General features: G+C 72.7%; 162 protein-coding genes, 1 tRNA gene and 1 riboswitch. Of the genes, 75 read left to right on the top strand and 88 right to left on the bottom strand.

What is annotated here, in order from left to right:
• Window positions 1-446: 446 nt before the first annotated feature.
• Both ACFYXK_RS24840 and ACFYXK_RS24835 read right to left on the bottom strand, forming a co-directional pair.
• The gene (locus ACFYXK_RS24840; RefSeq protein ID WP_389413068.1) at window positions 447-746 is read right to left on the bottom strand and encodes a CPCC family cysteine-rich protein; all 300 of its coding nucleotides are present in this window, start codon (window positions 744-746) and stop codon (window positions 447-449) included.
• A gap of 54 nt (window positions 747-800) precedes the next feature.
• Window positions 801-1,280, bottom strand: a complete 480-nt coding sequence (locus tag ACFYXK_RS24835; protein ID WP_389413067.1) for a hypothetical protein — start codon at window positions 1,278-1,280, stop codon at window positions 801-803.
• Between the two features lie 186 nt (window positions 1,281-1,466).
• Between ACFYXK_RS24835 and ACFYXK_RS24830 the strand changes: the two genes are divergently transcribed.
• The 5 genes from ACFYXK_RS24830 to ACFYXK_RS24810 all read left to right on the top strand — a co-directional run bounded on the left by ACFYXK_RS24830 (window position 1,467) and on the right by ACFYXK_RS24810 (window position 5,526).
• Window positions 1,467-2,162, top strand: coding sequence for a pyridoxal 5'-phosphate synthase (locus ACFYXK_RS24830; RefSeq protein WP_389413066.1), 696 nt, complete (start codon window positions 1,467-1,469; stop codon window positions 2,160-2,162).
• A gap of 372 nt (window positions 2,163-2,534) precedes the next feature.
• The gene (locus tag ACFYXK_RS24825; RefSeq protein WP_389413065.1) at window positions 2,535-2,939 is read left to right on the top strand and encodes a hypothetical protein; all 405 of its coding nucleotides are present in this window, start codon (window positions 2,535-2,537) and stop codon (window positions 2,937-2,939) included.
• 33 nt (window positions 2,940-2,972) lie between these two features.
• Window positions 2,973-3,677 (top strand): ABC transporter ATP-binding protein, encoded by a 705-nt coding sequence (locus ACFYXK_RS24820; RefSeq protein ID WP_389413064.1) that lies wholly within the window; start codon window positions 2,973-2,975, stop codon window positions 3,675-3,677.
• Window positions 3,674-4,627, top strand: coding sequence for a hypothetical protein (locus tag ACFYXK_RS24815; protein WP_389413063.1), 954 nt, complete (start codon window positions 3,674-3,676; stop codon window positions 4,625-4,627). Before ACFYXK_RS24820 ends, ACFYXK_RS24815 begins: the two co-directional genes overlap by 4 nt.
• Window positions 4,627-5,526: a hypothetical protein gene (locus tag ACFYXK_RS24810; RefSeq protein WP_389413062.1), complete on the top strand. Its 900-nt coding sequence runs from the start codon at window positions 4,627-4,629 to the stop codon at window positions 5,524-5,526. Before ACFYXK_RS24815 ends, ACFYXK_RS24810 begins: the two co-directional genes overlap by 1 nt.
• Window positions 5,527-5,549: 23 nt before the next feature.
• Here ACFYXK_RS24810 and ACFYXK_RS24805 read toward each other — a convergent pair whose 3' ends face one another.
• Both ACFYXK_RS24805 and ACFYXK_RS24800 read right to left on the bottom strand, forming a co-directional pair.
• Window positions 5,550-5,966, bottom strand: coding sequence for a Zn-ribbon domain-containing OB-fold protein (locus ACFYXK_RS24805; protein WP_389413061.1), 417 nt, complete (start codon window positions 5,964-5,966; stop codon window positions 5,550-5,552).
• Window positions 5,963-6,415, bottom strand: coding sequence for a DoxX family membrane protein (locus tag ACFYXK_RS24800; protein ID WP_389413060.1), 453 nt, complete (start codon window positions 6,413-6,415; stop codon window positions 5,963-5,965). Before ACFYXK_RS24800 ends, ACFYXK_RS24805 begins: the two co-directional genes overlap by 4 nt.
• 161 nt (window positions 6,416-6,576) lie before the next feature.
• Between ACFYXK_RS24800 and ACFYXK_RS24795 the strand changes: the two genes are divergently transcribed.
• The 3 genes from ACFYXK_RS24795 (at window position 6,577) to ACFYXK_RS24785 (ending at window position 11,140) form a co-directional block, all read left to right on the top strand.
• Complete coding sequence (locus ACFYXK_RS24795) at window positions 6,577-7,815, top strand: flavin-containing monooxygenase (RefSeq protein WP_389413059.1); 1,239 nt, start codon at window positions 6,577-6,579, stop codon at window positions 7,813-7,815.
• 212 nt (window positions 7,816-8,027) lie between these two features.
• On the top strand, window positions 8,028-10,262 hold the full coding sequence (locus tag ACFYXK_RS24790; protein WP_389413058.1) for an acetate--CoA ligase family protein: 2,235 nt from the start codon (window positions 8,028-8,030) through the stop codon (window positions 10,260-10,262).
• Between the two features lie 74 nt (window positions 10,263-10,336).
• Window positions 10,337-11,140 (top strand): enoyl-CoA hydratase/isomerase family protein, encoded by an 804-nt coding sequence (locus tag ACFYXK_RS24785; RefSeq protein WP_389413057.1) that lies wholly within the window; start codon window positions 10,337-10,339, stop codon window positions 11,138-11,140.
• Window positions 11,141-11,152: 12 nt separating this feature from the next.
• On the opposite strand, the gene ACFYXK_RS24780 is transcribed toward ACFYXK_RS24785, so the two are convergent.
• Together ACFYXK_RS24780 and ACFYXK_RS24775 are read right to left on the bottom strand one after the other, a co-directional pair.
• Window positions 11,153-11,944 carry a VOC family protein gene (locus ACFYXK_RS24780; RefSeq protein ID WP_389413056.1) on the bottom strand — a complete coding sequence of 264 codons (792 nt, stop codon included), beginning with the start codon at window positions 11,942-11,944 and terminating at the stop codon, window positions 11,153-11,155.
• Window positions 11,945-12,098: 154 nt separating this feature from the next.
• On the bottom strand, window positions 12,099-12,995 hold the full coding sequence (locus tag ACFYXK_RS24775; protein WP_389413055.1) for a hypothetical protein: 897 nt from the start codon (window positions 12,993-12,995) through the stop codon (window positions 12,099-12,101).
• A 138-nt stretch (window positions 12,996-13,133) separates the two neighbouring features.
• Here ACFYXK_RS24775 and ACFYXK_RS24770 point away from each other — a divergent pair, with 138 nt between their 5' ends.
• A complete protein-coding gene (locus ACFYXK_RS24770; RefSeq protein WP_389413079.1) occupies window positions 13,134-13,766 on the top strand; it encodes a flavin reductase family protein in 633 nt (210 codons plus the stop codon).
• An 86-nt stretch (window positions 13,767-13,852) separates the two neighbouring features.
• Here the strand turns inward: ACFYXK_RS24770 and ACFYXK_RS24765 are convergent, their stop codons facing one another.
• The 3 genes from ACFYXK_RS24765 to ACFYXK_RS24755 are packed head-to-tail and all read right to left on the bottom strand — an operon-like array spanning window position 13,853 to window position 17,088.
• A complete protein-coding gene (locus ACFYXK_RS24765) occupies window positions 13,853-14,920 on the bottom strand; it encodes a Zn-dependent alcohol dehydrogenase (RefSeq protein ID WP_389413054.1) in 1,068 nt (355 codons plus the stop codon).
• The gene (locus tag ACFYXK_RS24760; RefSeq protein WP_389413053.1) at window positions 14,917-16,152 is read right to left on the bottom strand and encodes an acyl-CoA dehydrogenase family protein; all 1,236 of its coding nucleotides are present in this window, start codon (window positions 16,150-16,152) and stop codon (window positions 14,917-14,919) included. The genes ACFYXK_RS24765 and ACFYXK_RS24760 overlap by 4 nt, the downstream gene beginning before the upstream one ends.
• Window positions 16,153-16,167: 15 nt before the next feature.
• On the bottom strand, window positions 16,168-17,088 hold the full coding sequence (locus ACFYXK_RS24755) for an SDR family NAD(P)-dependent oxidoreductase (protein ID WP_389413052.1): 921 nt from the start codon (window positions 17,086-17,088) through the stop codon (window positions 16,168-16,170).
• Window positions 17,089-17,197: 109 nt separating this feature from the next.
• Here ACFYXK_RS24755 and ACFYXK_RS24750 point away from each other — a divergent pair, with 109 nt between their 5' ends.
• Window positions 17,198-18,124, top strand: a complete 927-nt coding sequence (locus ACFYXK_RS24750; RefSeq protein WP_389413051.1) for a cyclase family protein — start codon at window positions 17,198-17,200, stop codon at window positions 18,122-18,124.
• A 169-nt stretch (window positions 18,125-18,293) separates the two neighbouring features.
• Here ACFYXK_RS24750 and ACFYXK_RS24745 read toward each other — a convergent pair whose 3' ends face one another.
• A complete protein-coding gene (locus ACFYXK_RS24745) occupies window positions 18,294-18,878 on the bottom strand; it encodes a hypothetical protein (RefSeq protein ID WP_389413050.1) in 585 nt (194 codons plus the stop codon).
• A 149-nt stretch (window positions 18,879-19,027) separates the two neighbouring features.
• Here ACFYXK_RS24745 and ACFYXK_RS24740 point away from each other — a divergent pair, with 149 nt between their 5' ends.
• Window positions 19,028-20,224 (top strand): sensor histidine kinase, encoded by a 1,197-nt coding sequence (locus ACFYXK_RS24740; RefSeq protein WP_389413049.1) that lies wholly within the window; start codon window positions 19,028-19,030, stop codon window positions 20,222-20,224.
• Complete coding sequence (locus ACFYXK_RS24735; protein WP_389413048.1) at window positions 20,221-20,892, top strand: response regulator; 672 nt, start codon at window positions 20,221-20,223, stop codon at window positions 20,890-20,892. Before ACFYXK_RS24740 ends, ACFYXK_RS24735 begins: the two co-directional genes overlap by 4 nt.
• Before the next feature lie 168 nt (window positions 20,893-21,060).
• Here ACFYXK_RS24735 and ACFYXK_RS24730 read toward each other — a convergent pair whose 3' ends face one another.
• The 4 genes from ACFYXK_RS24730 to ACFYXK_RS24715 all read right to left on the bottom strand — a co-directional run bounded on the left by ACFYXK_RS24730 (window position 21,061) and on the right by ACFYXK_RS24715 (window position 25,152).
• Entirely contained in the window at window positions 21,061-21,531 is a 471-nt protein-coding gene (locus ACFYXK_RS24730; RefSeq protein WP_389413047.1) for an ATP-binding protein, read from the bottom strand.
• 323 nt (window positions 21,532-21,854) lie between these two features.
• Window positions 21,855-22,796, bottom strand: a complete 942-nt coding sequence (locus ACFYXK_RS24725) for an acyl-CoA dehydrogenase family protein (protein ID WP_389413046.1) — start codon at window positions 22,794-22,796, stop codon at window positions 21,855-21,857.
• 5 nt (window positions 22,797-22,801) lie between these two features.
• Window positions 22,802-23,965 (bottom strand): acyl-CoA dehydrogenase family protein, encoded by a 1,164-nt coding sequence (locus ACFYXK_RS24720; protein ID WP_389413045.1) that lies wholly within the window; start codon window positions 23,963-23,965, stop codon window positions 22,802-22,804.
• Window positions 23,965-25,152 carry an amidohydrolase family protein gene (locus tag ACFYXK_RS24715; RefSeq protein WP_389413044.1) on the bottom strand — a complete coding sequence of 396 codons (1,188 nt, stop codon included), beginning with the start codon at window positions 25,150-25,152 and terminating at the stop codon, window positions 23,965-23,967. The genes ACFYXK_RS24720 and ACFYXK_RS24715 overlap by 1 nt, the downstream gene beginning before the upstream one ends.
• Before the next feature lie 184 nt (window positions 25,153-25,336).
• On the opposite strand from ACFYXK_RS24715, the gene ACFYXK_RS24710 reads away from it, so the two are divergent.
• Window positions 25,337-26,893: a class I adenylate-forming enzyme family protein gene (locus ACFYXK_RS24710; RefSeq protein WP_389413043.1), complete on the top strand. Its 1,557-nt coding sequence runs from the start codon at window positions 25,337-25,339 to the stop codon at window positions 26,891-26,893.
• Window positions 26,894-27,007: 114 nt separating this feature from the next.
• Here ACFYXK_RS24710 and ACFYXK_RS24705 read toward each other — a convergent pair whose 3' ends face one another.
• Window positions 27,008-27,526: an EF-hand domain-containing protein gene (locus ACFYXK_RS24705; RefSeq protein ID WP_383520649.1), complete on the bottom strand. Its 519-nt coding sequence runs from the start codon at window positions 27,524-27,526 to the stop codon at window positions 27,008-27,010.
• 302 nt (window positions 27,527-27,828) lie between these two features.
• Between ACFYXK_RS24705 and ACFYXK_RS24700 the strand changes: the two genes are divergently transcribed.
• Together ACFYXK_RS24700 and ACFYXK_RS24695 are read left to right on the top strand one after the other, a co-directional pair.
• Window positions 27,829-28,407, top strand: coding sequence for a sigma-70 family RNA polymerase sigma factor (locus ACFYXK_RS24700; protein WP_053786492.1), 579 nt, complete (start codon window positions 27,829-27,831; stop codon window positions 28,405-28,407).
• Complete coding sequence (locus tag ACFYXK_RS24695) at window positions 28,404-29,660, top strand: maleylpyruvate isomerase N-terminal domain-containing protein (protein ID WP_389413042.1); 1,257 nt, start codon at window positions 28,404-28,406, stop codon at window positions 29,658-29,660. Before ACFYXK_RS24700 ends, ACFYXK_RS24695 begins: the two co-directional genes overlap by 4 nt.
• 109 nt (window positions 29,661-29,769) lie before the next feature.
• On the opposite strand, the gene purU is transcribed toward ACFYXK_RS24695, so the two are convergent.
• Both purU and ACFYXK_RS24685 read right to left on the bottom strand, forming a co-directional pair.
• Entirely contained in the window at window positions 29,770-30,645 is an 876-nt protein-coding gene (purU, locus tag ACFYXK_RS24690) for a formyltetrahydrofolate deformylase (RefSeq protein WP_389413041.1), read from the bottom strand.
• Window positions 30,646-30,659: 14 nt separating this feature from the next.
• Window positions 30,660-31,106 carry a hypothetical protein gene (locus tag ACFYXK_RS24685; protein ID WP_389413078.1) on the bottom strand — a complete coding sequence of 149 codons (447 nt, stop codon included), beginning with the start codon at window positions 31,104-31,106 and terminating at the stop codon, window positions 30,660-30,662.
• A gap of 196 nt (window positions 31,107-31,302) precedes the next feature.
• On the opposite strand from ACFYXK_RS24685, the gene ACFYXK_RS24680 reads away from it, so the two are divergent.
• The gene (locus ACFYXK_RS24680; protein WP_389413040.1) at window positions 31,303-32,577 is read left to right on the top strand and encodes an ABC transporter substrate-binding protein; all 1,275 of its coding nucleotides are present in this window, start codon (window positions 31,303-31,305) and stop codon (window positions 32,575-32,577) included.
• 22 nt (window positions 32,578-32,599) lie between these two features.
• Here the strand turns inward: ACFYXK_RS24680 and ACFYXK_RS24675 are convergent, their stop codons facing one another.
• Window positions 32,600-34,024, bottom strand: coding sequence for a hypothetical protein (locus tag ACFYXK_RS24675; RefSeq protein ID WP_389413039.1), 1,425 nt, complete (start codon window positions 34,022-34,024; stop codon window positions 32,600-32,602).
• Window positions 34,025-34,111: 87 nt separating this feature from the next.
• Entirely contained in the window at window positions 34,112-35,491 is a 1,380-nt protein-coding gene (locus ACFYXK_RS24670) for a transcriptional regulator (RefSeq protein ID WP_389413038.1), read from the bottom strand.
• Between the two features lie 220 nt (window positions 35,492-35,711).
• On the opposite strand from ACFYXK_RS24670, the gene ACFYXK_RS24665 reads away from it, so the two are divergent.
• The 3 genes from ACFYXK_RS24665 (at window position 35,712) to ACFYXK_RS24655 (ending at window position 39,032) form a co-directional block, all read left to right on the top strand.
• The gene (locus tag ACFYXK_RS24665) at window positions 35,712-36,392 is read left to right on the top strand and encodes a bifunctional DNA primase/polymerase (protein ID WP_389413037.1); all 681 of its coding nucleotides are present in this window, start codon (window positions 35,712-35,714) and stop codon (window positions 36,390-36,392) included.
• A 142-nt stretch (window positions 36,393-36,534) separates the two neighbouring features.
• Entirely contained in the window at window positions 36,535-37,377 is an 843-nt protein-coding gene (locus tag ACFYXK_RS24660) for an ABC transporter ATP-binding protein (RefSeq protein ID WP_389413036.1), read from the top strand.
• Window positions 37,374-39,032, top strand: coding sequence for a transporter (locus ACFYXK_RS24655; RefSeq protein WP_389413035.1), 1,659 nt, complete (start codon window positions 37,374-37,376; stop codon window positions 39,030-39,032). The genes ACFYXK_RS24660 and ACFYXK_RS24655 overlap by 4 nt, the downstream gene beginning before the upstream one ends.
• A gap of 123 nt (window positions 39,033-39,155) precedes the next feature.
• Here ACFYXK_RS24655 and ACFYXK_RS24650 read toward each other — a convergent pair whose 3' ends face one another.
• Entirely contained in the window at window positions 39,156-40,040 is an 885-nt protein-coding gene (locus ACFYXK_RS24650) for an alpha/beta fold hydrolase (RefSeq protein WP_389413034.1), read from the bottom strand.
• A gap of 283 nt (window positions 40,041-40,323) precedes the next feature.
• Window positions 40,324-41,016, bottom strand: coding sequence for a metal-dependent transcriptional regulator (locus ACFYXK_RS24645; RefSeq protein ID WP_383516883.1), 693 nt, complete (start codon window positions 41,014-41,016; stop codon window positions 40,324-40,326).
• Between the two features lie 189 nt (window positions 41,017-41,205).
• On the opposite strand from ACFYXK_RS24645, the gene ACFYXK_RS24640 reads away from it, so the two are divergent.
• Entirely contained in the window at window positions 41,206-41,961 is a 756-nt protein-coding gene (locus ACFYXK_RS24640; protein WP_389413033.1) for an SIS domain-containing protein, read from the top strand.
• A gap of 17 nt (window positions 41,962-41,978) precedes the next feature.
• Here ACFYXK_RS24640 and ACFYXK_RS24635 read toward each other — a convergent pair whose 3' ends face one another.
• Complete coding sequence (locus ACFYXK_RS24635; protein WP_389413032.1) at window positions 41,979-43,319, bottom strand: PAS domain-containing protein; 1,341 nt, start codon at window positions 43,317-43,319, stop codon at window positions 41,979-41,981.
• A gap of 552 nt (window positions 43,320-43,871) precedes the next feature.
• Here ACFYXK_RS24635 and iscB point away from each other — a divergent pair.
• Complete coding sequence (gene iscB, locus ACFYXK_RS24630) at window positions 43,872-45,188, top strand: RNA-guided endonuclease IscB (RefSeq protein WP_389413077.1); 1,317 nt, start codon at window positions 43,872-43,874, stop codon at window positions 45,186-45,188.
• 239 nt (window positions 45,189-45,427) lie between these two features.
• Here iscB and pdxH read toward each other — a convergent pair whose 3' ends face one another.
• Window positions 45,428-46,090, bottom strand: a complete 663-nt coding sequence (gene pdxH / locus ACFYXK_RS24625; protein WP_389413031.1) for a pyridoxamine 5'-phosphate oxidase — start codon at window positions 46,088-46,090, stop codon at window positions 45,428-45,430.
• 200 nt (window positions 46,091-46,290) lie between these two features.
• Here pdxH and ACFYXK_RS24620 point away from each other — a divergent pair, with 200 nt between their 5' ends.
• Complete coding sequence (locus ACFYXK_RS24620; RefSeq protein WP_383516890.1) at window positions 46,291-47,397, top strand: citrate synthase 2; 1,107 nt, start codon at window positions 46,291-46,293, stop codon at window positions 47,395-47,397.
• 75 nt (window positions 47,398-47,472) lie between these two features.
• Here the strand turns inward: ACFYXK_RS24620 and ACFYXK_RS24615 are convergent, their stop codons facing one another.
• The 7 genes from ACFYXK_RS24615 to ACFYXK_RS24585 form a co-directional block, all read right to left on the bottom strand.
• Window positions 47,473-48,090 carry a TetR/AcrR family transcriptional regulator gene (locus ACFYXK_RS24615; protein WP_383516891.1) on the bottom strand — a complete coding sequence of 206 codons (618 nt, stop codon included), beginning with the start codon at window positions 48,088-48,090 and terminating at the stop codon, window positions 47,473-47,475.
• Window positions 48,078-48,815, bottom strand: coding sequence for an enoyl-CoA hydratase family protein (locus ACFYXK_RS24610; protein ID WP_389413030.1), 738 nt, complete (start codon window positions 48,813-48,815; stop codon window positions 48,078-48,080). Before ACFYXK_RS24610 ends, ACFYXK_RS24615 begins: the two co-directional genes overlap by 13 nt.
• An 87-nt stretch (window positions 48,816-48,902) precedes the next feature.
• A complete protein-coding gene (locus tag ACFYXK_RS24605) occupies window positions 48,903-50,075 on the bottom strand; it encodes an acyl-CoA dehydrogenase family protein (RefSeq protein ID WP_389413029.1) in 1,173 nt (390 codons plus the stop codon).
• Window positions 50,072-52,075 carry a biotin carboxylase N-terminal domain-containing protein gene (locus ACFYXK_RS24600; protein ID WP_389413028.1) on the bottom strand — a complete coding sequence of 668 codons (2,004 nt, stop codon included), beginning with the start codon at window positions 52,073-52,075 and terminating at the stop codon, window positions 50,072-50,074. Before ACFYXK_RS24600 ends, ACFYXK_RS24605 begins: the two co-directional genes overlap by 4 nt.
• An 8-nt stretch (window positions 52,076-52,083) precedes the next feature.
• Entirely contained in the window at window positions 52,084-53,682 is a 1,599-nt protein-coding gene (locus ACFYXK_RS24595; protein WP_389413027.1) for an acyl-CoA carboxylase subunit beta, read from the bottom strand.
• Window positions 53,679-55,487 (bottom strand): acyclic terpene utilization AtuA family protein, encoded by a 1,809-nt coding sequence (locus ACFYXK_RS24590; protein WP_389413026.1) that lies wholly within the window; start codon window positions 55,485-55,487, stop codon window positions 53,679-53,681. The genes ACFYXK_RS24595 and ACFYXK_RS24590 overlap by 4 nt, the downstream gene beginning before the upstream one ends.
• The gene (locus tag ACFYXK_RS24585) at window positions 55,484-56,284 is read right to left on the bottom strand and encodes a TIGR03084 family metal-binding protein (protein WP_389413025.1); all 801 of its coding nucleotides are present in this window, start codon (window positions 56,282-56,284) and stop codon (window positions 55,484-55,486) included. Before ACFYXK_RS24585 ends, ACFYXK_RS24590 begins: the two co-directional genes overlap by 4 nt.
• Window positions 56,285-56,590: 306 nt before the next feature.
• On the opposite strand from ACFYXK_RS24585, the gene ACFYXK_RS24580 reads away from it, so the two are divergent.
• The gene (locus ACFYXK_RS24580; RefSeq protein ID WP_389413024.1) at window positions 56,591-58,204 is read left to right on the top strand and encodes an alpha/beta fold hydrolase; all 1,614 of its coding nucleotides are present in this window, start codon (window positions 56,591-56,593) and stop codon (window positions 58,202-58,204) included.
• A gap of 123 nt (window positions 58,205-58,327) precedes the next feature.
• On the opposite strand, the gene ACFYXK_RS24575 is transcribed toward ACFYXK_RS24580, so the two are convergent.
• On the bottom strand, window positions 58,328-58,792 hold the full coding sequence (locus ACFYXK_RS24575) for a hypothetical protein (RefSeq protein WP_389413023.1): 465 nt from the start codon (window positions 58,790-58,792) through the stop codon (window positions 58,328-58,330).
• A gap of 40 nt (window positions 58,793-58,832) precedes the next feature.
• Between ACFYXK_RS24575 and ACFYXK_RS24570 the strand changes: the two genes are divergently transcribed.
• Window positions 58,833-59,915 (top strand): helix-turn-helix transcriptional regulator, encoded by a 1,083-nt coding sequence (locus tag ACFYXK_RS24570; protein ID WP_389413022.1) that lies wholly within the window; start codon window positions 58,833-58,835, stop codon window positions 59,913-59,915.
• A gap of 37 nt (window positions 59,916-59,952) precedes the next feature.
• Here the strand turns inward: ACFYXK_RS24570 and ACFYXK_RS24565 are convergent, their stop codons facing one another.
• The 3 genes from ACFYXK_RS24565 to ACFYXK_RS24555 are packed head-to-tail and all read right to left on the bottom strand — an operon-like array spanning window position 59,953 to window position 63,880.
• Entirely contained in the window at window positions 59,953-60,081 is a 129-nt protein-coding gene (locus ACFYXK_RS24565) for a hypothetical protein (protein ID WP_389413021.1), read from the bottom strand.
• Window positions 60,081-61,040, bottom strand: a complete 960-nt coding sequence (locus ACFYXK_RS24560; RefSeq protein WP_389413020.1) for a DMT family transporter — start codon at window positions 61,038-61,040, stop codon at window positions 60,081-60,083. Before ACFYXK_RS24560 ends, ACFYXK_RS24565 begins: the two co-directional genes overlap by 1 nt.
• A gap of 47 nt (window positions 61,041-61,087) precedes the next feature.
• Window positions 61,088-63,880, bottom strand: a complete 2,793-nt coding sequence (locus ACFYXK_RS24555) for an FAD-binding and (Fe-S)-binding domain-containing protein (protein ID WP_389413019.1) — start codon at window positions 63,878-63,880, stop codon at window positions 61,088-61,090.
• A gap of 84 nt (window positions 63,881-63,964) precedes the next feature.
• Here ACFYXK_RS24555 and serC point away from each other — a divergent pair, with 84 nt between their 5' ends.
• Together serC and ACFYXK_RS24545 are read left to right on the top strand one after the other, a co-directional pair.
• The gene (gene serC, locus ACFYXK_RS24550) at window positions 63,965-65,083 is read left to right on the top strand and encodes a phosphoserine transaminase (RefSeq protein ID WP_389413018.1); all 1,119 of its coding nucleotides are present in this window, start codon (window positions 63,965-63,967) and stop codon (window positions 65,081-65,083) included.
• A 277-nt stretch (window positions 65,084-65,360) separates the two neighbouring features.
• Complete coding sequence (locus ACFYXK_RS24545; protein WP_389413076.1) at window positions 65,361-68,462, top strand: sacsin N-terminal ATP-binding-like domain-containing protein; 3,102 nt, start codon at window positions 65,361-65,363, stop codon at window positions 68,460-68,462.
• Window positions 68,463-68,811: 349 nt separating this feature from the next.
• Here ACFYXK_RS24545 and ACFYXK_RS24540 read toward each other — a convergent pair whose 3' ends face one another.
• The 3 genes from ACFYXK_RS24540 to ACFYXK_RS24530 all read right to left on the bottom strand — a co-directional run bounded on the left by ACFYXK_RS24540 (window position 68,812) and on the right by ACFYXK_RS24530 (window position 73,170).
• The gene (locus ACFYXK_RS24540) at window positions 68,812-70,245 is read right to left on the bottom strand and encodes an MFS transporter (RefSeq protein ID WP_389413017.1); all 1,434 of its coding nucleotides are present in this window, start codon (window positions 70,243-70,245) and stop codon (window positions 68,812-68,814) included.
• 12 nt (window positions 70,246-70,257) lie between these two features.
• Window positions 70,258-72,726 (bottom strand): HAD-IC family P-type ATPase, encoded by a 2,469-nt coding sequence (locus ACFYXK_RS24535; protein WP_389413016.1) that lies wholly within the window; start codon window positions 72,724-72,726, stop codon window positions 70,258-70,260.
• A gap of 126 nt (window positions 72,727-72,852) precedes the next feature.
• Window positions 72,853-73,170 (bottom strand): DUF2530 domain-containing protein, encoded by a 318-nt coding sequence (locus tag ACFYXK_RS24530; RefSeq protein WP_389413015.1) that lies wholly within the window; start codon window positions 73,168-73,170, stop codon window positions 72,853-72,855.
• Between the two features lie 311 nt (window positions 73,171-73,481).
• Between ACFYXK_RS24530 and ACFYXK_RS24525 the strand changes: the two genes are divergently transcribed.
• A complete protein-coding gene (locus ACFYXK_RS24525; RefSeq protein WP_389413014.1) occupies window positions 73,482-74,939 on the top strand; it encodes an NCS2 family permease in 1,458 nt (485 codons plus the stop codon).
• Here the strand turns inward: ACFYXK_RS24525 and ACFYXK_RS24520 are convergent.
• The gene (locus ACFYXK_RS24520; protein WP_030156886.1) at window positions 74,932-75,114 is read right to left on the bottom strand and encodes a hypothetical protein; all 183 of its coding nucleotides are present in this window, start codon (window positions 75,112-75,114) and stop codon (window positions 74,932-74,934) included. The genes ACFYXK_RS24525 and ACFYXK_RS24520 overlap by 8 nt on opposite strands.
• Before the next feature lie 118 nt (window positions 75,115-75,232).
• On the opposite strand from ACFYXK_RS24520, the gene ACFYXK_RS24515 reads away from it, so the two are divergent.
• On the top strand, window positions 75,233-75,670 hold the full coding sequence (locus ACFYXK_RS24515) for a MarR family winged helix-turn-helix transcriptional regulator (RefSeq protein ID WP_030156888.1): 438 nt from the start codon (window positions 75,233-75,235) through the stop codon (window positions 75,668-75,670).
• A gap of 26 nt (window positions 75,671-75,696) precedes the next feature.
• Window positions 75,697-77,052, top strand: coding sequence for an MFS transporter (locus ACFYXK_RS24510; RefSeq protein ID WP_389413013.1), 1,356 nt, complete (start codon window positions 75,697-75,699; stop codon window positions 77,050-77,052).
• Between the two features lie 4 nt (window positions 77,053-77,056).
• Here the strand turns inward: ACFYXK_RS24510 and ACFYXK_RS24505 are convergent, their stop codons facing one another.
• A complete protein-coding gene (locus tag ACFYXK_RS24505) occupies window positions 77,057-78,064 on the bottom strand; it encodes a WD40 repeat domain-containing protein (protein ID WP_389413012.1) in 1,008 nt (335 codons plus the stop codon).
• Window positions 78,065-78,141: 77 nt separating this feature from the next.
• On the opposite strand from ACFYXK_RS24505, the gene ACFYXK_RS24500 reads away from it, so the two are divergent.
• Together ACFYXK_RS24500 and ACFYXK_RS24495 are read left to right on the top strand one after the other, a co-directional pair.
• The gene (locus tag ACFYXK_RS24500; protein WP_389413011.1) at window positions 78,142-78,825 is read left to right on the top strand and encodes a GDSL-type esterase/lipase family protein; all 684 of its coding nucleotides are present in this window, start codon (window positions 78,142-78,144) and stop codon (window positions 78,823-78,825) included.
• A 109-nt stretch (window positions 78,826-78,934) separates the two neighbouring features.
• Window positions 78,935-79,522, top strand: a complete 588-nt coding sequence (locus ACFYXK_RS24495; protein ID WP_389413010.1) for a Uma2 family endonuclease — start codon at window positions 78,935-78,937, stop codon at window positions 79,520-79,522.
• A 69-nt stretch (window positions 79,523-79,591) separates the two neighbouring features.
• On the opposite strand, the gene ACFYXK_RS24490 is transcribed toward ACFYXK_RS24495, so the two are convergent.
• From ACFYXK_RS24490 to ACFYXK_RS24470, 5 genes are all read right to left on the bottom strand, one after another.
• On the bottom strand, window positions 79,592-80,581 hold the full coding sequence (locus tag ACFYXK_RS24490) for an aldo/keto reductase (protein WP_389413009.1): 990 nt from the start codon (window positions 80,579-80,581) through the stop codon (window positions 79,592-79,594).
• Window positions 80,582-80,769: 188 nt separating this feature from the next.
• Window positions 80,770-81,360 (bottom strand): RNA 2',3'-cyclic phosphodiesterase, encoded by a 591-nt coding sequence (gene thpR / locus ACFYXK_RS24485; RefSeq protein ID WP_389413008.1) that lies wholly within the window; start codon window positions 81,358-81,360, stop codon window positions 80,770-80,772.
• A gap of 44 nt (window positions 81,361-81,404) precedes the next feature.
• The gene (locus ACFYXK_RS24480) at window positions 81,405-82,886 is read right to left on the bottom strand and encodes a flotillin family protein (protein ID WP_383516949.1); all 1,482 of its coding nucleotides are present in this window, start codon (window positions 82,884-82,886) and stop codon (window positions 81,405-81,407) included.
• 138 nt (window positions 82,887-83,024) lie between these two features.
• Window positions 83,025-83,243 (bottom strand): hypothetical protein, encoded by a 219-nt coding sequence (locus ACFYXK_RS24475; protein ID WP_030156898.1) that lies wholly within the window; start codon window positions 83,241-83,243, stop codon window positions 83,025-83,027.
• A 70-nt stretch (window positions 83,244-83,313) separates the two neighbouring features.
• Complete coding sequence (locus ACFYXK_RS24470) at window positions 83,314-84,222, bottom strand: DUF3027 domain-containing protein (protein WP_383516952.1); 909 nt, start codon at window positions 84,220-84,222, stop codon at window positions 83,314-83,316.
• Between the two features lie 402 nt (window positions 84,223-84,624).
• On the opposite strand from ACFYXK_RS24470, the gene ACFYXK_RS24465 reads away from it, so the two are divergent.
• From ACFYXK_RS24465 to ACFYXK_RS24450, 4 genes are all read left to right on the top strand, one after another.
• Window positions 84,625-85,998: an MFS transporter gene (locus ACFYXK_RS24465; RefSeq protein WP_383516954.1), complete on the top strand. Its 1,374-nt coding sequence runs from the start codon at window positions 84,625-84,627 to the stop codon at window positions 85,996-85,998.
• Window positions 85,999-86,095: 97 nt separating this feature from the next.
• A complete protein-coding gene (locus tag ACFYXK_RS24460; protein WP_030298656.1) occupies window positions 86,096-86,581 on the top strand; it encodes a hypothetical protein in 486 nt (161 codons plus the stop codon).
• 13 nt (window positions 86,582-86,594) lie between these two features.
• Window positions 86,595-87,329 carry a futalosine hydrolase gene (locus ACFYXK_RS24455; RefSeq protein ID WP_389413007.1) on the top strand — a complete coding sequence of 245 codons (735 nt, stop codon included), beginning with the start codon at window positions 86,595-86,597 and terminating at the stop codon, window positions 87,327-87,329.
• Complete coding sequence (locus ACFYXK_RS24450) at window positions 87,319-88,176, top strand: 1,4-dihydroxy-6-naphthoate synthase (protein ID WP_389413006.1); 858 nt, start codon at window positions 87,319-87,321, stop codon at window positions 88,174-88,176. The genes ACFYXK_RS24455 and ACFYXK_RS24450 overlap by 11 nt, the downstream gene beginning before the upstream one ends.
• Window positions 88,177-88,247: 71 nt before the next feature.
• Here ACFYXK_RS24450 and ACFYXK_RS24445 read toward each other — a convergent pair whose 3' ends face one another.
• The gene (locus ACFYXK_RS24445; protein WP_030012939.1) at window positions 88,248-88,631 is read right to left on the bottom strand and encodes a cold-shock protein; all 384 of its coding nucleotides are present in this window, start codon (window positions 88,629-88,631) and stop codon (window positions 88,248-88,250) included.
• A gap of 200 nt (window positions 88,632-88,831) precedes the next feature.
• On the opposite strand from ACFYXK_RS24445, the gene ACFYXK_RS24440 reads away from it, so the two are divergent.
• A complete protein-coding gene (locus tag ACFYXK_RS24440; RefSeq protein WP_383516964.1) occupies window positions 88,832-89,083 on the top strand; it encodes a hypothetical protein in 252 nt (83 codons plus the stop codon).
• 10 nt (window positions 89,084-89,093) lie between these two features.
• Here ACFYXK_RS24440 and ACFYXK_RS24435 read toward each other — a convergent pair whose 3' ends face one another.
• Window positions 89,094-89,747, bottom strand: coding sequence for an HAD family hydrolase (locus ACFYXK_RS24435; protein WP_389413005.1), 654 nt, complete (start codon window positions 89,745-89,747; stop codon window positions 89,094-89,096).
• A 116-nt stretch (window positions 89,748-89,863) separates the two neighbouring features.
• A complete protein-coding gene (locus tag ACFYXK_RS24430) occupies window positions 89,864-90,865 on the bottom strand; it encodes a hypothetical protein (protein ID WP_389413004.1) in 1,002 nt (333 codons plus the stop codon).
• A gap of 108 nt (window positions 90,866-90,973) precedes the next feature.
• Here ACFYXK_RS24430 and ACFYXK_RS24425 point away from each other — a divergent pair, with 108 nt between their 5' ends.
• The 3 genes from ACFYXK_RS24425 (at window position 90,974) to ACFYXK_RS24415 (ending at window position 95,698) form a co-directional block, all read left to right on the top strand.
• On the top strand, window positions 90,974-93,427 hold the full coding sequence (locus ACFYXK_RS24425; RefSeq protein ID WP_389413003.1) for a helicase-associated domain-containing protein: 2,454 nt from the start codon (window positions 90,974-90,976) through the stop codon (window positions 93,425-93,427).
• A 42-nt stretch (window positions 93,428-93,469) separates the two neighbouring features.
• A complete protein-coding gene (locus ACFYXK_RS24420; protein ID WP_389413002.1) occupies window positions 93,470-94,078 on the top strand; it encodes a DUF4291 domain-containing protein in 609 nt (202 codons plus the stop codon).
• Window positions 94,079-94,417: 339 nt separating this feature from the next.
• Window positions 94,418-95,698, top strand: a complete 1,281-nt coding sequence (locus tag ACFYXK_RS24415; protein WP_389413001.1) for an LPXTG cell wall anchor domain-containing protein — start codon at window positions 94,418-94,420, stop codon at window positions 95,696-95,698.
• Between the two features lie 56 nt (window positions 95,699-95,754).
• On the opposite strand, the gene ACFYXK_RS24410 is transcribed toward ACFYXK_RS24415, so the two are convergent.
• Window positions 95,755-96,216, bottom strand: coding sequence for an N-acetyltransferase (locus ACFYXK_RS24410; protein ID WP_389413000.1), 462 nt, complete (start codon window positions 96,214-96,216; stop codon window positions 95,755-95,757).
• A gap of 152 nt (window positions 96,217-96,368) precedes the next feature.
• Between ACFYXK_RS24410 and ACFYXK_RS24405 the strand changes: the two genes are divergently transcribed.
• Window positions 96,369-98,012: a DNA repair helicase XPB gene (locus ACFYXK_RS24405; RefSeq protein WP_389412999.1), complete on the top strand. Its 1,644-nt coding sequence runs from the start codon at window positions 96,369-96,371 to the stop codon at window positions 98,010-98,012.
• Here the strand turns inward: ACFYXK_RS24405 and ACFYXK_RS24400 are convergent.
• The gene (locus tag ACFYXK_RS24400; protein WP_389412998.1) at window positions 97,978-98,829 is read right to left on the bottom strand and encodes a glycosyltransferase family 87 protein; all 852 of its coding nucleotides are present in this window, start codon (window positions 98,827-98,829) and stop codon (window positions 97,978-97,980) included. The genes ACFYXK_RS24405 and ACFYXK_RS24400 overlap by 35 nt on opposite strands.
• 76 nt (window positions 98,830-98,905) lie before the next feature.
• Entirely contained in the window at window positions 98,906-99,091 is a 186-nt protein-coding gene (locus ACFYXK_RS24395; protein ID WP_054225709.1) for a hypothetical protein, read from the bottom strand.
• 424 nt (window positions 99,092-99,515) lie between these two features.
• On the opposite strand from ACFYXK_RS24395, the gene ACFYXK_RS24390 reads away from it, so the two are divergent.
• Window positions 99,516-101,489: a HelD family protein gene (locus ACFYXK_RS24390; RefSeq protein WP_389413075.1), complete on the top strand. Its 1,974-nt coding sequence runs from the start codon at window positions 99,516-99,518 to the stop codon at window positions 101,487-101,489.
• A gap of 90 nt (window positions 101,490-101,579) precedes the next feature.
• Here ACFYXK_RS24390 and ACFYXK_RS24385 read toward each other — a convergent pair whose 3' ends face one another.
• A complete protein-coding gene (locus tag ACFYXK_RS24385) occupies window positions 101,580-102,284 on the bottom strand; it encodes a copper homeostasis protein CutC (protein ID WP_389412997.1) in 705 nt (234 codons plus the stop codon).
• A gap of 117 nt (window positions 102,285-102,401) precedes the next feature.
• Between ACFYXK_RS24385 and ACFYXK_RS24380 the strand changes: the two genes are divergently transcribed.
• Window positions 102,402-103,091, top strand: coding sequence for a hypothetical protein (locus tag ACFYXK_RS24380; RefSeq protein ID WP_389412996.1), 690 nt, complete (start codon window positions 102,402-102,404; stop codon window positions 103,089-103,091).
• A 65-nt stretch (window positions 103,092-103,156) separates the two neighbouring features.
• Window positions 103,157-104,413, top strand: coding sequence for a Cmx/CmrA family chloramphenicol efflux MFS transporter (locus tag ACFYXK_RS24375; RefSeq protein ID WP_389413074.1), 1,257 nt, complete (start codon window positions 103,157-103,159; stop codon window positions 104,411-104,413).
• Window positions 104,414-104,444: 31 nt separating this feature from the next.
• On the opposite strand, the gene ACFYXK_RS24370 is transcribed toward ACFYXK_RS24375, so the two are convergent.
• Window positions 104,445-104,711, bottom strand: a complete 267-nt coding sequence (locus ACFYXK_RS24370; protein WP_389412995.1) for a DUF4031 domain-containing protein — start codon at window positions 104,709-104,711, stop codon at window positions 104,445-104,447.
• Window positions 104,712-104,718: 7 nt separating this feature from the next.
• Window positions 104,719-105,096 (bottom strand): hypothetical protein, encoded by a 378-nt coding sequence (locus ACFYXK_RS24365; protein WP_383516989.1) that lies wholly within the window; start codon window positions 105,094-105,096, stop codon window positions 104,719-104,721.
• Between the two features lie 102 nt (window positions 105,097-105,198).
• On the opposite strand from ACFYXK_RS24365, the gene ACFYXK_RS24360 reads away from it, so the two are divergent.
• The 5 genes from ACFYXK_RS24360 (at window position 105,199) to ACFYXK_RS24340 (ending at window position 109,606) form a co-directional block, all read left to right on the top strand.
• On the top strand, window positions 105,199-106,125 hold the full coding sequence (locus ACFYXK_RS24360) for a MurR/RpiR family transcriptional regulator (protein ID WP_389412994.1): 927 nt from the start codon (window positions 105,199-105,201) through the stop codon (window positions 106,123-106,125).
• A complete protein-coding gene (murQ, locus tag ACFYXK_RS24355) occupies window positions 106,122-107,060 on the top strand; it encodes an N-acetylmuramic acid 6-phosphate etherase (RefSeq protein WP_389412993.1) in 939 nt (312 codons plus the stop codon). The genes ACFYXK_RS24360 and murQ overlap by 4 nt, the downstream gene beginning before the upstream one ends.
• An 83-nt stretch (window positions 107,061-107,143) precedes the next feature.
• Entirely contained in the window at window positions 107,144-108,637 is a 1,494-nt protein-coding gene (locus tag ACFYXK_RS24350) for a PTS transporter subunit EIIC (RefSeq protein ID WP_389412992.1), read from the top strand.
• Window positions 108,638-108,659: 22 nt separating this feature from the next.
• Window positions 108,660-109,034, top strand: coding sequence for a hypothetical protein (locus ACFYXK_RS24345; RefSeq protein WP_389412991.1), 375 nt, complete (start codon window positions 108,660-108,662; stop codon window positions 109,032-109,034).
• Window positions 109,035-109,063: 29 nt separating this feature from the next.
• Window positions 109,064-109,606, top strand: coding sequence for a GNAT family N-acetyltransferase (locus ACFYXK_RS24340; RefSeq protein ID WP_389413073.1), 543 nt, complete (start codon window positions 109,064-109,066; stop codon window positions 109,604-109,606).
• Window positions 109,607-109,638: 32 nt separating this feature from the next.
• On the opposite strand, the gene ACFYXK_RS24335 is transcribed toward ACFYXK_RS24340, so the two are convergent.
• The 4 genes from ACFYXK_RS24335 to ACFYXK_RS24320 are packed head-to-tail and all read right to left on the bottom strand — an operon-like array spanning window position 109,639 to window position 111,068.
• Window positions 109,639-110,058, bottom strand: a complete 420-nt coding sequence (locus tag ACFYXK_RS24335; protein WP_389412990.1) for a PIN domain nuclease — start codon at window positions 110,056-110,058, stop codon at window positions 109,639-109,641.
• The gene (locus ACFYXK_RS24330) at window positions 110,049-110,255 is read right to left on the bottom strand and encodes a type II toxin-antitoxin system VapB family antitoxin (RefSeq protein ID WP_266666042.1); all 207 of its coding nucleotides are present in this window, start codon (window positions 110,253-110,255) and stop codon (window positions 110,049-110,051) included. The genes ACFYXK_RS24335 and ACFYXK_RS24330 overlap by 10 nt, the downstream gene beginning before the upstream one ends.
• A gap of 43 nt (window positions 110,256-110,298) precedes the next feature.
• Complete coding sequence (locus ACFYXK_RS24325; protein ID WP_389412989.1) at window positions 110,299-110,853, bottom strand: hypothetical protein; 555 nt, start codon at window positions 110,851-110,853, stop codon at window positions 110,299-110,301.
• Window positions 110,850-111,068 (bottom strand): hypothetical protein, encoded by a 219-nt coding sequence (locus ACFYXK_RS24320; protein WP_383517003.1) that lies wholly within the window; start codon window positions 111,066-111,068, stop codon window positions 110,850-110,852. The genes ACFYXK_RS24325 and ACFYXK_RS24320 overlap by 4 nt, the downstream gene beginning before the upstream one ends.
• 115 nt (window positions 111,069-111,183) lie before the next feature.
• Here ACFYXK_RS24320 and ACFYXK_RS24315 point away from each other — a divergent pair, with 115 nt between their 5' ends.
• The 3 genes from ACFYXK_RS24315 (at window position 111,184) to ACFYXK_RS24305 (ending at window position 112,999) form a co-directional block, all read left to right on the top strand.
• Window positions 111,184-112,020, top strand: coding sequence for a Scr1 family TA system antitoxin-like transcriptional regulator (locus ACFYXK_RS24315; RefSeq protein WP_389412988.1), 837 nt, complete (start codon window positions 111,184-111,186; stop codon window positions 112,018-112,020).
• A complete protein-coding gene (locus tag ACFYXK_RS24310) occupies window positions 112,004-112,258 on the top strand; it encodes a DUF397 domain-containing protein (protein ID WP_389412987.1) in 255 nt (84 codons plus the stop codon). The genes ACFYXK_RS24315 and ACFYXK_RS24310 overlap by 17 nt, the downstream gene beginning before the upstream one ends.
• A gap of 162 nt (window positions 112,259-112,420) precedes the next feature.
• Complete coding sequence (locus ACFYXK_RS24305) at window positions 112,421-112,999, top strand: Uma2 family endonuclease (protein ID WP_389412986.1); 579 nt, start codon at window positions 112,421-112,423, stop codon at window positions 112,997-112,999.
• Window position 113,000: 1 nt separating this feature from the next.
• Here the strand turns inward: ACFYXK_RS24305 and ACFYXK_RS24300 are convergent, their stop codons facing one another.
• Together ACFYXK_RS24300 and ACFYXK_RS24295 are read right to left on the bottom strand one after the other, a co-directional pair.
• Window positions 113,001-114,398 carry a PQQ-binding-like beta-propeller repeat protein gene (locus ACFYXK_RS24300; protein ID WP_389412985.1) on the bottom strand — a complete coding sequence of 466 codons (1,398 nt, stop codon included), beginning with the start codon at window positions 114,396-114,398 and terminating at the stop codon, window positions 113,001-113,003.
• Between the two features lie 68 nt (window positions 114,399-114,466).
• Entirely contained in the window at window positions 114,467-115,648 is a 1,182-nt protein-coding gene (locus tag ACFYXK_RS24295; protein ID WP_389412984.1) for a S8 family serine peptidase, read from the bottom strand.
• Between the two features lie 379 nt (window positions 115,649-116,027).
• Between ACFYXK_RS24295 and ACFYXK_RS24290 the strand changes: the two genes are divergently transcribed.
• Window positions 116,028-116,360, top strand: coding sequence for a protease inhibitor I9 family protein (locus ACFYXK_RS24290; protein ID WP_389412983.1), 333 nt, complete (start codon window positions 116,028-116,030; stop codon window positions 116,358-116,360).
• Window positions 116,361-116,380: 20 nt separating this feature from the next.
• Here the strand turns inward: ACFYXK_RS24290 and ACFYXK_RS24285 are convergent, their stop codons facing one another.
• Window positions 116,381-116,980: a phosphoribosylanthranilate isomerase gene (locus ACFYXK_RS24285; protein WP_389412982.1), complete on the bottom strand. Its 600-nt coding sequence runs from the start codon at window positions 116,978-116,980 to the stop codon at window positions 116,381-116,383.
• 138 nt (window positions 116,981-117,118) lie between these two features.
• Between ACFYXK_RS24285 and ACFYXK_RS24280 the strand changes: the two genes are divergently transcribed.
• Window positions 117,119-117,691 (top strand): Uma2 family endonuclease, encoded by a 573-nt coding sequence (locus tag ACFYXK_RS24280; RefSeq protein WP_389413072.1) that lies wholly within the window; start codon window positions 117,119-117,121, stop codon window positions 117,689-117,691.
• Window positions 117,692-117,776: 85 nt separating this feature from the next.
• Here the strand turns inward: ACFYXK_RS24280 and groL are convergent, their stop codons facing one another.
• From groL to thrC, 4 genes are all read right to left on the bottom strand, one after another.
• A complete protein-coding gene (groL, locus tag ACFYXK_RS24275; RefSeq protein WP_030298711.1) occupies window positions 117,777-119,399 on the bottom strand; it encodes a chaperonin GroEL in 1,623 nt (540 codons plus the stop codon).
• A 343-nt stretch (window positions 119,400-119,742) separates the two neighbouring features.
• Window positions 119,743-119,946 carry a cold-shock protein gene (locus ACFYXK_RS24270; RefSeq protein WP_005315736.1) on the bottom strand — a complete coding sequence of 68 codons (204 nt, stop codon included), beginning with the start codon at window positions 119,944-119,946 and terminating at the stop codon, window positions 119,743-119,745.
• Window positions 119,947-120,328: 382 nt separating this feature from the next.
• The gene (locus ACFYXK_RS24265) at window positions 120,329-120,607 is read right to left on the bottom strand and encodes a MoaD/ThiS family protein (protein ID WP_389412981.1); all 279 of its coding nucleotides are present in this window, start codon (window positions 120,605-120,607) and stop codon (window positions 120,329-120,331) included.
• Between the two features lie 34 nt (window positions 120,608-120,641).
• Window positions 120,642-121,916: a threonine synthase gene (gene thrC, locus ACFYXK_RS24260; protein ID WP_389412980.1), complete on the bottom strand. Its 1,275-nt coding sequence runs from the start codon at window positions 121,914-121,916 to the stop codon at window positions 120,642-120,644.
• 17 nt (window positions 121,917-121,933) lie between these two features.
• Window positions 121,934-122,083: riboswitch (SAM riboswitch) on the bottom strand.
• A gap of 197 nt (window positions 122,084-122,280) precedes the next feature.
• Here thrC and ACFYXK_RS24255 point away from each other — a divergent pair.
• Both ACFYXK_RS24255 and ACFYXK_RS24250 read left to right on the top strand, forming a co-directional pair.
• Window positions 122,281-123,258: a glucosyl-3-phosphoglycerate synthase gene (locus ACFYXK_RS24255; RefSeq protein ID WP_389412979.1), complete on the top strand. Its 978-nt coding sequence runs from the start codon at window positions 122,281-122,283 to the stop codon at window positions 123,256-123,258.
• A 45-nt stretch (window positions 123,259-123,303) separates the two neighbouring features.
• Window positions 123,304-124,764 carry a trehalose-6-phosphate synthase gene (locus ACFYXK_RS24250; RefSeq protein ID WP_389412978.1) on the top strand — a complete coding sequence of 487 codons (1,461 nt, stop codon included), beginning with the start codon at window positions 123,304-123,306 and terminating at the stop codon, window positions 124,762-124,764.
• A gap of 33 nt (window positions 124,765-124,797) precedes the next feature.
• Here ACFYXK_RS24250 and ACFYXK_RS24245 read toward each other — a convergent pair whose 3' ends face one another.
• The 4 genes from ACFYXK_RS24245 to ACFYXK_RS24230 all read right to left on the bottom strand — a co-directional run bounded on the left by ACFYXK_RS24245 (window position 124,798) and on the right by ACFYXK_RS24230 (window position 128,102).
• Complete coding sequence (locus ACFYXK_RS24245) at window positions 124,798-125,409, bottom strand: hypothetical protein (protein WP_389412977.1); 612 nt, start codon at window positions 125,407-125,409, stop codon at window positions 124,798-124,800.
• A 93-nt stretch (window positions 125,410-125,502) separates the two neighbouring features.
• Window positions 125,503-126,351, bottom strand: a complete 849-nt coding sequence (gene otsB / locus ACFYXK_RS24240) for a trehalose-phosphatase (RefSeq protein ID WP_389412976.1) — start codon at window positions 126,349-126,351, stop codon at window positions 125,503-125,505.
• A gap of 68 nt (window positions 126,352-126,419) precedes the next feature.
• A complete protein-coding gene (locus ACFYXK_RS24235; RefSeq protein ID WP_389412975.1) occupies window positions 126,420-126,680 on the bottom strand; it encodes a DUF3263 domain-containing protein in 261 nt (86 codons plus the stop codon).
• A gap of 120 nt (window positions 126,681-126,800) precedes the next feature.
• Window positions 126,801-128,102 (bottom strand): extracellular solute-binding protein, encoded by a 1,302-nt coding sequence (locus ACFYXK_RS24230; protein ID WP_389412974.1) that lies wholly within the window; start codon window positions 128,100-128,102, stop codon window positions 126,801-126,803.
• A 211-nt stretch (window positions 128,103-128,313) separates the two neighbouring features.
• On the opposite strand from ACFYXK_RS24230, the gene ACFYXK_RS24225 reads away from it, so the two are divergent.
• From ACFYXK_RS24225 to ACFYXK_RS24215, 3 genes are all read left to right on the top strand, one after another.
• Complete coding sequence (locus tag ACFYXK_RS24225; protein ID WP_389413071.1) at window positions 128,314-129,246, top strand: ROK family protein; 933 nt, start codon at window positions 128,314-128,316, stop codon at window positions 129,244-129,246.
• Window positions 129,246-130,397 carry an N-acetylglucosamine-6-phosphate deacetylase gene (gene nagA, locus ACFYXK_RS24220; protein ID WP_389412973.1) on the top strand — a complete coding sequence of 384 codons (1,152 nt, stop codon included), beginning with the start codon at window positions 129,246-129,248 and terminating at the stop codon, window positions 130,395-130,397. The genes ACFYXK_RS24225 and nagA overlap by 1 nt, the downstream gene beginning before the upstream one ends.
• A 93-nt stretch (window positions 130,398-130,490) precedes the next feature.
• Window positions 130,491-131,408 (top strand): 1-phosphofructokinase family hexose kinase, encoded by a 918-nt coding sequence (locus ACFYXK_RS24215; protein ID WP_389412972.1) that lies wholly within the window; start codon window positions 130,491-130,493, stop codon window positions 131,406-131,408.
• A 33-nt stretch (window positions 131,409-131,441) separates the two neighbouring features.
• Here ACFYXK_RS24215 and ACFYXK_RS24210 read toward each other — a convergent pair whose 3' ends face one another.
• Window positions 131,442-132,452 (bottom strand): CBM35 domain-containing protein, encoded by a 1,011-nt coding sequence (locus ACFYXK_RS24210; RefSeq protein ID WP_389412971.1) that lies wholly within the window; start codon window positions 132,450-132,452, stop codon window positions 131,442-131,444.
• Window positions 132,453-132,520: 68 nt separating this feature from the next.
• Window positions 132,521-134,242, bottom strand: coding sequence for a diguanylate cyclase CdgB (cdgB, locus tag ACFYXK_RS24205; RefSeq protein ID WP_389412970.1), 1,722 nt, complete (start codon window positions 134,240-134,242; stop codon window positions 132,521-132,523).
• A 337-nt stretch (window positions 134,243-134,579) separates the two neighbouring features.
• Between cdgB and ACFYXK_RS24200 the strand changes: the two genes are divergently transcribed.
• Window positions 134,580-135,125, top strand: a complete 546-nt coding sequence (locus ACFYXK_RS24200) for a flavin reductase family protein (protein WP_389413070.1) — start codon at window positions 134,580-134,582, stop codon at window positions 135,123-135,125.
• Between the two features lie 12 nt (window positions 135,126-135,137).
• On the opposite strand, the gene arfB is transcribed toward ACFYXK_RS24200, so the two are convergent.
• Window positions 135,138-135,563 carry an alternative ribosome rescue aminoacyl-tRNA hydrolase ArfB gene (gene arfB / locus ACFYXK_RS24195; RefSeq protein ID WP_383517050.1) on the bottom strand — a complete coding sequence of 142 codons (426 nt, stop codon included), beginning with the start codon at window positions 135,561-135,563 and terminating at the stop codon, window positions 135,138-135,140.
• Between the two features lie 180 nt (window positions 135,564-135,743).
• Between arfB and ACFYXK_RS24190 the strand changes: the two genes are divergently transcribed.
• On the top strand, window positions 135,744-136,319 hold the full coding sequence (locus ACFYXK_RS24190) for a TerD family protein (RefSeq protein WP_053786562.1): 576 nt from the start codon (window positions 135,744-135,746) through the stop codon (window positions 136,317-136,319).
• Between the two features lie 131 nt (window positions 136,320-136,450).
• On the opposite strand, the gene ACFYXK_RS24185 is transcribed toward ACFYXK_RS24190, so the two are convergent.
• Together ACFYXK_RS24185 and ACFYXK_RS24180 are read right to left on the bottom strand one after the other, a co-directional pair.
• On the bottom strand, window positions 136,451-137,866 hold the full coding sequence (locus ACFYXK_RS24185) for a M1 family metallopeptidase (protein ID WP_389412969.1): 1,416 nt from the start codon (window positions 137,864-137,866) through the stop codon (window positions 136,451-136,453).
• Between the two features lie 126 nt (window positions 137,867-137,992).
• Window positions 137,993-138,550, bottom strand: coding sequence for a heme-binding protein (locus tag ACFYXK_RS24180; protein ID WP_389412968.1), 558 nt, complete (start codon window positions 138,548-138,550; stop codon window positions 137,993-137,995).
• Window positions 138,551-138,788: 238 nt separating this feature from the next.
• On the opposite strand from ACFYXK_RS24180, the gene ACFYXK_RS24175 reads away from it, so the two are divergent.
• From ACFYXK_RS24175 to ACFYXK_RS24160, 4 genes are all read left to right on the top strand, one after another.
• The gene (locus tag ACFYXK_RS24175; protein WP_389412967.1) at window positions 138,789-140,021 is read left to right on the top strand and encodes a sensor histidine kinase; all 1,233 of its coding nucleotides are present in this window, start codon (window positions 138,789-138,791) and stop codon (window positions 140,019-140,021) included.
• The gene (locus ACFYXK_RS24170; RefSeq protein WP_383517056.1) at window positions 140,018-140,659 is read left to right on the top strand and encodes a response regulator; all 642 of its coding nucleotides are present in this window, start codon (window positions 140,018-140,020) and stop codon (window positions 140,657-140,659) included. Before ACFYXK_RS24175 ends, ACFYXK_RS24170 begins: the two co-directional genes overlap by 4 nt.
• 179 nt (window positions 140,660-140,838) lie before the next feature.
• Window positions 140,839-141,930: a M4 family metallopeptidase gene (locus tag ACFYXK_RS24165; RefSeq protein WP_389412966.1), complete on the top strand. Its 1,092-nt coding sequence runs from the start codon at window positions 140,839-140,841 to the stop codon at window positions 141,928-141,930.
• A gap of 196 nt (window positions 141,931-142,126) precedes the next feature.
• Complete coding sequence (locus tag ACFYXK_RS24160; protein WP_383517060.1) at window positions 142,127-142,630, top strand: hypothetical protein; 504 nt, start codon at window positions 142,127-142,129, stop codon at window positions 142,628-142,630.
• Between the two features lie 71 nt (window positions 142,631-142,701).
• On the opposite strand, the gene ACFYXK_RS24155 is transcribed toward ACFYXK_RS24160, so the two are convergent.
• Window positions 142,702-143,376 (bottom strand): pentapeptide repeat-containing protein, encoded by a 675-nt coding sequence (locus tag ACFYXK_RS24155; RefSeq protein WP_389412965.1) that lies wholly within the window; start codon window positions 143,374-143,376, stop codon window positions 142,702-142,704.
• Window positions 143,377-143,484: 108 nt separating this feature from the next.
• Here ACFYXK_RS24155 and ACFYXK_RS24150 point away from each other — a divergent pair, with 108 nt between their 5' ends.
• Together ACFYXK_RS24150 and ACFYXK_RS24145 are read left to right on the top strand one after the other, a co-directional pair.
• A complete protein-coding gene (locus ACFYXK_RS24150; RefSeq protein WP_389413069.1) occupies window positions 143,485-144,477 on the top strand; it encodes a zinc-binding dehydrogenase in 993 nt (330 codons plus the stop codon).
• A gap of 68 nt (window positions 144,478-144,545) precedes the next feature.
• Window positions 144,546-145,049 carry an FBP domain-containing protein gene (locus ACFYXK_RS24145; protein WP_389412964.1) on the top strand — a complete coding sequence of 168 codons (504 nt, stop codon included), beginning with the start codon at window positions 144,546-144,548 and terminating at the stop codon, window positions 145,047-145,049.
• Between the two features lie 29 nt (window positions 145,050-145,078).
• On the opposite strand, the gene ACFYXK_RS24140 is transcribed toward ACFYXK_RS24145, so the two are convergent.
• A complete protein-coding gene (locus ACFYXK_RS24140; protein ID WP_389412963.1) occupies window positions 145,079-145,558 on the bottom strand; it encodes a GNAT family N-acetyltransferase in 480 nt (159 codons plus the stop codon).
• Window positions 145,559-145,861: 303 nt separating this feature from the next.
• Between ACFYXK_RS24140 and ACFYXK_RS24135 the strand changes: the two genes are divergently transcribed.
• Window positions 145,862-147,241, top strand: coding sequence for an NAD(P)/FAD-dependent oxidoreductase (locus tag ACFYXK_RS24135; protein ID WP_389412962.1), 1,380 nt, complete (start codon window positions 145,862-145,864; stop codon window positions 147,239-147,241).
• Between the two features lie 88 nt (window positions 147,242-147,329).
• Here ACFYXK_RS24135 and ACFYXK_RS24130 read toward each other — a convergent pair.
• Together ACFYXK_RS24130 and ACFYXK_RS24125 are read right to left on the bottom strand one after the other, a co-directional pair.
• Window positions 147,330-147,403 (bottom strand) — tRNA-Thr (locus tag ACFYXK_RS24130).
• A 242-nt stretch (window positions 147,404-147,645) separates the two neighbouring features.
• Window positions 147,646-148,149 carry a hypothetical protein gene (locus tag ACFYXK_RS24125; protein ID WP_389412961.1) on the bottom strand — a complete coding sequence of 168 codons (504 nt, stop codon included), beginning with the start codon at window positions 148,147-148,149 and terminating at the stop codon, window positions 147,646-147,648.
• A 175-nt stretch (window positions 148,150-148,324) separates the two neighbouring features.
• Here ACFYXK_RS24125 and ACFYXK_RS24120 point away from each other — a divergent pair, with 175 nt between their 5' ends.
• The 3 genes from ACFYXK_RS24120 (at window position 148,325) to ACFYXK_RS24110 (ending at window position 150,836) form a co-directional block, all read left to right on the top strand.
• Complete coding sequence (locus ACFYXK_RS24120) at window positions 148,325-149,413, top strand: ABC transporter ATP-binding protein (protein ID WP_383517076.1); 1,089 nt, start codon at window positions 148,325-148,327, stop codon at window positions 149,411-149,413.
• Window positions 149,414-149,595: 182 nt separating this feature from the next.
• Window positions 149,596-150,009 carry a hypothetical protein gene (locus tag ACFYXK_RS24115; protein ID WP_053787873.1) on the top strand — a complete coding sequence of 138 codons (414 nt, stop codon included), beginning with the start codon at window positions 149,596-149,598 and terminating at the stop codon, window positions 150,007-150,009.
• A gap of 47 nt (window positions 150,010-150,056) precedes the next feature.
• Window positions 150,057-150,836, top strand: coding sequence for an NDP-sugar synthase (locus ACFYXK_RS24110; protein ID WP_389412960.1), 780 nt, complete (start codon window positions 150,057-150,059; stop codon window positions 150,834-150,836).
• Between the two features lie 81 nt (window positions 150,837-150,917).
• Here ACFYXK_RS24110 and ACFYXK_RS24105 read toward each other — a convergent pair whose 3' ends face one another.
• The 6 genes from ACFYXK_RS24105 to ACFYXK_RS24080 form a co-directional block, all read right to left on the bottom strand.
• Window positions 150,918-152,495: a DoxX family protein gene (locus tag ACFYXK_RS24105; RefSeq protein WP_389412959.1), complete on the bottom strand. Its 1,578-nt coding sequence runs from the start codon at window positions 152,493-152,495 to the stop codon at window positions 150,918-150,920.
• 158 nt (window positions 152,496-152,653) lie between these two features.
• Window positions 152,654-153,625 (bottom strand): 23S rRNA (guanosine(2251)-2'-O)-methyltransferase RlmB, encoded by a 972-nt coding sequence (rlmB, locus tag ACFYXK_RS24100; RefSeq protein ID WP_123513824.1) that lies wholly within the window; start codon window positions 153,623-153,625, stop codon window positions 152,654-152,656.
• Window positions 153,626-153,726: 101 nt separating this feature from the next.
• Window positions 153,727-155,127 (bottom strand): cysteine--tRNA ligase, encoded by a 1,401-nt coding sequence (gene cysS, locus ACFYXK_RS24095; RefSeq protein WP_389412958.1) that lies wholly within the window; start codon window positions 155,125-155,127, stop codon window positions 153,727-153,729.
• Between the two features lie 114 nt (window positions 155,128-155,241).
• Entirely contained in the window at window positions 155,242-155,754 is a 513-nt protein-coding gene (gene ispF / locus ACFYXK_RS24090; RefSeq protein WP_383517085.1) for a 2-C-methyl-D-erythritol 2,4-cyclodiphosphate synthase, read from the bottom strand.
• A complete protein-coding gene (ispD, locus tag ACFYXK_RS24085; RefSeq protein WP_389412957.1) occupies window positions 155,744-156,490 on the bottom strand; it encodes a 2-C-methyl-D-erythritol 4-phosphate cytidylyltransferase in 747 nt (248 codons plus the stop codon). The genes ispF and ispD overlap by 11 nt, the downstream gene beginning before the upstream one ends.
• Window positions 156,491-156,754: 264 nt before the next feature.
• Complete coding sequence (locus ACFYXK_RS24080) at window positions 156,755-157,237, bottom strand: CarD family transcriptional regulator (protein ID WP_003953493.1); 483 nt, start codon at window positions 157,235-157,237, stop codon at window positions 156,755-156,757.
• Between the two features lie 637 nt (window positions 157,238-157,874).
• Between ACFYXK_RS24080 and ACFYXK_RS24075 the strand changes: the two genes are divergently transcribed.
• The gene (locus ACFYXK_RS24075; protein ID WP_389412956.1) at window positions 157,875-158,558 is read left to right on the top strand and encodes a DUF461 domain-containing protein; all 684 of its coding nucleotides are present in this window, start codon (window positions 157,875-157,877) and stop codon (window positions 158,556-158,558) included.
• Window positions 158,559-158,651: 93 nt separating this feature from the next.
• On the opposite strand, the gene ACFYXK_RS24070 is transcribed toward ACFYXK_RS24075, so the two are convergent.
• On the bottom strand, window positions 158,652-159,332 hold the full coding sequence (locus ACFYXK_RS24070) for a response regulator transcription factor (protein WP_007265514.1): 681 nt from the start codon (window positions 159,330-159,332) through the stop codon (window positions 158,652-158,654).
• Window positions 159,333-159,368: 36 nt separating this feature from the next.
• On the bottom strand, window positions 159,369-160,595 hold the full coding sequence (locus ACFYXK_RS24065; RefSeq protein ID WP_099891154.1) for a cell wall metabolism sensor histidine kinase WalK: 1,227 nt from the start codon (window positions 160,593-160,595) through the stop codon (window positions 159,369-159,371).
• A 214-nt stretch (window positions 160,596-160,809) separates the two neighbouring features.
• Between ACFYXK_RS24065 and phoU the strand changes: the two genes are divergently transcribed.
• Both phoU and ACFYXK_RS24055 read left to right on the top strand, forming a co-directional pair.
• A complete protein-coding gene (phoU, locus tag ACFYXK_RS24060) occupies window positions 160,810-161,487 on the top strand; it encodes a phosphate signaling complex protein PhoU (RefSeq protein WP_053787880.1) in 678 nt (225 codons plus the stop codon).
• A 118-nt stretch (window positions 161,488-161,605) separates the two neighbouring features.
• Entirely contained in the window at window positions 161,606-161,755 is a 150-nt protein-coding gene (locus tag ACFYXK_RS24055; protein ID WP_266665998.1) for a hypothetical protein, read from the top strand.
• A 179-nt stretch (window positions 161,756-161,934) separates the two neighbouring features.
• Here the strand turns inward: ACFYXK_RS24055 and ACFYXK_RS24050 are convergent, their stop codons facing one another.
• Window positions 161,935-162,291 (bottom strand): carboxymuconolactone decarboxylase, encoded by a 357-nt coding sequence (locus ACFYXK_RS24050; protein ID WP_389412955.1) that lies wholly within the window; start codon window positions 162,289-162,291, stop codon window positions 161,935-161,937.
• Between the two features lie 184 nt (window positions 162,292-162,475).
• Entirely contained in the window at window positions 162,476-162,985 is a 510-nt protein-coding gene (locus tag ACFYXK_RS24045) for a hypothetical protein (protein ID WP_389412954.1), read from the bottom strand.
• 256 nt (window positions 162,986-163,241) lie between these two features.
• On the opposite strand from ACFYXK_RS24045, the gene ACFYXK_RS24040 reads away from it, so the two are divergent.
• Window positions 163,242-163,535, top strand: a complete 294-nt coding sequence (locus tag ACFYXK_RS24040) for a hypothetical protein (RefSeq protein ID WP_389412953.1) — start codon at window positions 163,242-163,244, stop codon at window positions 163,533-163,535.
• 94 nt (window positions 163,536-163,629) lie between these two features.
• On the opposite strand, the gene ACFYXK_RS24035 is transcribed toward ACFYXK_RS24040, so the two are convergent.
• Complete coding sequence (locus ACFYXK_RS24035) at window positions 163,630-164,391, bottom strand: phosphoglyceromutase (RefSeq protein ID WP_362395876.1); 762 nt, start codon at window positions 164,389-164,391, stop codon at window positions 163,630-163,632.
• A 152-nt stretch (window positions 164,392-164,543) separates the two neighbouring features.
• On the opposite strand from ACFYXK_RS24035, the gene ACFYXK_RS24030 reads away from it, so the two are divergent.
• On the top strand, window positions 164,544-165,860 hold the full coding sequence (locus ACFYXK_RS24030; RefSeq protein ID WP_389412952.1) for an MDR family MFS transporter: 1,317 nt from the start codon (window positions 164,544-164,546) through the stop codon (window positions 165,858-165,860).
• Window positions 165,861-165,950 lie beyond the last annotated feature (90 nt).

Raw genomic sequence — 165,950 nt, 5'->3', positions numbered from 1 at the left:
GCGCCCTTGACGGCCCGGACCGCACCGGAAGGACAGTGGACTGACGGGAAGCCCCCGGACACTCCACCGACCCCGAGTCGACAGACCCCGACCCCGGCATCCCGCCCGACCCTTCCGACCCCGAGTCGACAGACCCCGACCCCGGCATCCCGCCCGACCCTTCCGACCCCGAGTCGACAGACCCGCCCCCAGCATCCCGCCCGACCCTCCCGGCGCGGAGTGCAGGGACTCCGGCCCGGGTGTTCCGGCCGGCCTCTCCGGCGCCGAGTACACGGACCCCGCCACGGGCGCCGCTGCTGGCCTCTCCGGCCCCGCACCCGGCCCCCGCCCCCGGGTGTTCCGCCCGACCTTCCGGCGCCGCGTAAACGGACCCCGCCCCCGGCATCCCGCCCGACCCTCCCGACCCCGAGTCGACAGACCCCGCCACCCCGCCCCGCCCCCTGCGCCTAGTCCACCGTGTCACGGAGTCGGTTTTGGGCTTCCGAGCGCCACAGGCCTTCGCCGCCGCGGGTGAGGGACTCGTCGCGTTCTTCTGCCGCTTCCTCCAGGTAGTCCAGCCGGGCCTGCGCCAGGCTCAGCCGGCCGTTGGGACCACCCCGTACGAAGTGTGCGTCCGCATCGTCCTGCCCGTCGTCTTCCCAACCGCACTCCGGGCAGATCTCGAAGTCGGCCCGCTTCTGCAGCGTCCGCTGGAAGCAGCAAGGGCATGCAACGCGACCGCTCGTGGGGAGTTCTTCGGAAGCCATGGCCGCCATCGTTCCGTCCTGCCGAACCGATCCGCAAGGAACGCGGCGCGTCGCTCAGTACTGCCAGCGGGGTTGGCTGCCGTCCAGGCGGCAGTAGATCAGGCGGCCGTTCTCGGCGTGGGTGGACCTGCCCAGGTCGGCCTTGCGGCAGAACTGCCCCGCCCTGTAGCAGTTCCCGGCGTTGGAGACGATCTCGCACGCACCGCCGGCCGGCTGGGTCGCCTCCTTCGTCGGCGCCTTGGTGGCGGGCGGCTTCGGCGCGCTGCCGCTCCCCCCGGTGGAGCCGGACGAGCCGGACGCGAGCGTACGGGTGGGGGCCGGCTTCGCGTCGGGCGTCTGCGTGGGCGGCTCGGCGGTCGTGGCGGCGGGAGTGGGAGTGGCGGACGGCGAGGGGGTGGGCGTCGGGGAGGGGGACGGTGTCGCGGAGGCCGACACGCTCGGCGAGGGGCTCGGCGGCAGCGAAACGGCGGGGCCGCCTCCCTCCGCCGGGCCGCAGGCCACCGCCGTGCAGGCGACCAGGAGCGCCACCGCCACGCGCCGGAGCACACCGCCGTGCCGTCTGCCGCGTATCCCGCTCGTGCCTCTCGTACCGCTCGCTCTGCCGCCGCTGTTGTGCATGAGGGCCCCCACCTGAGTCGTTGAAGGCTGCACATCATAGGAACGAAAGGGGCTCCGAATCCGGCGAATGCGGAAGCCGGGGCGCGTGGTTCGATGGGCGGCATGACCCGCGAGATCAGCAGCTCCGAGACGGACGAGATCGAGGCGTTCCACGCCACCCTGCACTCCCTGCGCGTGTGGGACGGCCCGCTGCCCGGCTTCGATCCCGGGGCCGCGCCCGCCGAGCCGTTGGCGCTGTTCCGGGCGTGGTTCCTGCATGCCGTCGAGGCGGGGCAGGCGGAGCCGCACACGATGTCCCTCGCGACGGTGGACGCCGACGGGCGGCCCGACGTACGCGTCCTGATGCTGCACGACGCCGACGGGCACGGCTGGCACTTCGCCTCGCACGCCACCAGCGCCAAGGGCCGGCAGCTGGCCGGGCACCCGGAGGCCGCGCTCGGGTTCTACTGGCCGGCCGTGGCCCGGCAGGTCCGGATCCGCGGCCGGGTCACCGCCTGTGGGCCGGAGGAGAGCCGGGCGGACCTGGCGGTCCGCTCGCGGGGCGCGCTCGCGGCGGCGCTGACGGGGCGCCAGAGCGAGGTGCTGGGTTCGGTGCAGGAGCTGGCGAAGGCCTCGGCGGCCGCGTGGGAGCGGGCGGGCGCCGAGCCGGATGCCCCGGCCCCGACCTGGACCCGGTACGTGCTGGACGCCGACGAGGTCGAGTTCTTCCAGGGCGACGCCGCGCGCCGCCACGTACGGCTGCGCTACCGCCGCAACGGGGACGGCAACGGCTGGATCCGCGAGCTGCTCTGGCCGTAGGACCCGCCCCGGGCAGGTGAGGAGCCCGAAGCCGATCCCGGCCCCGTTGCGGTCGGCCCGTTTCAGACGATTTCAAGCCAGGGGTCGGGCACTTGAGCCTGCCGGGAGACGTGACCGTCCCAGCGGGCATACGACCCGTCCGGCCCGCTTCAGGCAAGGGCCGATGCGCCGTGCCGGTCTCGCGCGGGCGCTCTCAACGGGGGGCGAAATCAGGCCACATGAAGATTAAACGCGACCATCGGGGACTTGGCGCAAACTTTTCGCAACTTGACCGAAACTAAAGAAAATATGAAGATCATTTACAGCTGGGTGTCGCCGACGACACCCAGTGCACGCACTCCACCGTGAGGTGGAGCAATCGGAGGGAACCCCATGCGTACTCGCATGAAGTCGACCGTGGCCACGGCCGTACTCGCAGTTGGACTCGTCGGAGCGCTGGCGCCGAACGCCTCCGCCGCGTACCAGAAGGTCAAGAACTTCTCCTACACCGACGAGGGCGTCGGGGCGGAGACCGGTCGCTGGTCGGCCGCCGGCGGTTCCCAGGCCGCGTCGCAGGACGCGTGCGCCACGAGCAACGGCGCCCAGGGGCGTGTCGGTTACGACTTCAAGATCGACATCTCGTGGTCCCCCGACAAGTGGGTGGCCTGGCGTGACTGGTCTTGCGACAACGGCGTGTACTGGAAGGAGTTCGCCGCCCCGACCGGCGGTAGCTACTACATGCAGATCGCCAACGCACCGGCCTTCGTCCACTCGTCGGGCCGCGTCGTCTACAACTGATCCCAGACGATGAGCACCCTTTCCTGTCACGAAGTGACCAAGCGATTCCGGAAGCACTCCGTGCTGGAAGGGGTCAGTCTCAGCCTGGAGGCCGGCGAGATCGTCGGCCTCCTCGGGCTCAACGGCGCGGGCAAGACCACCCTCATGCGGGTGATCACCGGGCTGTCCACCCCCGATTCCGGTGAGGTGCAGCTGTTCGGGGAGGCCTTGCCGATGCGGCCGCGGCAGCTCGACCGGCTCGGGGCCGCGCTCGACGCGCCCGCCTTCCACCGGTGGTCCACCGGACGCGCCATGCTGCGCACCCTGCTCGACACCGCCGGGCTTCCCGACGGCGGGCGCATCGCCCGTACGCTCGAGCGCGTCGGGCTGACCGGCGCCGCAGACCGGCGGCTCGGAACGTACTCGCAGGGCATGCGGCAGCGGCTCGCCATCGCCGCGGCGCTGCTCAAGCAGCCCGATCTGCTGATCCTCGACGAGCCCACCAACGGGCTCGACCCCGAGGGGCTGCGCATGGTGCGGCGGATCGTGGCCGAGGAAGCCGCCCGCGGGGCCACCGTCCTCGTCTCCAGCCACCAGCTCGACGAGATCCAGCGCATCTGCCACCGCGTGATCATGCTCGCCCAGGGACGCATCGTCGCCGCCGGCACCCTCGACGCACTCGGCTACGACCCCGAGAGCGGTCCCGCCGCCTTCGAGGACTGGTTCTTCGGGCTCGTCGGAGACGGCGGCCGCCGGTGAACCGTCTCGTCCGGGCCGAGACCCGGCGGCTGCTGCGGCACCCGCTGGCCCTCACCCTCGCCGCGCTGTTCGTCTTCGGCTCCCTCTACTGCGCCTGGGTGAGCCAGAACATGGCCTCGTACAACATCCAACAGGTGCAGTCCAACCTCGACTTCCTCCCCGCTTCGTGCGAGTCCAAGCAGAACACCCCGGAGCAGAGGGCCAGGTGCCTCGCCGACGTGCCCCTGCAGGCCGCCGGGCTGGAGCGGATCCAGGACCGGTTCGTCGCGGAAGGGGTGCGGGCCGCGCAGGCCCAGCATCCCGCGGGCGCCCTGCTGTGGACCGTGCGGCTGCTGACGTCGGTCCCGGGGCTCGCGCTCCTCGTCATGCTGGCGGCCTTCTCCGTCGCGGGCGAGTGGAGCCGGGGCAGCATCGTGCCGCTGCTCCTCTACGAGTCCCGCCTCAGCCGGCTCCTCGCCGCCAAGGCCCTGGCCGTCTGGGTGTGGAGCCTCGCGCTGCTGTGCGCGTCCGGCGCCGTGACGGCCGCCTTCGGCCTGCTGTACGGCCGTGGCGCCTATCCGTTGCCTTCGCCCGGAGCCCTCGGTTCCGTACTCGCCGACACCGCTCTCGGCGTACTGGCCGGGGCTGCCGTGCTGGCCGGGGCCGCAGCCGTCGCGGTCGCCCTGGCGGCACTGCTCCGACACCCCATGCGCACCTTCCTCGCCGGGATGCTGCTGCTCGTCCTCGTGGTCCGCACCTCCGCCGTCCCGGCGCTGGGTGCCTGGCTTCCCGGCGGCGCGCTGGCCGACCTCGTCGGGTTCGGCGCGGTCGACGGGGTCTGGGACCACTTCTGGATCTCGACCGACCCCTCCACCGTCCCCGCCCTGCTCCGCGTCCTGCCGACCCTGGCCTTCATCGGCCTGCTCTGGCTCGGGCTGGACCGCTTCAACCGGACCCGGGACCGCGCCTGATGGCCGGTACCCGGCGGCGGCCGAAGCGCGGGGAAGGGGCCGCCTGGGCCGGCGAGCTGCGGGCCCTGTGGACCGTTCCCGTGTGGGGCGCGACCGCGGCCGTGGTGCTGCTGACCGTGGCGCTCGCCGGCCGGCTCTGGATTTCGGGCGCCTCGTACGGGGTGCTCGACCCCTCGGTGTCGGCACTCACCTCGCTCCCGTCCGCACTGCGGGCGGCGGCCTGGCAGTTCGCGACGCTGCTGGGGCTCGTCCTCACGGCAGTGGTCGTCGCGACGGGACTCGGCCAGACCCTGGAGGGCGGCACCTGGAGCGCCCTGCGCCTGTTCGAGAACCGCGTCGGGGTGCTGTGGGCGCGCAAGGCGGGCGCCGCACTCGCCTTGTCGCTCGCCGGTCAGATCGTCACCGGAGTCCTGCTGTGGCTGGCCACTTCGGCGCTCGCCCGGTTGTGGCCGGTACGACCCCGCGCGGTGCCCCCGGGGTTCGGCGGCGGGGCAGTCCACACTCCGCCTCCGCTGCCCGCCGAGTCCGCGACCTGGGGCCAGGCGGTGGGCGCCATCGCCGCCGCCCTCCTGGTCCAGGTCCTCTTCATCTCCCTGGCCGGGCTTGCGGCGGCCCTGCTGCGCAGCGTCATCGGGACCCTCGCACTCGGAGTCGGTCCCCTGCTGGTGACCGCGCCACTCGTGCTGCTTCCGGCGGCGCCGTTCCTGCCGCACCGCTGGATCGCCGATCTGCTGAACCTGCCCTCCGAGGCCCAGTACCAGCTGTACTTCTGGAATCAGGCCCCGCCCGATCCGTCACCCCTGACCGGGGGCCTCGCCCTCGCCTCGGTCGCGGCCCTGGCCGCCGTGGCAGCCTGGGCGGCGCTGCGGTCCGAGCGGGCGCTGCGGCCCGTCGACTGACCCCGGCGGACCGACCCCCGGGGTCAGTCCGCCGGGCGGAACACCGCCACCCACACCCCTTCCGCCGCCTCGCGGAACGTCACCCGCAGCGGCATCCCGATGCGCAGGTCCGCCGGGGCGCAGTCCACCACCTCCGTCATCATCCGCGGGCCCTCGGCCAGGTCGACCACGGCCGCCGCGTACGGGACGCGCGCGGCGAACGGCGGGAGGTCGTTGCGGTGGATCACCGACCAGGTGTAGAGGGTGGCGCGGCCGCTCGCCGGCTCCCAGGCCACCCGGTCCTCGCCGGCCCAGCAGAACGGGCAGAACTCGCGCGGGTAGTGGTGGGCCCGCCCGCAGTCGGCGCAGCGGCGCAGCAGGAGCCGGCCCTCGGCGGCCGCGTCCCAGTAGGGGCGGGTGAAGTCGTCGATCTCGGGGAGGTCGTACCGTACGGCGCTCACAGGAAGAGTCCCGTCGCCGCGTCGAGGGACCAGGTCTGCCAGGCCATCGTGAAGAGGGCGACGAGCGAGATGAGGGCCATCATCGCGTTCTGGCCCTGTTCGGCCCAGTCGTGGATCATCAGGATCAGGTAGAGCAGGTTCAGGAGCAGCCCGCCGGCCAGGGCGATCGGTGTGAGGAAGCCGAGGACCAGGCCCAGGCCCAGGGCGAGTTCCGCGTAGACGACGATGTACGCCATCAGGCGCGGGCGCGGCTGGACGACCTTCTCGAAGCCGCCCTTCACGAACGGCCAGCGGTGCTTGCCGGCGACGTCGGCGGCCCAGGCGATGCCGGTGCCGCGTTCGAACCAGCCCTTCTTGTCCTTGTGCCGCCAGCTCTCCAGCCACCACAGGCCGAGGCCTATCCGGAGCACGGCGAGCCATTCGGCCCCACTGAGCCAGACGGTCTGCATCGGGCCCTCCTCCCTTGATCTGACGGTACGTCAGTTCAGCGGATCGGGGGCGATCCCGCAAGGGTTCCTCCCCGGGCCGGAAGGCGTCCGTGATCGATCCGCAATCGATTCCCTCCCTGTCCGCGACCCATCAACGCTGTGTGTCGATACGCTCACTCCTCATGCCCGGAGTCCCCACACCCCCCGACTTGACCACCCAGCCCCGCCCGGTGTACGTGATCGGCGCCGGACCCGGCGGCCTCGCCGCAGCCGCCGCGCTGCGCGCCCGCGGGGTCCGCGCGGTGGTCGTCGAGAAGTCCGACGAGGTCGGCACCTCCTGGCGGAACCACTACGACCGCCTCCACCTGCACACCACGCGCCGGCTCTCCGCCCTCCCCGGGCTGGCCATGCCGCGCCGCTTCGGCCGGTGGGTCTCGCGCGACGACGTGGTGCGGTACCTGGAGAAGTACGCCGAGTTCCACGAGCTGGAACTCGTCACCGGCGTCGAGGTGACCCGGATCGACCCGGCCCCCGGAGGGGACGGCTGGCTCCTGCACGCCACCGGCGGGCGGGTGCTCGACGCCAGGGCCGTCGTCGTCGCCACCGGGTTCAACCACACGCCCGCGCTGCCCGGCTGGCCGGGCCGCGACGCATACGCCGGCCGGCTGCTGCACGCCGCCGACTACCGCAATGCCGCGCCGTTCGAGGGCCGGGACGTGCTCGTCGTCGGCGCCGGCAACACCGGCGCCGAGATAGCCGTCGACCTGGCCGAGGGCGGGGCGGCGCGGGTGCGGCTCGCCGTGCGCACCGCGCCGCACATCGTGCGCCGCTCCACCGCGGGCTGGCCCGCGCAGCGCACCGGGATCCTGGTGCGGCGGCTGCCGGTACGGCTCGTGGACCGACTCGGTGCGCTCGTCGCCAAGGCCTCCGTCCCCGATCTGGGCGCGCACGGGCTGCCCCGCCCCGGAACCGGCCTGTACAGCAGGGTCAAGGAGGGTGCGATCCCGGTCCAGGACGTCGGCCTGATCGACGCCGTGCGCACGGGCAGGGTCGAACCGGTCGCCGCCGTCGCCTCCTTCGAGGGTGCCGAGGTGGTGCTCGCGGACGGTTCGCGGATCGCCCCGGACGCGGTGGTCGCGGCCACCGGATACCGGCGCGGCCTGGAGGGCCTGGTCGGGCATCTGGACGTGCTCGACGGGCGGGGGCGGCCCCGTACGCACGGCACGCGCGCGCCCGCGCAGGCTCCCGGCCTGTACTTCACCGGCTTCACCAACCCCATCAGCGGAATGTTCCGCGAGATGGCCCTGGACGCCGAGAAGATCGCCAAGGCCCTGTCCCGCCGGCTCGGCCCCCGAACCGGTCTCCCGCCGGCCGAGCCCCTCCCGGACACGGGCCTGCGTCCGGTCGACCCCCTGGCGTAGGGGGCGGGCGGCGGGCCGCCGGAGCCGCCCTTTCCGGTCTCCTCCAGAACAGGCCGAATCCGGTCCTGGACCCCTCCCGCAGGGATCTGGGACCGTTCCACACATCACCTCCACCAGCTTTCCTACGCAGCACTGTTCCTGACGGCACGTCAGTTCAGTAATCTGACTACGCGTCAGTTATTGAGGTTCATCGAGCAGGAGCGGGCGGAACGATGCTTGGATCTACTCACGGCACCCTCACCACCGACTTCCGCGCACGTGTCGAGGCCTGCGGGGAGTCCCCCAGGACGGCCGTCCACTCCACGGCGGCGCCGTCCGCCGCGGACACGGCCGCGGTGGACGTCAGCGGACGGCCCCTGCACGCCGATGTCCCGGACCTGGACAGGTTCTTCCGGCCCGAGTCCGTGGCCGTCATCGGCGCCTCCGACGCCGAGGGCAGACCCAACACCGGCATCACCCGCCAGCTCATCGCCTGGGCGGAGCGCGTCGGCGCCCGGATCCACCCCGTGCACCCCACCCGCCCCACCGTCTTCGGGCTGGCCTGCCACGCGTCCGTGGCCGACCTGCCCGAGCAGGTGGACCTCGCCGTCCTCCTCGTCGCCGATCCGCTGCCGGTGATCGAGGAACTGGCCGAGGCCAAGGTGAAGTTCGCCGTCGCCTTCGCCTCCGGCTTCGCCGAGACCGGAGACGCCGGCGCCGCTGCCCAGGCCCGGCTGTCCGCCGCGGTCCGCCGGTCGGGCCTGCGCCTCCTCGGCCCCAACACCAACCTCAACGCCTTCGAGAGGTTCCGCGACGACCTCGACGGCCCGGCGATCGCCCTGATCACCCAGTCCGGCCACCAGGGCCGGCCCGTCTACACCCTCCAGGAGCTGGGCATCCGGCTCTCCCACTGGGCTCCCACGGGCAACGAGGCCGACCTCGAGACCTCCGACTTCATCTCCTACTTCGCCGAGCGGCCCGAGGTCGGCGCCATCGCCTGCTACGTGGAGGGCCTCAAGGACGGCCGGTCCTTCCTGCTGGCCGCCGACCGGGCCGCCCGGGCGGGCGTCCCCGTCGTCGCCGTCAAGGTCGGCCGCACCGAGACCGGCGCCCGGACGGCCGCCTCCCACACCGGGAAGCTGACCGGCGCCGACACCGTCGTGGACGCCGCGATGCGGCAGTTCGGCGTCATCCGCGTCGACGGACTGGACGAGCTCCAGGACACCGCGGCCCTGCTCGCCCGGGCCCGCAAACCGCTGGCCGACGGGGTCGTCGTGTACTCCATCTCGGGCGGTACCGGAGCCCACTTCTCCGACCTGGCGTCCGAGGCCGGGCTCAGCCTGCCGACCCTCTCCCGGGCCAAGCAGGACGAACTCCACCAGTGGATCCCGCAGTACCTGAACGTCGCCAACCCCGTCGACAACGGCGGCCACCCCGTCGGCGACTGGCGCGGCCGGAAGATCATCGACGCGATCCTCGCCGATCCGGCGGTGGGCGTGCTGATCTGCCCGATCACCGGGCCCTTCCCGCCCATGAGCGACAAGCTCGCACAGGACCTGGTGGACGCGGCCGAGCAGAGCGACAAGCTGATCTGCGTGATCTGGGGCTCCCCGGTCGGCACCGAGGAGGCCTACCGCACCACCCTGCTGGGCTCCTCCCGCGTGGCCACCTTCCGTACGTTCGGCAACTGCATCACCGCCGTCCGCGCCTACCTCGGCCACCACCGGTTCACCTCCGCCTACCGCTCCCCCTTCGAGGACGCGCCGCGGACCCCGTCCCCCTCGTACCGCAAGGCACAGGCGCTCATGCGCCCGGGCCAGCAGCTCAGCGAGCACGCGGCGAAACAGCTGCTGCGGGCCTACGGGATACGGGTCCCCCGCGAGCAGCTCGTGACCAGCGCGGCGGCTGCGGTGCGGGCGGCCGGCCTGGTCGGCTACCCGGTGGTGATGAAGGCCTCGGGGCCGCAGCTCGCCCACAAGACGGAGCTGGGCCTGGTGAAGATCGGCCTGACCTCGGCCAGCCAGATCCGCGACGCGTACCGGGAGCTCACGGACATCGCCCGCTACGAGGACGTCCCGCTGGACGGCATCCTGGTCTGCCAGATGGTGGAGCGGGGGGTCGAGATGGTCGTCGGCGTCACCCAGGACGACCTCTTCGGCCCGACGGTGACCGTGGGGCTGGGCGGGGTCCTGGTGGAGGTCCTGCACGACGCGGCGGTACGGGTCCCCCCGTTCGGTGAGGACCAGGCGCGGGCGATGCTGACGGAGCTGCGCGGGCATGCGCTTCTGGAGGGGGTCCGGGGGGCGCCGCCGGCGGACGTGGACGCGCTGGTGGAGGTCGTCCTGCGGGTACAGCGGATGGCCCTGGAACTGGGCGGGGTGCTGTCCGAGCTGGACATCAACCCGCTGATGGTGCTTCCGCGCGGGCAGGGGGCGGTGGCGCTGGACGCGCTGGCCATCTGCCGCTGACGCCCGGCCGGCCCCCGGCCCCCGGGCGGCGCCGCACACACCGCATCCGACTGCCCCGAACGGGAGTTCACCGAATGACCGGCAGCCCCGAGGACGAAGTCCTCCACCGCATCGAGAGCGGCGTCTCGTGGATCACCCTCAACCGTCCCGAGGCCATGAACGCCGTCACCTGGGACCAGCGCGAACGCGTGATCGCCCTCCTCGCCGAGGCATCGGCCGACCCCGCCGTGCGGGCCGTCGTCGTCACCGCCACCGGCAAGGGCTTCTGCGCGGGCGCCGACCTGCGCGGCGCCCCCGCCGCCACGGGCGAAAGGGTCGCGGGCGACGTCGCCCGCATGATCCGGCTCGGCGCGCAGCGCCTGATCACCGCCGTGCTCGACTGCGAGAAGCCGGTCCTCGCCGCCGTCAACGGCACGGCCGCCGGCATCGGCGCCCACCTCGCCCTCGCCTGCGACCTGGTCATCGCCGCCGAATCGGCCCGCTTCATCGAGGTGTTCGTCCGCCGCGGCCTGGTCCCCGACGGCGGCGGCGCGTACCTGCTCCCGCGCCTGGTCGGCCCGCAGAAGGCCAAGGAGCTGATGTTCTTCGGCGACGCCGTCCCGGCGGCCGAGGCCGAGCGGCTCGGCCTGGTCAACCGGGTCGTCGCGGCCGGGGAGTTGGAGGCCACCGCCCGGGAGTGGGCGGAGCGCCTCGCGCAGGGCCCGACCCGCGCGCTCGCGCTGACGAAGCAGCTGGTCAACGCCTCCCTGGACGGTGGCCGGGCGGCCGCACTGGCCGCCGAGGCCACCGCTCAGGAGATCAACATGACCACCGCCGACGCGAACGAGGGCGTGGCGAGCTTCGTGGAGCGCCGCTCCCCCAAGTACCTGGGGCGGTAGCCGGCGCGCCGGTCACATCGCGGGGTCGGGCTTCAGCAGGGCGAAGACGGCGCCGTACGGGTCGGCCACCCACGCGATCCGGCCGACGTCGGGCACGTCCGCCGCGGGCATGAGCACCGACCCGCCGTTCCCGCTCGCCGCGGAGACGGTGGCGTCGACGTCCGCGACGTTGAAGTACGGCACCCAGCGCGGCTTCTCGACGCCGCCGCCCGCGCCCTCGCCCATGGGCGCGATCCCGCCGAACGAGGTCTGCTGCTGGTCGCCGTCCTTGAGGCTCAGCACGCGGTAGGTCATCCCGGGAGCCTCCATGTCCTGGCTGCGCCAGCCGAAGACGCCGTTGTAGAAGGAGACGGCCGCGGCCGGGTCGGGTACGTGCAGCTCCGCCCAGACCAGGGTGTTCTCGGCGGAGGCCAGCCCCAGCCCGGCGGTCTTCCCGGGCTGCCAGACGGCGAACTCGGCGCCCTGCGGGTCGGTGGCCTGCGCGAGCCACCCCTCGCCCATGACGTCCATGGGCTCCATGCGGATCTTCCCGCCACCGGACTGGACGGCCTTGACGGTGGCCTGGACGTCCGGGCTCATGAAGTGCATCATCCAGGCGGACTTCGCGCCTTCCTCGGTGAGCGGCCCGAGCGCGGCGACGGTCTTCCCGTCCACCTGGAAGAACCCGTAGCCGCCGGCCTCGGGGCCCAGGGAGGTGAAGGACCAGCCGAAGACCGAGCGGTAGAAGGCGGCGGCGCCGTCGGTGTCGGGGCTGCCGAGGTCGAGCCAGACGGGCGATCCGATACGGAAATCGGTGCCGAGCATGCGGGTCCTCCTGGAATACGGGTGGATCGGGCCGGGGGCCACGATGCCGACCTCCCGCGGGGCTGTCCGGCGTACGGGTCCCCGGAGGACGATGGTTCACCCGTACGGGCGAACGGCTCGGCCCCACCCCGCCTCGGCCCGGCCCGGCCCGCGGCTAGAGCCGGTGCAGGGTTTCGGCGTACCGGGGGTGGAGGTCCTGCGGATCGCCGACCACGCAGAACAGCTCGGGCCGTTCGGCGGTGCCGGCCACCTCCCAGTCGCGCATCGGGCCGCAGCCCTCGATCCTGAGCGTGACGCGGTCCCGCTTCCGGTCGAAGAGGCCGCCGGACTCCCGCCTCGGCTCGAACGTCCACGTCCCGGTCCCCGAGCACGTGTCCCACAGCCCGGTCGGCGCGACCAGCGGCAGGTTCCCCGCGACCGCCTCGCCGTTCTCGCCCAGCCGCAGCCGGTAGGCGCCTCCGCCGCCGGTCCACTCCGCGGCGTACCGGCCCCGCTCCAGCCGGGGCGGCTCGTACGCGGCGAATCCGGTCCGCTCCTGGAGGAAGGCGCCGAACGCGCAGAGGAGCAGGGCGATCCCGGTGACGGCGCCGATCCGGGCCGCCATCCCGGTCCACCCCAGCGACCGGTGGTGCGCGTACGAGGCCGCCACCACCGGGAGCACCCCGGGCCCCGCGATCCACAGCAGCGTCCATCCGTACGGCAGGTCCCAGCCCGCCGCGGCCCACCCCGCGTAGGCCGCGGCGAGCCCGGCTGCCCACGGCAGCGCCCACCACGGGCTCCCCAGGGGTCGTGTCAGCGCCATCACCGGCAGGGTGAACAGCGCCCGGTGCAGGTACGCGGCCAGGACCACCACGAGGAGCATGAGGGGAATCGAGGCGAAGACGGCGGAATCGATGCCGAGCCCGTGGTCGTCGCGCATGCCGGAGGTTGCGAGGAAGACCGCTCCCGCCACGACGGCCTGCGCCGTGAAGGCCAGCTCCGACCCGGTCGACAGACGCGTCCGCGTCCCGCCCCGCGCGTCCGGCACCTCGTGCACCTCTGGCATCCCCATGCCCCCACCCCCACAACAATTGAACATGTTCAATCGACGGTGACGATACACCCTCCCCATTTCCGAGTCACCCGCCCGCACCCCTTCCCATCTGACGGACCGTCAGCTTCAATCGTGAACGTGATGGGACACGCAGGGATGGCGGCCACCGTCGTCCGATACCTCAGGTCAGTCGGCTCCCCCACCTCCGCCCCGTCGGAGCAGGACCCGGACACCGGCCACGTCGACGCGCTGCCGCGCCCCGAGCTGCGGGCCGTCGGCGACGACGAGCGCGCGCCCGTCAGCCCCGCCGAGTTCCGGGCCGTACTGGGGAACTTCGCCAGCGGGGTCACCGTCATCACCGCGCCGCCCGCGCAGGGCGAGGACGGGCCGGCCGGCTTCGCCTGCCAGTCCTTCGCGTCGCTGTCCCTCGACCCGCCCCTGGTCACGTTCATGGTGGCCCGTACGTCGACCACCTGGCCGCGGATCGCCCGCGCCGGGGTGTTCTGCGTCAACATCCTGGGCGCCGAGCAGGGCGGGCTGTGCCGGGCCTTCGCCGTCAGCGGCGCCGACAAGTTCGCCGGCATCACCCACAGCCCCGCCCCCGTGACCGGGTCACCGCAGCTCGAGGCCGTGCCCGCCTGGATCGACTGCCGGATCCACGCCGTGCACACCGGCGGGGACCACCTGATCGTCGTCGGCCGGGTCGAGGCCATGGGCGCGGCGGGCGAGGGCGAGCCGCTGCTCTTCCACAAGGGCCGCTTCGGCCGCTTCGACGACCTCGGCGACTGACCCGGCGCCCCGCGCCCGGCAGCCGGGACGGCCCGGCCTTCGGCCGGGGGCCCCGCCGTGGGCGCGGTCCCCGGCTCCGGCCGGCGTCAGAAGGTCAGCACCCCGCGGGCCACGCGTCCGTGCCGGGCGTCGTCCACGGCCTTCGCGAAGTCCTCGACCGGGTAGGTCTCCGTGACGAGTTCGTCGAGCAGCAGCTTCCCCTGCCGGTAGAGCTCGGCGTACAGGGCGATGTCCCGCTGCGGGCGGGAGGATCCGTACCGGCAGCCCATGATGGTCTTGTCCAGGTACATGGACGAGACCTGGAACGAGGCCTCCTCCCGGAAGCCCGGCACGCCCAGCAGGACCGCCTGTCCGTGCCGGTCCAGGAGGTCGACGGCCTGGCGGATCAGTTTGACGTTGCCCACGCACTCGAAGGCGTGGTCGGCGCCCGTCGGGAGGATCTCGCGGACCGCCGCCGAGGAATCGGGGACGGCGGAGGCGTCGATGAAGTGCGTGGCGCCGAACTGCCGGGCCACCGCCTCCTTCGCCGGGTTCGCGTCCACCGCCACGATGGTGGCCGCCCCCGCGATACGGGCCCCTTGCAGCACGTTGAGCCCGATGCCGCCCGTGCCGATGACGACCACCGATTCGCCGTGGTCCACCCGGGCCCGGTTCAGCACGGCCCCCACGCCGGTCAGGACACCGCAGCCGATGAGCGCCGCCGAGGTCAGCGGTATGTCGGCCGGGATCTTCACCGCCTGGACGGCCTTGACGATCGTCCGCTCGGCGAAGGCCGAGTTGGACGCGAACTGGAACAGCGGCTTCCCGCCCCGCGAGAACGGCTGCCCCGGCATCCCGATCGCCTTGCGGCACATGGTGGGCCGTCCCCGGTCGCAGTCCGCGCAGGCCCCGCAGTTCGCCAGGGTCGACAGGGAGACGTGATCGCCGGGCGCCACGTGCGTCACTCCGGACCCGACCGCCTCCACCACCCCCGCGCCCTCGTGCCCCAGCACCACCGGCGGCGGGAACGGGATCGTCCCGTCGATCACCGACAGGTCGCTGTGGCACAGCCCGGCCGCCGCGATCGCGACCAGCACCTCCCCCGGCCCGGGGTCGCGGATGTCGAGGTCCTCGACCACCTGGGCCTGCTTGCCGTCGAACACGACGCCTCTCACCTGGGCTCCTTAGGCAGGCCGAGCACGCGCTCGGCGATGATGTTGCGCTGGATCTCGTCCGAGCCGCCGTAGATCGTGTCGGCGCGGGTGAACAGGAACAGGCGCTGCTCCTCGTCGAGTCCGAGTTCGTACGGCAGGCCCGGCGCCCACGCCGCCGGCCCGGCGGAGGCAGCGGCACCGCGGACCGCCACCGCCAGCTCCCCGAGCCGCCGGTGCCAGCCGCCCCACAGCAGTTTGGCCACGCTCGGCGCGCCCGGATCGCCGGAGGTGCCCAGCGTCCGCAAGGCGTTCCAGCGCATCGTGCGCAGCTCGGCCCACTGCCGTACGAGGCGCTCGCGCAGTACGGGGTCCCCCGCGCCCGGGGCCGGGGCCGCGTCCGGGCCCGAGTCCGCGCCGGCCGCCAGGTAGGCCGCGAGCACCCGCTCCAGCTCCGCCGCGAACCCGATCTGCTGGACCAGCGTGGAGACCCCGCGTTCCAGGGCGAGCAGGCCCATGGCCACGGTCCAGCCGTTGCCCTCCCCGCCGACGACCTCCGCCGCCACCGCCCCGTCGAAGAACACCTCGTTGAACTCCGAGGTCCCCGACATCTGGCGGATCGGCCGGACGTCGACCCGACCCGGCTGGTCCATCCGTACGAGCAGGAAGGACAGCCCGTGGTGGCGCCGGGAGGCGGGCTCGGTGCGGGCCAGCACGAAGCACCAGTCCGCGTCCCGGGCCAGCGAGGTCCAGATCTTCTGCCCGGTGACGCGGAAGAGGCCGTCGGCCGCGTCCCGTACCGCCGTCGTGCGGATCCCCGCGAGGTCGGATCCGGCGCCCGGCTCGCTGTACCCCTGGCACCACAGCTCCTCGCCGCGCGCGATGCCCGGCAGGAAGCGGTCCCGCTGCTGCGGGGACCCGTAGGCGATCAGGGTCGGCGCGAGGAGGTTCTCGCCGATGTGGCCGACCCGGCCGGGGGCGCGCAGCGCCGCGTACTCCTCGGCCCAGACGACCTGGCCGGTCAGCGAGAGCCGCTGCTGCCCGTACGTCCCGGACGGCAGCTCCCAGCCCTGGCCGATCCAGCCGCCGCGGCCGAGCTCGCGCTCCCACGCGCGGCGGGCGTCGACCCCCTCGTGCTCGCTGCCGGGCCCGCCGAGGCCGAGGGCGTCCGCGTACGGGCCGACGAGGTGCCCGGTGAGCCAGGCCCGGGCGCGGGCGCGCAGTTCCTCGTCCTCGGCCCCGAAGCTGAAGTCCATGTCGTCGGGGCTCCCCTACGCGTTGGGGCGGTCCTTGGCGGCCGCCGCCTTGGCCATGGCCTCCAGCTGCGCGAGCATCGGCATCGGGTCGGTGCCCACCGTCCCGGGCAGGAAGTCGGCGATCTTCTCGGGGGTCCAGGAGCCCTCGGCGTAGCCGGCGCGCAGCTCGCGCGGCTGCGCCCAGACGGCGATCTTCGGGCCGGCGATCGTGTAGACCTGCCCGGTGATCCTCTCGCCGCCGACGGCGACGGCCTTGTCGGAGAGCAGGTAGGTGACGAGCGCCGCGACGTCCTCGGGCTCGCCGATCTCCTTCAGCTCCATGGGGACGTTCGCCGACATGCGGGTGCGGGCCACGGGTGCGACGGCGTTGGCGGTGACCCCGTACTTGGCCAGCCCGAGCGCGGCGGAGCGGACGAGGGAGATGATCCCGCCCTTGGCGGCGCTGTAGTTGGCCTGGGCGACGGAGCCCTGGTGGTTGCCGCTGGTGAAGCCGATGAGGGTGCCGGAGCCCTGGCGGCGCATGACGGCGGACGCGGCCCGGAAGACGGTGAACGTGCCCTTGAGGTGGGTGGCGACGACCGGGTCCCACTCCTCCTCGGACATGTTGAACAGCATCCGCTCGCGCAGGATGCCGGCGACGCACACGACGCCGTCGATGCGCCCGTACCGGGCGAGGGCGGTGTCGACGATGCGCTGGCCGCCCGCCATGGTGGAGATGTCGTCGGCGACGGCGACGGCCTCGCCGCCGGCGGCCTGGATCTCCTTCACCACGCCGTCGGCGATCTCGCTGGTCGGTTCGCCGCCCCCGATGCCGACGCCGTAGTCGTTGACGACGACCTTGGCGCCCTCGGCGGCCGCGGCGAGCGCCACGGCCCGCCCGATGCCCCGGCCCGCGCCGGTGACGGCCACGACCTTGCCTGCCAAGAAGTTCCCCACGCCCGACCCCTTCCCGCGTTTTCTGACGGACCGTTAGATTCTATGGGCAGTCAGACACGAGAGCACAAGCCCCAGTTCGTCTCGCATCCACAGGGAGCTGATGAGATCCATGGGCATGCCCCCCGAGTTCCACGACATCGCCAAACGCGTCAACAACTGGGGCCGCTGGGGCGCCGACGACGAGATCGGCACCCTGAACCTGATCACCGACGAGGTCGTGAGGGCGGCCGTGGCCGAGGTGCGAACGGGCCGCCGCATCCCGCTCGCGCTGCCGCTCAAGGAGGACGGGGTCCAGGCCGGGCTGATCCCCGGCCGGATCAACCCGCTGCACACGATGGTGCAGATCAACCAGGAGCTGTTCGGGCCGGGCACGGTGGCGTGCAGCGACGACGCCGTGACCATGGGGCTCCAGGCGGGCACCCACTGGGACGCGCTGACGCACGTCTCGCACTCCGGGAAGATCTACAACGGCCGCCCGGCCGGCACCGTGACGGCGCACGGGCGGGCCGAGTTCAGCGGCATCGACAAGGCCGGGCACATCGTCTCGCGGGGCGTCCTGCTGGACGTGGCCCGCGCGAAGGGACTGGAGCGGCTGCCCGGGGGCCACGCGGTGACCCCCGAGGACCTGGCGGAGGCCGAGGAGTTCGGCGGGGTCACGGTCCGGGCGGGCGATGTCGTACTGGTCCGCACCGGCCAGATCCAGGTCTACCTGGCGGGCGACAAGCACGGCTACGGCTTCCCGTCGCCCGGGCTGTCCGTCCGTACGCCGCAGTGGTTCCACGCGCGCGACGTGGCGGCCGTCGCCAATGACACCCTGACCTTCGAGATCTTCCCGCCGGAGATCGAGAACCTGTGGCTGCCGGTGCACGCGCTGGACCTGGTCGAGATGGGCATGCACCAGGGTCAGAACTGGAACCTCGAAAAGTTGTCCACAGCCTGTGCAGAAGAGAACCGGTACGGGTTCCTCCTGTCGGCCATGCCGGAGCCCTTCGTCGGAGGCGTCGGCACCCCGGTCGCCCCGGTGGCCGTCCTCTGAGCCCTCCGAGTCCCGTGAGGGCGGCCGCGCCCGGGCGGGTGCGGCAACCGCACGCCGACCCGGGGCCAGGGTGCGCGACCGTGCCCCACCCCGCCGCGCCGCCGTTCCGGACCGGCACCCTGGCCATGGTGGCCGGCCCGGGCCGGGCGGGACCGGGCCGGGCGCGCCGTCAGCGGTAGCGGGCTGCGGCCGCCGCGAAGGCGGGGGCCTCGGCGGGGGTCAGGGCGGCGACGGCCACCCAGGAGAGGTCGGCGAACTCGATGTGCATGCGGCCCTTTTGGAGCAGGCCCGTCCCGTTCGCCCGGACGACGGTGATCGCCGATCGCGGGACCTCCCAGTACTGCCTCATCTCGGGCGTCGACTGCCACAGCGGCGAGACGTCCGTCAGGGCGAACCAGCGCCGGTCCGTCACCACGAGGACGTCCGTCGCCGAGCCGTGCGCGTTGGCGCGGCCGATCAGGAACCGGCCGGCCGCGCTCTGCCAGCCGCCCTCCATGCCCTTGCCGTCCGACGGGTCGGGGATCCGGTCGGCCGCCTCCCGGCGCGGATCGTGCGCGCGGGCCTTGAAGAGCTGCTGGAGGGAGCGCGGGAGCTTCTCCTCGATCCTCCGGCCGAGCGCCGCCGGCTCCGGCGGCGCGAGCAGGTCCTCCGGAGGGCTCGGCACGCCCGGACCCGGTTCGCAGGCACATACGGCGATCAACTGCTCGTCGGGCTGCAGGAATTCCTCGGCCTGGCGACGCCTGTCCTGGTTCAAAGCACTTGCTCCTACTGCTGAGTAACATCGGTGCGTCCCCAATTGTCCTCGAAAGCGGAATGCTTCGTTACCACCGGGCCCCACACCCTCCTGCGGGATGCATCCCGCAGGCCGATGTCCGTGCCGCACACGGTCGTTAGGGTCGCGGCATGAACACCTCATCAGGGCAGACCGGCAGGGGGCGGCCCGCCTTCCGGTGGCAGACCGCGACCCTCTGGGCGGGAGCCGGACTGGTCACCCTCGTACTGTCGAACCTCGCGTTCCACACCCCCCTCGGCCTCGGAAACCGGATCTTCGAAGTGGGGCCGCTCCTGGCGGTCACCGGCGTACTGACCGGCGCCCTCCTGGTGCGGCGGGCGCCGCTCACCACCCTCGCCCTGATGCTCCTCGGCACGTACCTGGTGCTCTTCCTCGGCCACACACCCGTGCTCACCCTCGCCACGGTGCTGCCCGCCGCGGTGGCGCTCGGCGTGGTCGCGGCCACCCGCTCGCGCCGGGCGACCGTGTCGGCCGTCTGCATCACCGTCCTGCTGCTGCTCACCGCCCAGTTCGCCCTGCCCGTGAGCGGCCCCGCCCGCATCCTCACCCAGAGCCAGCTGCCGATCGTCGTCCTCGCCTGGCTGATGGGGGACTCCGTACGGCGCGGCCGCGAGTCCGCCGCGCAGGCGCAGGCCCTGGCCACCGAGCAGGCCCTCACCGACGAGCGGCTGCGCATCGCCCGCGAGTTGCACGACATGGTCGCCCACAGCATCGGCGTCATCGCCATCCAGGCCGGGGTCGGCAGCCGGGTCATCGAGACGCAGCCCGCGCAGGCCCGCGAGGCCCTCCGGGCCATCGAGGCCACCAGCCGCGAGAGCCTCGCCGCCCTGCGCCGCACGCTGGTCGCCCTGCGCCGCAGCGATCCGGTGTCGGCGGCGCCCGCGCCGGGCCTGGACGGCATCGAGCGGCTGGCCGCGACCACCGCGGGCGACACGGGCGTGGCCGTGGACGTGGTGTGGGCCGGGGAGCGGCGGCCGCTGCCGGCCGACATCGAGCTGGCCGCGTTCCGCATCGTGCAGGAGGCGCTGACCAACGTGGTCCGGCACGCACACGCAGGCGGCTGCCGCGTGGACATCGCCTACGGACTCCGGGAACTGGCCCTGGAGATCACCGACGACGGGCGGGGCGTCCCGGAAGCCGGCCCGCCCGGCGCCGGATTCGGCATCACGGGCATGCGGGAGCGCACCGCCCTGCTGGGCGGCCGCTTCGAGGCCGGGCCGCGGGCCGGCGGCGGCTTCCGGGTGGCGGCGGCCCTGCCCGTGGAGCAGCCGGAGCCCGCGGTACGGGAACGGGAGGAGAAGCGATGAGCGGCGAGCGCAGCGGCAGCGGCGTGCGCGTCCTGCTCGCCGACGACCAGCCCCTGGTGCGGTCGGGGCTGCGCGTCCTGATGGCCGACACCCCGGACCTCGAGGTCGTCGGCGAGGCCGCGAACGGCGCCGAGGCGGTCCGGCTGGCCGCCGAGCTCGCCCCCGACGTCGTGGTGATGGACATCCGGATGCCGGAGATGGACGGCATCGAGGCCACCCGCCGGCTCACGGCCGGCCCCGGCGCCGCCCGCGTGCTGATCCTGACCACCTTCGACGAGGACGACCACGTGTACGGGGCGCTGCGCGCCGGTGCGAGCGGTTTCGCCGTGAAGGACATGGCGCTGGACGACATCCTGGCGGCGGTGCGCGTGGTGGCGGCCGGTGATGCCCTCATCGCTCCGGGCGTGACGCGCCGCCTGATAGCGGACTTCGTCGCGGGCCCGGTGCCCGCCCCCGAGCGCGCCCCGGCGATCACGGCCCGGGAGCAGGAGGTGCTGACCCTCGTGGGGCGGGGCCGGTCGAACAGCGAGATCGCGCAGGACCTGTTCATCACGGTGGCGACGACGAAGTCGCACGTGGCGCGACTGCTGACGAAGCTCGACGCCCGGGACCGGGTGCAACTGGTGATCAAGGCGTACGAGATGGGGCTGGTCACGCCGCCCCGGTGAAGGCGGCGCGGTCCAGCGGGTGGCGGCGCGCGGTCGTGCACGCCCCGAGCGCGGCACGGCAGCCGCCACCCCGCGACCCGCACTCGTCAAGGTCTGCCCTTGGCGTCCCCTCGCGACGAATCGCTCAGTACAAGGGTGATCAACAGTTGACGAACCGTCAACACCTCGTTAGAGGTACACGCGCGGTTCCCGCGTCGACCCGCACACTCTGTTCGAGCCTTCACCCCGCTCGGGTGCGCGGTCCGCGGGCTTGTCGGCGCGGTCGATCTCGCACCAGATCCGCTTGCCCGCGCCCTCGCGCTGCCAGCCCCAGCGGTCGGCCAGCCCGTCCACCAGCTCGAGCCCGCGCCCGCCCGTGTCGTCCCCGGCGGCCTGGCGCCGGGCCGGGCCGCGGGAGCTGGTGTCGGCGACCTCGACGCGCACCCCGGGCTCCCCGAACAGCATCCGCAGGACGGCCGGGCAGCCGGTGTGCACGACTGCGTTGGTGACCAGCTCGGAGATCAGCAGGATCAGCGTCTCGGCGAGCGGCTCGTCGTCCCCTATGCCCGACCCGGCCAGCCGGGACCGCGCCCAGCGGCGGGCCCGGCCGACCTCGGCGGGATCCGGTCCTACCTCCAGCTGAACCTGAAGCACCTGCACCGCTCACACCATCCGAACCGGCGGACACTTCGCCTCGCGACAGGATGGGATCACCGAGTGTGATCCCCTTGCGGAGCAGCATGGTTGACATACAGTCACCACAACAAGCGCTTCGGGCATATTCCAGCGCGAAGGAGTAGGCGTGGTGCATACTGTGCGACGCTCGCGCCGCTCAACCGCTCGCATTCCCGGGAGCGTACCGGAGCAGGCCCCCGACTCCGGGCCGCAATGAGCCGGGCCAAGGACACAAACCGATATCAACTCTCTGTAATCGGACATGCGTCCCGGTCCGTTCCGACCGTGCCCCGTTCCGTGACAGCGAGCTACGTCGCGGCCGTCAGCAGCTCCTCCTCGAGGAGCCGTGCGGCGAGCAGTTCCTCCGCCTCCCCCGCCGTCCGCCACTGCTCGGCCCGCACCCAGGCCCGCTTGAGGTGCAGATGGACATCGGCCTCCCACGTGAAGCCCATCCCGCCGTACACCTGCAGGCAGTCCCGGGCATTGCGCACGGCGGCCTCGTCGGCCAGCAGCTTGGCCCCGGCGACCTCCGCCGGGTCCGCCGTCACCGCCGCCGCGTAGAGCGCCGTACGGGCCACCTCGGCCCGTACCAGCATCTGCGCGCACAGGTGCTTGACCGCCTGGAACGCCCCGATCGGCTGCCCGAACTGCTCGCGCTCCTGCGCGTACCGCACCGCCAGCTCCACCGTGCGCAGCGCGCTGCCCGTCTGGAGGGCGGCCGTCAGCAGCGCGCCCTCGTCGCGGTACGCCGCAGCCGCGTTCCCCGGCGCCGCCACCCGGTACAGAGGAGTGAGGGGGTCCGCCGAGCGCACCGGCTCACCCGAAGGGAGCGACGGCGTACCGAGCACCGCGTCCGCGTCCGCGAGGTGGGCCACCAGCGGCCCGCCCTGGCCGCCCGGGCCGCCCGGGTCGCCCAGGTCGAACGCGGTGACCACCGCGGTCCCCTCCGCGGCCCCCGGCACCGTCCCGGCCGCCAGGTGCGTGGCGACCAGCGGCCCCGGCAGCAGCGCCCGTCCCGCCTCCTCGAAGACGAGGACCGCCTCGGGCAGCCCGAGGCCGACCCCGCCGTCCACCTCCGGGAGCCGCAGCGCGAAGAACCCGGCCCCGCCGAGCTCCCGCCACAGCCCCCGGTCCAGGGCTCCGCCCGAGTCCACCGAGGCCCGCAGCGCCTCCCGTCCGTACCGGCCCGCCAGCAGGTCGCGTACGCCGGCCCGCAGGTCCTGCTGTTCCTCGGTCAAGCGGAAGTCCACGGCGCTCACCGGCCCTTCGGGAGGCCGAGGATCCGCTCGGCGACGATGTTCTGCTGGATCTGCGAGGTGCCCGCCGCGATGGTGTACGAGAGGGACGAGAGCCGGTCGAGCACCCACGGCCCGTCCAGCGCGAGGCAGTCCGCCCCCAGGACCTGCGCCGCCGTGTCGTACAGCTCCTGTCGCGCGTGCGAGTAGGCGAGCTTGAAGACGGAGCCGCCGACGCCGGGCACCCCGCCCGTCCTCTCGGACTCGCTCACGTTCCACTGGGTGAGCCGCCACAGGGCGCCGAACTCCCCGTACAGCCGCCCGAGCCGGCGCCGCAGCACCGGATCGTCCCACCGGCCGTTCGCCTTCGCGGTGCGCGCGAGCTCGCCCAGGGTGCGGCGGCAGGCGACGACCTCGCCGACGAAGGCCGTGCCCCGCTCGAAGGAGAGGGTGACCATGGTGACGCGCCAGCCGTCGTTCTCCGCCCCGACCCGGTTCGCGACCGGCACCCGGACCTCGTCGAGGAACATCTCCGCGAATTCCGTGGACCCCGCGAGGGTGCGCAGCGGCCGGACCGTCACCCCGGGGGCGTCCATGGGCATGGCCAGCCAGGAGATCCCGCGGTGCTTGGGGACGGCCGCGCTGACGGGGTCCGTCCGTACGAGCAGTTCGCACCAGTCGGCGACCTCGGCGTGCGAGGTCCAGATCTTCGAGCCGGTGACCACGTAGTCGTCGCCGTCGCGCACGGCGCGCGTGCGCAGCGAGGCCAGGTCGGAGCCCGCGTCGGGCTCGCTGAACCCCTGGCACCACACCTCGTCCCCGCGCAGGACGGGCGGCAGCCAGCGCGCCCGCTGCGCCGCGGTGCCCTCGGCGGCGATGGTCGGGCCGGCGTGCAGCAGTCCGACGAAGTTGGCGCCGACGTACGGGGCCCCGGCGCGCTCGGTCTCCTCCAGGAAGATCAGGTGCTGGGTCGGGGTGGCACCGCGCCCGCCCGCGTCGACCGGCCAGTGCAGTCCGGCGTACCCGGCGTCGTACAGCCGGCGCTGCCAGCCGGCGTCGTAGGCGCGGCGGCCGGGCCAGTCGTCGGGGGACGGCCTGGCGGGCAGTTCGGGCAGCACCTTGGCGAGCCATGCGCGCAGCCGGGCGCGGAACTCCTGCTCCTCGTCGGTGTAGGCCAGATCCATCAGACGAGGTCCAGGCCGAGCATGCGGATGGCGTTGCCGCGCATCAGTTTGTAGACCGTCTCGTCGTCCAGCCCCTTCACGTGGTCGAGGGCGACCTCCTTGGTGTGCGGGAAGGTCGAGTCCACGTGCGGGTAGTCGGTCTCGAAGGTGGCGTTGTCGCGGCCGACGACGTCGATGGAGGCGATGCCGTGCTTGTCGCGGAAGAAGCAGCAGAACATCTGCCGGTAGTAGTACGTGGACGGCGGCTCGGGGATCAGGTCGCGGACCCCGCCCCAGGCGCGGTGCTCCTGCCACACGTCGTCGGCGCGCTCCAGGGCGTACGGGATCCAGCCCATCTGGCCCTCGCTGTAGGCCAGCTTCAGCGTCGGGAACTTCACCAGGACCCCGCTGAACAGGAAGTCCATCATCGAGGCCATGGCGTTGTTGAAGCTGAGCGAGGCCTGGACGGCGGGCGGCGCGTCCGGGGAGGCGGCCGGCATCTGGGAGCTGGATCCGATGTGCATGTTGACGACGGTCCCGGTCTCCTGGCAGACGGCGAAGAAGGGGTCCCAGTAGCCGGAGTGGATGGAGGGGAGTCCGAGGTAGGTGGGGATCTCGGAGAAGGTCACGGCGCGCACCCCGCGGGCGGCGTTGCGGCGGATCTCGGCGACGGCCAGGTCGATGTCCCAGAGCGGGATGATGCAGAGCGGGATGAGCCGGCCGCCGCTGTCGCCGCACCACTCCTCGACCATCCAGTCGTTGTACGCGCGCACGCAGGCGAGGGCCACTTCCTTGTCGTGGGCCTCGGCGAAGGTCTGCCCGCAAAAGCGCGGGAAGGTGGGGAAGCACAGCGACGCCTCGACGTGGTTGAGGTCCATGTCGGCGAGGCGTGCCTTGGGGTCCCAGCAGCCGCGCCGCATCTCCTGCCTCGTGATCCCCTCCAGGGTCATGTCGTCGCGGTCGAAGCCGACGGCGGCGATGTTGCGCTTGTACGGGAACTTCAGGTCCTCGTAGATCCACCAGTCGGTCGGCGGGCCGTCGGGGTCCATGGAGATCACGTACTTGCCGCCCGTGTACTCGAGCTCGCCGATGCCCGCGGTGAGCGCCTTGGGCCCGCGGTCGCGGTACTTGGCCGGCAGCCAGACGTCGAAGAGGTGCGCGGGTTCGATGACGTGGTCGTCGACGCTGATGATCCGAGGCAGTTCCATGGTTTCCCCTCGCCGCTGGCCGAGGGATCCGGACCGGGATCCGAGCCTGGATCCCGGTCCGCATCCCGAGCCGTATCTGATGGATCGTCAGAAACAAGCTAGCTCCGCCACCCCTGGACCGACAAGCGCCGGAGCCCTACGCTCTCCGCTGGATCTGACTCACCGTCAGCTACGGGAGGCTGGGATGGCGGACAGCAGGGACATCGCGGTACGGCTCGGCCAGTCCCCCACCCTCTGGGAGCTGGTCGTACGGCGGGCCGAGCTCAGCCCCGGCGCCACGGTGCTGATCGAGGCGGCCGACGACCCCGCGGACGACCGGACCCTCACGTTCGCCGAGCTCCGCGACCGCTCCGAGCAGGTCGCGGCGGGCCTGTACGGGAGGGGCGTACGGCCCGGCACGGTCGTCGCCTGGCAGCTGCCCACCCGGATCGAGACGGTCCTGCTCTCCCTCGCCCTCGCCCGGATCGGCGCCGTCCAGACCCCGGTGATCCCCTTCTACCGGGACCGCGAGGTGGGCTTCGCGCTGCGCGAGTCCAAGGCCGAGTTCTTCGCCGTACCGGGCGTCTGGCGGGGCTTCGACCACACGGCGATGGCCGAGCGGCTCGGCGCGCGCGGCGTCTTCGAGGCGTACGAAGCCCTGCCGACGGGCGATCCGGCCGTGCTGCCCCCGCCGCCCGGCAACGGGACGGACGTCCGGTGGATCTACTGGACCTCCGGCACCACCTCGGATCCCAAGGGCGTCCTGCACACCGACCGGTCACTGATCGCGGGCGGCTCCTGCCTGGCCCACGCCCTGCACCTGAGCCCGGCCGACGTCGGCTCGATGGCCTTCCCCTTCGCGCACATCGCGGGCCCGGACTACACGGTGATGCTGCTGCTCTACGGATTCCCCGCCGTCCTCTTCGAGAAGTTCGCGATGCCGGACGCGCTGGCCGGCTACCGGCGCCACGGGGTCACGGTGGCCGGCGGCTCCACGGCCTTCTACTCGATGTTCCTGACGGAGCAGCGCAAGGACCCGGACGTACCGCTCATCCCCACCCTGCGCCTGCTCGCGGGCGGCGGCGCCCCCAAGCCGCCGGAGATCTACCACGCGGTGGTCCGCGAACTGGGCTGCCAGCTGACGCACGGCTACGGCATGACCGAGGTCCCGATGATCACCATGGGCGCCCCCGACGACACCCCGGAGCACCTCGCCACGACGGAGGGCCGCCCCCCGGCGGGCATGTCGATCCGCATCACGACCGCGGACGGGGAGCCACTGCCCCCGGAGACGGACGGCGAGGTCCGGCTGCGCGGCGAGGCGGTCTGCCAGGGCTACCTCGACCGGGACACCCCGGCCGACGCCTTCGACGCCGACGGCTACCTCATCACCGGCGACCTCGGCCATCTGACGCGGGACGGCTACCTCGTCCTCACCGGGCGCAGCAAGGACGTGATCATCCGCAAGGGCGAGAACGTCTCCGCGAAGGAGATCGAGGACCTCCTGCACCTGCTCCCGGGCGTCGGCGACGCGGCCGTGATCGGTCTCCCGGACCCGGAGCGCGGCGAACGCGTCTGCGCGGTCGTGGAACAGCCGGCGGGCGCGGCCCCCCTGACCCTGCCGCAACTGACGGCCCACCTCCGCGCCCAGGGCCTGTCCCCCCACAAGCTCCCCGAGCAACTGGAGCTGGTCGACGCCCTCCCCCGCAACGACGCCCTGCGCAAGGTCCTGAAGTACAAGCTCCGCGAACGCTTCGCGTAGGGGCGTCTTCGGGCGTGACCTCGGGGCCCGGCCCAGGGGCCCGGCCTCGGGGCATGCCGGGGACCGCCGTGCGGCGCACCGGCCGCACGGTGATCCGGGTTACGGACGTGCGGGCTACGCGTCCGGCGCCTCGACCCCGCAGTAGCCCGCGAAGGCCGACAGGATCTCCTCCTCCGAGATGCGGCCGTCGCCGTCGCCGTCCAGGGCCGCCGAGACCTGAACGGCCAGTTCGGCCGGGGTGCCCAGGACGCGCAGGACACGGGCCGCCGCGTCCGGGGTCGGGCCGCGGCCGTCCTCGTCCGCCACCGCGATCACCGCGTGCAGGAACGGCCGCGCGATCTCCGCGAACCGCTGCGGGTTGTCCCGCAGCCGCTTCGCCGCCCCGGTGATGAACTCCTCCCGGGTCACCCGCTGGTCCCCGTCGACGTCCGCGATCCCGGCCATCCCCTGCCAGAACGCCTCCGCACCTGCGAAGAGGGACTGGCCCTTGTCCGACCGTGCGGTGGTGCCGAATTCGGCCAGCACCGCCTTTGCGGCCGCACTGAAATCCTCCCGGTCGATATATCCGTTCCCGTCCTGGTCGAAGGTGGCGAATCGGGCGGCGATCTTGCGCTCGTATTCTGCGCTGTCCATATTCGGCGTTCCGCCTTCACATGTGCGGTGGGGTGCAGTTCAAGACAAGGCAGGAGCGTAAGGCCTACGTGGCCTGCCCGTTAAGCGAAGTCGTCAAGCAGGTGGCCGCATCGAACCCGCGCACGGGGAGCGCGGTGGGGCGCGTACACCTGTGCCCATGTGCCATGGCCCGCCCCACCGTTCACACCCCGCGACCCGCCTATCACGCAGAGCGCACTTCCAGGGTCCGGTTCCCCCAAAACGGGCGCGAACCCGCCTGTGCCCATTACATTCGATGCGTCGACACACGGCTGGGGGCAGTTATGCCGAAGGACGTACCACCGCGCTGGGACCGCCGCATGCAGCAGCGCCTCGCCCGCGGCGAGGCCGCCGCGCTCGGAGAGCTGTACGACCGCTTCGCCTCGCTCGTGCACAGCCTGGCGCACCGGGTCCTCGGCGACGAGAAGGCCGCGGACCGGATCACCCGCGAGGTGTTCGGCTACATCTGGGAGAACCCGGACGCGTACGACCCCAAGCAGGGCTCCATGCGGTCCTGGGTCGCCCGGATCACCCAGGGCCAGGCCGTGGCCCGGCTGCGCCAGGCCGAACTGGGCCGCGGCTCGCGCGAGGAGCTCGAGCAGAAGGTGCGCAGCGCCAGCGCCGCCGCCCGCGCCGACTACATCGTCACGTCCATGCCCGCACCGCTGCGGGCCGCGCTGGAACTCGCGTACTTCAAACGCCGCGACTACCGGCAGGCCGCCGCCGACCTGCAGATCAGCGAGGACGAGGCCCGGCGCCGGCTGCGCCTCGGGCTGCAGCTGCTGTCGACCGCCAACGCCCTCCCCCAGGAGGACGCCGCACCGCCCGGATACGGCCCGCCCGGATATGGAACGCCTCGATGAACGGCCCCGCCGACCCGCCCGCCGACGGATACGACGAGCAGCGCCCCGCCGGTCCGCCGCGCATACCGGGTCCGCGCGGGGCCGCCGACGACCTCGACCCGCGGCACGCACCGGAGCCGCTGCCGCAGCCCCAGCCGGCGGCAGCGCCGCAGCCGCCGCGGTCGCATGCCGTACTGAAGTCCCTGCTCGGCGCGTGGGCGCTCGCGGCGTGCTCCGCCGAGGAGACGCAGGCGGTGGAGGACCACCTCACCGAGTGCGCGCCCTGCGCGGAGGAGGCGCTGCGGCTGCGTGACGCGGTGGGGCTGCTGCACCCGGAGGAGAGCCTGGACCTCAAGCCGCTGCTGCGGTCGCGGGTGCTGGAGGACTGCCTCGGCAAGCGGCCGGCCCGCATCCCGGTGCCGGCGTGGGCCAGCCCGTACGACACGGAGACGGCGCGGCTCGACGCGCTGCTGCGGGACTTCGGCGACTCGGAGTGGCAGACCCCGGTACGGCTGAAGTGGTTCGAGGAGGAGCGGCGCCAGTACCGCCGGACGACGGTGGCCGGGGTGATCGGGCACCTGCTCACGGTGGACGGGATGGTCGCGACGGCGCTGGGCCTGGACGATCCGCTGGGCCCGGAGGCGCCGTCGGACGCGACGGGCCGTACGGAGCACTACTGGAACTCCACCGCGCAGCCCCTGACCCGGCAGATCCGCGAGCCGTGGCGGGAGCAGGGCCACACGCTGGTGCGGACGGTGTCGTTCGCGGGGCGGGGCGTGGGGCAGCTGTCGGTGGACTACGGGGCCTTCGCGCTGCCGCTCGGGGACGCCTTCCTGGAGCGGGCCTTCGAGTGCTGGGTGCACGCGTGGGACATCGCGGAGGCGGTGGACTACCCGTACGACCCGCCGTCCGGGCCGCACCTGAACCGGATGATCGACCTGGCGGCGCGGCTGCTGCCGAGTGCGCTGGCCCACCGGCGCCGGGCGGGGCTGGCGGCCCCGGCCCGCGGCCTGGTCGCGGCCGGCGCCCCCGGACGGACCCTGCACCTGGAGATCGAGGGCGCGGGCGGCGGCAGCTGGGACATCGCGCTGGACTCCCCGGCGGCGAAGCCCTCGCCGGAGCACACGGTGGCGCGGATCGCACTGGACGGCGCCGAGTTCTGCCAGCTGGCTGCGGGCCACATCTCGCCGGAGGAAGCCGCGGTGGGCCAGCACGGCGACCGCGAAGCCATCCGCGACGTCCTCTTCGCAGCAGCCTCCCTGAGCCGCCTCTAGCCGCCGGCTCCGGCTCCGGTCACGGCCCGCGGTGCTGCTCCGCGGGCCGTGTGCCGGGTCCCGGGTCCCGGGTCCCGGGTCCCGGGTCCCGGGTCCCGGGTCATGCGGATTATGCGAAGACGACCGTGCGGGTGCCGTTCAGGAGGACGCGGTGTTCGCTGTGCCACTTCACGGCCCGCGCCAGCGCCTGGCATTCCACGTCGCGCCCGATCGCCACCAGCTGGTCCGGCGTCACCTCGTGGCCGACGCGCTCGACCTCCTGCTCGATGATCGGGCCCTCGTCCAGGTCGGCCGTCACGTAGTGCGCGGTGGCGCCGATCAGCTTCACGCCGCGCGCGTGCGCCTGGTGGTAGGGCTTCGCGCCCTTGAAGCTCGGCAGGAAGGAGTGGTGGATGTTGATGATCCGCCCGCTCAGTTCCTTGCACAGGGTGTCCGACAGCACCTGCATGTACCGCGCCAGCACCACGAGCTCCACGTTCTCGGCCCGCACCAGCTCCAGCAGCTGCGTCTCCGCTGCCGCCTTCGTGTCCTTCGTCACCGGGATGTGGTGGAAGGGGACGCCGTACGAGCGGACCAGATCGGCGAAGTCGGTGTGGTTCGAGACCACCGCCGCGATCTCGACCGGCAGCGCGCCGATGCTCGTACGGAACAGCAGGTCGTTCAGGCAGTGCCCGAACTTCGACACCATCAGCACGATCCGCATGCGGTCGTCGGAGCGGTGGAGCTGCCATTCCATCCGGAACGAGTCCCCGATGGCGGCGAAGCTGGCCCGCAGCTTGTCCAGCGTCACCGGAGCGTCGGCCGAGAAGTGGACCCGCATGAAGAAGAGGCCGGTGTCGTGGTCGCCGAACTGACGGCTGTCCTCGATGTTGCATCCGGTCATGAACAGATAACTGGACACGGCATGCACGATGCCCTGCTTGTCCGGGCAGGACAGGGTCAATACGTACTGCTGGGGGGCCTGGGGCTGCGGGTCGTCGCTCATGACCCCACAGCCTTTCACACCGCGCGGGTCAGGATCCTCAGCAGTTCCAGCGACTGCGGTGCGGCGTCCGGTTCGTCCCCGTCCGCGGTCGCGAGCCGTACGTGCGCCTCGCGTGCGGCGCGCACCGCCTCGGGCCAGGCGTGGTGCTCGAGGTAGGCGGAGACGGGGGCGTCGGGCCCGACCTGGTGCAGGATCCGCAGCACCCGCAGCACCGCGAGGTCCACGAGCGCGGCCTCCTGGGAGTCGCGGAAGATCGTGCCGACGTACTTCTCGGCGGACCAGCTGTCGAGCCAGGTGTCCTCGACGAGCCGGTACACGGCGTCGGTGACGTCCCCGTACCCCTCGACACCGGCGAGCCAGGTCTCCTCGTGGAAGACCGGGTCGGAGAGCATGTGAAGCGCCGAGCGCACGTTGCTGCGCCAGCGCCACCACGGCATGTCGTTCAAGGGCATGCCGCCCATGGTGGAGGAGCGGCCGCCGCGGCGGGAAGAGTTCTTCGAACCTTGGGCGAATGTCACGCTTTCGATCGTACGTTCACGGCCGGCGCGATCTTCAGGCGCCTGTGTGCGATCGCGCCCCTGCAATTCACCTTCGCGTCACTCCTTGTTGTGTCCATCTCACTTTCCAGTTACCCGTGAGGCGGAAGGGTGCATGGACATGACCGATTGGCGACGCACGGCATCCTTCTCCCGCACTCTGCTGGCAACGGCGATGGGCACGTGTCTCGTCGCCGGATGCGGGGTACTCACCACGGGCCCGGGGGGCTCCGGGGACACGATCACGGTCATGACCTTCGCGCCGCAGGGCACCCAGGCGACCAACATGCCCGGAATGCCCGGCATGGCCAAGGCCTATGAGGCCTGGGTCAACTCCAAGGGCGGAATCAACGGTCACAAACTGCGCGTACTGACCTGCAACGAGAAGAACACCGCGAACGGCGCCGCCGACTGCGCCCGCAAGGCCATCAGCGAGAAGGCCGTCGCGGTCGTCGGCTCGTACAGCCAGCACGGACGCGCCTTCATGGCCCCGCTGGAGGCCGAGGGCATCCCCTTCATCGGCGGGTACGGGGTCTCCTCCGAGGAGTTCCAGAGCCCCTTCTCCTACCCCGTCAACGGCGGTCAGCCCGTCCTCCTCGCCGGCGCCGGGCACCAGCTGGGCCGCGCCTGCAGCCAGGTGGCCGTCGTCCGCCCGGACACCCTCGCGGGCGACTCCATGCCGCTCCTGCTCAACGCCGGGCTCAAGGCCAACAAGATGCCCGACGCCAACGACATCCGGGCCGCCGAGGACTCCGCGGACTACACGCCGCAGGCCCGCGAGGCGCTCGCCGGCTCCTCCGGCGGCAAGGACAAGGGCTGCGTCACGGCCGTCCTCGGCGAGCGCACGGAGACGTTCTTCGACGCCTTCCGCCGCGTCGACGACAAGCACAAGAACCCGCAGATCTCCTCCGTGCTGGGCAGCGTCAGCCAGGCCGTGGTCGACCGCACCGGCGGCAAGGAGAGCCCCTTCGAGGGGGCGTACCTCACCAGCTGGTACCCGGTGTCGACCGATCCGCTGTGGGAGCAGATGCGGAACGTGATCTCCGATCACGCGTTCGGCAACGACGCCGTGGACGCGGACGACAGCGGGACGCAGACCACCTGGATCGCGTACACCGTGCTCAGCGAGACCGTGAAGCGGTTCAAGTCCGGCGAGGACATCACGTCTCGCAAGGTGGCGCGCGCGCTGAACCAGTCGGACCCCGTGAAGACCGGCGGGCTGACCCCGGACCTGAGCTGGCGCTACAAGGACATGCGCGCCGTCGCCGGCTTCCCGCGCATGGTGAACGGGCGGGTCAACTTCCAGATCGTCCAGGCGGGCCGGCTCGTCGCCCAGCAGGGCGAGCAGTCGATGGACATGACCCAGACCCTGGAGCAGGCGCCCCGCGCGGCGTAGGCGCTCCACTCCGGGCCCGCATCTAGAGCTGGGACTTGTCCCGCTTGGTGAGGCTGTACTTGGCCGCGATCGTGTTCCACAGGGTCGCGGCCGACTCCTTCGCCCTCGTCGCCTCGCCGCTCGCCTTGTTGCCCTCGGCGGCGTTGCCGGTGTTCTTGGCCTGCCCGTCCTTGCAGCCCTTCTTGTCGCCGGCGGTGTCGTCGGCCCAGGCCGCGTAGCTGTTGTCGGCGGCGCCGGAGGACTGCCAGGCCTTGGTCAGCGAGGCCGCCAGCTTCGCGTTGTCGGGGAGCTGGTCCAGCTTCAGGTCCTGGAGACGGGTGACGAGCTCCTCGCGCTGGCGGGCGGCGTCGCGCAGATCGGTCGCCGCCTGGCCGAGGTTGCGGCAGCCCTTGATGTCGTCGACGGCCCGGATCACCGAGGCACGGCTGTCGTTGCTGTCCGCGAGGAGCTTGTCCAGCTGGACGGCCTGCGCCCGGGCCGGGTCCACGGGCGCCTCGCCGGCGGCCGCGGCCGAGCTGCCGGCGCTGGGGGTCGCCGCTGCCGCGGCCGGGTCGTTGTTCTGCGCCTTGCCGTCGCTGAGCAGCGCGCCGACGCCGAGCCCGACGACGGCCAGGCCGATGACGACGGCGGCGATCACGCCGGCCGGCACGCGCCGGGGCGCCTCCGGCGGGGCCGGGGGCGGCGCGTACTGCGGGTGCTGCTGGAACTGCTGGGGCTGGGACTGCGCCGGGGGCGGTACGGGCCGCTGCCCGCGCGGAGGGTAGCCCCGCGGCGGCGGCTGCCGCAGCACCGGCTCCTGTACGGGCGGCAGGTGCTGGGTGTGCCCGGCTTCGGCGTCGCCCCCGCGGAACAGCGCGTCGAACCCGTCGGTGGCGGGCGCGGCCGGGACCGGCGGGATGTACTGCGTGGCCGCCTCGCCGTGCGCGGGACCGGCCGGAACGGGCGGGATGTACTGCGTGGCGGCCTCACCGTGTGCGGGCGCGGCCGGGACCGGCGGGATGTACTGGGTGGCCCCTTCGTCGGCCGTGGGCGCCGCCGGGACCGGTGGGATGTACTGCGTCGCCGCCTCGCCGTGCGCGGGACCGGCCGGAACGGGCGGGATGTACTGGGTGGCCCCTTCGTCGGCCGTGGGCGCCGCCGGGACCGGCGGGATGTACTGCGTGACCGCCTCGGGCAGCGGCGGGTAGCCGTACCCGTGCGGCTCCCCCGGCCCCTCGTAACCGGGCCCCACCACATGCCCGGGCGCCTGCTGCCCCGGCTCCGGCGCCGGCTGCCCGGGTGCCGGGGGATGGCCGTACGCCGGCTGGCCCGGCTGCGGCGCCGGCGGATAGCCGTACGCGGGCTGCCCCGGCCCCTGCGGCTGCTGCGGGTACGCCGGGTCTGGGCCCCACGGCGCACCGGCCTGCGGGGCCGCCTGCGGGCCGCCGCCCTGTCCGCTCTCCGTCACCGGGACTCCTTCGCCGCCTACTCCGAACTACGGAACCGGCGGCTCACGCTACCCGGTCACCCCCGTCCCCGGCAGGCCCACCACCCCCTAGGCCACCACCTCCAGGCGGGCCGTGAACTCGCGGGCCGCCGGCTCGTCGCGGTACGGGGCGAGGCGGGTGCGGAAGTCGTCCAGGTACTCCGCGCCCCGGTTCGAGCGGAGCCCCGACAGCAGGTCCGCCGCCCTCGCGGCCGTCTGGCAGGCCTGCTCCACCTCACGCTGCTGCACCTGCGCCGACGCCAGCAGCAGCAGTCCGATCGCCCGGCGCCGCGCCTTGCCCGCCGGGAGGCCCCGCAGCGCGTCCTGCGCCTGCCGGGCCGCCGCCTCCGCCTGGCCCAGGTCCCGGTGGCAGTGCGCCAGCTCGTCCGCGAGGTACGCCGCGTCGAAGTGCCGGATCCAGACCGGGTCGTCGCCCGACTCCGGCTCCGCCCGCTCCAGCGCGCTCACGGCCCGCGAGGACAGCACCGCCGTCGCCCGGGTGTCGCCCAGCAGCGCGTGCCCGCGCGCCTCGGCGGCGTAGAACATCGCCTCCACCCGCGGCGTGACCTGCCCGCGGGTCCCCTCCTGCGCGGCCCGCGCGAGCTGCGCGATCTCCCGCGGATTGCCCAGTTCCGCCGCGAGGTGGCTCATCGACGCCGCGAGCACGTAGCCCCCGTACGCCCGGTCCCCCGCCGCCTGGGCCAGGCGCAGCGCCTGGATGTAGTACCGCTGGGCCAGGCCCGGCTGGCCCGTGTCCACCGCCATGTAGCCGGCGAGCTCCGTCAGCCGGGCCACCGCCGCGAACAGCGCCCGCCCGACGGGTTCCCGGTAGGAGCCGCCGATCAGCCCGGAGACCACCGAGTTGAGGTAGTGCACGACCACCGGCCGGACGTGGCCGCTGCCGAAGCGGTGGTCGAGGTCCTTGAGGGCCTCGGTGGTCGCCCGTACCGCCTCCACGTCCGGCATCCCGACGCGCGAGCCGCCGCTGCGCGCCACCTGCGCGTCGGCGCCGGTGATCAGCCAGTCGCGGCTCGGTTCGACGAGCGCCGACGCGGCCACGCTCGACCCGGACAGGAAGTCGCGGCGGCCGACGTCGCTCCGCCACAGCTCGCTGACCTGCTCGATGGCGCCGATGACGGTCGGGGAGAACTGCAGGCCGATGCCGGAGGCGAGGTTCTTGCCGTTGGCCATGCCGATCTCGTCGATGGTGACGGTCCGGCCGAGTTTGCGCCCCAGCGCCTCGGCGATGATGCCGGGCGCCCGGCCGCGCGGCTGCTGGCCGCGCAGCCACCGGGCCACGGAGGTCTTGTCGTAGCGGAGATCGAGGCCGTGTTCGGCCCCGCACATGTTGACGCGCCGGGCGAGCCCGGCGTTCGAGCACCCGGCTTCCTGGATGAGCGCCTGTAGCCGTTCATTCGGCTGGCGCGCGACGAGAGGCCTGGCTGCCATGAAAACCCCCAGTAGCCGCGGGTGATCGTTGGAATGATCACTTCCCGCCTGATGTGCGGAGAATCATCCGCTCTGCGTCGTGTCGCTACCCAACTCCGGCGCCCCGACCTCCTACGCGCCCCCACCCGTGCTCCAGTGCGCCCCGTATGCAGGATCGATGCTCCGCCCACCGGCCGGTTTACGCCCGTAACCCCGGGTGACCCCGGGAGTTGTGATGGGCGTGGAAGAGACCATCGGAGTCACGCAGACCGCACCCATCCCCAAGCAGCGCGGCGAGCAGCTGCTGGACCATGCCGTGCGGTACGCGGAAGAGCGGCACTGGGATGTCTTCGCCGGCACCTGGCTGGAGTCCGCGGACGGGCGGGAGCTGTGCTCCTGCGGGGCGCAGGACTGCCCGGCGCCGGGCGCGCACGCCACGGTGAAGGACTGGGCGGCGCTGGCCACGGGCAGCGCGGTCCGGGTGCGGCAGATCTGGGCGAAGCGCCCCGAGGCCTCGATCCTGCTGCCCACCGGCCGGACGTTCGACGCGCTGGACGTACCGGACTCGGCCGGGTTCCTGGCGCTCGCCCGGCTGGAGCGGATGGAGCGCACCCTGGGGCCGGTCGCCCTCACGCCCGACCACCGGATGCTGTTCTTCGTCCTGCCGGGCGCCGGGGCGAAGGTGCCGGACCTGGTGCGCAAGCTCGGCTGGTCGCCGGCCTCGATCGACCTCGTCGCGCGGGGCGAGGGCGAGTACGTGGCCGCCCCGCCCACCCGCTTCGGCGGCCGGGGCGCGGTCCAGTGGGCGCGCCGGCCCACCCCGGCGAACCGGTGGCTGCCGGACACGGAGGAGCTGATCGCCGCGCTGGCCTACGCGTGCGGGCGCGAGGCGGCAGCGGACCGGGACCGCCGCACGCCCTGACCCGCGATCCTCCGGAACGTCGCAGGTCAGAACAGGGACATTCCTGTACGGAAACTCATGACATAAGTAACTGCCCCGCCTCACCCCGCCCTCCTATCGTGAAGAACGCAGGACCACGGGGAACACAGCGAGAGGCAGGCGCATGCCGGACCAGGCAGATGCGACGGGTGGGACGTACGGACCGGACGGCGCGCGAACCGCGCCGTCCGCCGGACGGGCGGCGGTACGGGTAGAGGGCCTGTGGAAGCGCTTCGGCGACCAGGTCGCGGTCGCGGGGATCGACCTCGAGCTGCCCGCGGGGCAGTTCATCGGCCTGGTCGGCCCGAACGGCGCGGGCAAGACGACGACGCTGTCGATGGTGACCGGGCTGCTGCGCCCCGACATGGGGCGGGTCCTCGTCGCCGGGCACGACGTGTGGAGCGACCCGGTCGAGGTCAAGTCGCGGATCGGCGTGCTGCCGGAGGGGCTGCGCCTCTTCGAGCGGCTGTCGGGGCGCGAACTGCTCGGCTACATGGGCCGGCTGCGCGGGCTGCCGGGCGCGGAGACCGACAAGCGGGCCACCCAGCTGCTGGACGTCCTGGACCTCGCGGGCTCGCAGCACAAGCTGATCGTCGACTACTCGACGGGCATGCGGAAGAAGATCGGCCTGGCCGCCGCCCTGCTGCACAACCCCGAAGTGCTGTTCCTGGACGAGCCGTTCGAGGGCGTGGACCCGGTGTCGGCGCAGACCATCCGCGGGGTGCTGGAACGGTACACCTCGTCCGGCGCCACGGTCGTCTTCTCCTCCCACGTGATGGAGCTGGTCGAGTCGCTGTGCGACTGGGTCGCCGTCATGGCCGCCGGCCGGATCCGCGCCGCGGGCCCGCTGGCCGACGTGCGGGGCGACGCTCCCTCGCTGCAGGCCGCGTTCCTGGAGCTCGTCGGCGCGGGCGGCCGCGCCGCGGGCGACTCGCTGGACTGGCTCGGCGGGCAGGCCGCCCGATGAGCGCCGCATCCGCATCCGCTCCGGCGGCCGCCACGGCCGCGGCGCCGGCCGTGGCCGGCGCGGGCGACCTGACCGCGGTCTTCGTCCGCCTCAAGCTGTCGCTGATCCGCAACGGGCTCAAGGGCTCGTCGAAGCGCAAGGCCGCCTACTTCAGCTCGCTGGCGTTCGCGCTGGTCGTGGCCTGCTTCGCGATGCTCGGCCTGGCCGTGCTGCACGGGAACGCGCACGCGGGCACGATCGTCGTCCTGCTCGCCGCGATCCTGGCGCTGGGCTGGACGTTCATGCCGCTGTTCTTCCCCAGCGGGGACGAGACGCTCGACCCGAGCCGGCTGGTCATGCTGCCGCTGCGCCCGCGTCCGCTCGTACGGGCCCTGCTGGCCTCCTCGCTGGTCGGGATAGGCCCACTGTTCACGGTCTGCCTGGCGGTGGGCTCCGTGGTGGCCGTCGCGCGGGGCGCGGCGGGCATCGTGGCCGCCGTACCGGCCGTACCGCTCCTGGTGCTGGGCTGCGTCACGCTGGCCCGCGCGGTGGCCACGGCCAACGTCCGGCTGCTGACCAGCCGCAAGGGGCGTGACCTGGCGCTGCTCAGCGGCCTGCTGATCGCGGTGGGCGCACAGCTGGCGAACTTCGCGAGCCAGCGCCTGTTCCAGACGGGCGGCCTGTCCCAGCTGGAGCCGGTCGAGGCCGTGGTGCGGTGGCTGCCGCCCGCGACGGCCGTCGGCATGGTGGACTCGGCGAGCAAGGGCTCGTACGGCGTGGCGGCGGCGCAGCTGGCCGTGACCGTCCTGGCGCTGGTCCTGCTCCTGCGGTTCTGGGAGCGGAGCCTGACGACCCTGATGGTCACCCCGGACGGCTCGACGATCGCGGCGGCGAAGCCTTCCCAGAAGCGGGAGTCCGCGGGCGGCGCCGGGGTCTGGTCGTTCCTGCCGGGCGGGCGGACGGGCGCGGTCATGCAGCGCACGCTGCGGTACGTGGTCCGCGACCCGAAGACGAAGTCGGCGTGGGTGACGGCGCTGGCGGTCGGCCTGATCGTCCCGGTCTTCAACGCCCTCCAGGGCACGGGCTCGCTGTACCTGGCCTGCTTCGGCACGGGCATGCTCGGCGTCCAGATGTACAACCAGTTCGGGCAGGACACCTCGGCTTTCTGGATGGTCGCGCAGACCATTTCGACCCCGCGGGACGCGTTCGCCGAGCTGCGCGACCGCGCGTACGCCCTGGCCCTGATCACCGTCCCCTACACGGTCGTGGTCACGGCGGTCACCGCGGCGCTGGTCCACAACTGGGGCGGGTTCCCGGCGGCGCTCGGGGTGGGCCTGGCCCTGCTGGGCTCGATGCTGTGCACGGGGGCGCTGGCTTCGGCCCACTTCCCGTACTCGATCCCGACGGACGGCGCCTTCAAGAACGTCGCCCCGGGGCAGGCCGGGCTCGCCTGGGCGGGCATCTTCGGCGGCATGCTCACGTCGGCGGTGATCTGCTCGCCGGTGATCGTCCTGGCGGTCTACCTCAACGTGGCGGACCACCCGTCGATCACCTGGATCCTGCTGCCGCTGGGGGCGGCCTGGGGAACGCTGGCCACGTGGGCGGGCCTGCGCCTGGCGGCGCCGACGGTAGCCCGCAAGCTGCCGGAGATCCTGCTGGCGGTCAGCAAGGGCTGAGCCGCGGGCCCGCGTCCGTACGGGGGTCGGACGCGGGCGAGGGGGTGACGGGCGACTGCCCGCCGCCCCCTCCGTGCGTGGCGTACGAGGCGTACGCGGCACGGTCAGGCGTACGGGGCGCCGTCAGGGCGCGGCGGCCCTGACCTGGTCCAGGAAGGGTTCCAGGGCGGCGCGCCAGGCCGTCGGCTGGTCGTAGTGGAGGTAGTGGCCCGCGTCGGGGATCTCGGCGTACTGGCCTGCGGGGAGGACGCGGACCATCTCCTGGGCCTCCGCGCGGCCGAGTTCGCCGTCCAGGCCCCGGACGACGAGGGTCGGGCAGCGGACCTGGGCCAGTTCCTCCCAGTGCGCGTCGTGGACCCAGGTCTCGCGGGCCCTCAGCATCTGGCGGCGGGAGAACAGGGGGCGCCAGCCGTCCGGGGCCTGGTGCATCACCTCGGCGAAGAAGGCGCCGCGGCCGGGGTCGGGGCGTTCCACCCGGGGGTCGTCCTCGCCGAACCAGCGGCGGGCGGCGTCCTGGGTGGGGAAGGGGAGGGGCCAGCGGTGGAACCATTCCTCCCATTCCTGCTGGGAGGCCTCGCCGAGGGCGGAGGCGCGCATGTCGCAGATGACCAGGGCCTCGACCAGGTCGGGGCGGCGGGCGGCCAGCTGCCAGCCGGTGAGGGCGCCCATGGAGTGGCCGATCAGGGTCACCGGACCCAGGCCGAGCTGCTCGATGACGGCTTCGGCGTCGGCCACGAACGCCTCGCGTCCGAGACGGTTCGAGGTGCCCGGGCCGGCGGCGGGGCGGTCGCTCTGGCCGTGGCCGCGCTGGTCGAGCGCCACGACGCGGCGGTTGTGGGCGAGCCAGCGGGCGGTGCCCGCCCAGTGGAAGGCGCGGCCCATCAGACCGTGGAGTAACAGCACCCGGGGCACGTCGGGATCCGGGGGCGCAGTGGCGGCGGATTCCCGGAACTCCCAGGCGGCCAGGCGCACACCGTCGGCCCCTGTCACATCGATGCGCTGTACCACGGCAGATGCACCCCCTTCGCTCGCGGCCAGACTATCGAACCCGCATTCGAAAACGGGGTTCTCGCCTCCAACACCGCTCTTTCGAGTGACCTTGCTCAAGGATTGGCCGCCACTGCCGATGGAGATCCTTTCAACAGGGAGGCGGGCCGCTCGGGGAAGACGGTCCGAGGGGATGACCTTGAGAGCTCGGGGCTCCAGGTCAACAAAGGGGAGGACCGGTCCCGGCGCCGCAAGGCGCCGGGACCGCCCACTTCCACCACCCCCGAACGCAGCGTGCGTCCGGTCAGCGCTTGGCCACGAACACGTGCGAGGCGATCTCCGCGTCCAGTTCCGCGGCCTCGCCGCCGCTGCCGACCAGCACACCGCCCGGCGACTCGGTCACGCTGACCACCGAACCGGGCTGCACGCCCGCCCGCCGCAGCGTGTACATCAGCTGGGCGTCCGTCTGGATCGGCTCCCCGATCCGGCGCACGACCACGGTCTTGCCGTCCGTACCCGGGTCCAGCTCCGACAGGCTGACCATGCCGTCCTCCAGGAACGGGTCCGCCTCGGCCTTCTCGCCCAGCTCCTCCAGCCCCGGGATCGGGTTCCCGTACGGCGACTCGGTCGGGTGGCGCAGCAGCTCCAGCACCCGCCGCTCCACCGCTTCGCTCATCACGTGCTCCCAGCGGCAGGCCTCGGCGTGCACCTGCTCCCACTCCAGGCCGATGACGTCGACGAGCAGGCATTCCGCGAGCCGGTGCTTGCGCATCACGCGCGTCGCCAGCCGCCGGCCCTCCTCCGTCAGCTCCAGGTGACGGTCGCTCGCCACGGCCACCAGGCCGTCCCGCTCCATGCGCGCCACCGTCTGGCTCACCGTCGGTCCGCTCTGGTCGAGCCGCTCGGCGATACGGGCGCGCATGGGGACCACGCCTTCCTCTTCCAGCTCGAGGATGGTGCGGAGATACATCTCCGTGGTATCGATCAGTCCGGACATTCGTGCCCCTCGGATATCGTGCGCTGGCCCTGCCCCCAATTCTGACGCATCAGGCGGACAACCGTCCCGTGCGAACGTCAAGCCCTGCCCGGGACATCCCTTGACGTTCGTATTGACACGCCCTTGGTCCAGACCGCACGGTGAGCGGCGGACACGGACGAACCCCACCTCTGGAAGGGCCATCGGCGTATGAGCGAGAGCAAGCTGGCCGGTCAGTTCCTCGACGCCGCGATCGGGCTCCTGCAGCGGGTGCGCGACGAGGAGGCCGCGCACATCGCCGAGGCCGGCGCCGCCATCGCCGACGCCGTCGCCGCCGGGAACCGGCTCTTCGCCTTCGGCGCCGGCCACTCCTCCCTCCCCGCCCAGGACGTGGTCTACCGGGCCGGCGGACTCGCGCTGGTGAACTTCCTCGCCGTCCCCGGCACCGTCGGCGTCGACGTCATGCCGGCCACGCTCGGCAGCGCGCTGGAGCGGGTCGACGGCCTCGCCGGGGCCGTCCTCGACAGCAGCCCGGCCACCGACGGCGACATCCTCGTGATCATCTCCCTCTCCGGGCGCAACGCCCTGCCCGTCGAGATGGCCATGAACGCCCGAGCCCTCGGCCTGAAGGTCATCGGCGTGACGTCCGTGGCCTATGCGACGGAGACCAAGTCGCGGCACGTCTCGGGCACCTTCCTCAAGGACCACTGCGACATCGTCCTCGACAGCAAGATCGCGGTCGGCGACGCCGAGCTGAGCCTCGACGGCATCGACGCGCCCTTCGCGCCCGCCTCCACCGTCGTGACCAGCGCGATCATGCAGGCCGTGATGGCGGCGGCCGCCGGCGAGCTGGCCGCCCGCGGCATGGAGCCCCCGCTGCTGCGCTCGGGCAACGTCGACGGCGGCCACGAATGGAACGGCCGCGTCCTGAAGGAGTACGGCGACCGGATCTTCTTCCGCCACTGACCCGCGGCGGACACCTCCTAGGCCCGCGGTAATCCGCCGTCGCCGGGGGTGCCGGGGCAGGCGGCCAGGTCGAGATCGGCCGCGACCCGGGCCGCGACCTCCTCCGCGTACGCCGCGTCCGCCTGCTCGAACGCGGCCCGCGAAGCGCCCCGTACGAAGGTCAGCGCCCCCAGGGTCCGCCCGCGGCTGCGCAGCACCGTGCACAGCACGTGCGCCGCGTCCTGCGGCCACTGCCGGTCCCGCGCCCAGCCCGCGGCCGCCTCCCCGCGCGGGGCGCTGGTACGCACCGAGCCGATCCGGTCCAGCGCCTGCAGCGCCGGATGCCCGGGCTCGTACCGCGCCTGGCTCGCCCCCGCCCCGGGCAGCAGCGGAGGCGAGGCGGCCACCCGTACGAGGCGCTGCCGGTCCGGGTCGGCCGACTGCTCCAGTACGTCGAGCAGCGCGTGCTCCGCGAAGCCGGCGAGGGCGAAGTCCAGTCGTACGGCGGCCGCCTCGGCCGGGTCCTCGCACTCGGCGGCCGCCCGGCCCGAACGGTGCAGCTGGCCGGCGCGGAACCGCAGCTGCGCCGTGTCCAGCGAGGCCTGCCGGGCCTCGGTGATGTCCTGGAACAGCCAGCCGACCCCGAGGGGCACCGGCTCCTCCGCCAGCGGGGAGCCCAGCCGCAGGAACCCGGACCGCCAGCACCGCCGCCGCACCCCCTCCGGCGTACGGACGGACACCCACAGCTCCACGGGCGCCGGCGGGGACCCGTCGGCGGCGAGCACGTGCTGGAGCGCACCCTCCAGTTCCTCGACGCCCTGGACCAGCAGCTCCCCCAGCGGCCGGCCGAGCAGAGCGGTCCGCCCCGACCCGAAGGCGCGGGCCGCGTGCGCGTTGACCACGGCGGGCCGCAGATCCACATCGACGAGGACGACGCCCCACGAGGCGTCGGACATCAGCGCCTCGCTGAGCGCGATGGACCGCTCGAGGTCGATCTGCGCGTGCACCTCGCTGAAGGCGCAGTACACCCCGGCGGGCTTCCCGTCCGCCCCGGGCACCCCGGCGGACTGGGTCCGCACGAGCACCCGCCCGCCCTCCTTGGTCAGCAGCGCGAACTCGTGCACCTGCCGCCCGGGCACGTCCTGGGCGGACATGAGCCGCTCCTCGACGTCCTGTGCATCGGCGGCACGCACGGCCCACCCGGCGAACCCCTTGCGCCCGACCGCCTCGGCGGCGGTCCAGCCGAGGATCCGCTCGGCTTCGCGGTTCCAGTGCGTGATCACGCCGTCGGCGTCGAACGCGCACAAGGCCGCGTCCATCCCGTCCAGCAGCGCTGCGAGCAGATCGTCGGTGGTCTCACTCCGTCCGGAAGCACTCACCTGGCACCCCCTGCAGGTGTTCGCATGTGCGGCACGTCAGATCATTCAACTGGAACGTGACGCAGCCCACACCGCATTCCCGAAAACAGCCGTCCCTAGCTTTTATCGTGCACCCGCGACACCCGTTCGGGGGAAGCCGGTTCCGACGCCACAACTCCCGGGTCCACCACCGCATAGCGTCACAACCGCACGAGAAGGGAGGCCGCTCGCTCCGTCCGGCACTGAGCGGCCAGCTCCAGTCATCACGATCACCAATCAGATGGGTGCGCATCGATGGCTACGTTTCCTGCAGGCGAGAAGACCCACCGGGCTGTGCTTCCTCAGCAGCCCGCTCTGGAATTCGTGAGAGCAGACACCCCTGGGAGCAGGGACGAAACGGCTCACGGACTCCCCGCCGCACGGCGGGGCGCCGACGGGGAACATGAGCGAGGGGAGACCGGCGGGCGCCGCACCGAGCCCCGCAGGCGACACGCCGTCCCCGATTCCAACGGAACGGGAGCGGCAGAGAACGGGAACGGTGACGTTCCCCTCGGTGCGAGCCGGGTATTCGTACTGGCCAAGGGCGGGGAACCGCTGATGCCCTGCCATCCGGCCCGAGCCCGGGAGCTGCTCGGCAGCGGGCGGGCCGTGGTCGCCCGCCGCGCGCCTTTCGTCATCCGGCTCACGCGTCGGACCTTCGACGAATCCGACGTGGACGGCGTGGAGGTCCGCATCGACCCCGGGTCCAGGAGGACCGGCGTCGCCCTGACCGAGGACCGGATCCAGGCAGGCGCCCAGGGCGGCGCGAGCGTCGGCGTCCGCCGGGGGCTGCTGGCAGTCGAGCTCCGCCATCGCGGCGGGCAGATCCGTGCCGGGATGCTGCGACGCGCGGGATACCGCCGTCGCCGCCGCTCGGCCAACCTCCGCTACCGCGCCCCGCGGAATCGGAACCGCACCAGGCCTGAGGGCTGGCTCCCGCCCTCCCTGCGGCACCGCGTGGACTCCACGCTGTCCCTCGTGCGCCGCCTGTGCCGGTACGCACCCGTCAGCGCACTTCACGTGGAGCGGGTGGCCTTCGACACCTGCGCCATCGCAGGTGTCGACTACCGGCGGGGTACTCGCGCGGGAGCCGAGATCCGCGCGTACCTGCTCGACAAGTGGAATCGGGCGTGCGCGTACTGCGGCGCCTCCGGCGTGCCACTGAACGTCGAGCACATCCGCCCGCGGAGCCGCGGCGGCTCCGGACGGACCTCGAACCTGACCCTCGCCTGCGTCCCCTGCAACCGCGCCAAGGGGACCCTGCCGGTCGAGGAGTTTCTCGCCGGCCGGCCCGTCCGGCTCCGCCGACTCATGTCGCATGCACAGGCAGACCTTCACGACGCGGCCGCGATGAACGCCACCCGCCATCGGCTGGCCGAGGCGCTGGAGACCTTGGGACGGCCCGTGTACGCCTGGTCCGGAGCCCGCACACGATGGAATCGCGAGGCAATGGGGTTGCCCAAGAGCCACACGCTCGATGCGCTTCTGACCGGAGATCTGGATCATGAGAACGGAGCCGCCGTCGTTCGCATCCCGGAGCAGGTGCTGGCGATGACGTCCACCGGCCGCGGCTCCTACGCTCGGACCACCCCCGACCGCCACGGCTTTCCGCGGCTGCTCCGCAGCCGGGTGAAGCGGCACCACGGCTTCGCCACCGGCGATCTTGTCCAGGCCGACGTCCCGAGGGGCAAATGGCGGGGCCGCTGGGTCGGGAAGATCGCTGTGCGCGCCAGTGGCCGGCATCGGCTGACCACTGCGGCCTGCAGGTTCGATGTCGGCCACGGGAACCTGCGGCTGTTGCAGCGCGCTGACGGCTACGCCTACGAAATCTCGGCGGAAATATTCGCTTGAGGCCCGGCCCACGCCGTCCTAGGCTGACGCCACGCTCAGAAAGGAGGTGTTCCGAAGTGATTTCTGCTCGGACTAGCGAGGTGACTGCGGGCTGACGCCCGTCGTCCACGCACCCAGTGCGGTGCCGACGTAAGCGTCGGCCAATCCCAAGCAGTCACCCGACCCGCGGGCTCGCCGGTACGTCCGGCCGGCTTCTCTCACTGCAGGAGAGAAACCCGAGCCCGCGGGTCGTCTGCGTGCTACGGGCAGAGGCGCTCCAGGCGCCATTTCCCGTCCTCGAGGACGTAGCGCAGCCGGTCGTGGAGCCGGTTCTCGTGGCCCTGCCAGAACTCCATCGCGTCGGGGACGACCCTGATGCCTCCCCATTCGGGCGGGACGGGGACCTGCTCGCCCTCGGGGTAGCGCTCCGCGAGTTCCGCGTAGCGGCGGTCGAGCTCGGAGCGGGATCCGATCACCCGGGACTGCTCGCTGGCCCAGGCGCCCAGCTGGGAGCCGTGCGGGCGGGAGCGGAAGTACGCCGCCGTCTCGTCGCGGCCGATCCGGGAGGCCCTGCCGGTGACGATGACCTGGCGGGCGATGGGGTGCCAGGGGAAGAGCAGTGCGACGTGCGGGTTCGCGTCGATCTCGCGGCCCTTGCGCGAGCCGTAGTTGGTGTAGAAGGCGAAGCCGCGCTCGTCGAACTGCTTCAGCAGCACCGTGCGGGAGCTGGGGCGGCCGTCGGGGGTCGCCGTCGAGACGACCATCGCGTTCGGTTCGAAGAGGTGCGAGTCGGCGGCCTGCTGGAACCACTCGGCGAACTGCCGCATGGGGTCCTCGGCGAGGCTCTCCTCGTGGACGATCTCCGAGCGGTACTGCTTGCGCATCGTGGCGGGGTCAATGTCCTGGTCGGTCACGCCAGCCATCCTGCCGCAGGAGTGCTTGCAGCAGTGTGCCGTATGTCACGCTTCCGCCTGGCATCCGCAGCCGCCAAAATCTTGGGGCCGGTCCGGAGGTCCCCACACGGGTGACCGACGGCCGTGCCGGGCATCAACGGGGATGACCGCGCCGGACCGCGAGTCACGCCGGGAGCCGCGCGTGTTCGCACTATCTGAGGAGCCGCCTGATGTCCGACTTCGTACCCGGGCTCGAAGGGGTCGTCGCGTTCGAGACCGAGATCGCCGAACCGGATAAGGAGGGTGGGTCGCTCCGCTACCGCGGTGTCGACATCGAGGATCTCGTCGGGCACGTCTCGTTCGGCAACGTCTGGGGCCTGCTGGTCGACGGGGCGTTCAACCCCGGCCTGCCCGCCGCCGAGCCCTTCCCGATCCCGGTGCACTCCGGTGACATCCGTGTCGACGTGCAGTCCGCCCTCGCCATGCTCGCCCCCGTGTGGGGTCTGAAACCGCTGCTCGACATCGACGAGCAGACCGCCCGCGACGACCTCGCGCGCGCCGCCGTGATGGCGCTGTCGTACGTCGCCCAGTCCGCGCGCGGGCAGGGCCGGCCGATGGTGCCGCAGAGCGAGATCGACAAGGCCGAGTCCGTGGTCGAGCGGTTCATGATCCGCTGGCGCGGCGAGCCGGACCCCAAGCACGTCAAGGCCGTCGACGCGTACTGGACCTCGGCCGCCGAGCACGGGATGAACGCCTCGACGTTCACCGCGCGGGTGATCGCTTCGACGGGTGCGGACGTCGCCGCCGCGCTCTCGGGTGCCGTCGGCGCCATGTCCGGTCCGCTGCACGGCGGTGCGCCGTCCCGCGTCCTCGGCATGATCGAGGAGATCGAGCGCAGCGGTGACGCCGTGGCGTACGTGAAGAAGGCCCTGGACAAGGGCGAGCGGCTGATGGGCTTCGGGCACCGCGTGTACCGGGCCGAGGACCCGCGCGCCCGTGTGCTGCGGCGCACCGCCAAGGAGCTGGACGCGCCGCGCTACGAGGTGGCCGCGGCGCTGGAGAAGGCCGCGCTGGAGGAGCTGCACGCGCGCCGCCCCGACCGGGTGCTCGCGACGAACGTGGAGTTCTGGGCCGCGATCATGCTGGACTTCGCGGAGGTCCCGGCGCACATGTTCACCTCGATGTTCACCTGTGCCCGGACCGCCGGCTGGTCGGCGCACATCCTGGAGCAGAAGCGCACGGGCCGCCTGGTGCGCCCGTCGGCCCGCTACATCGGCCCGGGTCAGCGCAACCCGCGCGAGATCGAGGGGTACGCCGACATCGCCGAGACGGCCTGAGGGGCTGCTTCCCGCACCGGTCGCCGGTCAGGGCGCCGCCTCCCGTGCGTACGGGGGCGGCGCCCTCGGCGTTCCTCAGCCGAGGGTGTCGTCCAGGATCCGGGACCACTGGGCGACCACGCGGGCGCGGCGGGCCGTGTCGTCGGTGAGGAGGTTGGCCAGGCCGAGGCCGCGGGCCATGTCGAGGAGCCCCTGTACGGTCTCGCGCACGCCGGGGACGGACTCGTCCGCGCCGAGGAGCTCCACGGCGATGCGGTGGGTCTCGCGGCCCACGCGGGCCTCCAGTTCGGTGACCTGCGGGCGCAGCTGCTCCTCGTTGGAGGCGGCCACCCACAGCTGGAGGGCGGCCCGGAAGAGGGCTCCGGTGTAGAGGTCGACGAGGGCTTCGACCACGGCGGGGCGGGCGGCGGGTCCGGCGTGGAAGAGGTCGCGCAGGGCGGCGGAGCGTTCTTCGGCGACGTAGGCGACGGCGGCGGTGAACAGGTCCTCGCGCGTCGGGAAGTGGTACTGGGCGGCGCCTCTGGAGACGCCGGCGCGTTCGGCGACGACGGCGACGGTGGAGCCGGCCCAGCCCTGTTCGGCGAGGCAGGAGACGGCCGCTTCCAGGAGGTGGCGCCGGGTGACGCGGCTGCGGGCCTGCTTGGGGCCGGGCTGGGTGTCCTGCGCGGGGCCGGCGTCGGTCACAGGGCCCATGACGGGTCCCGGCGTTCGAAGCGGGCGCCGATGCCCTCGCGGGCCTCGGCGGAGCCGAAGTGGTGTGCGGACAGCTCGGTGAGCGCGGCGCCCTCGCGGGCGAGGACGTCCCGCACCGGGGCGGTGAGCAGTTCCTTGGTGGCGGCGAGGGCCTGGGGGCCGGCCTTGCGCAGGCCGGTGAGGACGGGGTCGAGGACCTGGTCCACGTCCTCGCCGTGGAGGGTGAGCAGGCCGATCCGGACGGCTTCGGCGGCGTCGAAGGCCTCGGCGGTCAGGAAGTACCGGGCGGCGGCGCGCGGGTCCAGGCGCGGGAGCAGCGGTGCGGAGATCACGGCCGGGACCACGCCCAGGTGGGTCTCGGTGAAGGCGTACGTGGAGGCGGGGCCGGCGGCGGCGATGTCGCAGATGCCGAGGAGGCCGAGGCCGCCCGCGCGGACGTGTCCGGTGACGCGGGCGACGACCGGCTTGGGGAGTTCGGCGATCTCGCGGAGCAGGGCGAGGAAGTCGGCCGGGTCGCAGGGGGACTTCAGGTCGGCGCCGGCGCAGAACGTGGTGCCGGTGTGGGTGAGGACGACGGCCCGTGCCTCCGGGTCCGCCGCCGCGTCGGCGAGGGCCGTGCGCAGCTCGCCGACGAGGTCCGCGGAGAGTGCGTTGCGGTTGGCCGGGGAGTCGAGCGTGAGGGTGGTGACGCCGCGCTCTCGCGCGGCGCCGACTGGGCGGGTCATGCCATGTCCTCCGGAGGTTGTGCGGATCGTGGGGCCGGGCGGCGGCGGCCCGCCGGCGCCCGGCCGGCCGGGACGGCCGGGGCCCGCCTAGTACGACTTGGGCAGGCCCAGGGTCTGGTGCGAGACGAAGTTGAGGATCATCTCGCGGCTGACGGGGGCGATGCGGGACACCCGGGAGGCGGTGATGAGGGAGGCCAGTCCGTACTCGCGGGTGAGGCCGTTGCCGCCCAGGGTGTGGACGGACTGGTCCACCGCCTTCACGCAGGCCTCGGCGGCAGCGTACTTGGCCATGTTCGCGGCCTCGCCGGCGGCCATGTCGTCGCCCGCGTCGTAGAGGTGGGCGGCTTTCTGCATCATCAGGCGGGCGAGTTCGAGGTCGATGTGGGCTGCGGCGAGGGGGTGGGCGATGGCCTGGTGGGCGCCGATCGCCTCCTTCCAGACCTGGCGTGTCTTGGCGTAGTCGACGGCCTTGGCGAGGGCGTGGCGGCCCATGCCGATGGCGAAGGCTGCGGTCATGATGCGCTCGGGGTTGAGTCCGGCGAAGAGCTGGAGCAGGCCCGCGTCCTCGTCGCCGACGAGGGCGTCGGCGGGCAGCCGTACCTCGTCCAGGGCCAGTTCGAACTGCTTCTCGGCCGCCTGGAGTTCCATGTCGATGACGGAGCGGGAGAAGCCGGGGGTCTCGCGCGGCATGATGAACAGGCAGGGCTTGAGGCTCCCCGTGCGTGCGTCCTCGGTGCGCCCCACGATGAGGGTGGCGTCGGCGATGTCCACGCCGGAGATGAAGACCTTGCGCCCGGTCAGCACCCACTCCTCGCCCTCGCGGCGCGCGGTGGTGGTGATGCGGTGGGAGTTGGATCCGGCGTCGGGTTCGGTGATGCCGAAGGCCATGGTGCGGCTGCCGTCCGCGAGGCCGGGGAGCCAGGCCCGCTTCTGGGCGTCGGTGCCGAAGCGGGCGATGACCGTGCCGCAGATGGCGGGCGAGACGACCATCATCAGCAGGGGGCAGCCGGCGGCGCCCAGCTCCTCGAGGACGATGGAGAGTTCGGCGATGCCGCCGCCCCCGCCGCCGTACTCCTCGGGGAGGTTGACCCCGAGGTAGCCGAGCTTGGCCGCATCGGCCCACAGCTCGTCGGGGTGGCCGCCCTCGCGGGCGACTCTGGCGAGGTAGTCGCGTCCGTAGCGCTGCCCGAGGGCGGCGACGGCGGCGCGCAGGGCCTTGTGTTCTTCGGTCTCGACGACGGCGCTGGTGGCGGGGCTCATGCGGGCTGTTCCTCCTGGACTACGGCGAGCAGGGCGCCGAACTCGACCGTGTGGCCGAGGGTGGCGTGGAGCGCGGTGAGCGTGCCGGAGGCGGGCGAGACGATGCGGTGCTCCATCTTCATGGCCTCCAGCCAGAGCAGGGACTGCCCGGCGGTGACGGCGGAGCCGGGGGCGAGGCCCTCGGCGACGCGGACGACGGTGCCGGGCATGGGGGCGAGCAGGGAGCCGGGTTCGGTGCGGTCCTGGGGATCGGCGAACCGGGGGACGGGGGTGAGGGTGTGCGCCCCGAGCGCGGGGGTCCCCCGGCCGGAGGCGGGAGGAGAGTCGACGTAGGTCTCGGCGGCTCCGGCACCCTCGGTGTTCGATTTGTGTTTCACGTGGAACATCCGCCGGACGCCCTCGACTTCGAGGGTGACGCGGTCGGGCTCGGCGGCCAGGACGCGAACGCCGGGATGGTCCACGAGCTCCGGGGGTCCGCTGCGGGCGGGCCGGTAGCGGACCTCGTACTCGGTGCCGGCCGCGGTGTAGCGGCGGATCTGCGGCTGGGAGCGGAGGTTGCGCCAGCCGCCGAGCCGGGTGGCGAGCGGGGCGTCCGGGGCCGCCGCGGCAGCCGACAGAGCGGCTGCGACCGCGGCCAGGGTGGCGTCCGGGCTGCCTTCGGTGAGGGTTGCGAGGTGGCGTTCGTAGAACCCGGTGTCGAGCCGTGCCTCGGCGAACTCCGGGTGCCGCAGGGAGCGTACGAGGAGTTCGCGGTTGGTGGTGAGCCCGTGGATGCGGGCTCCGGCCAGGGCGTGGGCGAGGGCGCGGACGGCCTCGGCCCGGGTCGGGGCGTGGGCGATGACCTTGGCGAGCATCGGGTCGTAGTGGACGCCGACGGTGTCCCCGTCGGCGAAGCCGGTGTCCACGCGGACCTTCCCCCTGGCTTCGCCGGGGGGACACCCACCGGGGACGGCGAGGGTGTGCAGGACCCCGGTCTGGGGGCGCCAGTCCTGGGCGGGGTCCTCGGCGTACAGCCGGGCCTCGACGGCGTGGCCGGCGGGCTCGGGGGGTGTCAGCGGCAGGGCCGCGCCCTCGGCGATGCGCAGTTGCAGGGCGACGAGGTCGAGGCCGAAGACGGCCTCGGTGACGGGGTGTTCCACCTGGAGGCGGGTGTTCATCTCCAGGAAGTAGGGGCGCCCGTCGGCGGCGACGAGGAACTCGACCGTGCCCGCGCCCTGGTAGGAGACCGCGCGGGCGGCGGCCACGGCGGCCTCGTGGAGGGTGGTGCGCAGCGCCTCGGGCAGTGCGGGGGCCGGGGCCTCCTCGATGACCTTCTGGTGGCGCCGCTGGAGGGAGCAGTCGCGGGTGCCGAGGGCCCAGACGGTGCCGTGGGAGTCGGCGAGGATCTGGACCTCGACGTGGCGGCCGCGCTCGACGTAGGGCTCGGCGAAGACCTCGCCGTCGCCGAAGGCGGAGCGGGCCTCGGCGGAGGCGGCCTCCAGCTCCTCCTTGAGGGTGTCGAGGGCGCGTACGACGCGCATGCCGCGGCCGCCGCCGCCCGCGGCGGCCTTGAGGAGCAGGGGCAGGTCGGCGGCGGTGGCGGCCGCCGGGTCGACGGGGTCCAGGAGCGGGACCCCGGCGGCGCGCATCAGCTCCTTGGCCCGGGTCTTGGAGGCCATGGCCTCGATCGCCCCGGGCGGCGGGCCGATCCAGGTGAGTCCGGCGGCGACGACCTCGCGGGCGAAGCCGGCGTTCTCGGAGAGGAATCCGTAGCCGGGGTGGACCGCGTCCGCGCCGGCGGCGAGGGCGGCCTTGATGACCAGGTCGCCGCGCAGGTAGGTGTCGGCGGGGGCGGCGCCGAGGAGGCGCACGGCCGCGTCGGCCTCCCGTACGTGCAGGGCGTCGGCGTCGGGGTCCGAGTGGACGGCGACGGTGGCCAGGCCCAGGGCTCGGGCGGTGCGGAAGACGCGCACGGCGATCTCGCCGCGGTTGGCGACCAGGAGGGACGTCAGGTTCGTCATGTGCGGGCTCACATCCGGAAGACGCCGAAGCCGCCGCGGGCGCCCTCGACGGGGGCGTTGTGGACGGCCGACAGGCACAGGCCGAGGACGGTACGGGTGTCGCGCGGGTCGATGACCCCGTCGTCGTACAGCCGCCCGGACAGGAACATCGGCAGGGACTCGGACTCGATCTGCGCCTCCACGAAGGCGCGCATCCCTGCGTCGCCCTCCTCGTCGTAGGGCTGCCCCTTCGCGGCGGCGGACTGGCGGGCCACGATGGAGAGCACGCCGGCGAGCTGCTGGGGGCCCATGACGGCGGACTTGGCGCTGGGCCAGGCGAACAGGAACCGCGGCTCGAAGGCGCGGCCGCACATGCCGTAGTGGCCGGCTCCGTAGCTGGCGCCGATCAGGACGGAGAGGTGGGGGACGCGGGAGTTGGAGACCGCGTTGATCATCATCGAGCCGTGCTTGACGATGCCGCCCTGCTCGTACTCCTTGCCGACCATGTAGCCGGTGGTGTTGTGGAGGAAGAGGAGCGGGATGTCGCGCTGGTTGGCGAGCTGGATGAACTGGGCCGCCTTCTGCGACTCGGCGCTGAACAGCACGCCCTGGGCGTTGGCGAGGATGCCGACCGGGTAGCCGTGGAGGGTGGCCCAGCCGGTGACCAGGCTGGTGCCGTAGAGCGGCTTGAACTCGTCGAACTCGGACGCGTCGACGATGCGGGCGATGACCTCGCGGGGGTCGAAGGGGGTCTTGAGGTCGGCGGGGACGATGCCCAGGAGTTCCTCGGGGTCGTACGCGGGCTCCTTCGCGGGCTGTGGATCGGGGTGGGGCTTGCGGTGGTTGAGGCGGGCCACGACCCGGCGGGCCTGGCGGATCGCGTCGTGCTCGTCGAGGGCGTAGTGGTCGGCGAGGCCGGAGGTGCGGGCGTGCATGTCGGCTCCGCCGAGGGACTCGTCGTCGCTCTCCTCGCCGGTGGCCATCTTGACCAGCGGCGGACCGCCGAGGAACACCTTGGAGCGGTCCTTGATCATGATGGTGTGGTCGGACATCCCCGGGATGTACGCGCCTCCGGCGGTGGAGTTGCCGAAGACGACGGCGATGGTGGGGATGCCGGCGGCCGAGAGCCGGGTCAGGTCGCGGAAGACCGCGCCGCCCGGGATGAAGATCTCCTTCTGGGAGGGGAGATCGGCGCCGCCGGACTCGACGAGGCTGATGCAGGGGAGTCTGTTCTGACGGGCGATCTCGTTGGCCCGCAGGGCCTTCTTGAGCGTCCAGGGGTTGGAGGCGCCGCCGCGGACGGTGGGGTCGTTGGCGGTGACCAGGCACTCGACGCCCTCGACGGTGCCGATGCCGGTGACGATGGAGGCGCCGACGGGGTAGTCGCTGCCCCAGCCGGCCAGCGGGGACAGCTCCAGGAACGGCGTGTCCGGGTCGAGGAGCAGCTCGATGCGCTCCCGGGCGAGGAGCTTGCCGCGGTCCTTGTGGCGGGCCGTGTACTTCTCCCCGCCGCCGAGGAGGGCCTTGGCGTGCTCGGCGTCGACCTCGGCGAGTCGGGCGGTGGCCGCGGCGCGGTGGGCGAGGTGCTCGGGGGCGTTGGGGTCGACGGTGGTGGTGAGGCGGGTCATGAGCGGGTCCCCTCCGGGGTGAGCGGGAGGTGGGTCGGCAGGAGGTGGGTGGGGATGTCGAGGTGCCGGGCGCGCAGCCATTCGCCGAGTGCCTTGGCCTGGGGGTCGAAGCGGTGGGCGGAGGCGACGCCGGCGCCGAGGATTGCGGCGACGGTGAAGTTGAGGGCGCGGAGGTTGGGGAGGGTGTGGCGGGTGACCGACAGCCCTGCGGTCTCGGGGAGCAGGGCCTGAAGGGTCTCGACGGTGAGGGTGCGGTGGAGCCACTCCCAGGCCTCGTCGGATTCCACCCACACCCCGATGTTGGCGTCGCCGCCCTTGTCGCCGCTGCGGGCGCCGACGAGCCTGCCGAGGGGTGCGCGGGTGGTGCCTGCCGGTGCCTGCGGCGGTGCGGTGCCGGTGGGCAGCCCTGCGGGGCCCTCCCCCACCCCGCCCCTTCCCGAAACCGTGGGGTCCGCCCCCGGACCTGCGCCCTCAAATGCCGGACGGGCTGAAGTCGGCGCCGGGCGGGCCGGAGCGTCCTGGATCGGCGGCACCGCGAGGCGGGTGCCGTCGGGGAGGACCGCCACGTGGGGGACCGACGCTGCGGGGATCGTCGACGCCGTGAAGACGCCGTACGGCTGGGCCGGGCCCGGCGGGGTCGTGACGTGGAAGCCCGGGTAGCTGGCGAGGGCCAGCTCGATGGCCTGCGAGGTCAGCACGCGGCCCACCCGGTCCGCCGAGGGGTCGCGGACCACCAGGCGCAGGAGCGCGCTGGCCGTCTCTTCCGTCGGGGCGTCCTCGTGGTCCGTGCGGGCCAGGGTCCAGTCCGCGGTGGCCACCTGGGACAGCGCATCCGCCAACTGCGCCCGGACGAGCGCCGCCTTCGCCTCGATGTCCAGCCCGGTCAGGACGAAGACCACCTCGTTGCGCCAGCCGCCGATGCGGGTCACCCCCACCTTGAGGGTGGGGGGCGGGGGTTCGCCCACGGCGCCCGTGATCGCCACCCGGTCGGGGCCCGCCTGTGCCAGTCGGACGGTGTCCAGGCGGGCCGTGACGTCGGGGCCCAGGTAGCGGGGGCCCTGGGTCTCGTACAGGAGTTGGGCCGTGACGGTGCCCGTCGAGACGACCCCGCCCGTACCGGGGTGCTTCGTGATCACAGACGAGCCGTCCTCGGAGATCTCCGCCAGCGGGAAACCGGGGCGCCGGACGTCGTGCGCCGTGAAGAAGGCGTAGTTGCCGCCGGTGGCCTGGGTTCCGCACTCCAGCACGTGGCCCGCCGCCACCGCCCCCGCCAGCCGGTCGTAGTCGTCCGGCGCCCAGTCGAACCACCAGGCCGCCGGTCCGCTGACCAGGGCCGCGTCGGTGACCCGTCCCGTGACGACCACGTCCGCTCCCGCCCGCAGGCAGGCGGTGATGCCCGCGCCGCCGAGGTAGGCGTTCGCGGTCAGCGCGCCCTCGGCGAACGGCATCAGGTCGTCGCCCTCGACATGGGCGACCGACACCGGGACCCCGACCTCGGCGGCGAGGGCGCGGATCGCGTCGGCCAGTCCCGCCGGGTTGAGGCCGCCCGCGTTGGCGACGATGCGCACGCCCCGCTCGTGCGCGAGGCCGAGGCCCTCCTCCAGCTGGCGCAGGAAGGTCTTGGCGTAGCCGAGGTCCGGGCTCTTCAGCCGGTCGCGGCCGAGGATCAGCATGGTCAGCTCGGCGAGGTAGTCGCCGGTCAGCACGTCCAGCGGGCCGCCGGTCAGCATCTCCTCGAACGCGCCGAAGCGGTCCCCGTAGAACCCGGAGGCGTTGGCGATGCGCAGCGGCCGGCGGCCGGTCATCGCGTGGCCCCCGGGGCGCGGCCGGGGCCCGCCGGGCCTGCGAACGCCTGGGCGATGTCCAGCCAGCGGTCGGCGTCCGGGCCGGTCGCGGTCAGGGCCAGGTCCGCGCGGTGGGCCCGCTGGGTCACCAGGAGGCAGAAGTCGAGCGCCGGGCCGGTGATCCGGTCCGCCGCGTCCTGCGGGCCGTAAGCCCAGGGCTCACCGCCGTCCGGGGGCACGAGTTCCACCCTGAACTCCCCGGCGGGGGCGGGCAGTCCCCGTACGGCGAACGCGTAGTCGCGGGCCCGTACGCCGATCCGGGCCACGTGCCGCAGCCGCGCGGTCGGGGTGCGGCGTACTCCGAGGGCGTCCGCGACGTCCTGGCCGTGCGCCCAGGTCTCCATCAGGCGGGCGCTCGCCATGGAGGCGGCCTTCATCGGCGGCCCGTACCAGGGGAACTTGGCGTCGGGCGAGGCCGCGGCGAGCGCCTCGTCGAGGGCGGCGCGCCCGGCCCGCCAGCGGTCCAGCAGCTCGGCGGGCGGCAGCGCGGCGCCCCGGGCGGCGCCCTCGTCCACGAAGGAATCGGGGGACTTCACCGCCTCCTCGACCATGGCGGCGAAGCCTTCCGCGTCGGTGAGGGAGACCAGCGCGGCCCGGTCGGTCCAGTGCAGGTGGGCGATCTGGTGGGCGACGCTCCAGCCGGGCGCGGGGGTTTGCCCGGCCCATCCGGCGTCGGGCAGGTCCCGTACCAGGGTTTCGAGTGCGAGGCCTTCCTCGCGCAGATCGGCGAAGACGGCGACAGCTGACGGATCGAGCACGGCGGGCTCCCCTTTCGGCGTGAGGGGAACTCTGACAGCCGCCGACAAAACAATCAAGCATGCTTGCATGATTTGGTCATCGGGCGCCGCCTTCGCGCCATCGCCGCCAACTGGCGGCGGTGAAGGGGTATTTGCAGCCCGCCGCCGACGCCTGGCAGGTCCGGGGCCACGGGCGCCGCGGGCCCGGAGGGGGCGATTCAGGCCGTACGTCGGAAAGCGCCGAAAGATCACCGGATGTCGCATCGATACTGAACGCTTCGTCCCCTGCTCCGCGAAGAATTCACTCGACGAAGAGGATGAACCGACGTGATCCCAGCCTCTTTCTCCCTCTATCCCGAACTCGACGCGACCACCCTCACCGCCTTCGTCACCGCCCTCGAGACCGGCGACGTCACCGGCCTCGCCCCCGCCCGCGCCGCCGAGGTCGCCGACACCCGGTCCGTCGCCGTCTTCAGCCGCGCCAAGGTCGCCGGCGCCGACGGGGACCTGCTCGACGCCGCGCTGTGGCGGCACAACGGGGGCCAGCCGCGGCCGGTGATCGTGATGCCCTCGCCGTGGACGAACCACGGCTGGCTCCCGTACGCCGTCCAGGCCAGCGTCTTCGCGGCGCGCGGCTACAACGTCCTCGCCTACAGCGCCCGCGGCTTCGCCGGCTCCGAAGGCCGGGTCGACGTGGCCGGCCCGCTCGACGTCGCCGACGGCAGCCGGGCCCTGGACCACCTGATCGAGCGAACCGCCGGCCCGGTCACGAGGATCGGCTTCCTCGGGGACTCGTACGGCTCGGGCATCAGCCAGCTCGTCGCCGCGCACGACACCCGCGTCGACGCGGTGGTCGCGCTCAGCACCTGGGGCGACCTCGGCGAGGCCTTCTACGAGAACCGGACCCGGCACGTGGCGTCGGTGGAGGCGCTGCTCAAGGCCGCCTCCAAGGCCCGGCTCAGCCCGCAGACGCAGAGCGTGTTCGAGAACGTCCTCGCGGGCCGCGACATCCGGGGCACCCTGCGCTGGGCCGAGCCGCGCTCGCCGTTCAGCCACATCAAGGAGCTCAACCGCCGCCAGGTCCCGGTGTACTTCTCGCACGCCTGGCACGAGACGCTCTTCCCCGGCAACCAGACCCTGAAGATGTTCAACGAGCTCACCGGACCCAAGCGCCTCGACTTCTCCATCGGCGACCACTCCGGACCCGAGATGACGGGCATGACCGGCCTGCCCAACCGGATCTGGACGAACGCCCACCGCTGGTTCGACCAGCACCTCAAGGGCATCGACAACGGCATCGCCGACGAGGGCCAGATACTGAGCGAAGTCATGTGGGGCCAGGCCCTGGAACCCCGCCCCACCTGGCATTCCGTCACCGAAGAGGTGCGCCGGCTGTACCTGGTGAGCGGCGGGGAGCTCACCGAGCGGCCCGAGGCCGGCTGGAGCGCGGGCGTCCTGTGCGGGGTGGACACCCCGGCGACCGTCGCCGACGAGATCGTGCGGTCGGGGTACGACGAGATCGCGGGCCGTCCGAAGGCCTACCGGACCGGCGACATCGACCGCACCGTCGCCGCGGTCTGGGCGTCGGACCCGGAAGCGGAGACGGCCCGGCTGCGCGGCACGCCCCGCCTGCGCGTCACCTACCGGGCCGCGAACTCCAAGTCCTCGTTCGTCGCGTACCTGCTCGCGGTGGCGCCCGACGGGACGGCGCACATCGTCACGCACGCCCCGTACTCCGACCTCGACTCGCCGCCCGACAGCCTGGTCAGCGCCGACATCGAGCTCCAGGCGACGGCGTACGACGTCCCGCGCGGGCACCGGCTGATGCTCGTGATCGACGCCCGCGACCCGTTCTACGGGGACGCCAACCTGCCGCGCGCGACGCTGGCCTTCACCTCCCCGGAGGCCACGCCGTCGTACCTGGACCTGCCGCTGGGATGACGGCGGGGTGAGGACTGCGCCCGCCCCGCCAGGCACCCCCGTGGCCGGCGGGGCGGGCGCAGTCCCGAGGACCCGAAGACCCGAAGACCCGAGGACCCGAAGACCCGACGGGCTCGGGCGGGATCAGGCGGGCTGCGCGGTGCGCCGCGTCAGGTCCATCGTCCAGTTCAGGAGCCAGGTCGCGCCCTCGTCGAGGGAGAAGTACTGCTCCCAGCGGGCGGAGTCGGCCCGGATGTCCTTCCACACGAACCGCGCCCTGACGGCCTTGCCGGCGTGGGTGTCCTCGCCCTCGAAGATGCCGGTGCCGTCCGTGAACCGGCCGGTGACCGGCGGGAAGAGGGTCCCGGTGCGCCCGCTCGCCCAGTACAGCGACCACTGCCCGCGCTCCGGGTCGTACAGGCGCAGGGTCAGGCCGGCGAAGCCCTTCGTCGGGAACTCGATCTCGTCGAAGCTCGCCGCGCCGTCGAAGTGGCGGGAGGCCTTGGACAGGGCCGGGAACTCCTCCCAGCCGCTGTCGGGGTCGAGGAAGTCGGTGCGCCGGCGGTTGGCCACGTCCCAGGTGCCGAGGAGGAAGTCGAAGTCGTTCATGCAGCGCACCGTAGGAGCGCTCCACTGACATCCTGTGTCAGTGAAGTCCAGCCGATTGCTGTCGATCCTGCTGCTGCTCCAGACCCGGGGGCGGATGACCGCCGCCGAGCTCGCGCAGGAGCTGGAGGTGTCCGTGCGTACGGTCTACCGCGACGCGGAGGCGCTCGCCGCGGCGGGCGTCCCGCTGTACGGGGACGCCGGGCACAGCGGCGGCTACCAGCTGCTCGCCGGCTACCGGACCCGGCTGACCGGGCTGAGCACGGGCGAGGCGGAGGCACTGTTCCTGACCGCGATGCCGGGCCCCGCGGCGGAACTCGGGCTCGGGCAGGCCCTGTCGGCGGCCCAGCTGAAGCTGCGGGCGGCGCTGCCGGCGGAGCTGCGGGAACAGGCGGACCGGATGCGGCTGCGGTTCCACCTGGATGCACCGGGGTGGTACGCGGAGCACGAGGAGACCCCGTACCTGGCGCAGGTCGCGGACGCGGTGTGGCGGGGGCGGGTGATCGAGGTCCGCTACCGGCGGTGGAAGGAGCCGCAGGAGGTGGACCGGCGGCTCGAGCCGTACGGGCTGGTGCTGAAGGCGGGCCGCTGGTACCTGGTGGCCGCCCCGGCGGGCGCGACGGGCGCGACGGGAGGGGCAGCGGCGCCCGGACCGGCCGATGCGGCGGGGCCGCGGACGTACCGGGTGGACCAGATCCTCGCGGTCCGCGAGACCGCTCAGGAGTGCCGGCTGCCGGAGGGCTTCGAGCTGGCGGCGCACTGGCGCAGGACGCAGGAGGAGTTCCATGCGCGGCTCCATCCGCAGGAGGCGGTGGTACGGCTCTCCGCGCGGGGCGCCGCGCAGCTGACGGGTGTCGAGGCGCGGGCCCTGGCCGCCGGTGGCACCCCGGACCCGGAGCGGGCGGGGTGGACCCGGGCGGTCCTGCCCGTCGAGTCGCACGAGCAGGCGCAGGCCCGGTTCCTGGCCCTGGGCCCCGACGCGGAGGTCCTGTCCCCGCCGCGCCTGCGGGCCCGGGTCCGGAACGCCTTGGCGGCGACGGCGGCCCTGTACGCGGACGGCGGACGGGACGAGGGCCCCGACGGGCCCGGCCCCGACGCCGAAGCCGACACCGGCCCCGACGCCTGAGCGGGCGGGGCGGGCGGGTGGCCGACCGGCCCGCCGGTCAGGTGCAGACCGGGCCCGGGGCCGCCGACGCCGTGGCGCGCAGGAGGCCGCGCAGCCGCGTCAGCGCCTCGCGGCGGGCCTCCGGGACCCCGGCCAGGTACGCGTCGACCCCGTCCGTGGCCGGCATCAGGCGGCCGCCGTACGGCTCTGGGAACGGACCGCGCCCATGCTCGCCGCGATGACCAGCGCGATGGCCAGCGCGTCCGACACCGACATCGCCTGGTTCAGGACCAGGAACCCGGCCGTGGCCGCGATCGCCGGTTCCAGGCTCATCAGGACCGCGAACGTCGGGGCGGGAAGGCGGCGCAGCGCCAGGAGTTCCAGGGTGTACGGCAGGACGGAGGACAGGACCGCGACACCCACCCCGAGGGCCAGGGTGCTCGGGACGAGGAGGTCGCCGCCCGCTTCGACCACGCCCAGCGGGAGCGACAGCACCGCCGCCACCGCCATGGCGATGGCCAGCCCGTCCGCCTGCGGGAAGCGGCGGCCCGTCCGCGCGCTGAACACGATGTACGCCGCCCACATCACGCCCGCTCCGAGGGCGAAGGCCGCGCCCAGGAGGTCGAGGCCGCCGAAGCCGCTGCCGCCCCCGTGGCCGGCCAGCAGGGCGACACCGGCCAGGGCCAGGCCGGCCCACAGCAGGTTCACCAGGCGGCGCGAGACGACGACCGAGAGGACGAGGGGGCCGAGCACCTCGAGGGTGACGGCCGGGCCGAGCGGGATCCGGTCGATGGACTGGTAGAAGAGCCCGTTCATGCCGGCCATCGCCACGCCGAAGGCGACGACCGTGCCCCAGTCCGCGCGCGAGTACCCGCGCACCTTCGGCCGGCACAGGACCAGCAGCACCAGCGCGGCGGCCGCCAGCCGCAGCGTGACCACGCCCGCGGCGCCCGCCCGCGGCATGATCATGACCGCGAGCGCGGCTCCGAACTGCACCGAGATGCCCGCCGCGACCACCAGGGCGACCGGGCCGAAACGCGAGGGGCCGGCGGCCTGCGGCCGGGCCGTGGCCGAGGGGGCCGACCTCGCGAGGTCGGCGGCCGCCGGGGTGGGGGTGGGGGCGGATTTGGGGGAGGGTGCGGGCATTCATCCAGACTAAGGGGTGCGTAAGGGCCAGAGGGCCGTGCGTTGCCTTACAGGCCCTCCGCCAGCAGTTCCGCCAGGTGGCGGGCCCGGCTCCCGTCGCCGGAGAGCTGGGCGATCTGGGTACGGCACGAGAACCCGTCCGCCAGGATCGCGGCGCCGGGCGGGGCCGCCCGCAGGGCCGGGAGCAGCTGTTCCTCCGCGCAGGCGACGGAGACCTCGTGGTGGCCCGGCTCGAAGCCGAAGTTCCCGGCGAGGCCGCAGCAGCCGCCGCTGAGCCCGCCGCTCAGACCGGCCCGCTCGCGCAGGCGGCGGTCGGCGCCGTCGCCGAGGACGGCGTGCTGGTGGCAGTGGGTCTGGCCGACGGCCGGACGGTCGAGGCGGGGCGGCTGCCAGTGGGGGGCGTACTCCTCGAGGGTCTCCGCGAAGGTCCGGACGGCGCGGGCGAGGCGCTCCGCGCGCGGGTCGTCGGGGAGGAGCTCGGGGAGGTCGGTGCGCAGGGCTGCGGCGCAGCTGGGTTCGAGGACGACGACGGGCCCGTGGGCGTCTGCGTCGCCCACGGCGTCGAGGGTGCGGCGCAGGACGGTGCGGGCGCGGCCGAGGCGGCCGGTGGAGAGGTAGGTGAGGCCGCAGCAGACCCCCTTCGGGGGGACGGACACGCCGAGGCCGGCGGCCTCCAGGACCGTGACGGCAGCTCGTCCCACCTCCGGGGCGAGGTACTCGGTGAACGTGTCGGGCCAGAGCGTGACGCGGGACCGGGCGGGGCCGGGCGGGCGGCCTTCTTCCCCGCCCCGCCCCGACGGGGGCGCCGCATCCGGGCTGCGCACACTGCGCCACCAGCGGGTGAACGGCTCGCGGGCCAGTGGGGGCAACGGGCGCTCGCTCGTCAGGCCCGGGATGCGGAGGTGGCGGGCCGCCGCGTTCGCGGGGGCCGCCGCGCGGAGCGCGGCGATCAGGCGGAGCCAGCCCGGCAGGCCGCCCAGGGTGTAGTGGGACAGCGGGCGGATGCGGCCCGCCCAGTGCCGGTGCAGGAACTCCGCCTTGTACGCGGCCATGTCCACGCCCACCGGGCAGTCGCTGCGGCAGCCCTTGCAGGCCAGACACAGGTCCAGCGCCCCGGCGACCTCCGGCGAGCGCCAGCCGTCCGTCACGATCTCCCCCGCCAGCATCTCGTGCAGCAGGCGCGCCCTGCCGCGCGTGGAGTGCTGCTCCTGCCCCGTCACCCGGTAGGAGGGGCACATCACCCCTTGCCCGGGCGCATCCGTCGAGCGGCACTTCGCCACGCCCACGCAGCGTGCCACCCCCTCCGACAGGCCCCCCTCCGACAGGCCCCCCTCCGACAGGCTCCCGCCCGGCAGCACCGCGAAGCGGAGGTTCTCGTCCAGGCGGGCCGGGCGGACCAGCATCCCCGGGTTCATCCCGCCCGCCGGGTCCCACACGTCCTTGTACGCGCCGAAGAGCCGCACGACCTCCTCCCCGTACATCCTCGGCAGGAGCTCGGCCCGCGCCTGGCCGTCCCCGTGCTCCCCGGAGAGGGAGCCGCCGTGGGAGACCACCAGGTCCGCCAGCTGCGACGAGAACTCCCGGAAGCGGGCGATCCCCGCCTGCGACACCAGGTCGAAGTCGATCCGTACGTGGACGCAGCCCTCGCCGAAGTGCCCGTACGGGGTCCCGCGCAGCCCGTGCGCCGCCAGCAGGGCGCGGAACTCCCGCAGGTACGCGCCGAGCCGGGCCGGCGGCACCGCGCAGTCCTCCCACCCCGGCCAGGCCATCCCCCCGTCCGGCATCCGCGTCGCCGTGCCCGCCGCGTCCTCGCGGATCCGCCACAGCGCCCGCTGTCCCGCCGGGTCCGTGATCACGGCCGAGTCCACCGCGTCGGCGGCCCGTACGAGGGACCGGGCCGCGGCCTCGTCGCGCATCTCCGCGAACAGCCACGCCCCGCCCCCGGGGAGCCCGGACGCCGAGCCCACCAGGTCCTGCGCCATGCCCTCCACCGTCAGCGGCCCGAACCCCAGCAGCCCCGCCGCCGCATCCGCGGCCGCGCTCTCGTCCGCGTACCCGAGGACCGCGAGCGCCGGCGCGCGCGGCGCCTCCACCAGGCGTACGACCGCCTCGGTCACCACCCCGAGCGTGCCCTCGCTCCCGCAGAAGGCCCGGGCCGTCTGCACGCCCCGCTCGGGCAGCAGCGCGTCCAGCCCGCCGTATCCGGAGATCCGCCGCGAGAAACCACCCGCCATCCCCGTACGGAGCACCGCCAGGTTCCCCGCCACCAGCTCCCGCAGGCCCTCCGGCGCCCCCGCCCAGCCCGTCCCGAGCCGGTACGACGCGCCTCCGTACGCCGTGACCGCCAGCTCCGCCACGTTGTCCGCGGTGGTCCCCCAGGCCACGGAGTGGGCCCCGCACGCGTTGTTGCCGATCATGCCGCCGAGCGTGCAGCGGGAGTGGGTGGAGGGGTCCGGGCCGAAGGTCAGCCCGTACGGGCGCGCCGCGTCGCGCAGCCGGTCGAGCACCAGTCCCGGCTGGACCACGGCGGTGCGGGCGGCCGGATCCAGCGACACGAGGGCGTTCATGTGCCGGGTCAGGTCCAGCACCACGCCGATGCCCGTGGCCTGCCCGGCGATCGACGTGCCCCCGCCGCGCGGCACGACCGGCACGCCGGCGTCCGCGCAGATCCGCAGCGCGGCCGTCACGTCCTGCGCGTCGCGCGGGGCGACCACGCCGACCGGGACGCGCCGGTAGTTCGAGGCGTCCATCGTCGCGAGGGCACGGGCCGCGGCCCCGAAGTCCACCTCCCCGCGCAGGTTCTCCCGCAATGTCCGTTCGAGTTCCCCGGGTGACGTCACGGACCCACCCTCCCACCGGCCTGACTCGTCTCACCGGGTGGACGCGCCTCCAAGGCGTGGACCGGGACCCGATACGCTCCGCTCGTGGCCGAGATCCAGATTCCCGCTGACATCAAGCCCGCCGACGGACGCTTCGGCGCGGGCCCCTCCAAGGTGCGGACCGAGGCGCTGGACGCCCTCGCCGCCACCGGTACCTCCCTGCTCGGAACCTCGCACCGCCAGGCCCCGGTCAAGAACCTGGTCGGCTCGGTGCGTCAGGGCCTCCGGGACCTCTTCTCCCTCCCCGAGGGCTACGAGGTGATCCTGGGCAACGGCGGCTCCACCGCCTTCTGGGACATCGCGACGCACGGGCTGATCGAGCAGAAGTCCCAGCACCTGACCTTCGGCGAGTTCTCCTCCAAGTTCGCCAAGGCCGCGAAGCTCGCGCCGTGGCTGGACGAGCCGACCGTGATCTCCTCCGAGCCGGGCACGCACCCCGAGCCGGTGGCCGAAGCGGGCGTCGACGCGTACGCGTACACGCACAACGAGACCTCGACGGGTGTGGCGGCGCCGGTCAAGCGCGTCGCGGGCGCCGACGCCGGGTCCCTCGTCCTGGTGGACGCGACCTCGGGTGCCGGCGGCCTGCCGGTGGACATCACCGAGTCCGACGTCTACTACTTCGCCCCCCAGAAGTCCTTCGCCTCCGAGGGCGGCCTGTGGCTGGCGGCGTTCTCCCCGGCGGCCCTGGAGCGCGCGGCGCGCGTCCACGCGTCCGGCCGGCACATCCCGGAGTTCTTCTCGCTGCCGACGGCGATCGACAACTCGCTGAAGAACCAGACGTACAACACCCCGGCGCTGTCCACCCTCTTCCTGCTGAACCAGCAGCTGGAGTGGATGAACGGCCAGGGCGGCCTGGAGTTCACGACCGGCCGTACGGCGGCCAGCGCGCGCAACCTGTACGGCTGGGCGGAGGCGTCGAAGTACGCGACCCCGTTCGTCGTGGACGCCGACAAGCGCTCCGCCGTCATCGGCACGATCGACTTCTCGGACGACATCGACGCGGCCGCCGTCGCCAAGGTGCTGCGCGCCAACGGCATCGTGGACACCGAGCCGTACCGCAAGCTCGGCCGCAACCAGCTGCGCATCGCGATGTTCCCGGCGATCGACCCGGCGGACGTGCAGGCGCTGACCGCGTGCATCGACTACGTGATCGAGAAGCTCTGACCGCACTCCGCACCCCGTACCCGTACGCAGCCCCCGGCGACCTCGTGTCACCGGGGGCTGCGTCGTCCCGGACTCCGACGTCGTCGTGTTCGCGCATCTCACCGGCCCGGCCCGGGGAGGTGGCGGTGGCCCGGCACGGGCCCGGCCGCCCCGACTGCCGGGGGCCGCACGCGATACCTTCATGGCCTCGGCATTCGGTGTTCGGTGAATGCAGTGCGGTGCAGGACAGCTTGGAGGCAGCGGCGTGAGCGTGCGAGTGACGGCGGCCCAGGGCGGCATGGACCCCTTCGGCACGGCCCGGCTGCGGCGCGGGGTGCTCGACGCCTGGGGCGCGGGCCCGGCCCGCTTCCGGGAGGACGCCAACGCCGAGGAGGACCTGGCCCTCGGCGGCTACCGCGACCGGCTCGTCGTCGAGCTGGCGCAGAACGCGGCCGACGCCGCGGCCCGGGCCGGGGTGCCCGGCCGGCTCCGGCTCACCCTGCATCCCGGCGACGGGGGGCACGCGGTGCTGGCCGTCGCCAACACCGGTGCCCCGCTTGACGCGACGGGCGTGGAGTCGCTGAGCACCCTGCGGGCCTCCGCGAAGCGGGAGTCCGCTGGTTCGGGAGACACCGTGGGCCGCTTCGGCGTCGGCTTCGCGGCCGTCCTCGCGGTGTCCGACGAGCCCGCCGTGCTCGGCCGCCACGGCGGTGTCCGCTGGTCGCTGGCCGAGGCCCGCGAACTGGCCCGCGACGCCGCGGGCGGCAGCCCCGGCCTCGGCGACGAACTGCGCCGCCGCGACGGGCACGTCCCGCTGCTGCGGCTGCCGCTGCCCGCCGAGGGCACCGCCCCCGACGGGTACGACACCGTGGTCGTCCTCCCGCTGCGCGACGCCGCCGCCGAGGACCTGGTGCAGCGCCTGCTGGCCGGCATCGACGACGCGCTGCTGCTCACCCTGCCCGGGCTGGCCGAGGTCCTCGTGGAGACCCCGGAGGAGGGCACCCGCACGGTGCGCCGCCGCGACGAGGGCGCGTACACCGTCATCGAGGACTCGGCTGGAGGCGCCGGGGGCGAGACCCGGCGCTGGCGCACCGTCCGCCACAGCGGCCCCATCGAGCGGGCGCTGCTCGCCGACCGGCCGGTCGAGGAGCGGCTGCGGCCGGCCTGGACGGTGTCCTGGGCCGTGCCCGTCGACACCGACGGCGCCCCCGTACGCCCGGCCACCGCAAGCGTGGTGCACGCGCCGACCCCGACCGACGAGCCGCTGGGCATCCCGGCCCTGCTCATCGCGACGCTGCCGCTGGACACCGCCCGCCGGCACCCCGCGCCGGGGCCGCTGACCGACTTCCTGGTGGAGCGCGCGGCCGACGCGTACGCCGAACTGCTGGGCGCCTGGGACCCGGTGAGCACCGCGCTCGTGGACCTCGTCCCCGGGCCGCTCGGCAAGGGCGTGCTGGACGGGGCGCTGCGCGCGGCCGTGCTGCAGCGGCTGCCCCGTACGGCCTTCCTCGCCCCGGCGGCCCCCGCCGAGCACGCCGAGGAGCGGTCCGCCCTGCGCCCGTTCGAGGCCGAGGTGGTGGAGGGCGCGGGCGCCGACACCGTGCGGGTCCTCGCCGAGGTCCTGCCGACCCTGCTCCCCGCCGGGCTGGAGCGGCGGGCCGAGCTGCGCACCCTGGGGGTGGGCCGGCTTCCGCTGGGGGACGCCATCGAGCGGATCGCGGGCATCGAGCGCACCCCCGACTGGTGGCACCGGCTGTACGACACCCTGGCCGGGGTGGATCCGGACCGGCTCTCGGGCCTGCCGGTGCCGCTGGCCGACGGCCGGACGACGATCGGCCCGCGGCACGTGCTGCTGCCCGACGCGGACACCCCGAAGGACCTGGCCCGGATGGGGCTGAAGGTGGCCCACCCGGAGGCCGCGCACCCGCTGCTGGAGCGCCTCGGCGCGCTCCCCGCCACGCCCCGCGCGGTCCTGACGACCCCGCAGGTGCGGGCCGCGGTGGCCGCCTCCCTCGACGCCGGGGAGATCTGGGACGAGGACGCCCTCGATGCCGACGAACTGGCCGAGGTGGTCCTGGGCCTGGTCCGGGAGGCCGACTTGGCGCCGGGCGACGAGCCGTGGCTCGGCGCACTGGCCCTCCCGGACGAGGACGGCGAGCTCACGCCGGCGGGCGAGCTGCTGCTGCCGGGCTCCCCGCTGGCCTCGGTGATCCGCGAGGACGAAGTCCCGTACGTGGACGCCGAACTGGCCGACCGGTGGGGTGCGCAGCCGCTGACCGCCTGCGGGGTGCTGGCCGAGTTCCAGCTGGTCCGCGCCACCGATGTGGTCCTCGACCCGGACGAGCTGGAGCCCCGCGAGGGGGACTTCGCCGAGCCCGACGACGCGGGCCTGCTGGACGCGGTGGACGTGTGGTGCGAGGACGTCCTGGACCAGCTCCCCGACACGCCGCTGCCGCCCGTGGCCACCGAACTCGTCGCGGTCCGCGACCTCGACCTGGTCGACGACGACTGCTGGCCCCAGGCCCTGGCCATGCTCGCGCAGCCCCCGCTGCGCGACGCGCTGACCCAGCCCGTACGGGTCCTGCTGCCGGACGGCACCACGCAGTCGGTGCGCCCGTACACCGCCTGGTGGCTGCGCGACCACCCGGTGCTCGACGGCCGCCGCCCGGCGGGGCTGCGCTCGGCCGGCGGCGACCCGCTGCTGGCGGGCCTCTACACCCCGGCGGATGCGACGGGCTTCGAGGACGAGCAGGTCCTGCGGGCGCTCGGCGTACGCACGACCGTGCCGGCCCTGCTCGACGAACCCGGCGGCGCCGCCGAGCTCCTGGGCCGGCTCGCCGACCCGGACCGCGAGGTGTCGGACCGTCAACTGCACGCCCTGTACGGCGCCCTGGCCGATCTGGACCCCGAGCAGGTCACGCTCCCGGACGAGCTGCGGGCGGTGGTGGACGGCGAGGTCGTCGTGGTCGACGCGGCGGACGCGCTGATCACCGACGCCCCGGACCTGCTGCCCCTCACCGCAGGGCTGCCCCTCCTGCCGGTGGCCCCGTCCCGCGCGGCCGACCTGGCGGAGCTCCTCCAGGTCCGCCGCCTGTCGGAGACGGTCCCGGCGGAGGTGACCACCCCGGGCGAGGAGCACGAGGTGCCGCAGTCGGTCCGGATCCTCCTCGGCCCCTCGACCCCCGAGACCTACCTCGAGCACGAGGAGCTGATCGCGGGCGGTGTGGAACTCGACTGGCGCCGCACCCCTGACGGCACCCTGCACGCCTCCACCCTCGAGGGCGTGGCGGCGGGCCTGGCCTGGTCGGCGGGCCAGTGGCCCCGCCGCTTCGAGGTGGCGGCCCTCCTGGAGGACCCCTCCCGCACGGCAGAACTGGCCCGCGACCGCTGGTTCGACTAGGTCGCCCCTTTCGGATCTTGCCGGTCAAGCCCGCGTCGTCTGGTGCCGTGCATCGCAAGGCGGAGGGGCGCCCGAGTACTGGACGTACTCGGGCGCCCCGACAACGCGGCGAGGTGCGGTGCCAGGCGGCGCGGGTCAGGCAAGATCCGGAAGGGACGGCCCAGGTCCGGATCACCGGAGCATCGGGGCCGTCAGCCACCGGTTCCGGGCGTCGCCGAGCTCGCCGGATGCCTTGTCCTCTGGAGGGCCGGACGGGCCGTCGCGCAGGGACCTTCCGGTCCGCCCGGCGGAACGTGAACCGGATCAGGGCGTGTACGGGCGGGCGTTGATCGCCGTACGGGCACGGCCGTCAGCAGCGGCGGGTCTGGTAGGGGACGGGGGTCGGGGACGGTGCCGGTTCGGGTGGGGTCGGGCAGCGGGTCAGGGCCGTGAGGAAGGTCAGGGCGATGCCGCCCGCCACCACGAAGAGGGCGGTGCTGATCCCGTCGGCGGTGGCGGTGCGGAGCCGTTCGCCGGAGAGGCCGCCGAGGCCGGCGGTCGCGATCAGGACGAGGACGGCGAGGCCGACCGCCGCGCCCACGCCCGAGCCGGTGGAGGCGATGCCCGAGGCGGTGCCCTGGTCCCGGTCGGGGACGCCGGTGGCGGCGGTGATGAACATGGTGGTGAAGACGATGCCGTCGCCGGTACTGAGCGCCACCAGGCCGGGGATCAGGTCGGCGTACGAGCCGTGCGGTGCGACCGCGAAGCCGAGGGCGACGGCACCCAGTGCGCCGACGGCGAGGGCGCACGTCAACGTGGCCCGAAGGCCGAACCGCGTCACCAGCCGGCCGGCCGTCGTCGAGCCGGCGACCACCACCGCCGTGGGGACGAGGAAACCGGCACCGGTCTGCAGGGCGTCGTAGCCGAGGACTTCCTGGAAGTAGAGGGACAGGAAGTAGAGCACCGAGCCGAACGTCGCCATGAACATGAACGCGATGACGACGCCGGTGACGAGGTGGGGGTTGGCGAGCAGCCGGGGCGGCACGAGCGGGTCGTGGCTGCGCCGCTCGATGACGGCGAAGGCGGCGATCAGCAGCAGGCCCACCGCCGCGCTGCCTAGGAAGGCGGGCGAGAGCCAGCCCAGGGCGGGGCCCTGGACCAGGGCGAACACGATCAGGGTGACGCCCACGGTGACGCTGAGCGCACCGGGCAGGTCGAACGAGCGGCCCCTCTCGCGCGCGCCGTCCGGCGGGATCACCACGAAGCTGAGCAGCAGCGCCGGTCCCGCCAGGGCGACGTTGACCAGGAACACCGCCTCCCAGCCGAAGGCCTGCGTCAGGAAGCCGCCGAGCAGCACGCCGATCACGAGTCCCGCCGCGCCGGCACCGCCCCAGATGCCCAGGGCGCGATTGCGCATCCGGCCCTCGGCGAAGGTGGTGTTGACGAGGGCCAGGGTGGTGGGGAAGACGAGGGCTCCGCCGAGACCCTGGACCGCGCGGGCGGCGAGCAGCGTCCCGGGCCCGGTCGCGAGTCCGCCCCCGAGGGCCGCGGCCGTGTACAGCCCGAGGCCGGTGGCCAGCACGCGCCGCCGCCCGAGCAGGTCGGCGGCGCGGCCGCCGAACAGGAGGAAGCCGGCCGAGGTCACCGCGTAGGCGCTGATGACGGACTGCAGCGTCTGCGCGGAGTAGCCCAGGTCCCGGGCGATGTCGGGGAGCGCGACCACCACGATGTACTGGTCGAGGGACACGACCAGCATGGCGAAGGACAGCAGTGCCAGGGTCGCCGTCCCACGGTCCCGGCCCATGTCGGCCCCTGCCTAGGCCGGGAACTTCCGGTCCACCCAGCGGAACGTGAACTCGATCAGGGCGGACGCCGCCGCGGCGATGGCGACCGCCGTCCACGGGAGCTGGGTGCCCACCAGCTTCAGCTGGAAGAACTCCTGGAGCCACGGGACGATCAGGACGATCAGGAACGCCGCGCCCATCGCGCCGACGAGGGCCACCCGCCACCACGTGTACGGGCGGGCGATGATCACCAGGACCCACATCGAGGTCAGGAACAGCGTCAGCGTCGCCGCGCTCGTCTCGGCGTTCAGGGCGTTCGGGCCCGTGTAGTGGTGGCGGGCGACCAGGTACGTCACGAAGGTGGCCAGCGCCGCGATCACGCCGCCCGGGATCGCGTACCGCATCACCCGTTTCACGAAGTGCGGCTTCGCGCGCTCCTTGTTCGGGGCCAGGGCCAGGAAGAAGGCCGGGATGCCGATGGTCAGGGTGGACAGCAGCGTCAGGTGGCGCGGCAGGAAGGGGTATTCGACCTGGAAGCAGACCACCAGGATCGCCAGCAGCACCGAGTAGACGGTCTTCGTGAGGAAGAGGGTGGCGACGCGGGTGATGTTGCCGATGACCCGGCGGCCCTCGGCGACCACCGAGGGGAGGGTGGAGAAGCTGTTGTTCAGGAGGACGATCTGCGCGACCGCGCGGGTGGCCTCGGAGCCCGAGCCCATGCTCACGCCGATGTCCGCGTCCTTGAGGGCCAGGACGTCGTTGACGCCGTCGCCGGTCATCGCGACCGTGTGGCCGTTCGACTGCAGTGCGCCGACCATGTCGCGCTTCTGCTGCGGGGTGACCCGCCCGAAGACGGCGTTCTCGTCGAGGACCCGGGCCATGTCCGCCCGGTCGCTCGGCAGCCTGCGCGCGTCGACCGTGTTCTCGGCGCCCGGCAGGCCGAGCTTGCCGGCCACGGCGCCGACGGAGACCGCGTTGTCACCGGAGATGACCTTCGCGTGGACCTTCTGGTCCTCGAAGTAGCGCAGGGTGTCGGCGGCGTCGGGGCGCAGCCGCTGTTCCAGGACGATCAGGGCGGTCGGCCGGGCCCCGGCCCCGACGGCCGGGTCGTCGAGCTCGCGCGCGGCCTTGGCGAGCAGCAGGACGCGCAGTCCCTGCTCGTTGAGCTCGTTGATCTCGTCGAGGGCCGGGTCGCCGGCCGGGAGGAGCACGTCGGGGGCGCCGAGCAGCCAGGTGTTGTTCTCGCCGTCGCCCTCGCTGAAGCTGGCGCCGCTGTACTTGCGGGCGGAGGAGAAGGGCAGGGACTCGGTGCAGCGCCACTCGGCGCTGACCGGGTAGGCGTCGATGATCGCCTGGAGGCTGGCGTTGGGCCGCGGGTCGGACTCGCCGAGCGCGCCGAGCACCTTCCTGACGTACGTGTCCTGCGCGCCGCCGAGCGGGCGGAGCTCGGTGACGTCCATACCGCCCTCGGTGAGGGTGCCGGTCTTGTCGAGGCAGACCACGTCGACGCGGGCGAGGCCCTCGATGGCCGGCAGTTCCTGCACGAGGCACTGCTTGCGGCCGAGCCGGATGACGCCGATCGCGAAGGCGACGGAGGTCAGCAGGACGAGGCCCTCGGGGATCATCGGGACGATGCCGCCGACGGTGCGGGCGATGGCGTCCTTGAGGTTGTCCTCCTTGACGACGAGCTGGCTGATGATCAGGCCGATCGAGGTCGGGATCATCATCCAGGTGACGTACTTGAGGATGGTGGAGATACCGGAGCGCAGCTCGGAGTGGACGAGCGTGAAGCGGGTGGCCTCTTCGGCCAACTGGGCGGCGTAGGCCGCGCGGCCGACCTTGGTGGCGGTGAACGCGCCGCCGCCGGCGACGACGAAGGACCCGGACATGACCGGGTCGCCGGGCTTCTTCAGGACGGGGTCGGCCTCGCCGGTGAGCAGGGACTCGTCGATCTCCAGGCCGTCGGCCTCGCCGACGACCCCGTCGACGACGACCTTGTCGCCCGGCCCGAGCTCGATGACGTCGTCGAGGACGATCTCGGAGGTGGAGATCTCGGCGGTCCGGCCGTCGCGGCGGACGCTGGGTTTGGCCTCGCCGATGACGGCGAGGCTGTCCAGGGTCTTCTTGGCCCGCATCTCCTGGATGATGCCGATGCCGGTGTTCGCGATGATCACGTAGCCGAAGAGGCTGTCCTGGAGCGGCGCGACGATGAGCATGACCACCCACAGGACGCCGATGATGGCGTTGAACCGGGTGAAGACGTTGGCGCGGACGATGTCGGCGGTGGAGCGGCTGCTGCGCACGGGCACGTCGTTGACGGCCCCGCGGGCGACGCGCTCGGCGACTTCGGCGGTGGTCAGCCCGGCGGGCTTGAACCGCGGTGCGGGGGGCCGGACCGGGTGTACCGGGTCGAGCTCGGCTCCCGCGTCGATGGCCGCGCCGCCGGGCCTGCCGCCCACCGGCTCGGAACCGCCTGGTTCGATCTCTGCCCGCTGCGTCATGCTTTCGACGGTAAAGGGGGTTCTACCGCTTCACCCGCCGAGAGGTCCCGAGATCCGACTTCGGGATGAGGGGAATCGTCCTGCGGTCGCCCCCGGGCGCCGTGCCGCGTCCCGGCGCGGCCGGGGCTAGACGGCGGTCGGCCCCGCGGCCGGGCCGGCGGGGTCCGCCGGGCCGGATTCCGTCCCGCCCGCGGCCAGCGCGTCGGCATGGCGCTTGAGTGCGGCGTCCCGGCCCCGGACGTACCAGAGGCCGATCAGGCCGAGCACGCCGCCGGCCGCGCAGCACCAGACCCACCACAGCAGGTCCCGGTCGGCGAACCAGCCGTAGAAGGGGAGCTGGACCAGGAACAGGGCGAACCAGATGATCGTGCCGCCGGTGACGGTCGCGACGATCGGGCCCTCAAGGGGCTCGGGCGCCTCGTGCTTCGCAGTCCATTTCGCCATGCCCTCAAGTCTAGGGGGTGCCTTGTGGGCCAAGCCGGATCAGGGAGCGGCGTCCGGTGCCGTGCATCGCAAGGCCGAGGAGGGAGTCGACGCGGAGCGTCGGCGACCGACGAGAACGCGGCGAGGCGCGGCACTGGACGCCGCGAGCCCGGCTTGGCCCACAAGGCACCCCCTAGGTGCGCGGAAACGGGGTCTACGCGCGGAGATGGACGGGCTTTCGTTCATGTGTTCATACTGAAACGGTGTGGGCATGGCCCATTTTCTTCGTATGAATCCCCCAATGCCCCCGCAATGAGGACCCAGAGGACCGCATGAGCACGTCGGCCCCCGCCCCCGCGCCCGCCCTCCCGGAACCCGCCCCCCAGGGCACGTCCGGACTGGACCGCCACTTCAGGATCTCCGAGCGCGGCTCGACGATCGCCCGCGAGGTCCGCGGCGGTTTCGCCACCTTCTTCGCGATGGCCTACATCATCGTGCTGAACCCGATCATCCTGGGCAGCGCGAAGGACATGTACGGGCACCAGCTCGACAGCGGCCAGCTCGTCACCGCCACCGTCCTGACGGCGGCGTTCACCACGCTCCTCATGGGCGTCATCGGCAACGTCCCGATCGCGCTGGCCGCCGGCCTCGGCGTGAACACCGTCGTTGCCCTCCAGCTCGCCCCGCGCATGAGCTGGCCCGACGCCATGGGCATGGTGGTCCTGGCCGGCTTCGTCGTGATGCTGCTGGTCGCGACCGGCCTACGCGAGCGGGTCATGAACGCCGTCCCGCTCGGCCTGCGCAAGGGCATCGCGATCGGCATCGGCCTGTTCATCATGCTGATCGGCCTGGTCGACTCGGGCTTCGTCACCCGCATCCCGGACGCCGCGCACACCACCGTGCCGCTCCAGCTCGGCACGGCCGGCCATCTGCACGGCTGGCCGGTGCTGATCTTCATCGTCGGCGTCCTGCTGACCCTCGCCCTGCTGATCCGCAAGACGCCCGGCGCGATCCTGATCTCCATCGTGGTCATGACCGTGATCGCCGTCGCCGTCCAGCTGATCGCCGGGCTGCCCGACTCGGGCTGGGGCCTCACCGTCCCCGAGTGGCCGGGCAACCCGGTGGCCGCGCCCGACTTCGGGCTCGTCGGCCAGGTCAGCCTGTTCGGCGGCTTCGGCAAGGTCGGCCTGCTGACCGGCGTCCTCTTCGTCTTCACCGTGCTGCTGTCCTGCTTCTTCGACGCGATGGGGACGATCCTCGGCGTCGGCGACGAGGCCAAGCTGATCGACAAGAAGACCGGTGAGTTCCCCGGCATCAACCGGGTCCTGCTGATCGACGGCCTGGCCGTCGCGTCCGGCGGCGCCACCTCGTCGTCGGCCACCACCTGCTTCGTGGAGTCCACGGCCGGCGTCGGCGAGGGCGCCCGTACCGGTCTGGCGAACGTCGTGACCGGCGGCCTCTTCGCCGTGGCGCTGTTCCTCACCCCGCTCGCCACCATGGTCCCCTCCCAGGCGGCCACCCCCGCCCTCGTGGCGGTCGGCTTCCTGATCCTGGCGGGCTCGGTCAAGGACATCGACTGGAGCGACTTCACCATCGCCGTCCCGGCCTTCCTGGCCATGGTGATGATGCCGTTCACGTACTCGATCACCAACGGCATCGGCTTCGGCTTCATCAGCTTCTGCGTGCTGCGGCTGGCGACCGGCCGGGGCCGTGAGGTCCCGGCGGCCATGTACGTCGTGTCGGCGGTGTTCGTCTTCTACTACGCGATGCCGGCCCTCGGCCTCACGTGAGCCCGTAGAACTTCTCCGTCTCGTCGACAGCCGCCTTGAAGCGCTCGTCGAAGTCATCGCGAATGAGCGTCCGGACGACATAGTCCTGGACGCTCATTCCGCGTTTGGCGGCATGAGTCCGGAGGCGGTCGAGCAGCTCCCCGTCTATGCGCATGCTCAGCACGTGTGTCCCCATGCCGAAAGAGTCGGGGCACGGGCCGTGGACGCGTGTCACTTTCCGCCGCCGACTCACCCGTACGAGTGATTCGACCGAGTGGCATTCCTTAGAGAGAGTAATGAGGTAGTCTAAAGAGATGCTCGACCTTACCCATGGCGACGACGCTGCCGCCGTGAACGACCTCCGCTCCGCCGTCATGCGGCTGGGCCGGCGCCTCAAGCACCAGCGCGTCGACGAATCGCTGAGCCCGACCGAGATGTCGGTCCTCGGCACCCTCGCCCGGTGCGGCCAGGCCACCCCCGGTGAGCTGGCCCGGCGCGAACACGTCCAGCCGCCGTCGATGACACGCATCGTCGCGCTGCTGGAGGCCAAGGGACTGGTCAGGCTGCAGCCGCACCCGGACGACCGCCGCCAGAAGGTGGTCACCCAGACCGAGGAGGCCGAAGCGATGCTCGAGGAGAGCCGTCGCAAGCGGAACGCCTTCCTGGCCGGGCTCGCGGCCGAGCTCACCGAGGACGAATGGGCCAAGCTGCGCGAGGCCGCGCCCGTCCTGGAGAAGCTCGCGCACTTGTAGGAGACGACGCCAGGAGGCGAACGCTTTTGAGTACGGGAAACGGAGCAGACTCCGCACCCGGCCATACATCCACCACTAGCACTGCGCGCACCACGCGCGCCGCGGGCGGGAACAGCTCGATGTTCAGCTCGCTGAAGATCCGCAACTACCGGCTCTTCGCCACGGGACAGGCGGTGTCCAACACCGGCACCTGGATGCAGCGCATCGCCCAGGACTGGCTGGTCCTGTCCCTGACCGGCTCGGCTTCCGCGGTCGGCATCACGATCGCGCTGCAGTTCCTGCCGATGATGGTGTTCGGCCTCTACGGAGGCGTACTCGCGGACCGGCTGCCCAAGCGGCCGCTGCTGATCGCCACGCAGTCCCTGATGGGCCTGACCGGCGTCGCCCTCGCCGCGCTCACCCTGGCCGGACACGTCCAGGTCTGGCACGTGTACCTCGCGGCCTTCCTGCTCGGCCTCGTCACCGTCGTGGACAACCCGGCACGGCAGACGTTCGTCTCCGAGATGGTCGGCAAGGAGCAGCTCGCCAACGCCGTCAGCCTGAACTCCGCCAATTTCCAGTCCGCGCGGCTGGTCGGCCCGGCGATCGCCGGTGTGCTGATCACCGCCGTCGGCTCCGGCTGGGCCTTCCTGCTGAACGGGCTGTCCTTCGCCGCGCCCGTCGCCGGCCTGCTGCTGATGCGGACGCGCGAACTGCACCCGGTCGAGCCGCAGCCGCGCGCCAAGGGGCAGCTGCGGGAGGGCCTGCGCTACGTCGCCGGGCGCCCGGAGCTGATCTGGCCGATCGTGCTGGTCGGCTTCATCGGCACCTTCGGGTTCAACTTCCCGATCTGGCTGTCGGCGTTCGTCAGCGACGTCTTCCACGGGGACGCGGGCACGTACGGCCTGTTCAACACCCTGATCGCGGCGGGCTCCCTCGCGGGTGCGCTGCTGGCGGCGCGGCGGGGCAACTCCCGGCTGCGGCTGCTGGTCGCGGCGGCGCTGCTGTTCTCCGTACTGGAGGTCGTGACGGCCTTCGCACCCGGGTTCTGGCTGTTCGCGGCGCTGCTCGTGCCGATCGGGATGTTCGGGCTGACGGTCAACGTCACCGCCAACGCGAGCGTCCAGATGGCCACCGACCCCGAGATGCGCGGGCGGGTGATGGCCCTGTTCATGATGGTGTTCACCGGCGGCACCCCGATCGGTGCACCGATCGTCGGCTGGGTGACGGACACGTACGGGGCCCGCATCGGCATGGCCGCGGGCGGTCTGGTCTCACTGGCCGCCGCCGCGACGATCGCGGTGGTCCTCTCCCGGGTCGGCAACCTCCGCCTGAGCGTGAGCCGCCACGGCGTCACGTTCGTCCCCTCCCCCCGCGCCCGCGAACTGGTCACGGCGGCGTAGCGGATCAGGAGCTGAGGGGCTTGCGGCGCAGGAGCCGCTTGGCCCCGAGGACCAGGGCCGTGCCCACGGCAAGGACGGCGGCGCCCTTCGTGAAGCCGCCCCCGCCCTGCTCGCCCGCAGGGCCGGGGGCCCCGGAGGCCGCCGTCGCGCCCGGCCTCGCGGGAGCCGCGGGGCCGTCGGACGCCGCCGGTTTCACCGCGACGGCCACCACGCGGCTCGACTCCCCCTCCGATCCGAACATCAGCGTCGACCCGTCCGCCGAGTACGTCACCGACTCCGCCTGCCCCTGCCACGGCGCGTCCACCCGCTCGCCCTCGCCCTGCGGCTTCCCGTCCTTCCACGGGTACGTCCGCGCGAAGAAGTAGCCGCGCAGCGTGAGGCGGCCGCCGTCCGGCGAGAACGCCCCGTCCGTGACCCACGGCAGGTCCGCCACCCGCCGGAACACGTTCGTCCCCGACGCGGACAGCGTCTCCGGCCCCTCGTACAGCCCGCCCTTGTCCTCGCTCTTGCTCGCGATGTACACCCGGCCCGTCACCGGATGCACCATCAGCGCCTCCGCGTTGCGCGCCCCGTCCGCGTACCGCACGGTGAACTGCTCGGCCTTGACCGTGACATCGGCCAGCTGCTTCGGCTCCGGGAAGCGGTAGATCCAGACGTGGTCCCAGCTCCCGTTCAGGTTGTCGCCGATGTCCCCGACGTACAACTGCCCGTCCGGGCCCAGCGAGATCGCCTCGACGTCGCGCGGGGTCCCCACCCCGGCCAGCGTCACCCGGGCCACGGTCCTGCCGGTCGCCGAGTCCACCGCGTACACGTAGGGGCCGTCGTCGCTGTCGTTGTGCGTCCAGTAGACGCCCGGGTGGATCCGGCTCGCCGCCAGCCCGCTCGACTCCTTGATCCGCGGATCGGCGATCGTGAACCCCGACGCCACGGAAGCGGAGGTCCGGGCGGCCGCGGCGGCCGAACCCGGCAGCACGACAAGGGCAATGGCGGCGGTCAACGGCAGGAGTCGCATACCCCCAAGCGTGCCAGCCCGCCCCGCGTGTCCGGCATCACAGGGGCTCCCGGCTCGTGATCCGCGATGATGACCGGATGCGTTTCATGTTCGTCGGCGACTCCATGACCATCGGACGCGCCGGCGACTACACCTGGCGCTACCGGATGTGGCAGCACCTCGACACCGCCCTCGGCGGGCCGTACGAGATCGTCGGCCCGCGCTGCGAGCTGTTCGACACCTCCGCGAACGAGCCGACCAGCCATGCGTACGCCGACCCCGGCTTCCCGGAGCACGCCCGCCGCCACCTCGCCGGCTGGGGCGAGGGCTGGCAGCACATGGCCCCGCTCATCGGCTCCGCCGTGCGCTCCGGCGGGGCCGACGTACTCCTCGTCTCCCTCGGCCTGATCGACCTCGGCTTCTACACCGGCGCCGAGGAGACCGCGGCCAACGCCCGCCGCTTCGTCGCGGAGGCCCGCGCCGTCCGGCCGGGCATCCGGATGATCCTGCTCCCGGTCATCCCGAACGTCCGGGCCGAGTCCGACGCGCCCTTCGCGGCCGAGGTCGCCCGGTTCAACGAGCTCCTCGCGAAGGCCGTCGCCGACCTGTCGACCGAGGCCTCGCCGATCCTGCTGGCCGCGCGCCCGGCCTCGTACGAGATCCACCGGGACACCTACGACGGCACCCACCCCAACGCCTCCGGCGAGCACCGCCTGGCCGGGGAGTTCGCGGCGGTCCTGCACCAGGCGTGGGGCATCGGCGGCCCCTACCGGATGCCCTGACGGCCCGTGGGGCCGCACCCGGCGTTTCCGCCGTAACCCGCTCTCCGTGCGTATCGTTGTACTACGCGGCTGCCCGCGCCCCCGTGCGGCAGCGGGGAGGAGCGCCACGGTGACCGTCGTAGAGACCGACAGGATCGAGATGGCCGACATCAGCAGCGAGCACGCCTTGGACGAGATGTTCGATGCGCTTGAGCCCGTCCCCGAGGGATTGAAGGTCGAGATCGTCGAGGGGACCGTCTACATGTCGCCGCAGCGGGACACGCACTGGGAGATCATCCGCAGGATCGTCCGCGCATTGGAAGACCAGTTCGGCATGGGAGTGAAAGCCCTCTCGGACGTACGCATCGACTTTCCGGGCCGTCTGAACGGGTTCGCGCCGGACGTCGCATTGCTCGGTGCCGATGCCACGAAGGACGACGCGGCTCACTGGCGCCACGAGGACGTGGAATTCGTCGCCGAGGTGATCTCCAAGGGCACCGCGGCGAACGACTACGGACCCAAGAAGGCCGCGTACGCGACCGCCGAAGTGCCCGCGTACCTCATCGTCGACCCCTACACCCGCCGCTGCGTGCTCCACACCCAGCCCAAGGACGGGGACTACGCCACGGAGACGAAGATCGCCTTCGGGGACGAGATCGACCTCACGGACACGGTGGAGGGCCTGAAACTCGACACCTCCGAGTTCCCCCACGACTGATCCGCGACCGGCTACCGGTCCGCGCCCCGCGCCGGGGCGCGGACCGGTAGCGCCGTCACTCCTACCGGATCACCAGGCGAACGCCTCGGGCGAGGCGCCCGGGCCGGGGAAGATCTCGTCCAGGCCGGTGAGCACCTCTTCCGGCAGCTCCAGCTCCAGCGCGCGCAGGGCGCTCTCCAGCTGCTCCGCCGTACGGGGACCCACGATCGGGCCCGTCACCCCGGGCCGGGTCAGCAGCCACGCCAGCGCCGCCTCGCCCGGCTCCAGGCTGTGCTTGTCGAGCAGGTCCTCGTACGCCTGCACCTGCGCCCGCACCGAGGTGTTGGCCAGCGCCTCCGCCGATCGGCCCTCGGCCCGGCGGCCGCCCTCGACCTCCTTCTTGATGACACCGCCGAGCAGCCCGCCGTGCAGCGGGGACCACGGGATCACCCCGAGGCCGTACTCCTGCGCGGCCGGGATGATCTCCATCTCGGCGCGCCGCTCGGCGAGGTTGTACAGGCACTGCTCGCTGACCAGCCCGACCGAGCCGCGCCGCGCGGCCGTCTCGTTGGCCTGGGCGATCTTGTAGCCGGGGAAGTTCGACGAACCGGCGTACAGCACCTTGCCCTGCTGGATCAGCACGTCGACGGCCTGCCAGATCTCCTCGAAGGGGGTCCGGCGGTCGACGTGGTGGAACTGGTAGAGGTCGATGTAGTCCGTCTGCAGGCGCTTGAGGCTGGCCTCGACGGCCCGGCGGATGTTCAGCGCCGAGAGCCGGTCGTAGTTGGGCCACGGGTCGCCTTCGCCGGCCATGTTTCCGTACACCTTGGTGGCCAGCACGGTCTTCTCGCGCCGGCCGCCGCCCTGGGCGAACCAGGTGCCGAGGATCTCCTCGGTGCGGCCCTTGTTCTCACCCCACCCGTAGACGTTGGCCGTGTCCACGAAGTTCAGACCCGAGGCGAGCGCGGCGTCCAGGATCGAGTGGCTGGTGGGTTCGTCTGTCTGCGGACCGAAGTTCATCGTGCCGAGTACCAGTCGGCTGACCTTGAGTCCGGTGCGTCCCAGCTGTGTGTACTTCATGAGCCCCTAGCCAACTGCTTGGAGCCCACTCCAGGCAAGGGCCCGCGCGGGCCGGCTACTGCCCCACGGCGGCTGCCACTGCCACGACGACGAACATCAGCACGAGTACTCCGGCCATTACGCGGTTTCGGGTCTTGGGATCCACCCGTCGAGCGTAACGCGGTCCTCCGCCGTTCCCGTACCGAGGGTCAAGCGCCCAGGGGCCAGGCCTCGAGGACCTCGTAGCGGGGCTGCTCCCCGGGGACCCCACCGGTCGGGAGGTTGCTGCGGACCAGGCTGAGCTCCCCGACCTGCCAGGGCGTGCCCTCGAAGCCGGCGAGGGCCTCCAGGTACGGGTGCAGGTCGGTGCCGCCGTGGCTGCGGGCCAGGGTGAGGTGGGCGGTGTACCGGCGGTGCTGGTCCATCGGGACCCCGGCCCGGCGGGCGGCGGCGTCCGCGCGCTCGGCGAGCATCCGCATCTGGTCGAGCCCGCCGGCGGCGCCGACCCACAGGGCACGCTCGCCGAAGTGCCCGGAGCCGTGGATGCGCAGGGGGAACGGGTCGGTGCGGTGCGCGGCGCGCGCCAGGCGGGCGTACAGGTCCGGCAGGACGGGGTCGCGCACCTCGCCCATGAAGGCGAGCGTGAAGTGCCAGCCCGCTTCCCCGGTCCAGCGGAGCCGCTCGTGCCCGACGGGCGGCCGGTCCTGCGCGACGGGCGGGGCGCCCCGTGCGGCCCCGACGGCCTCGCGGAGCTCCTCGACGGCCTCCTGGGGCGGCATCACCGCGGCGAACAGCCTCATGGGCGCGAGCCTAACCCGTCCGGGTCAGGCTCGCGCCGGGCTGGTTACGCCTCCGCGATCGGGATCTGGTGGGACGAGGAGGCCGTGCTGCCGTTCACCGGGGTGGTCCCCGCAGCGGTCCCCGGGGCGGGCGGCTGGGACATCGACGCGAGCAGCTGGCGGGCCAGGCCCAGGCCGGTGCCGCCCATGGTCAGCGCCTTCGCGAACATCTCCGACATGCCCTCGGCCCCGTTGAGCAGCACCATGTGCTCCACGTTCCCGAAGGCCCCGGCGCCCGCCTCCACGATCGCCGGCCAGTTCTCGGCGAGCTGCTGCGCGACCACCGCCTCCTGGTTCTCGGCCAGTGCGGCGGCCCGCGCCTTGATCGCGTCGGCCTCGGCGAGGCCCTTCGCCTTCGCCGACGCCGCCACCGCGAGGCCCTTGGCCTGGGTGGCCGCGGCCTCGGCCTCACCGGTCGCCCGGGTGGCCTTCGCGGCCGCGAGCCCCCGCGCCTCGGTGGCCGCCGCGTCCGCGGTCGCCGCCGTCGTCACGCGCGTGGCCTCGGCGGCGGCCGCCAGCTCCGTCTCCTTGGCCTTGGCCTGCGCCGCCGAGATGCGGGCGTCGCGCTCGGCCTCGGCGCGGGTGCGGGTCTCGTACGCCGCCGCGTCCGCGGGCTTGCGTACGTCGGCCTGGAGCTGCTGCTCGCGCCGGTGCGCCTCGAGCTCGGCGACCCGGGTCTCCTGGACGACGACCTCCTGGCGGGCCGCCGCCTCCGAGAGCGGGCCCGCCTGGCGGGCGGTCGCGGCGGCCTTGTCGCGTTCGGCCTGGTAGCCGGCCTGGAGGATCTCGCTGTCTCGGGTGGCTTCCGCCATCCGGGCGAACGCGGTCTGCTCGGCCTCGGTGGCCAAACGGTTCGCCTCGGCCTGCGCGATGCGCGCGTCCCGCTGGACGGCGGCCGCGTGCGGCATCGCCAGGTTCTTGATGTAGCCGGTCGGATCCTCGATCTCGTGGATCTGCAGCGAGTCGACGATCAGGCCGAGCTTCTCCATCTCCGTACCGCAGGCCGCCCGGGTCTGCCCGGTCAGCTTCTCCCGGTCGCGGATCATGTCCTCGACCGTCAACCCGCCCACGATGGAGCGCAGATGGCCGGCGAAGACGATGTGCACCCGTTCGGGCATCATCTTCTGCTGGTCCAGGAAGCGGCGTGCCGCGTTCGCGATGGACACGAGGTCGTCGCCGATCTTGAAGATCACGACGCCCTTCACCCGCAGCGGGATGCCCTGGTGGGTCACGCAGTCCACGTTCAGCTGGGTCTCGTTGAGGTCCAGCGACAGCTTGCGCACCGCCTGCACACCGGGGACCACGAGGGTTCCGCGCCCGGTGACGATCCGGAACCCCATGCCCTCGCCGATGCCCTCGGTGCGGTGCGTGGAGCCGGAGATGACGAGTGCCTCGTTCGGTTCGGCCACCCGCCACATGAGCTTGAACAGGCCGATCAAGGCCAGGATTGCGGCGAGAACGATTCCCGCCACGACGCCGATAGCCATCGGCAACGCCCCCTTATCGCAGTGCCGTTCGACACTGACGAGGGCGAGTGTGCTCCTGTGCCGGGCCGTTAAGAAGACGCTGGCGGTTTCTTGTCGCCATCTTGATACGAACCACATCCGCGCAGGTGGCGCCGGGGCTCAGTTGTCGTACGCCGCCATCACGTACACCGTGCGCGGCGGCAGGTACTCGACGACGGTCACCACCGTGCCCACCGGCAGCCGGCCCGTCCCGTGCGCCGGGTGCGCGAGGAAGTGCTCCGCGCCGCCCCGGATGCGGACGATGACCTCGCCCACCAGGCCCGGGCCCACCGTCCCGGTCACCCGGCCGTCCAGCCCCACCATGCCGTCTTCCCCCATGCGCCGAGGGTACGCCGCACGGGCGGGGCCGTCGCCCCGCCGGGCGGCACGCACTCCTCGCCGCGTACGGCTACGAGTGGCCGAGGTCGGCGGCCGGGAGGTCCGTCGAGGGCACCGAGCCCGTGTCGGGGGCCGGGCGCAGCGGGAACTCGTCCGAGGCCATCGAGTCGAGCACCGGCGGTGCCGGGCGCAGCGGCTTCGGCATGACCGCGGCCTCGGAGTGGCCGCCGCAGCCGTACGAGAGGGAGACGAGGTGTCCGTCGGCCGGGCCGAACTCGTTGGCGCAGACGCCGAAGGCCTGGCCGAGCGAGCCGCCGATCGCGACGAGGAACCCGCAGGAGACGCAGGAGGCGGGTGCCGCCTGGGCCATCGGCGTCTTGGCCCCGAAGGACTCGTCCCAGCGGTCGGCGGCGCTGTGCAGCCCGTAGCGGGACAGGACGCGGGCCCGCCGCATGCCGAGTTCCTCGGCGACGGAGGCGATGGACCCCCGTACGGGTACCACGGTGCGGTCGGTGACGTCGGCGTCCTCGGCCTCGACCAGTTCCGCCATCTCGCTGGAGACGAGCGAGTTCGGCGGCGGGACGTCCTCGCCCGACCAGCCCGGCTCCAGCCGCAGGTCCTCGGCGTCGGTGGGCAGCAGGTCGCCGGGGCCCATGTCGCCGGGGCGCAGTCGCTCGCTCCACGGCACCCACTCGGGGGCCAGGAGGGCGTCCTCGCCCGGAAGCAGCACCGTTTCGTCGAGGGTGACGTTCTTGGCGCGGGAGGCGCGCGTCACGGTGACGGCCCAGCGCCAGCCCCGGTAGCCGGGGTCCTTGCACTCGAAGAAGTGCGTGACGACCCGGTCGCCCTCCGCGACGGCGGAGACGTGCTCGCCCACCACTCCGGGAGCGGCGGCTTCCTCGGCCGCCGCACGGGCGAGGTCTACCGCCTCGGCGCACAGGCGGTCGGGGGTACGGCTTCGCGTCGTCGCAGCACTCACAGGTCTCGTTCTCTCCTACGCCGTCTCACGAGTGCGCCGTCCGTACTGTCGTCCACAACGACCCGTCGGTCCTGTCCGTACGTGGCGCGGGCGGAGCGGACCAGAGGGCCGCGTCGACGTCCGCACCCGATCGGCCTCGGGCGCACCTACCTGCTATCCATTCTGCGGGATCGCGAAGAGGCGCGCGGCCGAGAGCAACCGCCGGTGGCGCGCTACGCACGCTACCTCCTCCGAAGCCTTGGGCCCACATGCAAGGTCCGATTCGCGGACAAGCCCGCACGCAGACATCGCTCCTACACCCTCCGGACGACGCCCGGACAGCGGCCCGACCACAGCCCGACGGCGACCCGACGGGCGCCCGTAACGCGCCGGGACGGGACCCGGCAGGGTCCGTGGGGCACTATGTCGAGTGTGGCACCCGTACGGTCGTCCCGTGACGGCTCGGGACCGGCCAGGCGGGCCGGCCGGGCCGTCGGGCGTGCCCTGCACCGCCCTTTCACCGGTACGGCCCGCGGGATCCGGCGGGCCACGCACGCGCACGGGGCCGGCGAATCGGGCCTCGGCAAGCTGATCGAGCTGCACGCCATCAACGGCGCCGGCGATGTGATGATCACCGTGGCGCTGGCCTCGACCGTGTTCTTCTCGGTACCCACGGACGAGGCACGCGGCCGCGTCGCCCTGTACCTGGCCATCACCATGGCCCCGTTCACCGTGCTGGCCCCGGTGATCGGCCCGGCACTGGACCGGCTGCCGCACGGGCGGCGGGCCGCGATGGCCTGCGCGATGCTCGCGCGGGCGCTGCTCGCGGTGATGATGTCCGGCGCGGTGGCCACGGGCGGGCTGGAGCTCTACCCGGCGGCGCTGGGGGTACTCGTCGCGTCCAAGGCGTACGGGGTGGTCCGCAGTGCGGTGGTGCCGCGGCTGCTCCCGCCGAAGTTCTCCCTCGTCAAGGCGAACTCCCGGGTCACCCTGGCGGGCCTGCTCGCCACGGCCGCGGCCGCGCCGGTCGCGGCGGGGCTGCACACCATCGGGCCGCCCTGGCCGCTGTACGGGGCCTGCGCCATCTTCCTCGGGGGCACGTTCGCGGCGTTCACGCTGCCCCACAAGGTGGACGAGGCGAAGGGCGAGCGGCGGGCCCGGCTGTCCACGCACGAGCCGCACTCGCGCAAACCGGGGCTGCGCACGGTCAGCCCGTCGGTCATGTGCGGGCTGCTGGCGAACGCTTCGATGCGCGCACTGTCCGGGTTCCTGATCTTCTTCCTGGCGTTCCTGCTGCGGGAGCACCCCCTCGCCGGGCAGAGCGCGGCGGTGTCGCTGGGCATCGTGGGCGTCTCGGCGGGCGTCGGGAACGCGTGCGGGACGGCGGTGGGCGCCTGGCTGCGGGCCCGGGCGCCGGAGACGATCATCGCGGCGGTGCTGTCGGTGACCCTGGGGGTCGCGGTCCTGGCGGCGGTGTTCTTCAGCGGGCTGTTCATGGCGGTCCTGGGCGCCACCGCCGGGTTCTGCCAGGCGCTGGCGAAGCTGTCGCTGGACGCGATGATCCAGCGGGACGTGCCGGAGGCGGTACGGACGTCCGCGTTCGCCCGTTCGGAGACGCTGCTGCAGGTGGCGTGGGTACTGGGCGGCGCGATCGGCATCGCGCTGCCGCTGAACGGGGTACTGGGCATGGCCGTGGCCGCGGCCATCGTCGCGGCGGGCACCACGATGGCCGTCCGCGGCCTCCTGACCTCGCCCCGCCACCACCACCCGGGCTCCCCGCGCCCCCGGGTGGCGTAGCGATCCGAGCCTCCCGGGGCGGGCGGCGCGCCGCGCCGCAGGCCACGCGGGACCCCCGTGCGGCGGCGGAGCCGGGTGGCCCGATAGCCTTCGGCTCATGACCGCACCGCTTTTCTCGGGTAGGGGCCGCCGCAGCGTCGCGGCCCTCGGAGCCGTGTCCGCCGGCCTCCTCCTCCTCTCCGCCTGCGACAAGCCGACGCCGCTGGCGACCGTGACGGTCGGCACGTCGTCGGTGTCCACCGAGGCCGCCTGCTCCGACGACAAGGAGCTCTCCATGGACAAGGTCCAGGAGTGCCTCACCGACATGAAGGACGCCAAGACCATCGAGTACGGCCGCGGGGACACCCTGCGCCTCGGTGTCGAGCCGGAAGTCGTCGAGGACGGCAAGCGGTGGCAGGCGGTCCTGGACGGCCAGCCGATCACCGAGCCCTCGTCCAACACCTACCGCAGCTTCCCCGGCGCCGACATCTTCGCCACCGGCGGCCAGGGCGAGGCCCCGTCCTCCAAGAAGCTGAACATCGTCCAGGTGGGCGAGGACGGCAAGCCCCTCGCCGTCTGGGCCTACAACGTCAAGCTCAAGTAGCCACGTACCGCCGGTGCGCGCGCTCATCGTGACCGCGGTGGCGGCGGAGGCAGACTCCGTCGTCAGTGGCCTGACCGGGCCCACCCCTCATCCGGACCCGGTGACGCCGGAGCCGCGCGCGCTGCCCGGCGGGTACCTCCTGTCCCGGCGGGATCTGCCCGGCCTCGCCGCCGACGTGCTCGTCGGCGGGGTGGGGCCGGCCGCCGCCGCGGCCGCCACGGCCACCGCACTCGCGCTGGCCGACTACTCCCTCGTCGTCTCCGCCGGCATCGGCGGCGGGTTCGCGCCCGCCGCCCCCGTCGGCTCCCTCGTGGTCGCCGACGCCGTCGTGGCCGCCGACCTCGGGGCCGAGACCCCGGGCGGCTTCCTCGACGTACAGCAGCTCGGCTTCGGGCACAGCGTGCACCTGCCGCCCGCCGAGCTCGCCGCCCGCGCCGCCGAGGCCACCGGGGCGCTGCTCGCGCCCGTGCTGACCGTCTCCACCGTCACCGGCACCGCCGACCGCGCGGCCCTGCTCGCCGCCCGGCATCCGCTCGCCGGGGCCGAGGCCATGGAGGGCTTCGGGGTCGCGGAGGCGGCCGCCGCGCACGGGCTGCCCGTGCTGGAGATCCGCGCCGTGTCCAACGCCGTCGGCCCCCGCGACCGCGACGCCTGGCGGATCGGGGACGCGCTGGCCGCGCTCACCGCCGGATTCCGCGCCCTGGGGCCCGTACTCGTCCATTGGGGAGAGCACCGACATGAGTCGTGAGCCGCAGCCGGCGGTCAAGATCGCCTATTCGCCCTGTCCGAACGACACCTTCGTCTTCGACGCCTGGGCCCACGGGCGCGTCCCGGGTGCGCCCGGCCTCGACGTCACCTTCGCCGACATCGACATCACCAACGGCATGGCCGAGCGCGGCGAGCTGGACGTGCTGAAGGTGTCGTACGCCGTGCTGCCCTGGGTGCTGGAGGAGTACGCGCTGCTGCCCTGCGGCGGGGCGCTCGGGCGGGGTTGCGGGCCGCTGGTGCTGACGCGGGAGCCGGGCGTGGACCTGGCCGGCAAGACCGTCGCCGTGCCGAGCGAACGCTCCACCGCCTACCTGCTGTTCCGGCTGTGGGCGGCGGACGTGCTGCCGGAGGGCGTCGGCAAGGTCGTCGTCCTGCCGTTCCACGAGATCATGCCGGCCGTCCGCGACGGCCGGGTGGACGCCGGGCTGGTCATCCACGAGGCCCGGTTCACCTATCAGGACTACGGGCTGCACTGCCTGGCCGACATGGGCGAGCACTGGGAGTCCACGACCGGGCTGCCGATCCCGCTGGGCGCGATCATCGCCAAGCGCTCGCTGGGCGCCGAGACCCTGCACGCGCTGGCCGAGTCGGCCCGTGCGTCGGTGCGGATGGCCTGGGACGACCCGGAGGCCTCGCGCCCGTACGTCCGTGCCCACGCGCAGGAGCTGGACCCGGCGGTCGCCGACCAGCACATCGGGCTGTACGTCAACGAGTTCACCGCCGACCTCGGCGAAGCCGGGTACGCGGCGGTGCGCGGGCTGTTGACGCGGGCCGCGGCCGAGGGTCTGGTACCGGCCATCGCACCGGGTGCGCTGGCCTTCCCCTGAGGCCCTTTCAGGCAGACACGACGGTGCCCCGGCCCTCTCGCGAAGGCCGGGGCACCGTCGTGCGTACGGGCTCAGACGTCGAGCTGGTCGGCCACCGCGCGCAGCAGACCGGCGATCTTCGTGCCGTGCACCTTGTCGGGGTAGCGGCCGCGCTCCAGCATCGGAGTGATGTTCTCCAGCAGGGTCGTCAGGTCCTGCACGATCGAGGCCAGCTCGTCGGGCTTGCGGCGCTGCGCGGCCGCCACGGAGGGCGCCGGGTCCAGCACGGTCACGGAAAGCGCCTGGTCACCGCGCTGTCCGGCGACAACGCCGAACTCGACGCGCTGGCCGGGCTTGAGTGCGTCGACCCCGGCCGGGAGCACCGACGAGTGGACGAAGACGTCACCGCCGTCGTCGCGGGAGAGAAAGCCGAAGCCCTTCTCACTGTTGAACCACTTGACCTTGCCGGTAGGCACGTCCGTCCTCTGTCCTTGTGCTCGTCGGGGTCCGGTACGCCGCACGGCGGCTCCGGACAACAGCGCAGCGGGTCATGGTGACCCGCTGTATCCAGGCTAGTGGGCGATCGACAGGTGACAAGACGTTCCCCGGTCCTTCGCCGGCTCTTCGCTGTCGGCTGTGCTGTCGGCTGCTTCGGCCAGGGAACTACCCTGGTGGGGTGACTGTTACTCCTCATCCCGACGAAGCGCGGCCCGGCGACGGCCTGGTGCGCGCCGGCGGCATCGTGTTCATCGCCGGCGCCGTGGCCACCCTCGTGACGATGGCCCCGCTGTTCCTGCACACGGACCCGTTCCCGTCGTACGCGTGGGCCGTGTGCATGCTGATGGGCGTCGGCTTCGCCATCTCGGCAGCGGGCGTGCTGCGCTCGGCGGCGGCCCAGCGCCGGGCCGCCCGAGCCTCCCAGGCTTAGCCCCCCCGGATCAGACGGTTTGCGTGCGGACGTACTCCGCGAGCCACTGCGGCAGCGCCGTGAGGTCCGGCAGCACCACGTCCGCGCCCGCCTCGCGCAGTTCCGGCTCGGGGCACGGGCCGGTCGGGACCGCCACCGACAGCGCGCCGGCCGTGCGGGCGCCGCGTACGTCGCCCACGTGGTCGCCGACGTAGACCTGCGCCCCGTACTCGCGCAGCGCGCCCGCCTTGGCCTCGGCCCACAGCCAGCCGATGACGGCGTCCGGCTCGATGCCGAGGTGCGCCAGGTGCAGCCGGGCGTTGGGCTCGTGCTTGGCCGTGACGACGATCGCGCGGCCGCCGAGCGCCTGGACGGCCTCGATGGCCTCGCGGGCGCCGGGCATCGCGGGCGTCGGCTCGATGGCGTGGGTGGGATAGATCTCCCGGTAGCGGTCGGCCATGGCGGGGATCTCCGCCTGCGGGAACCAGTACGCGAGCTCCTCGTCCAGCGGCGGACCGAGCCGCGTGACCGCCTGGTCCGCATCGATGAAGGTGCCCGTCTCGGCGGAAAGTGCCTGGTAGGCGGCCTTGATGCCGGGGCGCGAATCGATGAGGGTCATGTCGAGGTCGAAGCCGACGGTCAGCTGGGCCGACGCGGCGGGCACGGTGGGGGTCTCGGAGCTCATACGTCCATTGTGCCGAGCCGGGGCGGACGGCCGGGAACGCGGAGTTGGCCTGGCCTTACCGGACGGTGAACTCGGTGACATGCCGCCGCGAACCCTCCCGGTCGCCACCGGGCGGCTCAGCGGCGACGGCCGCGCCAGACCAGGTACAGCGCGGAGGCGACGGCCGCGGCCCGGGCCAGCCAGGGCCACATGCCCTGGAAGACCCCGCCGAGCCCCTCGTCCGTGAGCGGGGCCCCCCAGCGCCCCTCGAGCCGGCCCCACAGCCACACCACCGCGCCCGCGAACACGGCCCCCGGCAGCCCGAAGACGACCACCTTGCGCTCCGTCGGCCCCAGCACCCGCGAGGCGTACGCCAGCAGCCAGCCGCCGATCAGCAGCAGCCAGGAGCCGGTGACCGCGCCCGCCACGAGCACGACGGCGGCCAGCAGCAGGAAGGCGTGCGGCTTCGGCCGCGGGGCGGCGGCCGCCGCGGCCGCCTTCTGCGGATCGGCCGCGGCCGCAGCCGATTTGGCCTGCCGGCGCTGTTTCAGGAACCGTACGAGGCCCCGTACGCCGGACGTCTCCTCGGCGGCCGGTGCGCGGGACGGACCCGCCGCGGGCTCCGGCTTCTCCTCTTCCGGCTGCCCGAACAGCTCCGGGATCTCCACCCCGCCCGCGAAGCCCTCCACCTGCGGACCCGCGCCGTACGGCCCCGGGGCGACCCGCCACCAGTCGGGTTCCGCCCCGTCGTCGGAGCCGAGTTCGTCGAGCCCGGCCAGGTGCGGCGGCGCGGCACCGCCGGCCGCCGGGCGCGGCGGCGGCACCGTCTTGCGCAGCAGCCGGCCGGGCCCCCGCTGGGTCGGCACCGCCGGCGCCCGGTCGGGGGTGGCGGCCCGCGTCGCCGGGGCCGGGGACGCGCCCATGCCGTCGAGGACCTCCTCCGGCGTGCCGATCCGCTCCAGGATGCGGCGTACGGCCGCCGGGGTCTCCGGCTCGTACTTGGCGCGCCGACGGTCGATCTCGTCCCGCAGCCCCGCCACCAGCCGCATCCGGTCCCCGGAGGACAGCTGCCGCCGCTGCGCCAAGTCCCCGACCCGGCTCAGATATTCGTAGACCAGATGGTCGCTCTCGATCCCCACGCCCGGCTCCTCCCGTACCACCCACTCGAAAAGGTAGCGCGTGCGCCCGTGGAGCGGCCGAGGGCGCAGCGGATACCGTTGGCCGGATGGGGACCGGCCGACGCGACCATGGAGGCGACCGTGCCTGAGCCAAGCAGCGCTGCGGGAAGCGCCACAGCGAGCAACGCCCCGCGCTCCCTCGCGGAGGCGCTGCGCGCCCGCGACGACGCATCGCTCGCCACCCTGCTGCACGCCCGCCCGGACCTGCTCGGCCCGGTGCCCGGCGACATGACCCAGCTGGCCACCCGGGCCGGCACCCGGGCCTCGGTGGTCCGCGCGCTGGACCGGCTCGACCGGTTCGCGCTGCAGACCGCGGAGGCCCTCGCGGTGGCCCCGGACCCGTGCCCCTACCCGGTGCTGGAGTCGCTGCTGGCCGGCGAGCAGGGCTCCACGGGCGAGGACAACGGCGCCCGCGCCGAACTCCCGCGCGCCCTGGCCACCCTGCGCGACCAGGCGCTGGTCTGGGGCGACGACGAGCGGCTCCGGCTGGTCCGCACGGCCCGCGAACTGCTCGCGCCGGCCGCCGGCCGGCCCTCCCCCACGGGCCTCGGCCCGACCGTCGCCGAGGCCACCGCCGGGATGTCACCGACCCGGGTCCAGGAGATCGTGGCCGCCGCCGGGCTGCCCGCCACGCACGACCCGGTGTCCGCCGTCACCGCGCTGACCGGCCTGTTCGCCGATACGGAGCGGATGTCGGCGCTGCTGGACGAGGCCCCGGCGGAGGCCCACCAGGTGCTCGGCCGGCTCGTGTGGGGTCCGCCGTACGGGGAGGTCACGCCGAACCCGACCGCACCCGTGCGCTGGCTGCGCGACCACGGGCTGCTGCTGCCGGCGTCCGCGCGGACCGTCGTGCTGCCCCGCGAGGTGGCGCTGCACCTGCGCGGCGGCCTCGCGCACCGGGTGACGCAGCCGCTGGCGCCGGCGGTGCCCGCGGACCGCGAGCACCGTCCACAGCTTGTGGACGCCAATGCGGCCGGGCAGGCGCTGGCCGCGCAGTCCACCGTCGAGGAGCTGGTGAAGTCCTGGGAGCACACCGGGCCGCCGGTGCTGCGGGCCGGCGGGCTGTCCGTACGCGACCTGAAGCGGACCGCGGCCACCCTGGACACCACCGAGGCGACGGCCGCGTTCTGGATCGAACTCGCCTACGCGGCCGGGCTGCTGGCCAGCGACGGGGAGGCGGACGAGCGGTACGCGCCCACCCCCGCCTTCGACGACTGGCTCGAACTCCCGCCCGCCGAGCGGTGGTCGGCCCTCGCCGCGGCCTGGCTGCCGGCCACCCGCACCGCAGGCCTGGTCGGCGATCAGGACTCCAAGGGCCGCACCCTGTCCGTGCTGGGCCCCGACCTCGACCGCTCCGCCGCCCCCGAGGTGCGCCGGCGCGTCCTCGAACTCCTCGCCGCCCTGCCCGAGGGCGGCTCCGCCGCCCCGGACTCCCTCCTGGCCCGGCTCGCCTGGGAGCGCCCCGTACGGGGGACGAGCGAGCTGCGCGCCCGCCTCGCGCAGTGGACGCTGACGGAGGCCGAGGTGCTCGGCGTCACCGGCCGCGGCGCGCTCGCCGGGGCCGGCCGCGCGCTGCTGGAACACCGCGACCCGGCGCCGCTGCTGGCGCCGCTGCTGCCGGAGCCCGTGGACCACGTACTGCTCCAGGCCGACCTGACGGCGGTGGCGCCCGGGCCGCTGCGCCGGGCGCTGGGGGACGTGCTGGCCGTGCTCGCGGACGTGGAGTCCAAGGGCGGGGCGACCGTCTACCGCTTCACGCCCGGCTCCGTACGCCGGGCCCTGGACTCCGGTCGGACCGCCTCCGACCTGCACGCCTTCCTCGCCGAGCACAGCATCACGCCGGTCCCGCAGCCGCTGGCGTACCTGATCGACGACGTGGCCCGGCGGCACGGGCACCTGCGGGTCGGTGCGGCGTCCTCCTACGTGCGCTGCGACGACGACGGCATGCTGAACGAGATCATGGCCGACAAGCGGTCCGCCGGGCTGGGCCTGCGGCGCCTCGCCCCGACCGTGCTCGCGGCGCAGGCCGAACCGGGCGCGCTGCTCGACGGGCTGCGGGCGATGGGCTACGCGCCGGCCGCGGAGTCCCGTACCGGCGACGTGCTGGTCGCGCGGGCCGACACCCGCCGCACCCCGGCGCGTTCGGCGCCCGTCCCGGTGCCGGACGGCCCACCGGTACCGGACGCGACGCTGCTGGGGGCGGCCGTACGGGCCATCCGCGCGGGCGATCTGGCGGCGACGGCGGTGCGCAAGGAGCCGGCCGCGGCGTCCGCCGTCCCGGGCGAACTCCCGCGCACGAGCGCGGCGGAGACCCTGGCGACGGTGCAGGCTGCCGCGCTGACCGGGTCGGCGGTGTGGATCGGGTACGTGAACGCGGACGGCGCGGCGAGCCAGCGGGTCATCGACCCGGTCCGGGTCGAGGGCGGTTTCGTCACCGGGTACGACCACACGGCGGACGAGGTCCGGACGTACGCGCTGCACCGGATCACGGGGGTCGCGGAACTGGCGGAGGAGCACCTGTAAAACGGCTCGCAGCGCGGGGTGTGCACCCCGCACCCTGGTCCCATGCAAGAAACGAAGCGTCAGGCAGCGCTCCCGGACCGGCAGATCCGCGCGGCCCACACCGACACCACCGTCACCGTCTACCAGGCGTACGCGCCCCGGCTGGGCGTGCCCGCGGCCCGCGACGGCCGGTTCCCGCCCGCCTGGAAGCGGGAGCGCATGACGTGGATCAAGCCGTCGTTCCTGTGGATGATGTACCGCTGCGGCTGGGCCGCCAAGGCCGATCAGGAGACGGTGCTGGCCGTCGAGATCACCCGTGAGGGCTTCGACCACGCGCTGCGCCACGCCTGCCTGTCCCACTTCGAACGCGGCACGCACACCGACCGCGAGGCCTGGCAGCAGGCCCTGCGCGAGTCCCCCGCCCGCGTCCAGTGGGACCCGGAGCGCGACCTGCACCTGAACCCCCTGGCCCACCGCTCGCTCCAGCTGGGCCTGTCCGGTCCGGCCTCGCGCGCGTACGCCGACGAGTGGACGGTCGCCATCCGCGATGTGACCCCGCTGGCCCGCGAGATCCACGGCCTGGTCCGGTCCGGCGACGAGGCCGCGGCGCGGACCCTGCTGCCCGTGGAGACCCCGTATCCGGCGGGCCCGCTGGAGCACCTGGGCGCGTAGCGGATCCGGCGCGCGAAGCGGAATACGAAATATCGTTTGCGCAGCTCAGAGGGGTTACAGGGGCCTGCCGACCCTGTTGCACAGCGGTGACAGACGGGCGATGGATTAGTGATCCACGATGTGTGAAGATCAGTTCATCGCAGCAGCGGCCGAGGAAAACACACCGGCCCGAGGGCGACACCCCGCACCACCGGCCCGGCACTGCGCCACGGCCTCCCGTACGTCGTCTTCACCCCCGCTGTGCCCTCGCTGTCTCGCCTTGCCTTCACCTGCCTTCCGCCGGCCGCCGCCGCTCTGCGCTGCTCGCCTGCCTTCGTGATTCCTTGGGGGGAGTCCACCATGTCCGCTCGCACCGCCGCCCGCCGCAACCTCCGCTCCGCGGCCGCCACCGCCGTCGTCGCCGCCGTCGCCGGTACCGTCCTGATGCCGCTGTCGGCGTACGCCGCCCCGGCCGCCGACAACCACGGCGCGCTGAAGATGACCATGGGCGCCCCGGCGCCGAGCGGCCCGCTGACCCGCGGCGGTGCGACGGAGACCTTCGAGCTGACCGCCACCAACACCACGGACAAGCCCAGTTCCTTCCACCCGTGGCTGCTCCTGCAGGGCGCCGGCGCGAGCCCGCTCACGCAGAGCGACGTCATCTTCAAGGTCGAGGGCGTGACCGCGCCGGCGACCGAGTCCTCCATCGGACAGCAGGACGGCGAGTGGCAGGGCATGTTCCACCCGGCGGGCAAGCCGGGCGGCGAGGGCTTCGAGATCCCGGCGGGCGCCAAGATGACCTGGAAGGTCACGATCGGCCTCGGCAAGAGCTACCCGACCACCAACGGCGACTTCAAGCTGACGGCCACGAGCTACTCGGGCGAGGTGGCGGAGGGCAACACCGCCTCCCTGACCTTCAAGACGGACCCGTCGGTCAAGACGGGCAAGCTGGAGACCGCGTTCAAGAACGTCGGCGACTGCAAGGGCGTTCCCGCTCTCCAGTGCCGCGAGATGGACCTGACCTACCGCCTCACCGGCGACGGTGAGTTCAAGACGGCGCTGTACACCTCGCTGGACGTGAACTTCGGCACCGACGTCAAGGTGCCCAACCTTCAGCTGGAGATGCTGGTCGACGGCAAGTGGCAGGGCGTCAGCACCGCCGACCCGTACAACTTCATGCTGCCGACGATCCCGGCGGGCTTCAGCGCCGCCTCCGGCGAGCGCGTCCTGCACCTGCGGACCTCGTTCGGCCCGAACACGGACTACAAGAAGGCCACCGACGTCACCCTGTCCGCGAACGTCGCCCTCCCCGAGGGCAACACCTTCGCGTTCTCCGGCGCCGAGACGAAGTTCCAGCTCACCCCGGCCCCCGTGACCACGTCGCCGTCGCCGACCCCGAGCAAGTCCGCCACCACGCAGCCGTCCGCGAGCCCGACGCCCTCGGCGTCCGCCTCCACCACCGCGGCCGCCGCCGCCGCCGGCAACTCCAACACCAAGGCCACCGGCTCCACGGGCTCCCTCGCGAAGACCGGCGCCGGCTCCAACACCGTTCTGTACTCCGGCCTGGCCGCCGCCCTCGTCGTCCTCGGCGGGGCCGCCGCCTGGCTCGGCGCCCGTCGCCGCCGCGCCACGCGCGTCTGATCACCCGCACCACACGCAAGGGGCCCGGCACACCACGTGCCGGGCCCCTTGCGCGTTCACCGGGCCGCGTAGTCGATCCGCTCCTCCTCGAACGGCCACACCTCGGCCAGCCAGCGCGTGACGGCGGCGTACAGGACCTCGTCGAGCGGAGCCCGGTCGGCCCGTACCCAGGAGCTGACCTGCACCCGCTCGGGCGCGTCCTTCCCCGGGTAGATGTAGAGGCAGCCGATGACCTCGTCACCGTCCAGGACGCTGTACGTGAACCCCGTACGGGCCGCGAAGTCCCGTGCGTGCCGGGCCAGGTCGGCCAGGTTCGCCTCGGCGGTCATCCCCTCGACCGGCGGCCACCCCCGCCCCTGGAAGCCGGGCGTGGCCCGCACGTGCGCGATGCTGCCGCCCCAGGCGGCGAGGTCCCGCGCGTTGTGCGCCTCCCCGAGCGGCTCGAGCCGGAATCCGTCCCCGTCGAAGCCGAGCGGCACGTCGAACCCGTCCGGCACGAAAGAAAGTCGATCATCCATCCCCCCACCGTAGGCCGACCTGCCGCCGCCGGTCGTATGACCGTACGGACGGCTCCGGCGGTCGGGCCCCGGACACCGGGCCCCCGATACGGCAGACTGGAGGTTTGGCCGTCCGCGCCCGGGCAGCCACCCCACGCCGGAAAGGGACGTTTGTGAACGGGCCTCTCATCGTCCAGAGCGACAAAACACTCCTCCTCGAGGTCGACCACGAGCTCGCCGGCGCCGCGCGCCGCGCCATCGCCCCCTTCGCCGAGCTCGAGCGGGCCCCCGAGCACATCCACACGTACCGGATCACCCCGCTCGGCCTGTGGAACGCCCGGGCCGCGGGGCACGACGCCGAGCAGGTCGTCGACGCGCTCGTCGAGTTCTCCCGCTACCCCGTCCCGCACGCGCTGCTCGTCGACGTCGCCGAGACCATGGCGCGCTACGGCCGCCTCACCCTCTCCAAGCACCCCGTCCACGGGCTGGTCCTGACCAGCACCGACCGTCCCGTGCTCGAGGAGATCCTGCGGTCCAAGCGGATCACCCCGCTGGTCGGGGCCCGGCTCGACCCCGACACCGTCGCCGTGCACCCCTCCGAGCGCGGGCAGATCAAGCAGACCCTGCTGAAGCTGGGCTGGCCGGCCGAGGACCTCGCCGGGTACGTCGACGGCGAGGCGCACGCCATCGACCTCGTCGAGGACGGCTGGGCGCTGCGGCCGTACCAGCAGCAGGCCGTCGAGGGCTTCTGGCACGGCGGCTCGGGCGTGGTCGTGCTGCCCTGCGGCGCCGGCAAGACGCTGGTCGGCGCCGGGGCCATGGCGAAGGCCAAGGCGACCACGCTGATCCTGGTCACGAACACCGTCTCGGCCCGGCAGTGGAAGCACGAGCTGGTCAAGCGGACCTCGCTGACGGAGGAGGAGATCGGCGAGTACTCCGGCACCCGCAAGGAGATCCGGCCGGTCACCATCGCCACGTACCAGGTCCTGACGACGAAGCGGAAGGGCGTCTACCCGCACCTGGAGCTGTTCGACTCCCGGGACTGGGGACTGATCCTCTACGACGAGGTGCACCTGCTGCCGGCGCCGGTCTTCAAGTTCACCGCCGACCTCCAGGCGCGGCGGCGGCTCGGCCTGACCGCGACGCTGGTCCGCGAGGACGGCCGCGAGTCGGACGTGTTCTCCCTCATCGGCCCGAAGCGGTTCGACGCGCCGTGGAAGGAGATCGAGGCGCAGGGCTACATCGCCCCGGCGGACTGCGTCGAGGTCCGGGTGAACCTCACCGAGTCGGAACGGCTCGCGTACGCGACCGCCGAGACGGAGGAGAAGTACCGGTTCTGCGCGACGACGGCGACGAAGCGGAAGGTCACCGAGGCGCTGGTGCGCAAGCACCAGGGCGAGCAGACCCTGGTCATCGGGCAGTACATCGACCAGCTCGACGAGCTCGGCGAGCACCTGGACGCGCCCGTCATCAAGGGCGAGACGTCCAACGCGCAGCGCGAGAAGCTCTTCGACGCCTTCCGCGAGGGCGAGATCAGCGTGCTGGTGGTGTCGAAGGTCGCGAACTTCTCCATCGACCTGCCCGAGGCCACGGTCGCGATCCAGGTGTCCGGCACCTTCGGCTCCCGGCAGGAGGAGGCCCAGCGCCTGGGCCGCGTGCTGCGCCCGAAGGCGGACGGCCACGAGGCGCGGTTCTACTCGGTCGTCGCGCGCGACACGATCGACCAGGACTTCGCGGCGCACCGCCAGCGCTTCCTCGCCGAACAGGGCTACGCCTACCGGATCATGGACGCCGACGAACTCCTGGCGGCCGACTGACCGGCTCCTCGACGACGCGGACGTCCTGCTGCCCGAGGGGTGACCTTCGTACGGGGACCAGGACGAGGTCGGGCTTCGGGCCCGTGCGGCGGCGGGATGCCGCCGCACGGGCCAGGAGGGCGAGCAGCGGGACGGCCCAGACCCACAGGTGCGGCCAGTCCAGCAGCAGGGCCCGGCCGGAGGCGGGCAGGTGCCGGGCCCAGAACTCCGCGGAGGCCTGCGGGAGGACGAGCAGCCCGAGCAGGGCGGTACCGGCGAGGGCGCCCAGCGCCGTCAGCCCGGCCCGGATCCGGCCGGTCAGCAGCAGGTACGGGATGAACAGCGCCGGCGTCAGGGTGATCCCGGCGGCCGTGCCCAGCGCGAAGCCCTTGCCGAGCGCGGCGCGGGGCCGTCGCAGGTCCCACAGGACCAGGCAGGCGAGCGCCAGGTTGACCTGCCCCGCGGGCAGGCTCTGGAGCAGCGGCTCCACCCACAGCCCGGCGACCGTGGCGGCCAGGACGGGCCCGGGCCGGGCCCGCAGTCCCGCGAGGCGGCAGGACATCAGGATCAGCAGGGCGAGCAGCCCGGCGTTGCCGAGGACGAAGAGGGCCTTCAGGACGCCGGCGGGCAGCCAGGCGGCCGGCGTGAACAAGATCGCCGCGAACGGCGGGTACGCGGCGGGAGGGCGCCACTCGGCGGCGCAGAACCCGTCGACGAGGCCGTCGGCGATCGGGATGCGCAGCGCGATGCAGAGCACGCCGAGTACGAGGAACGGGCCCGTGACCAGCACGCCGGCCAAGGGCGACGGCGGGGGGCTGGGACGGGCGCTCCGGGTCACGCGCGTGACCCTAGTGGATCAGCGCCAGCGCTCCGCCGGTATCCGGCCAGCGCGCTGAGCGGCGGCCGCGCCCGGGTCAGCGGCGTATGACGCCCGCGTCCTCGCCGTACTCGCCCAGCACGACGACGCTCACGGCGGCCGCCACGAAGACCTTCGCGGCGCGCAGGGCGTTGCCCACGAGGTGGCGGGGAGGGGAGTCGGAGGTGGCGGTGGCGCCGCTAGGGCGGCCGCCCCGGATCGGGGTGAAGGTTGCGGTGCTCATGTATCCATGGTGCGTTCCCGCCCCGGATTTCACATCGCCCCCGGGGTGGAACCGCAGGCCCTGCCGCCTACTCCTGCAGGCCCATGCCACCCCCTAGTGGCTCTGCCCCAGGTCTGACACTCCCGGGTATGACACCCGTACGGACGTCCCACCCCGGAGGGACGTCCGCCCCGGTATTGCGTTCGCGCCCCGCCTGCACGGTGACTACAATCTCCGCTCTTGCCGCCTCCCGCCGCCGTTTCGGGGAGAGCCGCCCGCCGGACGGAAACCGGTGGGCATCGTTCCGTACCGATCAGCAGCTGGAGGCATTTCCGTGTCCGCGCACGCCCCCGAGACCGGCATCGACAACGACAGCGACAGCGCCGCCCACCCCCTCGCCCGCGAGCAGGCGCACCTGACCGCCTCCCGCGCCGCGCTGCGCGCCATGCGCGAGGACGTCGAGGCCCTCGACATCCGCGACGTCACCGCGAACTGGGTCAACGCGATCGTCCTCCAGGCCCAGATCGACGACCGGATCAAGGCGCTGGCCGACCTCGCCCACACCCCGCTCTTCTTCGGCCGGCTCAACTACCTGCACGCGCCCGGCGCCGAGCTCGCCGAGGGTGCGGACGGCGAGCAGTTCTACATCGGCCGCCGCCACGTCCACGACGCCGACGGCGACCCGATGGTCATCGACTGGCGCGCGCCCGTCTCCCAGCCGTTCTACCGGGCCTCCAAGAACGACCCGCAGGACATCGCGCTGCGCCGCCGCTTCGGCTACACGGGCGGCGAGCTCACCGCGTACGAGGACGAGCACCTCTCCGACCCCGCCGAGGCGGCCGCGGTCAGCAAGCTGCTCCAGCAGGAGATCGAGCGCCCGCGCGTCGGCCCCATGCGCGACATCGTCGCGACGATCCAGCCCGAGCAGGACGAGATCGTCCGCTCCGGCCTGTCCGGCTCCGTCTGCGTGCAGGGCGGCCCCGGCACCGGCAAGACGGCCGTCGGCCTGCACCGCGTCGCGTACCTGCTGTACGCCCACCGCGAGCGGCTCGCCCGTACCGGCACGCTCGTCATCGGGCCGAACCGTTCCTTCCTGCAGTACATCGAGCAGGTCCTCCCGGCCCTGGGCGAGCTCGAGGTCAAGCAGGCCACCGTCGAGGACCTGGTGGCGCGCGACGGCCTGGAGATCCGCGCCGCCGACGCCGCCGCGACCGCCGTGGTCAAGGGCGACGCCCGGATGGCGCAGGTGCTGCGCCGCGCGGTCCGCTCGCACGTCGCCGCGCCCGCCGAGCCGCTGATGGTGGTGCGCGGTTCGCGCCGCTGGCGGGTGCCGGCGTACGAGCTCGAGGAGATCGTGGCGCAGCTCCTCGACCGGGACATCCGCTACGGCGCCGCCCGCGACGCGCTGCCGCAGCGGATCGCGCACACCGTGCTCGTACGGATGGAGCAGGCGGGCGAGGCGCCCGACGACCGCGTCCAGGACTCGGTGGCCCGCAACTCCGCCGTGAAGGCGGCGGTCAACGCGGTGTGGCCGGCCGTGGAGCCGGCGAAGCTGGTGCTCCGCCTGCTGTCGGACGCGGAGTTCCTGGCGGAGCACGCGGAGGGCGTCCTGTCGGCCGAGGAGCAGGAGCTCCTGCTGTGGCCCAAGCCGTTCCGCAGCGTGAAGTCGGCGAAGTGGTCGGCGGCGGACCTGGTCCTGATCGACGAGGCTGCGGACCTGGTGGAGCGCACGCACTCGCTGGGCCATGTCGTCCTCGACGAGGCGCAGGACCTGTCGCCGATGCAGTACCGGGCGGTGGGCCGGCGCTGCACGACCGGCTCGGCGACGGTCCTGGGTGACCTCGCGCAGGGCACGACCCCGTGGGCGACGCGCAGCTGGGACGAGGCCCTGGCGCACCTGGGCAAGCCGGAGGCGGCGCTGGAGGAGCTGACGGCGGGCTTCCGCGTGCCGCGCGAGGTGATCGCGTACGCCTCGCGGCTGCTGCCGTCGATCTCCCCGGGGCTGGCCGCGGTCTCCTCGGTCCGTGAGACGCCGGGCTCGCTGGTCGTCGCGCCGACGCCGGACCTGACGGCGTCGGTCCTGGACGCCTGCCGCGCCTCGCTCGGCCACGAGGGCTCGATCGGCCTGATCGCGGCGGACGCGCGGATCCCGGAGCTGGCGCAGGCCCTGCGGGCGGCGGGGATGGCGTACCTGTCGCCGGGCGAGGAGACGTCGGCGCAGGCGCGGCTGACGCTGGTGCCGGCGTCGCTGGCGAAGGGCCTGGAGTACGACTACGTGGTCCTGGACGAGCCTGCTGCGATCGTCGCGGGCGAGCCGGACGAGCGGACGGGCCTGCGCCGCCTGTACGTCTGCCTCACCCGGGCGGTCTCGGGCCTGACGCTGCTGCACGCGGATCCGCTGCCGGCGGAGCTGGCGTAGCCCCACCGCTCCTCCCCCCGGCGGTGGCCGGGGGGAGGAGCGGTGCGGGGGCCGGCTCCCGGCGGGCGCGCGGCGCCCGCGGGCGGGCCGTCAGGCCAGGGCGGTGCGCCAGGCGGCGACGGCGGCGGCGGAGACGGGGCGGTCCCACCCGGAGGGCCTGGCCGCGCCGCCGATGTGGAACGCGTCGATCCCCGCGGCCCGCAACTGTGGCAGGTGCGACAGCGCCAGCCCGCCGCCGACCAGGATCTGCGCCGTGTACCCCGGCTCCCCGCGCCGCGCGGCCTCGGCCAGCAGCACCGGCAGGCCCGCCTCGACCCCCTCCGCCGCCCCCGCCGTCAGGTACGTGTCCGGCCCCGGCAGCCCCTGCGCGGCGGCGAGCGCCTTGCGCAGCTGGTCCCGGTCCGCCGCCCGGTCAATCGCCCGGTGGAAGGTCCACTTGCAGCCGTGCAGCTCCGCCAGGACCGCGTCGAGCGCCGCCAGGTCCGGGCTGCCGTCCGGGGTCAGGAACCCGAGGACGAACTCCTGCGCCCCCTCCGCCCGCAGCGCCCGCGCCTCGGCGACCAGCAGGTCCACGTCTTCGGCGGAGCCGGCCGCGAAGCCGTCCGTCGTGCGGAGCATCACGCGCAGCGGGATGTCGACCGCCGCCCTGATCGCCGCGAAGGTCTCGCGCGGCGGGGTGAGCCCGTCGGCGGCCATGTCGGTGACCAGTTCCAGTCGGTCCGCCCCACCGGCCTGGGCCGCGACCGCGTCCTCCACGTCGAGGGCGATCACCTCCAGGACTGCACGGTTGCTCATTGGGCCCCACTCCTCCGGAAAGCTGCTGGTATGGAAAATAGGTCTAGTCCAATATCCAGAGTACGGGCCCGTGCCCACCCTCCACCACCGCCATCACGCCACCCGCACAATGTCCGCATGGACCGCAAGGACACCGAGCCCCACGGCGAGCCCGCCGCCGCGCCCGACACCGGCCTGCTCCGCGCCCGTTGGCGCGCGACCGCCACCGCCGCCGGGGCCCCCGCCGACCGCGACCCCGACCCCTACGCCGACCGGCTCCTGGCCGCCTGGGCGGAGCCGCAGCGCCGGTACCACACCACCGCGCACCTGGCCGACGTGCTCGCGCGGATCGACGTACTCGCCGCGCACGCCGCCGACCCCGCCGCCGTCGAGCTCGCCGCCTGGTTCCACGACGCCGTCTACCGCCCCGACCGCTCCGAGAACGAGGAGCGCAGCGCCGCCCTCGCCGAGCGCGCCCTGCCCGAGCTCGGCGTCGGCGCCGCCCGCACCGCCGAGGTGGCCCGCCTGGTCCGGCTCACCGTCACCCACGACCCCGCCCCCGGCGACACCAACGGCGAGGTGCTCTGCGATGCGGACCTGGCCGTCCTGGCGGGCGGCCCGGACCCGTACGCCGCGTACGCCGCCGCCGTGCGCGCCGAGTACGGGTTCGTCCCCGAGGACGCCTTCCGCGCCGGCCGGGCCGCCGTACTGCGCCAGCTGCTCGCGCTGCCCCGCCTCTTCCGCACCCCGTACGGCGCCGCCCACTGGGAGGCCCCGGCCCGCCGCAACCTGGCCGCCGAGCTCGCCGGGCTCGGCGCCGGGGAATGAGATCCGCGGCGCGGAGGTTCGTACGGAACGTGCCCCCAGCCCCCGCCGCCCCCGCGCGCTCCCGCATGCCCGTCGCCGTCCACGTGCTCGGCCTGGCCGTCTTCTCGCTCGGGACGAGCGAGTTCATGCTGTCCGGGCTGCTGCCGCCCATCGCCGAGGACATGGGCGTCACCATCCCGCAGGCGGGCCTGCTGATATCGGCCTTCGCGATCGGCATGGTCGTCGGGGCGCCGCTGCTGGCGGTGGCGACGCTGCGGCTCCCGCGCCGCACCACCCTCATCGCCCTCATCAGCCTCTTCGGCCTCGGGCAGGTGGCGGGCGCGCTGGCCCCCTCGTACGAGCTCCTCTTCGCGTCCCGCATCGTCTCCGCGCTCGCCTGCGCCGGCTTCTGGGCGGTCGGCGCGGCCGTCGCCATCGCGATGGTGGACAAGGACCAGCGGGCCCGCGCCATGGCCGTCATGATCGGCGGTCTGTCCATCGCCAACGTCCTCGGCGTCCCCGCCGGCGCCTTCCTCGGGGAGCACCTGGGCTGGCGTTCCGCGTTCTGGTCGGTCGGCGCGGCCTCGGCGGTCGCCCTCGCCGGCATCCTGGCGCTGATCCCGGACATCCCGCTGCCCGCCGTACGGCCCACCCTGGCGCGTGAGCTGCGCATCTACCGCGACCGGCAGGTGTGGCTGTCCGTCGGCGTCACGGCCCTGGCCGCGGGCGGGGTCTTCTGCGCGTTCAGCTACCTGTCGCCGCTGCTGACGGAGGTCGCCGGGCTGGACGCGGGCCGGGTGCCGTGGGTGCTGGCACTGTTCGGGGTCGGCGCGCTCGTCGGCACGACGATCGGCGGGCGGATCGCGGATGCGCACCTGTTCGGGGTGATGCTGTGGGGCATCGCCGCGTCCACGGTCTTCCTCGTCGCACTGGCCCTGCTGGCGTCGGCGGCGGTGGCGGCGGTCGGGCTGTCGTTCCTGCTCGGCGTCTCGGCGTTCTTCACGGCGCCGGCCCTCAACGCCCGCATGTTCAACGTCGCGGGCGCGGCCCCGACCCTCGCCGGGGCCACCACGACGGCGGCGTTCAACCTGGGCAACACGGGCGGCCCCTGGCTCGGCGGCACGGTGATCGACGCCGACTACTGCTTCGCCGCGACCGCCTGGGCGGGCGCCGCGATGACCCTGACGGCGATCGCCCTGACCGCGATCGCCCTGCGCCTCCACCACCGCACCCCGCCCGCCGCGACCCGGGTGATCGCCTCGTCGGGAGCGGCCGCACCGACCGCACCGCCACCGACCGCACCGGCGGCACCGGCCGCACCCGCACGGCCCGCCGCCCGCTGACCCCGCCAGCCCCCGGTCCCGGCGGGCTCCGCTACGCCGGGCGGCCCTTCGGGCGGCGCAGACCCGCGGACGTCAGGCGGCGCACCAGCTCCTTGCTGCCCACCTCCACCGCGCCCGCCCGCACCGCATCCGCGTAGCGGTACGACGGCACGTCGTAGTGGTCGCGCTCGAACGCCTTCGGCGGGCAGCCGATCGACGCCGCGAAGGCGTGCAGCTCCTCGTACGAGACGTCGCTGACCAGGTGCGACCACATGCGGCCATGACCCGGCCACGTCGGCGGGTCGATGTAGAGCGTCACCGGCGGTTCACCGGCCGGCACCGAAGACGGGCGCGAGGCCGCCGACCGCGGCGACCTTCACTCCTGCCTTGGCGCACACCCAGTGCGGGTCGGGTCCCAACTCCGGCTCCACGTCCAGCGCGTGCGGATCGCCGTGCGAGCAGACCGGGCACAGCGGCCAGCGCCCGTACTTCTCCAGCAGCGCGTCCTGCACGTCCTGGGCGACGAGTCCGGCAAGGTAGTCGACCCCCTCCGGCCACTGCTCCACCCACCACCGGCGGTGCGTGACCGAGTCCTCGACGAGGGAGACGACATCGGCCTCGGCGACCTCGCCCGCGGCGAGATCGGCGAGAACAAGGGCGCGGGCGACGTGCAGCGCCTGTTCCATGGGGGTCGCGTGGTCCATGCGCCCATTGTGGACCCGTATGGCCCAGCTGACGAAGGTCCATTCGCCGCGGGGGACTCATGGCGCCTTGACGGCCCCCACGGCCGAAAATAGCTTTCAGGTGTGAGCGCAGATGCGAAGGAAACTTCCAGCCCCCCGGCCCCTGCGCCCGCCCCCGGCGCCCTGCAGGCCCGGATCCGGGCGCTCGGCCCCTCCATGACCCGCTCCGTGCAGGCCGTCGCCGAGGCCGTCGCCGCCGACCCCGCAGGCTGCTCCCGCCTCACCGTCGGCGCGCTCGCCGTGCGCACCGGCACCAGCGAGGCGACCGTCGTCCGCACCGCCCGCCTCCTCGGCTACGGCGGCTACCGCGACCTGCGCCTCGCGCTCGCCGCGCTCGCCGCGCAGCAGGAGTCCGGGGCGGCACCCGCCGTCACCGCCGGCATAGCCGTCGACGACCCGATCGCCGACGTCGTCGCCAAACTGGCCCACGAGGAGGCCCGGACCCTCGCCGACACCGCCGCCGGACTCGACCTCGCCGCGCTCTCCGCCGCCGTCACCGCGCTCGCGACCGCCCGCCGCATCGACGTCTACGGCGTCGGCGCCTCCGCCCTCGTCGGCCAGGACCTGGCCCAGAAGCTGCTGCGCATCGGCCTCGTCGCCCACGCCCACGGCGACCCCCACCTGGCCGTCACGGGCGCCGTACAGCTGCGCCCCGGAGACGCTGCCGTCGCGATCACCCACTCCGGCGCCACGGCCGACGTGATCGACCCCCTCCGCACCGCCTTCGGGCGCGGCGCCACCACCATCGCCCTCACCAGCCGCCCGAACGCCCCCGTCACCCGCTACGCCGACCTCGTACTGGCCACCTCCGCCGCCCGCGAGACCCGGCTGCGCCCGGCCGCCATGTCCAGCCGGACCAGCCAGCTCCTCGTCGTCGACTGCCTGTTCGTCGCCGTCGCGCAGCAGACGTACGAGACCGCCGCGCCCGCGCTCGCCGCCTCCTACGAGGCACTCGCCCCCCGCCGAACCGCCAGGAGCCCCCGCCCATGACCGCGTCGTACGCCGCACTGCGCGCCCAGCTCGACACGCTGACCACCGAGGCCTTCCGCCCCGAACTGGCCGAGATCGACCGGCTGTCCACCCTCGAGATCGCCCGCACCATGAACGCCGAGGACGCCGGCGTCCCGGCGGCCGTCGCCGCCCAGCTGCCGCACATCGCCGCCGCGATCGACGCGATCGCGCTGCGGATGGCCCGGGGCGGGCGGCTGGTCTACGCGGGCGCCGGCACCGCCGGCCGGATGGGCGTCCTGGACGCCAGCGAGTGCCCGCCCACCTTCAACACCGATCCGGCCCAGGTCGTCGGCCTGATCGCGGGCGGCCCCACCGCCATGGTCGAAGCCGTCGAAGGCGCCGAGGACTCCGCCGAACTGGCCGCCGCGGACCTGGCCGCCCTGGAGCTGACCGCCGACGACACCGTCATCGGCATCTCCGCCTCCGGCCGCACCCCGTACGCGATCGGCGCCGTCGCGTTCGCCCGTACGCGCGGCGCGCTCACCGTCGGCCTGTCCTGCAACGCCGGATCGGCGCTCGCCGCGGCCGCCGAGCACGGCATCGAGGTCGTCGTGGGGCCCGAGCTGCTGACCGGATCCACCCGCCTGAAGGCCGGTACCGCGCAGAAGCTCGTCCTGAACCTCGTCTCGACCATCACGATGATCCGGCTCGGGAAGACGTACGGGAACCTGATGGTCGACCTGCACGCCTCCAACGAGAAGCTGCGCGCCCGCTCCCGGCGGATCCTGGCGCTGGCCACCGGCGCACCGGACGGGGAGATCGAGGCCGCGCTCGACGCCACCGGCGGCGAGGTCAAGCAGGCCGTGCTCGTGCTCCTCGCGGGCGTGGACGGCCCGACCGCGGCCGGGCTGCTCACCGCCTCGCACGGCCACCTCCGGGAGGCCCTCGCCCGTACGACGGCCGCCACCGAGTGATGCCACCGCCCCGCTGACCTGCCCACCTGCTGACTTGCCGACCTGCTGACTGCCCCGTTCCCCCGACGCAAGGCGATCACCACATGTCCACTGACAAGAACCGCGCCACAGCCGCCGCGATCCTCCCCCTGGTCGGCGGCCCGGACAACATCAGCTCGATCGCGCACTGCATGACCCGCCTGCGCATCGCGCTGCACGACCGCTCGCTGGTCGACGACGCGGCCCTGCGGGCACTGCCCGCGGTGCTGGGCGTCGTCGAGGACGACACTTACCAGATCGTGCTGGGGCCGGGGACCGTCGCCCGCGTGACCCCGGAGTTCGAGGCGCTGGTCGAGCAGGGCCGCTCGGCCGGGCACCCGCCGCGTACGGCCGCCACAGCGGTCACCGCCGAGGAACTCGCCGACCGGGGCGCCGCGTTGAAGCAGGCGCAGAAGGCCAGGAACAGCACCCCGGTGAAACTGTTCCTGCGCCGGATCGCGAACGTCTTCGTCCCGCTGATCCCGGCGCTCATCGGCTGCGGCATCATCGCCGGCCTGAACGGCCTGCTGCTGAACACCGGCTGGCTGCCCGCCGCCGTCCCGGCGCTCGCCGCGATCGCCTCGGGGTTCATGTCGCTGATCGCGGTGTTCGTCGGCTACAACACGGCCAAGGAGTTCGGCGGCACCCCGGTCCTCGGCGGCGCCGTCGCCGCGATCATCGTCTTCCCGGGCGTCGCGAAGATCGATGTTTTCGGCCAACACCTCTCGCCCGGCCAGGGCGGCGTACTGGGGGCCCTGGCAGCCGCGTTCCTCGCGGTCCGGGTGGAGAAACTGTGCCGCAGGCGGGTCCCCGAATCGGTGGACGCTCTGGTCACCCCCACCCTCACCGTCCTGGTCTCCGGGCTGGTGACCATTTTCGGCCTGATGTTCCTCGCCGGCGAGGTCTCCACCGCCATCGGCTCCTTCGCGACCTGGCTGCTCGCCACCGGCGGCGCCTTCGCCGGGCTGGTCCTGGGCGGCCTGTTCCTGCCGCTCGTGATGCTGGGCCTGCACCAGGCCCTGATCCCGATCCACACCACCCTCATCGAGCAGACCGGCCACACCGCCCTCCTGCCGGTCCTCGCCATGGCGGGCGCGGGCCAGGTCGGCGCCGCCCTCGCGGTCTACTGCCGGCTGCCGCGCAACCGGTCGCTGCGGACGACCATCAGGTCCGCGCTCCCGGCGGGCTTCCTGGGCGTCGGCGAACCGCTGATCTACGGGGTCTCGCTCCCGCTGGGCCGCCCCTTCGTCACCGCCTGCGCGGGCGGCGCGGCGGGCGGGGCGTTCGTCGGCCTCTGCAACCAGCTGGGGTTCGCGTTCGGCGCGACGGCCATCGGTCCGTCGGGGTGGGCGCTGTTCCCGCTGCTGGACGGCCCGTCGGGGCTGGGCCCGAACCTCGCGATCTACGCTGGCGGCCTTCTGGCCGGCTACCTGGTGGGCTTCGCCGCCACGTACTTCTTCGGATTCACGCGGCAGATGCTGACCGAGCTCAACGCCGATCAGGAGCCAATTCCGGCCACCGCCCCACCGGTCAACGAGCCGGTTGTAGCGAAAATCTAGCCGCATTCGGGACACTGCCTGGATGGAGCTCCCCGCCGATGCCGTTGCCGCCGCCGCTGTCGTCGAGGTCGTGCGCCTCTCCGCGCGCCCCGAGCGGTACGGCGACCCCATGACCGGCGACGTCGTCTCCCGCTGGACGGGCAGAGAGGCCGCCGACTCGCTCGCGCTGTTCGCGTCGATGGCGCCGGGTGAGCCGCGCATCTGCTTCGCGCCGGGCTGGGGCCTGCGGGCGTACGACGCCCTGGACGAGCCCCTGTTCGAGCTGATCTTCTGTTTCAGCTGTCACCACGCCTGGCTGTGGGGGCAGGCCGTCCCGGCCGGCATGGGCTTCGACACCATCTCGGGCAGCACCGCCGACGCCGAGGCCCTGCTGGCCCACTTCCGGGACGCGGCGTGACCCTCGCCCCGGTGGTCCCACCGGGCCGGATGGCAACCCTCCCCCAGCCGGTCCTCGACCTCCCGGGCCGCCGCCACCTGCGCCCGTGGACCCCGTACGACGCCCCCGCGCTGGTCGAGTCCTGCCACGACCCGGAGATCCGCCACTGGAACCGCCCGCCGATGCTGTCACCGGCCGAGGCCGTGGCCCGCATCGAGCGCTGGCAGGAGCGCTGGCACGCCGAACAGGCCGCGATCTGGGCGGTGGCTCCCACCGCCGGCGGCCTGCCCGTCGGCCTGATCGGCCTGGCCGACCTCGACCTGGCGGGCGGGAGCGGCGAGATCCTGTACTGGCTGCTGCCGGCCGGCCGCGGCGCCGGCGTCATGGTGGCGGCCACCGACCGCGTCACCCGCTGGGCCTTCGACGACCTCGGCCTGCACCGCGTGCGCATCACCCACTCCGTGGCCAACCCGGCCTCCTGCGCCGTGGCGACGAAGGCCGGCTTCCCCCTGGAGGGCACCATGCGCGGCGCCCTCCTCCACGCGGACGGCTGGCACGACGAACACCTCCACGCCCGCCTCGCCACCGACTGACGGGATACGGCCCCAGACGCGCCTCACCGCCGTTAGGGCACCGAGCCCTGTTCCACGACCCACTCCACCGACTGTCCCGTGACCTTTGCGATCCCGTCGTAGTCCGCGTCGTAGTGGAGGACCACCGCCCCGTGGCGCTCCGCCGTGGCGGCGATCAGCAGGTCCGCCAGTGAGGCGCGCCGATGGTCACCGCTCTGCGCCAGCAGGCCCTGCACTTCGATGGCCCGCTCCCCCACCTCATCGGTGAGGGGCAGCCAGGCGAAGCCTCGCCGTACGGAGCGGCCACGCGCGTGGTCCTCGGCGTTGCGCGCGCTGTAGAGGATCTCCAGGTCGACAACCGCGCACGTCGCGAGCAGACCACGCTCCAAGAGCGGCATCAGCCTGTCCCGGACAGCCGGCACATGCATCCGGGCCCACGCGCTCTTGTCGACCAGGTACACCGTCACCGCCATGCCCCCCGCATCACTTCCGGGTCGCGCAGATCATCGAAGACGCCTTCATCCATCAACTCCACGAAGCGCCGACGCCGGGCTGCGGCCACGAATTCCGCCAGTGCTCCGTTGATCGTCGCCCGCTTCGTGGTCGTCCCCAGTATTTCCGCGGCCTCCGCAAGAAGTGCATCATCCAGGTCCACCATGGTGCGCGACATTGGGCCCTCCAGGCATACAGATCTGGTCAATACATATGCCATCCTACAGCCCGGGCCTCGTCAGCGGCGCTCGGACGGGTTTCACCTCGCACTCCACCCCTACCGCCGCACGCAGGAAGCGAACGAGATCCTCCATCGAGTAGCCGAGCTCCGGGGCCCGTTCGGCGGCCATGAGCAGCAGCTGGCCCACGATCTCCGCGCCCCAGCCGTCCGTGCCGTCCTCCGACCACTCCCAGAGCCTCTCGAACCCGAGGTCGGTCATGAGCAGCCCGTGTCCGGTCCGGACCTCCCCGCACAGCTCGGCCACCGCGTCCAGCAGCCGCGCGCCCGGCCGCTCGCAGCGCAGCCCGAAGTACCCGCCGATCTCCTCGACCGCGCAGCCCTGCGGGGGCCGCGCCTTGAGCCCGTCGTAGCGGGCGTCCTCGAACCGCGCGCACTCCCCCACCGGCCAGTGGATCAGCGTGAACCGCTGCACACCCGGCGCAGGCGGCTGCGCCCGCCCCCCGCGCTTCCATCCGCCGCCGAGGAGGGTCTGCTCCAATCTCCGCAGCTTCCATCCGAGTTCGAAGCCCCAGTCGGCGGCCCCGGGCTCGATCACGGGTGCGCCCGCTCGTGGAGCACGGCGGCCAGCCGGAGCGCGGTGTCCAGGTTGCAGCGGCCCAGATCGACCAGCGGCAGCCCGTACGTACCGGCGGCCGAGACCCCGTCCACCCCGAGGGACGGGAACACGACCCCGACCCCGGTCAGCGACTCCTTGAGCTGCTGCACGGCCTCCTCGGCCGCCTGCATCCGCTCCTTCGGAGTGAGCACCATGACACGTCACCTTTCCACTCTGAGTGTTCAGCTTCGACACACAGCGTGGCGACGGGCTCGGTAGCCTTTCAATACGGACACCGCAACAACGGCACGTGTTGCCAGGAGAGTTGCCATGGCAGGTAAGAACCTCGACCCGTCCTCCTCACCCCGCGCCCTGCTCGGCGCCGAACTGCGCGTGGCCCGCGAACGCGCGGGCCTCAGCCAGACCGAACTCGGCGAACCCCTCTTCGTCAGCGGCTCGTTCATCGGCCAGCTCGAAGCCGGCACGCGGCGGATGCACATCGAATTCGCCCGGCAGATGGACGAGATCCTGGGCACAGACGGCTTCTTCACCCGCAACTGCGGCGCGGCGGCCAAGTCCAAGTACCCGGACCACTTCGCGGCGGCGGCCGAGGCCGAGGCTCTGGCAAAGGCCATCCGCGAGTACGCGCCGCTCATCGTCCCGGGGCTCTTGCAGACCGAGGCGTACGCGCGAGCGGTCTTCCGCGCGTACCAACCGACGGCCACGGCCGAGACCATCGACGAGCTGGTGGCCAACCGGTTGGCCCGAGCCGCGCTCCTGATTGATCCAACAACACCACTGTTGTGGTGTGTTCTTGACGAGGCGGTGCTGCGCCGTGAGGTGGGCGGCCCTGCTGTGATGGCCGAGGCCTTGCGTCACATCGCCACACTCATCCGCTCTCACCGGATCATCGCCCAGGTCGTCCCATTCAGGACTGGTGCTCATGCGTCCCTGGGTGGTCCTCTCAGGCTGATGGCCTTTGACGACGCTCCCCCGCTCGCCTACGTCGAAGGCCTTGAAACAGGGCTCCTGCTGGATGATCCGGCGACAGTCTCCCAACGCACCCTGACCTACGATCTCCTCACGGCCAGCGCGCTACCACCCCGGGAATCACTGGCTCTAATCGAGTCTGTGGCGGAGGATTACGAGAATGACGAGCACGCCTGAGTACGACCTGTCGGCGGCCACTTGGCACAAGTCCAGTTACAGCGCTGGCGACGGCGGTAACTGCCTGGAGATGGCCACCTGGCGGAGGTCCACCCACAGCGACGGCAGCGGCGGCAGCTGCCTCGAAGTCGCCGACGGCCACCCCGGCCTCGTCCCCGTCCGGGACTCCAAGCGGCCCGACGGTGCCCACCTCGTCTTCGGCGCGGACGCCTGGAGCTCCTTCCTCTCCACCCTCTGAGCGACCTCACCCATCCGGGCTAACTACGCGTCGTCGCGGGGATGCGCTCCGTCATATGCCTCTAGCGTATGCGCCATCCGCACCCGAACGGAGCCGCATATGACGATTCAGTCGATCCGGAGGTGGGCTCACGGGGCACCATGGTGTCGAGGAGGCGACGCCATGACCCCCAGCTTTGCCGAGCACCCACAGATGACGGTCGAGGAGTTCGAACAGATCGCCCTGGCGGCCCCGGAAACGGTGACCCTCGAGTTCATCCAGGGAAAGCTAGAGGTCAAGCCCGTGCCTGACGGCGACCACGACGAGATCATCATGTGGGTGGTGCAACAGTGCATGCAGCAGCGCCCCGGGCTGGGGCTCTACCGGGAGCGGGGGTTGGAGGTCGAGCGGTACCGGGCGGGCCGTGCACGGGTGGATGGCGCTCTTGCACCCATCGGAACATTCGCCGGTGCGGGCGAGTGGGCCGATCCCGCAGGGGTCCTGATGGTGCTGGAGGTGACCTCGCACGACTCGAACACGGACCGGCGTGACCGCCGTGAGAAGCGCGACGGGTATGCGGCAGCCGGCATCCCGGTCTACCTGCTCATCGACAGGCAGAGCTGCACGGTGACCGTCCACAGCGACCCCAGCGGTGGCTCGTACCGTGAGAACCCTTCCTTCCCATACGGCGAGACGGTCAAGATCCCGGACCCGGTCGACATCACCCTCGACACCGAGGCCCTGAAGGACTACGCGAGCTGATTCACCAGCCGATCGTCGGAGCCACGTCGAAGATCGGCGGGAGGCGGCCGTCGTCGTCGAGGTTGACGAACGTCCGGCCGTAGAGGGCGAACGACTCGCCCAGCCGGAGGCCCCGCAGGACCGTCGGCTCGCCGCGCGGCTTGCCGGTGCGCGGGTCGAGGTGCCAGAGGTGGGTGTACGCGCCCTCCGTGACCAGGGCGATCCGGCCGAACCGGTCGGCGGTCAGGGCGCGGATCCGCCAGTCGTCCTCGAAGGCGCGGGTCCACAGGTGGCGGCCGTCCGTCAGCGAGAACGCGGCCAGGACCTCACGCTTCTCCCGTTCCGGGACCGACGCGTAGAGCACCTCGCCCGCGACCAGCCACTCCGTCTCGCCCGTCGTCGGGACGTACGGCGCAGGCGACTCGCCGCGCGGGCGGCCCGCATCGTCGAACACCAGCAGGCGCCCGTCGCCGACGGCGGCGGCCGGGGAGGCCGACACGATGCGCGGGGATTCGTACCCGACCGGCATCGGGAACCGCCAGGCGACGGCGCCGGTGCGGGCGCCGAGCGCGAACAGCTCGACTCCCTGGTCGGTCCGGGCCAGGAGCAGGACCCGGTCGGGGCCGGCGGCGACCTCCAGGGCGACGGCGCCCGCGGGCAGCGGGGAGCGCCACAGCTCGGCACCGGTGACCAGGTCGTGGGCGAGTACGGCGTCCGCGGTCGCGGTCGCGGCCAGGGAGCCGCCCGCGGACGGCTTGCCCACGAGTTTCGGGACGTCCTTGGTCCAGAGCTGCTTGCCGGACGTGACGTCCACCGCCACCAGGCGGTTGCCGCAGGTGCTCTCCGCGGTGGTCACGGTGAGCAGGCCGATGCCGGAGGGGGTGTCACCGCTCATCGCGCACACCGCGCCGCCGGCCGGGGCGGGCAGGCTCCAGCCGTGGCGGCCCTCCCCGTTGTAGCCGGTCACCACGTCCGCGCGGGCCCGGACCACGAACCCCGTGTCCGGGTGCCCCGCCCAGGAGCCGAGCGGCTTGTCCGCGCCCGGGCCGTCCGGGACCTGGTACGAGAAGAGGTCCATGTGCGGGCCGCGCAGCCACGAGTAGCCGAGCCAGCCGGGCCACAGGGCGACGAGCCCGACGGTGACGGCCAGGACCCATCCGACGGCGGAGCGGTACCCGCGCCCCTTCACGACCGACCACCACAGGCCGCCCGCGGCCGACACGGCGACCAGCGCCCACAGCACCAGCGGGCCCAGCCCGCGCGGGCAGCCGCCGTCGCTGCACACGACGTCGGACATGTCCACGACGGTCAACCTCAGGCACAGGACGCCGTACAGCGCCGCGACGGCGCTGAACGCGCAGGCCGCGGCGAGCCGCACGTGGTCCCCGAGCCGCTTCACGAGCGGCGATGGCGTGTTCATGATCCCCCCTGGCCCGCAGCCTATCCGCGATCGGGCTGCGGGCCGGGTTCGTCAGGACCCTCCGGCGGTCAGAGACCGGCGGTGAACAGGAGCTTGTTCGGGGAGGCCGGGCTGAGGCTCTTCAGGACGTCCTTGGTGGTCTCCTGTTCCAGGTATTCGGCGATCTCTTCCGGGGCGGCGGTCGGGTGCGCCTGCTTGTAGAGGGCGGCCACACCGGCGACGTGCGGCGCTGCCATCGACGTGCCGTCGAGGGCCACGCTGCCGCCGCCCAGCTTCGCGGAGACGATGGCCTGCCCGGGCGCGTAGAGGGTGACGCACTGCCCCCAGTTGGAGAAGGAGGTCTCCTCGTCCCACTGGTTGGTCGCCGCCACCGTCACCACGAGCCCGGCGGACGCGGGCGAGACGCCGCAGGCGTCCTTCGCGGAGTTGCCCGCAGCGACGACCGGCAGCACACCGGCGTTGGTGACCGCGTCCGCGGCCTCGTTGACGGCGGTCGACTTGTCCCCGCCCAGGGAGGCGTTCAGGACCGCCGGCTGCTTCGCGTTCTTGGCCACCCAGTCCATGCCTGCGATGATCCCCGACCAGGTGCCCTTGCCGTCGCAGCCGAGGACGCGGACGCTGACCAGGTTCGCCTTGCGCGCCACCCCGTACGTCTTGCCGGCGACCGTGCCCGCGACGTGCGTGCCGTGGCCCTGGCAGTCCGCGCCGAGCCGCCCGTCGCCGATGGCGTCGTAGCCGAAGGTGGCGCGCCCGCCGAACTCGTCGTGCGCGTAGTCGATGCCCGTGTCGAGGATGTACGCGGTCACCCCGGCGCCGTTGCCCTCGGTCGAGAAGCTGTTGTCGAGCGGCAGCTCCTTCTGGTCGATCCGGTCCAGGCCCCACGACGCGGACGGCGCCCGCATACCCGGCGTCCTGGTCGGCGTCGGGATGGACTGGACAGCGGCGTCCTCCTCGACCGACTTCACCCCGAGGCTCACCCGCACGATCTGCAACTGGAGCGGGGTCAGCGGAACCGCGAAACCGGTCATCGCCTTCGTGTAGACGAACGTCGGCTTCAGACCCAGCTTCTGCGCGACCTTCGCCGCGTCCTGCCCCTTCTCCAGGGTCACGATGTACTGGCCGGGCACCGCGTTCTCGGCGGTGTGCAGCGGCACCGGGGTCGGTTCCGGGGTGTCGGCGGCAGCCGTGCCGGCCGCGACCGCGGGCACGGTGAGGAGGGCGGCGGCGGCCAGGCGTGCGAGCAGGCGCATGGAAGGAACTCCCTGAAGGGGCGGGACGGAAGTCGGCATGAATGAGCCGCCCCGACCAGGACGAATGCCTCTGCGGGGGCGGCCTTCCCTTCCATCGGTGCCACCCGGGCGCGTCCTGAACCGCCGTGCACCGCCTGGCCGATCGTCCGGTGCCCGCACCCGCACGCCCTGTCGCGCACGCTGCAGAAAGGGTTGTCCCCTTACGCCGTCAAGCCCGTGCCGTGCGAGGTCCCGGCCCGTACGGCCCGCACGCCTCCCGCAAGATCACCCGTATGGCCCGCCCCCACACCAGGGAGCGCACGGCCGGTGCGCCCCCGGTGCCCCCGCCACCCCCGTGGACCTCGTTGACCTGCACCGTTGTACGTGATGGCCTCGCCCCATGCGTACCCGTCTGAGCCGGGCCCTGCCCGCAGCCGTCGCCGTACTGGCCGTCTTCTCCGCCCTGCCCGTGTCGGCGGCCACGGCCGCCGTGCGCGAACCGGTGCCGTACGCGGCCCCCGTCGACCACCCCTCGTACATCGTCACCGTACGCAGGGACCTCGACCCGGCCGACGTGGCGCGGCTGGTCGGCGTCACCCCGGTCCACGTCTACCGCACCGCCCTGCACGGCTTCGCCGCCCGGCTCAACCCCGGCCAGGTCGCGGCCCTCGCCGCACTGCCGGGCGTCGAGACCATCGAGGAGGACGGCACCGCCTCGGCCGGGGTCTCCTAGGCCCTGCCGTCAGCGGCCGGTCAGCCGCGGGCGGCCTCGATGAAGGCGCGGATCAGGTCGGGGGACTTCACGCCGCGCTCCCGCTCCACCCCGCTGGACACGTCCACGCCCCAGGCGCCGGTGGTTCCCACGGCCTCCCGGACGTTCTGCGGGGTCAGCCCGCCGGCCAGCAGCCAATGGCCCTCCGGGGCGGTGAACCCCTCGGAGCCCCAGTTCCACGGCTTGCCGGAGCCGGGGTCGGGCGCGTCGAGCAGCAGCAGGTCCTCCCCGTACTCCCCGCAGCGCTTCACGTGCTCGGCGGTGGCCCGCAGCAGCGTCCGCCCCTCGGCGCGCAGCGCCTCGTAGTACTCCGGGCCCTCGTCGCCGTGCAGCTGGACTCCCCGTACGCCGCTCTCCTCGGTCAGCCGCCGGACCTCCTCGACCGGCTGCCCCCGGAACACCCCGACGGTCAGCACCGAGTCCGGCACCCGCGCCGCGAGCTCGCGCGCCGCGGCGGCGGCGATCGTGCGGGGACTCCCGACGGCGAAGACGAACCCGACGGCATCGGCCCCGGCGGCCACGGCCACGTCGACGTCGTGCGCGGTCTTCAGCCCGCAGATCTTGACGAAGAGATCGCTCATGCCCCCAGTGAACCAAAAGCCGCACGTTCGGTGGTGATCCGTCTCGGCACCCGGGCGCGACCACCCACCCGCCGCTAGCCTGGAACGGGGCTCACGCCCAGTGCACGGCACGCCACGCGGAGGACAACGGTGACGATCATGATCGAACGGGCCACACCGATAGAGCAGGCGGCACCGCCGACGTTCGAGACGCTCCTGCGCACGGTCGAGGAGATGGACACGCCAGACGGCTTCAAAGCCGAGCTCATCCGGGGGAAGATCATCGTGTCACCGTGGTCCAGGCGGCGTTACTACCTCCCCATGCGGGCGCTGCGCGAGCAGCTCGAGGCCCACGCCCCGGACGGTCACGTCGCGGACATTGCGCCGTTCCTCTTCCAGTTCCCTGAAGCCGGTCGCGCCTACGGCCCCGATCTCTATGTGGTCGACGTCTCTGCCTTCAAGGGAGAGGGGAGACACCTGGACGGATCGGAACTCTCGCTGGTGGCCGAGTTCACCTCGGTGTCCACGAAAGACGTGGACTGGCACGAAAAGCTGGACGTCTACGGACAGCTCGTCCCCGTCTACCTCGTCGTCGACATGCAAGCGTCCGAGATCACCTGTTTCTCGGACCCCTCCCCACACGGGTACCAGTTCCGCAAGACGGTGCCCTTCGGTACGCCCCTGCCCGTCCCGGACCCCTTCGGCTTCGAGGTCGACAGCTCGGGCTTCTAAGACGCGTTGAAACGCCCGAGGGCGGCACCCCCCGTGTGGGGAGTGCCGCCCTCGGTCGAAGAACAGCCGATCAGCCAGGGGCCGATCAGAAGTCCATGTCACCGCCCGGCATGCCGCCGCCGGCCGGGGCGCCGGCCTTCTCGGGCTTGTCGGCGATGACGGCCTCGGTCGTCAGGAACAGCGCGGCGATGGACGCGGCGTTCTGCAGGGCAGAGCGCGTGACCTTCGCCGGGTCGATGATGCCCTCGGCGATCATGTCCACGTACTCGCCGGTCGCGGCGTTCAGGCCCCAGCCGACGGTCAGGTTGCGGACCTTCTCCACGACGACGCCACCCTCGAGACCACCGTTGACGGCGATCTGCTTGAGCGGGGCCTCCAGGGCGAGCTTCACGGCGTTGGCGCCGGTCGCCTCGTCACCCGACAGGTCGAGCTTCTCGAAGACCGCGGAGGCCTGGAGCAGGGCCACGCCACCACCGGCGACGATGCCCTCCTCGACGGCAGCCTTCGCGTTGCGGACGGCGTCCTCGATGCGGTGCTTGCGCTCCTTGAGCTCCACCTCGGTCGCGGCGCCGGCCTTGATGACGGCCACGCCGCCGGCCAGCTTCGCGAGGCGCTCCTGGAGCTTCTCGCGGTCGTAGTCCGAGTCGGAGTTCTCGATCTCGGCACGGATCTGGTTGACGCGACCCTGGACCTGGTCGCTGTCACCGGCACCGTCGACGATCGTGGTCTCGTCCTTGGAGATGACGACCTTGCGGGCGCGGCCGAGCAGGTCGAGGCCCGCGTTCTCGAGCTTGAGGCCGACCTCCTCGGAGATGACCGTGCCGCCCGTGAGGATGGCGATGTCGCCGAGCATGGCCTTGCGGCGGTCGCCGAAGCCCGGGGCCTTGACGGCGACGGACTTGAAGGTGCCGCGGATCTTGTTGACGACCAGGGTCGACAGGGCCTCGCCCTCGACGTCCTCGGCGATGATCAGCAGCGGCTTGCCGGACTGCATGACCTTCTCGAGCAGCGGAAGGAGGTCCTTCACGTTGCCGATCTTGGAGTTGACGATGAGGATGTACGGGTCGTCCAGGGACGCCTCCATACGCTCCATGTCGGTGGCGAAGTACGCCGAGATGTAGCCCTTGTCGAAGCGCATGCCCTCGGTGAGCTCGAGCTCCAGACCGAAGGTCTGGGACTCCTCGACGGTGATGACGCCTTCCTTGCCGACCTTGTCCATGGCCTCGGCGATGAGCTCGCCGATCTGGGTGTCGGCGGCGGAGATGGAGGCCGTGGAAGCGATCTGCTCCTTGGTCTCGACATCCTTCGCCTGCTCGAGCAGGGCGCCGGAGACGGCCTCGACGGCCTTCTCGATGCCGCGCTTGAGGGCCATCGGGTTGGCACCGGCGGCCACGTTGCGCAGGCCCTCGCGGACGAGCGCCTGGGCGAGAACGGTGGCGGTGGTCGTACCGTCGCCGGCGACGTCGTCCGTCTTCTTGGCGACTTCCTTGACCAGCTCGGCGCCGATCTTCTCGTACGGGTCCTCGAGCTCGATCTCCTTGGCGATGGAGACACCATCGTTGGTGATCGTGGGGGCGCCCCACTTCTTCTCAAGGACGACGTTGCGACCCTTGGGGCCAAGGGTGACCTTGACGGCGTCGGCGAGCTGGTTCATCCCGCGCTCGAGACCGCGCCGGGCCTCCTCGTCGAACGCAATGATCTTGGCCATCTGAAGTGGTCCTCCAGGACTGGGGTTCCCCCTGCGCCGCCGGCGCGAGGGGAGGGTTGGATTGCTCCGGACCGCGCCCGCGCCCGCGACGGACGGCCTGCGTGCCCGGCGGTTCCTTCCCGCCGGACCCTGCGGGCCTCACCGACCCGGTCCTGTGTAGTAGCACTCTCAGCAGGAGAGTGCTAACGCCAATGATTAGCACTCGACCCCCGAGAGTGCAAGCGGCTTCGGGAACGCCGGGCCGGCTCCCGCACCGGCGCCCGGACATGCGTCGAGGGCCCACATCCCTCCTCAAGGATGTGGACCCTCGTGCGTCATGCGTCGGTGGTCGATCGCGCCGGGGCTAGACGGCGAGCTTGACCATGTCCGCCTGCGGACCCTTCTGGCCCTGCGAGATCTCGAACTCGACCCGCTGACCCTCTTCAAGGGTGCGGTACCCGTCCATCTGGATGGCGCTGTAGTGGACGAACACATCCGCACCACCGTCGACCGCGATGAAGCCGTAGCCCTTCTCCGCGTTGAACCACTTGACGGTGCCCTGAGCCATGCCTAACTCCCCTATTACTGGCCCTTGCGCAGGACCGCACTTCGCGGTCCCGGGTCAGAACTTGCGCCGGAACGCCTCGACCGGGGCTGAATGTATCTGCACCGCTGCTGTCTGCAACAGGTCAATCCGACGAGAAATCTGGACACGGGGATACATTGAAATAGAGTGAAAATTTGGCATATTGGCGGGCAACTCGGACCCGGCATATCTCGCCAAAGCCCCATACCGCGCTTGCATATTGACTCAATGTCAACCCTCACACGACCCGCTCATATGCGGCGGGCAAGTCCAGCGGAGGGGACTTCCCCAACCCTACCGCGCCCAACCAAGCAGAATTACCCCCTCCGCTTTTACCGGAGGGGGTAATTCAGGGGTTCTTGCGTCAGCAGCCGCCCGCGACGGCGGGAATGATCGAGACGCCCGCGCCGTCCGGCGTCACGGCGTCCAGGCCGCCCTCGAAGCGCACGTCGTCGTCGTTGACGTAGACGTTCACGAAGCGGCGCAGCTTGCCCTGGTCGTCCAGGACGCGCGCGGCGATGCCCGGGTGGTTCTCCTCCAGGGAGGCGATGACCTCGGAGAGCTTCGCGCCCTCGGCGGTGACCTCGGCCTGGCCGCCGGTGTAGGTGCGCAGGATGGTGGGGATGCGGACGTTGACGCTCATGGCGCTACTGCCTTTCCGGGTGTCGGGGGGGAGATCAGACCAGGCCGGCGGCGCGGAACGCGTCCAGGCTGGGGCGGATGGTGGCGGTCTGCCCGCTGTCCGCGGCCACCGCCTCCAGGGTCTTGAGGCCGTCACCGGTGTTCAGGACCACCGTGGTCAGCGCCGGGTCGAGCTGCCCGTTCTCGATGAGCTTCTTCGTCACGCCGACGGTCACGCCGCCCGCGGTCTCGGCGAAGATGCCCTCCGTCTGCGCGAGGATCTTGATGGCCTCGACGACCTGCTCGTCGGTGACGTCCTCGACGTAGCCGCCGGTGCGGCGCGCGATGTCCAGGACGTACGGGCCGTCGGCCGGGTTGCCGATGGCCAGCGACTTGGCGATGGTGTTCGGCTTCTGCGGGCGGACCACGTCGTGTCCGGCCTTGAAGGCCGTGGAGACGGGGGAGCAGCCCTCGGCCTGCGCACCGAAGATCTTGTACGGCTTGTCCTCGACCAGGCCGAGCTTGATCAGCTCCTGCAGACCCTTGTCGATCTTCGTCAGCTGCGAGCCCGACGCGATCGGGATCACGATCTGGTCGGGCAGCTGCCAGCCGAGCTGCTCGCAGATCTCGTACGCGAGCGTCTTGGAACCCTCGCCGTAGTAGGGGCGCAGGTTGACGTTGACGAAGCCCCAGCCCTCGCCCAGCGGGTCGCCGATGAGCTCGGAGCAGAAGCGGTTGACGTCGTCGTAGTTGCCCTCGATGCCGACCAGGTCGCCGCCGTACACACCGGCCATGACGACCTTGCCCTGCTCCAGGTCGTGCGGGATGAACACGCAGGAGCGGAAGCCGGCCCGGGCGGCCGCGGCGCCGACGGCGCCGGCCAGGTTGCCGGTGGAGGAGCAGGACAGGGTGGTGAAGCCGAAGGCGCGGGCGGCCTCGACGGCGATGGCCACGACGCGGTCCTTGAAGGAGTGCGTCGGGTTGCCGGAGTCGTCCTTGACGTACAGCTTGCCGGTGACGCCGAGCTCCTTGGCCAGGTTGGCCGCGTCCACGAGCTTGGTGAAGCCCGGGTTCAGGCTCGGCTTGGAGGCCACGTCCGCGGGGACGGGCAGCAGCGGGGCGTAGCGCCAGATGTTGTTCGGGCCGGCCTCGATCGCGGCGCGCAGGGCTTCGGGGTCCCCGGTGGGAAGGTCGTAGGCGACTTCCAGAGGTCCGAAGCACTCGACGCAGGCGAAGATGGGTCCGAGCTCGAAGCGGGTACCGCACTCCCGACACGAGAGGCCGGTGGCAGGTCCGAGATCGACAGAGGTGGCAACAGTCTGTGCAGCCATGATGGCGAGGCCCTTTCTCCTCATCTTCCCCATGGCGCACTTCGCCATGAGACGGAATTGGCACCTTCCCTAGCCGGGGACCTCGCTGCCGCAAGCAGGCGCGAGAACCGACTGGAGGGTTGCCGGGGCTTCAACGGGCCGTGTCCCTCTGCCCCTCTGGATGAGCGGTATGGCACCGGTTCGCGCGCTCCATGGCGCGTCCGGGCGTTTGTGCGCGGGGACCCCCGGCATGCGGTGGTCCTTCGCGTTGTTCAAGACTGTAACGGAAGGTCCGGGTGGTTGAGACAGCCGTCCGAACCGCGAGATGGATCACTTTTCGGCTGAAACCCGCCGAGGACGAACGAGGAAACAGGGAGTGCCGAACGTGCTGGAAGAGGTGGAGCGCTGGTTTGCGGACCGCTCCTGGTCCGCGGCCGACCGACCGCTCGACCAGCTGCTCTGCGCCAAGCGGGCGGCAGGCACCACGGTCAGCGTCGTCCTGCCCGCGCTCGACGAGGAGGAGACGGTCGGCGCCATCGTCGAGGTGATCCGGCGGGATCTGATCGACGGGCTGCCGGTGCCGCTGGTCGACGAGCTGATCGTGGTCGACTCCGGTTCCACCGACCGGACCGCAGAGGTGGCCGCGAAGGCCGGCGCCCGTGTGGTGCACCGCGACGACATCCTGCCGCGGATCCCGGCCGTGCACGGCAAGGGCGAGGTGCTGTGGCGCTCGCTGCTGGTGACCACCGGCGACATCGTCTGCTTCGTGGACGCCGACCTGCGGGACTTCTCCTCCGTCTTCGTGTCCGGGATCGTCGGCCCGCTGCTGACCGAGCCGGACGTGCAGTTCGTCAAGGCGATGTACGACCGCCCCCTCGGGGGCTCCCCCGGCCAGGGGGGCCGGGTGACCGAGCTGGTCGCCCGTCCGCTGCTCAATCTCCACTGGCCGCGGCTGGCCGGCTTCGTCCAGCCGCTGGGCGGGGAGTACGCCGTGCGCCGCACCCTGCTGGAACGTCTGCCCTTCCCCGTCGGGTACGGCGTCGAGCTGGGCCTGCTGGTGGACGCGCTGCACACCGTCGGGCTGGACGCGCTGGCCCAGGTGGACGTCGGCGTACGGCTCCACCGCCATCAGGACGGACAGGCGCTGGGCCGGATGGCCGCGGCGATCTACCGCACGGCGCAGCTGCGGCTCGCGCACGGGCACTCCCCCGGCCACCGCTGGGGGAGTGCCCGCGTACGTCCGGAGCTGACGCAGTTCGAGCGCGGGCCGAACGGGTTCGTGCCGCGCACGTACGCCGTGGACACCGAGGAGCGGCCGCCGATGGCCGAGGTCAAGGAGTACTCCGGCCGCAGGGTGGCGTGAGGGAACTGACGTTTGAGCGGGCAGCCCCCGGGCTAGGTTCGCCGCATGGCTTCCCAGGTACTCGTTGCAGCGAACCGCGGCCCGCTCTCCTACCTCCTCGCCGACGACGGCACGCTCACCGCCCGGCGCGGCGGGGGCGGCCTCGTCTCCGGCCTCTCCGCCGCCCTCGCCCGGCAGCCGGAGGCACTGTGGATCTGCGCGGCGCTCTCGGAGGCGGACCGGGAGGCGGTCCGCCGCGGCGTCTCCGAACCCGGTGTCCGGATGCTGGACATCGATCCCACGACGTACGACGACGCGTACAACGGCATCGCGAACTCGGTGCTGTGGTTCACGCACCACCACCTGTACGACATCCCGCACGAGCCGGTCTTCGACGCGGTGTTCCGGCGGCGGTGGGATGCGTACGTCGCCTACAACCACGCCTTCGCACTGGCGCTCGCCGAGGAGGCCGGCCAGGGCGCGGCGGTGCTCGTGCAGGACTACCACCTGGCGCTGGTCCCCGGTGAGCTGCGGGAACTGCGGCCGGACCTGAAGATCAGCCACTTCACGCACACCCCGTGGGCCTCGCGCGAGTTCCTGGACATGCTCCCCGGCGACATCCGGGCGCAGCTGATGTGGGGCATGCTCGGGGCGGACGTGGTGGGCTTCCACACCTGGGCCTGGGCGCACAGCTTCATGACCGCGGCGCAGCTGGACGACGAGCGGGGCATCGCGGAGCCGAAGATGGCGGCCGGGGTGGACCCGAGGGACGCGCGGTACATCGAGAAGATGACGAGGGGCCCGGTGCCGCACCGGCGGACGACCGTGGCCGTGTACCCGCTGGGCGTGGACGGCGACGAACTGCGGGCGCTGGCGCACCGGCCGGAGGTGAACGACAAGCTGGCGGCGCTGCGGGCGGAGGTCGGGGACCGCAAGTCGATCGTCCGGGTGGACCGGACGGAGCTGTCGAAGAACATCGTGCGGGGGCTGCTGGCGTACCGGGAGCTGCTGAGCGAGCACCCCGAATGGCGGGGCCGGGTGGTCCACCTGGCCTCGGCGTACCCGTCCCGGCAGGACTTGGCGGTGTACCGGTCGTACACGCAGGCGGTGCGGGAACTGGCCGCGCGGATCAACGAGGAGTTCGGCACGGAGGACTGGCAGCCGGTGCTGGTGTCGGTGAAGGACGACTTCGCGCGCTCCCTGGCGGCGTACCGGCTGGCGGACGTGGCGCTGGTGAACCCGGTGCGGGACGGGATGAACCTGGTGGCGAAGGAGATCCCGGTGGTCTCGGACGCGGGGTGCGTGCTGGTGCTGTCGACCGGGGCGGGGGCGTACGGGGAGCTGCGCGAGGACGCGCTGACGGTGAACCCGTACGACGTGTCGCAGACGGCCGATGCGCTGCACGCTGCGCTGGTGATGCCGGACGAGGAGCGTGCGGAGCGCACCAAGCGGCTGGCCTCGGCGGCCACGGCCCTGCCCCCGACCGCCTGGTTCGCGGCCCAACTGGCCGCCCTGCGCGAGGCGTAGGCCGTTCCCCCGGCGGCCCGGGCCTCGCGAGGCTCAGTCCAGGACGAGTTGCCAGTGGGCGGTCTCGCGGAAGCCGGCGGACGGGGGAGCGACCTCGACGGTGACCGGGGTGCCCTGCCTGCCGGGCACGACCTTCACCACGACGGTCCGCTTGCCGCCCTTGCCGAGGGGCGGCATCAGGGCGGACGCCGCCTCGTCCTCGTTGAGCCAGGTCAGCCGGTGGTCGGTGGCGTAGCCCTCGTGGGACTCGCCCGGCCGCACGACGACGGGGGCGTTGGCGATCGTGCTGACGCCGGTCTTCTCCGACCGGCCACCCGGGTGCAGCACCTCGTCGGTGCCGTTGGCGTAGGTGATGGTGAAGCGGTAGGTGCCCCCGGCTTCGCGGCGGGGCCGGCTGACGGTGACCTCCAGGTCGTCGATGTACCGGGCGGTCGCGCCGGGGCCGAGCGGGTTCGACACGCTGCCGGAGGTGCCGCCGTTGTCGAGGTGCCCGCCGCCTTGCAGACCCTTGGCGATCTCGGCCAGCGCCACGGCTCCCACCAGGGCCAGGACCGCGAGGACGAGCAGCGCCGTGGCGCAGCCGCCCGGGCGCCGGGGGCTTGCCGCCTTCGCGCTGTCAGGTGTCGGGTCCGTGTCCGTGTCCATGGACCCGACGATAGGAACCGCCGGGCGGCGGGACATGAGTGCACGTACTCAAAGACCGGCTGGGTAGTGCAGGTGGGCCGGCGCGGGGCTGCGTCAGCTGCGGACGGCTTCGGCCAGGGCGGCCAGGAAGGCCACGACCTCGCTGGGGCCGTTCAGGACGAGATCGGCCCGGGAGGCGAGCTCGGGGACCTCGGCCGAGCCACTGGCCACCAGCAGCCCCGGCAGGCCGTCGGTCCGCCGTTTCTCCACGGCCGCATACGCGGCGAGGTCGCCCAGGTCGTCCCCCGCGTACAGCACGGCCTCGGCGCCCGTCTCCGCCAGGTACTCGGTCAGGGCCACGCCCTTGTCCATCCCCGGCGGCCGCAGCTCCAGCACCGCCCGCCCCGGCTCCACCATCAGCCCGTGCCGCGCCGCCAGCTCGGCCAGCGGCTCGCGCAGCGCGGCGAAGGCCGCTTCGGGGTCCTCGGCGCGCCGGGTGTGGACGGCCAGCGCCCGGCCCTTCTCCTCGATCCACGTGCCGCGCCAGGCGCCGATGGAGTCGAGGAACCCCGGCAGCTCCGCCCGTACGGCGGCGACTCCCGGGTGCTCGGCCGGGGCGTGCACGATGCCGCTCACCGCGTCCCAGCGCTCGGCCCCGTAGTGGCCGAGGACCACCAGGTGTTCGAGGCCGGCAGCCCCGGCGAAGCCCCCGTAGCGCACCGCGACCCCGGCCGGCCGGCCGGTGATCACGGCCACCGAGGCGACCTCCGGTGCCAGGGCGGCCAGCGCCCCGACGGCTCCCGGGTGGGCCCGCGCCTGGTCCGGGTCCGGGACGATCTCGGCGAGGGTGCCGTCGAAGTCGAGCGCGACCACGGATCGGCGGGGTGCGCGGAGGAGGGCTTCGAGGCCCTCGCGTCCGGCGGCGGTGACGGGCATCGGCAGGCTGTGCGGATGGCTCCCCATACGGACGACCCTAACGGCCCCGCCGGGCCACGGCTACGGCGCGCGGCGGGCCCGTGGGCGCCGATGCGTCAGCGCCGGGCCCGCTGGGCTTCGCGGATGCGGCGGAGCCGGTTGACGGTTCCGGGTGAGTGGGCCAGCGCCCTCGGGTCGTCCATCAGCACGTTGAGCAGCTGGTAGTAGCGGACCGGGGTCATCCCCAGCCCTTCCCGTATGGCCCGCTCCTTGGCCCCGGGCCCGGGCCAGGTGCGTCCCTCGTACGCGAGCACCGCGGCCTCGGCGGCCGTCAGCCCCTCGGCCGGCCTCCCGTCCGGGCTCCCGTCGTCCGTCATACCGCCAGATTAACGCCGCCCTCCGACAGCCACCGGGCGCCCACCGCCGGGCGGCGGGCGCCCGCATCCGGGCCGTTCCGTACGGGCCCGTTCAGTACGGGCCCGTACGTACGCGCCCGTTCAGTGGGCGTCCTCCTTGCGCGCCGCCTGCGCGATGTCCTCGAGGACCTTCGCCGGCTGACCGCCCGGCTGCACGCTCTTGCCGATGTTCTGCTTGACGTCCTCGCTCACCCCGGCCCAGGACTTCTTGCCGACCGGGTAGAGCCGGGCGTTCGGCAGCGCCTGCAGGAACGTCTTCAGCTGCGGGGCCGCGCCCCCCGCACCGGAGTCCACGGCCCGGTAGCCGCTCGTCGTGACCGGCAGCAGGTCGTACTTGTTGGTGAAGGCCGTCACGTTCTTCGCCTCGTACAGGTAGTCCAGGAACTTCCCGGACTCCTTGCGGTGGCCGTTCTTGAAGGCCATCACCCAGTCCGCGACGCCCATCGTGGGGTGTTCGGTCCCGTCGGCGGTCGGCATGGCCACCATGCCGAACTTCACGCCCTTCTCACCCGCCTGCTTGATCAGGGTGGGGTGGCCGTTGAGCATGCCGACCTCGCCCCGCGCGAAGGCGTCGAACGCGGCCCGGCGGTCCGTCTTCGCCGGTTCCGTCGCCCCGGTCAGCCCCTGGCCGACCATCTTGTCGCGCAGGAACTCGAAGGTCTTGACGTTCTCCGGGGAGTCGATCGCGTACGCCTCCTCGTTGTCGGTGTAGCCGCCACCGCCGGAGAGCATCCACATCATCGATTCGGCCTGCGCCTCCTCGCGGCCCAGTGGCAGCGCGAACGGCGTCGCCACGCCCGCGGCCTTGAGCTTCTTCGCGGCGGCCTCCAGGTCGGCCCAGCTCTTCGGCTGCCAGCCGCCCTTGGCGTCCTTCGCGATGACCCCGGCGTCCGTCAGCAGCTTCTCGTTGTAGAAGAGCAGCCGGGTGCTGGCCACGAACGGCATGCCGTACTGGACGCGCCTGACCTTGCCCGCGTCCGCGAGCGGCGCCAGGAAGTCGGCCTCGGTGGTGACGGAGAGCAGCTCGTCCGCCGTGTACAGCTTGCCGGCGGCCGCGTAGTCGGCGTAGGCGCCGATCTGGGCGATGTCGGGGGCCTTGCCCGCCTTGACCATCGCCGCGACCTTGGCGTCGACCTCCGACCAGGAGTAGACGCTGACCTCGACCTTGACGCCGGGGTGGTCCTGCTCGAAGCCGGCGGCGAGGTCCTTCCAGTACCCCGACGAGGAGTTTTTCGGATTGTCCCCGTAGTCGGCCGCCACGACCCGCAGGGTCACCTCGTTGTCCCCGGTGAGACTCCCCACGGCTCCACACCCGCTCAGCGCCACGGCGGTCAGGCCCAGCGCGGCTCCGGTCGCGGCCAGGCTCAGGTAACGGCCCTTCACAGTTCTCGATCCACCCCTTGTTGTACGTACGATCCACGTAAGGTCTACACCACTTTGGCGGCTCGTCCACATCGGGAAACGCACCGTGTCCGGTTCGTGGCCCGGCCGAGGTCGCGAATTTGTATGGCAGCTCAACAATCCCTTCCAATGGACTAGACCTTTCCCCGCCGAGCACGCGAGACTGTCACCTGTGAAACCCGTGAAACACGCCGTGAAGCACGTCATCGCCCTCGATGTGGGCGGCACCGGGATGAAGGCCGCCCTCATCGCCGAGGACGGCACCCTGCTCCACGAAGCGCGCCGCGCCACCGGCCGCGACCGGGGCCCCGACGCCGTCGTCGAGACGATCCTGGAGTTCGCCGCCGAGCTGTCCGGGCTCGGCCGCGAGCGCTTCGGCGTGCCCGCCTGCGCGGCCGGCGTCGCCGTCCCCGGCATCGTCGACGCCGAGAACGGGATCGCCGTCTACGCGGCGAACCTGGGCTGGCGCGACGTTCCGATGCGCGAGCTGCTCAGCAGGCGGCTCGGCTCCCTCCCGGTGGCCCTGGGCCACGACGTGCGCACGGGCGGACTCGCCGAAGGCCGCATCGGCGCCGGCCGCGGCGCCGACCGCTTCCTGTTCGTCCCCCTCGGCACCGGCATCGCCGGAGCCATCGGCATCGCCGGCCGCATCGAGGCCGGCGCGCACGGCTACGCCGGCGAGATCGGCCACATCGTGGTCCGCCCCGGCGGCCCCGCCTGCGGCTGCGGCCAGTACGGCTGCCTGGAGACGCTCGCCTCCGCGTCCGCCGTGAGCCGCGCCTGGGCGAGCGCCTCCGGCGACCGGGACGCGGACGCCGCCGACTGCGCCAAGGCCGTCGAGTCCGGCGACGCGCGCGCCCGCGAGGTGTGGCAGGCCGCCGTCGGCGCCCTCGCCGACGGCCTGGTCACCGCGATCACCCTGCTGGACCCGCGCACGCTGATCATCGGTGGCGGGCTCGCGGAGGCAGGGGAAACCTTGTTCACACCACTACGGAAGGCCGTCGAGGAGCGCGTGACGTTCCAGCGGCTGCCCGACATCGTTCCGGCGGCCCTCGGGGACACCGCCGGATGCCTGGGCGCAGGGCTGCTCGCCTGGGACCTACTCGCCACGGAGGTACCTGCCTGATGTCCGGAAGCGCACACAGCACCGTTCTCTCCGGCGCCAGGGTGGTGCTGCCCACCGGGACCGTGGCGGGCGGCCGCGTCATCGTCGACGGAGAGCGCATCGCCGGCAGCGCCGGCGAGGGCGCGAGGACCGTCGACCTGTCCGGGCACTGGATCGTCCCCGGCTTCGTGGACATGCACAACCACGGCGGAGGCGGCGCCTCCTTCACCTCCGGCACCGCCGAGGAGGTCCTCAAGGGCGTACGGACCCACCGCGAGCACGGCACCACCACGCTCGTCGCCTCCACCGTCACCGGCGACCTCGACGAACTGGCCCGCCGCGCCGGGCTGCTCGCCGAGCTGACCCAGCAGGGCGAGATCGCGGGCATCCACTTCGAGGGCCCGTTCATCAACCCCTGCCGCAAGGGCGCGCACAAGGAGGAGCTGCTGCGCGACCCCGACCCGGCCGAGGTCCGCAAGCTGATCGACGCCGCGCACGGCGCCGCCCGCATGTTCACCCTCGCCACCGAACTCCCGGGCGGGCTGGACTCCGTACGGCTGCTGGCCGAGCACGGGGTCATCGCCGCGATCGGCCACACCGACTCCACGTACGACCAGACCCGCCAGGCCATCGACGCGGGCGCGACCGTGGCCACCCACCTGTACAACGCGATGCCCGGCATGGAACACCGCGCACCCGGCCCGATCGCCGCACTGCTGGAGGACGAGCGGGTCACCGTCGAGCTGATCAACGACGGCACCCACCTGCACCCGGCGATGCTGGAGCTGGCCTTCCACCACGCGGGCGCGCACCGCGTGGCGCTGATCACCGACGCGATGGACGCGGCGGGCTTCGGCGACGGGATCTACCACCTCGGGCCGCTGGAGGTCGAGGTCAAGGAGGGCGTGGCCCGCCTCGTCGAGGGCGGTTCGATCGCCGGCTCCACGCTGACCCTGGACACCGCGTTCAAGCGGTCGGTGACGCTGGACAAGCTGCCCGTCGAGTCCGTGGTCCAGGCGATCTCCGTGAACCCCGCAAAGCTGATCGGCCTGTACGACGAGGTCGGCTCGCTGGAGCCGGGCAAGTACGCCGACCTGGTCGTCCTGGACGCCGAGTTCGACGTCAAGGGCGTCATGCGGCGCGGCGAATGGATCGTGGATCCGCTGGTCTGAGCGGGTATGGGAGGCAGCGGGCGGCCCACGGGACTGGGCCGCCCGTACTGCTGTTTGGCATGATCCCGGCACACACCGAGACCGGGGCCTGCCATGATCCTGACCGTGACGCTCAACACCGCACTCGACGTCACCCACCACGTGCCGAAGCTGATCGCGCACACCACCCACCGGGTCACCGCCGTGACCGAGAGACCCGGCGGCAAGGGCCTCAACGTCGCCCGCGTACTGGCCGCACTCGGCCACGAGGTCACCGCGACCGGCTTCGCGGGCGGCCGCACCGGCGCCGTCGTACGCGAACTGCTGGCCGCATCCCCGCAGGTGACGGACGCTCTGGTGCCCTGCGCGGGCACCACCCGGCGCACCCTGGCCGTCGTCGACGAGGCTTCGGGCGACACCACGCAGTTCAACGAGCCCGGCCCGCCGATCAGTTCCGCGGAGTGGGCGGAGTTCCTCGCCCGCTACGAGGCGCTGCTGGCCGGCGCCGGCGCGGTCGCCCTGTGCGGCAGCCTCCCGCCGGGCGTGCCGGTGGGCGCGTACGCGGTGCTCGTACGGGCCGCCCGCGCGGCCGGGGTCCCGGTCCTCCTGGACACCAGCGGCGAGGCCCTGCGCCGCGGGGTCGCCGCCCGCCCGGAGATGATCAAGCCGAACGCCGCCGAACTCGCCGAGCTGACCGGCTCCTGCGAGCCGCTGCAGGCCACCCGCGACGCCCGCCGCCGCGGCGCGCACGCCGTGGTCACCTCGCTCGGCCCGGGCGGGCTGCTGGCGGCCACCCCCCAGGGCACCTGGCAGGCGGCCCCGCCGCGCGCCCTGGCGGGCAACCCGACCGGAGCCGGCGACTCCGCGGTGGCGGGCCTCCTGTCGGCCCTCATCGAGGGCCTGGACTGGCCGGCCCGCCTGACCCGCGCGGTGGCTCTCTCGGCGGCCACGGTCCACGCCCCGACGGCAGGAGACTTCGACCCCCGCACCTACGAGGAGGTACGGGGGTCGGTGAAGCTGACGGAGCGCTAGGCCGCCGTGGCCGGGTGGCTGCGGGGGGGCCGATCAGCCCTTCTCGAGCCAGAGCTGGTCGAGGTTGACCTCGCACTGGTTCCCGGCCTCGCACGAGATCTTGATCGTGTTCGTGCCCTGCTTGAGCGTCACGAGCGACCAGGTGTTGGTCCAGCCCTTGTCCCACTCGCCCGGCTTGGCCTGGGAGAAGTTCTTCATGTTGACCGGCCGGGACTGCGCCTCGCCGTTGATGGTCAGCGTGGTGCTGGCGTCCTTGCCCGGCACCCCGTAGACCATCTTCAGCTTGTACTGGCCCGCCTTGGCCACGTCCACGGTCCACGTCGCCGCCGCACCGGCGGCGTTCAGGCCGCCCACGTACTGGCCGCCCGCGCTCTTCGCGCCCGGGACCGTGCCTTCGAGGTGTGCGCCGCCGGTCAGGGACATGCCCGCACCCGAGGCGTCCGCCTTGGGCAGCGGGGCCTCCGGGGACGTCGAGGGGCTCGGCTGCGCGGACGACGAGTTCTGCGGCTGCGCGGACTGCTGCCCGCCCGCCGTGTTGCCCTTGTCGTTCTTGTCCTTGTCCTTGTCGCCGAAGGTCACGGCCGCACCGATGCCGATCGCGACCGCTGCGACCACCGCGACCGCCGCGATGAGCATGCCCTTGCGGCTGGAACCGCTGCCTCCGCCGTGACCGCCCGGCGCCGGGATCGTCGCCGTGGTCTGCCCCTGCTGCGGCGGAACCCCGTAGCCGCCCGCCTGGAGGGCCTCAGGGGCCTGGTACTGGGCCTGGTAGGCCGGCGGCTGCTGCTGCGGAACCTGGGCGCCCCGCTGGCCGCCGTACGTCCGCTCACCGACCGTGCGCACCTGGTTGTAGGAGGTACGGGGGACACCGGGCTGTACGCCTGGCTGACCACCGACCGTCGGGCCGGGGTAGCCGTATCCACCGCCCGCCGCGGGCGGGGTGGCTCCGGCGGCCTGGCCGTCCGCGTAGAGGTAGCCGAACGGGTCGTCGTCCTCGGGCTGGTTCGCCCCACTGTTCGAGCCGTGGTTCGCGGGCGTCGTCATCGCAGGTCACTCCTTTCAACCCACGGGAGCCTACCCCGAACACGTGCACCCACGGGCGGCCGATCGCCTCATCCGGCCCGGCGGTGCGCCTTGGAACGGGACCTTTTCTCGATGTACATCCGCTGGTCGGCCGAGCGCAGCACCTCGTCCGCCGACATGCCGCAGCTGGCCCATCCGATGCCGAAACTCGCGCCCACACGGACCGCGCGGCCGTCCACGCGGATCGGCGGGATGATCGCGTTGCGCAGCCGGACGGCCAGGTCGGCGGCGTCGGCGGCGCCCAGTCCGTCCGCGAGGACGACGAATTCGTCACCACCCAGCCGAGCGACGGTGTCACCGTCCCTGACGCCCGTCGTCAGCCGCCGGGCCACCTCGATGAGGACCGCGTCACCCGTGTGGTGCCCGAACCGGTCGTTGATCGACTTGAACCCGTCGAGGTCGCAGAAGAGCACCGCGAGCCCCTTCGTCCCGTCGTCGATGTCCGTCGCGGGCGCCACCGTGTGCACGTGGTGGTCGTACGGGCCCGCCCCCGCGCCGGGGGTCCCGGGGGCGCCGGGCGCCGCGGGCGCGCCGGGGAACTCGAAGGGCTCGGGGAAGGCGTCGGGCCGAAAGCCGTGTTCACCGCCGCCCCCGCCGGCCGGGAGCGCCCCGCCGGCGCCGTGCCCCTCGTAGGCCGCGTCGAGCGCCTCCACGGCGGTGGCGCGGACCGACTGCGGCCTGCGGCACAGCCTGGCGCCGAGGCGGGCGCGCAGCTCCGCGCTGTTCGGCAGACCCGTCAGCGAGTCGTGGCTGGCCCGGTGGGCGAGTTGGAGCTCGTGGCGCTTGCGCTCCTCGATGTCCTCCACGTGCGTGAGCAGGAAGCGCGGCCCGTCGGCGGCGTCCGCGACGACGGAGTTGCGCAGCGACACCCATACGTACGTGCCGTCGCGCCGTCCGAGCCGCAGCTCGGCCCGGCCGCCCTCGGCGGAGGTGCGCAGCAGGGTCCCGATGTCCTCGGGATGGACCAGGTCGGAGAAGGAGTACCGGCGCAGTACGGAGGCGGGCCGGCCCAGCAGCCGGCACAGCGCGTCGTTGGTCCGCAGCAGCCGCCCGTGCTGGTCCCCGCCCATCTCGGCGATCGCCATGCCGCTGGGCGCGTACTCGAAGGCCTGCCGGAACGACTCCTCGCTCGCGCGCAGCGCCTGCTGTTCGCGCTCCAGCCGGACCAGGGCCCGCTGCATGTTCGCGCGCAGCCGTGCATTGCTGATCGCAATCGCGGCTTGGAAGGCGTACATCTGGAGCGCTTCGCGCCCCCACGCGCCGGGGCGCCGCCCATTGCGCGGCCTGTCCACCGAAATGACACCCAGAAGTTCCCCGCCGGACGCGTACATGGGGGCGTAGAGCCGGTCCTCGGGGTGCCACTCGTCCTCGAAGCGCGGATCGGGTCCGTCCGTGTGCCACTGGGGCACGTCGTCCTCGAGGAGGACCCAGCCCTCGGTGTGCGGGATGAAGCGGAGCCCGTCCCAGCTCTCCCCCATCGTCAGACGGCGCTCCCAGGAGGCGCGGGAGCCGACGCGCCCGGTGATGAGGGCTTCTGCGGCGGGGTCGCCTGCGAAAGCGGCGACGACGAGATCCCCGTCAGGGCGTACGAGGTTGACACAGGCGAGCTGGTAGCCGAGGCCAACGACAATGCCGTCCACGACGGTCTGCAGAGTGTCCGCCAGGCTTCTGGCCGTATTGAGCTCGGCCACCACCTGGTGAAGCTGCCGCAGGGTCGCAAGACGGACGTACGGCTCCGACTCGGTCTCCATTGCTCGCTCTCCCCGAGACCTCGACAGCAACTCCAGGTTTGTCATCGGCGTTTCGTTGCGGTGTCCCGTCCACTGAATCACAGTGAGCTGTGCGCCAGGTACACAGGGTCAACAAATCTTGCCCTCTGTGACTCAAGTCACATGAGATGAATAAAGGCGGGCAGTGGGGGTGGTGGCATCCGGGAGCGCTCCCCTGCATTCCCGGGAGCAAACGATACGCCCGGGCCCGGTGCGGCCTAGGTCGACGGGCCGGGACGCGACTCGGACTCGGGCCCGATGTGCGGCGCGGGAGGGCGAGACTAGCGTTCTGGGCGTGCCGAAGACGACCCCTGTACCCATGCCGATCGCCTCCACCCTTCATCCTGAGGGCGTGAGCAACGACGAGTTCCGGGCCGCGATGTCCCGCCTGGCGGCGGGCGTGTGCCTGATCACCGCACACGAGAACCCGCTGACACCGGACGGTCCGGGCGGCGAGGACATCGGCATGACGGCCACCGCCTTCATGTCCGTGTCCCTGGACCCTCCGCTGGTCCTGGTGAGCCTGCGCGAGGGCTCCCGGATGGACGACCTGCTGGCGGAGCAGCCCCTGTGGGCGGTCTCGGTCCTCGCCGACCACCAGGTCCAGGTGGCGGGCCGCTTCTCGATGAAGAACCGCATCAGCGACCGGCTGCTCTTCGCGGACCTGCCCTACGTACGCGGCGAGGTCTCGGGGGCCCCGCTGCTGACGGGCGCCCTGGCCACCCTCGAATGCCGTACGGAGAACCGCGTCGAGGCGGGCGACCACACCCTGGTCGTCGGCCGCGTCCTCACCTCGGCGCTCCCGTCCCCCGACTCCCCGCCGCTGACGTACTTCCGCGGCCGCTACCGCCACCTGGCGGGCTGAGCTCCTGCGCTGCTACCAGTCCCGGCCGGTACGGCCGCGCTTGGTCTGCGCCCGGGCCTTCTTCTCCCGCAGCCGCCGCTCGTTGATCCCCCGCGGGATCTTCGTGGCGCGGCGCGCCTTCGGCGGCGGGGCGGTGGCCTCGGCGAGCACGGACGCCATCCGGACCAACGCCATCTCCCGGTTGCGCAACTGCGACCGGTGCTCCGAGGCCCGTACGGTCAGCACCCCGTCCACCAGCCGGCCGGCGAGCCGCTCCAGCGCCCGCTCCTTCCACACGTCCGGCAGCACCTTCGTCGCCGCGACGTCGAACAGCAGCTCCACCCGCGAGTCCGAGGTGTTCACGTGCTGCCCTCCCGGCCCGGAGGATCGCGAGAAGCGCCAGGCGAGCTCCGCCTCGGGGAGCACGACCGAACCGCGAATGACATAGGGACCAGGCATGCCCCCTATGATCCCGCCCCGCGCGATGCCCGTCACCCGTATTTCCGCGGCTGAATGGTGGGGGAATCCGCGGGGAAATCCCGGAGTGGAACCTACTGCCCCCCTCCCCGCGTTATGAAGGTCAGCGGTACCTTGGCCACAATCTCGCGGCCATGCGACGAGGAAGGGACACCAGTCAAAATGGCAGTAAGCCTGTCCAAGGGCGGCAACGTCTCGCTCACGAAGGAGGCCCCCGGCCTCAGCGCCGTCACGGTCGGCCTCGGCTGGGACGTCCGTACGACGACCGGTGTCGACTTCGACCTGGACGCCTCCGCCATCGCGGTCAACGCGATGGGCAAGGTCGTCTCCGACGGTCACTTCGTCTTCTTCAACAACAAGTCCACCCCGGACCAGAGCATCGTCCACACCGGTGACAACCGCACCGGCGAGGGCTCCGGCGACGACGAGTCCATCAACGTCAACCTCGCCGCGCTCGCGGCCGACGTGGACAAGATCGTCTTCCCGGTCTCGATCTACGACGCCGACGCCCGCAGCCAGAACTTCGGCCAGGTCCGCAACGCGTACATCCGCGTCGTGAACCAGGCCGGCGGCGCCGAGATCGCCCGCTACGACCTCTCCGAGGACGCGGCCACCGAGACCGCCATGGTCTTCGGCGAGCTCTACCGCAACGGCGCCGAGTGGAAGTTCCGCGCGGTCGGCCAGGGTTACGCCTCCGGCCTGACCGGCATCGCCCAGGACTTCGGCGTCAACGTCTGAGTCCCGGGCCGGGCCTGAGCGGCTGACAGCAGCCGTGGCGAAGCCCCCTCCCGGCCGTCCGGGGAGGGGGCTTCGCCACGGTTCGGCGGGCATCACAAGGCCCTGTGGGGCCGGGTGCCGCGACGGGCGGCCTACTTCGGCCGGCCCTCCCCGTACAGCCAGACGTCCCAGACCTTCTTCAGGTCGTGCCCCGTCGACCGCTCCGCGTACGCGGTGAACTCGGCCGTGCTCGCGTTCCCGTACTTGTGGTCCTGGGCCCAGCCGCGCAGGAGGGCGAAGAACTTCTCGTCGCCCACCTCCTGGCGGATCCGCTGGAGGACCATGGCACCCCGGTAGTAGACCGGACTGTCGGAGATGTCCTTCGCCTTGGGCGGATCGGCGGGAGGAAAGGCGTCCCAGTCGCTGTCGGCGTCCTTGTCCACCGCGGTGTCGCCCGCGAGGAACGCGTCGAAGTACTGCTGCGCGGTCGTCCCGCCGTGGTCCTCGGACCACAGCCACTCGGCGTACGTCGCGAAGCCCTCGTTGAGCCACATGTCCTTCCAGGACTTCGGCGACACCGAGTCTCCGAACCACTGGTGGGCCGTCTCGTGCAGGACCAGCTTCTCGTCGGGTGCGCCGGAGAAGACGGATTTGGTCTGCGTCTCCAGCGCGTACGTGAGGGTGTCGGCCGGCAGCACGATCGCCCCCGCGGTGCCGAAGGGGTACGGGCCGAACCTGCGGCTCCCCCACTCCACGATCTCCGGCAGCCGGGCCAGCGCCGGGGCACCGGCGGCCGCCTCCGCGGGCGTGACGGCCTCGTAGAGGGCGACCCCCGACGGGGTCCGCCCGGTGGTCACCTTGAACTTCCCGATCGCGGCGGTGGCCAGGTAGCTCGCCATCGGCTCCCGGCTGTGCCACGCGAACTCGGTCTGCCCTCCGGCCGTGTCGGTGCGGGATTTCAACTCGCCGTTCGACACCGCCTCGTAGCCCTTGGGGACGGTGAGGGTGATGTCGTACGTGGCCTTGTCGCTGGGGTGGTGGTTCCCGGGGAACCAGGCCATCGACCCGATCGGCTCGCCGACCCCGACGGCGCCGTCCGCGGTGGTGATCCAGCCTTCCTTGGCGCCGTCCGCATCCGTGATGGGCTTCGGCTTGCCGTGGTAGTCGATCTCCGTCCGGAAGACCTCGCCCTTCTTGAGGTCCTCGGCCGGACGCACCGTCAGTTCCCGGCCGGTCCGGTTGAACCGCGCACCCTCGCCCTGCACGGTGACGCCCTCGACCTCCAGGCCGCTCAGGTCGAGGTTGAAGGAGCTGAGCCCCTGCTCCGCACGGGCGGTGATGACGGCGGTGGCGTTCAACTCCCCGTCGGCGGGGTCGTAGTCGAGGTCCAGGTCGTAGTGCTCGACCTGGTAGCCGCCGTTGCCGGCCTTGGGGAAGTACGGGTCGCGCAGCCCGGACGCACCCGGCCGCCCCTGCACCGTGCCGGCCGTACACGCCGTGGTGAGGGCGAGCAGGGCGGCAGCGACGGCTGCAGGGGCGGCGAGGCGGGAGAGCGCGCGGTGTTCCACGCGCCCGATCCTATGTGGGCCCGATGTCGCACTTCGGGCCGTTTCCCACGAGGGCCGGATTTCGCAGGGTCCGGATCGCGCGGGTCGCGCCGGACAGTAAGCGGCCGGGTCGCTCCCGGCCGGGGACTACTTGTCCAGGGAGTCGGCGCCGGCCTTGGCGTACTTCTCGTCCAGGTCGCCGCTCGGGGCGCCGGCCACGCCGATGCCCGCGACCGGGGCGCCCTTGGCCTGCACCGGGGTGCCGCCGCCGAGGAAGAGGGTGCCGGGGATGTCCTTCAGGTTCGGGGCCTGGGCGAGGCGGCCCGCGAGCACCGAGGTCGGGGCGTTCCAGGACACGGCGGTGAAGGCCTTGCGCTGCGCCGACTCGTAGGACTGCGGGCCCGCGCCGTCGCCGCGCAGGGTGACGATGGTGTTGCCGTTGCGGTCCACGACCGCGACCGTCACCTTCTGGTTCTCCTTCTGCGCGGCCTCGAGCGCGGCCTGGGCGGCGCGGGTGGCGGCGTCGACGGTGAGGTGGGTCGTGGTCGTGAAGTTCTTCTCGTCCGGCTGGCCGTCCTTCTTGGCGGCGGCGACGGCCGGGGCGTTCTCGCTCTGCGCGGCGCTGGCGCTGACCGCGCCGAAGGTCCCGGCGCCGAGCGCGACGGCGAGGGCGGTACCGGTGAGAACGCGGGTGCGGGTGTTCATGTCTGCTGCTCCTGAGTGCATCGGCTGAGTGCGTCGGCTCGTCCTGCTGCTCCAAGCCTGGGCCCGTACCCGGTGCCCACCCGTCCCCGTACCGGCTCGCGACGGCTGCCGCACCGGTTGACCCCGGGGTCAACCGATCGGTCGATGCGGACCGGGTACGGGTACGGATTGGCTGGTCGGCGCCATCGCGTACGACCAGGCACGATGGAGGAGCCAGACACCGACCCGGGAGCCCGCCGTGAGCCACGTGAGCCGCACCCCGCCACAGGCGCCGCGGACGCCGGGCCCGCCCGGCGCACCCGGCACGCCGGGGAAGGCCGACACGCGCACCCTGGCGACCGTCATGCACACGGCGTTCTTCCTGCTCCTCGGCGCCTCGGTGGCCCGCTTCCTGCTGCGCCACCCCGGCTCGCCGAGCACCCCCTGGATCATCGCCCTCAGCATCGTGCTGGCCCTGCTGTACGTGCTCGGCCCCGCACTCGGGGCCGCGCCCACCGTGCGGCGGATGCTCTGGCTCGGGCTGGTGGTGGCGACCTGGGTGATCCTGGTCGTCCTCGCGCCCAGCTTCGCCTGGTGCGCCGTCCCCCTCTTCTTCACCGCCCTGCGCACCCTGCCGCCCCGCGCGGCGATCGTCCTCGTGGCCCTGCTGACCGTGTTCGTGGTGGCGGCCCAGCTCAAGCTCTCGAAGGAGTTCGACCCGAACCTCCTGCTGGCCCCGCCCGCGATCGCCGCCCTCGCCACCGCCGTCTTCGTCCACATGGAGCGCCAGGCCGAGTCCCAGCGCGCACTGATCGACGACCTGATCCGCACCCGCCGCGAGCTGGCCGCCACCGAGCGCCGCGAGGGCACCCTCGCCGAGCGGCAGCGGCTGTCGATGGAGATCCACGACACGCTCGCCCAGCACCTGTCCAGCCAGCAGATGCTGCTCCAGGCCGCGGACCGCACCTGGGACAGCGACCCGGCCACCGCCCGCGCGCACGTCCGCACCGCCACCGGCATCGCGGCGCGCGGGCTGGCGGAGGCGCGGCGCCTCGTCCACGACCTGGCCCCGCCGGAGCTCGAAGGCGGCGGCGGCCTCGCGGAAGCGCTGCGCGCGCTCGACGCGGGCCCGGACATCGAGGTCCGCTTCCACCTGGAGGGCACGCCGGCCCCGCTCCCGGACCGCGTCCAGTCGGCGCTGCTGCGGATAGCGCAGGGGGCACTGGCCAACGTCCGCGAGCACGCGCACGCCCGGACCGCGGCCCTGACCCTGAGCTTCCTGGGCGACCAGGTGGTCCTCGACGTCGCGGACGACGGCGAGGGCTTCACCGAGCCGCGGCCGGGTGCGCGCGCAGCGGCCGGTGACCGCGGGCACGGGCTCCCGGCGATGCGCGCCCGCGTCCGCCAGCTCGGCGGCACCCTGACCCTCGAATCCACCCCCGGCGAGGGCACGGTCCTCTCCGCGGCGATCCCCCTGGAGCCCACCGGATGACGACTGGAACCGGCCCGATGACGACGATCCTCCTGTGCGACGACCACGCGGTGGTCCGGGCCGGCCTGCTGGCGCTGCTGGGGAGCGCGCCGGACATCGAGGTCCTGGGCGAGGCCGGCAGCGGCGAGGAGGCGGTGGCCCTGGCGGCGAAGCTGCGCCCGGACGTGGTGCTGATGGACCTCCAGCTGGGCGAGGGCATCGACGGCGTCGAGGCCACCCGCCGCATCACGGCGGTGACCGACCCCCCGCACGTCCTGGTCCTCACGACGTACGACACGGACGCGGACGTCACCCGCGCCATCGCGGCGGGCGCCACGGGCTACCTGCTGAAGGCGGAGCGCCCCGAGGAGCTGTTCTCCGCGATCCATTCGGCGGCGGCGGGCCGCACGACGCTCTCGCCTCCCGTGGCGAGCCGCGTGATGGCCCACATGCGGGGCTCGCGGCCGACGCTGACGGACCGTGAGCTGGACATCCTGGGCCAGCTGGCGCGGGGGCTGGGCAACCGGGACATCGCCCGGGCCCTGTTCATCAGCGAGGCCACGGTCAAGACCCATCTGGGCCGCATCTACGACAAGCTCGGCGTGGACACCCGCGCGGGAGCGGTCTCGGTGGCCAAGGAACAGCGCCTGCTGCCCTGACGGGGCCCGTGCCCTGACGCGGCTGCCGCCCCGCGGCGTCGGGTTCCGGACACCGGGCGGGGGCTGTTCGGACAACCCGGCCGGGATCCCCGAAATCCTTGTCGCAGACCTGCCAAAAACGGGGGCTCTCCTGTCACGCTCACTCGCGCCGCCACCCCGGCCACCGCGAAGGAGCCCGAGTGACCCACCCGACGCCCTCTCCCCGCACCCGCCTCGCCGCCCTGCTGGCCGCCGCCGCCGTCATGACGGTCACCGCAGCCACAGCCACAGCCACGGCTGCGACTGCGGCCCCCCTCAGCACCGGTACCGGCCACAGCCAGCACGCCGGCACCGTCCCCCTCACCACCTACTTCACCGGCAGCACGTACCAGCTCCGCGACACCACCCGCGGCAACCAGCGCACCCTCGACGCCATGAACCAGACCGGCGGCGGCACCCTCTTCACCGACCCCGACAACGACTGGGGCGGCACCGGCACCCCCGCCAACCGTCAGTCCGCCGGCGTCGACGCCCACTACGCCACCGCCGTCACCTGGGACTTCTACAAAGGCGTCCTCGGCCGCAACGGCATCCGCGGCGACGGCACCGGCGTCACCTCCCGCGTGCACTACGGCAGCAACTACCCCAACGCCTTCTGGGACCCGTCCTGCTCCTGCGCCAACTACGGCGACGACCCCACCACCGGCCGGACCCTCGCCACCCTCGACATCGTCGGCCACGAGCTCACCCACGGCGTGGTCGCCGCCACCGCCGGACTCACGTACTCCGGGGAACCGGGCGCCCTCAACGAGGGCACCGCCGACATCCTCGGCACCTCCATCGAGTTCTTCGCCGAGAACACCACCGACGTCGGCGACTACTTCATCGGCGAACGCGTCTTCACCGGCAGCTCCCTGCGCCGCATGGACCACCCCAGCCTCGACGGCCACTCCCGCGACTACTGGTCCAGCGACATCGGCACCCTCGACCCGTACGCCGCCTCCGGCCCCGCCCGGCACTTCTTCTACCTCCTCGCCGAAGGCAGCGGCCCCAAGGAGATCAACAAGATCTCCTACGACTCCCCCACCTACGACGGCTCCAAGCTGCTCGGCATCGGCCGGGACAAGGCCGTCCGCATCTGGTACCGGGCCCTGAGCACCCACATGACCTCCACGACCAACTACGCCCGCGCCCGCACCGCCACCCTCATGGCCGCCGCCGAGCTCTACGGCCCGGGCAGCACCGAGTACGCGCGCGTCGCCGCCGCCTGGAGCGCCGTCAACGTCCACTGACGTCGCCGCCGCCGAGCGGGGTCCGGCAGGGCCGTGTCCGTGACGTGCGGGGCACGCACCGCAGGCGGGCCCGCAGCCGCCCATGCCCGCCGGGGCGGCTGCCGGACGCGGCCCGCGGCCCGTCATCCCCCCGGCCCAGGACACCCCACCGACGTCCCGTCCCACACACCCGCCCCACCGTGACACCATCGGGTACGTGCTCGACATCGGCTACTCCCTCTCCCGGCGCTTTCCGGACCCCCCGCAGACCGACTACCGCTCGGCGGACGTCCACTCCCTGCGCCACGACCTCTTCTGCGGGGACGTGTACCTCGCCGACACCGTCAAGGACCGGGAAGTGTCCACAGCCTGGGGATGGGTACCCGTACTCGACTTCGCCTGGGCGCTCTGCGACATCGTCGAACAGCTCGACCAGGACCCCCGCGGCAGCCGCTCCGCCCACCGCCAGTACGCCGAACTCGACTTCACCGAATCCACCGACCGCATGCTCTTCGAGCGCCGCTTCGGCTGGGTCGACATCGAGGCCGACTGGATGCCGCCGGAGGAAGAACCGCTGACCTTCAGCCACCGCCTGCTGCGCCGCGAAGCCCGCGACTTCCTCCACGACCTGATCGCCGACCTCATCGACATGCACGACGGCCTCGCCGACAACCCCGCCATCTGGACCCTCCAGGCCCGCTTCCCCCGCGTGCCCGCCTAGGTCGTCTCTTTCGGACGCGGGTCAGGCAAGATCCGGAAGAGACGGCCCAGGGGGCAGCCCCCGCCAGGGGGCTACGGCAGGACCCGCAGGCCCAGCTGCGCGGCCAGGGCCGGGGCCAGGTCGAAGAGCTGGGACGGGCTGATCGCCGCCCCGGACAACGCGTCCACCCCCCGCGCGATGCCCAGCTCCGCGGCCCCCCGCAGATCCACGTCCGTCATCCGCGCCCCCGTGAAATCCGCCGCCCGCACCGCGCACCCGCGAAACTCCACCCGCTCCAGCACCGCGCCCGCGAAGTCCGCCTCCACCAGCACGCACCCGTCGAAGACCACGTCCTTGAGCCGCGCCTTCCGCAGGTTCAGGTAGTCGATCTTGCCCCCGCGGACCACCACCCGCTCCAACACCGCCCCGTGCAGCTGCAAGCCCCCCAGGCGCGCCTCCACCAGCTCCACATCCCGCAGCGAGGCCCCCGACAGGTCCGTCCCCACCCCCCGGACCCCCTCCAGCACCGAGTCCAGGATCCGCGCCTTCGCCAGCCCCGTCCCGTCCAGCGCACACCTTCGCAGCGCGCAGTCCATGAACCGGGCCCCGATGCCCTCCTGCCCCACCAGGTCCAGGTCCGCGAACTCCAGCCCGTCGTAGTCCCCGTCCGGCTCCAGCTCACCGCCCTCCCAGGCACTCAGCTCCGGCAGCCGCACCTCCGGTTGCCGCGCCGCCTTCACCGTCTCCTGCTGCCCCTTGCGCGCCATGCCCCCATCGTCCCCCGCCCCACTGACAACGGCAGCCGACTGCCGCCAGAGCCTTGACCTCAACCGCGCTTCAGGTCCGAGCCTGTCCGCATGGAAACCCTGCACACCATGAACGCCATCCGCCTCCACGCCTTCGGCCCCGCCGAGAACCTCGTCCACGAGCGCACCGAAACCCCCGTACCCGCCCCCGGCCAGGTCCGCATCGCCGTCGCCGCCGCCGGGGTCCACCTCCTCGACACCGCCCTCCGCCAAGGCGCCCGGGGCCCCGCCCCCACCCTCCCCGAACTCCCCACCATCCCCGGCCGCGAGGTGGCCGGCACCGTCGACGCCCTCGGCCCGGGCACCGACCCCGGCTGGCTCGGCCGCCAGGTCGTCGTCCACTTCGGATTCGCGCCCGGAGGCTACGCCGAGTACGCCGTCGCCGACGCCGACCGCCTGCACCCCGTACCGCCCGGCCTCGACCCCGCCCAGGCCGTCGCCATGATCGGCACCGGCCGCACCGCCCTCGGAATCCTCCAGTTCGCCGACCTCGGCCCGGACTCCGTCGCCCTCGTCCCCGCCGCCGCCGGCGGCATCGGCACACTGCTCGTCCAGTACGCCCTGGGCGCCGGGGCCACCGTCGTCGCCCTCGCCGGCGGCTCCGCCAAAACCGCCCTCGCCGCAGCGAACGGCGCCCACCTCGCCCTCGACTACACCGCCCCCGGCTGGACCGACGCCGTACGCCGACACCACCCCGCCGGCGCCACCGTCCTCTTCGACTCCGTCGGCGGCCCCATCGCCCGCGCCGCCCTCGACCTGCTCGCCCCCGGCGCCCTCCACCTCGTCTTCGGCTGGTCCGCCGGCCCCATCCCCCTCACCGACACCGACCGCGCCGACCTCACCGCCCGCGCCGTCACCACCGAGAACGTCCTCGGCCCCGCCATGCTCCGCCGGGCCGGCGGCGACAACCCCCTGCGCGTCCTCGAAACCCGCGCCCTCGCCGAAGCCGCCGCCGGCCGGCTCCGGCCCGCCCTCCAGCGCTACCCCCTCGCCGAAGCGGCCGCCGCCCACCACGACCTGGAAACCCGCGCCACCACCGGCAAAGTCGTCCTCGAACCCTGACGAGAACCCCCGCGCCGCCGGCAATATCGGATGACAGCGGCCCGTACCCCCACGTACCGTCCCCCGACGTGGACCCGCTCACCGAAAAACAGATCCGTTCGTCCTTCGTGAACTGCACCAAGGGCGAGGCAGCACGCCTCAAACTCCCCCTGGACCACAGCGAACTCCCCTGGGAAGACCTCGACTTCCTCGGCTGGGTGGACCCCGGCGCCCCGCTCCGCGCCCACCTCGTACGCCAGGACCCCGACGGCACCCCCATCGGCATCACCCTGCGCGTCCCCGGCACCAGCCGCACGAGCGCCCTCAAGTCCAGCGTCTGCCAGATCTGCCTCACCGGCCACGCCGCCTCCGGCGTCTCCCTCCTCGTCGCCCCCCTCGCCGGAGCCCGCGGCCGCGACGGCAACACCGTCGGCATCTACGTCTGCGCCGACCTCGCCTGCTCCCTCTACATCCGGGGCAAGCGACAGCCCAAACTGCGCGCCGGCCGCTACGAGGAGACCCTCACCCTCACCGAGAAGATCGACCGCGCCCGCAGCAACCTCGACGCCTTCACCGCCAAGATCACCGGCTGACCCCACACCACCGGCCCGGCGCAGCGGCCTCAGCCCTGCGCCGAGCCCAGCTCCCTCAACGGCCCGTCCGTCAGCCGGTACACCGACCACTCGTCCTGCGGCCGCGCACCCAAGGCCTCGTAGAACGCGATCGCCGGCTCGTTCCACTTCAACACCGCCCACTCGAGCCGCTCGTACCCGCGCTCCACACAGATCCGCGCCAACTCCGCCAGCAGCGCCTTCCCGTGCCCGCCACCGCGCACACCCGGCCGCACGTACAGGTCCTCCAGGTAGATCCCGTGCGCCCCGCGCCACGTCGAGAAGTTCAGGAACCACACCGCGAACCCGACGGCCTCCCCGTCCTCCCCCTCCGCGATGTGCGCGAACACCGCGGGCCGCGCCCCGAACAGCGCCTCCCGCAACTGCTCCTGCGTGGCCCGCGCCTCGTGCGGCACCTTCTCGTACTCCGCCAGCTCACGGATCATGGCGTGGATGACGGGAACGTCTTCGACAACAGCACTACGGATCATGCCGAAAGCCTAGGCCGCGCCACCGATCCCGAGCCCCTTCAGGGCCTCCGCGAACGCCGCCGCATCGAACATCGCCCCGCCCTTCGCCCCGACCGCCCGCCCACCCACCAGCGCCACCGGCGCGCCCTGCCCCACGTACGCCCACCATCAACCAAACCCCTAAAAACCACAACAAAACCCCCCGCAGCCACCCTAGGGACCCCACCACCCCCGCCACATCAGCCAAAAGGCCACCCCTCCCACCCCAAAACCCGGCACTCGGTACCTGGACACCCCACCGAGACCCCGTGTACCAACACCCCCATGACGATCAACGGCGGCATCTCCTTCTGGTACGCGACGGACCACACCCCCGCCCGGCCACCCCGCGCCCCCCTCACCGGCCACGCCACGGCCGACGTCGTCATCGTCGGCGGCGGCTACACCGGCCTGTGGACCGCCTACTACCTCAAGACCGCCGCCCCCGACCTCCGCGTCACCGTCCTCGAGCAGAAGTTCTGCGGCTACGGAGCCTCCGGCCGCAACGGCGGCTGGCTCTACAACGGCATCGCCGGCCGCGACCGCTACGCCGAACTCCACGGCCACCAGGCCGCGCTCCGCCTCCAGCAGGCCATGAACGACACCGTCACCGAAGTCATCGACATCGCGACCAAGGAGGACATCGACGCCGACATCCACCGCGGCGGCGTCCTCGAAGTCGCCCGCACCCCCGCCCAGCTCAGCCGCCTCAAGGCCTTCCACACCGCCGAACTCGCCTTCGGCGAGACCGACCGCGAGCTCTACGACGCCACCGACACCCGCGCCCGCATCGACATCGCCGACGCCGTCGGCTCCACCTGGACCCCGCACGGCGCCCGCATCCACCCCCTCAAGCTCGTCAGGGGACTGGCCGCCGCCTGCGAACGCCTCGGCGTGGTCATCCACGAATCCACCCCCGTCACCGAGATCGCCCCACGCCGGGCCATCACCCCGTACGGCACGGTCCGCGCCCCGTACGTCCTGCGCTGCACCGAGGGCTTCACCGCGGCCCTCAAGGGCCAGAAGCGCTCCTGGCTCCCCATGAACTCGTCGATGATCGCGACGGCCCCGCTGCCGCCCGAGACCTGGTCCCGCATCGGCTGGTCGGACGCCTGCACCCTCGGCGACATGGCCCACGCCTACATGTACGCCCAGCGCACCGCGGACGACCGCATCGCGATCGGCGGCCGCGGCGTCCCGTACCGCTTCGGCTCACGCACGGACACCGACGGCACGACCCAGCAGTCGACGATCACGTCACTGACGCACCTCCTGACGTCCTTCTTCCCGATCCTCACGGGAGTGGAGATCACCCACGCCTGGTCGGGCGTCCTCGGCGTCCCCCGCGACTGGTGCGCCACGGTGACCCTGGACCGCACGACGGGCCTCGGCTGGGCCGGCGGCTACGTCGGCTCCGGGGTCGCGACCGCCAACCTGGCGGCCCGCACCCTGCGCGACCTGGTCCTGGGGGACTCCACGGAACTGACCACCCTCCCCTGGGTCAACCACCGCGTCCGCCGCTGGGAGCCGGAACCCTTCCGCTGGCTCGGCGTCCAGGCCCTCTACGCGGCCTACCGCGAGGCGGACCGCCGCGAATCCGCGACCCACACCCCGACCACAACCCCCCTGGCCCACCTGGCAAACCGCATCTCGGGCCGCCACTGACAACAAAGCGGAAGGCTCCGGATGATCATCCGGAGCCTTCCGCTTCTGTATGAATTCCCTCGGTCTCCATCCATCTGACCTGGGACGGAGCCGCCTGTCGGAATCGAACCGACGACCTCAAGATTACAAGTCAAGCGCTCTAGCCAACTGAGCTAAGGCGGCACATATGACACTGCACAACGCACAGAATCGCCCTCACTTTACACAGCCACCGGACTTCCCCGCGAAGAACTTTCCGGCCTGCGCAACCACTCGCCCTCCTGTTCGTTCTCCGCACAGGAGGGCACGTCCGACTATCGGACCGCAGGGCTGGGGAGGGGCGGCGGCCGAAGCCACCGAGCATCCGGTGTGGCCCTCGGGGCCGCGCCGGGCGGCAACGGACGGTGGAGCAGGAAGCGTCCCGCTCAAAAATGCGCCGCTCTGCCCTCACGTCGCCCCGGCCACGGGGTACCCGATACGGCCGACCGCCGAGGCCGCCGCGGCCAAGCGGTGTCGGAGTTCTCGCGCCAGAAGACCACCGTGGCCTGGAGGACGCCTTCCACGACACCGAAGGCCGGCTCCGCCAGCTGCGGCCGGAAGACCTCCGGCACGGTGTCCACCAGGCCGGGCCACAGCGCCATGCCCTCGTCGCCCCACGGACTCATCGAGGACTCGTGGTCGAAGCCGCGGCCGAACGCACCGTCCGCCGTGAAGAGGATCGAGTACTCGTCGCCCGAGCCGTTGTCCATGAGCGCCGCCTCCTCGCCGTCGGCCCACTCAGGGGCGTAGGAGAAGCAGCCGCCCTCTCGGTTGCCGCCGATCAGCAGCTCCAGCGCGGCCATGGCCCGGCAGCGGGCGCGCAGCGTGGGGACGTCGGGGAGGACGCGGATCAGTTCGTGGACGTTACGGGGGCGGGGCGCGGCGGTCATGGCCGTCATCCAAGCGGTCGCGTCCGACAGATCGCACAGAGTTCGAAGTCATGGGCTCGGGGGTGCTGACAGGAGGAGGGGCGGCGGGTAGCGTCGGGCGGAGTCCTGCTTGTTGGACTAGACCTTCCACTCGGATCGTCCGGCACGTTCCTGCCGGTAGAAGGGATTCATCACCATGGCTTCTGTCACCTTCGACAAGGCGACCCGGCTCTACCCCGGCGGCGACAAGCCCGCCGTCGACGAGCTCGAGCTGCACATCGAGGACGGCGAGTTCCTCGTCCTCGTCGGCCCCTCGGGCTGCGGCAAGTCCACCTCGCTGCGCATGCTGGCCGGCCTGGAGGACGTCAACGGCGGCGCCATCCGCATCGGCGACCGCGACGTCACGCACCTGCCGCCCAAGGACCGGGACATCGCGATGGTGTTCCAGAACTACGCGCTGTACCCGCACATGACCGTCGCCGACAACATGGGCTTCGCGCTCAAGATCGCCGGTGAGGACAAGGCGACCATCCGCAGGAAGGTCGAGGACGCGGCGAAGATGCTCGACCTCACGCAGTACCTCGACCGCAAGCCGAAGGCGCTCTCGGGCGGTCAGCGCCAGCGCGTCGCCATGGGCCGTGCCATCGTGCGCAAGCCGCAGGTGTTCCTCATGGACGAGCCGCTGTCGAACCTCGACGCCAAGCTGCGCGTGTCCACCCGTACCCAGATCGCCGCGCTCCAGCGCGACCTCGGGATCACCACCGTCTACGTCACCCACGACCAGGTCGAGGCCATGACGATGGGCGACCGTGTGGCGGTCCTCAAGGACGGTCTGCTGCAGCAGGTCGACACCCCGCGCAACATGTACGACCGTCCGGCGAACCTGTTCGTCGCCGGTTTCATCGGTTCCCCGGCCATGAACCTGGTCGAGGTCCCGATCGCCGACGGCGGCGTGAAGTTCGGCGAGACCGTGGTCCCGGTGTCGCGCGAGGCGCTGTCCGCCGCCGCGGACGCGGGCGACCGTACCGTCACGGTCGGCGTCCGTCCGGAGCACTTCGACGTCGGCAGCGAGGGTGGTCTGACGATCACCGTCAATGTCGTCGAGGAGCTCGGTGCCGACGGCTACGTCTACGGCCGCACCACCGAGGCCGAGGGCGGTCAGGACATCGTGGTGCGCGTGGGCGGCCGGCAGGTGCCGGAGAAGGGCTCGACGCTGCACGTGGTGCCGCGGGCCGGCGAGATCCACGTGTTCTCGACGTCGTCGGGTGAGCGGCTCTCGGACTGACCGCGGACGGGCACGGCGAAACGGGGGCGCTCCTTCTCGGGGGCGCCCCCGTTCGCCATCCCGGGCAGACCGGGCCATTCGGCCCCACTCGTCAACCCTTAATTCGAAAAGCCACGTCGAACCATCCCCCGACCGGGTGACTAAATGTCGCCAAATCTTCACCGAGCGCTACTCTCGCCCTCGTGACCCACACTGCCCGCCGTATCGGCCGTTCCCTCGCCCTGGTCCTGCCCGTCGTCCTGGTCCTGTCCGGGACCCTCGCGGTCACGATGGTCCCCTGGGCGGACAACACCCCTTCCCAGATCCTGACCGCCTCCGCCGAGGACGTGTCCGTCCCCGCGAAGCCTCGGGCCGCGCAGGACGTGCTGCGCGACAAGCTGCTGAGTGAGCTGCAGCAGGGCGAGACGCCGGGTGACGTCCTGACGCACCTCCAGCGGGAGGTGGACCGGCGGCCGTCGCTGGCCGAGCACTGCGTGGGGATCGCGCGGGCGCTGGGGCGGGCTGCGGTGGATGCGTACGGTCCGACGAAGGCGCAGTCCTTCGCGCGTCCCGTGTGCGACACCTCGTACGCGACCGGTGTTGCCTCGATGGGCTGACGGGCGTCGCCGTACTCCTCCGGGTCGGGGCCCCTACGCTGGCGGCCATGACCGACGCACCTCCCGTGTCCCGTTCCTCCGTTTCCGCGGCCGCGTACCCGGCCTCCCTCGCTCAGGCGCCTGTTCAGGCAGTCGTGTTGGCGGGTGGCCAGGGTTCGCGGCTGCGTCCGTATACGGACGACCGGCCGAAGCCGATGGTGGAGATCCCGGGGACCGGGGTGCCGATCATCGGGCATCAGCTGGCGTGGCTGGCGGCGGAGGGGGTGACGGACGCGGTGGTGTCGTGCGGGCATCTCGCGGAGGTGCTGCAGGAGTGGCTGGACGGGGCGGACCTGCCGCTCAGGGTGACGACGGTGGTGGAGGAGGAGCCGCTGGGGCGGGGTGGCGGCCTGAAGTACGCGGCCCGGCACCTGCCGCATCCGGACCGGGCCTGGTACGCGACGAACGGGGACATCTGGACGCGGTTCTCGCTGCGCGAGATGGCGGCGTTCCATGCGGAGCGGGGGGCGACGGCGACGTTGGCGCTGGCGCGGCCGCGGATTCCGTGGGGGGCGGTGGAGACCAATGAGTTCGGGCAGGTGCTGGACTTCATCGAGTCGCCGCCGTCGCCGTATCTGATCAATGCGGGCGTGTACGTGTTCGGTCCCGAATTCGCGGCGCTGCTGCCGGATTTGGGTGATCACGAGCGTACGACGTTCCCGCGGCTGGCGCGTGAGCGGCGCCTGGCGGGCTTTCCGCTGCCGCAGGGGGCTTACTGGCGGGCTATCGACACGGCGAAGGACCTGACCGAGGCGGCACGGGAGTTGGCCGCGCAGAGCGGCTCCTGAGGCCGTCCGCGCATGAAGCCGGGGCCGGCGCGCACACAGCGCGCCGGCCCCGGCTTCGTGTCGTCCCGTTCGGTTGTGTCGTCAGCCGAGGAGGCCGCCGACGAGGCCGGGCTTCTTGGAGGGTGCGTCGCCGCCGGTGCCGCCGCCGCTGCCCGAGCTGGAGGACGGCGGCTTCGGGGTGGACTGCTTGGGCGTGCTGCCGGAGTTCTGGCCGCTGCCGGAGCCGCGGGTCGCGGTGGGTGACTGCGCGCCGGTGCCGGCGGTCTCCTTGGCGGTGGAACCGGTGCCGGCCCGGCCGGACTTGGCCGCGGGCGCCGAGGCGCTGGCGGTGGGTTCGGCCGGCTTGGAGGGCTGCTGGGTGGCGGGCTTCTGCTGCTGTTGTTGCTGCTGCTGCTTGGTGGGGGCCTGCGGGAGCGGGGAGCCGGGCAGGTAGTTGCTGGGGGCCTGGCCGGGTCCGGGCACGGTGACCACGGTGGTGGAGCGGACGGCGCCGCCGAGGAGCGAGCCGGTGATCAGGGTGAGTCCGCAGACGACGGTGGCCATGATGGTTCCGCGGCGCAGGACGCGCCGGCGCAGCCGCCAGATCTCGGAGCGGGGTCCGAGGGTGCGCCAGGCCTCGCCGGCGAGGCGGCCGTCGAGGGAGTAGACGGGGGCGCCGGCGATGATCAGCGGGCTCCAGGCGGCGAGGTAGATGATGTCGGGGGCGTCGTAGGCGGGGACGGTCTTCCAGCTCACCGTCATGAGGAGTGCGGCGGACAGCAGGGCGCCGATGCAGGCGGCGAAGCGCTGCCACAGGCCGAGGACGGTCAGGACGCCGACGATGACCTGGAGGAAGGCGACGGTGAGTCCGGCGCCGACGGGGTGGGCGAGGGCGAAGTCGCGCAGGGGTTCGGCGAGTGCCCAGGGGTGGAGGGTGCGGAGCCAGGTGACCATGGAGCCGCGTTCGCCGCCGTCGAAGTAGACGGGGTCGCACAGCTTGCCCATGCCGGCGTAGATGCAGATGAAGCCGAGGAAGACGCGCAGCGGGAGGAGGACGACGCCGAGGTTCATGCGGCGGCCGGGGTAGTACGAGGCGTGGCCGCGGGCGTCGGAGGGGGCTCGGCGGGAATCGGTGCCGGGTCCGCCGTCGAGTCCGTCGAGTCCGTCGTGGCGGTCGTAGGGGCCGCCGGCCGCGTACCGGGTGTCGTACGGGAGGTCACGTACGGGGGTCAGCGGGCGGGTTTCGTCCGGGTCTCCGTAGGTGCGCTGGCCGATGACGGTCGGCGTGGCGAGGGTGTCCTCGGCGAGGTCGTGGGCGAGGTCGATGCGGGGGATGGTCTGGGTGGTGCCGCCGTCGCCGTCGTAGCCGTGGCCGCGCCCGTGTTCGCGGACGGCCTGGATGAGTCCGCCCATTGCGGCGGTGTCGCCGGGGGCGGACTTGCCGCTCCAGACGACCGGGGCCCGGCGGCGGCCGGCGCCGGCGGCGGCGACCGCGGCGCCGCCGAGGACGGGCACGCGGCCGGGGGCGTTCGCGGGCTTGGAACGCGCGCTCGGGCTCGGTGCGAGCCGCACGCGGAAGCTGGCGTGGTTGACGATGACCTGTGCGGGGTCGCACGGCACCTTGACCATGCTCAGCGCGGGCTGGTCGTCGAACCCTGACGTTCTGGTGTCCACACTCATCTAACCGAGTGATCAGTGTTTAGGACACTGCCTTGACAGCAGGGATGTGTCCGAGACCCGTCAAGATCAAGCCACCCCGCCCGAAAGGGGCGGGGTGGCACGCTCACGGGTCACGTTCCATGAGCCAAGTGGATCAAGGCGGCGGGGCCGCCCGGGGGTCAGACGCGGCCGCGGGTGGCCCGGCGGCGGGCCGCCTCGTAGAGCACGACGCCCGCTGCGACGCCGGCGTTCAGCGACTCGGCGCCGCCGGGCATCGGGATGCGGACGAGGTAGTCGCAGTTCTCGCCGACGAGGCGGCCGAGGCCCTTGCCCTCGGAGCCGACGACGATGACGACGGGACCGCCGAGCGCCTCCAGGTCCTGCACCTCGTGCGTGCCCTCGGCGGCGAGGCCGACGATGGCGATGCCGGCCTTCTTGAAGTCCTGGAGGGCGCGGGTCAGGTTGGTGACGCGGGAGACCGGGGTGCGGGCGGCGGTGCCGGCCGAGCTCTTCCAGGCACCGGCGGTCATGCCGGCCGCGCGGCGCTCGGGGATGACCACGCCGTGGCCGCCGAAGGCGGAGACGGAGCGGACGATCGCGCCGAGGTTGCGGGGGTCGGTGACCCCGTCGAGGGCCACGATCAGCGGGTCGTCGCCCTCGTCGTACGCGGCGGAGGTGAGGTCCTCCGGGTGCGCGTACTCGTAGGGCGGGACCTGGAGGACCAGGCCCTGGTGGTTGAGCCCGTTGGTCATGCGGTCGAGCTCGGGGCGCGGGGCTTCCATCAGGTTGATGTTGCCGCGCTCGCCGGCGAGCTGGAGGGCCTCGCGGACGCGCTCGTCGTTGTCGATGAACTGCTGGACGTAGAGGGTGGTGGCGGGGACGCCGTCGCGCAGCGCCTCGAAGACCGGGTTGCGGCCGACGACCATCTCGCTGGTGCCCTTGGGGCCGCCGCGGCGCGGGGCCGGGCGGCGCTTGGCGGCCTGGCGGGCCATGGCATTGGCGATGCGGTTCGCCTTGTGCTTCTTGCGGTCCTCGGCCTTGGGCGTGGGGCCCTTGCCTTCCAGGCCCTTGCGCCGCTGGCCACCGCTGCCGACCGTGGCGCCCTTCTTGTTGGACGTGCGGCGGTTCCTGCGCTGGCTGTTCCCGGCCATGACCTCTACCTGTTTTCGTTGATGCTGCGATATGTACGTATGAAGAGTGTGCCGCCCGGAGCGCCGGGCGGCACAGTCGGACTGCTCCGGGCTGCGGCGGCTCAGCGCGGGCCGAGCGTCCAGCGCGGTCCCGTGGGGCTGTCCTCGATGACCAGGCCCGACTGCTGGAGCTGGTCGCGGATGGCGTCGGCGGTCGCCCAGTCCTTGCGGACCCGGGCGGACTCGCGCTGTTCGAGTACGAGGCGTACGAGGGTGTCGACGGCGCCATGGAGGTCCTCGCCGCGGTCGCTCTCCTCGGCCCAGTGCGGGTCGAGCGGGTCGAGGCCGAGGACGCCGAGCATCGCCCGTACCTCGGACAGCCGGGCGATCGCCGCGTCCTTGTCGTCGGCGGCGAGGGCGCTGTTGCCCTGGCGGACCGTGGTGTGGACGATGGCGAGCGCCTGCGGGACGCCGAAGTCGTCGTCCATGGCCTCCGCGAAGGCGAGCGGGACCTCGGGGGCCGGGTCGACGGTCTTGCCGGCCTTCTCGACGACGCGCTGGTAGAAGCCCTCGATCCGCGCGAACGCGGACTCGGCCTCGCGCAGCGCCTCCTCGCTGTACTCGATCATCGAGCGGTAGTGCGGGGTGCCGAGGTAGTAGCGCAGGACGATGGGGCGCCAGTTCTTGACCATCTCGGAGACGAGCACCGAGTTGCCGAGGGACTTGGACATCTTCTCGCCGGACATGGTGACCCAGGCGTTGTGCACCCAGAACTTCGCGAACTCGTCGCCGAAGGCCTTGGCCTGGGCGATCTCGTTCTCGTGGTGCGGGAAGATCAGGTCCAGGCCGCCGCCGTGGATGTCGAAGGCCTCGCCGAGGTACTTGTGCGCCATGGCGGAGCACTCGAGGTGCCAGCCGGGGCGGCCGCGGCCCCACGGGGTCTCCCAGTCGGGCTCGCCGGGCTTGGAGGCCTTCCACATGGCGAAGTCGCGGGGGTCGCGCTTGCCGGTGATGCCCTCCTCGGCGGGCTGGCGCAGGTCGTCGATGTTCTGGTTCGACAGCTCCAGGTAGCCGGGGAAGGAGCGCACGTCGAAGTAGACGCTGCCGTCCGCCTCGTAGGCGTGGCCGCGTTCGATGAGCGTGCGCATCATCTCGATCATCTCGGGCACGTGGCCGGTCGCGCGCGGCTCGTACGTGGGCGGGAGGCAGCCCAGCGCGTTGTAGCCGTCGTTGAAGGCGCGCTCGTTCTCGTAGCCGATGGACCACCACGGGCGGCCCTGGTCCTCGGCCTTCGTGATGATCTTGTCGTCGATGTCGGTGACGTTGCGGATGAAGGTGACGTCGAGGCCGCGGTAGGTGAACCAGCGGCGCATGACGTCGAAGTTCAGGTAGGAGCGGACGTGCCCGATGTGCGGGGCCGCCTGGACGGTGGCGCCACAGAGGTAGATCGAGACGCAGCCCGGCGTGAGCGGGACGAAATCGCGGATCTGCCGGGCGCTGGTGTCGTACAGGCGAATAGTCACGGCATCCAGGGTAGTGGGCCTGTAGCAGTGCCCCGCGACCCTTTCGGGGCGCGGGGGTGCTTTGTTGCGGAAGCGGTGTCGTCGGGGACCCCGTACGGGCGGGGCCAGGCGGGGCTAGGCGGGGTTCGTCCGGTACACCAGTGCGGTGGCGATGGCGGCGAGGCCCTCGGCGCGGCCGGTGAGGCCGAGGCCGTCGGTGGTGGTGCCGGAGACGGAGACGGGGGCGCCGGCGGCCGCCGCGAGCGCCTTCTGCGCTTCTTCGCGCCGCTTGCCGATCTTCGGGCGTACGCCGATCACCTGGATGGCGATGTTGCCGATCTCGAAGCCCTCGGCGCGGACGATGCGGGCGGCTTCCGCCAGGAGGGTGACGCCTGCGGCGCCGGACCACTCGGGGCGGGAGGTGCCGAAGTGGGCGCCGAGGTCGCCGACGCCGGCGGCGGAGAAGAGGGCGTCGCAGGCGGCGTGGGCGGCGACGTCGCCGTCGGAGTGGCCGGCGAGGCCGTCCTCGCCCTCCCAGAGCAGGCCGGCGCACCACAGCTCGCGCCCGGCCTCGAAGGCGTGCACGTCGGTGCCGATGCCGACGAGCGGGATCAGCGGGGCGGCGGAACCGGTGGGGCTAGTAGGCATCGGTGGCCCTCCTGCGGGCGAGTACGGCCTCGGCGAGGACCAGGTCGAGCGGGCGGGTGACCTTGAAGGCCTCTTCGTGGCCGGGGACCACCATGACGGTGGTGCCGAGCCGTTCCACCATTCCGGCGTCGTCGGTGGCGCCCTCGCCGTTGACGGCGATGGCCTCGTGCGCGCGGACGAGGGTGGCGAGGTCGAAGCCCTGCGGGGTCTGCACGGCGCGCAGCCGGGCCCGCTCGGGGGTGGCGACGACCGGCTCGGGCTCGCCGGGCTTGCCGGGCTCGACCTCCTTGACGGTGTCGGCCAGCGGCAGTGCGGGCACCACGGCGGGCGAGCCGTCGCGTACGGCCTCGATGACGGAGTCGACGGTGTCCACGGGGACGAGGGGGCGGGCCGCGTCGTGGATGAGGACGGAGGTGATGTCCGCGGGGAGTGCGGCGAGGCCGGCGCGTACGGATTCCTGGCGGGTTTCGCCGCCGGGGACGACCAGGATCTCGGTCCGGTCGGGCAGGGCGTGTTCGTCGACGAGCCGGCGCACCTCGGCGGCGCCGTCGGACGGGGCGACGACGACCACGAGGGAGACGGCCCGGGAGCGGGCCATCGCGCGGACGGCGTGGATGAGCATGGGGGTGCCGCCGAGGGCCCGCAGGGCCTTGGGGGCGCCGGGGCCGAGGCGTACCCCGCGGCCGGCGGCCGGGATCACCGCGGCGGTGCGGTGGGGGCGCGTTTCGTCAGACATCAGTAGCTCCGAGCCAGGTTTGTGACTTCGGCCGACATGGGTATGGCCTGAAGGGTGCCGGGTGCGACGCCCTCGCCCCTTCCGTGACGACCGGTCGAGCAGGCAGTCCGGACCCGGCACGCCGGTGAAAAAAGCCGGTGGAAAAAGATGTGGGTGCAGACATGCCGCAGCGCCCGGCAACAGCCCTCTCGTGGAGGAGAGGGCATGTCATCGGGCACCGCGGCACAACCGTGTGAACGCTGTTTTCCTGGGCGGCACGCCGCGTCAGGACGCGAGAACCTCGTCGAGGAGGGCTTCCGCCTTGTCCTCGTTGGTGTTCTCGGCGAGCGCGAGCTCGCTCACCAGGATCTGGCGCGCCTTCGCGAGCATGCGCTTCTCGCCCGCGGAAAGCCCGCGCTCACGCTCACGACGCCACAGGTCACGCACCACTTCGGCGACCTTGATGACATCGCCAGAAGCGAGCTTCTCCAGATTTGCCTTGTAGCGCCGGGACCAGTTCGTCGGCTCTTCGGCATACGGTGCACGCAGCACCTCGAAGACCCGGTCCAGCCCGTCCTGGCCGACTACGTCGCGAACGCCGACGAACTCCGCATTGTCCGCAGGCACACGAACCGTCAGGTCGCCCTGGGCGACCTTGAGCACCAAGTAGGTCTTGTCCACGCCTTTGATCTGGCGAGTTTCGATGGCCTCGATCAGCGCGGCCCCGTGATGGGGATAGACCACGGTGTCGCCAACCTTGAACGTCATGTGACAGGTACCCCTTCCGTGGCTATCCAGGGTAACACGAGAACTGACTGTTATGAATGGCGTTTTCGCAGGTCAGGGCACATCTCGGGGCTTGACAACAGCGACACGAACGTGCTGCGAAGGGCTTCCGGAGGGGGGTATTCGCAGGTCGGAGCCGCTGTGCGGACCGGGCGAAACGGCCACGTTACACCCGGGCGGCGGCCCCACCCCTGTGATGTACGTCCCGTTTTGCCGGTTTCGAAGCCGGGAAACCGAACTACTCCGTTCGACTGGCGACCACCCGTACGGAGCGGTTCCGGCCCAATCCGGAATTGATCACCGAGCGCCGTTCGAAGGAATCCCGGAATTGATCACAGCAGGCCCGGCGGACGATATGCGGGCGGCACATGATCGGCAGATGAACGGCGCGGGAAGTACCCGGCGCAAGGGCGGCCGGAAGGCCCGCCGGAACAGCGGACGGAAAGGAAGATCGCGGGGCCGGTGCAGGGCGGCCCGTGCACTGCGGAGGGTCGGGTGCGGGGGCGGGGCGGCGGCTCGGTAACCTAAGCGCGCTGACACACCCTTAGGACGGCTTTACCTCGGCCGCCCTGGGACTGCCCACCCTTCCGTTCCGTACGTCCAAGGAGTTGCCGCCGCCGTGAGCCGCAGCCTTCGACGCGGCGCCCTCGCCGCCACCGCCGTCGTGTTCTCGATCGCCTCGCTGGCCGCTTGCGGTGCAGGCAACAACGCGGAGACGCTCCAGATCAAGCCGGACAACGCCGCCGTCACCAAGGGCGACATCAAGATCCAGAACGCGCTGGTGATCACCAAGGGCGAGAAGGACAAGAAGGGCCCGGCCGCGGTCTCCGCGACGGTCTTCAACAGCGGCGACAAGCCGCAGACCCTCGACGCCATCACCCTCCCGGGTGGCAAGTCCAAGGTCGTCCTGAAGGGCGCCGAGGGCGCAGCGGGCAAGGTCACCGTGCCGGCCGGCGGCTCCGTGGTCATCGGCGGCAAGGGCAACGCCTCCGCCGTGATCGAGGGCGGCGAGGGCGTGCAGAACGGCAACGCGCAGAAGGTCGTCTTCCAGCTGAGCGACGCGGGCGACGTCGAGCTCGACGCGTTCGTCGTCCCGGGCACCGGCATGTACGCGGGCTTCGGCCCGACCGAGGCCCCGGTCGCGGCCCCCGGCGCCACCCCGTCGGGCAGCCCCTCGGGCACGCCGTCGGGCAGCCCGTCCGGCGCCCCGGCCACGACCCCGTCGGGTGCCGCTTCGGGCGCCCCGTCGGGCGCGGCCTCGGGTTCGCCGTCGGGTTCCCCCTCGCACAGCGCCGGCCACTGATCCGGTAGCGGCACGTACGAAAGGGCCCCCCTCCGCTCCGGCGGAGGGGGGCTCTTTCGTATACGGCTGCGGATCGCTCCTGCCGGCTGCGGCCTACGGCTCGAACTTGTAGCCCAGGCCGCGGACCGTGACCAGGTAGCGCGGCGCGCCCGGGTCCGGCTCGATCTTGGCGCGCAGGCGCTTCACGTGGACGTCCAGGGTCTTGGTGTCGCCGACGTAGTCCGCGCCCCAGACCCGGTCGATCAGCTGCATGCGGGTCAGTACGCGGCCCGCGTTGCGCAGCAGCATCTCGAGCAGGTCGAACTCCTTCAGGGGGAGGTCCACCTTGGCTCCGGCGACGGTGACCACGTGGCGGTCGACGTCCATCCGTACGGGCCCGGCCTCCAGCGCGGCCGGGGTGACCTCCTCCGGCTCGCCGCGGCGGCGCAGGACCGCGCGGATGCGGGCGACCAGCTCCCGCGAGGAGAAGGGCTTCGTGACGTAGTCGTCGGCTCCTATCTCCAGCCCGACGACCTTGTCGATCTCGCTGTCCTTGGCCGTCACCATGATGACGGGCACGTTGGAGCGGCCGCGCAGCTGCCGGCAGACCTCCGTGCCGGGCAGGCCGGGGAGCATCAGGTCGAGGAGGACGAGGTCGGCGCCGTTGCGCTCGAACTCGTCGAGCCCGTCGGGCCCGGTCGCGGCGATCGCGACCTCGAAGCCCTCCTTGCGGAGCATGTAGGACAGGGCGTCGCTGAAGGATTCCTCATCCTCGACGACGAGCACTCGGGTCACGGAAGGACCTCCGGGGCAGGAATGGCTGGTTCTTGTTCAGGCAGGGGTGGGGTGGCTCGGTGCGGGGGCGGGCTCCGCGGCCGGGGCGGCCGCGGGTGCAGGTGCCGGAGCGGCTGCTTCCGGCAGGCGCAGGGTGAACGTGGAGCCCTGACCCTCCGAGCTCCATACGGACACCTCCCCGCCGTGCGAGGCCGCTACGTGCTTCACGATCGCAAGGCCGAGGCCGGTTCCTCCCGTGGCACGGGAGCGGGCCGGGTCCACGCGGTAGAAGCGCTCGAAGATGCGCTCGCGGTCCTTTTCCGGGATGCCGATGCCCTGGTCGGTCACGGCGATCTCGATCAAGTCTCCCCCAGGTGCCGCGACCCTGCGTCCGGCTATGCCGACGCGGGTGCGGGCGGGGCTGTAGTTGACGGCGTTCTCGACCAGGTTCCCGAGGGCTGCCGCGAGCTGGCCGCGGTTGCCCCAGACCCGCAGGTCGGCGGTGCCGCCCGCGGCCATGGTGATCTGCTTGGAGGACGCCGTGTGGCGGCAGCGGTCGATGGCCTCGGCCACCAGCGTGTCCACTCGTACGGGCTCCGCGTCCTCGAGGGGGTCGTCGTTCTGTACCCGGGAGAGGTCGATGAGCTCCTGCACGAGGTTGATCAGGCGGGTGGCCTCGATCTGCATGCGGCCGGCGAAGCGGCTGACCGCCTCGGGGTCGTCCGCGGCGTCCATGACGGCCTCGGACAGCAGCGAGATGGCCCCCACCGGTGTCTTCAGCTCGTGCGACACGTTCGCGACGAAGTCGCGCCGTACGGCCTCGATGCGGCGGGCCTCGGTGAGGTCCTCGACCAGGAGCAGGACGAGCCGGGAGCCGAGGGGGGCGACGCGCGCCGAGACCGCGAGGGCCTCGCCGCGGCCGGTGCCGCGCCGGGGCAGGTCGAGCTCGACCTGGCGTATCTCCCCGTCGCGGCGGGTGTCGCGGGCCATGTGGAGCATGGGTTCGACGGCCAGTTTGCCGCCGCGCACGAGCCCGAGGGCGTAAGCGGCGGACGAGGCCTTGACGACGGCGTCCCCCTCGTCGAGCACGACCGCGGAGGAGCGGAGCACGGAGAGGACGGTGTCCACGCCGGGCGGGAGCACCGCGTTGATGTCGGGGCGCATGGAGCTCCGGGTGGGGCGGGCTTGGTCGCGCTCGCTCCAGCGGAACGCCAGCATCGCGATCACACCGGTGCAAAGACCGGCGATCGCTGCAGCTGCGGCGACCGCCGCGTTCACGTCCATGCATCAAGGTTAAGCAGGCTCGATGGCACTTCCACAGCCGTTCGGGTGGCACCTCGAACAGTCGTCGCCCAGAGTTCACCGTGGCGACGGGGTTGATTCACTTGTGATGCCGGAGTCGGACGCGTTTGCGGCTCACCGTGTCAACGTGGGGCTTGAAGGCCGCCCCGGCCCGGCCCACGGGCAGCAGAGGCAGTAGGCAAGAGAGGGACAACCCATGCGTGACGCGTACCACGAGGAACTGGACTCGATCGGAGAAGGCCTGGTCGAGATGGCACGGCTCGTCGGTTCCGCGATCGGGCGGGCCACGACGTCCATGCTCGACGCCGATCTGAAGCTCGCCGAGAGCGTCATCGCCGCCGACCAGAAGGTCGACGACCTCCAGCACGACCTGGAGGCCCGGGCCATCGCGCTGCTCGCGCGCCAGCAGCCGGTCGCCACCGACCTGCGCATCGTGGTGACCTCGCTGCGCATGTCCGCCGACCTGGAGCGTTCGGGCGACCTGGCCCAGCACGTGGCGAAGCTGGCCCGGCTGCGCTTCCCGGACACGGCGGTGCCGCGCGACCTGCACGCGACCATCCTGGAGATGGGGCAGCTGGCGCAGCGCCTGATGGCGAAGGCGGCCGAGGTCATCATCACGAAGGACGTCGACCTGGCGCTCCAGCTGGAGCAGGACGACGACGAGATGGACCAGCTGCACCGCACGCTGTTCCAGCACCTGATGGACGACCGCTGGAAGCACGGCATCGAGACCGCGGTGGACGTGACCCTGCTGGGCCGCTACTACGAGCGCTTCGCGGACCACGCGGTGTCGGTGGCCAAGCGCGTGGTCTACCTGGTGACGGGCGAGCACGCGGACGAACTGCAGGCGCCGACGCAGGTCGACGGCGTCTGAGCCGTTCTGCCCCCGTGCGCCGTTGACGCGCCGGTACGGCTGGGCATGAATGAGGGCGAAGGCAGTAAGAGGCACGGAAAGCAGAAGACGCCACGCACTCCGCCTGCGAGGAGGATCCATGCCCGATTCCCCCGTCCCCATCACCCCGGACCACGAGCAGCAGCCGCGGCCCGAACCCCTGCGGCTCCCGCTGCTCGCGGCCTGCGGCTGCGGCTCGGGCTGCGGCTGCGGCTGCCAGTCCGGGGCGCCCTGCCAGTGCGGAGGCTGACCCCGCCCGCCCGGCATCCCGTACGGGAAGGGCCCCGGCCGCATCTGTCGGCCGGGGCCCTTCGCGTGCCGTGCGCGGCTCCGGGGCCCCCGCCCGCCCGGAGGCCGGACCGGGGATCCGCGCGGCCTCGCGCGGGGTTGGGGGACGCACTCGCTCCAGGACTCGCTCCAGGACTCGTTCTAGGACTTGCCCCTGCTCTGGGCTTCGGCCTCCACCATGACGCGGGCTTCGCTCTCCTCCAGGGCGATGGCGAAGCCGAGCGCCTGGGCGATGTGGCCCGCGGCGGACATGACGCGTGCGGTGCCCACGACGGGGGCGATCGCGACGAGGACGTCCTGGAGTTGCTCGGCGCTCAGGTCGGCCTTGACCGCGGGACTGATGTGGGCGAGGTAGGAGACCGGCGGCGCGTCCATGGCGACGAGCGCGGCGATGCGGGTCAGGATGAGGGTGCCCTCGTCCATGCCGCACCGTTCGAGCGAGTCGACCGTCATGGCGGCAAGGGTGTCGAGGACGGGTGTGTCTGAGGTTGTGGCCATCTCTGGACCGCCTATCGGTGGGTGCGGAGCCCACACGCACGACCCGTGAACACGGGCGGGCCCTCCCCCGCATGTCGGCGTTTTGCCCTTTCACCGTAGAGGCCGCCCGACTCGCGCGCACGTTGGTCCGTACGCGTGACCCTGGCCGCCCCCGGGACGGCGGAGGAAGCGCCCGACCGGTCCGTCAGTCCGTGATGTCGCGTTCCGCCGGCGTGACGCACTTGAGGTCGCCCTCGAACTTGAGGCGCCAGACGTAGCCCGGCTGGCACCGGTTGCTCCCCGGCTGGCGCTTGGAGTTCCAGGCGTGCGCCTCTTCACGCTCCGCCGTCGTGACGCACTTGCCGTCGCCCTCCCAGGCGTCACGCCAGACGTAGCCGGGCTGGCACTGGTTGCTCCCCGGCAGACGGTTGGGGTTCTGCGCCGCCTCACGCTCCGCCGGCGTGACGCAGAGGCCGTCGCCCTCGAAACCGTCGCGCCAGACGTAGCCCGGCCGGCACTGGCTGCTCCCGGGCTCGCGGTTGGGATCGTCGGCGGTGATCCTCGTGCCCGGGGCATGGTTCGGCGGCCCGGTCGCCGCGGAGGCCGGCAGCGCGACGGCTCCGGAGACGAAGGCCGCCGAGGTGAGGGCGATCCCGAAGCGCAGGATCCGCCGCGCGGACCGGGAGGGGGCCGGGGTGTGAAGGCCGTGGTTCATGACTGCTCCTTGAAGGGTGTGCGGCCGGCGGCGGACACCGCCGGCCCTGTTCCTGCCTGACACCCCCAGTACGGAGGAAGGCGACGCCCCCGTCATGCCACGGAAAACCGTGGCTTGACGGGGGCGTCGGACAGCGAAGAGCCCCCTGCCCGGCGGGGAAACCGCAGGCAGCCGGACGGGGGGTCGGGCGGGGCTGAACGGGGGGACCGGTGGGGTGGGGCGGTAACCGGGGGGACGGGCGGGGCGTTCCCCGCGCATGACGCTGAATCGAACCTCGCTCGTCGGCGCTTTCGCCGGCGCCGTCCTGCTCCTCGGCGGTGCGCCCGCCCAGGCCGCCGACAACCCGCTGCTCTCGCTCCTCGACAACCTCAACATCTCCGACATCTCGGAGGTCGTGCACGTGCCGCTCGACCGCGTCCTGAACCCGAACGTCGTCCTGTCCAACGGCAACGTCGCCGCGCTCCAGGACACGGCGGAGTCCCTGCTGGCCAAGCCCGCCGCCAAGCCCGCCGCACCGGCCGTCGCCCCGGCCGCGCCGACCGCCCGCTGACCCCCCGCCACGCCGAGGGCCCAGAAAGGTCCCAGGGCATCAAAACGCCTCCCACCCGCGCCGTATGCGCAGGTGGGAGGCGTGATCACAAAGGTTACTTCTTCTTGCCCTGGTTCTTCACGGCCTCGATGGCGGCCGCGGCGGCGGCCGGGTCGAGGTAGGTGCCGCCCGGGTTGAGCGGCTTGAAGTCGGCGTCCAGCTCGTAGGAGAGCGGGATGCCGGTCGGGATGTTGAGGCCCGCGATGTCGGCGTCGGAGATCCCGTCCAGGTGCTTGACCAGGGCGCGGAGGCTGTTGCCGTGCGCGGCGACCAGGACGGTGTGGCCGTCGAGGAGGTCCGGGACGATCGAGTCGTACCAGTACGGGAGCATGCGGACGACGACGTCCTTGAGGCACTCGGTGCGCGGGCGCAGCTCCGGCGGGATCGACGCGTAGCGCGGGTCCTCGGACTGCGAGAACTCCGTACCGTCCTCGAGGGCCGGCGGCGGGGTGTCGTACGAGCGGCGCCACAGCATGAACTGCTCCTCGCCGAACTCGGCGAGGGTCTGGGCCTTGTCCTTGCCCTGGAGCGCACCGTAGTGCCGCTCGTTCAGGCGCCACGAGCGGTGGACCGGGATCCAGTGGCGGTCGGCGGCCTCGAGCGCCAGCTGCGCGGTGCGGATCGCGCGCTTCTGGAGCGAGGTGTGCACGACGTCGGGGAGCAGGCCGGCGTCCTTGAGCAGCTCACCGCCGCGGACCGCCTCCTTCTCGCCCTTCTCGTTGAGATTGACGTCCACCCAGCCGGTGAACAGGTTCTTCGCGTTCCACTCGCTCTCGCCGTGGCGGAGGAGGATCAGCTTGTACGGTGCGTCGGCCATGCGTACGAGCCTAATGGACGCGCGGGGGCGCTCGCGCGCGGTGTCCACGGCCGTGGATTGACGGTGCGCGTCAATCCGGTGGCCTTCGCAGCCCCTCCACCCGTAGGGTGCGCTGAGCAGGAGAGACACTTACACCGCCGGGGGGATTCCGTATGTCCGTTGCCAGTCTCGGACGAGCGGCGCGGGAGAGCGTGTCGGGGCTGCCGCGGGAGTTCTGGTGGCTGTGGACCAGCACGCTGGTCAACCGGCTCGGAGCCTTCGTCGCCACGTTCCTGACCCTGTACCTGACCGTGGACCGGGGCTATTCGGCCTCCTTCGCGGGACTCGTGGTGGCGTTGCACGGGCTCGGCGGGGTGATCTCCTCGCTCGTCGCGGGGGTGATGACCGACCGGCTGGGCCGGCGCCCGACCCTGATGGCGGCTCAGGCCTCGACGGCGTTCTCGGTGGCGCTGCTCGGGTTCATGCAACACCCGGCGGCCATCGCGGCGGTGGCCCTGCTGGTCGGCATGACCTCGAACGCCTCGCGCCCGGCGGTGCAGGCGATGATGGCGGACATCGTCCGGCCGGAAGACCAGGTACGGGCGTTCGCGCTGAACTACTGGGCGATCAACCTCGGCTTCGCCGTCTCGGCGACGGCGGCGGGCTTCGTCGCCGAGTACAGCTACCTCGCCGGGTTCCTCGGCGAGGCGGCGCTGACGCTGGTCTGCGCGGTGCTGGTGTACGTGAAGCTGCCGGAGTCGCGGCCGGAGCGGACCGCCGCGCAGAAGGCCGCCGCCGAACCGGAGATCGGGCTCGGCACGGTGCTGCGGGACGGGCGCTTCATGGGCGTGGTCGGGCTGTCGTTCCTGATCTCGCTGATCTTCATGCAGGGGTCGTTCGGGCTGCCGCTGGCGATGGGCAGGGGCGGCTTCTCCGCCGGGGACTACGGGCTGGTCATCGCCGCCAACGGGCTGCTGATCGTGCTGCTGCAGATCCCGGTCACCCGGTTCATCGAGAAGGGCGAGCCCCAGAAGCTGCTGGTGGTCTCGGCGCTGCTGGCCGGGTACGGGTTCGGGCTGACGGCCTTCGCCGGGTCGGTGTGGAGCCTGGGGCTGACCGTCTGCGTGTGGACGCTGGCCGAGATCATCAACTCCCCGACCCAGATGGGCCTGGTCGCCCGGCTCTCCCCGCTGCACGGGCGCGGCCGCTACCAGGGCATGTACACGATGTCCTGGGCGGTGGCCTCGCTGCTCGCGCCACTGATGGCCGGGTTCATGATCGACCGGTGGGGCGCGGGCTGGCTCTGGGCGTCCGTGGCGCTGCTGGGCACGGTGGCGGCGCTGGGCTACTGGCTGCTGATGCGGAACCTGGCCGAGACCCAGACCCAGACCGAGACCGGGGCCGGGTCCGTGGTCTCGGCTCCGGCCGCCGCACCGGCCGCGGCTCCGGCTCCGGTCACGGCTCCGGCTCCGGCCGCCGTCGAGGCCTAGGTGTATTGACCACGAGCGTTGTTAACGGTGCTGGGTCTTGATCATGGCGAAGACCTCCGGTGTGGTGGAGGTGTCTAGGCTCCACACCAC

Origin of the sequence: Streptomyces sp. NPDC002209 (assembly GCF_042890265.1) — a bacterium.
Classification (GTDB): domain Bacteria; phylum Actinomycetota; class Actinomycetes; order Streptomycetales; family Streptomycetaceae; genus Streptomyces.
Note: the sequence above shows the minus strand (reverse complement) of the source record. Positions and strands in the feature narration are given on the sequence as shown.

What these genes read in the sequence shown, in the direction of transcription:
- ACFYXK_RS24840 (WP_389413068.1), bottom strand. Translation starts at nt 746, where the DNA reads ATGGCTTCCGAAGAACTCCCCACGAGCGGTCGCGTTGCATGCCCTTGC.
- ACFYXK_RS24830 (WP_389413066.1), top strand. Translation starts at nt 1,467, where the DNA reads ATGACCCGCGAGATCAGCAGCTCCGAGACGGACGAGATCGAGGCGTTC.
- ACFYXK_RS24825 (WP_389413065.1), top strand. Translation starts at nt 2,535, where the DNA reads ATGCGTACTCGCATGAAGTCGACCGTGGCCACGGCCGTACTCGCAGTT.
- ACFYXK_RS24810 (WP_389413062.1), top strand. Translation starts at nt 4,627, where the DNA reads ATGGCCGGTACCCGGCGGCGGCCGAAGCGCGGGGAAGGGGCCGCCTGG.
- ACFYXK_RS24800 (WP_389413060.1), bottom strand. Translation starts at nt 6,415, where the DNA reads ATGCAGACCGTCTGGCTCAGTGGGGCCGAATGGCTCGCCGTGCTCCGG.
- ACFYXK_RS24795 (WP_389413059.1), top strand. Translation starts at nt 6,577, where the DNA reads ATGCCCGGAGTCCCCACACCCCCCGACTTGACCACCCAGCCCCGCCCG.
- ACFYXK_RS24790 (WP_389413058.1), top strand. Translation starts at nt 8,028, where the DNA reads ATGCTTGGATCTACTCACGGCACCCTCACCACCGACTTCCGCGCACGT.
- ACFYXK_RS24785 (WP_389413057.1), top strand. Translation starts at nt 10,337, where the DNA reads ATGACCGGCAGCCCCGAGGACGAAGTCCTCCACCGCATCGAGAGCGGC.
- ACFYXK_RS24780 (WP_389413056.1), bottom strand. Translation starts at nt 11,944, where the DNA reads ATGCTCGGCACCGATTTCCGTATCGGATCGCCCGTCTGGCTCGACCTC.
- ACFYXK_RS24775 (WP_389413055.1), bottom strand. Translation starts at nt 12,995, where the DNA reads ATGGGGATGCCAGAGGTGCACGAGGTGCCGGACGCGCGGGGCGGGACG.
- ACFYXK_RS24770 (WP_389413079.1), top strand. Translation starts at nt 13,134, where the DNA reads ATGGCGGCCACCGTCGTCCGATACCTCAGGTCAGTCGGCTCCCCCACC.
- ACFYXK_RS24760 (WP_389413053.1), bottom strand. Translation starts at nt 16,152, where the DNA reads ATGGACTTCAGCTTCGGGGCCGAGGACGAGGAACTGCGCGCCCGCGCC.
- ACFYXK_RS24750 (WP_389413051.1), top strand. Translation starts at nt 17,198, where the DNA reads ATGGGCATGCCCCCCGAGTTCCACGACATCGCCAAACGCGTCAACAAC.
- ACFYXK_RS24740 (WP_389413049.1), top strand. Translation starts at nt 19,028, where the DNA reads ATGAACACCTCATCAGGGCAGACCGGCAGGGGGCGGCCCGCCTTCCGG.
- ACFYXK_RS24735 (WP_389413048.1), top strand. Translation starts at nt 20,221, where the DNA reads ATGAGCGGCGAGCGCAGCGGCAGCGGCGTGCGCGTCCTGCTCGCCGAC.
- ACFYXK_RS24720 (WP_389413045.1), bottom strand. Translation starts at nt 23,965, where the DNA reads ATGGATCTGGCCTACACCGACGAGGAGCAGGAGTTCCGCGCCCGGCTG.
- ACFYXK_RS24715 (WP_389413044.1), bottom strand. Translation starts at nt 25,152, where the DNA reads ATGGAACTGCCTCGGATCATCAGCGTCGACGACCACGTCATCGAACCC.
- ACFYXK_RS24710 (WP_389413043.1), top strand. Translation starts at nt 25,337, where the DNA reads ATGGCGGACAGCAGGGACATCGCGGTACGGCTCGGCCAGTCCCCCACC.
- ACFYXK_RS24705 (WP_383520649.1), bottom strand. Translation starts at nt 27,526, where the DNA reads ATGGACAGCGCAGAATACGAGCGCAAGATCGCCGCCCGATTCGCCACC.
- ACFYXK_RS24700 (WP_053786492.1), top strand. Translation starts at nt 27,829, where the DNA reads ATGCCGAAGGACGTACCACCGCGCTGGGACCGCCGCATGCAGCAGCGC.
- ACFYXK_RS24695 (WP_389413042.1), top strand. Translation starts at nt 28,404, where the DNA reads ATGAACGGCCCCGCCGACCCGCCCGCCGACGGATACGACGAGCAGCGC.
- purU (WP_389413041.1), bottom strand. Translation starts at nt 30,645, where the DNA reads ATGAGCGACGACCCGCAGCCCCAGGCCCCCCAGCAGTACGTATTGACC.
- ACFYXK_RS24685 (WP_389413078.1), bottom strand. Translation starts at nt 31,106, where the DNA reads ATGGGCGGCATGCCCTTGAACGACATGCCGTGGTGGCGCTGGCGCAGC.
- ACFYXK_RS24680 (WP_389413040.1), top strand. Translation starts at nt 31,303, where the DNA reads ATGACCGATTGGCGACGCACGGCATCCTTCTCCCGCACTCTGCTGGCA.
- ACFYXK_RS24670 (WP_389413038.1), bottom strand. Translation starts at nt 35,491, where the DNA reads ATGGCAGCCAGGCCTCTCGTCGCGCGCCAGCCGAATGAACGGCTACAG.
- ACFYXK_RS24660 (WP_389413036.1), top strand. Translation starts at nt 36,535, where the DNA reads ATGCCGGACCAGGCAGATGCGACGGGTGGGACGTACGGACCGGACGGC.
- ACFYXK_RS24655 (WP_389413035.1), top strand. Translation starts at nt 37,374, where the DNA reads ATGAGCGCCGCATCCGCATCCGCTCCGGCGGCCGCCACGGCCGCGGCG.
- ACFYXK_RS24645 (WP_383516883.1), bottom strand. Translation starts at nt 41,016, where the DNA reads ATGTCCGGACTGATCGATACCACGGAGATGTATCTCCGCACCATCCTC.
- ACFYXK_RS24640 (WP_389413033.1), top strand. Translation starts at nt 41,206, where the DNA reads ATGAGCGAGAGCAAGCTGGCCGGTCAGTTCCTCGACGCCGCGATCGGG.
- pdxH (WP_389413031.1), bottom strand. Translation starts at nt 46,090, where the DNA reads ATGGCTGGCGTGACCGACCAGGACATTGACCCCGCCACGATGCGCAAG.
- ACFYXK_RS24620 (WP_383516890.1), top strand. Translation starts at nt 46,291, where the DNA reads ATGTCCGACTTCGTACCCGGGCTCGAAGGGGTCGTCGCGTTCGAGACC.
- ACFYXK_RS24615 (WP_383516891.1), bottom strand. Translation starts at nt 48,090, where the DNA reads ATGGGCCCTGTGACCGACGCCGGCCCCGCGCAGGACACCCAGCCCGGC.
- ACFYXK_RS24610 (WP_389413030.1), bottom strand. Translation starts at nt 48,815, where the DNA reads ATGACCCGCCCAGTCGGCGCCGCGCGAGAGCGCGGCGTCACCACCCTC.
- ACFYXK_RS24605 (WP_389413029.1), bottom strand. Translation starts at nt 50,075, where the DNA reads ATGAGCCCCGCCACCAGCGCCGTCGTCGAGACCGAAGAACACAAGGCC.
- ACFYXK_RS24600 (WP_389413028.1), bottom strand. Translation starts at nt 52,075, where the DNA reads ATGACGAACCTGACGTCCCTCCTGGTCGCCAACCGCGGCGAGATCGCC.
- ACFYXK_RS24595 (WP_389413027.1), bottom strand. Translation starts at nt 53,682, where the DNA reads ATGACCCGCCTCACCACCACCGTCGACCCCAACGCCCCCGAGCACCTC.
- ACFYXK_RS24590 (WP_389413026.1), bottom strand. Translation starts at nt 55,487, where the DNA reads ATGACCGGCCGCCGGCCGCTGCGCATCGCCAACGCCTCCGGGTTCTAC.
- ACFYXK_RS24575 (WP_389413023.1), bottom strand. Translation starts at nt 58,792, where the DNA reads ATGAACGACTTCGACTTCCTCCTCGGCACCTGGGACGTGGCCAACCGC.
- ACFYXK_RS24565 (WP_389413021.1), bottom strand. Translation starts at nt 60,081, where the DNA reads ATGCCGGCCACGGACGGGGTCGACGCGTACCTGGCCGGGGTCCCGGAG.
- ACFYXK_RS24560 (WP_389413020.1), bottom strand. Translation starts at nt 61,040, where the DNA reads ATGCCCGCACCCTCCCCCAAATCCGCCCCCACCCCCACCCCGGCGGCC.
- ACFYXK_RS24545 (WP_389413076.1), top strand. Translation starts at nt 65,361, where the DNA reads ATGGACCCCTTCGGCACGGCCCGGCTGCGGCGCGGGGTGCTCGACGCC.
- ACFYXK_RS24540 (WP_389413017.1), bottom strand. Translation starts at nt 70,245, where the DNA reads ATGGGCCGGGACCGTGGGACGGCGACCCTGGCACTGCTGTCCTTCGCC.
- ACFYXK_RS24535 (WP_389413016.1), bottom strand. Translation starts at nt 72,726, where the DNA reads ATGACGCAGCGGGCAGAGATCGAACCAGGCGGTTCCGAGCCGGTGGGC.
- ACFYXK_RS24530 (WP_389413015.1), bottom strand. Translation starts at nt 73,170, where the DNA reads ATGGCGAAATGGACTGCGAAGCACGAGGCGCCCGAGCCCCTTGAGGGC.
- ACFYXK_RS24525 (WP_389413014.1), top strand. Translation starts at nt 73,482, where the DNA reads ATGAGCACGTCGGCCCCCGCCCCCGCGCCCGCCCTCCCGGAACCCGCC.
- ACFYXK_RS24520 (WP_030156886.1), bottom strand. Translation starts at nt 75,114, where the DNA reads ATGGGGACACACGTGCTGAGCATGCGCATAGACGGGGAGCTGCTCGAC.
- ACFYXK_RS24515 (WP_030156888.1), top strand. Translation starts at nt 75,233, where the DNA reads ATGCTCGACCTTACCCATGGCGACGACGCTGCCGCCGTGAACGACCTC.
- ACFYXK_RS24505 (WP_389413012.1), bottom strand. Translation starts at nt 78,064, where the DNA reads ATGCGACTCCTGCCGTTGACCGCCGCCATTGCCCTTGTCGTGCTGCCG.
- ACFYXK_RS24500 (WP_389413011.1), top strand. Translation starts at nt 78,142, where the DNA reads ATGCGTTTCATGTTCGTCGGCGACTCCATGACCATCGGACGCGCCGGC.
- ACFYXK_RS24490 (WP_389413009.1), bottom strand. Translation starts at nt 80,581, where the DNA reads ATGAAGTACACACAGCTGGGACGCACCGGACTCAAGGTCAGCCGACTG.
- thpR (WP_389413008.1), bottom strand. Translation starts at nt 81,360, where the DNA reads ATGAGGCTGTTCGCCGCGGTGATGCCGCCCCAGGAGGCCGTCGAGGAG.
- ACFYXK_RS24480 (WP_383516949.1), bottom strand. Translation starts at nt 82,886, where the DNA reads ATGGCTATCGGCGTCGTGGCGGGAATCGTTCTCGCCGCAATCCTGGCC.
- ACFYXK_RS24475 (WP_030156898.1), bottom strand. Translation starts at nt 83,243, where the DNA reads ATGGGGGAAGACGGCATGGTGGGGCTGGACGGCCGGGTGACCGGGACG.
- ACFYXK_RS24465 (WP_383516954.1), top strand. Translation starts at nt 84,625, where the DNA reads ATGTCGAGTGTGGCACCCGTACGGTCGTCCCGTGACGGCTCGGGACCG.
- ACFYXK_RS24460 (WP_030298656.1), top strand. Translation starts at nt 86,096, where the DNA reads ATGACCGCACCGCTTTTCTCGGGTAGGGGCCGCCGCAGCGTCGCGGCC.
- ACFYXK_RS24450 (WP_389413006.1), top strand. Translation starts at nt 87,319, where the DNA reads ATGAGTCGTGAGCCGCAGCCGGCGGTCAAGATCGCCTATTCGCCCTGT.
- ACFYXK_RS24435 (WP_389413005.1), bottom strand. Translation starts at nt 89,747, where the DNA reads ATGAGCTCCGAGACCCCCACCGTGCCCGCCGCGTCGGCCCAGCTGACC.
- ACFYXK_RS24425 (WP_389413003.1), top strand. Translation starts at nt 90,974, where the DNA reads ATGGAGGCGACCGTGCCTGAGCCAAGCAGCGCTGCGGGAAGCGCCACA.
- ACFYXK_RS24420 (WP_389413002.1), top strand. Translation starts at nt 93,470, where the DNA reads ATGCAAGAAACGAAGCGTCAGGCAGCGCTCCCGGACCGGCAGATCCGC.
- ACFYXK_RS24415 (WP_389413001.1), top strand. Translation starts at nt 94,418, where the DNA reads ATGTCCGCTCGCACCGCCGCCCGCCGCAACCTCCGCTCCGCGGCCGCC.
- ACFYXK_RS24410 (WP_389413000.1), bottom strand. Translation starts at nt 96,216, where the DNA reads ATGGATGATCGACTTTCTTTCGTGCCGGACGGGTTCGACGTGCCGCTC.
- ACFYXK_RS24395 (WP_054225709.1), bottom strand. Translation starts at nt 99,091, where the DNA reads ATGAGCACCGCAACCTTCACCCCGATCCGGGGCGGCCGCCCTAGCGGC.
- ACFYXK_RS24390 (WP_389413075.1), top strand. Translation starts at nt 99,516, where the DNA reads ATGCGCGAGGACGTCGAGGCCCTCGACATCCGCGACGTCACCGCGAAC.
- ACFYXK_RS24385 (WP_389412997.1), bottom strand. Translation starts at nt 102,284, where the DNA reads ATGAGCAACCGTGCAGTCCTGGAGGTGATCGCCCTCGACGTGGAGGAC.
- ACFYXK_RS24380 (WP_389412996.1), top strand. Translation starts at nt 102,402, where the DNA reads ATGGACCGCAAGGACACCGAGCCCCACGGCGAGCCCGCCGCCGCGCCC.
- ACFYXK_RS24375 (WP_389413074.1), top strand. Translation starts at nt 103,157, where the DNA reads ATGCCCGTCGCCGTCCACGTGCTCGGCCTGGCCGTCTTCTCGCTCGGG.
- ACFYXK_RS24365 (WP_383516989.1), bottom strand. Translation starts at nt 105,096, where the DNA reads ATGGACCACGCGACCCCCATGGAACAGGCGCTGCACGTCGCCCGCGCC.
- murQ (WP_389412993.1), top strand. Translation starts at nt 106,122, where the DNA reads ATGACCGCGTCGTACGCCGCACTGCGCGCCCAGCTCGACACGCTGACC.
- ACFYXK_RS24350 (WP_389412992.1), top strand. Translation starts at nt 107,144, where the DNA reads ATGTCCACTGACAAGAACCGCGCCACAGCCGCCGCGATCCTCCCCCTG.
- ACFYXK_RS24345 (WP_389412991.1), top strand. Translation starts at nt 108,660, where the DNA reads ATGGAGCTCCCCGCCGATGCCGTTGCCGCCGCCGCTGTCGTCGAGGTC.
- ACFYXK_RS24340 (WP_389413073.1), top strand. Translation starts at nt 109,064, where the DNA reads ATGGCAACCCTCCCCCAGCCGGTCCTCGACCTCCCGGGCCGCCGCCAC.
- ACFYXK_RS24335 (WP_389412990.1), bottom strand. Translation starts at nt 110,058, where the DNA reads ATGGCGGTGACGGTGTACCTGGTCGACAAGAGCGCGTGGGCCCGGATG.
- ACFYXK_RS24330 (WP_266666042.1), bottom strand. Translation starts at nt 110,255, where the DNA reads ATGTCGCGCACCATGGTGGACCTGGATGATGCACTTCTTGCGGAGGCC.
- ACFYXK_RS24320 (WP_383517003.1), bottom strand. Translation starts at nt 111,068, where the DNA reads ATGGTGCTCACTCCGAAGGAGCGGATGCAGGCGGCCGAGGAGGCCGTG.
- ACFYXK_RS24315 (WP_389412988.1), top strand. Translation starts at nt 111,184, where the DNA reads ATGGCAGGTAAGAACCTCGACCCGTCCTCCTCACCCCGCGCCCTGCTC.
- ACFYXK_RS24310 (WP_389412987.1), top strand. Translation starts at nt 112,004, where the DNA reads ATGACGAGCACGCCTGAGTACGACCTGTCGGCGGCCACTTGGCACAAG.
- ACFYXK_RS24305 (WP_389412986.1), top strand. Translation starts at nt 112,421, where the DNA reads ATGACCCCCAGCTTTGCCGAGCACCCACAGATGACGGTCGAGGAGTTC.
- ACFYXK_RS24300 (WP_389412985.1), bottom strand. Translation starts at nt 114,398, where the DNA reads ATGAACACGCCATCGCCGCTCGTGAAGCGGCTCGGGGACCACGTGCGG.
- ACFYXK_RS24295 (WP_389412984.1), bottom strand. Translation starts at nt 115,648, where the DNA reads ATGCGCCTGCTCGCACGCCTGGCCGCCGCCGCCCTCCTCACCGTGCCC.
- ACFYXK_RS24290 (WP_389412983.1), top strand. Translation starts at nt 116,028, where the DNA reads ATGCGTACCCGTCTGAGCCGGGCCCTGCCCGCAGCCGTCGCCGTACTG.
- ACFYXK_RS24285 (WP_389412982.1), bottom strand. Translation starts at nt 116,980, where the DNA reads ATGAGCGATCTCTTCGTCAAGATCTGCGGGCTGAAGACCGCGCACGAC.
- ACFYXK_RS24280 (WP_389413072.1), top strand. Translation starts at nt 117,119, where the DNA reads ATGATCGAACGGGCCACACCGATAGAGCAGGCGGCACCGCCGACGTTC.
- groL (WP_030298711.1), bottom strand. Translation starts at nt 119,399, where the DNA reads ATGGCCAAGATCATTGCGTTCGACGAGGAGGCCCGGCGCGGTCTCGAG.
- ACFYXK_RS24270 (WP_005315736.1), bottom strand. Translation starts at nt 119,946, where the DNA reads ATGGCTCAGGGCACCGTCAAGTGGTTCAACGCGGAGAAGGGCTACGGC.
- ACFYXK_RS24265 (WP_389412981.1), bottom strand. Translation starts at nt 120,607, where the DNA reads ATGAGCGTCAACGTCCGCATCCCCACCATCCTGCGCACCTACACCGGC.
- thrC (WP_389412980.1), bottom strand. Translation starts at nt 121,916, where the DNA reads ATGGCTGCACAGACTGTTGCCACCTCTGTCGATCTCGGACCTGCCACC.
- ACFYXK_RS24250 (WP_389412978.1), top strand. Translation starts at nt 123,304, where the DNA reads ATGGCTTCCCAGGTACTCGTTGCAGCGAACCGCGGCCCGCTCTCCTAC.
- ACFYXK_RS24245 (WP_389412977.1), bottom strand. Translation starts at nt 125,409, where the DNA reads ATGGACACGGACACGGACCCGACACCTGACAGCGCGAAGGCGGCAAGC.
- otsB (WP_389412976.1), bottom strand. Translation starts at nt 126,351, where the DNA reads ATGGGGAGCCATCCGCACAGCCTGCCGATGCCCGTCACCGCCGCCGGA.
- ACFYXK_RS24235 (WP_389412975.1), bottom strand. Translation starts at nt 126,680, where the DNA reads ATGACGGACGACGGGAGCCCGGACGGGAGGCCGGCCGAGGGGCTGACG.
- nagA (WP_389412973.1), top strand. Translation starts at nt 129,246, where the DNA reads ATGTCCGGAAGCGCACACAGCACCGTTCTCTCCGGCGCCAGGGTGGTG.
- ACFYXK_RS24215 (WP_389412972.1), top strand. Translation starts at nt 130,491, where the DNA reads ATGATCCTGACCGTGACGCTCAACACCGCACTCGACGTCACCCACCAC.
- ACFYXK_RS24210 (WP_389412971.1), bottom strand. Translation starts at nt 132,452, where the DNA reads ATGACGACGCCCGCGAACCACGGCTCGAACAGTGGGGCGAACCAGCCC.
- cdgB (WP_389412970.1), bottom strand. Translation starts at nt 134,242, where the DNA reads ATGGAGACCGAGTCGGAGCCGTACGTCCGTCTTGCGACCCTGCGGCAG.
- ACFYXK_RS24200 (WP_389413070.1), top strand. Translation starts at nt 134,580, where the DNA reads ATGCCGATCGCCTCCACCCTTCATCCTGAGGGCGTGAGCAACGACGAG.
- arfB (WP_383517050.1), bottom strand. Translation starts at nt 135,563, where the DNA reads ATGCCTGGTCCCTATGTCATTCGCGGTTCGGTCGTGCTCCCCGAGGCG.
- ACFYXK_RS24190 (WP_053786562.1), top strand. Translation starts at nt 135,744, where the DNA reads ATGGCAGTAAGCCTGTCCAAGGGCGGCAACGTCTCGCTCACGAAGGAG.
- ACFYXK_RS24180 (WP_389412968.1), bottom strand. Translation starts at nt 138,550, where the DNA reads ATGAACACCCGCACCCGCGTTCTCACCGGTACCGCCCTCGCCGTCGCG.
- ACFYXK_RS24170 (WP_383517056.1), top strand. Translation starts at nt 140,018, where the DNA reads ATGACGACTGGAACCGGCCCGATGACGACGATCCTCCTGTGCGACGAC.
- ACFYXK_RS24155 (WP_389412965.1), bottom strand. Translation starts at nt 143,376, where the DNA reads ATGGCGCGCAAGGGGCAGCAGGAGACGGTGAAGGCGGCGCGGCAACCG.
- ACFYXK_RS24150 (WP_389413069.1), top strand. Translation starts at nt 143,485, where the DNA reads ATGAACGCCATCCGCCTCCACGCCTTCGGCCCCGCCGAGAACCTCGTC.
- ACFYXK_RS24140 (WP_389412963.1), bottom strand. Translation starts at nt 145,558, where the DNA reads ATGATCCGTAGTGCTGTTGTCGAAGACGTTCCCGTCATCCACGCCATG.
- ACFYXK_RS24135 (WP_389412962.1), top strand. Translation starts at nt 145,862, where the DNA reads ATGACGATCAACGGCGGCATCTCCTTCTGGTACGCGACGGACCACACC.
- ACFYXK_RS24125 (WP_389412961.1), bottom strand. Translation starts at nt 148,149, where the DNA reads ATGACCGCCGCGCCCCGCCCCCGTAACGTCCACGAACTGATCCGCGTC.
- ACFYXK_RS24120 (WP_383517076.1), top strand. Translation starts at nt 148,325, where the DNA reads ATGGCTTCTGTCACCTTCGACAAGGCGACCCGGCTCTACCCCGGCGGC.
- ACFYXK_RS24110 (WP_389412960.1), top strand. Translation starts at nt 150,057, where the DNA reads ATGACCGACGCACCTCCCGTGTCCCGTTCCTCCGTTTCCGCGGCCGCG.
- ACFYXK_RS24105 (WP_389412959.1), bottom strand. Translation starts at nt 152,495, where the DNA reads ATGAGTGTGGACACCAGAACGTCAGGGTTCGACGACCAGCCCGCGCTG.
- rlmB (WP_123513824.1), bottom strand. Translation starts at nt 153,625, where the DNA reads ATGGCCGGGAACAGCCAGCGCAGGAACCGCCGCACGTCCAACAAGAAG.
- ispF (WP_383517085.1), bottom strand. Translation starts at nt 155,754, where the DNA reads ATGCCTACTAGCCCCACCGGTTCCGCCGCCCCGCTGATCCCGCTCGTC.
- ispD (WP_389412957.1), bottom strand. Translation starts at nt 156,490, where the DNA reads ATGTCTGACGAAACGCGCCCCCACCGCACCGCCGCGGTGATCCCGGCC.
- ACFYXK_RS24080 (WP_003953493.1), bottom strand. Translation starts at nt 157,237, where the DNA reads ATGACGTTCAAGGTTGGCGACACCGTGGTCTATCCCCATCACGGGGCC.
- ACFYXK_RS24065 (WP_099891154.1), bottom strand. Translation starts at nt 160,595, where the DNA reads ATGGACGTGAACGCGGCGGTCGCCGCAGCTGCAGCGATCGCCGGTCTT.
- phoU (WP_053787880.1), top strand. Translation starts at nt 160,810, where the DNA reads ATGCGTGACGCGTACCACGAGGAACTGGACTCGATCGGAGAAGGCCTG.
- ACFYXK_RS24055 (WP_266665998.1), top strand. Translation starts at nt 161,606, where the DNA reads ATGCCCGATTCCCCCGTCCCCATCACCCCGGACCACGAGCAGCAGCCG.
- ACFYXK_RS24050 (WP_389412955.1), bottom strand. Translation starts at nt 162,291, where the DNA reads ATGGCCACAACCTCAGACACACCCGTCCTCGACACCCTTGCCGCCATG.
- ACFYXK_RS24045 (WP_389412954.1), bottom strand. Translation starts at nt 162,985, where the DNA reads ATGAACCACGGCCTTCACACCCCGGCCCCCTCCCGGTCCGCGCGGCGG.
- ACFYXK_RS24040 (WP_389412953.1), top strand. Translation starts at nt 163,242, where the DNA reads ATGACGCTGAATCGAACCTCGCTCGTCGGCGCTTTCGCCGGCGCCGTC.
- ACFYXK_RS24035 (WP_362395876.1), bottom strand. Translation starts at nt 164,391, where the DNA reads ATGGCCGACGCACCGTACAAGCTGATCCTCCTCCGCCACGGCGAGAGC.
- ACFYXK_RS24030 (WP_389412952.1), top strand. Translation starts at nt 164,544, where the DNA reads ATGTCCGTTGCCAGTCTCGGACGAGCGGCGCGGGAGAGCGTGTCGGGG.